Here is a 226554-nt window from a genome sequence, read left to right as displayed (position 1 = left end):
CCGCACGGTCAGCTGCCTGGACACGCGCGCCCAGCGGCTGGACGTGGCCAACACCATCCACTATCGCCGCCGCGCCGGCACGGTCGCCCTGCTGGAGGCGCTGGCCCACGACATCAGCGGCCATGACGCCAAGATCGGCGAGTTCTTCCGGCGCCTGGGCCGCACCCGCCACCAGTTCGATCCGCCCGTCGGCCTGGTCCCCAGGGTGAACGGCGAGCCGGCGCCGCTGGACCCGGCGGTCATCGAAGGGCTGGCCGGCCAGCACACCGGCACGCCGGCCGGGGGCCTGGCCGACCTGCGCAACGCCTATGGCGCGGCCAACGCCCATTCGGCCTTCGACGAGTTCGCCCATACCGCCGACTTCCGGCGCGGCCGGCAGTCGACCGGCTGGCACAACATCCCCAAGCTGGGCGTCTTCGTCTGGCGGCTCTACGCCTACCCGATCCATGACGCGACGCCGGTCGAGCGCACCGGCTGCGCGGGCCAGTTCAGCTTCGATCCGACCGGCCGCGACATCCCCCTCTTCATCCCCTCGCGCCCGCCGTCCGGGCCGCGCAGCGACGACTGGGTGGCCGCCGAGGAATGGCAGCTGCCGGTGGCGGTGCGAGTGGGCCTCTGGAAGGCCCGGCCCGATCAGCTCTATCCGCGCGCCTTCTTCGTCGGACTGGTGGCCGGCAACGTCTCGGCCCCCGTCGATCGCACCACCCTGTGGATCGATCCGACCATCGGCCGCTTCCGCTTCCTGGGGGCGACGCCGCTGGGTCAGATCGCCAGCGACTATCATTTCGGCTTCTCGGGGCCGGTCGGGGCCGGCGGCTTCGATCCGCGCCTGCTGCCGGAGCTAGCCCTGCCCACCCCCAAGGTCGCCGTCTCCGGCGGAACCGGCCTGCCGACCAGCGTGGCCAACGACAAGACCTTCGAGATCGCCGACAGCGTCACCTATCCTAACCCCGGCAACATCAGCGTCTCGGCCAACGCGGCCATCACGGCCCGCGCCGAGACCCGGCCGCTGCTGCGCTGGAAGCCTCACAAAATCTGGCGGATCAACGGCCAGCCCGGATCGCGCCTGACCCTGCAGGGCATGCACCTGCAGAACGCCGACCTGCGCCTGACCGGCGAGTTCGACAGCGTGCGGCTGCGGCTGGTCACCCTCGACCCCGGCTCGTCCGGGGCGGGCGACACGCCGCCCACCCTCTACCAGAAGACCGTCGACGGCATCGACCTGGCGCCCGGCCGCCTCCTGATCGAGGCGCGGATCGGCGAGCTGATCATCGAGCGCTGCATCATGGGGCCGATCCGCACCGTGCTGACCGGCTCGGCCGACACCATCCGCATCAGCGACAGCATCGTCCAGTCCATCCCCAGCCATCCGGCCGGCGCCAACCCGCCGGCCCTGATCGACATCGCCAGCCTGGCCGCCGGCCTGAAGACCAGCAACAACCCGCAGGCCAAGGCCCTGGTCGCCGGTCTGACCGCGGCGGTGCAGAAGGCGCTGGCAAAGTATGTCTATCCGCACAATCCGACCGGGGCGCTGGCCACGGCGCTGAGGGCCCTGGCGCTGGGGCCGAACGGGCCGCTGCTGGCGAAGCTCTTTCCGCTGGCGCTGGGCGACCTGGCCCTGGGGTTCTCCAGCGGCACGGTGCAGCTCATCCGCACCACGGTGATGGGGCCGACCTACACCCACCGCCTGGCCGCCAGCGAGTGCGTGCTGGACGACATCGCCCAGGTCGAGGACGCCCAGCATGGCTGCGTGCGCTTCTCGGTCTACGCCCAGGGCTCGCAGCTGCATGCGCCCTATCGCTGTCTGGTCGTACCGCCCCATGTCGCGCTGTTCGACAGCCGGGTGTTCGGCCGGCCGCCGTATGGACGGCTGACCCGTGACGCCGACGTCTTCCTCGTCGCCCCGGGACCGCACGACAGCATCCAGGCCTGCGCCGAAGACGGCGCGGAACCCGGAGCCTTCCACAGCGAGCGCGCCAATCTCAAGCGCCGGGGCCTCGCCCAGAAATATCTCGAATACATGCCGATCGGCCAGACGCCCGTCTGGATCGACGCGGACTAGGAGAAGAAGCATGGCCAGTGACCGCGCCAGGATCAGCCGCGATCCCAGCCGCCTTTGGCGCTCTGTCGTCGCCCAGCAGGGCCGCGTGCAGGTCGAAGCCGACCTCAACGAGGCCTGGGAGATCGAAGGCGACGGCCGCCGCGACGAGGTCATCGACATCATCGGCCCCGCCGGCACGCCCGACAACGGCTACGGGGTCGGCCCCGACAGCGGCAGGCTGAAGATCGGCCACGGGACCATGTATCTGGGCGGCTGGCGGCTGACCCTGGATGAGGACATCCATGACGACGCCCAGCCCGACTGGCTGGACGCCCCGCCCCCGGCGCCCGTCAGCTCCCGCGAGGTGGTGCTGCTGCGCGCCACCGAGCAGGAGGTGACGGCGGTCGAGGACCCCGCCCTGCTGGACGTGGCCCTGGGCGGTCCCGACACCAGCGCCCGCACCCGGCTGCTGCAGCATGTCCTGCGCTGGCCGATCAAGGGTGATACCTGCGCCGAGGCGGCCACCGAGATTGCCGGCGAACTGGCCAAGCAGGGACTGAGCCTGGATCCCCGCACCCTGCAGCTGCTCTCCGGCGCCCGGCTCCAGGTCGACTTCGTGCCGCCGACCCCGCCGCCGGGGCCCTGCGACCCGCCGGCCCAGGGCGGCTATCTGGGCGCCGACAACCAGCTGATCCAGGTCACCGTCAGCAGCTTCAACAAGGCCACCGGGCGCGGGACCCTGCTCTGGGGCTACAACAACGCCTCCTTCCTGCACCGGGCGGTCAGCGACGGGGCCGGGCGGCTGGTGCTGGTTGGCCGGCCGCTGGATTCGGAGCATGAGCCGCGCCAGAACCGGCCCATCGAGGTGCTGCGCCGCCGGGTCAAGCTGGAGGACGGCAGCTTTGTCGCCGCGCCCGAGGGCGAGATCCGCAGCGTCCAGGGCTACGATCCGGACGAGCGCCGGATCACCTTCGCCGCCGCCCTGCCCGCCGACTATGTCGGCACGGCCGCCGAGCCTTTGTTCGTTCGCCTCTGGCAGGCCGAGATCCCCTTCCAGTCCGGCCAGCCGGCGCTGCTGGACCCGACGGGCCTGACTGTCACCGTCACGATCGCCGCCCTGCCGACCCTGGCCGGCCGGCCGTTCTGGCGCTTCGCCGTACGGCCCAGCACGCCCCTGGAGGTCTATCCGGTCCGCTACAAGACCACGCCGCAGCCGCCGGACGGGCCGCGGCAATGGCTGTGCCGGCTGGCCGTCATCACCGAGGCCAGCAGCGGCATCCGGGTGCTGGAGGACTGCCGCGTCCCGTTCAAGCCCCTGACCCTGCAGAAGGACGACAGCTGCTGCGCGGTGGTGCTGGGCCCCGAACAGGTGCGCGCCGGCCACGGCCTGCAGGCCATCGTCGACAAGCTCTGCGCCAACGGCCCGGCCACCCTCTCGCTGCGGCCCGGCCACTACCTGCTCAACGATCCGCTACACCTGGACGCTCGGCACGACGGCCTGGTGCTGGAGGCCTGCCAGGACGGGGCGGTGATCGAGGTCGACGGCCGCTCGCTCGGCAAGTTCAAGCCCGGCCTGATCGTCGTGGACCACGCCGACGAGGTCACCCTGCGCGGGCTGCGCTTCACCCTGCCGCTGGTCAAGACGGACGACCGCTACGGTTTCCCCAAGCCGACCGGCGGCGTCAAGGCGGGCGGCGACGCCTTCGTCTCGGTCGGGGTGATGGCCATCGACGCCACGCGGCTGAGGATCGAGGACTGCCAGTTCCGCTATGAACTGCCCGAAAACGGCCGGCTGATCGCGCTGGGCGTCTACGGCCGGGGCCAATCGACGGGCTTGGTGCTGAAGGACAACGCCTTCCTGCACGACGACAGCTATCAGCGCGACCCGACCTATTTCCGCTTCCTGATCGGCTATGGGCTCTCGCCCGAGGTGCCCGGGGGCGATCGCCTGACCCACAAGGCGCTGAACGAGGCCCCGCCGATCGGCGACGCGCGGCTCGACGACGCGGAGATCGTCGGCAACCGCTTCGCCGGCCTGACCGTGCCCGTCGTCGTCGTGGCGCGGATGGGTTTCGTTCGCTGCGCCGAGAACCGGGTCCTGGACTGCGTGGGCGGCTTCTACTTCATCACGTCCGACTTCGGGGCGGCGCGCGGGCGGCTCGACTATCTGCGGTTCAATGAGCCCCAGATCATGGCCGGCGCGATCGACGGCCTGTTCAACCAGCCGATGCTGGAGATGGTCTCCGAGCTGGGGCTGCTGGTCCCCCCGCCGCCCACCAGCAGGCACAGCCTGACCCGGCTTCCCGGCCGGGTGGTCTTCACGGGCAAGATGATCAGCCTGATCACCAGCGAATTCAAACGGACCGCCGCCGCCGGGATCAAGGCCAGCCAGACTCTGGCGGGCGAGACGGTGACGGTGGAGGCGGCGGAAGCTGTGCTGGCGACCGCCAATCAATCCCCCCCGCCGGTGCTCAGCCTGCTCAAGGAGGATTCGGCGCAAGGAAACCCCATCATCGGCGATGCAACTCCGCAGGCGACGGAAGAAGCGGTCAAGGCGGCGCCGCCGCCAGCCGACACGGAGGCCACGTTCCAGGGCCAGGCCGAGCACAAGGCCGCGTGGCGCTACAACGACACCGGCCGCCTGCACATGATGGCCGTGGCCGCCCGCGCCACCGACATCCGCTCGAACCCCCAACTGCATATCCGTGAGAACGACCTGCGCATCCTGGGCCGATTGGACCGGGATCGGGAGCAGAGCGACGATCCGCTCGACGGCGCCTTCGCCGGCGTCAGCGTGGTGCTGGAGTTCAACGAGGGCGACGCCTGCGTGATGGTGCAGGACAACCGCGTGCGGCTCGACACGACCTTTGCGCCGGCGGCTGGCGTGTTCTTCGCCGAGTTCTGCTCGGTCACCGGCAACATGCTGATCCAGCCGATCAAGCGGGGCCGTCGGACGGCCGGGGCGACGCCGGGGCCGGACGACGATGGAGTCTACTGCCTGCTGGCCTACGACGATTTCGTCGATGGCATTTCGCCCCGGCTGGAGGTGATGGCCAACCTGGTCCACGGCGACGCCTATCTCAATCCGCCCCGCCTCGAGCCGCCCAGCAACCGGTGGAATTCCGTCAACGAACTGCGCGATCTGAAGCCTTAGGCGCGGCCGATGTTCGTCAGTCAGCAGCGCACGGTCCAAGACACCGCCATCCAGCGCGGCCAGCCCACGACGCAGGCCGCCGCGGCCCAGCGGCTGGGCAACCAGGCCCGGCTGCGCGGGCTGAACGCCGCGCCGCAGTTCAAGCTGCGGATCGGGGCGGTGGATGATCCGCAGGAGGCCGAGGCCGACCGGGTGGCCGACGCGGTAATGAGCCTGGGCGCCGCGCCGCCGCCCCCATCTCCCTCGGCGTCCGGGACCGAAGGGCCGACCCTGCGCCGGGCCTGCGCCGCCTGCGCCGGCAAGGACGACGACATCCTGCGCCGCAGCCCGGCCCCCGACAGCGTCCACCAGACGCTCAGCGCGCCCGGCCAGCCCCTCTCGGCCCAGACCCGGGCCTTCTTCGAGCCGCGCCTCGACCGCGACCTCAGCGGGGTGCGGGTGCATGACGACACGACGGCGGCCGGCTCGGCCCGGGCGGTGAACGCCCAGGCCTATACGGTCGGCCAGCACATCGTCTTCGGCGAGGGACAGTATTCGCCCGGCAGCGACTCGGGCCGGCGTCTGCTGGCCCATGAACTGGCGCACACCATCCAACAGTCGGACCAGCCCGTCATGCGCCGCAAGCTGGTGGCGGGATCGGACGCCGGCGCGGTCGAGGTCGCCGGTCACATCAACGATTTCTGTCCGGGATCGGCCACCACCTTCGGCGTCCAGGTCAAGGAGCAGGCCGGCGCCTGCCCGCCCAAGGCGGCCTCACCCGGCTGCGATTGCGCCTGCACCGCCATGACCGACGCCAAGCGGACCTACCACATCAACCTGGCGACGATGAATCCCTTCAACGCCAAGCAGAAGCTCGCCAACGGCAAGGAGGAGAGCGTTCCCAAGCTCGCCACCGGGCCGCATACCGCCCACCCGCCGTGCGCCCCGCACACCCAGATCGTCATCCCCAAGTCGGGCAGCACGGCCACCTTCGGCAGCTTCAACACCGCCGACAGCCCGGTCACCGCTTCGACGCCCCGCATCCTGGCGCACGAACTGTGCGGTCACGGCGTCGCCTGCCAGACCTACAAGGGCGACACCGGTGACCGCGCCCAGCATGACACGACCATCGCCACCGAGAACTCGATCTACGGCGCGAAGGGGATGCGGGGCTCCTACGCCAACCTGCGCCAGGGCGAGTCCTATTTTCAGGCGCCCGGCGACCCCAAGCTGGTCTTCAGTCTCAAGGACGGCCTGCACTACGAGACGGTTCCGTGACCACCTGGGCCTACCGGCCCCGCCCGTCGCTGGCGACGACGAGCCAGCCGATGGTGGCGCGGACGGCGGCCCAGCCCGGCAACCAGGCGGTGCTGCGCCGCCTCAGCGCCTCAGCGGGAGCGGCCCCTCAGCAGACCAAGGGGGCCGCGGAGGCGCCCTGCCCGCCGTTCCACAGCTTTCCGGAGGACATCTACCAGGCCATGGAGGCGGCCTGGAAACGGACCAACCACGGCGGCGAAGAGGTCACCGAACACGGCGGCCGGATCGTCAGCGACTGGCGCGGCAAGCGGAAGATCCGCACCGGCGTGGGCGAGAGCGAATCCATCCACCTGCCCGAGGAGAAGTTCGGCGACGACACCCTGTCCACCTTCCACACCCACCCCTACTCCAAGGCCAAGGGCGCGCATCTGGGCGTCGGCTTCTCGTCGGACGACATCAAGGGCTTCGTCCTGGGCCAGCAGGGCGGCGCGGACTATGTCACCGCCGGCAGCTGCAACTTCGCCCTCACCGTCGCCGATCCAGCCAAGCGGGACGCCTGCCAGGACGTCGACTTCGAGAAGCGTTTCCGGCCGGTGTTCAACACCACCTCGGGCGGGGTCCAGAACGCCGTCAACCAGGGCAACAAGGCCGCCATCGCCGGCTGCGGCCTCTGCTACTACCAGGCCTGCCGGCCGGACCCGAACAGCCCGATTCCGAGGGTTGGCGTGCTGATATGACGGCCGACCACGGACCCCGGCCAAGGGGCGGGCCAAGCCCGGCCCTGTCTAGGCCGCGATATCCAGCTTCATCCCGGCGGTCGGGGCCTCGCGGCGGATGTCCTGCTCCATGCCGTCCATCTCTTCGCGGAGGGACTTGAGCGACTTGTCGAGGTCCTCGAAGGCCTTGTCGGTTTCCTTGTCGCGCTTGCGGATGGCCGCCTGGCCACGGGCGGTGTCGACCAGCTTGACGATCTCGTTGGTGACGCTGCGCACCTGTTTGAGGAAATCCAGGCCGTCCTCGCCCACCGCCTTGCGGATTTCGCCGACCACGGCCTGGTAGAGCGAGGCGCCATCGCTCGAAGGCCTGGCCGCCTCGCTGGGGTCCTCCGACACCGCGGCCTGGGCCGGCTCGGCCCCTGGCTCATCGGCCGTGGTTTCAGCGGTCCTGGCCTCGCCGTCGGCGTCATCCGCCTTGTCGTCCGCCTTGGCCCCGTCCGGAGCCGGCGCGCTGGCCATGGCCGCGCCGGCGGCCTCACCGCTGGCGCTCATCTCCTGGCCGCCCGCGTCGCGATAGGCTTTCACCGCCGACTTCAGGTCCTTGAAAACCTGGGCCAGGGCCTTGGCCATGGCCTTGGGGTCGTTGGCGTAGAGCTTCTTGACGATCTTCAGCCATTCCACGATCTGCTGGACCCTGGCCTTGGCCTGCGCCTTCTTGCTGTCGGCGGCCTTGAAGATCGGACTGTTCATGGCCTTGGCCTTGTCGGTCGCGATCTCGCTCTTGCGCGCCTCGGCGGCCTGCTGCAGCGCGGCCCGCAGCTGCATGCGCTGGTCATAGGCCGAACCGCCCGCGTTCGCGGGGGGAGAAGTGATGTTCATGCGCCTCAAGCCTTCTGCTTGTCGGCGCAGCCTAGCCGGCAGGACTTTAAGGAGGCGTAACGGCCCGGCGGCGTGAACGGCCGGGCCGCTTGGAATCGCTTAGGGCGCGACCGCCGTGATCGTGGCGACGCCCGAATTACCCTTGTCGTCGGTGTAGGGCGTGGTGAAGCCGACCTCCGTGCCGATCGCCTTGAAGGTGATGCAGATGGGCTGGTCCTGATAGGTCGAGCACAGCTTCTTGGCGTCGTTGTCCATGGTGTAGGGGACCGCCACGCCATCGGCGCCGGTGGCCATGCCGGCGCCGTCGAAGGTGACGACGACCTTGGCGCCGCTGGCCTTGTCGGCGAATTCGACGGTGGTGGAGGCGGCCAGAGCCGGCGAGGCGATCAGCATCAGGCCGGCGACAGCGGCGAGCAGTTTCAGTTTCATGAGAGAATCCCCCGTTGTGTTGGTTGGAGCGTCCGGTCGCGCCGTGACGTCGGGCGCGACGCTATCGGTCGAATTGCCGACCGACAAGCTGTTGGTTAACGGGCGGCTTTCTTCTCGGCGATCCAGACATCGACGCGCTTTTCCAGCAGGTCCATGGGCAGTGCGCCGGCCCCCAGGACCACGTCATGGAAGGCCCGGATGTCGAAGCGGGACCCCAGCGCCTCTTCGGCCTCGGCCCGCATGGCCTCGATGCGCAGCTCGCCGATCTTGTAGCCCAGCGCCTGGGCCGGCCAGCCGATGTAGCGGTCGACCTCGCCATAGATGGCCTCGTTGGTCATCGCCGTGTTGTCCTTCAGGCAGGCGGCGGCTTGGTCGCGGCTCCAGCCCATGGCGTGGAGGCCGGTGTCGATGACCAGCCGGCAGGCCCGCCACATCTCCATGCTGAGGCGGCCGAACTTCTCCTGCGGGGTGCGATAGACGCCCAAGTCCTCGCCCAGCCGCTCGGCATAGAGGGCCCAACCCTCGACATAGGCGGTGATGTCGTCGTTGCGACGGTATTCCGGCAGGCCGGTGTTTTCCTGGGCCAGGGCGATCTGCAGGTGGTGGCCGGGCACGCCCTCATGCAGGAACCAGGCGGGCATGTTGTAGAGCGGCTCGCGCGTGGCCCCTGAGGCGGCGTAGACCACCTGTCCGGCCTGACCGCTCTCGGGGCTGCCGACCAGATAGCCGTCGGAGGTGCTTTCCAGCGCCGCCGGCTTGGCCCGCACGCCATAGGTCAGGCGCGGCAGGGTCCCGAAATAGCGGGGCAGCAGGTAGTCGACCCGCTTGGCCAGTTCGCCCAGCTTCTCGGCATAGACCTGGGCGTTCGGGGCGAAATTGGCGGGGTCGGCCCGCAGGCTGTCGGAGAAGGCGCGCACATCGCCCTTGAAGCCGACCTCGTCCATCACCTCCTGCATGCGGGCGCGGATGCGGGCGACCTCCTTGAGGCCCAGGTCGTGGATCTGCTGCGGGGTCAGGTCGGTGGTGGTCTCGCGGCGGACCACGAAGGCGTAGTAGGCGGGCCCGCCCGGCAGGGTCGAGACGCCCAGGGCCGGCCGCGAGGCGGGCAGGTAGCGCTCGCGCAGGAAGACCGCCAGCCTGCGCTGGGCCGGCTTGACCGAGGTCTCGATGATCTTGAGCGCCTGGGCGCGCAGTTCGGCCCGCCGGGCGGCCGGGAGGCTGTCGGGCAGGGTGGCGAGCGGGATCAGCAGCGGGCTCTGTTCGGCCGGCAGGGCGGCGGCCTTTTCGACGACCTCGATGGCGCGCTGGGTGACCAGGGTCGGCTGGGTGAAGCGGGTGTCGATCCCCCGCTGCAGGTTGGCGGTCTCGCGCTCGAAATAGGCGGAAACCCCGGCCATGCGGGCCAGCCAGGCCTGGGCCTCGGCCTCGTCGCTGAGGGTCGTGGCCTGGGCCACGCCGTCGGGGGTGGTGTAGAAGCCCTCGCCGTTGCGAAAGGCCAGCCGGGCTTCATCCAGGGCGATGCTTTCCAGCGACACGGCTGCCTGCCGGGCCATCATCGCCTTGCTGAGCGCGTCCGTCTCGGAAAGACCCTCGGTCGGGATGGCGGCGAGCCGGGCCTGAAACCCTTTGAGCGTCTTGGCCTGCCTGGCCAGGTTGGCCGGAGAGTTGTCCGGCCAGCGCCGCAGCGCCTCGGCATCCCCCCGCGCGCCGGCCCGGATGGGATCCTGTTCGTGGGTGAAGGCGACATAGTCGGCGCTCAGGGAATCCCACGGCGAGAAGGAGGACTGCTCGGCGACGCCGGGGCCGGACATCATGAAGGCGGCGGCCAGGCCGGCCAGGATCAAACGTGATCGGATCATGCGGCGGGGCCCCTTTGGTTCACCGCAGCTTTGCCGCTGTCATGTTTCAACGCAAGAGCGCCACGCCGCCCGGCGGCTCCGCATCTCCATCGCCTTGGGCGATCGCGATTTGTGAATTCGCAAACTCTATTTCTGGAACATTAATCCAATATGACTTTGATTTAAACTATGAAATAAATCGAACTCCCAAAGTTCAATCTAGATATATTTGTACTATTTGTTGGAACCTTACATTCTATTGTGCATTCCAGATTATCCCCGCGGCTTGGCCAGCTCTCCCTGCGCAGCGCCGTCGGAGCATTTCAGGGCGTCTCCATGAATAGGCTGGTTCTGCTGACAGCGACCTTGCTGGCGGTCGGCGCCAGCGCGCGCGCGCAAACTCCCGGCGCCGGCGCCGGCGGACAACTGCAGCAAATTCCCCCCGCGCCGCCGGCCCCGCAAAGTCTCCCCGATATCCGGATGGCGCCCGCCACGCCCGGGCCCGAGGCGACGGCGCCGGGCCTGCGCATCCTGGTGCGGTCGCTGCACGTCACCGGCCAGACCCAGTTCACTGAGGCCCAGCTGATCTCCGTGGCGCGATTTACGCCCGGCGCCGAGATGGACCTGGCGGGCCTGCGGGCCATGGCCGCCAGGATCACCGACTTCTACCGTCGCCAGGGCTACTTCGTGGCCCAGGCCTATCTGCCCGCCCAGGACATCCAGGACGGGGCGGTGACCATCGCCGTGGTCGAAGGCCGCTATGGACAGGTGACGTTGAACGCCGCGCCGGGAACGCCGACCGGCGCCGGCCTCGGCGGCCTGACGACGGGCGACCTGGTCGCCTCGGGCCCCCTCCAGCGCCGGCTGCTGCTGCTGTCCGACCTGCCGGGCGTGCAGGTCAGCGCCACCCTGTCGCCGGGCCAGGCGGTGGGCACGTCGGATCTGAGGGTCGACCTGTCGCCCGGACGGCGGGTCACCGGCAGCCTCGAGGCCGACAACGGCGGCGACCGCTACACCGGCGAGTACAGGGGCGGCGGCACGGTGAATTTCAATGAACCTCTGGGCATCGGCGACGTCGCCAGCCTGCGCCTGCTGACCGCCGGCTCGGGCCTGAGCTATGCGCGGGCGGCCTATCAGTTCCGGCTTGGCGACACCACGCTCGGCGCCAGCTACGCCCGCCTCAGCTATCATCTGGGACGGGAGTTTTCGGCCCTGGACGGACGCGGGACCGCCGATGTCGCCAGCCTCTTCGCCAGCTATCCCCTGGTGCGCTCGCGGGACGCCAACCTGCGGCTCATCGGGTCCCTGGACGCGCGGGATTTCACCGACCGCATCGGCGCGACCAACTCGATCAGCCAGCGACGCGCCAACGTCTTCACCGTCGGGCTTTTGGCGGATCGCCGGGACCGCTTCTGGGGCGGCGGCTGGACCACGGCTTCGGCGGACCTGGGGTTCGGCAATCTGAATATCCGCACCCCGGTGGTGCGGGCCATCGACGCGGTCACCGCCCGGACCCAGGGCCGCTACGCCAAGCTCAATTTCGAGATCAGCCGGCTGCAGTCGCTGCCAGGCCCCTTCTCGCTCTACGGCGGCCTGCGCGGCCAGCTGGCCTCCAAGAACCTGGATTCCTCCGAAAAGATGGAGCTGGGCGGCGCCTATGGCGTGCGGGCCTATCCCGAGGGCGAGGCCTATGGGGACGAGGGCTATCTGGCCAGCCTGGAGGGCCGGCTGAGACTGGCCAGCCCGCCGGGCCTGGGCGGCCATACGCAGGGATTCATCTTCGTCGACCACGGCGAGGTCACCCTCTCCAAGTCGCCCTGGGTCATCGGGCCCAACCGGCGATCGCTGAGCGCCGCCGGGGTCGGCCTGGGCTGGAGCGACGACCGCGGCCTTTCCGTTAAGCTCTCCTATGGCATCAAGTTGGGGGACGAGCCCGCCGTTTCCGCCCCTGACCGTTCGGGCCGGATCTGGGTCCAGATTTCCAAGTTCTTCTGATGGCGGCGTCAGTACGCACCGCCGTGCCTTCGGCACAGGGATAGTCCGCATGAACAACCAATTGCCTGCCAGCGCTCAGCGGGCGTGCGGCCGCCGCGCCCGGCTCGTCGCCAGCTCCGCCCTGGCCGGCCTGCTGGCCCTGTCGCTGGCCGGCGTCGCCCAGGCCCTGCCGACGCAGGGCGCGGTGGTCGCGGGATCGGCGACCATCGCCGCCGCTCCCGGCGCGCTGGTCATCACCCAGACCAGCCGCGGCGCGGTGATCAACTGGCAGGGCTTCAGCATAGCCCGCGGCGAGTCGGTGCAGTTCGTGCAGCCCAACGCCCGCTCGGTGGTGCTCAACCGGGTGCTGGGGTCGGACCCGTCGGTCATCCTTGGCCAGCTGTCGGCCAATGGTCAGGTCTTTCTGGTCAACCCGAACGGGGTGCTGTTCGGGGCCAGTTCGCAGATCTCGGTGGGCGGCCTGGTCGCCTCGACCCTGCAGATCGACGACGCCGACTTCATGGCCGGCCGCTACCGGTTCGCCGGGGCCGGAACCGGATCGGTCGTCAACCAGGGCGTTATCGACGCCGACGGCGGCTCGGTCGTCCTGCTGGGCGGCTCGGTCAGCAATCAGGGGGTGATTTCCGCCCGCCTGGGCGCGGTGTCGCTGGCCGCGGGGGACGTCGTCACCCTGGATGTCGCCGGCGACGGACTGCTGAACGTGCAGGTCGACGCCGGGGCGGTCAGCGCCCTGGTCGAGAACGGCGGCATGATCCGGGCCGATGGCGGCCGGGTGCTGCTGACGGCCCGCTCGGCCAATGCCCTGCTGGGCTCGGCCGTCAACAATACCGGCGTGATCCAGGCCCAGACCCTGGAAAACCGTCAGGGCGTCATCCGCCTGATGGGCGACGCCGACAGCGGCGTGGTCAATGTCGCGGGCCGGCTCGACGCCAGCGCCCCGAACGGCGGCAATGGCGGCTCCATCGAAACCTCGGCGGCCCGGGTCGACGTCGCCAGCAACGCCCAGATCACCACCGCCGCCCCGCAGGGCGTGACCGGGACCTGGCTGATCGACCCCCTCGACTTCACCATCGGGGCCGGCGGCAACATCTCCGGCGCGACCCTGTCGGCCCTGCTGGTCACCAACAGCGTGACGATCAGCACCACGGCGGGGCCGGACGCCACGGTTCCCGGATCGCCGCCGACCACCAGCCTGCACACCACCACGGTCGGCAACGGCGACATCAACGTCAACGACGCTGTCAGCTGGACCGCCACGCCCAACACCACCACCCTGACCCTGGCCGCCTTCCGGGACGTGAACATCAACGCCGCGATCACCGCCACCAACGGCAACCTGGTGGTCTGCTGCGGCCGCGACGTGAACGTCAGGGCCGCCGTCACCACCACCAACGGCAGCGTGCTGCTCAGCGGGGGCCGCGACGCCAATCTCAGCGCCCTGGGCGCCATGACCACCACCGACGGCAACATCACCATCTGCGTGGGCGAAGACATCAATGTCGACGCGGCCATCACCCTGACCCGCGGCAGCACCATACCCTCCCAGAGCCTGGGCCTGACGCCCGGGCTGATGCTGATCGCCGGCAACAGCGGCCGTGGCCCCGGCGTCGCCGGCGGCACGCTGACCTATGGCGCGCTTGCCCCGCCCACCACCGTCACCGGACCCAACGCCAACGTGGTCATCGACTACAATCCCGTCTCGTACGCCGCGCCGACCGACTATTCGACCCATTTCGTCCTGAGCCAGGGCGCCATCCTGACCCAGCACATGCTGGTCTATCCGGGGGCCAGCAAGACGTTCGACGGCGGAACCGGCGTCACCCTGGTGGGCCTGAAGGGGGCGCCGGCCGGCGTGAACCTGGTCGCCGGGCCGGGCGCGACGGCCGTGTTCGACAGCGCCACGGTCGGATCGGACGTGGGCGTCACCTTCAGCGGCTACAGCCTTTCCGGCCCGACCGCCGCCCGCTACGCCCTGCCCACCTCCTGCTGCGTAACCGGCTCCAGGACCACGGGCACGATCCTGGCCGCCGCGTCACCGCCACCGTCACCGCCGCCCGTGTCGCCGCCACCTTCGCCGCCGCCGGTATCTCCGCCCCCCGTGTCGCCGCCGCCCGTGTCGCCGCCGCCCGTGTCGCCCCCGCCCGTGTCGCCCCCGCCCGTGTCGCCGCCGCCCGTATCCCCGCCTCCAGTCTCCCCGCCTCCCGTGTCACCCCCGCCCGTCGTCTCGACGAGCCCGCCGCTGGCCGGAGGGTTCGGCCCCTCCGCCAGCGGACCGGCCTTCGATCTGGCGCTGGCGGTGCTCGGCGGCGGCATGACCATGCCCGCCGCGCCGACCCAGCCCGAAGCGCCGGCCCAGGCCGCGACCCAGGCCGCCCAGCCTGCCCCAGCCGCCGCCCCGGCCGCCCACACCCCCGCCCCCGTTCCCTTCGTGGCGCCGGTCTATCCCCGGAAGCAGGATCGCAACTAGCGTGCGACGAGCCCCCCACCCCCTTGCCGCCCTGCTCGTCGCGACCACCCTGGCGATGGGAACCCCCGTGTTCGCCGCCCCGGCCCAACTGGCTCAATTCGGCGACGAAGCCGCGTCTTCCAACGCCCGACGCGTGGCGGACTGGGTCATCGCCTCGGGCGACAACGGCGGGTTGCCATTCGTCATCATCGACAAGGTCCAGGCCCGGGTGTTCGTCTTCCGGGCCGACGGGCGGCTGAGCGGCGCCTCAGCCATCCTGCTGGGCCTGGCCAAGGGCGACGGATCGGTTCCGGGCATCGGCCAGCGCAGCCTGGCGAGCATAGGTCCGGCGGAACGCACCACGCCCGCCGGCCGGTTCGTGGCGGCGCTGGGCCCCGACCTGGGGCCGCAGGAGGTCGTCTGGATTGACTACGACGCCGGCGTTTCCATGCATCGGGTCGTGACCGCCAACCGGGCCGAACGGCGACTGCAGCGGTTGGCGACGGCCTCGCCCCTCGACAACCGCATCTCCTACGGCTGCATCAACGTGCCGGCCGCCTTCTTCGACAAGGTGGTCGGTCCAGCCTTCGCGGGCACTTACGGCGTGGTCTATATCCTGCCCGAAGTGCGCTCGCTGCAGGAGGTGTTTGGCCTCGGCGCCCCTTCGTCCGGGCGTTAGCCGCCCTATCGTCGGCGGCGACAAGGGCGCGGGTTCTGGCTATAGCGCGCCCATGCACCTGGCCCTCTACCAGCCCGACATCCCGCAGAACGTCGGCGCCTGTATCCGCCTCTCGGCCTGTTTCGGGGTCGGGCTGCATGTCATCGAGCCGGTCGGCTTCCGCTTCGACGACGCGGGCATGAAGCGGGCGGCCCTGGACTACGGCCCGCTCGGCCACATGGTCCGCCACGCCGGCTGGGACGCCTTCCAGCGCGACCGCCCCGCGGGGCGGCTGGTGCTGTTCACCACCCGGGGCGCCGAACGGCTCGACGCCTTCACCTTCCAGAGCGACGATGTGCTGCTGTTCGGCCGCGAGACCGCCGGGGTTCCGGACGACATCCACGCCGCCGCCGGGGCGCGGGTCGTCGTCCCTTTGCGGCCGGGCGCCCGCTCGCTGAACCTGGCGGTCAGCGCCGGGATCGGGCTCTTCGAGGGACTGCGGCAGACCGCCGGGCTGACCTGAGCGACCGCATCACAATCCTAGACTGCGACGAGACACAGCCTTAGCTTGAAATCGCCTCGCCTCACCGGAGCGACCCCATGAGCCATTCGAACCTGCCGCTCCGGCTGCCGGCCACCCGGCGCCTGCGGGTCTACGCCTTCGACCCCCAGGCTTCGCTGGACCTGGGCTCGACCCGGTTCGGCCACGCCACCATCGCCCTGACCTGGAACGACCCGGCCGATGGGCTGCTCGAGCCCGGCCCGGTCAACGACTATCTGGAGGTGGTCGACATCGATCCCTGCAGCGACAAATTCTATCCCCCGATCGACCTGAACGCCGTCGAGGTGCTGGGCCAGGACGGCCTGCCGCCCTCGGAGGGCGATCCCCGCTTCCACCAGCAGATGGTGTTCGCGGTGACGATGAAGACCATCAAGCTGTTCGAGCGGGCCCTGGGCCGCAAGGTGATCTGGGCCCAGTCCTGGAACAACGAGAAGAAGACCTACCAGCCCACCCACAAGCTGCGGATCTATCCCCACGCCCTGCGCGAGGCGAACGCCTACTACAGCCGCGGCAAGCGGGCCCTGCTGTTCGGCTATTTCCAGGCTCTGCAGCGCTCCGCCGGAGCCAGCTGGATCTTCACCGCCCTGTCCCACGACATTATCGTGCACGAGACGACCCACGCCATCCTGGACGGCATCCATCCGCGCTATTCGGAGCCGACCAGCCTCGACAGTCTGGCCTTCCATGAGGCCTTCGCCGACATCGCCGCCCTGTTCTCGCACTTCCAGCTCTATGAGGCGGTCTACGACTATATCGACCGCCAGAGCGGCCAGCTGGACCAGTCCGGCCTGCTCAGCGGCCTGGCCAGCCAGTTCGCCAAGGGCGCCACCGGCCGGGCCAGCCTGCGCGACTTCATCGACAAGAGCCCCAACCCCGACCTGCTGGAGGGCACGACCGAACCGCACGACCGCGGCGCCATCCTGGTGGCGGCGGTGTTCGACGCCTTCCTCAGCATCTACCGGGCCAGGACCAGCGACCTGCTGCGGCTGAGCGGCATTCGCCCCGGCGAGGGCCGCTCCCTGCATCCCGACCTCACCGCGCGCCTGACCAAGGAGGCCACCAAGAGCGCCGACCATGTGCTGCGCATGTGCATCCGGGCCCTGGACTATATGCCGCCCATGGACGTGCGGTTCGGCGAGTTCCTGCGCGGCATCATCACCGCCGACACCGACCTGATCCCCGACGACCGGCTGAACTATCGGCTGGCCTTCATCGAGGCCTTCCGCAATCGCGGCATCTTCCCCGACCACTGTCTGTCGCTGTCGCCCGACAACCTTTTGTGGGACGAGCCCCTGGTCACCGACCCGGACGACCCCGGCTTCCTGAACACCGCCGACATCCTCAACGAGGACCTCAACCTGCTGCCGGAATACCGCCGCGGCGACATCACCGTCACCGCCGAGAACAACCGGCGAAAGGTCTGGTACTGGCTGGTGCAGCCCGACCTGCGGATCAACGACGACCGCGACTCGCCCGAGAACCGGCGCCTCAAACAGTTCCTGGCCCAGGCCCGGGCGGCGTTTTCCACCGACAGCGCCGAAGCCGATCTGGAAAAGCCGCACGCCGCCGAAGCCTTCATCGAACGCGAGGCGGCCACGCTGCGCGGCTGGGGGCTTTCGGCGCAGAACCTCACGGCCCTGCGCGAGGGCCTCGCCAGGGCCGACAGCCATTTTGGACGCTGGCAGGTGTTCATGGCGGCCATGTCGGCCCAGGGCATGCATATCAAACGCCGGGTGGAAGCCGACCGGGCCTGGGAGGACGCCCTGGGCCTGTTCTTCAACATCCCCGATGGCGATCGGCTGCACACCCTGTCGCGGGACGACACCAGCCTGCATGTCGAGGTGCACAGCGTGCGCACCACCCGCCGGGCCGGTCCCGACGGCCAGGACATCCGCCAGCTGGTCATCGAGGTGACCCAGCGACGGCGCGGCTATCTGGACCCCGACGTGCAGGCGGCCCAGGACCGCGGCGAGGGCGGCTGGAGCGAGGGCGACTTCACCTTCCGGGGCGGCGCGACCCTGATCATCGACCTGCGCGACGGCCGGCTGCGCTATGTGATCAGCAAGCGGATCGACGACCAGGCGCGGCTGGACCAGCAGCGGCGGTTCCTGCTCGACCCCCACGACCTGGCCTTCACCTACAATCAGGGGCGGATGGGCGAGCCGTTCGCCCTGCTGCACCGTCACTGAGGGAGACGCCGATGTCCGTCCAGGCTCCCCAACCGCCCGCCGCCATCACCGTGCGCATGTATCGCGGCCTGCTGGGCGACTGCTTCCTGCTCACCCAGACCCTGCCCGATCGCCCGCCCTACCGGGCCCTGATCGATTGCGGCGTGCTGCAATGTATCGGGGCGGCCGGCAGCAAGCCCGCCACCAAAGCCGCCACCGTCCATATGCAGGACGTGGCCACCAGCCTGGCAGCCGACACCGGCGGGGTGCTGGACCTGGTGGTCGCCACCCACGAGCACTACGATCATCTGTCCGGCTTCCTGCTGGCCTTCGATACCCTCAAGGCCCTGACCATCAAGAAGGTCTGGATGGCCTGGACCGAGAACCCGACCGACAGCCAGGCCAACCAGTTCCGCAAGACCACCGACTCGGCGCTCTCGGCCCTGGCAGGGGCGGTCAAGCTGACGGCCCTGGCCGGCGACGACCGGCTGGAATCCATCCGGGACCTGCTGCAGTTCTATGGCGACCTGGACGACATCGCCGGCCTGGGCCTGACCGGCAAGGCGCCCCAGGCGCTCGACAAATCGCCGCGCAGCTGCGCGGGGGCGTTGGACTGGCTCAAGCTCAAGGCGCCCGATCAGGTCAGCTATCTGGAGCCGGGCGAGGTGGTGAAGTTCGGCCTGGACGACAGCCTGACCGCCTATGTGCTGGGCCCGCCCCGCACGATGGCGCGGCTCAAGCAGCTGGACCCCAGCGCCGGCGCGGGGCGCGAGGTCTATCTGACCAAGCCCGACGAGGTCGCGGCCCTGCAGTCGACGCTGAAGATCCACCAGGGCCAGGAAACCATCGTCGCCAACGACCTGCCCTTCTCCACCCGCTTCTCCCTGGGCAAGGACGAGACGGCCGGCTTCTCCACCGCCGTGCTGTATGACGATCCGCAGGCCAAGGACCGCCGCATCGACGCCGAATGGCTGGGCTCGGCCGAGACCCTGGCCCTGAAGATCGACGGCGACGTCAACAACACCTCCCTGGCCCTGGCCATCGAGGCCCCCGGCGGCGATGTGCTGCTGTTCCCGGCCGACGCCCAGGTCGGCAACTGGCTGTCCTGGCACGATCAGACATATCCGGCCAAGCCCGCCAAGCCCGACGACCCGGTCCGCTCGGCGCCCGACATCCTCAGCCGGGTGGTGTTCTACAAGGTCGGCCACCACGCCAGCCACAACGCCACGGCGCGCGCCCAGGGCCTGGAGCTGATGACCAGCCCCCACCTGGCGGCGATGATCCCGGTGGTCGAGACCGTCGCCCACGAGCAGAAGTCGAAGAACAATCCCGCCGGCTGGTCGATGCCCTATCCCGACCTCTATGCGCGCCTGCTGGCCATGACTCAGCGGCGGGTGGTGCGCGGCGACGGCCAGCTGGCGGACGAGCAGGCGGCCTTCCAGGACAGCCAGAAGTTCCAGCTGAGCTACGATGGCGCTAACCCGGACGACCCCTTGTGGGCGGAACTGCGGCTGGCGACCGCCTTGCCCGTTGAACCCGCCGCCCCGGAATGAAAGGCTGGGCGCCAACCAATCCCGGGGAAGCCACCGCATGTCCGACAGTTCCATTCTCGAGGTCGAGCATCGTGGCGCCGTCGACTGGGTGAGCCTCAACCGGCCCGACCGCCTCAACGCCCTCAACCAGCCGCTGACCGACGCCCTGCTGGCCTATTTCGAGGGCCAGCGGCGGAAGACCGACACCCGGGTCATCGTGCTGGGCGGGGCCGGGCGCGGCTTCTGCTCGGGGGCGGACCTGAAGGCCGGCGGCAAGCCGGACGCCCTGCGCGACGGCCCCCACGGCGACTGGACCCTGCGCGACCTGCTCAAGGCCATGCGGGCCTGTCCCCAGCCCATCGTCTGCCTGGTGCAAGGCGCGGCGGCCGGCGGGGGCCTGGCCATCGCCCTGGCCGCCGACGTCATCGTGGCCGCCGAGAGCGCGGTCTTCCATCCGGCCTTCATCAAGATCGGCCTGTCGGGCAGCGAGCTGGGGGTCAGCTGGCGGCTGCAGCGGACCATCGGGGTTTCCAAGGCCCGCGAGATGCTGCTGACCGGCCGGCCGATGAACGCCGCCGAGGCCCTGCGCACCGGCCTGGTCGCGGCCGTGGTCCCCGACGCCGAGCTGGCGTCTTACGGCGCGGGCCTGGCCGAGGACATGCTCAAGGCCGCGCCGGACGCCCTGCGCATCTCCAAGCGCACCTTCGACGCCACCCTGGAAACCCCGGGGTTCGAGGCCGCCCTGGAGATCGAGGAACGCGGCCAGATCCAGGCGATCCGGGCGGGAGCGGCTGCCCGCCGGGCCGCGGCCCAGTGAGGCGTCTCTGGCTGGGCCTGGCTTTCACTCTGGCCCTGGTCGGCGGCCCGTCCAGGGGCGCCGAGCCGGCCGAGACCACCGCCTGGTTCACCCTCTATGCCGAGGAGGGCGAAAAGGTCGGCCGCATCATCGAGACGGTGACCGTCCGGCCGGACGGGCGCGAGATCGTCGACGAACAGGAGATCACCGTCCGCGAGCAGGGCGCGCCGGTCACCCGGATCGTCCAGACCAACACTCGCCGCGAGGATGCGCAGGGCCGCACCGTCTTCCTGTCGCTGTACAGCCTGGTTGGGCGGGAGTGGACGCGGATCGAGGCGACCATTCGGGACGGCCGCGCTGTCATCGTCCGCCGCACCGCCTCAGGCCACCATCAGAGTATCGTTCCCTTGCCGCCAGCCGTGCGGTTCGACGCGGGCGAAGGCCTGCTGGCCGGCTGGGATCCCGCCGCGACGCCCAGCCTGGAGTTCGACAACTTCAACCTCGACTTCATGGTGGTCGAGCATGTCGCGATCACCCCCGCCACCGGCGCCCCGCCCACCGCCGCCCCCACTGCCAATGGCGGCATGAGCGTGCTGCGCAGCCGCTATGAGGGCGGCTCGTTGCAGGGCGTCTCGCGCCTGACCCTGGACGCCCGGCGAGACATTGTCGCCGTGGTCCTGCCCCGGTTCGGAACCAGCCTGACCGTCCGCATCACTGACCGGGCGACAGCCCTGGCGCCCTACGAGCCCTACAGGGTGCTGCCCAAGACCATGACCAAGTCGCCCTTCCGCATCCCGCCGGGCGCCCTGCAGGGCCACATCCGCTACCGCTTTACCTTCCAGGACGGCCTGGAGTTTCCCCTCCCTCAGACCGGCGAGCAGAAGGCGGTCCTCTCGGGCGGCGCGGCGGTGGTCGATATCTGCGAGACCTGCGGGCCGGGCCTGCCGACCGATCCGGCCTACCTGGCCGACGCCCTCAAGCCCACCGCCTGGCTGCAAAGCGACCATCCCAAGGTCAGGGCCATCGCTGCGAGGGTCATCAACCTGAAGGTCTCCGACACCCGCCGCATGCAGATGTTGGTCGAGGCCGTCGTGCCGCGCCTGGGCCGTATCGACTTCACCGGCCATTTCTCGGCGGTCGATGCGCTGAACCGCCATGCGGGCGACTGCACCGAGGCGGCGGTGATCCTGGCGGCGGCGGCGCGGGCGGCCGGCATTCCGGCCAAGGTGGTCAACGGCCTGGTCTACAGCCGCGAGCGCTATCACGGCGTCAGCAACGCCTTCCTGCCGCACAGCTGGGTGCTGGCCTATGTCGATGGCCACTGGAAGAGCTTCGACGCCGCCCTGCTGACCTTCGATTCCAGCCACATCGCCCTCACCGTCGGCGACGGCGAGGCCCGGTCATTGGCCGCCTCGGGCCAGCTGGCCAGCCTGCTGGACTGGCGGGACCTGGCCGAGGTGCGGGCCCGGCCCTAGCCCTTGGCGGGCTGCGGGGCGGGCTGGTCGGCCGGGACGGGCTTGGCGGCGTCAGATTGAGCCGGCGCCTGGTCTTCATAGACAACCGGCAGTTCGGGGAGAGCCTTGTCGGCGGCGCTCTCGATCATCTCGACCTTGCCAAGGTCACGGATGCCGCCGACCTCGGTGCCGTCGATATAGGTATCGGGACAGTCCTGGGCCGCGGCCGCCAGCGGGGCGGCCAGCGCGGTCAGGGCCACGGCCGCCGCGGCGGCGACCCTGGGCAGGCGATAGGAGACGCAGACCTCGTCCTTGCACTCGGCCAGGAAGGTGATGCGCTGCTGGTCGGTCCAGTCGGTGATGTCATGAACCTGGCGCTTGCACATCCGGCACTGGTCGCCGTCCATCACCGCCGCCAGGTTGGCCTTGTAGGGACAGGGGCTCTGGATCTTCGGGAACAGGGCCACCGGTCAGCTCCGCGCCTTGGCGGGCTGGGCGGTCTTGTCGGCCGGCGCGGTCGCCGGAGCAACCGGCGCGGCGTCTTCATAGACCACCGGCAGCTCGGGCATGGCCTTGTCGGCGGCGGTCTCGATCATCTGGGTGTTGGCCGGGTCGTGGATGCCGCCGACGATCACCTCGACCTGGACATCGGGACAGTCCTGCGCCGCGGCGGCCATCGGGGCCGCCAGCGTGGCGACGGCCAGAGCCGCGGCCACGGCGACCTTCACCGGCAGGCTGTAGGAGACGCAGACCTCTTCCGAACAGCCGGCCAGGAACGAGACGCGCTGATCGTCCGTCCAATCGGTGATGTCATGGACCTGGCGCTGGCACAGGCGGCACATGTCGCCGTCCATCATGGCGGCAAGGGTGGCCTTGTACGGGCAAGGGCTCTGAATCTTCGGGAAAATGGCCATGGCGTCCTCCTCACCCTGAACCGGGAAGGCAGCCTAGGCGCCGTATCAAGGTTCGATCAAGCGTTTGAACCATGCTCGGCCTGGATAAGGGCGGCCCTAGAGCCGCTTCTCGATCCGCCGGTCGGGGATGAACCAGATGGCCGCCACCAAGATGTAGAGGCCAAAGCCGAACAGCGGCTGGATGAAGGAAAGACCCACGCCGCCGACGTAGAGGGCGACCGAAATCCAGCCCTTGAAGTCCGATCCGACCGCCTGAGCCAGCAGCGAATCCGGCCCCTCATGAGCGATCAGCATGCGGACCAGCAGGGTGTAGGAAAGCGCCGCCGCGATCAGCACGCCGCCGTAGAGGGCGACCGGCGCCGAGGCCAGGTGGTTCTCGCCCATCCAGGCGGCGGTGAACGGGGTCAGGGACAGCCAGAACAGCAGCAGCAGGTTGGCCCACAGGATCGGCCCGGTGATGGTCCGCGCCGCCCGCAGCAGATGGTGGTGATTGTTCCAGTAGATGCCGACATAGATGAAGCTCAGCACATAGCTGAGGAACTTGGGCAGCAGCGGCGCAAGGTCCGTCAGATGCGCGCCATGCGGCGGGCGCAGCTCCAGCACCATGATGGTGATGATGATGGCCAGCACGCCATCGCTGAAGGCCTCGAGTCGCCCCTTTTCCATGGGGCGACCCTGACTCGGCGCGATCTAGAATTCCAGGCCTAGAGTTCAACTGGCGTGCAGTGGCCGGCTTCCAATCACCACCCAACCGTCATCGCCGGGCTTGTCCCGGCGACCCATACGCGCGGACCTGAAACCAGGACCCTCTGCGCCAGCCACACGGCTCACGCCGTCTGCCACCGAGTTTATGGATGGCCGGCACTTCGACCGGCCATGACGGCTTTCAAGTGGAGTTTCGGTGCGCTCCAAGGAATCTGGCCCTAGAATTCCAGGCAGATCTTCCCGAAGTGCTTCTGGCTCATCTGGTGGGCGAAGGCGGCGCTGATGCCTTCCAGCGGGAATGTGGAGTCGATCACCGGCTTGATGCCATTGGCCTCGATGGCGGCGATCATCTCCTCCTGCGACTGGCGGGAGCCGACGGTGATGCCCTGGATGCAGACGTTCTTGGAAAAGGCCAGGGCCGTAGGCACTTCGCCGGAGATGCCGGCCAGCACGCCGATCAGCGAGATGTGTCCGCCGATGCCGCAGGCGGCGATGGACTGAGCCATGGTGCCGGCCCCGCCGATCTCGACCACGGCGTTGACGCCCCGGCCGCCGGTCAGCTTCATGGCCGCCTCGCCCCACTTGTCCTCTTCCTTGTAGTTGATCAGGTGGTCGGCCCCCAGATCCTTCAGCCTGGCCAGCTTCTCGGCTGAGGAGCTGGTCGAGACCACCGTGCAGCCGGCCGCCTTGGCCAGCTGCAGGGCGAAGATCGACACCCCGCCGGTGCCCTGGGTCAGGACGATGTCGCCCGGCTTGATCCGCGCCTCGACGATCAAGGCCCGCCAGGCGGTGAGGGCCGCGCAGGGCAGGGTCGCGGCTTCCTTGAAGCTCCAGCCCCTGGGCATGCGGGTGAAGGCGGTCGCCGGCATGGCGACATACTCGGCCGCGAAGCCGTCGGCCTGGTCGCCGGGCACGCCCAGCAGCCGGGGCAGTTGCGGCCCGCCGCCGTCCCAGTTGGGGAAGAAGGTCGACAGCACCTCGTCGCCGACCTTGAAGCGGGTGACGCCCTCGCCCACCGCCTCGACGGTTCCGGCCCCATCGGACATCGGGATGCGGCCGTCGGGGGTGCGGATCATGCCGGCCACTACCGCGAAGTCGTGGAAGTTCAGCGAGCTGGCCCGGACCCGGACCAGGATCTCCCCGGCCTTGGCGGTGGGCTTGGGCCGGTCCTCGATGACGATCCTGTCCAGACCCCCCGGGGATTTGACGGCGGCGACTTTCATGGCGGCGGCTCCTGATCGTTTCGACAAGCCATGCCGACGGCGCCCCGACGGCATTCAAGGCATTTCTTGCCCCATTCCGGTCCCCAGCCTATCAGCGAAGGCATGACCGCCTCCGAGCCGCAACGGCCCCCGCCGCCCCGGTTCGCCGCGGCGTCGCTGATCGCTGTGATCTTCATCAACATGCTGGGCTTCGGGATCATCGTCCCGTTGCTGCCCTTCTATGCCAAGTCCTTCAACGCCCCGCCCTGGCAGATGGCCCTGGTGTTCTCGGCCTATTCGATCGGCAGCTTCTTCGGCGAGCCGTTCTGGGGCCGGCTGTCGGACCGCATCGGCCGCAAGCCGGTGCTGATCTCGACCATCCTAGCCAACGGTCTCTGCTACGGCGCCCTGGCCTTCGCGCCCAACATCGCCATCGCCTTCGGCATCCGCCTGCTGGGCGGCCTGGCGGCCGGCAACGGGGCGGTGATCCAGGGCTATATCGCCGACGTCACCGAACCGGCCAAGCGGGCGCGCCAACTCAGCTACCAGGGCGCGGCCTGGAATGTCGGTCTGATCGTCGGCCCCTCGCTGGGCGGCCTCTTCGCCCATACCGGGATCGGGCCGGCGGGGTTCCGAATCCCCCTCTTCATGGCCTCTGGCCTGGCCTTCGCCTGCGCCCTGGCGGTGATCCTGATCATCCGCGAGAGCCGGGTGCGCGAGACCGACTATTCCCATCGCCCCAGCCGCTGGGCGGCGGCGGGCGAGGCGCTGCGCCATCCGGTGATCGGCCGGTTGATCCTGCTGACCTTCCTGGTCGGCTTCGCCTTCACCGGCATCGAGTCGGTATTCGGCCTGTGGGCCCAGGCCCGGTTCGGCTGGGAGCCGCGCAACATCGGCCTGGCCTTCGCCTGCGTCGGGATCGCCGCCTTCCTGACCCAGAGCTTCGTCACCGGCCCGCTGTCGGAACGCTTCGGCGAGGGCCGCATGCTGGCCATCGGCATGGCCATGACCGTCGTGGCCATGAGCCTGCAGACCGTCTCCACCGGCGGGGTGATGACCACCGTCTTGATGTGCTTCACCGCCATGGGCCAGTCGGTGGCCTTTCCCAATGTCGGGGCAATGATCTCGCGCACCGCCGACCCGCACCGCCAGGGCCAGATCATGGGGCTGAACAACGCCGGCGGGGCGCTGGCCCGGGTGCTGGGGCCGCTGAGCGCCGGGCTGATCTTCGCCAAGGTGCTCAACGGGCCCTTTATCCTGGGGGCGCTGGTGGTGGCGCCAGCCATCCTGCTGGCCCTGTCGGCCAGCCGCCGGGCGCCGGCGCGCCATGGCTGAGGTCAGCGCGGGCCTGCTGGTCTGGCGGCGGCGCGAGAGCGGGCCAGAGTTCCTGCTGGCCCATCCCGGCGGCCCGTTCTGGACCAAGCGCGACGCCGGCGCCTGGTCCATCCCCAAGGGCCTGATCGAGGCCGGCGAGGACCCGCTGGCGGCGGCCCGGCGGGAATTCCGCGAGGAGACCGGCCTGGCGGTCGACGGTCCGTTCCTGCCGCTGGAGCCCGTGAAACAGGCCGGGGGCAAGCAGGTGCTGGCCTGGCTGACGGAGGCCGATCTCGATCTCTCGGCCTTCCGATGCGAGACCTTCGAGATGGAATGGCCGCCCCGCTCAGGCCGCCGCCAGGCCTTTCCGGAGGTCGATCAGGTCCGCTACTGGCCGCCGGGCGAGGCCCTGGCCCGCATCCTGGCCGGCCAGCGCCCGCTGATCGAGGAGGCGCTCGCCATCCTGGGGAAGGACGCTCGGCCCTAGTCCCAGGCCACCACGCCCAGCAGGAGGCCCACCCGGCCCTCGCCCCACATCGGCAGCAGCAGGCGGGAATAGGCCCCGGGAACCTTGTGCAGGGTCGGACAGCGCCCTTCCACCGTGGCGCTGGCCTGGGACAGCAGGAATTCGAACGGCGTGCTGAGCTGGGCCTCGTCGAGGAAGACCCCTTCCAGATCGGCGCCGCCCGACTGCTTGAGCCCCTCGCCCACCTGGGCGAAGCGGAAGCGCAGAGGAAGCTCGAAGGCGTCCAGGGTGAAGCTGTCGCGGACCAGGTCGCCCAGATCGGTGAGCTGCAGGTCGTCCCAGAAGGGAATGTCGGCCCCGCCCCTCAGCAGACCCTGCCAATAGGCGCGGGCCCGTTCCAGTTGCGACGGCAGCGTCCTGGGCGCGGCGAACGGTTGCATGGCGGCTTCACTCCACGGCGGGTCTGAACTGCCAGTATCACCAGCGCGGCGAGGACGGCGTTGATCCCCGTCAAGGACCGCGGCGGCGAAGGGTTCAGGCTAGACCCATGAGCCAGCCGGTCAACATCGTGACCCTCACCCCCAATCCCGCGCTCGATCTTTCGACCGCCGTGGACAGGGTCGAGCCGGTGCGCAAGCTGCGCTGCGAGGCCGCCCGGTTCGACCCTGGCGGCGGCGGCGTCAATGTCGCCCGCGTCGTCCACCGCCTGGGCGGCGCCGTCCAGGCGATCTATCCGGCCGGCGGCCCGGCCGGGGCGCGGCTCACCACCCTGCTGGCCAGGGAGGGGCTGGCCAGCGGGGCCGTCCCCATCGCCGGTGAGACCCGGGAAAGCTTCACCGTCACCGACCGGGGCGACGGGGCGGAGTATCGCTTCGTCCTGCCCGGCCCCAGCCTGTCGCCGGCCGAGTGGCGGGCCTGCCTGAACGCCGTCTTGGCCCGGGCTCCGGCCGGCGGCCTGGTGGTGGTCAGCGGCAGCCTGCCGCCGGGCGTGCCGCCCTCCGCCCTGGCTGACCTGGCCCGCCGCGTCCGGGAGAGCGGACTGCGGCTGGCGGCGGACAGTTCCGGCCCCGCCCTGGCGGCGGTCCTCGAAGCGGGGGTCTGGCTGGTCAAGCCCAGCCTGCGGGAGCTGTGCGAACTGACCGGGCTGCCGCTGCCCGACCTGGCGACGCGGCTGGCGGCCTGCCGCGCCCTGATCGCCGCCGGCTCGGCCGAGATCGTCGCGCTCAGCCTGGGCGACGAGGGCGCCCTGCTGGTCACCGCCAACGAGGCCTTCTCGGCCCGGGCGCTGGCCGTGCGGCCGGTCAGCACGGTCGGGGCCGGCGACAGCTTCCTGGGGGGGCTGCTATGGGGGATCACCCGGGACCTGCCCATGGCTGACTGCCTGCGCCAGGCCATGGCCGCCGGCGCCGCGGCCCTGCTCTCGCCCGGCACCGGCCTCTGCCGGCCCGAGGATGTGCAGCGTTTGGCGGGCGAGGTCGAGGTCGAGCGGCTGCCGGCTTGAGCTACGGCTGCTTGGCCATCGCCTGTTCGCTGTCCCAGATCGTCCGCATGGTGCGCGGCAGGCTGTCGGGATTGACGCTGATCGAGTCGATGCCCAGCCGCGCCAGGAAGGCGGCGATCTCGGGATAGGTGGCCGGCGCCTCGCCGCAGATGCCCACATGGCGGCCATGGCGGTGGGCGCCCTCGACCGCCTGCCGCAGCATCTCCAGCACGCCCGGGTCGCGCTCATCGAAATCGAAGGCCACCACCTCGGAGTCGCGGTCGACGCCCAGCACCAGCTGGGTCAGGTCATTGGAGCCGATTGAGAAGCCGTCGAACAGTTCGGCGAAGGCGTCGATGCTGATGACGTTATTGGGGATCTCGCACATCACATAGACCTCCAGCCCGTTCTCGCCCCGCTTCAGGCCGTGGGCGGCCATGGCGTCCAGCACCCGCCGGGCCTCGTCGATCCGGCGGCAGAAGGGGACCATGATGCGCAGGTTGGTCAGGCCCATCACCTCGCGCACATGGCGCAGGGCCTCGCATTCCAGGGCGAAACCGTCGGCGTAGCGGGGGTGGGCGTAGCGCGCCGCGCCGCGGAAGCCGAGCATCGGGTTCTCCTCCACCGGCTCGAAGGCCGCCCCGCCCAGCAGGCGGGCGTATTCGTTGGTCTTGAAGTCCGACAGCCGCACGATGACCGGCCGGGGATGGAAGGCCGCGGCGATGGCGCCCACGCCTTCGGCCAGGCGGCGGACGAACCAGGCCTTGGGCCTGTTCTCGCTCATCCTGAGGATGGCCGCCCGGTCGCGGACCGAGGCGACCTGCTCGGGATGGGCGCAGGCCATCGGGTGGACGCCGATCTGCTCACCGATGATGAATTCCAGCCGCGCCAGCCCGACACCGGCCGCCGGCAGCTGGGCGGCGCGGAAGGCCAGGTCCGGCTGGGCCAGGTTGACCATCACCTCGGTGCGCGGCCGGGGAATGCTGTCGAGGGCCAGGCGCTCGACCGCGAAATCCAGGGCGCCCGCATAGACGCTGCCGGTCTCGCCCTCGGCGCAGCTGACGGTGACGGTCTGACCGGCGGTCAGCACCGACATCGCGCTGGCGGCCCCGACCACGGCGGGCAGGCCGATCTCGCGGGCGACGATGGCGGCATGACAGGTGCGGCCGCCCTGTTCGGTGACGATGGCGCTGGCGATCTTCATCGCCGGCAGCCAGTCGGGGCTGGTCGAGGGCGCGACCAGGACCTCGCCCGGCCGGAACGCGTTCAGGTCGCCGGCGCCTCGGACCAGCCGCACCGGGCCGGCGGCGATGCGCTCGCCCACCGCCTTGCCGGCCACCAGGGCCTTGGCCCTGGCCTTCAGCCGATAGGTCTCGACCATCCGGGCCTCTCGCCGCGAGGCCACCGTCTCGGGACGGGCCTGCAGGATGTAGAGCCGGCCGTCGCGGCCGTCCTTGGCCCATTCGATATCCATCGGGGTGGGCTGGCCGGCGCGGGCGGAATAATGGTCCTCGATGACGATCGCCGCCCCGGCAAGGGCCAGGACCTCCTCGTCCGTCAGGCAGTAGCGGCCACGGTCGCGGGCCGGGACGGCCAGGGCGCGGAGGGCTTGGCCGCCTGACTTGCCGGCGCCGCGGACCAGCCGGGTCTGCTTGGCCCCCAGCGAGCGGCGCAGCACCGCCCGGAAGCCGGCGCGGTAGGTGGGCTTGTGGACATAGAATTCGTCGGGATCGACCCGGCCCTGGACGATGTTCTCGCCCAGGCCGTAGGCGCCGGTGGTGAACACCACGTCCCGAAAGCCCGTCTCGGTGTCCAGGGTGAAGGTCACGCCGCTGGCGGTGCGGTCGGAGCGGATCATCGGCATGACCGCCACCGACAGGGCGACCTTGAAATGGTCGAAGCCGTTGGTCGCCCGGTAGACGATGGCCCGGTCGGTGAACAGCGAAGCGAAACAGCGGCGGCAGGCCTCGACCATCGCCGCCTCGCCCCGGACATGCAGGAAGCTCTCATGCTGGCCGGCGAAACTGGCGGTTGGCAGATCCTCGGCGGTGGCCGAGCTGCGCACGGCGAAGGAAGCCTCGCCGCCCAGCCGGGCCTTCAGGGCGCGGAACGCCTGGACGATCCGGCGGCGCAGCACCGGATTGCCGGTCGCTTCATAGACCAGCGCCCTGGCGGCGGCGGCGGCGCGGGCCAGGGCGGTTACGTCCGCCAGGTCGAGGCTGTCCAGCAGGGCATGCAGCGGGACCCAGGCGCCGGCGGCGGTCAGGGCGTCGCGATACGCCGCGGCGGTGAGGGCGAAACCGTCCGGCGCCGTCACCGGCCCGTCCGCCAGCAGCCGGTGCAGCTCGCCCAGCGAGGCGGTCTTGCCCCCGACCAGCGGCGTATCGTCCAGCCCCAGGTCCTTGAACCAGCGGACATAGTCGCCGTCGGGCGACATCGGTTGCGGGACAGGCGGGCTGGCGGGCATGAGCGGCACTCCGAAGCGCCCACCCTGCCCCGCTTCACCCGCGGCGACCTTGACGCGGGTCAAAGGCCGGCCGGCTGACCTGGATCAAGGCGCTCCCGCCTGTCGCGGGGCAGACGTTAGACTTGATGAAGGAGGTTCGGCCCATGCGCATCCTGGTGATCAACGGCCATCCCGATCCCGACAAGTCCCACCTCTGCGCCGCCCTGGCCGAGGCCTACGCCAAGGGGGCGACCGCCGCCGGGCATGCGGTGACGCGGCTGGACGTGGGGGCCCTGGACTTCGCGCTGATCCGCTCGCTGAAGGACTACCAGAGCCCGACCATGACCGCCGACATCCGCCGGGCTCAGGACATGGCCCAGGCCACCGATCACCTGGTGCTGGTCTTCCCGCTCTGGTTCGGCTCGCCGCCGGCCGCCCTGAAGGCCTTCTTCGAACAGCTGCTGCGCAAGGGATTTTCGCTGAGTTCGCCCCAGGCGGCGATGTCCAGCCTGCTGAGCGGCAAGTCGGCCCGGTTGATCGTCACCATGGGAGCGCCGGTCCCGATCTTCCGGCTGCTGCTGGGCGGACATGGAGTGGCCAGCCTGGCCAGGGGGCTGTTGTGGGTGACCGGGGTGCGGCCGGTTCGCCAGACCCTGCTGGGCCGCGCGCACCTGGACAATCCGGCGACCAAGGCGCGCTGGCTGGCCCTGGCCGAGGACCTGGGCCACCGGGGCGTCTGAGATCTAGTGAAGGACGAGCGGGACGCCGAAGGCGCGGACCGCGGCGGGCAGGCGGAAGGCCTCGCGGGCGGCTTCGCGCATCGAACCGAAGCGGGTGGCGATGGCGGGGTCCTGGGTCCAGAGCGGCGTCCCCTCGGGGCCAAGCTGCAGGAACAGTTCGGGATCGGACGGACGGACGGGGCTGCGGGCAACCAGCGCGGGGCGGGATTCCAGGGCGGGCATGACGACCTCCAGGCGTTGATGTCTGGGAGGATGCTGGACCGCCGGACCGCCCCGCGCCATTCCGGTCGCACACCTAAGGGCCGCTACGGAAGGTCCCTCAATGCGACAGCAGGGTGGCGACCGGCGGGGCGTCGATGATGTCCTGGCTGACCCCGCCCAGCACCACTTCGCGAACCCGGCTGTGGCCGAACAGGCCCATGACCAACAGGTCGATGTCGAAATCGCGGATGCGGCGGGTGAGGATCTCGGTCGCCGACGCCGACAGGGCGCGATCGACGATCAGGTCGACCTTGCGGCCATGTCGCTGGAAAATCCGGCCCAGGCCCTCGTCGTCGACCTCGGCGTCCGGTCCTGCGACCTGCAGGACATGGACCGTGTCGGCGGCCTCGATCAGCGGCCAGGCGTCGCGCAGGGCCCGGGCCGATTCCCGCGACCCGTTCCAGGCGACCATCACCCGCCGGCCCAGGTTCGGCGCGCCGCCTTCGGGAACCAGCAGCACCGGTCCGCCGCAGGCCATGCCGACGGCCTGGACCGGGATGCGCCGGATCGCCAGGCAGACCGGCGTGATGGCCGCCAGGACGGTCAGGTCGGCCCGCCGGGCGCGGGCGATCAGGGCCATGTCGCTGTCGCCATTGATCGTCTGCCACTCGCAGGGCGCGCCCGCCTGGGCGGCGGCGGCTTCCAGCGCGGCCCTGGCCTTGCCGGCCGCCTTGCCCAGGGCCTGATCGTGTTCGGCCAGCAGGCGGTCGATGTCGTCCGGCGACAGATAGGTCAGGGATTCGGCCACCATCGGGTCGCCGAACAGCCGCGCCTCCAGGAAGACGCCGCTGACCGTGCCGCCGAAGCGATGGGCCAGGTCGGCGGCCACGGCCGCGCGGGCCGCCGCCTCGGGGGCGTCGGTCATCGGAACAAGGATGTCTTTGAAAGTCATGGTCTGCGTCTCCCAGTCTGGCGGCATTGCAGCCGCTTTCCGGGGCGCGCGCCTTGATCGGGCTCAAGGGATGAGGACGGCGGCCCCGTGCACCAGACCGGCCCGCAGGTCGTCCAGCGCCTGGTTGGCCGCCTCGAGCGGATAGGTGGTGACATGGGCGGTCACCCCGGCCAGCGGGGCGACGCGCAGGAAGTCCGCGGCATCCTGCCGGGTCAGATTGGCCACCGACAGCACCTGCCGCTCGCCCCACAGGATTTCGTAGGGGAAGCTGGGGATGGGGCTCATATGGATGCCGGCGCAGACCACCCGGCCGCCCTTGCGCACCGCCCGCAGCGCCAGCGGCACCAGCTCGCCGGCCGGGGCATAGAGGATGGCGGCGTCGAGCAGGGCCGGGGCGGCCTGATCGGTTCCGCCGGCCCAGTCGGCGCCGAGCGTGCGCGCCAGGGCCTGGCCTTCTCCGTCGCCCGGCCTGGTGAAGACGAACACCCGCCGACCCTGCCACTTGGCCACCTGCAGGATGATGTGGGCCGCCGCGCCGAAGCCGTAGAGACCCAGCACCGGCGCCTCCCCGGCCATGACCAGCGAGCGCCAGCCGATCAGGCCGGCGCACAGCAGGGGCGCGGCGCCGGCGGCGCCCTGGTCCGGGTCGAGCGGATAGGCATAGCGGGCGTCGGCCACGGCGTGACTGGCGAAGCCGCCGTCCCGCGTGTAGCCGGTGAACAGCGGGTCATCGCAGAGGTTCTCGCGGCCCGACCGGCAGTAGGAACAGGCCCCGCAGGCCCGCGCCAACCAGCCGACGCCCACCCGCTGGCCAAGCCGGCCGGCCTCGACGCCGGGACCCACGGCCACGACCTCACCGACAATCTCATGGCCCGGAACCACGGGCAGGGCGGGCTGGGTCAGTTCGCCATCGACCACGTGCAGATCGGTGCGGCAGACCCCGCAGGCCAGCACCCGGATGGCCAGTTCGCCCGTCCCGGGAACCGGATCGGGGCGGTGCTCAAGCTGCAATGGCCGGCCGGGCGCGATCAGCACCATGGCGCGCATGATAGCGCTCCGTCAGGGCTGGGCGGGCGTGTCCGGTTTGGGCGCGGGGGCCGGCGCCGGAGCGGGCGGCGCCTCGGCCTGGGGCGGCGTCACGTTCGGCGGAATGGGCCGCGGCCGGCAGGCGATGGCCGACACGGCGGAAAGCAGGATCAGGGTGGCGAGAGCCGGGCGTCGCATGGCGAGGCCTCCAGGGGGTGTTCGATAGAACGAGCCTGAACCTCTGGCGTTGCGGCGCCTTGATCGGCGTCAACTGTCCGGCGAAGCTGGCGTCATGAGCCCTCCTCTCCGCATCGGCATCCTGGGCGCGGCCCGCATCGCCCCGCCCGCCCTGATCGCGCCCGCCCGGGACAATCCCGACGCGGAGGTCGTGGCCGTGGCGGCCCGCGACGGCGACCGGGCGCGCGCCTTCGCAGAGACGCACGGCATCCCTGAAGCCCTCGACAACTACGAGGCGCTGATCGCCAGCGACACGGTCGACGCCATCTACAACGCCCTGCCCCCGGCCCGGCACGCCGACCTGACCGTCGCCGCGCTGAAGGCGGGCAAGCATGTGCTGTGCGAGAAGCCCTTCGCCCTCAACGCCGCCGAGGCCCAGGCCATGGTCACGGCGGCCGATGAAACCGGCCAGGTGCTGATGGAAGCCTTCCATTACCGCTACCACCCGATGTTCGAGGCCATCCTGGCGGCGCGCGCCGGGCTGGGGCGGCTCAAACGCATCGAGGCGGTGTTCAGCGTCCCCATCGCCGAGACGCCCGGCGAGATTCGCTACGACGCGGCCCTGGGCGGCGGGGCGCTGATGGACCTGGGGACCTACCCCCTGCACTGGTGCCGCAGCCTGGCCGGGCGCGAGCCCCGCATCGTCTCGGTGACGCGCCGCCTTCACGCGGGCGGGGCCGACATAGCCACCCGGGCGGAACTGGATTTCGGCGAGGGCCTGACCGCGGTGATCGATTGCGCCATGGACGAGGGGCCGCGCGCCACGCTGGAGGTCGAGGGGGAACTGGGAAGGCTGAGCGCCATCAACCCGCTGTCGCCGCAGCTCGGCCACCAGCTGACGGTCGGGGACGAGACCATGACCTTCAGCCGCGAAACGACCTACAGCTTCCAGCTCAAGGCCTTCGTGGCGGCCGTCCAGGGTGGTCCGGTGATCACCGGCGGCCGGGATGCGGTGGGCCAGATGGCCGCCATCGACGCCATCAGGGCGCCCTGAGCGCCCGCTCCAGCGCCGCCACGCCGGGCTTCATCGCCGAGACGGGGAAGCCCGAAAAGCCCAGCATCAGGCCCGACCGTGGCGGCGCCGTGCGGTAGAGGCGGCTGATGGCCCGGGCGGTGATCCCGGCGGCCAGGACCTTGGCCTCTGCGGCCAGATCGTCTGCGCCGTCCTTCAGATAGGCGATGAGGTGCATGCCCTGGTCGGGCACGTCGACCTCCACCAGATCGCCCAGCCGGGTCTCCAGCGCCGCGGCCAGGGCGTCGCGTTGCGCCCGATAGGCCAGGCGCCGGCGGCGAATGTGGGCGGCGAACTGACCGCCGGCCATGAAGTCGAGCAGGATGGCCTGGGTCAGGGTCGAGGGCTGGCGGTCCATGATCTGGCGGGCCGTGGCCATGGCGCCCGCCAGCGCTTTCGGCGCGACCAGGTAGCCCAGGCGCAGGCCGGGGAAGAGCGCCTTGTTGAGGGTGCCGACATAGATGACCCGCTCCCCGCCATCCAGGCCCTGCAACGAGGCCAGGGGCGGGCCGCCGTAACGGAACTCCGAGGCGTAGTCGTCCTCGACGATCCAGGCGCCCGCGCTTCGGGCCCAGGCCAGCAGGTCCAGCCGCCGGGCCATCGAGAGGGTGACGCCCAGCGGATACTGGTGCGAGGGGGTGACGAAGGCGACCCGGGCGTCCGGCGCGGCGGCCACGCCGGCGGCGACACTCAGGCCCAAACGGTCGACCGGGATCGAATGGATCTGGGCCTTGGCCTGGGTGACGGCGTGCAAGGTCGAGGGGTAGTGCGGGTCCTCGATCCAGACTGGCAGGCCAGGGGTCAGCAGCACCCGGGCGGCGATGTCGACGGCGTGCTGGGCGCCGGTGGTGACGATGACCTGACCGGGCTCGCAGACCACGCCCCGGGCGGCCCGCAGGTAGTCGGCGATGGCGGCGCGCAGGGCGACATCGCCCTGGGGATCGGAATAGCCGAAATGCTCGGGGCCCAGATGCCGCAGCGCCCGGCGGGTCGAGCGGCCCCAGGCGGCGGCGGCGCGCGGATCGAGCAGGGTGCGGCCGGTGTTGAACGGCCGCTCTCCGGGCAGGGTGGTGAAGCCGGCGGTGGCGGCGAAGGCCCTGGCCGGCGGCGGGATTTCCGGCCGGTCCAGGGCCGGCGGGACGGGCGATGGGGCCAGGTCCGCCAGGCCCGACAGATCGGCGCTGACAAAGGCCCCGGCCCCGCGCCGGCTCAACAGATAGCCCTCGGCCGCCAGCTGCTCATAGGCCTCGACGACCGAGGCGCGGGCGACGCCGAGCCGCGCAGCCAGATCCCGCGTCGAGGGCAACCGGCTGGCGGGCGGCAGCGCCCCGCCGAGGATGGCCGCGCGCACCTGGGCATAGACGCCCCGCACGACGCCTTGTCCTGGGCCCGAGCCCGGCCGCTCCCAGGGGTAGATGTCCGCCCAGCTCATGGATTGGTCTGCATGATCTGCCAGAATTGGTCCTATTGTGCAGTCCACTCTGCGGCTACCCAGGCGGTCATGTCCAGCGACTTCATCCCCACCGACCGCTCCCAGGTCCGCCGCCGGCCCCAGCGCGCCGCCTATGACGAGGCGAGCGTGTTCGCCATCCTCGACGCCGGCCTGATGGCCCATGTCGGCTATGTCATCGACGGTCAGCCGTTCGTGACTCCGACCAGCTACTGGCGCGAGGGCCGCACCCTCTATTGGCACGGCTCGGCGGGCGGACGGGCGCTGGCGGCCCAGGCGGGGTTGCCGGTCTGCGTGACCGTCAGTCACCTGGACGGCCTGATCGTCGCCCGCTCGGGAATCGCCCATTCGGCCCAGTACCGCTCGGTGATGGCGTTCGGCCGGGCGCGGCTGGTCCAGGATCGCCAGGCCAAGCGGGCGGCGATGGCCGCCTTCATCGACCGGCTCTACCCCGGCCGCTGGGCGGGCCTGCGGCCAACCCAGGACGCCGAGCTGGACGCCATCTCGGTCGTCGCCATGGAGATCGAGGAGGCCGCCGCCAAGGTGAAGGCCGAGGGCGTCGCCCGCCTGCCCATCGACGAGACCTGGGACGGCTGGCGCGGGGTCATTCCGGTCCGGCAGGTGCTGGGCGCGGCCGAGCCGGTGGAGGAGGCGGAAGCGCCGCCCCTGCTGGCCCTCTATCGGGCCGGCGCCAGGCTGGACGAGACGCTGGCCGCCGCCGCTCAGGCGTAGACGTCCAGCCTGGCCCCGGTCGCCGGATCGGTGGGCCTGGCCGCGCCGGGATCCAGACCCGCCAGGGCCCCGCCCAAGCGCACCGCCTCGCCGCGCTCGGTCTTGCGGTCGCTCGCGTTGACGCCGTAGGGGCCGTCCTTGGGATGGGCGGGGTCGATATGCTTCTTGGCATAGTCGACATCCGTGCAGTTCTTGCAGGCGAACCCGTTCACCGTCACCGGCTGGGCATAGTCACCGCTGATCGCCAAGATCTGGTCCCCTTCTGAAGGCCGTTTCCTGTCCTGCATTCGCGCCTGGGCTCGCCAGGGTTACGCGCCCGGGGAAAACAATTTGTTGCGATCCGCGACGACGCGGCGCCTCTGCTCGACTTTCACTGGCCCTGACGAACACTGTTCATGGACCGGCCTCCATTCGTCCGTGTCGCGGCGCCGGGCCAAGAGATATGGGTCCGCGACCCTTCCGACTGTTCCTACCCATTCTGGGTATCGGCGCCTGACAGACGCCATCTTCGCCAGTCACGTCCTAACTGTATTGTCGATAACGGCCGACAGTTTGACTAATTATTTCCTAATTCTGATCTAAATATCGCATTGGAGACAGTAGCTCCTCATTCAGCCCCAGTCATCACAAGGTATCCATGGAACAGGTCAACTCACGCTGCGTTTGCTTGGCCAATGGACGGATAGACTCGGACGGACTCACCCGGCCATCATCCGACGGGAGAAGAGGGTATTACCATGCGCCGAATACTTGTCGCCAGCGCAGCGATGGCCATGATCTGCGGGCCCGCCATGGCCGCCAGCAAGCCAGCCAACACCGACAGCGGTACCAGGGGTGAAGTAGGCGACCGCGCGCAGCCGCGCAGCAACCTTTCCAACGAGACCGCCAACAGCAACGGCGACAGCAAGGGCGTCGTGCCGCGTTCGGACTCGGGCTCGGGCAGCCAGGCGGGATCGGGCGCCAATTCGGGCGGCGGCGGTTCTGGCAATACCGGCTCCGGCGCCAGCGGCGGCGGCAACACCGGCGGCAGTAACACCGGCTCCGGCGGAGCGGGGTCTGGCGGAACCGGTTCCGGTGGGGCGGGTTCGGGCGGCGCAGGTTCTGGCGGCGCAGGTTCTGGCGGTTCTGGTGGAACCGGCGGCGGGCGCGGCGTCAGCGCCGTGGTCAAGGCCGGCGGCTCCGGCGGCAGTTCGGCCAGCGGCTCAGGCGGTGGCGTGACCGCTGTCGTCAAGGCTCGCGGCCGTGGCGCCGGCGCCGCGGGCGTCGGAGCCCGAGTCCAGGCTACAGCCCCGCGCGGCGCCGGCGTCAAGGCGGCCATCCGGGCCGGCCGAGCCAAGGCCGGCGCGACGGCGTCCGGAGCGACCGCTCCCACCTCCACCGCGACACGCGGCGGCCTGCGGGTCGCCGCCAAGGTCGGAACCGGGGCCGGTCAGACAACCACGGGCGCCCCGCCTCGGGCCCTGGTTGTGAAGGCAAGGGCCGGGTCGGCGGCCCCATCGGGCGGCGGTCTGCGTGTCGGGGCCAGGATCGGAACTGGAGGCGGTCAGACCACCACGGGCGCCGCGCCTCGGGCCATCGTTGTGAAGGCCAAGGCGGGCTCAGCGGCGGTCGCGCCGCGCGGCGGCTTGCGTGTCGGCGCCAAGGTCGGGACAGGCGCTGGTCAGACAGCGTCGGGCGGCCAACCCGGAGCCATCGTGGTGAAGGCCAAGGCGGGTTCAGCGGCGACCGGCCTGCGCGTTGGGGCCAAGGTCGGGACCGGAGCGGGTCAGACAGCGTCGGGCGGCCAGCCCCAGGCCATCGTGGTGAAGGCCAAGGCGGGTTCAGCGGCCACCGGCCTGCGCGTCGGCGCCAGGGTCGGGACCGGCGCCACGACCAAGGCCGGGCAGACCGCTAGCGGCGCCAAGTCCAGGGCTGTCACGGCAGCGGCCAGGGTCGGCGGGGCCGCGCGCTCCACCGCTCGTGGCGTCACCGTCGCCGCCAGCCCCAGAGTCAGCATCTCCCGCGGCGGCGGGACCTCCGGCGTCCGGGTCGGCGCGGCTGTCCCAGCCAAGGTCAAGGCCGCCGGTCTTAGCCGCTCGGCGACCGTGAAGGCGGGCGTCAAGGCCGGCGTCACCACCGCGTCCCGGCCGGGCCGCACGACCTCGCCGGGTTCCGGCGGGTCAGGGTCGACAGGGTCCGGATCAACAGGTTCGGGCGCGAGCGGCTCCGGCGGATCGAGCGCCCCTCCGGCCGCCAAGCCGGGCGGGTCCTCCGCCAGCCCCAGCGCGCCTGGTTCCGGCCCCGTGGCGGGCACTGGCGCCAGCGGGCGCCGGGCCTCGGGCGTCAAGACCAAGTAGCCTGCCCATCAGGCGCATGAGGGCGGCGGTCCAGCGGGCCGCCGCCCTTTGCCTGTTCAGAATACGGTGCGCAGCGCCACCACCCCGCGCCAGGATTCCCGGTCGCGGCCCGGGATCGGATTGCTGAGGCCCCGCACCGCCTCGACCTGCAGCAGGGTGCGCCGCCTGACCAGCAGCCGCACGCCGCCGCCCGCCGAGGCCAGGTCGAAGCTCTGGCTGGGCAGGCCCAGGCGGCTGCGATAGCGGGCGCTGCCGCCGTCCGTGAACAGATAGGCCTCGCTGCCCTCGAAAGCCGGCGGCGGATTGGCGGGACGCCAGGCCAGCTCCACCGAACCGGCATAGCCCCGGTCCCCGACCACGAAGTCCGCCTCGTAACCCCGGCCGAACTCCTCGCCGCCCAGGGAGAACTGCTCGGAGGGGGGCAGAGGATCGCTGGCGTACTGACCGGCCGCCGCGAAGCGGACGATCAGGGTCTTGCCCAGGCCCTGGTTGTAGCCGGCCTTGAGGTTCAGCTTGCGGAAGTCCGGCCTGGAAATCCGCCGGTCGGCGACCCGCGCCCCCAGCCCGTCGATCCCCTGGCTGGCCGACAGGCTGGCGAAAACCAGGCTGTCGGTCCCGCTGGCGTTGAAGGCCAGCGAGCCGCGTACGGCCCGGATGCGGTCGCTGGACAGCGCCAGGCCCAGGAAGGCGTTGTCGCTGTTGAGGCCATCGACGCCCACTGAGGCGTAGATATCCCGGTCGAAGCTGCGAACGATGGGGTAGGTCAGCTGCACGCCCAGCGAGCCGGCCCGGCCCTCGATGCTGGTCCCCTTGGGCCGGGTCTTCAGCCAGGTGGCGTCCAGGCGCAGGGTCAGGCCGTCGGCGCCCAGCGGGGTCGAATAGCCGGCCCCGACGAACTGGAAGCGTTCGGTGTCGGTCGGCGCGGCCAGGCTCAGCCGCGCCTGGTCGCCGGATCGCCAGAGGCTGTTGGCGAAACCGTCGACCTGAACCTGGGTGCGGCCCAGGAAGGCCGTGCCGCGCGTGTTGATCCCCACCGCCAGCTGAAAGGGCCGGAAGCGGCTCTTGACGGTCAGGTCGACGGCGCCCTGGTCATTGCCCGGCTGCAGTTCGACGTCGGGCTGCAGGCCGGGGATGTCCCGCATCAGGGAAAGCTGGCGCTGCAGCACCGAGCGGCGCAGCGGCTTGTCGTCGACGATCTTCTGGCCATAGGCCGTCGCCAACCCCAGCGGCCGGCCGCCGTCGCCGGCGAACACCACCTGGCTGACGAAGCCCTGCACCACCACCACCCGCAGCTGGCCGCCGGCAAAGTCCTGGCTGGGGACCAGCACGGTGTAGAGGGCGATGTCGGCGGCCTCCTGGGCGTCGGCCACGGCGTCGGAGAGGGCCTGCAGCCCCGCCTGGTCGAGCGTGCGGCCGATGAAGGGCTGCAGGGCGGCGTCGAGCTGGGCCTGGGTGAGGGTCGAGCCCTCGACCGTGACGGCGGTGAGCACGAAGGGCTGGATGGCCGGGGCGGCGGGCCGCACCCGGCGCGGCCGGGCGGCGCGGGGCGTCGGCCTGGGCGCCGGCCGACCCTGGTCGAGACGGTCGGGACTGACGGCCTTGGATGGCGCGGTCTGGGCGAGCGCCAGGCCGGGACCGGACAGGGCCGCCAGGGCAGCGGTCAGCAGCAGGATGGATTTCACGATCAGCCCCTTGTTCCTGGCCCCAGCCCCGGGGCGTTAGTGACGGCCTGGAAGCAGTGGGCCCAGGACCGGCGCCAGCGGCCCGTTCGCGCCGCCCAGACCCAGCAGAGGCCCAGACGTGACGGTCACGGGTCTGGGCGAGACCAGGGCCGAGCCGCCCAGATCGACCTTCACCAGCACTGACGGACTGGCGCCGGTCTGCAGCGTGGCGCTCGCCGGGCCCAGGATCGCGGCGCCGCCGGGGAGCAGGCTGGGGACGCCGGCGGTCGCCCGGGCCTGCAGGCCCGAGACCGGGCCGATCGAGATCGACGGGGTGATCAGCCCGCCGCTCAGGTCATAGATCGGCAGGATGGCGTTGCCGCTCGCCGCCAGGATCGGTCCCGGTGGGAGGGCGGCTGTTTCTTCGGGGGGCGGGGCGGCGTCGGCCGCCCGACCGGCATCGGCGAAAGAGGGCGCGCCGCCGGTGGCGCAGGCCGCCAGCAGCAGACAGGCGGGAGTCGCCGCCAGGACGGATCGCAGGGACATGAGCAGCCTCCTGGCTGCCTCAACGACTCCGGTCCCCGAGGCGTTCCGTCCGAACGGTCACAATTGCCGCCACCTAGCGCAAGGCCCGCCAGAACATGTGCAGGGCCGCGCGCAGGGCCGCCAGCCGCACGGCGCCGCGGCCGATATCGCCGAACTGTTTCTTTTCCACCTCGGCAGGTCCGTTGATCCTGGCCAGGGCCAGATAGACCAGGCCGGGCTCTTCCCCTGGCGCGCCGCGGCCCGCGAAGCCGGTGATCGCCAGGGCGAGATCGGCGTCGGACCGGGCGATCGCGCCCCTGGCCATGGCCTCGGCGACGTCCCAGCTGACCGCGCCGGCGCTGGCCAGCAGCCCGGTCGGCACCCCCAACTGCTGGTGCTTGGCCCGGTCGGTATAGGTGACGAAACCGCGGTCGAAGGCGTGGGCGCAGCCCTCGACGTCGGTCAGCAGGGAGGCCAGCAGCCCGCCGGTGCAGCTTTCGGCCGTCGCCAGCTTCAGATCCTTGTCGCAGGCGGCCCGCAGCACGGCGACAACCTGCTGGTCGATATCGCCCGGCATGACCAGGCTGGCGGGCTCGGTCATGCCCCTTCCTTCATCGGCACGACGCTGATCTTGCCGCCGCCCTCGAGCATCGCCAGATGCGCCTGCTCGACCCGTTCCATCTGCTCCATGCGCAGGCCTTCGAGCAGGTCCGCCTCGCTGATCCCGTGGACCCGCATCGCCCGCTCGTCCCGCACGCCATCGCGCACCAGCACCACCGGGTCGCACTTGATCCAGCGCGAGAGCAGGCCCCAGCGCAGCGTCGCCCAGGCCAGCAGCCGGTGCAGCACGACCAGCAACAGGGTCGCAGCCAAGCCGGCGATAAACGGCGCCTTGCCGGTCATCGCCCGGCTGAGATTGGAGCCGACGATGATGGCCACGATGATGTCCAGCGGCGAGGCCTGGCTGAAGGTCCGCCGCCCGGCGATCCGGATGCAGGCGATTCCGAAGACCAGGATGATGACGGCCCGGACGCACAGCTGAAGCGGGCTGGCCTCGCCGTTATCCGGGCCTATCAGGGCTTCGAACCAATCCATGCCGACTCAACGCCAGCTCTGCCCGGGCGATGCGTCCCGGAAATGGCTAGTGCTTGGTGCGGCGATCGCCGCGGTCGCCCTGGCCGGGCTTGGCCTCATGCTTGGCCTTCTGACGGGCGTCGGCCGACAGCGAGCGGCCCTCATCCACTTCGGTCTTGAATCGGCCCTGCTCGTCACGCCGCACGTAGCGCTTGTCGCCATGCGGGGCGATCTCTTCACGTCGGGACATCGGCGATCCTCCAAATCGGGCACTGAAAAAAGAATCCGCATTGGCGGCTCCGGTTCCCGCCGCCGGTCGAGGTCGCGCCCCGGCCGGCGGCGGTTTCGGTTTACCGCAGGGTGGCGGGCCGGATTTCCTCGTCCGGGCCCTTGGGGCTTTCGGCTTCGTCGACAGGCTGGCCCTCTTCGAGATCGTGGCCGCTGAAGCTGCGGGTTTCGGGCGGCGGCAGGCTGTCTTTGAACTGTTCCATCAGCTGCGCCTTGCGGGCGGCCATCCGTTCGCCCAGCGCGTCCATGTCGAGGCCGGCCTTGCGGGCCTGGGCGAACAGACCCTCGCCGGGCTTTTCCTCTTCCTTGACGTGGTGCTCGATCTCCTCGGACAGCACCTTGACCTTGGCGTCATAGAAGGCCTGGTCCGGGCCGCTGCCTTCCAGCTCGGCGATCAGCACCTTGGCGCCATCGTGCTCGACATAGGCTTCGTCCAGCAGGTCGTCCTCGGCCTTGCCCTTGCAGGCCGGGTAGAAGATTTCCTCCTCGATCATCGCGTGGATGGTCAGTTCGGTGCAGATCTGCTTGACCAACTGCGCCTTCTTCGCGGCTCCCGTGGCCTTCTCGAAGTCCTCGAACAGGCCCTCGACCTTGCGGTGGTCGGCCTTCAACAGAGCGATTGCATCGGGGGTTTTGGTATCGGCCATGACAGCCTCCAGAGGTTGAGATCGCTGCTCCAACGTCGCGCTCCGGCGGCGGTTCCGGAGATCGCGTCGTTGGGCTTGGATTCCCCTCCCGGGCGGAAAAAACCTGTGGTTTCAGGGTCTAATGTCGCCCAGGCGACCAACCTGCCCACGCGGAACCGACCCTTCCGCGCCTCGTTTTCCGCCGGCTTCCCGTTCGTTGCGGAGACCGCTCATGGCTAAACCCCTGACGCCGATGGAAGCCCGCACAGCGAGCGAACTGCCGTCCGGCGAGGGCTGGTGGTACGAGCCCAAATGGGACGGTTTCCGGTGCCTCGCCGACCGGCGGGCCGGCGCGGTCAGCCTGACGGCGAAGTCCGGCAAGTCCCTGGGCCGGTATTTCCCCGAGGTGGCCCTGGCGCTGGGGGCGCTGCCCGGCCGTGACTTCCTGCTGGATGGCGAACTGCTGATCCAGCAGGGCGGGTTCGAAGCCCTGCAGGCCCGGCTGCATCCCGCCGCCAGCCGGATCGCGCGGCTGTCACGGGAAACCCCCGCCCGGCTGATGGCCTTCGATATGCCGGGCGAGGCCCCGCTGGCCGAGCGGCGGGCGGCGCTGGAGCGGTTCGTGAAAAAGGCCGCCAGCGAAGACCTGGTCCTGACACCCGGCACGACGGACCGGCGCCAGGCGCAGGCCTGGCTCACGGGCGGCCGCTATGAAGGCGTGGTCGCCAAGCGGCTCGACGAGCCCTATCGGCCGGGCGAGCGGACGATGATCAAGGTCAAGCGCATCCGCACGGCCGACTGCGTGGTCGGCGGCTTCCGGTATGACAAGGCCGGGCGGCTGGTCGCCTCGCTGCTGCTCGGCCTCTATGACGAGGCCGGCCGGCTGGACCATGTCGGCTTCACCTCGGGCCTGAAGGCGGCGGACAAGCCCGAGCTGACGGCCAGGCTCGAGGCTCTGTGCGGCGGACCGGGCTTCACCGGCGATGCGCCGGGCGGCCCCAGCCGCTGGGCGACCGAGGCCTCGGCGAAATGGGAGCCGCTCCGGCCCGAACTGGTCGTCGAGGTTTCGTTCGACCATGTCAGCGGCGGGCGCTTCCGGCACGGGACCCGGCTGATCCGCTTTCGCCCCGACAAGGCGCCCGAGCAGTGCCGCAAGGATCAGCTGGCTTGAGCTAGCTGGCGCCGGAACGGTCCTGCATGATGTCCGTTCACGCCCCGCAGGCTGTTCAGGATTCCGATGCCCACACTCCGCCGCCGCGTCCGCTCCATCGCCCTCATCGAGCAGCTGGGCCCCGGCCTGATCACCGGGGCGGCCGACGACGATCCCAGCGGCATCGCCACCTACAGCCAGGCCGGGGCCCGGTTCGGGTTCGCCATGCTGTGGACCCTGGTGCTGACCTATCCGCTGATGTGCGCCATCCAGCTGGTCAGCGCCCACATCGGCCGGGTGACCGGCCAGGGCCTGGCGCGCAATCTCGGCCAGCTGCTGCACCCGCGCGCCGTCACCCTGCTGGTCGGTCTGCTGTTCGTGGCCAACACCATCAATATCGGGGCCGACCTGGCCGCCATGGGCGAGGCGGCCGAACTGGCCACCGGCCTGAACAACCACGGCTGGACGATCGGCTTCGCGGTGGTCTCGCTGCTGCTGCAGCTGTTCATCCCCTACCGGAGATACGCCCGGGCGCTGAAATGGCTGACCCTGGTGCTGCTCAGCTACGTGGCGGTGCTGTTCATGGTCGAGCTGGACTGGCCGGCGGCCGGGGCCGCCCTGATCAAGCCCGGCGGGCCGTGGACAGCCGAGGCCCTGACCATGATCGTCGCCATCTTCGGGACCACGATCAGTCCCTACCTGTTCTTCTGGCAGAGCAGCCAGGAGGTCGAGGAGATGGGCCAGGACCCCAACGCCCGGCCGCTGAACCAGGCGCCCGACCAGGCCCGGGGCGCCTTCGCCCGCATGCGGCTCGACACCTTCGTCGGCATGGCGGCCTCCAACCTCATCGCCCTGGCGGTGATGCTCAGCACCGCCGCGACCCTGCATGCCAGCGGCAAGGACATCCAGACGGCGGCCGACGCGGCCGAGGCTTTGAGGCCCGTGGCCGGCCCGTTCGCCTTCGCCCTTTTCAGCCTGGGGATCGTCGGCACGGGCCTGCTGGCCGTGCCGGTGCTGGCCGGCTCGGCCGCCTATGCGGTGGGCGAAACCCGCGGCTGGAAAACCGGCCTGGACCGCAAGCCCTGGGAGGCGGCCGGTTTCTACCTGATCATCGCCCTGGCCACCCTGCTGGGCGTCGGCATCGACTGGTCGCCGCTGGACCCGATCAAGGCGCTGTTCTGGAGCGCGGTGATCAACGGGGTCATCGCCGTGCCGATCATGGCCTGCATGATGATCGTGGTCGGCCGCCACAAGGCGATGGGCCGCTTCGCCGCCACTCTGCCGCTGAAGCTGCTGGGCTGGACCGCCACCCTGGTCATGGCGGCGGCGGTCGCCGCCATGGGCTGGGCGATGGTGACTGGTCAGGGCTGAACCCGCCCCGCTAGGGTGGGCGCATGCAGAGACTCGCTTCCCTTCTCGTCCTCGCCCTGGCGCTGTGCGGCCTGCCGGCTGCCGCCTCGACTCTCGCCCCGCCGCTCCTGCTCGATGAGAAACCCATCGTCATCGGCCAGTCCTACAGCCTGCCCTCGACAGTTCTGAAGGCAAGCATGCGGATCAATGTCTGGCTGCCGCCCGGCTACAAGGAGGGCGCCAAGCGCTATCCGGTGCTCTATCTGCTGGATGGGGCCGAGGACGAGGACTTCCACCACATCTCGGGCCTGGCCCAGGTTTCGCAGCTGAACGGCCAGTTCGGCGAGATGATCGTGGTCGGCATCGTCGATCCGGACCGCAAGCGCGACCTGACCTTCCCCTCCACCGACCCCCGCGACCTCAAGGACGCCCCGACCAGCGGCGGCTCGGCCGCGTTCCGGCGTTATATCGAGACCGAGCTGCAGCCGGCCATCGACGCCCGGTTCCGCACCAGCGGCCGCCGGGTGATCATCGGCGAGTCGCTGGCGGGTCTGTTCATCGTCGAGACCTTCCTCAAGCAGCCGCAGCTGTTCGACGGCTACATCGCCATCAGCCCCAGCCTGTGGTGGGACAACGGCTCGCTGGCCAAGGCCGCGCCGGACCTGCTGGCCGCCCAGCCGCCAGGGACGCGGACCCTCTATCTCTCCATCGGCAACGAGGGGCCCGCCATGCGGGTCGACGACCTGGCCGCCGCCGTCCGCGCCAAACAGCCGGCGGGCCTGACCTTCATCTTCGCGCCTCTGAGGGAAGAGACCCACGCCACCATCTATCACCCGGCCGCCCTGGACGCCTTGCGCAAGCTGTTCCCCCTCAAGCCCGCGGGTCCCTGACATGCCCACCGTCATGCCCATGCTGCACGTCCCCGATGTCGCCGTCACGGCGGCCTGGTACGAAGCCATCGGCTTCAAGGTGCGCGCCACCAACCAGCGGGAGGGCTGCGAGCTCGACTGGGCGGCCCTGACGCTGGGCGACAGCGAGATCATGCTGTCGATCGGCGGCCAGGCGAGCGACGCCTTCCGGCGCGAGGTCGATCTCTACATCCGGGTCGATGACATCCAGGCCATGCGCGACCGCCTGCCCATAGGCGTCGAAATCTTCGAAGATCTGCACGACACTGAGTACGGCATGCGCGAATTCATCGTCCGCGACTGTAACCGCTTCTGGATCACCTTCGGCCAACCCATCGGCTGACGGAACTGCCGCCGGTTCCAGCCATTACGCCTTCAGTAGTGAGGTGGCGTCATGGCCCGTTTTAGCGTTTTCCTGTTCTTCGTCCTGGGCGCGCTGATGTTCCGCCCTGCCCCGGCCCAGGCCGCTTCCCCCTGCCAGGGCAAACCCGTCCAGAGCGGCGGCTTCGTGCGGGGACCGGTTCTCGAAATCCTCGACGCCCGCACCGTCTGCGTCGCCCGCACGCCCGGCGATTGGGTCCCCATCACCCTCATCCAGCCCGCCCAGAGCCGCCCGGCCCTGATGGCCGCCGCCTTCGGCAAGACCGCGACCTGCGTCGTCGGCCAGGACGGTCGCGCCGAATGCGTGATCGAGGGAACCTCCCTGGGCGTGCTGCTGCGCCAGCCAGCCCTGCAGAAGACCGCGCTGAACTGGCGGTAGGCTAGGGTGTTTCCGCCTGTGATGGGTCGCGGCTTGCCCGCCCCATCCCCGGTTTCCCTGGCGAAGGCCAGGGTCCAAGCCGAGGGTCCTTGAAGAGGCGCGGACAGCGTGGCCGGCCCCGCTTGGACCCTGGCCTTCGCCAGGGAACTCGGGAAGAGGTAGACACCGTCCCGATCCAAACTCCCGGGGAATGCGCTAGTTCGGCCGGTCGATCACCGCGCCGCCATAGCGCGGGCCGATCCGGCCGGTGCGGATGAAGTCGGCCATCATCTGCAGATAGCCCGGCGCATAGCGGGTCGAGACCCGCATCCCGTCCTTCATCTCGTACTCGGTCAGGCCGTGCTCGGCCTTGGGGAAGACCGCCAGGGTGAAGGGCAGGCCCTTGGCCTGCAGCGAGCGGATGCGGTCGCTGGTCATGGCGCTGGGCGCCTCGAAATCGTCGGCCCCAAGCGCCCAGAGCTGGGGCGTGGTGCTGGCCTCGAGCGTCGGCATCGGCTCGTAGGTCCAGGGCGTGCCCCATTTCAGGGCCTGGCCCTTCTCGATCAGCTGGGCCTTGTCGTAGGGCAGCAGCAGCCAGGTGAAGTTGCCGTGCAGGTCCTTGTACCAGGGCTCGTCCCGGTATTTGGCCCGGACGGCGTCGAACTCGTCGAAGCCTGAGGTGAAGCCGCTGGCGATCACCGCCTCGGCGGCCCGGGCGACCTCCAGGGCCTTGGCGATGTCCTGCGGGCTGTGGCCCTTGAGGGTCATCTCCAGCACCACCTCCTGCTGGTCCTCCTCCAGCACCGTCACCGCCAGGCCGAAGCTGATGATGGCGAAGTCGACCGGCGCGCGGTTGGCGGCCAGCGGCACGACCCAGCCCCCCTGGCTGCCGCCCTGATAGCCGACCCGTCCGGCCCGGCTCCCGGCCAACCGTCGCGCCTCGCGCATCGCCGCCACCGCGTCGTCGGCCAGGAGGTCGAAATCCTGGCTGTAGTCGCCGCCCGAGCCACCGGTCCCGCGCTTGTCGTAGACGAAGACCCCGATGCCCTGGGCCGGCAGCATGCGCTGCAGCCAGTAGAAGTCGCGGGCCGAATCCCGCTCCGAGCCATGCACCAGCACCACGATCGGGACCCTGCCGCCGCCCTTGGGCAGCACCAGCCGGCCGGCCAGATCGACGCCCCGGCCCGGAAAGCGGGTCTCGGTCTGATTGAAGGCGATGCGCTTGCCGGTGCGGCCGTCGAAGGTGATCCGCCCCTTGGCGCAGGAAAAGGTGGCGGCCTTGCCATCCGGCCGGTCGGTCCAGCCGAACGTGCTGGTCCAGCGACCATCGGCGGCCGCATGCAGGGCCCCGGTCTCGCCATCGAAGGTCCGCCAGCGCAGCGTATCCCCGTCGGTGGGGGCGATATCCACGACCCGGCCGCCGGCCAGGCGATAGGCGCCGACACGGCAGTCGCCGACCGTGCCAGCCTGGACGGCAGGCGCGAACGGCAGGGTCAGCAACAGGGCGAGCGCGAAGGCTGGGACTCTCATGGCGCGGACAATCCCGTCGGCGCGCCGCCCTGGCCAGTTAAATCGACTTAACGGGCTAAACTTCGTCGACCGGCAGGGCGGCCGACTGGCCCTTTAGTTTCAGGACGACCAGCACCACCACGCCGACGGCCAGCCACGTCAGCCCCGCAATTTTGGCCAGGTGGTCGGCGTTGTAGAGCACATAGGCGATGACGGCGAAGCCGAGGGCGGGGCTCAGCAGGTGGGCGAACCAGCGGCCGGTCCGCCGGCGGATCAGGAAATACCAGACCACCGAGAGGTGTAGGGTCAGGAAGCCGAACAGCGCCCCGAAGTTCACCAGGCTGATGATCAGTTGCAGATGGTCGACCATGGCCAGGCCCAGGAGCAGGGTGATGGCCGCCACCAGCAGCACCGCCCGCTGCGGCGTCTTCCGCCTGGCGTCCACATGGGCCAGGAAGCGCGGCAGCTTGCCGTCCCGCGCCATGCTGTAGAGCAGCCGCGCCGTCGCCGCCTGGGCGGCCAGGGCGCCGGCCAGGGCTGACAGCAGCAGGCCCAGCACCGCCGTCACGTTCTGCAGAATCGGGCCGCCCATGATGTTGGCCACGGTCAGGAAGGCGTTGGCGGTACCGTCGCCCGGCGGGAAGTGGTCGCGGCCCAGCACGAACAGCGAGGCGAGGTAGGTCTGGCCGATGAACAGGGTGGCGGCCAGCACCAGCGACAGGATGGTCGCCCACCCCACCGACCGGGCCCCGCCCTTGGCTTCCTCCGACAGGGTAGAGATGGCGTCGAAGCCCAGGAAGCTGAGCGCCGCGAACGACAGCGCGCCGAAGACCAGGGCCGGCGTGACCTTGGCGCTGTCCCACAGGGGGGCCCAGCTGAGGTGCGCGCCGGCGACGCCATGTTGCAGGCCATAGACCGCGAACCCGACGAAGACGGCCAGAACCATGATCTGCAGAGCCAGCAGAATCTTGTTGAGCAGCGCGGTGGTCTCGATGCCGATCAGGTTGACCACAGTGTTGAAGACCAGGAACACCACCACCCAGACCGGCTTGGGCACGCCCGGCAGCACCACGGTCATGGTCACCGAGGCGCCGACATAGACCAGGGTCGGCAGCAGCAGATAGTCGAGCAGGATGGCCCAGCCGGCCAGGAAGCCGGCGCTCTCGCCGATCCCGCGGCCGGCATAGGCATAGACCGAGCCGGCCACCGGAAAGGCCCGCGACATCGCCACATAGCTGAAGGCGGTGAACAGCATGGCGATGAGGCCCACCGCATAGACCAGCGGCGGCATGCCGTGGCTGGCGTTGTAGACGAAGCCGAACACGCCGAACGGGGCGATGGGTGAGATGAACACCAGGCCGTAGAACAGCAGGTCCCAGAGGCTGAGCGCCCGCTTGAGTTCCTGCTTGTAGCCGAAAGCCTCGACGCCGGGCTCGCCGGCGGCGCCGACGATGTGGTTGCTTTCCGCCATGATCTCCCCCCAGGGCCGCGCCCGCCCCCCTTTATGTAGCTTGGCCGGGGCCCGCGTCGAGCGCACCTCTGCCAGGGTGAAACGCGACGTCGGAGAGATTGCGGTGGTCAGGCCGGGCTTGGCATGGATTTGGCGAACGCTGCTGGCCTTGGCCCTGGCCGCGACGGCGGCCACCACGGCCCCCACAGCAGCCTGGGCCGCGGGCGACCTGTCGGCCTCGGCGCGGCGGTTGCAGGACGATCTGGTCACCCAGCGGGCCATCGCGATCGCCAGAGACCAGCGGCTGACCAGCGAGCGCGAAGAGGTGCTGCTCACCCGGCTCGACGGGGCGGAGAAGACTCTGCGGCTGACCGTCCGCGACCTCAAGCGCACCCAGGCCGAACGCGACGCGGCCCGGGCCGAACTGGACAAGATCATCGCCGATCGCGAGCAAGTCAGTCGAGAGCTGGCCGAGCGCGACAGCGCCTACGCCGCCCAGATCGAGGCCTATCAGGCCCAGATCGCCGCCCTGGTGAAGAACGACGACCCCAAGCTGCAGGAGGCGCTGCAACGCTTCGCCGACGGCGACCGGGTGGGCGCCTTCCCGGTCATCGAACAGCTGATGCGGATCGACATCGCCGCCCAGGACGCGGCCGCCGACGAGCGGGCCGCCGTGCAGCTGCGCCAGCTGGCCGCCCTGGCCGAGGACATGCGCGACAAGGGCGAGAAGACCACCAACGACGTCATCGCCATCTGGGAACAGGCCCAGAAGCGCACCCCGGCCTATTATCCCGGCTGGCGCGATCTCACCCGCCTCTATCAGAACGCCGGCCGGCTGAACGACGCCCGGACCACGGCCGGCAAGGCCCTGGCGACCGCCCGGTCCGATACAGACCGCTTTTCCGCCCTCGAGGAGATGGGCGACATCCTCAGCCACCTGGGCGACCAGGTGGCCGCCCAGGCGCCCCTGGAACAGGGCCTGGGCATCGCCCGCAAGCTGATGAAGGCGGCGCCGGATGAGGTCGATTCACAGCGGGCTCTGATGATCAGCCTGGGTTCGCTGGCCGACCTGCAGACGACCACGGGTCGGCTCAAGGAGGCCCGGGCGAGCCTGGAGGAGTCGCTGACCCTCGCCCGCCGCCTGGCCGCCAGCCAGCCCGGCGACATGCGGGCCCGGCGCGAACTGGCCCAGACCCTGGACGCCCTGGGCGGCGTGACGGTCACGGGCGGCGACACGGCCCAGGGCGTGAAATACTACAACGAGGCCCTGACCCTCACCCAGGCGCTGGCGGCGGAATCCCCCAGCAGCGCCCAGACCCAGCTCGACCTGGCCGCCGTGCTCAGCGACCGGGCCGACGTCAAGCTGCAGGTCGGCGACGCCGGCGGCTCCAAGGCCGATTACGAGGCCGCCGCCGCCATCCTGCGCAAGGTGGGCGAGGCCGACCCAGGCAATGTGAGCCACCAGCGCAACCTCGCCCTGGTCCTGGCCAAGGTCGGCGGCGCCCTGTGGCTGCTGAACGAGAATGCCCAGGCCAAGGACATGATCAACCAGAGCCTGGAGGTTTCGCGCAAGCTCTACGCCTCGGCGCCCGACAACACCGACATCGGCGGCATGCTGGCCGACAATCTGGCGATCGCCTCGGACATGTCGCAGTCCCTGGGACGGCTGGACGACGCCGGACGCGAAGGCCAGGAGGCGGTCGACATCGCCCGCCGGCTGGCCGCCTTCGATCCCAGCAATCGCCAGGCCCAGTCCACCCTGGCCCGCAGCCTCAGCCGCCTGGGCCAGGCCCTGGCCACGAAGGGCGACGGCCCCCCCGCCCGGGCCGCCTTCGAAGAGGGCCTGGCCATCCACCGCCGGCTGGTGGCGGCCGAGAGCGGCAACATCGCGGCCCGCCGCTATCTGGCCATCGACCTGAACCTCTACGGCGCAGCGCTGATGGGCCTGGACGACCTGCCCACCGCCCGCAAGGTGTTCGATGAATCCGCCGCCGTCCTGGGAGCCCAGCTCAAGGCCAGCCCGGACGACGTCCTCGCCAAGGACCTGCTGGGCGCGGCTCTGCTCAACACGGCCTGGATCCAGGCGCGCACCGGCGACCACGCCAAGGCCCGCGACGCCTACGTCAAGGCCCTGGCCGTACTGCGGGAAGCGGTCGTCGCCTATCCCGGCGATATGGGCACGCTGCGCACCGGCCTGCTGCGCTATGCCGAAACCCTGGTCCAGCTCGACGACTACAAAGGCGCCCGGCCGGTCTATGAGGAATCGGTGACCCTCTCGCGGGGCATCCTGGCCAAGCAGCCCGATGACGCCGACAGCCAGCTGTATCTGGGCGTCGCCCTGAGCCGGCTGGCCGCCCTGGCGACGATGGATGAGGACTATGGCCGCGTCGAAACCCTGGTGGCCGAGAACCTGGCCCTGCAGCGGGCCCGGCTCAAGGCCCGGCCCGATGATGTCGCCATCCGCCGTGACCTCTGCGGCGCCCTGATCGACATGGGCGACTGGCTCGACGCTCAGAAGCGCTACAGGGAGGCCTACGACACCTACAGCGACTGTCTGGACATCCGGCTGGCCATAGCCAACGCCGACAAGGACCACGGCTATCGCAGCCTGCGCGACCTGGCGATTATCGAGGCCCGGATGGCCCGGATGAGCGGCGACGCGAGCCAGTGGGCCTCGGTGGTGCGTCTCTGGGACGAGCTTGATCAGCGCGGCCTGATCCCGGCCAAGGACCGCGATCTGGCGGACAGGGCCAAGGCGAGCCTGGCCAAGGCCAAGGCCAGGGCCGAGACCAAGCCCGAGACTCCACCTGAGACGAAGCCTGAAGCGAAGCCATGAACGACGTCTACATCGCCTATCGCCGCGAGGATCGCAGCTTCGCCGAGCGCCTGGCCAACGCCCTGCAGATGTCTGGCCTCTCGGTCTGGTGGGACCGCGAACTGGAGGCCGGGGCGGGCTGGCGGGCCAGGATCGAGACCGAGCTGAACGAGTCCAGCTGCGTCATCGCACTGTGGAGCGCCCACTCGGTCGGGCCGGACGGCGAGTTCGTGCAGGACGAGGCCGAGCGGGCCCAGGCGCGCGGCGTGCTGCTGCCGGTGGTCATCGACAAGGTCAAGCCGCCGGTCGGGTTCGGCGGCAAGCAGACCGTCGACCTCTCCGGCTGGAACGGCGATCTGCTGGACAAGAACTATTCCAAGGTCCGCGCGGCGGCCCAGGGCGCGGCAGCGGGCGGGGCGGCCACCACCCTGACCTCGACCTCGCGGCGGCTGCGCCTGACGGCCTATGCGGCCACCGCCCTGGCGCTGTTCTCGGGGGTGATGGGGTTCTCGAACAATGTCGCCTCGGTGCAGAAGCCGGTCTGCAAGGTCGGGCTGATCAGGGCCTGCCTGTGCCGGCCGCTGGGCCTGGGCGGGGTGCCGACGGCCAAGGAGGACAAGGCCTGGGCCGCCGCCATCGGCCGCACCGATGGCGAGGGGCTGCGCAGCTACCTGGCCAGCTATCCCAGCGGCGTCTACTCGACCGAGGCCCAGGCCCGTCTCGCCGCCTGCAGGCTCAGCGAGGCCGAGACCTGGTCGCCCGACGTGCGCCTGCAGCCCCTGATCGTGCCGACCAGCCTGAAGGCGTCCAGGAGCGAGGCGGCGGCCAAGGCCGACGCCCTGGCCCGCTCGAGCGAGGAGGCCGAATTCATCTGCGGCGGCTACGCCCAGGGCGAGTACCGCCTCACCGCCGCCAGCGGCCAGGCCCAGCGTTGGCGCTGCACGCCGCGTGACGGCGGCTACAGCTGCGGCTTCGACGGCCAGGCTGTCTGCAAGGTCCAGGTCCGCAAGGCCGAACGGGTGGAGCAGTGCAAAGCCCCCCAGGCCACCCAGAATCCTAGCACCCCGGCGGCGGGCGGAAGTCACCGCGCGCCATAGACCGCAGGCCCAGCGACGCCCGTCGAGCCTCCAGGCCAGCGGGATCCTCGACCTCTCCGACGGTCCAGACGCCGGCCCGACAGACCGGCTGGGTCCCGAACCGTTGCGGCCGCCCCTCCAGCACCGCCAGTCGGTCGACCACGCTGGCGTACCAGGCGGGCTCGATCTCGCCCGTAGCCACCAGCGGCGCCATGCGCGACGCCGCCTCGCGCATCAGCCGGCGGTCGTTCACCGCGTGCACGGTGATCAGCCAGGCCGCCCGGGCCGCGTCCTCGCCATAGGCGGTGCGGCCAAACCAGCCGCCGTCCGCCGGCAGTATCGCCTTCAAGGCCAGCTGATTGCGGCGGTCCACCGCCTCGACCAGCGCCCAGGCCGCGTCCAGCGTCGCCTGCCGTTCGTCCGCCGCCATGCCGTCGAGGTCGAGCCCGTACAGCGCCTCACGCGCGGTCTGTTCGAGATCGGCCAGCCGGACCAGCAACTCAGCGTCGGACCTGGGTGTCGGCAGGACGGCCTGCCGGGCCTGTTTGGCGCGGATCGCCGCCCTCAACCTGGCGACCTGCTTCTGGCCCCGCAGCGACAGGCCCGGCCCGCCGTCGGGCGCGACGAGCGGCGCGGCGGCGATCGCGGGAGCCGCAAGGGCGGCCAGCAGCAGGCGTCGGGTGAGCATGGCCGCCCACCCTACCTCTATTCCGCGGCGATGGCCGCCGTCACGCCCTGCGCGCCGCGCACCAGCCTGCCCGGCATCGCCCCGGTCGCCTCGCCGTTCTCATAGGTGACCACGCCGCTGACGATGGTGGCCACATAGCCGCGCGCCTTCTGGATCATCCGTCGGCCCTGGGCGGGCAGGTCGAAGACCATTTCCGGGGCCTCGATGGCCAGGCCCTCATAGTCGATGACATTGAGATCGGCCTTCATGCCCACCGCCAGCACGCCGCGGTCGTTGAGGCCATAGAGCCGGGCGGTGTCGCGGGTCTGCATCGACACCACCTTCTCCAGCGGCAGGGTCGGGCCCCGCGCGCGGTCGCGGGTCCAGTGGGTCAGCATGTAGGTCGGGAAGCTGGCGTCGCAGATCACCCCGCAATGGGCCCCGCCGTCCGACAGGCTGAGCACCGTATTGGGATCGTGCATCATCGCGTGGATGTGGTCGAAGTTGAACTCGGCGTAGTTCAGCAGCGGCAGGTAGATGTAGCCGCGCCCGTCCTTCTCCATCAGCATGTCGTAGACGATGGCGTCCGGCGCGGCCCCGCTGGTGGCGGCCAGGGCGGCGATGGAATCCTCGACCCGGGGCTCGTAGTCGAGATGGCCGTCCGGCTGCTCCAGCCGGAACATGCGGTCGAAGCCCTGGGTCATGATCATGCCCAGCGGCCCCATCGGCCGGCTCTTGTCGGCCAGGATGGCGGCGCGCACCGCCGGGTCCTTCAGCTTCGCCAGCCGCGCTTCGAAGGGCAGGTCGGCGATGTCGCGATAGCTCTGGCGGGCGATGAAGGGGTGGATCGTGCTCTGCCAGCCCAGCACCAGGCCGGTGGGGCGGCAGGCGATCTGGGCGGCGATGCTGGCGCCCTGGGCCCGCGCCTGGGCGGTCATGGTCAGCAGCTTCTGCCAGTTCTTCGGGTTCATCGGCGACTGCAGCAGACTGTAGGTCACCGTCACGCCGGTATCCATGGCCATGGCCTTCATCCAGTCGAACTCGGCCTCGGCCGGGTTCATGTCGGACGACATCTCGAACACGCTCGGCCCATAGGCCGCCATGGCCCTGCCGATGGCCAGCAGTTCCTCGGCCGCCGCCGTGGTGCCCGGCATCACCTGGCCGTCCTTGGTGGTGTGGACCACGGTGCGCGAGGTCGAAAAGCCCAGCGCCCCGGCCGCCATGCCCTCGGCGACGATGGCCGACATGGCGGCGATGTCTTCCGGCGTAGCGTCCTCGTTGCGCGCGCCGCGATCGCCCATGACATAGGCCCGCACCGCGCTGTGCGGCACCTGCGTGGCCACATCCAGCACCCGCGGCTGGGCGTCCAGGCTGTCGAGATATTCCGGGAAGGTCTCCCAGTCCCAGCTGATGCCCTCGGCCAGGGCCGAGCCGGGGATGTCCTCCACCCCCTCCATCAGCTCGATCAGCCAGTCATGCCGATCCCGCTTCACCGGCGCGAAGCCGACGCCGCAGTTGCCCATGACCGCCGTGGTGACCCCATGCCAGCTCGACGGCGACAGATAGGGGTCCCAGGTCACCTGGCCGTCATAGTGGGTGTGGATGTCGACCCAGCCGGGGGTGACGATCAGGCCGGCGGCGTCGATCTCGCGCCTGCCGGCGCCGGCCACCTTGCCGACGGCGACAATCAGGCCGCCCTCGATGGCGATGTCGCCCATGAAGGCCGCCCCGCCGGTCCCGTCGATCACCTTGCCGTTCCGGATCACCAGGTCATGCATCGTCGTCTCTCCCGCTTGACGCCATCATGCCGGTCCTTGACGTGCGCGGAAAGTATGACGCGAGGTCAGGGCGACCGCGCTTGTTGATGCATCAATCAGGCTTGATTCATCAAATCAGATTGATGTATGCTGCGAAGCATGAACCCCCAGCTGCTTCAGCCCGCCGCCGCCCCGCCCCCAATCCTGCAGTTGGCCGGCCATCCCCTGCGCTGGCGCCTGCTCAGTGAACTGTCCCGCAGCGACCGGACGGTCCACGAGCTGACCGGTCTGGTCGGCGAGCCCCAGAACCTGGTCTCCTACCACCTGGGCAAGCTGCGGGATGGCCTTCTGGTCTCCGCGCGGCGCAGCTCCGCCGATCGCCGGGACAGCTACTACGGCCTGGACCTAGAGCGGGTCGGAGCGCTGTTGTCGGCGGCGGGCGGCGCCCTGCATCCGGCCCTGCGGCTGGCCCGCCCCGCGCGCGGAATTCTGACGCCCCCGGCCCGGGTGCTGTTCCTCTGCACCGGCAACAGCGCCCGCTCGCCGATGGCCGCGGCCCTGGCCCGGGCCCTGTCGGACGGGGTTGTCGAGGCCGTCAGCGCCGGCAGCGACCCCCGCCCCCTGCACCCCAACGCCGAGCGGGCAATGCGCGAAGCCTATGGCCTGGACATCTCGGACCATCAGCCCCGGCATCTGGACGAGTTCGCCGGCCAGTCTTTCGACCGGGTGATCACCCTCTGCGACCGGGTGCGCGAGGTGTGCCCCGAATTCCCCGGCGGCCCGGAGGCCGTGCACTGGAGCCTGGCCAATCCGGCCGCCGGCGAGGCCGATGAGGCCACTTGGCCGCTGTTCCAACGGACCGCCGCCGAGCTGGCGGGCCGCATCGCCTTCCTGCTGGCCACCCTGGCCGCACAATCAGAGACCGAAGGAGACCCTCATGGCCCACCCCAATGACATGGTCAGCGTCCGCTACATGGTCGACGATGTAGAGGCGGCGGTGGCCTTCTACACGAAGACCCTTGGTTTTGAGGTCCTGACCAGCTTCCCGCCCGCCTTCGCCGACGTCGCACGCGGCAACCTGCGCCTGCTGCTCAGCGGGCCGAAGAGCTCGGCCGGACGGCCCATGCCCGACGGCGAGACGCCCGTCCCAGGCGGCTGGAACCGCATCCATCTGATCGTCGACGACATCGCCGCCGAGGTCGCCCGCCTCAAGGCCGCCGGCGCCCAGTTCCGCAACGAGATCCTGTCGGGTCCGGGCGGCCAGCAGATTCTGCTGCTCGATCCCGCCGGCAACGTCGTCGAGCTTTTCCAGCCCGCTAACCGCTGACGCCAGGAGGACGTCCGATGTCCGCCGACACCGCCCATTCCCCTCTTCCCCAACCCCGGGCCGGCCGGCTGCGCGCCTGGCGTATCGTCACCCTGCTGCTGCTGGCAGGGGTGTTCGCCCAGGCGGTGCTCGCCGGAGCCATGCTGTCGGGAGCGCCCTGGGCGAGGGCGGCCCACATGGAGACCGCCGCCGTGCTGGTCATGGCGCTGCTCGTGGCCGGGCTGGTCGGGTTGTTCAGCCTGGGCGGGGTGGCGCGAGGCCGGCGCCTGGCGCTCTCCCTGCTGGCCCTGGGCCTGGCCATGCTGGCCCAGGCCGTCATCGGCAAGGCCGGCGCTCACGGCGTCAACCTGCTGTGGCTGCATGTGCCGCTCGGTGTCGCCCTGGTCGGCTTCACCGCCCAGGCCGCGGCCCTCGCCGGCCGGCTGGGCGAGCCGTGACACCGAGGTCCTCGGGGAACTCCCCCGGGGCCGGGCCGCATCCTCCCCCCAAGCGCGGCGTCGCGTCGTCCCGCGACCCGGTCGTCGAGCCCAGCGCGCTCGACGACTGGCCGGACCTGCGCTGGGTCGACGCCAGCGCCTGCGCCCTGATCTGGGAAACGGCGGCCCGGACCGGCGAGACGGGCTTCGACAATCTCGGCTTCTGGCAGGACGCCATCGGCGCCCTGGGCCTGGACGCGGTCTCGCCCACGATCGTCTTTGACGACGGTCGCCTGACCGACGCCGCCCGGGTGTGGTTCATCCTGCAGTATTTCGGCGTGCGGGCCTTCATCCTCAACGGCGGCCGGCCGGCCCTGGCGGGCGAGCCGTCGCCGCTTCCCGCCCCGACGGCCCGCTTCCGGGCCCGCCCGGGCGCCGGCCCGGTTGGCCTGATCGACCGCGACGGCCTGAAGGCGCGCATCGGCGGCGGCGCCGCCATCCTCGACGCCCGCACCGCCGGCGAATACCGGGGCCAGGATTTGCGCGGCAACCCGCGCGGCGGCCATCTGCCCGGCGCCCGGTGGCTGCCCCATGCCAGCCTGATGGACGGGCCCCGCCTCAGGCCGACGGCCGAACTGCGAGACCTATTCTCGCAGGCCGGTTTCCGGAGCGGAGACCCCATCGTCACCCATTGCGATGGCGGGGGCCGGGCGGCGCTCGCCGCGGCGGCGGCGGTCCGGGCGGGCCATGCGGAGGTTCGCGTCTACTATCTCAGCTTCGCCGACTGGGCCCGGGGCGACAGCTGTCCTATCGTCCAGGATCGACCCTAGCGACAGGATCCGCGCCATGAGTTTCGACACGCCCCTCACCCTCAGCGGCCCCCTGCGCGCGCCGCGCCAGATGCTGGCCGACCAGGAATATGGCGGCCACAGCTCGATCCATGACGACGCCATGGCCGAGAAGCTGGGCTTCAGGGCCGGGCCGATCGAGGGGCCGACCCATTTCAGCCTGTTCCCGCCGCTGCTGGAGCGGATCTGGGGGCAGGCCTGGTACGAGCGGGGCTGTTTCTCGTCCCACTATCTGAACATGGTCATCGAGGGCGAAGAGACGAGAGCCTTCGTCGAATGGCCGGCCGAGGGGGCGACCCGGACCAAGGCCTGGGCCGAGAAGGCCGACGGCATGCCGGTGCTGGAGGCCAGCGCCTCGATCGGACCCGGGCCGACCCTGCTCGAGGAGCGGATGGCCAAGCTGCGGCCGCCGGAGAAGCTGCTGATCCTGGAGGACCTCAAGGTCGGCATGGCCGGGGCCGCCGAGGAGCGGGTGCGGATGGATCCGGACCAGCACATGGGCGCCCTCTACCCGTTCTCGCTGAACGAAAAGCTGGCCCGCATCACCGAGACCTCGCCCTGGTATTCCGACCCCAAGGCCTCGCCCTGGGGCCGGGCCATCGTGCCGCTGGAGATGGTCAGCGTGCTGGCGGAATATTCCAGCCACCAGGCGAAGTTCCCGGTGAAGGGCCCGGCCGTGGGCCTCTTCGCCGACCAGGAGATCCGCATGATCGAGGGGCCGCTGTTCGTGGGCGAGGAATACGTCCTGCGCCGCGAGATCGCCGCCCTGTCGGAGAGCAAGCGGACGGAAAGCTACTGGGTCCGCACCCGCATCTTCGACTCGTCCGGCAAGCGGCAGGTGGCCGAGATGCTGCTCAACCACGCCAGCCTCAAGGACAGCTACGCCGGCTACGCCGCAGCATGATCAAAAGGTAATTTGTCCGCGCCCGCGAGGCGTGATCCGCTCTCCCCGGTTTCAAGGGAGGCGGCGGATGCGTTGGCTTGCTGGCTTGGCCGCCGTTCTGGCGCTCGGCGCCGCGCCCCTTCCACCCCAGCCCCAGGCCGTGGCCCCGGGCGTCTGGCTGATGCCCGGCGGCATCGTTCCGCAGCGCCAGCCGGACGGCAACACCGTGGTCTTTGCCGGGCCCAGGGGGCTGGTGGTGCTCGACACCGGCCGCCACCTCTGGCACCGCCAGGCCATCCTCGACTTCGCCGCGGCCCGCAGGTCGCCCATCGTGGCGGTGGTCAACAGCCACTGGCATCTGGACCATGTCAGCGGCAACCCGGATATCAAGCGCGCCTACCCCGGCCTGAAGGTCTATGCCAGCAACGCCATCGATGAGGCGCTGAAGGGTTTTCTGCCCCGCAGCGCCGCCGACGGGCGGAAATATCTGAACGATCCCAGCTTTCCGGTGGCGACTCTGGAGGACCTGCGGGCGGACCTGGCGACCATCGAAAACGGCCAGGCGCTGCGGCCCGATGTCGTCATCGACCGATCCAGCGTCCGGACTCTGGCCGGGCTCAGGCTGCAGGTGAACCTGGCGCCCAACGCCGCCACCGACGGCGATGTCTGGCTGTACGACCCCAAGAGCCGCGTCGCCGCGGTCGGTGACCTGGTCACCCTGCCCGCCGCCTTCCTCGACACCGGCTGTCCGCAGGGCTGGAAGACGGCCCTGGACCGGATCTGGGCGACGCCCTTCAGGATCGTCATCCCCGGCCATGGCGCGCCGATGACCCGGGACCAGTTCGGCGTCTATCGCACCGCCTTCGGGGCTCTGGTCGACTGTTCGATCTCGAAACGCGAAGCCTCGGCCTGCGCGGCCGACTGGGCGGCGGCGGTCAAGCCGCTGCTGGGCGACGATGCGCGGGCTTTGCGGCAGGCCAGCGGCATGACGCAATACTACGTCACTGACGTGCTGCGGGCGCACGGCGGCAAGAGCCTGGACTGCAAGGCGGCCTGAAGGCGGTTAATCGCCGCCTAAGCATTGCGGCCGCAAACCAGAGTCGCTGACCTGGGGCGAACCATGACCACTGCCGACTCCCTCCCCGCCGCGCCGCGCCTGCCGCCGAGCTGGCTGTTCGTGCTGGCGGTGTTCAGCGGGGCGGCCATGGTCTTCCTGGTCGAGCCGATGGTGGCCAAGCTGGTGCTGCCGATGTTGGGCGGCTCGCCGGCGGTGTGGAACACCAGCCTCGCCTTCTTCCAGGCCGCCCTGCTGGCCGGCTATGGCTACGCCCACCTGTTGCAGAAGCTGAAATCGGTGCGGCTGCAGGCGCTCATCCACCTCGCCGTGTTGGTTCTGGCCGCCCTCGCCCTGCCGCTGCGGGTTACCGGAGCCCTGGGCGAGCCTTCCTCGCACCATCCGGCCCTCTGGCTGCTGGGCGTGCTGACCGTCTCGCTGGGCGCGCCCTTCGCCGCCCTCTCTGCCACCGCCCCGCTGGTGCAGTCCTGGCATGCCCGGGTGTTCCGCCAGGACGGCGCGCCCGAGCCCTGGGCCCTCTACGCCGCCAGCAATTTCGGCAGCCTGCTGGCCCTGCTGGCCTATCCCATCCTGGTCGAGCCCCTGCTGGGCGTCACCGAACAGCGGCTGGGCTGGAGCCTGGCCTATGGCGGCTTCGTGCTGCTGATGGCGGTGGTGGCTTTCAACGTCCGGCGCGCGGCGCCCATCCCGGCCGCCACCGAACCCGAACCGCCCAGGGTCGCGCCCGTCCCCTGGTTGACCCGGCTGATCTGGATTGGCCTGGCCGCCATCCCCTCCAGCCTGATGCTGGGGGTCACCGCCCACCTGACCACCGATGTGGCCTCGGCGCCCTTCATCTGGGTGATCCCGCTCGGCCTCTACCTGATCACCTTCATCATCGCCTTCCAGACCAGACCGGCCATCTCGCCCAGCCTGGCCCTGACCCTGCAGGGCGCGGCCCTGGGCCTCTGCCTGGCCATATTCCACGCCAGCCAGATCGAGGTGTTGCTGGCCGCCCACCTGACCTGCTTCTTCCTGACCGCCCTCATCTGCCACCAGGCCCTGGTCGCCCGGCGGCCGGACACCGCCCACCTGACCGAGTTCTATCTCTGCCTCTCCATCGGCGGCGTGGTCGGCGGGGCGTTCAACGCCTTCCTGGCCCCGGCCATCTTCAACACCGTGCTGGAATATCCGCTGGTGCTGATCCTTTCGTGTCTGGCCCGCCCGTTCGGCGCCGGCCCGCTCAGCAAAGGCCAGTGGGGCTGGATCGCCCTGGCCCTGGCCAGCGCCGCCGGGGCCATCCTGGCCGTCGGCCACATCCAGGAGATCACCCTGATCCGCGCCCTGCTGGCCGGGGCGGCGGTCGGGGCCTTCATGCTGCGCGACCGGGCCCTGGTCTTCCTCGCCCTCATCGTGGTGCTGGCCTTCGCTTCGCACAAGGTCGATGACCGCACCGACGTCATCCGCACCGACCGCAGCTTCTTCGGCGTCGTCCGCGAGAGCCGCACCACGGTCCCGGCGCTGGGTGGCGAGGTCAGGATGATGGCCCACGGCACCACCCTGCACGGCGCCCAGGCCCAGGATCCGAAATACCGCTGCCGGCCGCTGGTCTACTATGCGCCCGAGACCCCGATCGGCCAGGTGTTCATCGCCGAGCGGCTGCGCAAGCCGGCCATGGCCCTGGGCGCCGTCGGCCTGGGGACCGGTTCGGTGGCCGCCTATACCCGGCCGGGCGATGTCCTGACCTTCTTCGAGATCGACCCGCTGGTCATCAAGCTGGCCAGCGACCGCAGGGTGTTCAGCTACACCACCGACTGCGCCGGCGGGCAGGTCGGCTATGTCCTGGGCGACGCTCGCCTGACCCTGGCCAAGCAGGCCCCGCCCGGCGGCTTCGACATCCTGCTGATCGACGCCTTCTCCTCCGACGCCGTGCCGGCCCACCTGCTGACCGTCGAGGCGATGAAAGGCTATCTGAGCTATCTGAAACCGGACGGCCTGCTGATCCTGCACCTGACCAACCGCAACCTCGATCTGCGCAGTCCGGCCATGGCCGTGGCGGCGGCGGCCGGCGGGTATTCTCTGTTGCAGAAGCACGAGGAGCCGGCGGGTTCGCCCAGCATGTGGGAGTCTTCGGAATACGCCCTGCTGGTCGCCAGGTCCCCGCAGGCCCTGGCCCGCTATCGCGCCGATCCGCGCTGGACGGCCGGCGATCCGACCCGGGCGCGGGCCTGGACGGACGATTATTCCAACCTGATCAGCGCCTTCTATCGGCGCCTGCGCGAGCGGATGGACGAGAAATCGCCCTCTCGCTGATTCCTGTCTGAACAGCGTTCAGTTTGGCTTGCGTCCAGCCCGGCCGATGCGTAACAGGCGCGGGGCTCGAGCGGTTCGGGCGGCCGCGAGGGACATACCGTGCAGACGAAAAGACTGGGCAAGAGCGCCATCGCCGTTTCGAAAATCTGCATGGGGACGATGACCTTCGGCAACCAGGCCGACGAGGCCATGGCCCACCGCATCCTCGACATGTCGTTCGACGCCGGGATCAACTTCTTCGACACCGCCGAGAACTATCCGGTCCCGCCCGACGCCAAATGGGCCGGCGCCACCGAGGAGATCGTCGGGCGCTGGATGAAGACCAAGCCGCGCGACGCGGTCATCCTGGCCACCAAGGTCTGCGGCCCCAGCCACGGCTGGCTGAAGGCCTCGCAGCGCTCGGGCATGACCGCCCTGGACCGCCACAACATCGTCCGGGCCATCGAGGCCAGCCTCAGGCGGCTCGATACCGACTATATCGACCTCTACCAGACCCACTGGCCCGACCACGGCGCCCGCTACGAGGAAGCGCTGCGGGCCCTCGACGATCTGGTCGAGGCCGGCAAGGTCCGGGTTCTGGGCTGCAGCAACGAGACCGCCTGGGGTCTGATGAAGGCGCTCAGCGTCTCCGAGCGCGAGGGCCTGGCCCGCTACGAGACCATCCAGAACAATTTCAGCCTCAACAACCGCCGTTTCGAGGACGCCCTCTCCCAGGTCTGCCTGCAGGAGGGCGTCAGCCTGATCCCCTATTCGCCGCTGGCCGGCGGGGTGCTGTCGGGCAAATACCAGGGCGGGGCGACGCCGGAGGGCTCTCGTTTTTCAAGCTACATCAACCTGGGCGGCCGCCACACGGCGATGTCCAAGCGCTTCGTCAACGAAAAGAGCCTGGCCGCCACCGAGCGCTACATGGCCATCGCCGCCGAGGCCGGCATGAGCCCGGTGACCCTGGCCACCGCCTGGAGCATGCAGCCCGAGTTCGTCGCCTCGACCATCGTGGGGGCCACCCATGCCGACCAGGTCCCCGACATCCTGGCCGCCGCCGACCTCAAGCTCGACAAGGAGGTGCTGGCCAAGATCGACCAGGTCGGCAAGGACATCCTCTACCCGATGGGGTGAGGCGGGCTTAAAGTGCGCGGGCGAACCGAAGGAGCGCGACGATGCAAAGGGTCCTGATCCTGACCGTGGCCGCCTTGACCCTCGTTGCCTGCGCCTCCACGCCGTCGAGAGTATTCGACCCCAACTCGGCGCCCTATCAGCTGCTCTTCCAGGACTGCGCCGAACGGGGCGGCGTGCTGACATACATCCCCGGCGCTAACAGCCCCGACGATAGCGAGAACTACACCTGCAAGTTCGCTGACTCGCGGACCAAGCCCGCTGGCTGATTTGAGCAGGTCGGCAGGGACGTCCTCTACCCGATGGGCTGAGGCAGGCGTATGATCGCCGCTTCGCAAGTGTGGGAGTATCAGCGATGCGGATTGCCATGATTGTCGCGGCGGCGGGCCTGGCCCTGGCCGCCTGCAACACCACCACCGAGACGGCCAACACCGGCTCGGCCGAATACCAGGCCCTGCTCAAGGACTGCCAGGCCCGCGGCGGCGAACTGAAGCCGATCACCGGCGGGCTCCCGGCCGCCAACGACAGCGCCAACTACGCCTGCGAGTTCAAGGGCGCCTCGCCCAGGACGACCGGCTGATCTGACAAAGGCTGGGAATGGCCCATCGGGCCAATACAGCCGCCCAAGCGCGGGTATATTGCTCGCCCTGCCTTCTGGAGTAGAGCGATGCGGACTGTTGTGATCGCGGCGGCGACGTACTTGATGTTGGGCGCCTGCACCGGGCCTCAGGCGACGAACAAGCCGCCGGCCAAGCCCGACATGCCCAGTCGGGAGTATCTTGAGGCCTTCTGCAAGGCCAAGGGCGGCCATCTCAAAGCGAACGACGGCGCGCCGGGCTCCAAGGCGTTCTACAGCTGCGATATCCCAAGCGCCCCGCCGATGAAGGCCCACTGACACAGCCTTCCGGTCTGGCGGAATAGACTCTACGGTCGGGTTCCACCTGAACCAATCGCGGCGAATCTTCATGGCCCAACCCCCTCTCGCCGTCCCCAAAGACGGCGACAAGACAGCCTCCAGCGGCGGCGGCTGGCTGCTGCCGTTCGTGGTGGCGCTGTTCTTCGCCTGGGGTTTCGCCACGGTGATGATCGACGCCCTGGCGCCCAAGCTCAAAGGGCTGTTCGCGCTCAACTACGCCGAGGCGATGCTGACCCAGTTCGCCTTCTTCATCGCCTATTTCGTGATGTCGATCCCGGCGGCGGTGCTGCTGTCGCGGGTCGGCTATCTGTGGGGCATCATCATCGGGCTGGTGGTCATGGCCGCCGGCTGCCTGCTGTTCTCGCCGGTCGCCGCGGCAGGCGTCTATTGGGGTTTCCTGGCCGCCCTGTTCATCATGGCCTCGGGCATCACCCTGCTGCAGGTCGCCGCCAATCCGCTGATCGCCATCATCGGGCGCGAGGGCCGCTCGCACTTTCGCCTCAACATGGCCCAGGCGCTCAATTCCCTGGGCACCTTCATCGGGCCCTTCGTCGGGGCGGCGATCATCCTGAAGAGCGGCGTGACGCCGCCCGATCCCGCCAGGACCCCGCCCGACGTGCTGGCCGCCTACCGGCTGACCGAAGCGCATGCGGTGCAGGCGCCGTTCCTGGGCATCGCGGCCGGCCTGATCCTGCTGGCCGTCATCTTCTGGCTGCTCCGCAAGGCGCCGAACGTGCCCGCCCCGGCCCGCAACGAAACGGGCCTGGCCAGTTTCCGCCTGCTGACCCGGCCGCGCCTGGCCCTGGGTGTGCTGTGCATCTTCCTCTATGTCGGCGCCGAGGTGGCCATCGGCAGCCTGATGACCAACTACCTGCTCGAGCCCAAGAACCACGCCGTGGCGGTGGCGGCGGGAACGGCCATTCATGACGCCTTGCGGGACTTCACCGTGGCCAGCGGACTTGGGCGATTGATCCCGGCGCTCGTGGGAGACAATAGCGCCCTCTCCGCCGCGGCGGCGGCCGGGACCCTGGTCGCCTTCTACTGGGGCGGGGCGATGGTCGGGCGGCTGGTCGGCTCGGCGCTGCTCTATCTCAAGGTCCCGGCGGCGCGGCTGCTGACCGCCTGCGCGGTGGGGGCGATCGGCCTGGTCGTGCTGTCCTCGGCCACCGCCGGCGCCCTGTCGGTCTGGACGATCATCGCGGTGGGCCTGACCAACTCGATCATGTTCCCGACCATCTTCACCCTGGGCATCGAGGGCATGGGGGCCAAGACGCCCCAGGCCTCCGGCCTGCTGTGCATGGCCATTGTCGGCGGGGCGATCGTCCCGTTGATCACCGGGGCGACAGCCGATGTGACGGGTCTGAGCCTGGCCCTGCTGGCTCCGGCCGCCTGCTATCTGGTCATCGCCGCCTACGGCCTGTTCGCCCATTCCAACAAGGTCGTCGAGGACGTCCCCGTGGTTGTCACGCCCTGATGTGGAGGTGGCTGGGGAGGATCGCGCTGGGCCTCATTCTGGTGGCCCTGGTCGGCGCCGGCGTCGCCCTGCGGGTGACCTATCTGCACTATTTCCCGAAGATCGCCGACGCCATCGGCGGGCCGCCGGCCTCGCCGCCGGTGCTGGGGCCGTTCGGGAGCGATCCGCCGGTCGTCACGCTGGAGGACTGGAAAGCCCGCCGCGCCCCGCTGCTGCGCGCCGCCCTGGCCGAGGACGTCTTCGGCGCCCTGCCCCCGCATCTGGATGAGCAGGTTCTGGCCCGCCTCGCCCTGCCGACCGATGGCCTGCCCGCCGGCGCCAAGCTGCAGCAGCTGACGGTCGGCTTCGGCGCGGCCGGCGACCGGGGCAAGGCCAATGTCCTGCTGGTCCAGGGAACCGGCCGGCCGCGCGCCCTGATCGTCATTCAGAACTTCTGCGGCAACGCCGTGGCCCTGAACAACCGCTACAAGCAGGCCTTCAGCCTGGCCGGCACCGCCAAGGAATGCCGGGGCGTGATGGAGGATCTCAGCCACATCATCCTGGGCAAATACCCCCACGCCCCGCCGCTCAAATGGATCCTGGAGCGCGGCTATGCGGTGGCCATGGTCTATGCCGGCGACCTGGTCCCGGACGATCACAGAACGGCGCCGGCGGCCCTGGCCAGGCTCTACGGCCCCAGTCCCCAGGGCCCGCCCGGCGGGGCGCTGGCGGCCTGGGCCTGGCTCTATTCGGAGCTCGGCGAGGTCCTGACCCGCGAACCGGGCCTGCAAGGCGCGCCGGTCATCGCCTGGGGCCACAGCCGCAACGGCAAGGCCGCGCTCTGGGCGGCGGCCAACGATCCGAACATCGCCGGGGTCATCGCCCATCAGTCCGGCCGTGGCGGGGCCAGCCTGACCCGCAGTGCGATGGGCGAGAGCCTCGGCGGCATTACCCGCAACTACGGCTTCTGGTTCACCCCGCGCTACGCCACCTTCGCCGGGCGCGAGGCTGAGATCCCCGTCGACCAGCACCAGCTGATCGCCCTGATCGCGCCACGCCCGGTGCTGATCGGCTCGGGCGACCGCGACGGCTGGGCCGATCCGCCCGGCGCCTTCCGCGCGGTCCAGGGGGCCTCGCCCATCTATCAGCTCTACGGGGCGCCGGCCTTCACCCAGACGCAGCTGAGCCAGCCCGACTTCAGCAGGCCGCTGGCCTTCTACATGCGGGCCGGGACCCATGGGGTGACGACCCAGGACTGGGGCAATTTCCTGCAGTTCCTCGACGCCCACTTCCCGGCGCGGGGCTGAGCCCTATTCGGCGGCCATCGGGATCTGGGCGTCCAGGGTGCGCAGATCGCGGCCGCGGGTCTCCTCGCCGAACAGGGTGATCAGGCCCACGCTGAGCGTCAGGGCGGCGACCAGGAACCATTCGGCGCCGGCGATCGAGGGGGCGATGGCCAGCAGCGAGGCCCCCTGGGCGATCAGGCCGCCGAACTTGGTCGAGCCGGCGATCAGGCCGTTGGCCCGGCCCCGGACCCTGAGGGGGAAGAGCTCGGAACTGTAGGGCATCAGCACCGCCAGCAGGCCGGTGCTGCCGAAGATCAACAGGGTGATCGGGATCACCGGCCCGATGTCGGAAAAACCCGGCAGGTCGAGCAGGATCAGGCCCAGCGCCCCGGCGGCCGAGACGCCGATCATCGCCGCCAGCGCCCCCTTGCTGCTCCAGCGGCTGTAGAGCAGGGCCGCCAGGAAGACCATCGGCAGGGCGATGGCCGCCGACTGGGCCAGCAGCTTGCTGGTCAGGCCGATGCTGTAGCCCCTGGCCACCAGGTCGGCGGGCAGCCAGAGCAGCAGGCCGAAATTGATCCCGCTCCAGGTCAGGCCGACCACCGACAGGATGACGCTGTTGAGGACCAGCCCTGTGCCGGCGGCCGGGGCCGAGGCGGCGGGATCGGGCCCCGCCGGCCGCAGGATCGAGCCGAAGCTGGCCAGGACGACCATGGCCTCGTCGAACCGCCCGCGGCTCATCAGGAACTTGGCCGATTCCGGCAGCAGCCCGCTCATGGCGATCAGCAAGAGGCCGGTGGGCAGGTTGAGGAACCACATGATCCGCCAGCCGAACAGCGGCTGCAACAGGGCCGACAGGGCGCTGGCCGCCAGATGGCCGCCCGCGGCGCCCAGGCCGCCGACGATGACCAGGGCCCAGCCGCGGTGCCGCGAGGGCATGGTTTCCGCCAGCAAGGCGTAGGCCACCGGCAGCAGCCCGCCCGCCGCCGCGCCCATCATGAAGCACATGCCGATATTCCAGGCGAAGCTGGGCATGGCCCCGCAGATCGAGGTGCCGACGAACAGGATCGAGGACAGCAGGATGGTGGCCCGCCGGCCATAGATGTCGGCCAGCACGCCCCAGATCAGCGAACCCACGAAGGTGCCCAGCAGGGCGGCGAACGGCAGCCAGGCCACCGCCGCCTTGGCCAGTCCGTATTCCGCCCGCATGCCCGGAACCACGAAGCCCAGGCTGGCGGGCTTCATCACATCGACGATCAGGGCGATGGTCAGCACGATCATCAGCCGCCAGTGGGCCGGGGTCAGCGGGGCGTCCTCGATCGGGCTCATGCGCAGGTTGGTCGCCGCGCCCGCCAGCGGTCGGTCGGGCAGCAGGCCATAGGCGGTCATCGCCACCCCCAGCAGGATCAGGCCCATGCCCGACACCATGCCCGCATCCATCGGCATGTCCGCCAGCCGCCAGCCGATGTGGCGGGCCATCCAGAACATCGGCAGGTGCAGCAGCACCCCGGCGGTGACGGCGGCGCAGCCGCCCCAGAAGGCCAGAGGTTTGACTCGGCTCGACCCCATGGCTCAGCCTCCAGGGCAGATGGCGTCGCCCTCGTTGGACGCCAGGCGGATATCGGTGAAGGTCAGGGTGAACCGCCCCGTGGTGGCCAGGGCGAAGGGCGAGGAGACCGCCGCCAGGTTGGCGCCGCCGGCCCTGAAGCAGGAGAGCTTGATCTTGACGGTCCGCCAGCTGCCCGCGTCATTGGCGGCGGTGGCGGCGACAGTGAACAGCGAGGTCACATCGAGGCTGGCGCCGCAGCCGGGGCCGCAGGCGAGGGTCATCCGAACCGGGGCGGTGGGCGCCTGGTCGACCCGGAAGCGCAGCATCACCGCCATGTCGCCGGTAGCCTGGCGGGACAGGTCAACCGGCTGGCCGCTGACCGTCAGGGCGCCCTGCCCTGACCACTGCGCCTGGCGGGCGTTCTCCTGGGCCCCGGCGTCGACGGGCTTCAGCGAGGCGGCGCCGCTGACCGCCAGGCTCCAGGGCGCGGCGGCGTGGCCGGCGACGAAATAGCGGTCGACATTGATCCGGGCGGCCACCTTGCCGGGATCCTCCGGCAGCCTGCCCACCTGGCCGGGCCGGGCGTAGCTGAGGCCGTAGCCATAGGCGAACTGCGGGGCGTAGTCGCGGTCGCCCCGGTTCAGGGGAACCTGGTCGGCGCGGCGGGGCCAGGAATAGGACAGCCGGCCGGTGAAGTCGTAGTTCACCGCCCCGTCCGGCCGGCGCACCAGCACGTCGGCCACCCCGCCGCCCTCCGACCCCGGCAGCCAGGCGGCGACAAAGGCGTCGGCGGCGTTGATCTCGGGATTGGTCCACAGCGGCCGGCCCGACAGGAATACGGCCACCACCGGAATGCCCTGGGCCCGCAGCTTGCGGAGCAGCGCCAGGTCGGTCTTGTCGCCCGGCTGGTATTCCAGGTCGGCCAGATCGCCCTGAAACTCGGCATAGGGGTTTTCGCCGAACACCACGATGGCCACGTCGGGCCGGGTCTTGAAGGCGCCGTCGACCGCCAGCTCGGCCTGGCCGCCGCCGGCCGCCACCGCCTTGGCCAGGCCGGCATAGATCGACTGGCCGTTGGGAAAGTCGCTGTTCCTGTTGCCGGTGCCCTGCCAGGTCAGCGTCCAGCCGCCCGAGGCCTTGCCGATGTCGTCGGCGCCGTCCCCGGCCACCAGCACCCGGGCCGAGGCCTTGATCGGCAGCACGCCGTCGTTCTTCAGCAGCACCAGCGATCTGCGCACCGCCTCGCGGGCCAGGGCCCGATGCGCCGGGGCGCCCAGCAGCTCGAACCGGCCTTCCAGCGGCGGGCGCGGGGCGTCGAACAGACCGGCCTTGATCTTCACCCGCAGGATCCGCCGCACCGCGTCGTCCAGCCGGCTCACCGGGATCACCTCCGCCTTGACCTGGGCCAGGGTGTTGTCGAACAGGCCCTTCCAGCTGTCGGGGGCCATATACATGTCCAGCCCCGCGTTCATCGCCTGCGGGCAGCTGACCGTTGTGCAGCCGGGCAGCTGGCCATGGGCGTTCCAGTCGCTGACCACGAAGCCCCTGAAGCCCATCCGGCCCTTCAGGACCCCGGTCAGCAGGCTGGCGTTGCCGGCCAGCTTGTCGCCGTTCCAACTGGAGAACGAGACCATCACCGTGAGGATGCCGGCGTCTATCGCCGGAGGATAACCCTGGGCGTGCAGGCGGATCAGGTCGCTTTCGGCCAGGCTGGCGTCGCCCTGGTCCTTGCCGCCCAGGGTGCCGCCGTCGGCCAGGAAATGCTTGGCCGAGCCGACGACCCGGCCGGCCGCCAGGGGCTTGCCGGGCTGCAGGCGGCCCTGCAGGCCCAGGGTCATCGCCCCCGCATAGACGCGCACCACCTCGGGATCCTCGGCATAGCCCTCATAGGTGCGGCCCCAGCGCTCGTCGCGGGGCACGGCCAGGGTCGGGCCGAAGGTCCAGTCGCCGCCGGTCGCCGCCACCTCCTCGCTGGTCGCCTCGCCGATGCGGCGGATCAGGTCGGGATCGCGGGCGGCCCCCAGGCCGATATTGTGCGGAAATATGGTGGCCCCGACGACGTTGTTGTGGCCGTGGACGGCGTCGATGCCGAACAGGATGGGGATCGGCGTGTGGCCCGGCCGCGGCTCCAGGGCGATGGCCCGGTAGCGGTCGATCAAGGCCACCCAGCGGGCCGGGGCGGCGCGGTCGTCGCCATCGGGGGCCGAGTTGCCGCCGGCCAGGATCGAGCCCAACGGATATTGCCGCAGGTCCTCGGGGGTCATCGAGCCGATGTCGCCCTGGATGGTCTGGCCGACCTTCTCGGCCAGCGACATGCCGGCCATCAGAGTGGTGATGCGCGCCTCGGTCGCCGCGTCGGTCATCGCCGCGGGGCTGGCCGCCGCCGGCCACAGGGCGGGGTGGGCCAGGCTGGATCGCTGCGCTCCGGCGAGGCACGCCACCGCCAGGCCGATGCCGGCGAGGGTGCGAACGAGATGGCGAACGGCCATGGACTACCTTGGAAGAATTGGCCCGGAAAAATCGGGCGCGGCGGGATCAGCCGCCACGCCCAGTCTGCGCTCGGAGGATCTGAAGGGTCGGCGCTGGGGAAAGGCGCCGACCCGTGACGCCTAGAAGGAGACCTTGAAGTTGAGGCCGTAGGTGCGCGGCGGCAGGTACTGGGAGGTGTAGATGTTGGTCGCCGTCGCGCCGGCGTTGGTGCGGACCCGGCCGTCCTCGAGGTTCTTCACATACAGCTCGAGGCTCCAGGGCTTGTCGTCCGGCGGGCTGTATTCGAAGCTCAGATCGGTGCGGTGGTAGGACCGCTGCTTGTCGCCCGGACCGTCGTTGAACAGGCTGAGCCAGCTCGAGGTCTCGTAGTGGCTGGCGATCCGCGCATCCAGTTCCGCGCCATTGCCCAGCTCGAAATTGTGGTCATAGACCACCTGCAGGGCCAGGCTCGGCGCGTGCGGCAGGGTGTTGCCGGTGAAGGTGGCGCAGGCGGTGCCGGGGACCGAGCAGGCCGGACCGTTGCGGATCAGGCCGCCCGGGCCGAAGTTGGCGACCAGGTTGCCGTAGTCGTTGCTGCCCGCCTCGAGCACGCCGAGCTTGGTCTTCAGCATCGACAGCCCGATGCTGAGGGTGTCGTTCGGGGTCAGCTTGGCGGCCAGTTCGGACTCGAAGCCCTTCACCTTGGCCCCGTCGGCGTTCTTGGTGGCCAGGCCCCGGTTGCCGCCCGGGAAGGTCACCGGCGAGCTGAACTGGAAGTCCTTGAAGTCCTCGTAGAACAGCGAACTGTTCCAGGTCGCCCGCCCGTCGAACAGGGTCAGCTTGGTCCCGATCTCGTAGTTGGTCAGGGTCTCGGCGTTGTAGGGCACCCCGGAGATGGTCCCGCCGTCCTGCAGGCCGCCCGACTTGTAGCCGGTTGAGACGCTGGCATAGGCCAGGAAGTCGGGGGTGAACTTGGCGTTCAGCCGCACCAGATAGGTCAGCTTGTTGCCGGTAAAGACCCCATCATTCATCTGATAGGTGTTGAAGCAGGACGGATTGACCGCCGGGTCGCGGGGGTCGGTGCCCGGGTCGAGCGGCACCTGCGGACAGGCGGCGTTGTAGGACCAGGCGTTGTTGGTGCCGCCGATGTTCTCGCGCCGGTCGGAGGTGTAGCGCAGGCCGCCGGTGAGCTGCAGCGTGTCGCTGATATTGAAGGTCGCCTGGCCGAAGACAGCCTTGGACTTGACGGTTTCCTTGGGCTGGATGAACGAGCCCTGCCAGGCCACGGTGCCCTGCTGGGTGCCGTTGAAGATTGGGATGTCGAAGCGGATGCTGTTGTCTTCGGCGGCGTAGTAGGCGCCCAGGATCCAGTCGACCCGGTGGTCGCCGCGCGAGGCCAGCGTCACTTCGTGGCTGTAGTTGGTGTATTTGGAATTGTTGGTCCGGTCCTCCTGGTAGGTGGCGCCGGTGGCGATGCTGGTCGGCACGGTGACCCCGCCGTCCTGGTCGAAGTCGGACGAGCCGGTGAATCGCGAATAGCCGGCCACATAGGTCAGGCTGATATCGTCGCTGAAGTCCCAGACCACCCGGCTGCGGATCGTATCGACGTCGCGCTTGAGGTAGGGCTTGGTGTCGGCGAGCGTCGACCAGAACTTCTCGCCCGGCCGCGGGGTCTGCATCAGGTTGGCGCTGGGCGTGCCGCGGTCCTGGAAACGCTCATAGGACAGGTTCCAGCTGAGATTGTCGCTGGGCCGCCACAGGAAGCTGATCCGCACGGCGGTCTGGTCCTGGGCGCTGTATTTCTGGCCGCCCTGGGCGAAGAGGTTGGGGTCGATGGCGTGGAAGTTGGCCAGCAGCCCGCCGCCGGCGAGGAAGGCCGCCTGCTGCTGGGCCACCGAGCCCAGCTTGGGGGTTTGGAAATCGACATAGCCGTCATGCTGTTCCGACACGAAGGCCAGGCGCACCGCGAAGCTGTCGCTGAGCGGCAGGTTATAGGCCGCCCGCACGCCCAGCCGGCCATAGTTGCCGGCCCCGACGTTCAACGTGCCGTAGGCGTCGCCCAGGGTCGGCTTGACGGTCTGCATGTTGACCGCGCCGACCGTGGAGTTGCGGCCCCACAGGGTGCCCTGCGGCCCGCGCAGGACTTCGATCGACTGCAGGTCGAAGAGCAGGGCCGAGGCCCCCTCGGCCCTGGGCGTGTAGACGCCGTCGACGAACAGGGCGACCTCGGGGTCGGCGTATTCGGTCTTGGCGCTGTCGTTACCGACGCCCCGCAGGGTCATGGTGATGACGCCGTGGTCGCCCTGGGTCGTGGCCTGGAAGCTGGGCACGAACCTGGTGACATCGGCGATGGTGTTGATCTGCGCCTTCTCGATCTGCGAGGAGCCCAGCGCGGTGATGGCCACCGGCGTGTCCTGCAGGTTGGTGTCGCGCTTGGTGGCGGTGACGATCACGGTCTCGACGGTGGCGCCGTCGCCGCTGTCGTCTGAAGGGGCGTCGGCCGCAAAGGCGGGCGAGCCGATCAGCAAGGCGATGGCCGCCGCGGACGTGCAGAACGCAAGCTTCCTGGTCATACGCTGGTCCCTTCCCTTTAGGTCTTTTATGCGGTCAGCTTCGATGGGCTGACACTTTGCTGAGCGGACGATGCGCACAGGTTTTAAAAGGTTCAAGTGAAAATGACAGCGCTGTCTGATTGCGCTGTCATTTTGCCAAAAACGTGACATATTGGCCACGATCCGGGGCCGACCCGAGGGAGGAAGACCGTGAAACCGACCAGGACCGTATTGATCGTCGGCGGCGGAACCGCCGGCTGGCTGACCGCCGCGTACCTCGCCAAGGCGCTGAACGCCGCCTCCCCGGAGGGCGTGGCCATCACCCTGATCGAATCGCCGGACATCGGCATCCTGGGGGTCGGCGAGGGCACCTTTCCCTCGATCCGTGGCACCCTGTCGGCCATCGGCGTCAACGAGGCCCGCTTCCTGGAGGCCTCCAACGCCACCTTCAAGCAGGGGGTGCGGTTCAACAACTGGGTGCGGCCGAAAGGGACGCCGGGGCCGGACCACTATTTCCACCCCTTCAGCCTGCCCAGCCAGCGGACGGCGGGACTGGAACTGCTGCCCTACTGGCTGATGGGCGAGGCGCCCGAGGGCGTGGCCTTCGCCGAGGCGGTGACCATGCAGAAGCGGGTGGCCGACGCTTCGCGGGGCCCAAAGAAGCTGGGCGACGGCGACTTCCTGGGGCCGATGAACTACGCCTACCACTTCGACGCCACCCGGTTCGCCGCCTTCATGCGCGAGGAGGCCAAGGCCCTGGGCGTCGTTCACCTGCAGGGCAAGGTGGAGCGGGTCGACCTGGACGAGACCGGCGCCATCGCCGGGCTGGCGACGCCGGAACACGGCCAGCTGAGCGCCGACCTCTATATCGACTGCAGCGGTTTCCGCGCCGCCCTGATCGGGGCCGCCCTGGGTTCGCCCTTCAAGCCCCTGGCCGACCATCTGTTCGTCGACCGGGCCCTGGCCATCCAGGTCCCCTACGACCGGCCCGACCATCCGATTGCGTCGTACACCATCTCCACCGCACACGAGGCCGGCTGGACCTGGGACATCGGCCTGAAGGAGCGGCGCGGGGTCGGCTATGTCTATTCCAGCCGCCATACCGGCGACGACCGGGCCGAGGCGGTGCTGCGCGGCTATCTGGGCGGGGCGGGATCCGAACTGCCGGTCCGGCAGCTGCAGTTCGAGGTCGGCTATCGCGAGCGGCAGTGGGCGAAGAACTGCGTGGCCGTGGGCCTGTCGGGCGGCTTCCTGGAGCCGCTGGAATCCTCCGGGATCGGCCTGATCGAGACGGCGGCCTATCTGATCGCCCACCTGTTCCCCTTCGACGGCCAGATGGACCGGACCGCCGTCCTGTTCAACGAGCTGATGTCGAAGCGCTACGCCCGGGTCGTCGACTTCCTCAAGCTGCACTACTGCCTCAGCCAGCGCACCGATTCGGCCTTCTGGACCGACAACACCAATGCGGCCTCGATCCCCGAGTCGCTGGCCGCCAAGCTGGAGATGTGGCGCTGCCGCCCGCCCCACCGGCTGGACTTCGTCACCGACCTGGAGATGTACCTGCCGGCCAGCTGGCAGTTCGTCCTCTACGGCATGGAGTTCAAGACCGACATGAGCGGAGCCCGGGCGGGCTTCACCCGGACCGCGGCGGCGCGGGAGGAGTTCGCCATGCTGCCCAAGGTGGCGGCCCGGGCGGTCGACGACCTGCCCGATCACCGCGACCTGGTCGAGCGCCTGTGCGCCAGAGGACTGGGCCGGGCGGCGTGACCCGGCAGTCCCCCTCCCCTCCTCCAGCGTCTCTGTGAGCGGTATCCTTGGCTGCGATCACCATCGACGACGTCGCCGCGCGGGCGGGCGTCTCCATCAAGACCGTGTCGCGGGTGCTGAACCGCGAGCCGCATGTCCGCCCAGCCACCCGCGATCGGGTGCTGGCGGCGGTGGATCTGCTTAACTACCGGCCCAACGCCTCGGCCCGCGCCCTGGCCGGGTCGCGCTCCTATCTGGTCGGGCTGTTCTTCGACAACCCCAGCCCCGGCTATAACAGCCAGATCGAGCAGGGGGCGATGAGCGCCTGCCGGGACGCCGGCTATTTCCTCCTCGTCGAGCAGCTTCCAGAGACCGGCGCGGCCCTGCGCGAGCGGGTGGCGGCCCTGCTCTCGGCGGTCCGCATGGACGGGGTCATCCTGACCCCGCCGCTCTGCGACCGGACCGAGCTGCTGGACGCCCTGGCCGGCGAGGGCGTGCCCTGCGTGCGGATCGCCCCGACCATCGACCTGGGCCGCAGCCCCTTCGTCTACATGGACGACCGCCGCGCCGCCTATGAGATGACCGTCCACCTGCAGGGCCTGGGCCATCGCGACATCGCCTTCATCACCGGCCCGGCCGACCACCGGGCGGCGGCCAACCGGCGCGAGGGCTTCGAACAGGCGATGCGCGACGCAGGCCTGCCGGTCCGGCCGGAGCGGGTGCGCCAGGGGGCCTTCTCCTTCCTTTCGGGCTGGGAATGCGCCGAGCAGCTGCTGGACAGCGCCGACCGGCCCACCGCCATCTTCGCCGGCAATGACGACATGGCCCTGGGGGTCATGGCCGTGGCCAACCGGCTGCATATCGATATCCCCGGGACGTTGAGCCTGGCCGGCTTCGACGATTCCCCCGGCGCCCAGGTGGTCTGGCCGCAACTGACCACGGTCCGCCAGCCGGTGGCCCAGATGGCCCAGGTGGCCGCCGCCCTGCTGACCGGCGCCCCCCCCGACCGCGACGCGGCGCGCGGGCGGCAGCTCGATTTCGAGATCGTCGTGCGGCAGTCCTCGGCGGTCCGGGGCGGTTGAGAGCAATTGACAGCGCTGTCTTGCCGACCCTAGAACCGGCCAACGGCCGAACCCGGACCGGCGCAGGGCGGAGGAAATCCCGTGAAACAGGCCTCCCTTCGGCTGGTGGGCGACGTGGGCGGCACCAATGTGCGCTTCGCCCTGATAGACCAGGCCGGTCCTGATCCCCGCCTGACCCGGCCGCGCAGTTTCCGCTGCGAGGACTTTCCGAGCCTGGAGGCGGCCATCGCCTACTATCTGCCGGCGGGCGGGCGGCCGGCCTCGGCGGTGGTGGCGGTGGCCGGGCCGGTGATCGACGGCCGGGCCGAGCTGACCAACGGCGCCTGGCGGATGAGCGAAACAGGCCTGATGGCCGGCGGGTTCGCGGCGGCGCGGCTGCTCAACGACTACGAGGCCCTGGCCCTGTCGCTGCGCCGGCTGGGGCCAGACGACCTGGGGGCCATCGGCGAGGCCCGACCCCGCGCCGGCGGTGCGGCCGCCCTCATGGGCGCGGGCACTGGCCTGGGCGTCGCGGCGGTGGTTCGCGAGGGACGGCGCGACACGGTGCTGACCACCGAGGGCGGCCATGCCACCTTCGCCCCCGCCGACGAGGTCGAGATGGACATCCTGCGGCATCTGAGCGGCCGGTTCGGCCGGGTGTCGCTCGAGCGGGTGCTGTCGGGGCCGGGCCTGGTCAACCTGCGCTGGGCCCTGGGCCGGATCGCCGGCGTCGATGTCCCCCATCTCGATCCCGAGCAGATCGTCGAGCGGGCCGGCCCCGGAGGCGATCCGCTGTGCGTCCAGGCCCTGGACCGGTTCTGCGGCATCTACGGGACGGCGGCCGGCGATCTGGCCCTGACTTTCGGCGCCACGGGCGGGGTCTATCTGGGCGGCGGCATCGCCCCGCGCATCCTGGATCGCCTGCGGAGTGGCGGCTTCCGCGCCCGGTTCGAGGCCAAGGGGCGCATGAAGTCCTACGTCGCCGCCATCGCCACCCAGGTCATCCTGCATCCCTATGCGGCCCTGCTGGGCGCGGCCCAGGCGGCGCTGGAGCCGGTGGCGCTGGAGGCCTGATCAGGCCCGCGGCGGCGCCGTGGAGCGCCGCACCACCAGGTCCGAGGCCGGCAGATGATCGGCGTCCACGTCCTGGTCGCAGTCGACCGGCACCGCGCCCTCGATCAGGCTCTTGGCGGCGAAGGCGGCCATCTCCACCAGGGGCTGGCGCATGGTGGTCAGCTGCGGGCGGCTGAACCGTCCGCCCGAGCTGTCGTCGAAGCCGGCCACCGAAATGTCCTCGGGCGTCGAAAGCCCTGCCTCGGCGATGGCGGCCATGGCCCCCAGGGCCATGTCGTCATTGCTGGCGAAGATGGCGGTCGGACGATCGGCCAGGCTCAGCAGCGCCTCGGCCGCCTCGACGCCGGAGGAGAAGGTGAAGTCGCCCTGCTGGATCCAGGTCTCCGGCACGCTGAGGCCATGCTCGGCCATGGCCGCCAGGAAGCCCTCGCGCCGGGCCCGGCTGGCGGCGTAGCGGGGCTCGCCCAGGATGATGGCGATCTTCTTGTGGCCCAGCCCGACCAGGTGCTCGGTCATCTTGCCGGCCGCCGCCCGGTCATCGGTCGGAAAACGCAGGCCGCCGCCGGCCGCGTTTTCCGGTCCCAGCCGCACGAAGGGCGTGCCGGTCGAGGCCAGCAGCTCCAGGACCACGACGTCATCGGCGCTGGGCGGCGTCAGCAGGACCCCGTCGGGGTGCAGGGCGGCCAGCAGGTTGCCGACCTCCTGGCGGACCCGGGGGGTGGCGTGGTCGATCAGCTCGACCATGAAATGGTAGCCGGCCTCGCGGCAGGCGGTGGTGGCCCCCAGTTGGATGCGCGAGAGATAGTCGGCCCCCCGTTCGCTGCGCCAGTGATCCATGGTCAGAGCCGCATCGACGAAGGCGGCGATGACGAAGGACTTCGACCCGGCCAGGCTGCGGGCCGACAGGTTGGGGTGGTAGCCCAGGGCCTCGGCGGCGGCCAGCACCCGGTCGCGGGTCTCCTGGCGGACGTTGGGCTCGCTGTTCATGACCCGCGATACGGTCTTGATCGAGACATCCGCCCGGGCGGCTACATCATAGATCGTCACCGACGCCATGGGTTCGAACGCGCTTTCGTTGATCTGCGGGCTAGCCTAAGCCTATCGAAGTCAAATGCGAGGCATCAAACGGTCGTTCGCCTCGGCCCTGGGGGACTGCATGACGAGCGAGGCCGACAGCCGCCCCACCCAGCCGGTCAGGCCGGCCTTCATCGCCGGCTACAGCCTGGCCCAGGTCGGGGCCTATATCAGCTTCCTGCCGCTTTTCCAGGTGCTGCTGCCGCTGAAGGCGGCGGCCATCGATCCGGCCCACAAGACGGTGCTGCTCAGCCAGGTCGGCCTGTGGGGGGCGATCATCGCCGCCCTGACCAATCTGGCGGCCGGGGCGATCAGCGACCGCACCACCTTGCGATTCGGCCGGCGTCGGCCCTGGCTGATGGCCGGCGCCCTGGGCACCCTGGTTGCCTATTGGCTGGTGTATCGGGCCCAGGACGCCATCAGCCTGGTGGCGGCGGTGATCGTCTTCCAGCTGGGGTTCAACTTCATGTTCGCCGCCCTGCTGGCGGTGATGGCCGACCGCGTGCCCGACGCCCAGAAGGGGCTGGTCTCGGCCCTGTTCAGCCTGGGCTATCCGCTGGGCACCCTGGTCGGCACCTCGGTGATTGGCGGGCTGATCGTCGGCGAGGGCGCGCGCTTCCTGGCCATCGGCCTGGTGCTGGCCATCACCCTCATCCCCTTCGCCCTGGCCCTGAAGGACAGCCCGGCGGAGCCGCGCTCCGATCCCCCCGGCCTGCTGGCGCGGCTGAGTTCGCTGTCGATCGCCCCGCTGGCCAATCGCGATTTCGCCCTGGCCTGGTCGGGCCGCTTCCTGGTGATTCTCGCCTTCGTGGTGGCCCAGGGCTACACCCTCTATCTGCTGCAGGACCGGCCGGTCCTGGGGCGGCCGGGCCATCCGCCCGAACAGGCCCTGGCCCTGCTGACCGCCGTCTCGGCCGTGGCCAACATCATTCTGTCGCTGCTGGGCGGGCTGTTCTCCGACCGGCTGGGCCGGCGCAAGGTGTTCGTCGCCGCCGGAGCCCTGGCCATCGCCGCCGGCATAGCCGCCTTCGCCCTGGCCCCCAGCTGGCCCACCGCCATGCTGGCCTATGTGCTCTATGGCTGCGGGGCCGGCTGCTACTACGCCGTCGACATGGCCCTGGTCACCCAGGTGCTGCCCTCGGTGCGCGACGCGGGCAAGGACCTGGGCCTGATCAATCTCTCCAACGCCCTGCCCCAGGTCCTGGCCCCTCTGCTGGCCGTCTGGCTGGTCCAGACCCTGGGCGCCGACCTGCGGGCCCTGTTCCTGGTCGCCGCCGCCTCGGCGGCCGTGGGCGGGCTGATCGTCCTGCCGATCCGTGGGGTCCGTTAGCTTCGAAGCAAGATCATCGTTGACAGCGCTGTCAGATTTCGTAGGGTCCCGGCATTCCACGTCAGATGGATGCCTAGGGAGACGCGTCGTGCAGACAGCAACAGGTTCGCGGACGGGCGGGATCGGCGGGGCGCATCAGAAGAAGCTGATCGGCCTGATGATGTCGCTGTTCTTCGCTTTCGGCTTCTGCACGGTGCTGGTCGACACCCTAATTCCCAAGCTCAAGGCGATGTTCCAGCTGAGCTACGCCGAGGTCATGCTGACCCAGTTCTGCTTCTTCCTGGCCTATTTCATCGTCTCGGTGCCGGCCGGCTGGCTGCTGACCAAGATCGGCTATCTGCGCGGCGTGGTGCTGGGCCTGCTGGTCATGGCGGTGGGCTGCATGCTGTTCACCCCGGCCGCCATTCTGGGAACCTATCCTGGGTTCCTGGCGGCGCTGTTCATCCTGGCCTCCGGGGTGACCACGGTGCAGGTGGCCGCCAATCCGATGACCGCCAGCCTGGGCGATCCGGCCAAGTCCCACAGCCGCCTGACCCTGGCCCAGGCCTTCAACTCGGTGGCCACCATGGTCGGGCCGATCTTCGGCTCGGCCCTGATCCTGAAGAATTCCGTCGCCCTGCCCGATCCGGCCACCCTGTCGGCCACGGCCCTGGCCAGCCTGCGTCAGCAGGAGGCCCAAAGCCTGCAGCTGCCCTTCTTCGGCATCGCCCTGGCCCTGATCGCCCTGGCGGTGCTGTGCTGGGCCGTGCGGCGCTGGGCGCCCGAGGCCAAGGCCCAGCCGATGAGCGCCTCGCTACGCCTGCTCAGGAACACCCGCCTGGCGCTGGGGGCGGTGTCGATCTTCGCCTATGTCGGCGCCGAGGTGTCGATCGGCAGCGCCATCGCCAACTACCTGATGGAACCGCGGGTCCTGGGCCTGCCGATCGCCACGGCGGGCTCGCTGGTCAGCGTCTACTGGGGCCTGGCCATGGTCGGCCGGTTCATCGGCTTCGTGGTGTTGCGCCGGGTGAGGCCCGGCTGGGTGCTGGCGGGCTGCGCGATCGGGGCCGGAACCCTGGCCGCCGTCTCGGGCCTTTCCGGCGGCATGGTCGCCGCCGTGACCATCCTCAGCGTCGGCCTGTTCAACTCGATCATGTTCCCGACCATCTTCACCCTGGCCATCGAGGAGCTGGGCGAGGAGACGCCGCAGGGCTCGGGCATCCTGTGCCTGGCCATCGTCGGGGGGGCGGTGGTGCCGCTGGCCACCGGCTATGCGGCCGACCATGTCGGCCTCAGCCTGGCGCTGTTCGTGCCGGTGGTCTGCTACGTCTGGATCGCCTTCTACGGCTGGCTGACCGCCCGCTCCGCCGCCGCCCCGGCCACCCTGGGCGAGGTGCTGGGCTAGAGCACCCGCCGGAAGGCCTCGGTCAGCCGGTCGAGGTCGGCGTCGGGCGTGTTGAAGGCCGGGGTCAGATAGACCACCCGCCCCATCGGCCGGACCCAGACTCCGCGATCGGCGAAGGCTGCGCACAGGGCGCCGACCTCGACAGCCCCCTCGAACTCGACAACCCCGATCGCGCCCAGCACCCGCACGTCGACCACGCCGGGCTTGGTTCGGCACGGCTCAAGTCCCTCGGCCAGGGCGGCCGAGACCCGCGCGACGTCGGCCCGCCACTCGCCCGTTTCGAACAGGTCGAGCGAGGCATTGGCCGCCGCGCAGGCCAGGGGGTTGGCCATGTAGGTGGGGCCATGCATCAGGGCCGCGCCGGGATCGTCCGACCAGAAGGCCTCGAACACCTTGCGGCTGGCGACAGCGGCCGACAGCGGCAGGGTCCCGCCGGTCAGGGCCTTGGAGAGGGTGACGATGTCGGGCGGGGTCCCGGCGGCCTGCATGGCGAACAGCTCGCCGGTGCGGCCAAAGCCGGTGAAGATCTCGTCGAAGATCAGCAGCACGTCGTGCCGGTCGGCCAGGAAGCGCAGGCGGCGCAATACCTCCGGGTCATGGAACAGCATGCCGCCGGCGCCCTGCACCAGGGGCTCGACCAGGATGGCGGCGATCTCGCCTGCGTGCTCGGCCAGTTGGGCGTCCAGCGCCGAAAAGCTCTCGTCGTCGACCGGCAGGCGGGCCATCAACTGGCTGGGCATGACGCCGGCGAACAGGCTGTGCATGCCCTCCTCCGGATCGCAGACCGTCATCGTGGCCAGGGTGTCGCCGTGATAGCCGCCCAGGAAGGCCAGGAACCGGCCCCGGCCGGCGACGCCGCGGTTGATCCAGTACTGCAGGGCCATCTTCATGGCGATCTCGACCGCCACCGAGCCGGACTCGGCGAAGAAGACGTGATCGAGCTCGCCGGGCAGCAGGCCGGCCAGCCGGGCCGCCAGGCGATAGGCCGGCTCATGGGCCAGGCCGCCGAACATCACGTGCGGCATGCGCTCCAGCTGCGTGCGAACCGCCTCGGCGATATGGGGGTGATTGTAGCCGTGACAGGCGGTCCACCAGGAGGCCAGCCCGTCGACCAGCTCGGTCCCGTCGGCCAGGATCAGCCGCGAGCCGCGGGTGGCGACCACCGGCAGCGGCGGCCGCGCCGTCTTCATCTGGCAATAAGGCCGCCAGACATGGCGGGCGCCCGCCTCAAGCCAATCCGTCATTCGATACTCCTGGGGGTTACCGCGCCGCCGCGCCTTGCTATGCCCTCCCCGCCCGCACCGCCACCGGAGAGGCCATGCTCAGTCTGGAAAGTTTCGCGGCCGAGCGTCTGGCCGGTCTGGAGGCGCGCGGCCAGCGCCGCGGCCTGGAGGCCACCCACCGCGCCGACGGCGTCTGGGTCGAGCGTGGCGGCGAACGGCTCCTCTCGTTTTCCTGCAACGATTATCTGGGCCTTTCGCACCACCCCCGGGTCAAGGCGGCGGCCATGGCGGCGGTCGAGACCTATGGCGCAGGCTCGGGCGCCTCGCGGCTGGTGACCGGCGACACCCCGCTGATGGGCCAGCTCGAAGCCCGGCTGGCCGCCTGGAAGGGGACCGAGGACGCCTGCGTGTTCGGCTCGGGCTACCTGGCCAACGCCGGCATCATCCCGACCCTGGTGGGGCCGGGCGATCTCATCGTCATCGACGAGCTGGCCCACGCCTGTCTGTGGGCGGGGTCGAAACTCTCGGGCGCCGAGACTACCCGGCTGCGCCACAACGACGTCGAGCACCTGGACGACATCCTGACCGAGCGCCGCGGCAGCGTGCGGCGCGTGCTGGTCGCCACCGACGGGGTGTTCTCGATGGACGGCGACCTGGCCCCCCTCGACCGGCTGGCCGAGATCTGCGCCGCCCATGACGCCTGGCTGCTCAGCGACGACGCCCATGGGCTGGGCGTGCTGGCCGAAGGCCACGGCTCGGCGGCCCTGTTCCCCGGCGCAGCCATCCCCCTGCAGATGGGCACCCTCTCCAAGGCGGTCGGCGGCTATGGCGGCTATCTCTGCGCCTCCAGGGCGGTGATCGGCCTGATGCGTTCGCGCGCCCGCACCTTCGTCTATTCCACCGGCCTGCCGCCCGCGAGCGCCGCCGCCGCCATCGCGGCCCTGGACATCATCGCGGAGGACCCGTCCCTCTGCGCCCGGCCGCTGGCCCGCGCCCGGCAGTTCACCGCCGCGCTGGGCCTGCCCCAGGCCCAGAGCCCCATCGTCCCGGTGATCATCGGCGACTCGCACGCCGCCCTGGCAGCCTCGCGCCGGCTGCGCGAGCAGGGCCTGCTGGTCGTCGCCATCCGCCCCCCGACCGTGGCCGAGGGGACGGCGCGGCTGCGGATCGCCTTCAGCGCCCTGCACAGCGAAGCCGAGGTGGCGCGCCTCGCCGAAGCCGTCCGCCCGTTGCTGGCCGCCTGATGCCCGCCATCTTCATCACCGGAACCGGCACCGATGTCGGCAAGACCTATGTCACCGCCGCCCTGATCCGGGCGTTGCGGGCGGGCGGCTTGGCCGTCGAGGCGTCCAAGCCCGTGGTCAGCGGCTTCGACGCCGCCCGACCGGCCGGCAGCGATCCGGCGGTGCTGCTCGAAGCGCTCGGCCTCGAGGCCACGCCCGAGGCGCTGAACCATCTCTCGCCCTGGCAGTTCGCCGCCCCGCTCTCGCCGCCCCTGGCCGCAAGGCTCGAAGGCCGGCCCATCGACGCCGAGGCGGTGATCGCCCATTGCCGCGCTCGGATCGCGGCGGCCAAAGGCCGGTTACTGATCGAAGGGGCCGGCGGGGTGATGTCGCCGCTCAGCGACAAGACGACCATGCTGGACCTGGCGGTCGCCCTGGCGGCGCCGACCCTGCTGATCGCCGGCTCCTACCTGGGAACGATCAGCCACAGCCTGACCGCCCTCGTGACGCTGCGAGCCGCGGGCGGCGAGCCCATCGGCATCGTCCTCAGCGAAAGCCTGGACGCCCCACCCATGGACGACACCGTCGCGGCGCTCGAAAAGCTGGCGGGCGGGGTTCCGATCCATGTCATGGACCGCAACGCACCCGCCCCGGCCGACCTGGTGGACCGCCTCAGCCGGCTCTAGGGCTTGGACTTGCGAAACTTGGGCGGGGTCCTGTCGGTTTCCGGCCGATAGCCGCCTTCGACCCGAGGCTTGTCCGGGCGAGGCCCGCCAGCCTTCTTCTCGTAGGGCTTCTTGCCTTCATACGGCTTGGCGCCTTCGTAGGGCTTCTTCCCTTCATAGGGTTTCTTGCCCTCGAAAGGCTTCTTGCCCTCATAAGGTTTGCCTTCGTACGGCTTCTTCCCCTCGTAAGGCTTCTTGCCCTCGTACAGCTTGCCTTCCGGCCGCGGTCCGCGCTCGGGGCGAGGCCCGGACGGACGAGACCCCTGCGGCGTCGGGGCGCCGGCCGGTTCGATCCGCATGTCGCCCTCGGCGCTGGCCGCCTTGATGGCTTCCAGGAAGCGGGCCTCGACGTCCTTGCTGATCTCGAACTTGGTCTCGCGCGGGAAGATGCGGATCGCGCCGATCTCCTTCTTGGTCACATGGCCCAGGCGGCAGATCAGCGGGATCAGCCATTTGGGATCGGCGTTCTTCTCGCGGCCGATCGGCAGGCGGAACCAGGCGGCGTTGGCGCCAACCCCGTCCTTCTCGCGGTCGTAGGGGACGCGTTCGCCCTCCTGATAGGTCTTGGGGCCGGGCCGGTATTCGCTGACGGCGTCGAACATCTCTTCCGGCTCGGGCAGGCGCGAGCGGTGCAGGCGGATCAGGGCGGCGGCGACCGCTTCCGGGCTGCGTTCGGCCAGGATGCGGCGGGCCAGTTCCAGGTCTTCCGGCGTCGATTCGGCGTTGAGGATCGGGTCCTCCAGCATCCGCTGCTGGTCCTTGGCGCGGATATGGTCGGCGGTCGGGGCGCCGTCCCATTCGGCCTCGATATTGGCCGAGTTGAGCAGCATCTCGACCTTGCGGCGCTTATTGTGCGGGGCGATCAGCACCGAGACGCCCTTGCGGCCGGCCCGGCCGGTGCGGCCGGAGCGGTGCAGCAGCCCGGCCTTGTTGGTCGGAATCTCGGCATGGATGACCAGGGCCAGATCCGGCAGGTCCAGCCCGCGCGCCGCCACGTCGGTGGCCACGCAGATGCGGGCATGGCCGTCGCGCAGCGATTGCAGGGCGTCGGACCGGTCCTTCTGCGAGAGCTCACCCGACAAGGTCACGGCCGAGAAGCCGCGCTCGCGCAGGGCGCCGTAGAGGTGGCGGACCGCCTCGCGGGTGGCGCAGAACACCAGGGCCCCGGGCGCCTCGTAGTAGCGCAGCACGTTGACGACGGCGTTCTCGATCTCGTTGGGGGCGACGCGGACCACCTTGTATTCGATGTCGGCGTGGGCCTCTTCCCGGCGGCTGGTGTCGATGCGGAAGGCGTCGTTCTGATAGCGGCGGGCCAGGGTGACGATGTCCTTGGCCAGCGTCGCCGAGAACAGCAGCGTCACGCGGGTCGTCGGCGTGGCGTCGAGGATTTCCTCGAGGTCTTCGCGGAAGCCCATGTCGAGCATCTCGTCGGCCTCGTCGAGCACGGCGACGCGCACCTCCGTCAGGTCGAGATTGCCGCGCTCCAGGTGGTCTTTCAGGCGGCCGGGGGTGCCGACGACGATGTGGGCGCCATTGGCCAGGGCGCGCTGCTCCTGGCGCGCATCCATGCCGCCGACGCAGGTGACGACCCGGGCGCCGGCCTTGGCGTAGAGCCAGGTCAGTTCGCGGCTGACCTGGATGGCCAGTTCACGGGTGGGGGCGATGCAGAGGCAGAGCGGCAGGCCCGCGCGCTCGAAATACTCGGCCTCGCCCAACAAGGGACCGGCGGCGGCCAGGCCGAAGGCGACGGTCTTGCCGGACCCGGTCTGGGCCGAGACCAGCAGGTCGCGGCCTTCGGGCGCCTCGAGCACGGCGGATTGGACGGGGGTCGGCTCGGCATAGCCTTGAGCGGCCAGCGCGGACGCCAGGGCCGGGTGGGTGACGGGAAAGGGCATTGAATATCCTGTAGCCGCCCAGGCGCGAACGGGAGCCGGGCGTGATGGACGCGAGCCTCTATCACAGTCGGGCGGAAAAGGCGCGGATGCTGTTGATAAACCGCCGATCGAGGGCGCGTTTCCAGGCCAGGGCGGCTTTTCCGAGGCTCCAGAAGCCGCCCCGCCGGGCGAAACCCTGGCCGTCGCCGAGGTCGAGAATGGCCAGCCAGCGCCGCTGCGGACGGTAGGTTTTCGTCCCGCCCAGCAGGTTGGCGGCCAGCACCGGGGCGGCGCGAACCCCGAACACGCCGGCGAAGGGCCGGGCCTCGCCGTCGATGACTGCGCAGTCCCCGGCGGCGAAGACGGCCGGGTCGTCGGCCGCGCGCAGGTCCGCGCCAACCACCAGCCGGCCCCGCGCATCGGTCGGCAGGCCCAGGCTGGCCATCAGGCCCGGCGCCTGCAGGCCGGTGGCCAGCACCAGGTCGTGGCAGGCCAGCGCCTCGCCGGACTGCAGCCGGCAATGGCCCGCCCCCGCTCCGGCCACCCGTCCCTCGACCAGCCGTACGCCGCGCCGGGTGAGATTGTCCCGCAGCCGGGCCGCCGCCTTGGGCGGGGCCCAGGGCAGGCCTGGGTCGGGCAGCACCAGGGTCAGGTCTGGGGCCGCGCCCAACCGCGCGATGAGGCCCGCCAGCACGGCGGCCACCTCCAGCCCTGTCGCCCCGCCGCCGGCCACGACCAGGGGCGGACAGCGGCCGGTGCGGGCTATCTCTTCGCGCAGGTGCTGGTGCAGGGCGATGAGGTTGGCCAGCGGCTTGACCGGCCAGACCCGCTGCGGCGGCCCGACCTCGAACCCGGCCGGCAGGCGGATGCCGCTGCCGATGTTGAAGGAGACGGCGTCGTAGCCGAGGCTGGAGCCATTGCTCAGGCTCAGCCGCCGGGCGGACCGGTCTACGGCGGTGACCTCGACCGGGCGGTAAGCGACCTTCAGCGCCCGGGCGAGGCGGGCCACGTCGACCTCCATCGCCTCCAGACCGAGGGCGCCGCTCAGCACCCCGGTGGCGGCGCCCGAATAGCGGAACACCGGCGGGGCGATCAGGGTCAGCCCGACTCCGGCCCGGCGAAAGGCGTCGGCCTGCCGCAGCGCCAGCAGGTGCGCATGGCCCGCCCCGACCAGAACAACGCCCGTTTTCATCGTCTCGCCCCTTAGGGCCTAGCCAGCCACGATTTGCCCGCCGGGTCGACGCCCGATTGGCTCAGGGGTGGGCGACCACACGATCCAGGGACGGCCTGGCGCCCCTGGCGACCAGGATCAGACCGAGCGTCGCCGCCAGGGTCAGGGCGGCCACCAGCAGCCAGGCGTCGTTGATGGCCTGGGCCAGGGCCAGGCTCTCGACCATCGGCCGCACCATCGCCTCTGTGTCGGCGTCGACCGGCTGGCCGATCTGGGCCTGGAACAGGTCGAGCGGGATGCCGACCAGCTTGGCCGTGGCCACATCGCCCTTGCGCAGCAGGTCGGCGATCAGCCGGCCATGCTCGGGCGCGCGGCTGTAGATGACGGTGTCGATCAGGGCGATGCCGATGGCCCCGCCGAGGTTGCGCATCAGGTTGAAGAGGCCGCTGGCGTCGGGGATGCGGTCGGCCGGCAGGTGGCCCAGGGCCAGCCGGGTCGGCGGCAGCAGGCAGAACATGATCGCCACGCCGCGGACGATCTGCGGCCAGAACATCTCCTTGAAGTCGGTGCCGGCGTCCTGCTGGCTGCTCATCGCCAGGCCGATGGCGAACAGGACGAAACCCGCCGCCGCCAGCAGCCGCGCATCGACCCGCCGCTCCAGGAACACCGCCAGCGGCGCGGTGGCCAGCTGGGCGACGCCGGTGACCAGCATGATCGCGCCGATCTCCACGGCGGAATGGCCGCGCACGAGGGCCAGGAAGACCGGCATCAGATAGGTCGAGCCGAACAGGCCGATCCCCAGTACGAAGCTCAGCAGGCAGGCCACCGCGAACCTTGGGTCGGCCAGGGTCCGCAGTTCGACGATCGGCGGGCTGCGCCGCAGCGTCCGCCAGGCGAAGGTCGCGCCGCAGACGGCGGCGGTCGCCAGCAGCGACAGCACCAGGGCCGAGGTCCAGCCCCGGCCGGGCGCTTCCTTGAGGGCGATCTCCAGGCTCGACAGCGCCAGCCCCATCAGCACCAGCGCCAGCAGGTCGACCGCCCGGGCTGAGCCCCAGTCCGGCCGCGCCTTGCGCAGCAGCACCACCGCGCCGACGGCCGAGATGACGCCCGGCGCGACATTGATCAGGAACAGCCAGTGCCAGCTGTAGGTGCTGGTGATCCAGCCGCCAGCGATGGGGCCGACCGTAGGCGCCAGAACGGCGAGGACACCGGCGATGGTGGTGGCCAGGGCCTCCTGGCGGGCCGGAAACAGCAGGAAGACCGCCGAGAACACCGCCGGGATCAGGGTGCCGCCGCTGAAGCCCTGCAAGACCCGCCAGGCGATCAGGGTCTCGAAGCTGGAGCTCGCGGCGCAACCGATCGAGGCCAGGGTGAAGACGCTGACGGCTGCGACGAACAGCCAGCGCATGGTCAGCACCCGGGTCAAAAAGCCGGTCAGCGGAATGGCGATGATCTCGGCGATCAGATAGGCGGTCTGCACCCAGCTCATCTGGTCGGGACGGATGCCCAGGGCGCTCTGGATGGTGGGGAGCGATGTCGCCACCACCTGGATGTCCAGGATGGCCATGAACATGCCCACGCACATCATGGCGAACCCGGCCCAGACGAGCGGACCGGCGGCCTTTTCCTCGGCGGGGGCGGCGGTCATCGCAGGTCCGCCAAGGCGCGGTCTTCGATGCCGGCGCGGATGATCAGGGCCGCCGCGTTCAGCACCGAAAACACCGCCGCGAAGACCGGCAAGCCGAAGACCAGCGGCAGGACGGCGATCTCGCCGACCACCACCCAGTAGTTGGGATGCCTGAGATAACGATAGGGCCCGGTGCGGACCAGGGTCTCGCCCGGCACGGTGATGATCCGGGTGGTCCAGCGCGACCCCAGGGCGGCCATCACCCAGAAGCGCAGGACCTGCAGGACGCCGAACACGGCCAGCCAGACGAGGTTCATCGGCCTATCCCAGGCCAGCCACCACAGGCCGGCCAGCCAGGCTACATGCAGGGCCAGGATCAGCGGAAACAGCGGCTCGGCATGTACCACCCCGCCCCGCGCCAGCAGGCCCTTGTCGTTGCGGGCCGCGATCAGCGGCTCGGCCGCCCGCTCGGCGGTGATATAGGCCAGCAGGGCGACCGCCCCGATCAAGCCGCCGCCTTGAGCACGGCGCAGCTGGCGCTGAAGCCCGGCCCCAGGGCCAGCAGGGCCGACTGTTTGGGCAGCCCCTTGGCCAGCTGCCGCTCCAGCACGAACAGCACGGTGGGGGCGGACATGTTGCCGTAGTCGGCCAGCACCTCACGCTCGTCGTCCAGCGAGCCCTGCTCGATGTTCAGCGCCAGTTCCAGGGCGGTCAGCACCTTGGTCCCGCCGGGATGGCAGATGTAGCGGTCGATATCGCCGCGGGCCAGGTTCAGCCGGCCCAGCATGCCGTCCACGGCCGGGCCCATATTGGCCTCGGCGAAGGGCGGGATGGCCTGGGCGAAGATTACCCCGAAACCCTCCGGATCGACCCGCCAGCCCATGATGTCGAGCGTGTCGGCCCAGGTGTGCTGGCCGCTGCCCTGCACCTGGGCCAGGCCCTCGCCGGGTCCGGCCCTGAGCACACAGGCGGCCCCGCCGTCGCCGAACAGGGCGGTGGCGACCATGTTAGCCTTGGTCAGCTCGTCCAGGCGGAAGGACAGGGTGCAGAGCTCGACCACCACCAGCAGCACCACGGCCCCCGGATTGGCCTCCGCCAGCTTGGCGGCGATGGCGAAGCCGGCCGTGCCGCCCCCGCAGCCCAGGCCGAACACCGGCACGCGCTGAATGTCGGGCCGGAAACCCATGGCGCCCATGGCCTGGGCCTCCAGGCTGGGGGTGGCGATGCCGGTGGAGGAGACGGTGACGACGATGTCGACCTGGTCGGCCTTGAGCCGGGCCTTGTCCAGGGCGGCGCGGGACGAGTCGATGAAGAGGCCCAGCGCGCCTTCCAGATAGGCCGCCGTCCGCTCGGGCCAGCCGCGCGCTTGCGTGAACCATTCGATGGGCCGCACGCTGTGGCGTTTGCGGATGCCCGTGGTCCCGAACACCTTGGCCATGCGGCTGAAACTGGCGTAGCGCGCGCCGAATATCTGCTGGGCGGCGGCCTCGACATCCGTCTGAACCAGGATGTGCGGCGGGGCGGCGGTGGCCACGGACAGCAGGTGGGCGGGGTGGGTCACGGACGATCCAGTTCTGTTGGCAGCCGCGGCTATGACGCCCGCATGTCCTGTTCGTGCTCGCCTTCCCTGGCGGGAAGACGCGCCGGCAGCATGGCATGTGGATTGGGGATGTCCATGCGCAGTTGTCCCAACGGGACACCCCGCCCTCAACCCGGGTCCGCCGCCCCGCTCATCGCCAGGCGAAGCTGTCGCAGTCCGTCCGAGACCCGCGACTTCACCGTGCCGATCGGCAGTTCCAGGGCTTCGCTGATCTCCACGAAGCTGAGCGAGTCCAGATAGTGCAGCCGCATGGCCACCTGGGCGGCCGGGGACAGCTTCGCCAGCTGCGCCTCCGCCAGGGCCATCGCCTGGTCCAGGCGGCCATCGCCAGGGTCGGGGGCGATGTTCACGGCCTTGGACTCGTCTTCCCGCAGCATCTGCAGCCGCCGCTCGCCCTTCAGCCGGCGAACCGCCTCGCGGGTGGTGATCCGGTAAGCCCAGGCGCGGAACCAGCGCGGATCGCGCAGCCCGCCCAGCCGGCGGGCGATCAGCAGCAGGGCGTCCTGCAGCGCGTCGAAAGCGTCGTCGCGGTTGCCGGTAATCGTCCGCGCGTGAAGAAACAGGGCCTGCTGATGCTGCCGCAGAAGTTCGTCCAGGGCAGCGCGGTTGCCGGACTGGGCGCGGGCGACCAGCAGCGTCCTGGCCGCGTTGGAAACCTCCGGTGGGCTCATCGCGGGCCGGCGTCCAGCACTGCCAGCAGCCGCTCGGTCGCGCGGGTCACATGTCCGGCCAGCGCCAGCAATCCGAAGACAATGACGCTGTAGCCCAGGGTCGCCAGCACGAAGCTGAGGATCTGGGCCTTGTCGTGCCAGTCCACCAGCACGACGGCCAGGGCCAGCAACAGCCCTTCGGTCATGGCGCCGCCGATGATCGCCAGCCGCACCAGCCGACGGCCGGCCTCCATGCGGTCGAGCACGCCCTTGCGGGCCGCATCCAGGCGTTGGGTGTTGTCTTCGGCCATGTCGTTCTCCTTCGTCCTGCTGACTAAGAGGCGGAGACCGGGCGAAAGGTTCGGTTTTGACTTTTAGGGCGCCACCCCGAACAGCCCGGCCGGCACGGGGATCTGCATGTCCAGCAGTTGCTGCGCCTTGCCCTTGGCCAGGGGATCCAGCCGCAGGCTGGCCATCTGGCCGCCGCCCAGCGACTGGGTCAGGTGGAAGTTGAGGGCGTTCAGGCCTGGGACCTCATAGCGCTTCACCCCGGGGACGGCCGCGCCCTCGAACTCATGGGCGAAGAAGGCCAGCAGGGCCTCTTCGGTCAGGGCGGCGCGCAGGTAGGGCAGGTATTCCGGCTTGCGGGCGATGACCCCGATGTTGAAGGCGTCACCCTTGTCGCCCGAACGGGCCCAGGCGAGGTCGATCAGCGGGACCGGGAAACTGTCGGCGCCGGGCGCTATCGACTGGCCGGCTGGGACCGAAGCCGGCGGCGGCGCGACGGTCACCGTGTCGGGCGGACAGTCGCTGACCTGACCGTCGAGGTCGACCCGAACGGACACGGATTGACGCTCGATCAGGGTCGAGAACACCCGCATCACCGGGGCCGGCGTGGGCCGGGCGCCGAACCAGCCGGTCGTGCCGACCGACATCGAGGTGGTGGGGCTGTCGAGTTCGCGCAGCAACAGGTCGATGGCGGCGCGGTCGTCGTGCTCGACGCCGATCTTGCAGATCACCTCGCGGGTGTCGCGCATGCGGCCTTGCGCGCCGTAGCTGGATTCCGCCCCAAGCGGTTCGATGCGCACGGCGCGGAACGGCGGCAGCTGGCGGGCGCGCAGCAGCTCCTCGACCCGTTCAAGCACGGCGGCGGCCTGGCGCTCGGCCTTGCGCACCGCGTCACGGCCCACGACGGGCTGCAGGGCGATCAGCCGCCAGCCGTCCTGGTGGGTCAGGCAGATCTTGTAGGAGCCCGATGGGGCGCGGCCTCTGGCGCCGGCGACCTTCACCCGATGCTCGCCGACCGCCTCGACGGTGACGCCGGTGAAATCGCAGATGACGTCCGGCAGGGCGTAGCTCTGCGGATCGCCGACCTCGTAGAGAATCTGCTCGGCCACGGCGGCGGGAACGACCAGGCCGCCACTGCCGGCCGGCTTGGTGACCACGAAGGTCCCGTCGGCCGCGCATTCGGCGATGGGGTAGCCGATATGGGCCCAGTCCGGCACGTCCTCCCAGTCGGTGAACAGACCGCCCGTGGCCTGGGCCCCGCATTCCAGCACATGGCCGCAGAGCGAGCCGGCGGCCAGGCGGTCGTAGTCGTCCAGGCTCCAGCCGAACTCATGGACCAGCGGGCCCAGCACCAGGGCCGAGTCCACCACCCGCCCGGTGATGACCATGTCCGCCCCGGCCGCCAGGGCCTGGGCGATGGGCTTGGCGCCCAGATAGGCGTTGATGCTGAGCATGTCGGCCGGATCGGGCGCGGCCGCGCCGGTGAACATCTCGTGCTCGGCGGCGAATTCGGCGGCGCGGGGGCGCAGGTCGTCCCCCTCGACGATGGCGATCCTGAACGACAGCCCGGCCTCGGCGGCCAGTTCTTCCATCCGCGCCCGGCAGGCGCGCGGGTTGAGGCCGCCGGCATTGGTGACGACCTTCACCCCGCCGGCCTTCAGGGCCGGCAGGTTGTCCTTCCAGACCCAGTCGGTGAAGTCGCGGGCATAGCCGCCCTCCGGCTGGCGCTTCTGAGCCCGGGCCAGCAGCGACATGGTCGCCTCGGCCAGGTAGTCGAGGACCAGGTAGTCGACCCCCGCCGCCAGCAGCTGCGGCGCGGCGGTAGCGCTGTCGCCCAGGAAGCCGCCGGCCCCGCCGATCCTGATGGGCCTGGTCACCGCCCGCCCTGCACGTCGTCGATCTTGATCACCGTGCCGGAGACGAACTCCGAGGCGGGCGAAGCCAGATAGAGCAGGGTCGAATCCATCTGGGCCGGGTCGCCGATGCGGCCGCGCGGGAAGGCCTTGGTGATGTCGCCGACGCGTTCGAGCATGCCGTCCATCATCTCCGAGGCGAAGGCGCCCGGCGCCATGCCGTTGACGTTGATGTGGTAGCGGGCCCATTCGACGGCCAGGGTCTCGGTCATGCGCACCACGGCCGCCTTGCTGGTCGAATAGAGGGCCGCCCCGCCGCCGCCATAGCTGTAGGCGGCCATGGAGGCGATGTTGATGATCCGGCCCGGCTGCTTGGCCTCGATCAGCCGGCGGGCGACCTCGCAGGCCAGGATCCAGGGGGCGCGGACATTGGTGTCCAGCACCTTGTCGATCAGCTCCACGCTCATCTTGTGCGCCCGCTGGGCGTCCGGGATGCCGGCGTTATTGACCAGGATATCGACCACCCCCAGCCCGTCCTGGGCCAGGCCCACCACCTTCAGAAGCTGGCCGGCGTCGGTGACGTCGAGGGTCAGGGGCAGGGCCGTCCCGCCGGCCGCCGTGATCTCGCCGGCCAGCATCTCCAGCCGCTCGGCCCGCCGCCCGGTGATGGCCACCCTGGCCCCCGCCGCGGCCAGCACCTTGGCGAACCGCCAGCCCAGGCCCGAACTGGCCCCGGTGACCAGAGCCGTGCGGCCGGTGAGATCGATGGCGGCGTTGGGCAGGGGGTAGGTCATGGGGCGGTCCTCCAGCGTTTTACCGACTAAATGACAGGTTCACCCAGCGGCGCCCAAGGGCGTGGTCTTGGCGCCCCCGTCCGGCCCTCTATAGGGTGAGCGCAGGGAGAGCACAGACATGACCTTCAAACCCTTCGACCTCACAGGCAAGGTGGCGCTGATCACCGGCGGCAACGGCGGCATCGGCCTGGGCATGGCCGAGGGCCTGGCCGCGGCCGGGGCCACGGTGGCGATCTGGGGCCAGAACCCCGCCAAGAACGCCAAGGCCGAGGAGACGCTGAAGGCCTACGGCGGCGAAGTGCTGGTGCGGCAGGTCGATGTAGCCGACGAGGCGGCGGTGGTCGCCGAAATGGCCCATGTGCTGAAGACCTTCGGCCGGCTGGACTTCGTGGCCGCCAATGCCGGGGTCGGCGGCGGAGCGCCCTTCGACCAGATGACCACCGAGGCCTGGCGGCGGGTCACCACGGTCAATCTCGACTCCGTCTTCTGGACCTTCCGCGAGGCGGCCAAGCACATGATCGAGCGGGCCAAGGCCGGCGATCCCGGCGGCTCGCTGCTGGTCACCTCCTCGACTTCGGCCATCCATGGCGCCCCCAAGAACCAGGCCTACGCCTCGACCAAGGCCGGGGTGCAGGCGATGATCCGCGGGCTGGCGGTGGAGTACGCCCGCTACGGCATCCGCGCCAATGCGGTGCTGCCGGGCTGGATCCGCTCGGACATGACCGCCCGGGCCCAGGCCTGGGACAAGTTCAACGAGCAGGTCATCGGCCGCGTCCCCATGCGGCGCTGGGGCGATCCGGAGGATTTCTCGGGCCTGGCCGTCTACCTGGCGTCGGATGCTTCGCGCTTCCACACCGGCGACAGCATGGTGATCGACGGCGGCTACACGATCTATTAGATGGCCAACGTCATCAGCGGCCAGGTCGCCCCGCCGGCTAAACCGAAGATCAACATCGCCACCCCCACCCACGCGGATAATTTCTGCGGGGATTACGTCGCCAGCCTCTACAAGCTGCTGACCCTGGGGGCGCGGCAGGGCCTCAGCTTCTCGTTCTCCAAGCTGAGCTATTCGGACATCGTGGTGTCGCGCAACGCCATGCTGTCCAACTGGTATTTCAATAAGACCGACTGCCAGCACATCCTCTTCCTCGACGACGACATGGGCTTCGAGCCCGAGCTGATCTTCGAGATGCTGGCCCTGAACAAGCCGGTGGTCGGAACCCTCTATCCCAAGCGCAACATCGACCTGAAGGCGCTGCACGCGGCCAGGGATCTGCCGTTCGAGGCGGCGGTGGCCAAGGCCTCCAGCTTCGTCGGCCACCCCGCTAAACCGGTGGAGCGGATCGGCGGCTTCCAGCGCATGGAGTGGTGCGGCACGGGCGTCTTCCTGATCAGCCGCAAGGCCATCGACGCGATGGTCGAGAAACTGCCCGAACTGGTGGTTCCCAACCGCATCAGCGTGCTGGACGACAGCGTCAAGACCCTGGTCCAGGCCTTCAACAAGATCACCGAGGACGGCCGCGAGTTCTCCGAGGACGCCAGCTTCTGCAAACGCTGGGTGGGGCAGTGCGGCGGCGAGGTCTGGGCGGCGACCCACCGGCCGATCAGGCATGTGGGCAAGATGACGTTCGAGTCGAGGTTCAGCGACCTCGACTAACGGATCCACCCCAACGCCCGCTCGAACAGGCTGACCGTCTGGGCGTGTAACCGGTCGCCGATCTCCTTGGGCGCCTTGCCGGCCGAGGCGCGGGCGTGGCTGCCTTCCAGGATGATGCCCAGCTTGTAGCAGGCCAGGACGCCGTACCACGCGATGGCCGACAGATCGCGGTGGGTGCGAGGGCGGTAGTGGCCGACCAGTTCCGTGGCGGTCGGGAAGCCGCGCCAGGGGCGGACGGAGACCGTGCCGGCATCGGGATCGTCGCCCAGCGGCCAGGTGGCCAGCAGCCAGCCCAGGTCCAGCAGCGGATCGCCGATGGTGGTCAGCTCCCAGTCGACGATGGCCGCCAGTTCGCCGCTGTCATGGCGGTACATGACATTGGCCAGGTGATAGTCGCCGTGGATGATCCCGGCCTCGAAGCTGGCGGGCCGGTGCGCCTCCAGCCAGGCGGCCACCCGCTCGACACCGGGGATTTCGCCAGGGCCGGTCCAGTCGGGAAACTCGCCATAGGAGGCCAGCTGCGCCTTCCAGCGGGCGACCTGGCGTTCCAGATAATTATCGGGCTTGCCCAGCCCCTCCAGGCCCAGCGCCCTGTAGTCGAGGGCGCCCAGGCCGGCGATGCCCTCGACCAGGGCCAGCCCCATCCGGTGGCGGATGTCCGGTGACCCCGCATGCAGCGGCTCAAGGCCGGTGGTCGGGTTGAAGCCGTCGATGGGCTCCATCAGGTAGAAGGCCGCACCCAGCACGGTCTCGTCGGGTTCGGCGGCGATCAGCCGGGGATGCGGCACGGTCGTGTCGCGGATGGCGCCCAGCACACGGGCCTCGCGGCGCATGGTCTCGTTGCTGTTGTCGCGCAGGTGCGGCGGCGGGCGGCGCAGCACATAGCTGCGGCCGGCCCGGGTGAATTTCAGCAGGATATTCTGGGTGCCGCCGGCTAGGCGGACCGGATTCTCGATGGGCCCCTCGCCCAGACCCCGGCCATCCATCCAGCCGGTCAGGACGGCAAGGTCGACGCCTTCAATGGACACCTTCGAGCCTCGTCATCCAGTAGTCGACGTCCCAGTCCGGGTCCTCGGTCAGGTAGCGCCAGAGCTTGACCCGGTTGATCATCTCCAGCCGGCCGGTGTCCTGCTCGAACCAGGGCTCGGGGGCCATGAGGATGGCCTCGACGGTGTCGGGGTCGGGCGCGCCCTTGATGAAGTAGATCGGGCGCTGGCCGTTGGGGCGCTTGAGGTCGGCGGTGTCCCAGCAGCGGGTCTGCCTGCCGCTGGCCCGCATGCGTATCTTGAACATCGAGCGGGTGCGGTCGGCGTGATTGACCCCGCCGCCGTGCCAGACGCCGTGGTGCAGGAAGAGCAGGGTCCCGGCCGGGCAGACCATGTGCTGCTGGCCGCGGATGTTCTGGTAGCGGCCCAGCGCCACCTCCGAGACCTTGCGCAGATGGGTGCCGGGAATGAAGCGGGTGCCGCCCATCGGCCGGGTCACCTCGTGCGGGTAGTACATGACCTGGACATCGAACGAGAGCCGCGGGTCGACCGTGGAGTCCTGGTGGGTGTGCTGCGACACCGCCTCGCCGCCCGCCGCCTGGTGGTAGGCCGGCGGCAGGGTCACGTGCAGGAAGTGGTGGTCGAAGATCGGGTCGGCGCCCAGCAGGCTCCGCACCACGCCCTGGAACAGCGGCAGCTCGGTCAACGCCTTCAGGGCGCTGCCCTCCGGATAGGCCTGGGCCAGGGGCGTGCCGGCCGGGACCTCGGGGATGGAACTGGCGGCCAGGGCCTCGCCATAGACCTTGCGGATGCGGCCGCCCGGCGCGCCGAAGCTGCCAGCTTCTTCCAGGAAAGCCTGGTTGATGGCGTCAGGCACGACGCCGTCGAAGCGCAGGAAGCCCCGCGCCGTGAAGCGGGCCATGTCCAGGCTGGAGAGCAGGGGCAGGCTCATGGGGCGACCTCGACCAGCTGTTCGAAGAAGAACTCGTATTTCAGATAGGCCACGTCGTGCTCCTCGCCCCGGGCATGGGGCAGCAGCTGCGAGGCCTGGAACAGCCGCCAGCCGTCCTTCAGGGCGTCGAGGCCCGTGGCGTAGGGCGGCGTATCGTCGTCGCCGGCCATGTGCAGGGTCTGACCCGTGCCGTCGTAGACCGCCCAGGCGATGACCGGCGCGTCGAGCGCCGAGTTGGCCAGATAGAGGACGAGGACCTTCTGACGTGTCTTCATACGGGGCAGCATACCGTCCACTCCGGGCTTGGAAACCCGGACGCGACGTCAACCGGTGAGCGGCCCTGAGCGTGGAGAACCTGGGGGCGGAGGACTACTTCCTCTTCCATCCCTTCCCGCGGCGGACGGTGATCGCCCAGCTAGGCTATCGGTTCTAGAAAGACGGCGCCGTCCCGAAGGACAACGCGCGGCGCCGCCGTCAGCCGCAGGCCCCGGCCGTCGGCGCTCGCGCCCGTGCGGACGTCGAAGCGATAGCCGTGCCAGGGGCAGCGGATGCAGCCGTCCTCGACGACGGCCTCGTCCAGCGGGCCCAGCCAATGGGGACAGTCGGCGGCGTGGGCGATGAGGTCGCCGTCCAGTTCGACCAGCCGGAACCGGGCGGCGCCGAACTCGACCGGCATGGGCAGGGCGGCGCGAACGGCGTCGAATGGGCCCAGCGAAAGCGGCCCGGCGTCGATGGGCCGGCGGCGCGCGGCCAGGGCCCGCTCGCGATGGACCATCATCGCCTCGTCCTCGTCCCACAGGCGGGCATAGACTTCGCCATAGCGGGCGCCGATGGCGGCGAGGCGCTCGGGGCGGTCCTCGGGCACGTGGAACTCGACGGCCACGCCGGTGCGATGCTCCGCCAGCCGGGTCAGGCTGGTGCGGATTTCCGTGCCGGCGCCCGGCCCCGACAGGGTGGCGGCGACATAGACACCGGCCGGGCGGTCGGCGCGCAGTTCCAGGACCTGGGCCTTGGCCGGGTCACCCGGCTGATTCAGCAGTCGAACCCGCCAGCCCCAGTCGCCGTGCTCCAGCAGACCGACGCTGTGGAAGCTCGCCTCATGCAGGCTGGGCAGATGCTCCCAGTCGAAGACGTTCTCCCACACCCGCGCCAGGCTGGCGGCCACCTCGCGGCGGTAGGTTCCGGCGTGGCTCAGCTCCACCTCAGCCCAGACCCTTGGCCTTGACCGTCGCCAGGAAGGCCCGGATGCGCTTGGCGTTGGCGCCCATGTCGCCGACCCCCACGCGGGAGGTCGAGCGCACATCCACCACCGAGCCCTTGCCGTCGGGGCCGGGACGGACCCGGACCACGAAATCGTCCTTGAACCCGAACCAGAAGCTCTCGGCCGTCGCTTCGACACGGCCGGCGGCCGGATCGCTCTTGCTGACCTTCAGGCCCTGGTCGCGGGCGACCGAGGCGGCCAGGGTGGTGGCGTTGGCGACCGTCAGCGGCAGGGTCAGCGGGACGAGATCGGGATTGGCCTTCTGGCCGAGGGCGCCCACCGTCTTGTCGGCGAAGTCGGCCTTGCCCTTGTAGGCGGCCAGGGTGGACATCGGCGCCGTCATCGACTCGATGGGGCTGGCGCCCGGGATGGCGGCGCGGGCGGCGGAGACGGCCGGCGAATAGCTGGGCGGGTCCTGGATGTTGGTGGCGATGTCGTGGATCGGCGGCGCCTCCTTGGCCTTGCCGACGGCCACGACCACGAACCCCACCATCAGGACCGGGATCAACAGGGCGACCAGGGCCCGGCCCCAGCCGCGGCGCGGGCTGACGACCAAGGCCAGGACGAGGGCGATCAGGGCGAAACCCAGCACGCCGAACAGCACGAACTTGCCCAGGACATAGACCAGCAGGCCAAAGCCGATCCGCCAGTTGAACAGCCCGAACTTGGTGCCCAGGGCGGCGACGATGAAATAGACCGGCAGCAGCAGCGACAGGATCAACGCCAGGCGCACCCAGCCATCACGAAACTTCGTCATGATCTCCCCTCCAATGATTGGCGGACTTGCCGCCGCCCCCGTGGCGTCATTCTGCGCCGGGTTGAGGCGTCAGGCCAGCCGCTTGAGCACCGACACCAGCCGCCGCACGCCCGGCGAGAACAGGGTTGGCGTATAGAACTGCCCGGCCAGCCGTTTGTTGATCTCGCCCCGGGTTGGGTACGGGGCGATGACGCCGGTCAGGTTGCTCAGCTTGAGCCTGGTAGTCATCGCCTGAGTCCAGACGGCCAGGTGGTCGCCGGCCCGGGCGCCGACCAGGGTGGCCCCCAGGATCTGCCCCTTGGCCGAGAGGACCAGCTTGCCAAAGCCCCGCGTGTCGCCCTCGGCCTGGGCGCGGTCGTTGTCGGCGAAGGGCGAAACCAGCACCTTGATGGCGTCGCCATGCTGGGCGCGGGCCTGGGCCTCGGTCAGGCCGACGGCGGCCAGTTCGGGGTCGCTGTAGGTGACGCGAGGGACGACCAGCCTGTCGGCGTTGATCGGTGAGGCGAACAGGGCGCGGCGGACGAACAGCCCGGCATGGGCCCCGGCCAGATGGGTGAACTGGCCCCGCCCGGCAATATCGCCGATGGCGAAGACGCGGGGGTTGCTGGTGCGCAGGGCGGCGTTGGTGGTGATCCCGCCCTTGTCATGGGCGACGCCGGCGGCTTCCAGATTGAGGTCCTTGAGACTGGGCGTGCGGCCGACCGCCACCAGCAGGTGCGAGCCGGCAATGCGGACCTCGCCCTGCGGTCCTTCGGCGACCACGACCGGTCCTGGCTCGATGCGCACCACCTTGTGGCCGGCCAGCAGGGTGACGCCATCGGCCTCGAGTTGGTCCAGCACCACCGCGGCGGCGTCCGAATCTTCCTTGGAGAGCAGGGTCATGGCCTCGACGATGGTGACCCTGGCGCCCAGTCGGCGGAAGGCCTGGCCCAGCTCCACCCCGATGGGTCCGCCGCCCAGGACGATCAGGTGTTCGGGCAGGGCCGTCAGTTCGAACAGGCTCTCGTTGGTGAGATAGGGGACCGTGTCGAGGCCGGGGATGGGCGGCGCGGCGGCGCGGGAGCCGGCGGCGATGACGACCTTGCGGGCGGTGACCTTGACGCTTTCGCTCTCGACGGTGCGGCGATCCTTGAAGCGGGCGGTCTCGCGCACCACCCGCACGCCCAGGCCTTCGAAGCGTTCCTGGCTGTCGATGGGGGCGATCTCGGCGATGACCTTGTGAACCCGGGCCATGACCGCCGGGAAGTCGACCGTCACGTCCGAGACGCCGACGCCCAACGCCCTGGCCTCGCGCGCCGCATGGGCGGCGTCGGCGGCGGCGATCAGGGCCTTGGAGGGCACGCAGCCATAGTTCAGGCAGTCACCGCCCATCTCGCCGCGCTCGAACAGCACGACGGAAAGGCCCAGCTGCGCGGCCCCGGCCGCCACCGACAGGCCGGCCGAACCCGCCCCGATGATGGCGAGGTCAGCCCGGATGCGCTCCTGTTTCAAACCTTGGCTCCCTTGCGGGCCCGGTAGCGCTGATAGAGGGTCGTGCCGAGCGAGAGCAGGGCCAGGGCCAACAGAGGACCCAGCACATAGGGCTGGAAGATGATCTTCAGGTCTGGCTTGCCGCCGGCCGCCAGCACCTTGCCGATGCCGGCGCCGATGCCGGAATAGATGAAGGTGGCCGGCATGATGCCGATGAAGGTGGCCAGGGCGTAGGCGCGCAGCGGCGCATTGGCCAGGGCCGCGGCGACATTGACCAGCCAGAAGGGCGCCACCGGGATCAGCCGCAGGGTCAGGATGTAGCCGAAGGCGCCGGCGGCGACGCCGTCGATCACCGCCTTCAGCCGCCCGCCCGAGGCCTCCGCCCGCTCGCGCAGGCTGGCCCCCAGCGAGGTGCGCACGATCAGGAAGACCAGGATGGCCCCGATGGTCGCCCCGACCACGGTGGCCGAACCGCCGATCCAGGGGCCGAACAGGAAGCCGCCGGCCAGGGTCAGGATCAGGGCGCCGGGCAGGCTGACCGCCGTGGCCGCCGCATAGACGCCGATGAAGATCAGCAGGGCCAGGACCAGGTTGGCGGCGACGAAGGTCCGCAGTTCGCTCTCGTGCTGGCGAAGGGCGTCGAGGGTCAGGTACTTCCCCGCCCCGCTGGCGAATACGGCGATGACCACCACCGCCAGCACCGCCAGCGGCAGATACCGTTTCAACACCTGCATGTTTCGAAGCTCCCGTCCGGTAACCAGTCTAGACGCGCCGGCGAAAGCTTGGCCATAGCGGGCGGGCATGAGAGTCTTCGCCTGCGCCGGGGAGATGGTTACGTGGACAGACTGGATACGGCTTTTGATCTGCGCGGCTCGCCGTTCGTGACGCCGTCGGCGCCGCGACTGGACCCGCGCAAGTTTCAGGATCCGGTCACCACCCTGGACGGCTCGCCCCGAGCGACCGTGGCGCTGACCGGGCTGGAAACCCTGTGGTTCAACACCGGCACGCTCTGCAACATCACCTGCCTGACCTGCTACATCGAGAGCTCGCCCCGCAACGACGCCCTCAGCTACCTGACCCTGGCCGAGACCCAGGCCTACCTGGACGAGATCGACGCCCTGGGGCTGACGACCCGCGAGATCGGCTTCACCGGCGGCGAGCCGTTCATGAACCCGGCCATCATCCCGATGCTGGAGGCGGCCCTGGCCACCGGCCGCCAGGTGCTGGTGCTGACCAACGCCATGCGGCCGATGCGGCGGTTCGAGCGGCAACTGCTCGACCTGAAGGCCCGCTACGGCGCGGCCCTCACCCTGCGGGTCAGCCTGGACCACCACAGCCCCGCCGTGCACGAGGCCGAGCGCGGCGAAGGAACCTGGGCCCCGGCCATCGCCGGCCTGACCTGGCTGGCGAAACACGGCTTCTCTCTGGCCGTGGCCGGACGGCGGCTGGGCGACGAGCCCGAAGATGTGGCGCGGGCGGCCTATGGGGCGCTGCTGCGCGGCCTGGGCGTCGAGCTCGACGTCATGAACGCCACCCGCCTGGTGCTCTTCCCCGAAATGGACGCCACCCGCGACGCCCCGGAGATCACCGAGGCCTGCTGGGGCATCCTGGACGTCCATCCCGAGACGATGATGTGCGCCACCAGCCGCATGGTCGTGAAGCGCAAGGGCGCCGCCGCCCCAGCCGTCGTGGCCTGCACCCTGACGCCTTATGATCCGGGCTTCGAGCTGGGGACCAGTCTGTCCCAGGCCCTGGGCTCGGTGGCGCTCAACCACCCCCATTGCGCCCGGTTCTGCGTGCTGGGCGGAGCGAGCTGCAGCGGGCGTTGAGCCTTTCCGTCGTCATCCCAGTCCTCAACGGCGCGAGCGACCTGCCGCTGACCTTGGCGTCGGTCGCCGAGGCGGATGAGATCGTCGTCGTCGATGGCGGCTCCACCGACGGTTCGGCGGCGCTGGCCGAGACCCTCGGCGCGACCGTCATCACTTCGCCGCGCGGCCGGGGCGAACAGCTGCGGCGGGGGGCGGCGGCCGTCAAGGGGCCGTGGCTGCTGTTCCTCCACGCCGACACTCGGCTCGAACCCGGCTGGCGAGCGGCGGCCGAGGCTTTCATGGCGCAGCATGCCGGCCGCGCCGCCGTTTTCCGTTTCGCCCTGGACGATACCGACTGGCGAGCCCGCTGGCTGGAGGCCGCCGTCGCCGCGCGGACCCGGGCCTTCGCCCTGCCCTATGGCGACCAGGGGCTGCTGATCCACCGCGAGCTCTATGACGCGGTCGGCGGGTTCGCGGCCCTGCCGCTGATGGAGGATGTCGATCTGGTCCGCCGGATTGGCCGGCGGCGGCTGGTCGCCCTGCCGGTCAAGGCGGTGACCTCGTCCCGGCGCTGGCGGGCCGACGGCTGGCTGCGGCGCAGCGCCCGCAACCTGCTCTGCCTTTTGATGTTCAGGCTGGGCGCGCCCATCGAGCGGATCGCAAGGGTCTATGGCCGCTGAGCGCCCCCACCTGGTGATCTTCGCCCGCCGCCCGGCCTGGGGGGTGGGCAAGCGGCGGCTGGCGGCCGGGGCTGGCGAGGCGGCGGCCTGGCGGTTCCAGCGCTTCATGCTGGCCGACCTGGCGCGGCGGCTGGGCTGCGACCGCCGCTGGCGGACCTGGCTTTGCGTCACGCCGGACCAGGCAGCCGGACGGCTGATGGGCCTGCCCGCCCTGCCTCAAGGCCCCGGCGGCCTGGGAGAGCGTCTGCGGCGGTTGCTACGGCGATTGCCGCCTGGGCCGGCAGTGATCATCGGGACCGACAGTCCCGGCATCGCGACGAGCGACATCGCCGCCGCCTTCCGAGCGCTGGGCGCCGCCGACGCCGTGTTCGGCCCGGCCCTGGACGGCGGCTACTGGCTGATCGGGCTCAGGCGCCGGCCGCGCCGGCTTGATCCGTTCGAGGGTGTGCGCTGGTCCAGCCCCGACGCCCTGGCCGACACCCTGGCCAACCTGGCCGGCCGGCGGGTGGCCATGCTCCGGTCACTGGAAGACATCGACGACGCCGAGGCCCTGGCCCGCCTCAGGCATCCTTGAACCGCCGCGCCCCGATAGCGTCGAGCTTGGCCAGCCGCGCCGGGTCCCAGGCCGAGGGGCTGGTGACCACCGCATAGTCCAGGCAGGTGTCGATGGGCGAGGCCGGGCGCTCATCCTGCAGGGCCTCGGCCAGCCTGACGATGGTGGCCCGGGCCCCGTCGGCGTTGGCGGCCATCACCTCCATCACCGCCGAGACCTCGACGGCGGCGGTCTCCTCGCGCCAGCAGTCGTAGTCGGTGACCATGGCCAGGGTGGCGTAGGGCAGCTCGGCCTCGCGGGCCAGCTTGGCCTCGGGCATGGCGGTCATGCCGATCAGGTCGGCGCCCCAGGACCGGTAGAGCTCGCTCTCGGCGCGGGTCGAGAACTGCGGGCCCTCCATCACCACCAGGGTGGCGGCCTCGGCGACCGTCTGGCCGGCGGCGCGGCCGGCGGCGGCGGCCAGGCCCGAGAGGCGCGGACAGGTCGGGTCGGCCATCGAGACATGGGCCACCAGACCCGTCCCGAAGAACGACTTCGGCCGGGCGAAGGTGCGGTCGATATACTGGTCGACCAGGGCGAAATCGCCGGGCGCATACTCCTCCCGCAGCGACCCCACCGCCGAGACCGAGAGGATGTCGGTGCAGCCGGCCCTTTTCAGCACATCGATATTGGCCCGGCTGTTGACCTCGGTCGGCGAGATACGGTGGCCACGGCCATGGCGCGGCAGGAAGACCAGCTTCAGATCGCCGATCTCACCCGTCAGCAACTCGTCCGACGGCTCGCCCCAGGGACTGTCGGCCTTCACCCAGCGCCTGTTGGCCAGCCCCTCGATCTCATAGAGGCCCGATCCGCCGATCACCCCCAGCACCCAGCCGCCCATGCCCGTCCTCCCGCGTTTGCGCGGCGATCATGGCAAGGTCGGGGGCCGGGCGCCATGGGTGGCGCCGTCAGGGAGTCGGCTGGCCCTCGTCGGGATCGTCCGGGATCGGTGGCGGGTGCGTCGGATTGGGGAAGGCCGGCGGCTCGGACGGCATCGGCGGCATCTCGGGCGGGATCGGCCGCTGGCCGGGTTGCTGGTTCACGTCTTGCGCTTCTGGGCGTCGTTGGCTTCGAAGTCCCGTTTCCGCCCCGGCTCGTGGGCGTGATGCACATCGGCCTCGCCGCCGCCGCCGGACACCTTGCTGTGGCGGCTGTAGCGGTCGGGATCGTCGAAATCCTTCACGGTCGGATCGGGCTTTGGCTTGGAGCGGTCCTCGTGGCTGGCGCCGGGGCCGCCCCAACGATCGGTGTCCGGGTGCTTGGCGGGCATGACTGACCTCCTGTCCCAGATGAACCATCGGTCGGCGCGGTCGGTTCCCGGCCGGCGAGGGCGAGGCGCGACGCCATGCCCTTGCCATTGGGCGTTGCCTGACGCGGCGGAATTCAAATTATCGAAGGTAGGTCAGAGACGAATTCAGGGAAGCGGACGATGGCGGACGGCGAAACCAAACCGACAGGCGGCCTGGACCTGGGCTTCGACCCGGAAGCCCTGCGGGCCCGCTACCGCGCCGAGCGCGACAAGCGCATCCGCAGCGACGGCAACGAGCAGTATGTCGAGATCGCCGGCGACTACGCCCACTATCTGGACGATCCCTATGTCGACGCCCAGCTGCAGCGCGAGCCCCTGACCGACGAGGTCGAGGTGGCGCTGATCGGCGGCGGGTTCGGCGGCCTGCTGGCCGGGGCCCGGCTGCGCGAGGCCGGGGTCAAGGACCTGCGGATCATCGAGAAGGGCGGCGACTTCGGCGGTACCTGGTACTGGAACCGCTATCCCGGCGCGGCCTGCGACGTGGAGAGCTACATCTACCTGCCGCTGCTGGAAGAGACCGGCTACCTGCCCGTCGAGAAATACACCCGCGCCCCGGAAATCCTGGCCCACTGCAAGCGCATCGCCGAGCATTTCGACCTCTACCGCAACGCCTGTTTCCAGACCGAGGTCACCAGCCTCGACTGGGCCGAAGAGATCCAGCGCTGGATCATCTCGACCAACAAGGGCGACCGGATGAAGGCCCGCTTCGTGGTCATGGCCAACGGCCCGCTGCACCGGCCCAAGCTGCCCGGCATCCCGGGGGTGGAGACCTTCAAGGGCCATAGCTTCCACACCAGCCGCTGGGACTATGACTATACCGGCGGCACGTCGCTGGGCGGGCTGACGGGCCCGGCCGACAAGCGGGTCGGCATCATCGGCACCGGCGCCACGGCCGTGCAGTGCGTGCCCTACCTGGGCGAATACGCCAAGGAGCTGTTCGTCTTCCAGCGCACCCCCTCGTCCATCGACGTGCGCAACAACCGACCCACCGATCCGGAATGGGCCGCCTCGCTGCAGCCCGGCTGGCAGCAGCGGCGGATGGACAATTTCAACACCCTGGTCTCGGGCGGCTACGAGCCCGAGGACATGGTCGGCGACGGCTGGACCGACATCATCCGCAACATCCTGCTGATCGGCCGCCAGAACCCCGACCCGTCACGCGACCTCGGCGAGCTGATGCAGCTGGCCGACTTCAAGAAGATGGAGTCCATCCGCGCCCGCGTGGACCAGGTGGTGCAGGACCCAGCCAAGGCCGAGGCGCTGAAGCCCTGGTACAACCAGTTCTGCAAGCGGCCCTGCTTTCACGACGACTACCTGGCGGCCTTCAACCGCCCCAGCGTCCATCTCATCGACACCCAAGGGCGGGGCGTGGAGCGGATCACCGAGACCGGCATCGTGGTCGACGGCCAGGAGTACGAGATCGACTGCCTGGTCTATGCGACCGGCTTCGAGGTCGGCACCAGCTACACCCGCCGCGCCGGCTATGAGGTGACGGGCCGCGATGGCCTGACCCTGACCGGCAAATGGGCCGACGGGGTCTCGACCCTGCACGGCATGCACGTCAACGGCTTCCCCAACCTGTTCCTGATCAGCAACGCCCAGTCGGGCTTCACGGTCAACTTCCCGCACATGATGAACGAGCAGGCCCACCACCTGGCCTACATCATCGCCGAGACCGACAAGCGTCAGGCGAAGATCGTCGAGGCGACGCCGGAGGCCGAAGAGGCCTGGGTGCAGACCATCATCGGCTCGGCCCTGATGCGGCAGAAGTTCCAGGAGGAATGCACCCCCGGCTACTACAACAACGAGGGCAAGCCCTCGGCCCTGGCGGCGCGCAACGGGCCGTACGGGGCGGGAGCCATCGCGTTCACCAAGCTGATCACCGCGTGGCGGGAGAAGGGTGAGCTGGAGGGGCTGGCGCTGAGCTAGAACCCACCGGTCTTATGGAATTTCCTTCGACCGTTCTCTAACCCGTCATCCTGGGCCTTGTGCCCAGGATCCCGCCGTCAGCCGCACGTGCGAATGGCCGTGGAGCCGCCACGCCTCAGCTTTACCGTCCCGGTTTGCAGCGAGCGGAACGCGGGATCCTGGGCACAAGGCCCAGGATGACGGAGTGGGAGGGAGCCCCTACAGGGTCAGCACCACCTTCACACAGTCCCCATGATGCTGCGCCGCTATGGCCGCGTTGATCTCCCCGAACGGATAGGTCTTCACCAGCTTCTCCAGCGGCAACCGCCCTCCCCGCCAGTGGTCGATCAGCACCGGTAGGAAGACGTCCGGATCGCTGTCGCCCTCGATGATGCCGCGCACGGTCTGGCCGAACGTGAGCACGGTTCCGAGGTCGCCCGGCATGGGCGTCCCGGGCGCGGGGATGCCGACGATGCCGAACACGCCTTTCGGGGCCAGCGCGCCCATCACCGCCGTCAGGGTCTCGCCGCGGCCGGTGGTGTCGAAGGCGTAGTCGACGCCCTGGGGCAGGATGGCCCGCACCGCGCCGGCGAGGTCGGGGCTGGCGGCCGGGTCGATGACGTGAGTGGCGCCGAGCGATTGGGCGAGGTCGCGGCGGACGGCGTGGGGTTCGACGACGATGATGGTCCCGCAGCCCTGGATCACCGCACCCATGACCGCCGACAGACCCACCGCCCCGCCGCCGGTGATCAGCAGCGACGAGCCGGCCGGACAGGCCAGGGCCAGCATGATCCCGCCCGCCCCGGTCTGCACCCCGCAGCCCAGCGGCGCGGCCAGCTCGAAGGGGATGTCGGCGGGCAGTTTCAGGACGTTGGTCTCATAGGCCAGGGCGTAGGTGGCGAAGGACGACTGGCCGAAGAAGTTGGACGACACCGCCGTCCCGTCCTTTTGCAGCGCCTTGGTCCCGTCGGGCCGCATGCCGATGTAGTTCAGCATGGGCATGGAATAGCAGTAGGCCGGGTCGCCGCTCTTGCAGCGGCCGCACTGGCCGCAGGACCGGAAGGTGATCGCCACCCTGTCGCCCGCCGCGACCTTGGTGACGGCCGAGCCGACCTTCTCGACGACGCCGGCGCCCTCATGGCCCAGCACGGCCGGCAGGGAAAACGGCATGGCCCCTTCCCGCGCCACCAGGTCGGTGTGGCAGACCCCGACGGCGGCGATGCGGACCAGGATCTCGTCGGGGCGGGGATCGTCGAGTTCGACCGATTCCAGTGTGAAGTCGGCGCCGGGGGCTCGGGCGACGGCGGCGGTGACCTGCATGGTTCTAGGCTCCCCAGAAATCGAACGTGCCGTTGTCCAGCGCCTGCAGGCAGCCGCCGCGGGTCATGGCCAGGAATAGGGCGTCGCCGCGCTCGGTGCGCTCGACCACCATGGCCGAGAAGACGCCCAGCAGCATGCCGTTCAGGCTATAGCGCCGGTAGTCGTTCCAGCAGCGCTCGAAGTCGTAGTCGCGGACCCCCAGCCGCACCAGTTCGGCGTGATAGAGGCCGATCAGGTCGCGGTCATGCTCGCGGCGCAGTTCGGGCGAGATGCCGGCGCTGAGGAAGTAGGCGGCGTCGCTGACCCCCGCGCCCAGGGCCAGGGTCTGCCAGTCCAGGGTGCCCATCCGCCGGCTGCCGCCCTGGATGTCGAACAGGATGTTGTCGAGGCGGAAGTCGCCGTGCTGCACCGTGCGGGGCGTGGAGCGATCTTGCTGCAGGGCGGCGATGGCGGCGGGCATGCGGTCGATCAGGGCGAACAGCTCGGGCTCCAGCTGGCCCTCGTAGCGCTCGCGGAAACCCTGGATCACGCCGGGCAGGGCCGCCACGACCGCCGGCATGGTCGCCTCGCCGGCGGTCAGCCAGGACGCCTGCTCCAGGCTGGCGTCGCCCCAGCGCGGCGCGTGCAGGGCGGCCGCTTCCAAGAGGGCGGTGCGGGCGTCCTGCAGCGAACAGCCGGTCAGCTGGTCGCCCTGCCGGGCCGGGCCGAAGTCCTCGAAGATCAGGGTAAAGTCCGACGTCGCCGGGTCGATGCCGGCGTAATAGGCCTTGGGGGTGATGATCCCCACCGTGTGGGCCAGCTCGCGGTAGAAGCTGACCTCGCGCAAATAGAGGCCCATGGCCGCGCCGGTGCCACGGCTGACCGGATCGGCGGCCGCGAACTTGCCCACCACGCTGGCCGGCGCGCCCGGCGGCGGCGCGTCATAGGTCAGGGAAAACCGGAAGCTGTCGCCGACCAGGCCATTGCCCACCGGTTTGGCCGAGATGGCGGTGACCCGGCCCTCGGGTAGCACGCCGCCGGCCTGCAGCGCGGCGGTCATCCAGTCGGCGTCGATCTGTTCGGCCGAGGCGGCGATGGCGGGCGCGGGCATCCACTCTACTCCCTGATCGGCCCGTCTTGGTGCGTGGCCTGACGGCTTTCCTTGTAACGGATGGAATTCTGTTGGCGACCGTGACCTCGGGGAAGCCTTGCACGGCCTCTCGCCTCGGCTAGGCTGGCGAAAACCAAGGGTGGAGACGATCATGGCTGACGGTTCGGTGGCGGGCTTCACCGTCGACAGGTTCGCGCCGGTGCGCGCCGCCTTCGAGGCCAACCTGACCAGCGGCGCCGACATCGGGGCCAGCTTCTGCGCCACCGTCGGCGGCGAGACGGTCGTCGACCTCTGGGGCGGCTTCGCTGACGAGGCAAAGACCCGGCCCTGGGAAAAGGACACCATCGTCAACGTCTATTCGACCACCAAGACCATGACGGCCCTGACCGCCCTGCTGGTCGCCGACCGTGGCGAGCTCGATTTCGACGCCCCCGTCGCCAAATACTGGCCGGAGTTTGCCGCGGGCGGCAAGGCGGACGTCAAGGTCAGCCACCTGATGAGCCATTCGTCCGGCCTGTCGGGCTGGAAGGAGCCGATCACCCGCGACACCCTCTACGACTGGGAGAAGGCGACGTCCCTGCTGGCCGCCCAGGCCCCGTTCTGGGCGCCGGGCACGGCCTGCGGCTACCACGCCATCACCCAGGGCTACCTGGTCGGCGAGGTGGTGCGCCGCGTCACCGGCAAGTCGCTGGGGACGGTGTTCCGCGAGGAGATCGCCGAGCCGCTGGGCGCCGACTTCTGGATCGGCCTGCCCGCCTCGGAGGACCACCGCGTCGCCGACCTGATCCCGCCCCCGCCGGGCACGGGCATTGGCCAGGGCCCCGAGCCCAGCGCCCTGATGAAGAACATGTCGACCAACCCGGCCACCAACCCGCTGGACACCCGCACCCGCGCCTGGCGAGCCGCCGAAATCCCCGCCGCCGGCGGCCAGGGCAACGCCCGCTCGGTGGCCGAGATCCATGTGCTGCTGGCCAATGGCGGCGTCGCCAAGGGCAAGCGCCTCCTCTCGGAAGCCGGTTGCCGCAAAGCGCTTGAGCCGCAGATCGAAGGCGTCGACCTGGTGCTGGGCATGCCGGCCAAATACGGCATGGGCTTTGGCCTGCCCGGCCCCATGGTCCCCCTGCCCCCGGGGGCGTGTTTCTGGGGCGGCTATGGCGGCTCGCTGGTGATCATCGACATGGATGCCCACACCACGTTCGGCTACGCGATGAACAGGATGGCCCCAACGACGACGGGGGACATGCGGGCTATGACCTTGGCGATGACGATGTGGCAGGCTTTGGCGGGGTGAGGGAGCGCTTCTGGAGACTTTCCCAGAAGCGGGCGTGTCCAGGTTCACTCCTTGATCCGTTCGATGCGGACGGAGGTGAAGTGCGAGAAGTTGTAGCTGACGCCATCTGGCTGCGTGGACATCAGCCGGCCAGCCCTGCCAGCCGATAGCTGGTGCGCCTCGAATTCGGTCAGCTGCGGTTGTCCGTCGTCAGGGTCCATCCATTCGACGACGACGCGATAACGGTAAGAGTCAAACTGCATCAAATCCTCCTGCGTCGTGAAGGTAGTCTGACCCGGCATGTCCGCAACGGGTCGGCTCCGGTCGCAGGCATCCGTGCGAACAAAAAGCAAAAAGGGATCAGCGCGAAATGGCGCGACCGACACCGCAGCTTACCGGTTTGCGTGGCCTACACGCGCCCGCTGCGCTAACCCGTCCCCATGGCCAAACCCAAGCTAAGCCCAGAGTTCGAGATCGAGGTCGCCGGGGAGCCCTATGTCTGGCGGCTGCAGCGCCGGCCCCAGTGGTCCACCGACACCAAGGGCTGGCAAGGCATGGCCATCGCCGTGCGCCACCAGGAAGGCCAGCGCGAAGCCGTGGTGGAGTTTCCGCCCGCCCCGCCGCCCAGGTTCGGCGCGCCGCAGCTGAAGCCCACGGACATTTCTGTGGACCTCGTGGCCAGAGCCATCGCCTCGGCCATAGAGGCGGGGTGGGAGCCGCATTCCCGGGGCAAGACCGTCGCCATCGTCGTGGATGAGACCGGCGCCTGACGGCCCGCTTATCCCCGCAAGATCTTCGCCATCGCCTTGCCCTTCGCCAGCTCGTCGACGAGCTTGTCCAGGTAGCGGATCTCCCGCATCAGCGGGTCTTCGATCTCTTCGACGCGGATGCCGCAGATCAGGCCTTTGATCTCGGCGCGGGCCGGGTTCAGCCTGGGCGCCTCGGCAAAGAAGGTCTCGAAGTCGGTCTTGCTCGCCAGATGGCCCTCGAACGCCGCCTGGCTGAAGCCGGTCAACCAGAGAATGATCTCGTCGACCTCGGCCTTGGTGCGCCCCTTCCTCTCCGCCTTGGCGACGTAGAGCGGATAGACGGAGGCGAAGCTGGTGGTGAAGATTCGATGCTTGGTCATCGGGGCCTGATCCGCTTGGCGAGGCCATGACCTAGCATGGGGCGGGCGCCCGCCGGTAGGGATCGGGGGCCAGGAACCTGACTGGCCCTGGCCCCTCCGAGCTACCCCACAGCCCGTTGTCTCTCGGCCTCTATCGGCGGTCCCCAGACCTCGAGCTGGTCCTTGCGCTCGACCCGCCGCGTGGTGCGCAAGGTCAGCAGTTCGGAGAGACCTGTCTCGGCCAGCAGGGCCTCGACGGTCATGCGGCCGGCGGGGTCGAGGCTGTCGGCGGCGTCCTGGATCTTTTGCAGCAGGTAGAGGCGGTAGGGCATGACCGCCACCTCGATGGTCTCGCCGCGCCAGTCGAAGGCGACGCGGCCGATGGCGCGGTCGTTGGGTTTGGCGAGACCCGTGGTTCCGGGTTCGAGATCGGGGCGCTCGGCCAGCCAGTCATTGGCGTAGGCGACGTAGGCGCGGACCTCCGGCAGGTAGTCCTCGGCGACGAAGCTCATCAGCGCCTTCAGGGTGTCGGGGACGGTGTCGGCCAGGAAGACCTTTTCGGGCGGCGAGCCATAGTCGCCGGCGTCCTGGTCGGGGCCGTTCATCCGCTCGACCCAGCGCCAGACGCGGTAGGCCTGGGCCTGCATCATCCGGGCGGGATAGGGGTCGCGGCCGAGATGGGCGTAGAGGGGGGCGATCAGGCCGTAGTCACCCAGGGTCGGGGCCCCGCCGAGCAGGTAGGGGGCCTCGACCAGATGGGCCTCGAACAGGGCCAGGAAGCGTTCGTAGCTGGCCTCGATCAGGGGAATGGAGCCGGGCGAGACTCCAAACCCGCCCATGGCCTTGCGCATGCGGCTGGCGGCGAACCGGAAGACGGTTTCCGCCTCGTCCGGCATGGCGCCGGGGGCCAGGGCGGCGGAGAAGTCGCGGCCCAGGAAGGGCTGGTTCACCGCGTCGAAGTTCCAGCGGTAGTGCATGGCCGGCCGCAGCAGGCCTTCGCCGCCGAACAGCTCGAAGATGTGGGAGATGAGACGATGGCGCGGCGTCTTGGGATAGGCCGGATGCAGGGTTTCGCCCTGGGCTTCGAACCAGGCGATGATGTCCGAACCGTCCTGGACCAGCTCGCCGTCCAGGGTCTCCAGCACCGGGATGATCCAGCGGCCGATGCGAGGCAGGATTTCCTCGCGGAAGCGCGGCTCGCCGGCGGCGCGGTTCTCGAAGGGGATGCCCTGCTTGATCAGGTAGGACCGGGCCTTGCCGGTATAGAGCGAACCAGGTGTGCCGTAGAGGTTGTAGGGCATGTCAGCGGCTCCCCATCAATCGCCGGCCGGCGGCGAAGAGGGCCAGCAGCACCGCCTCAACGATCATCGGCAGGCCCAGTTCCGGCGACCAGCCCTGGACCGCGACGGTGATGACCCGGCCGGTGAGGGCGATGGCGATCATCAGCAGCGGTGCGGTGAGCCATTTTCCCTCGGCCCGGATGGCGGCGAAGAGGGCGAAGGCGCCGGCCGCGCCGAAGAAGCCGGCCATGTCGGCCCGGATGGTGGCCAGGCCCAGGGCGCCGATGGGCGAGATCCCCAGCCTTCCTGCCGGCAGGGCCGGGTTCAGCCAGAACTGCAGGGCCAGGAGCAGAGCCAGCACCCCCGCCAAGCCTACCAGGCCGCGAATCACCAGCTTCATTCTACCCACTCCCCGAACGCCGTATTGTGGCACCTTGTATGCCATAAAGATGGTTGTCACAACGTTACCGAAAATGGGTATGCGACGACGTGCGGCGACAATCGGTGGCATCCGGGGCATAGTCGGACCTCTGGAGGAAACCATGCCCTACGCCCCCGCCAGCCGCGCCTTCTACGACGCCGACAGCCACATCATGGAGCTGCCGGATTTCCTGAAGAAATACGCCGACCCGGCGCTGCGGGACGAGATTCCCGAGGTCAGCTACTCGGCCTCGATCGTCACCGACGAGGAGGTGGCGGTGATCATGGCCCAGGGCGGCCGCCACAGCGACGAGCACATCGCCGCCCAGATCGCGCTGGGCGACCGGCTGATCGAATCCTCCAAGGAAATCCAGGCGTTGGGCGCCTTCGACCGGACCGACCGTTCGGCCGCCCTCGACCTGCTGGGCTTCCGCCGCCAACTGGTGTTCGCCACCCACAGCGTGGCCATGCCCTTCTCGCCCAGCTCGAAGCTGGAGCCCCGCCTGCGCTATGGCGCGGCCCGCGCCCACAACCGCCACATGGCCGACTTCTGCGCCGCCGATCCCCGGCTGATGGGGGTGGCGGTCATCCCGCTCGACGAGCCCGAACTGGCCATGGCCGAACTGGAGGCGGTGCTGAAGGCGGGCCTCAAGGCCGTCTGGATCCCGCACCGGCCTTGCGGCGACCGCTCGCCCGGCCATGTGGACCTGGACCCCTTCTGGGCCCGGCTGGCGGAAACCGGGACGCCCTTCCTGCTGCATGTGGGCGGGGCGCCGCTGCAGCTGGCCAAGGCCTGGATGAACAATGGCCGGCCGCCGACCAAGGACTGGCTGGGCGGCGGCGAGAACCTGCGCACCAAGGACATCGCCCTGCTGCACGAGGGGCCCGAAGCCTTCCTGACCATGATGGTGCTGGACGGGGTGCTGGAGCGCCACCCGGCCCTGCGCGGGGCCAGTGTCGAGCTGGGCGCCGGCTGGGTTCCAGAGCTGCTGCGGCGGCTGGACTGGGTGGTCAAACACTGGAGCCGCAACGACGCCAACCTGCAGGCCCTGCGCCGCACGCCCTCGCAACAGATCACCGAGCAGCTGGCCTTCACCCCGTTCGTGTTCGAGGAGGTCGGCAATCTGATCGACCAGTCGAACCCCGACCTCTACCTGTTCTCCAGCGACTATCCGCACATCGAGGGCGGGCGGAACCCGATCGGCCGGTTCGAGGCGTCGCTGGGCGAACGCAGCGAGACGGTGCGCGACCGCTTCTACGCCGAGAACTTCCTGCGGATCTTCCCGGACGCCAGAAGCTAGTTTTGGCGGAGCTAGTCCTGGCGGACCTGGACGCTGGCCTTCTTGGGCCAGGCCCGCTCGATGACGGCCCAGGAAACGGCGGCTGACACGGCGGTCAGCCCGCCCAGCCACTGGACCAGGTTCATGCCGCGGGCGGCTTCGGCCCCGACCAGCATGGCGACGAGAACGACCGCGCCGGCAGACAGCAGGCGAGCCGAAAACAGGATTTGCAGAGCGGAAGGCATGGCCGCGATTTAGCCAGACCAGAGCATTCCTGTCGCTGCGACACGGGTTCGCAGGATGCGCGACCTAGCTGAACGGCCCCAAGGCGTCCCCGCCGGCGTCGCCCAGCTCCGAGCCGCCGTCGACATTGAGGATGGTCCCGGTGATGTAGCGGGCGCTGTCGCTGGCCAGGTACGCGGCGGCTTCAGCAATGTCGGTCTTGGTCCCGTAGTCGCGCAGGGCGATGCGGGCCTTGATGCGGGCTTCGGCCTCGGGCGAAGGGGCCAGGCGGGCCATGCCCTCGGTCTCGGCGATCGGGCCGGGCGAGATGGCGTTGACCCGCACGCCGGAGGGGCCCCACTCCATGGCCAGGCACTTGGTCAGCATGTTGATCCCGGCCTTGGCGGCGCAGACATGGGCCTGGAACAGGGCCGGCCGCACCGCCTGCCCCGCCGTGATCGAGATCAGCGAGGCGCCCGGCCGGCGCAGGAACTGGTAGCTGGCCCGCAGCACGTTGAAGGTGCCGATCAGGTCGATATCGACCACGGTCTTGAAGCCGTTGGCGCTCATCCCTAGCGCGGGGGCCACGAAGTTGCCGGCGGCCCCGGAGATCACCACGTCGATGTCCCCGAACCGGTCATGGGCCTGCCTGAGCGCGCCTTCGACGGCGGCGTAGTCGCGCACGTCGGCGGCCATGCCGATGGCCTCGAAGCCCTCGTCGGTGATGGTCTTGGCGGCGGCGGCGATCTTGTCCTCGCTGCGGCTGATCAGGGCCAGTTTCGCCCCGGCCCGGGCGAAGTGCTGGGCGATGCCCAGGTTGATGCCGCTGGAGCCCCCGGCGACGAAGACGGTCTTGCCGGCCAGAACCTGGTCCTTGAGCGCGGAATTCATGTGGAGGCTCTCCCTGCTGGCGGCCCCACCCCTTGCGAAGATGGGGCGGCGGCTTGATCCCATGTTTGTAGGCCCCTGACCGGCCCGCGCAATCGTGACCCAGCGGCACGAGATCAAACGAGCCCATCTCAAGCTTGGGTTTACCGGTGGCGGTTTAGAGTACGCGACCTTCCGCCAACCGATGAGTGGCCTTGATGCGTCTGGCGCGAAGCGCCCTTGTGATGTTCGCCCTGACCCTGCTGGCCGCGACGCCGGCCTGGGCGGGGGGACCGACACGCGGCCTTCCCGCGCCTTCGCAGGAGGCCCGCGCCGATCGGCTGGCCACCATCATCGACCAGGGCAGGCTGATCACCACCCCCGCCAAGCAGGACGCCTGGGAGGCCCGCGCCCTCGCCGCCCAGGGCCCCGAGCGCCTGGAACGGCTGCGCAAGATCGCCACCGAGGCGCTGGTCGGGTCGAACGCCCCCAAGGCCAAGCGCTTCCTGGCCCTCTACGAGCAGGAAATCCGCCGCCAGAACAGCGCCCGCGAAGCCCGCGCCCTGCAGCAGCTCAAGATCTACGCCGCCGGCATGGACGGCGACTACAGCGGCGCCGCCGCCAGGCTGACCGCCTTGCTGGCGACCGAGCGCGATCCGCTGCTGCGGGTGACCGGCGCGCGTCTGCTGTCCTACAGCCTCAGCGACGCCGGCCAGAAGGTGCAGGCCCTGAAGGTGGCGCGGGGCGGGATGGAGGACCTTTCCCGGGCGCCCAAGGATCCCGATCTGCGCGGCGGCCTGGCCGACGCCTGGGCCTTCGCCGCCCTGGGCTTGGACGACCTGCCCGCCTTCCTGACCCAGGCCGAGGCCACTGTCGCGGCCGCCCAGGTCAGCGACCAGCCCTATGACGGCCAGTCCATCCTCTACAATCTGGCCCGCCTGGCCTCGCAGCAGGGCCAGACCGCCATGGCCGGCCGGGTGCTGGCGCGGCTGTGGCGCCTGGCCGACGCCGGCGACGATCCGCAGCAGGTCTATTGGGTGCGCGAACTGTGCGCCATGGTCTCCAGCGACGCCGGCCGCTGGGAGCAGGCCGTGCAGTGCGCCGACGACGCCCTGGCCATCCCCGACGGTTCGGCCGAGCACCGGCCGAAGATCATGCGGCTGAAGACCATCGCCCTGGCGCGCCTGGGTCGGGCCGGGCCTGCCCGCGCCGCCTACGCCGCCCTGCAGGCCGAGGCCGCCCGCCGCGGCGATCCGGTGTTGACCCGCGGCCTGCTGGAGGCCGAGGCCGAGGTGCTGCGGGCCGAGGGGCGCTACAACATCGCCTTCGACACCCTGCGCCGCTACCAGCGCGAGGTCAGCCGCTCGCAGGACGCCGCCACCGTCGAGGGCATCCGCGAGATGCGGGCCAGCCTGGAATCCGAGGTGGCCGCCGCCAAGACCCGCCTGGCCATCCAGCGGGCCGAGAACGTCCGAAACGTGGTGCTGGCCACCGGCGCGGGCCTGGCCCTGGTCATCTGCATCTTCGCCCTGGTGCTGACCCTGCGCATGCAGCGCCGCCTGGTCGCCGCCCGCCGCGAGGCCGAGGCCGCCGACCAGGCCAAGACCACCTTCCTGGCCAATATGAGCCACGAGATCCGCACCCCGCTGAACGGCGTCATCGGCGTGGCGGGGGCCCTGGCCCGCACCGACCTGACCGGCCCGCAGCGCGACATGCTCGACCTGGTGCGCTCGTCGGGCGAGGTGCTGGAGCGGCTGCTCAGCGACATCCTGGACCTCTCCAAGGTCGAGGCCGGCAAGATCGACCTTGAGGCCGCGCCGTTCGAACTGACCGGCGCCATCGACTCCACCGCCCAGCTGATGCGCACCCGGGCCGACGAGAAGGGCCTGGCCTTCGATGTCGTCTATTCACCTCGGGCCAGCGGCACGCTCGTGGGCGACGTCATCCGCATCAAGCAGATCGTCGCCAACCTGGCCTCCAACGCCATCAAGTTCACCGAGCGCGGCGGCGTGACCGTGGCGGTCGACCTGGAAGATCGTGCGGAGGATGGGCCCGAGGCGGTGACCCTGATCCTCAAGGTGCGCGACACCGGCATCGGCTTCGACTTCCAGGCTTCGGGCCGCCTGTTCGGCCGCTTCCACCAGGCCGACGGTTCGATCACCCGCAAGTTCGGCGGCACGGGCCTGGGCCTGGCCATCTGCCGGGGCCTGACCGAGGCGATGAGCGGGACCATCGAGGCCAGCTCGACGCCGGGCGAGGGCAGCCTGTTCATCGTCCGCCTGCCGCTGGAGCGGGCCGAGGCCGCCGCCCCCGAGGCGGCGCCGGACGCCGAGGCGCATGCGTCGGGCCTGGAGGGCCTGCGCATCCTCATCGCCGACGACCACCCGATCAACCAGAAGGTCGCCGAACTGATCCTGGGCCCGCTGGGCGCCGAACTGACCCTGGTCGCCGACGGCCAGGCGGCGGTGGACGCCTTCGAGACCGGCGGCTTCGACCTGATCCTGATGGACATGCAGATGCCGGTGATGGACGGCCTGGAAGCCACCCGGGCCATCCGCCGCCTCGAGGTCGAACGCGGCCTGGCGCCGATCCCCATCGCCATGCTGACCGCCAACGCCCTGCCCGAGCACCGCGCCCAGGCCGCCGCGGCGGGGGCCGACGACCACATCGCCAAGCCGATCACCCCCGAGGGCCTGATCGGCGGCGTGGTGCGCTGCCTGCAGAACGGCTCTGGCCAGGCGCTCGCACAGGCGGGCTAACGCCGCCGCGACAGTCGTTCGGCCAGGAATTCCGCCAGCACCTCCACCCGCTTCGGCCTGGGGCCACCCGGCGGCATGACCAGGTGCAGGGCGGCTGGCGGCGCGCGCCAGTTCGGCATGACCACCTCCAGCCGGCCGTCGGCCAGGGCGTCACGGACGACGAAGTCCGGCTGCAGGGCCAGGCCCAGGCCAGACAGCAGGGCCGGCAGCATGACGTCGGCGTTGTTGGCGCGCAGCGGACCCGAGGGGCGAACCCAGGCCTCCTCCCCCGCCGCGTTGACGAACCGCCAGGTCTCGGGGCTGGGTAGGTAGGCGTAGCCCAGGCAGGCATGGTCGGCGAGGTGGGCCGGATGGGTCGGCCGGCCGTGGCGGTCCAGATAGGCCGGCGCCCCCACCACATGCCGCTCGACCGCGCAGAGCCGCCGGGCGACCAGGGCCGAGTCCGGCAGGACGGCGATGCGCAGGGCCAGGTCGAAACCCTCGCCGATCAGGTCGACGGTGGCGTCCGACAGGTGCAGGTCGATCGAGACCTGCGGATAGGCGGCGAAGAAGTCGGGCAGCAGCGGGGCCAACTCGATCAACCCGAACGACATCGGCGCGGCCAGCCGCACCTGCCCGCGCGGGGCGGCGGCCCCCTCCATGGCCTCGGCTTCAAGATGCTCGGCGTCGTGCAGCAGCTGGGCGGCGCGCTCGGCCAGGGTGCGGCCGGCGTCGGTCAGGGCCAGCCGCCGCGAGGAGCGGTTGAACAGCCGGGCCCCCAGCCGTGTTTCCAGCCGGGTGACGGCCTTGGAGACCGTCGCCTTGGAGAGCTTCAGGTCCTCCGCCGCCCCGGCAAAGGAGCGCAGCTCCACCACGCGGGCGAAGATCGCCAAGCCTTCGAGATCGGGTAGGCGCGCCATTTTGGAAACAATGAGTTTCGTTTGTTTCTATTTCTTCGTCGATCTTCATCCCTATCTTGGCTTTCGACAAGAGCGCGTCGGATGGCCGACGCAAGGAAACCTGACAGATGATCGAAGTTCGATCCTTTGAGAGCCTCGGCGGCGCCGACCACGGCTGGCTGAAGGCCAAGCACCACTTCTCCTTCTCCAGCTACCGCGATCCCCAGCGGATGGGCTGGGGCGCGCTGCGCGTCTGGAACGACGACGAGATCGCCGCCAATTCCGGCTTCCCGCCGCATCCGCACGCCGACATGGAGATCATCACCTATGTCCGGAAGGGCGCGATCACCCACCAGGACAGCCTGGGCAACAAGGGCCGCACCGAGGCGGGCGACGTGCAGGTGATGAGCGCCGGCTCGGGCATCCGCCACGCCGAGTACAACCTCGAGCCGGAGGCGACCACGCTGTTCCAGATCTGGATCGAGCCCAACCGGTTCGGCGGCGCGCCCAGCTGGGGCGCGAAACCCTTTCCCAAGGGCGATCGGTCCGGGAAGTTCGTGACGCTGGCCAGCGGCTTCGACAACGACAACGACGCCCTGCCGATCCGCACCGACGCCCGCGTCCTGGGCGCCACCCTGAAGGCCGGCGAGAGCCTGGACTATCCGCTCGACCCCAGCCGCCACGCCTATCTGGTGCCGGCCCTGGGGAGCGTCGAAGTCAATGGCGTCAGGCTGGCGGCCCGCGACGGCGCGGCGATCACCGACCTGAAGACCATCACCATCACCGCGATCGAGGACGCCGAACTCGTCCTGGTCGACGCCGCCTAGAGTTCGTCCTGAGGCCGGGCTGCCCTTGAGGGCCTGGCCTCGCGGGAAGGACGATTAAGCGCCGCCGAGGCTGCCCCAGCCTCGGCGGCGCCCCTATATTCCGCCCCCGGCGGGGGCGGATTGTGATCACATTGCCCGCCGTCGCGGCCCGGGTTAGGCTGGCAAACCTCAACGACAGCCGTGTCATGAAACCCAAAGCCAAAGCGAGGCTCACCTCGCCCAGCGCCGCCCGCGGCGTCGCCTCGATGGCCGAAGCCACCGAGTGGTTCGCCCGTCAGAACATCGAAGAGATCGAATGCGTGGTCCCCGACCTGGCCGGGGTGGCGCGCGGCAAGATCATGCCGGTGCGCAAGTTCCTCGACAGCACCACGATGAACCTGCCGCTGGCGGTCTTCTACCAGACCATAACCGGGGAATATCCCGACCTGGAGGACCTGGTCGGCACGGTGCAGTCCGACACCGACATCTTCCTGACCCCCGACTTCGCCACGCTGGCCGTGGTGCCCTGGGCCCAGGACCCGACCGCCCAGGTCATCCATGACGCCTTCCATCCCGGCGGCCGGCCCGTCGAGGAAAGCCCGCGCCAGGTGCTGCGCCGGGTGCTGGCCCTCTACCATGCCCAGGGCTGGGCCCCCTGCGTGGCGCCGGAGATGGAGTTCTACATCGTCGAGAAGAACATCGATCCAGACTATCCGCTCAAACCCCCGATCGGCCGCTCGGGTCGGCCGGAGACGGGGCGGCAGGGCTATTCCATCGCGGCGGTCAACGAGTTCGATGCCCTGTTCGAGGACATGTACGAATACAGTGAGCGCCAGGGGCTGGAAATCGACACCCTGATCCATGAGAGCGGCGTCGCCCAGATGGAGATCAACCTGCGCCACGGCGACGCCCTGGAGCTGGCCGACCAGGTCTTCATGTTCAAGCGCACCATCCGCGAGGCGGCGATGGAGCACGACATCTACGCCACCTTCATGGCCAAGCCGATGGCCAATGAGCCCGGCTCGGCCATGCACATCCACCAGTCGATCCTGAACCGCGAGACCAAGGCCAACCTGTTCTCGGACGAGACCGGCGAGCCGACAGCGCTGTTCTTCGCCTTCATCGCCGGCCAGCAGAAATACCTGCCGGCGATCATGGCCATCCTGGCCCCTTACGTGAATTCCTACCGGCGCCTCTCGCGGGACTCGGGCGCGCCGATCAACACCCGCTGGGGCTATGACAACCGCACGGCGGGCCTGCGGGTGCCACCCTCCGATGCGGCCAACCGGCGGGTCGAGAACCGCATCCCCTCCTCCGACGCCAACCCCTACCTCGCCATCGCCGCAAGCCTCGCCGCCGGCTATCTGGGCATGGTCCAGGGGCTCAAGCCCACCGACCCGGTGCAGACCGACGCCAACCTGCTGGGCTTCGACCTGCCCCGGGGCCTGACCGAATCCCTGACCCTGTTCGAGACCTGCGGCGAGATGGTCGACATCCTGGGCCCCGCCTTCGTCAGCGCCTACAGCCGGGTCAAGGAGGTCGAGTACGAGACCTTCATGCGCACCATCAGCCCCTGGGAGCGCGAGTTCCTGCTGCTGAACGTGTAGTCGGATGGCGAGGCGGACGGCCAAGCCCCACCACGGTCTCCCTTCCTCCTCGATGGAGGAAGGGCGGGGATGGTGGTGGTGGCAGTGCGTTTCCGGAAGCACGCGGGGAGGCGTGGTCGCCACCCTGAGCCAGTCGCCCAGGCTCCGAGCGCACACCACCAACCCTGCCCTTCCTCCATCGAGGAGGAAGGGTTCTGAAGGGGATGGAGCGCCGTCCGCGCTTATCCGGCATCGATGAGAAACACCGGCCATCCGGCGGGGTCCTGGTACGCTGCCACCGCCGACCTGCCAGAGACGCGACCGGCGCTGAAGAGCGAGGTCCAGGCCGACGTCTGCGTGGTCGGCGCCGGGTTCACGGGCCTGGGCGCGGCGCTGGAACTGGCCCGGCGCGGGGCGAAGGTGGTGGTGGTGGAGGAGGCCACCGTCGGCTCCGGCGGCACGGGCCGTAACGGCGGCCAGGTTCACCCCGGCCAGCGGCGCGAGCAGGATTGGCTGGAGCGGGTGGTCGGAGCCGAAGACGCCCGCCGCTTGTGGACGCTGGCCGAGGAAGCTCGCGCCAACCTCCACAGCCTGATCGGCGAGATCGACTGCGATTGGCGCCCCGGCCTGATCCAGGCCCGCCACCGCCTGGTCGGCGCCGAGCACGAGGCCGCCTACGCCGACCTGCTGGCCGAGCGCTACGACTATCCGCTGCTGGAAGTCGTCGACCGGGAGCGGATGACTCACCTGCTGGGCACGGACCGTTACTTCGGCGGCCTGATCGACCACGGCGGCGGGCACCTGCATCCGCTGAAGCTGGCGCTGGGCATGGCCCGGCTGGCCGAGGCGGCGGGGGCGACTATCCACGAACGGAGCCGGGTCACGGGCCTCGAACCCGGCCGGGTGCGAACGGCCCACGGGTCGGTCGAGTGCGAACGGATGATCCTGACCGGCGACGGCTATCTGGACGGCCTGGTCCCGGCGCTGGAGACGCGGGTCATGCCGATCAACAACTTCATCGCGGTCACCGAGCCGCTGGACGACCCGACCATCCTGCCCAGCGACATGGCCGCCGCCGACAGCCGCTTCGTCATCCGCTACTGGCGCAAGACCCCGGACGGGCGGTTGCTGTTCGGCGGCGGCGAGACCTACACGCCCCGCTTCCCCGCCGACATCGCCGGCTTCGTGCGCCGCCACATGCTGGGGACCTATCCGCAGCTGGCGAGCGCGGCGATCACCCATGCCTGGGGCGGGACGCTGGGCGTGACGACCACCCGCCTGCCCTACGTCGGTGGGCCGATGCCGGGCGTGCTTGCGGCGGCAGGGTATTCCGGCCAGGGCGTGATGCTGGCTCCATATTTCGGCAGGCTGCTGGCCCAGGCGGCGCTGGGCGAGGCGGCCCTGCTTGAGCCGCTCAAGCGCCTGCCGACCCCGGCGTTTCCGGGGGGCAAATGGCTACGCTGGCCGGCTCTGGCAGCGGGGATGAGCTGGTATGCGTTGCGGGACCGGTTGTAGCTCAGCCTCAATCCAACCCAACCCGTCATCCTAGGCCTTGTGCCTAGGATCCCGCGTTCAGCCCGCTCCAAACCGTTGAAAATAAAGCCGAACCGTTGCCGCCCCACGGCCCAGCGCCCGTGCGACGGACGGCGGGATCCTAGGCACAAGGCCTAGGATGACGGTGGAGGGGTAGGATGGGTGGTGGCTAGATGTCCAGCCGGTAAATCTTCCGCGCCGTCCCCGCGAACAGCGCCGCCTTCTCGTCGGCGGAATAGCCCGCCGCCACCCGCTTGAAGGCGTTCCACAGGGTGGCGTAGTCGCAGCTGCCGCTGTCGACCGGGAAGTTGCTCTCGAACATGCAGCGGTCGACGCCGAAGGCCTTCAGGCAGATCTCGACATAGGGCAGCCACTCCTCGGCCAGCTGTTCGGACTGGGCCGGCGGGTCGGACATGAAGCTGGGGAAGCCCGGGAAGACCATGGCCAGGCCGCCGACCTTGACCGCCACGTTGGGCAGGGCCGCCAGGTCCTGGATGCAGCGGGTCCAGGCGGCGAAGCGCTCGTCGCGCTGGCCGGCATAGCGGCCGATGCCCAACGGGGTGCCGACATGGTCCAGCACGATCTGGGTGCCCGGGAAGGCCTTGGCCAGGCTGAGCAGTTCGGGGAGCTGCGGTTCGAGCAGCCAGGCGTCGAACGAGAGGCCCAGCGGCGCCAGTTGGGCGAAGCCCTCGCGGAACGCGCCCCAGCGATAGAGGCCCTCGTTCTGGCGGGCCAGCGGGCCCAGCACGTCCGGATCGCTGTCGAACGAGGCGCTCTGGCGGATGCCCCGGAACCGGCCGCCGCCGGCGGCGATGTGGGCCTCCAGCACCTCGCGGGCCTTGGCGCCGATGGTCAGGTCGACATGGCCGACGATGCCGGCGCAGGCCCGCACCGGGCCGTAGAGGCCGCTGGCGGTCATGGCGGCGACGCCGTTGACGAACTCGGTCTCGCCGACGGGTCGGAAAGCGGCCTCGCCCCCGGCGCGGTACATGGCCCCGCACTCCATGTAGACGGTGCCGATGACGTTGTGGCCGCTGTTCAGATCCGCCAGCAGCTCGTCGAGCAGGTAGCGGGGGACTTTGCGGATCAGGTGGTCGAAGCCGTGTTTGGGCGGCGGCAGGCCGGCGATGAAGGCGGCGGGCCGATCCCACAGGTGGTGGTGCGGATCGATGATCGGCAGGTCGGGTTCGAGGATGGCTTCCGGCATGGTCAAAGCGCCTTGAGAATCGGCATCGCCTCGTCGAGCGACCGCTTGAGGATATCGACCAGTTCGTCGATCTGGGCATGGCTGATGATCAGCGGCGGGCAGCAGACGATGGTGTCGCGGATGCCGCGAACCATCAGGCCGTTCTTGATGCAGAGGTCGCGCACGACCGGCCCGGCCTTGCCCTCCTCGCCGCCGAACCGCCTGTTGGTCCCCTTCTCGGCGACGATCTCGACGGCGCCCAGCAGGCCCAGCGAGCGGGCCTCGCCGACCAGGGGATGGCCGGCCAGGCGGTCGGCGAAGGCCTTGGCCAGATAGGGCCCGGTATCCTCGCGGGTGCGCTCGACCAGCTTCTCGCGCTCCATGATCTCGAGGTTGCGGATGGCCACGGCGGCGCAGGTCGGGTGGCCGCTGTAGGTGTAGCCGTGGACGAAGTCGCCGCCCTTCTCGCGCAGCTCGGCGACGATGTGATCGGCCACGCCGACGGCCGAGATCGGCAGGTAGCCGCTGGACAGCCCCTTGGCCATGGCGATCAGGTCGGGCTTCACCCCGTAGTGCTGGTGGCCGAACCATTGGCCCAGCCGCCCGAAACCGCAGATCACCTCGTCGCAGATCAGCAGGATGCCGTATTTGCGGCAGATGGCCTCGACCGCCGGCCAGTAGCCGTCGGGCGGGATGATCACCCCGCCGGCCCCCTGCACCGGCTCGCCGATGAAGGCGGCGACGTTCTCGGGGCCGACCTGGAGGATGCGGTCCTCGATGGCCTGGGCGGCGCGGGCGGCGAATCTAGCCGGGTCCTCGCCGAACGCGTCGCCGAACAGATAAGGCTGCATGACGTGCTCGATGCCGGGGATCGGCAGGTCGCCCTGGGCATGCATGGCCTTCATGCCGCCCAGGCTCACCCCGGCGACGGTGGAGCCGTGATAGCCGTTCCAGCGGCCGATGAAGATCTTGCGGCTCGGCTGGCCCTTGAGCTTCCAGTAGTGGCGGACCAGCCGGAAGATGGTGTCGTTGGCTTCCGAGCCGGAGCTGTTGAAGAAGACGTGGCTCAGATGGCCGCCCATCAGCCCCGCCACCTTGGTCGCCAGCTCTATCGGCGGCGGCGAGGCGGTCTTGAAGAAGGTGTTGTAGTAGGGCAGCTCCAGCATCTGGTCGTAGGCGGCTTGGGCCAGTTCCTGGCGCCCGTAGCCGACGTTGACGCACCACAGCCCCGCCATGCCGTCGAGGATGGCGTTGCCGTCCCCATCATGGATCACGCAGCCCTCGGCCCGGGTGATGATCCGGCTGCCGCCCATCTCGGCGATCAGCCTGTGGTCGGCCTGGGCGGGCAGATGGTGGGCGACGTCCTGGCGGCGCAGTTCGGCGATGTCGTAGTTGCGGATGGGGGCGTTCACTCCGGTACTCCAGTTCTTCTTGTTCTTTCGGCCGGTCAGGACTGCAGCATGGCCGGCGAGCAGGCGTGCCAGCTGAGCCAGACCGCTTCGCCGACCGCGAAGTCCTCCTGGTCCCAGCGGGTCAGGTTGGAGCGGACGACCTTGACCCGGCGGTCGGTGGCGATCTCGACCTCGTAGGTCGACTCGCTGCCCAGATAGACCTCCTGGCGGATGACGCCGGGGATGACGTTGTAGCCGGCCGGGGCGTCGTCCATCTTGGGGACCGCCTCGCCCTCGGCCCGCTTCTTCAGCTCGATCTTCTCGGGTCGAAGGGCCGCCCAGACCGTGGCGCCCTTGGCCCCCGTGACCCCGTGGTCGAAATAGAGGTCCGCCCCCAGTTCGGCCGAGCGGATGATGGCGTGGTCGGGCTCGTCGACGATCAGCTGGCCCTCGAAGAGGTTCACCGTGCCGATGAAGTCGGCCACGAAGCGGCTGTTGGGGAACTCATAGAGGTCGTTGGGCGTGGCGACCTGCTGTAGCAGGCCCCGGTTCATCACCGCGCAGCGCGTCGCCAGGGCCAGGGCCTCGTCCTGGTCGTGGGTGACCATCATGAAGGTGATGCCGACCTTCTCCTGCAGGGTGGAAAGCTCGGTGCGCATCTGGTCGCGCAGCTTGGCGTCCAGGGCCGAGAGCGGCTCGTCGAGCAGCAGCACCCGGGGCTTCATGACCAGCGCCCGGGCCAGGGCCACCCGCTGGCGCTGGCCGCCGGAGAGCTGGTCGGGCTTGCGGGGGCCCAGGCCGTCGAGCTTGACCAGGCCCAGGGCCTCTTCCACCCGGCGGTCCTGCTCGCCGCGCGGCACACCGGCTATGGAGAGGCCGTAGCGGACATTGTCGGCCACGGTCATGTGCGGGAAGACCGCGTAGGACTGGAAGACCATGTTGACCGGCCGCTTGTTGGGCGGCACGCGGCTGACATCCTTGCCGTCGATCAGGATGCGGCCTTCGGTCGGGCTGTCGAAGCCGGCCAGCATGCGCAACAGGGTGGTCTTGCCGCAGCCCGAGGGGCCCAGCAGGGCGAAGAACTCGCCCTCGTCGACGGTCAGCGAAACGTTGTCGACGGCGACCACCTTGCCGAAGCGCTTGGTGACGTTCTCGAAGCTGATGATCGGTCCGGCCATGGTCAGCCGAGCTCCTTGGCCGGGTTCTGGAACCGCAGGGCGATGAAGGTGAGCAGGACGGTCAGCACGATCAGGATGGTCGAGGCGGCGTTGACCTCGGGCGTCACCGAGAAGCGGACCATCGAATAGACCTTGACCGGGAAGGTCACCGTATCGGGCCCCGCCGTGAAGAAGGTGATGACGAAGTCGTCCAGACTAAGCGTGAAGGCCAGCAGGGCGCCCGCGACCAGCGAGGGCGCCATGTGTGGAATCAGGATGTCCTTGAAGGTCCGCCATTCGCCCGCCCCCAGGTCCTTGGCGGCCTCCTCCAGCTCGCGGTTGAAGCTGGCCAGGCGGGCCCGCACCACCACGGTCACGAACGGAAAGCAGAACGAGATGTGGGCGATGATGATCGAGCCCAGGTTCAGCGGCCAGATCAGGCCGGTCGGCCAGGGCAGCACCTTGGCGAAGAAGACCAGCATGGCCACGCCCATACAGATCTCGGGCACCACGATGGGCAGCGACAGGGCGCCGTCCAGCGCCGTCTTGCCCGGGAAGCGGAAGCGCCAGAGCAGCACCGCCGACAGGGCGCCCAGCACCAGGCTGGCGATGGTGGCGACGAAGGCTATGGTCAGTGAATTGCCCAGCGCCGTCAGCAGGCTCTCATCGGTCAGCGCCTTGCCGTAATATTTGAGCGTGAAGCCCTTCCAGACGACGTTGCGCTTGCTGTCGTTGAAGCTGAACACCATCAGCGAGATCAGCGGCGCGTAGAGGAAGATCGTCACCCCGACGATCCAGGCCTGCAGCGGCCAGCGGCGCAGGTATTCCAGTGGTCCGGGGGGCGCGCGTTTTGCCATCAGCGGCTCTCCGGGGCGCGGCGGTTCAGCACCGCCTGGATCGCGATGGCGGCAAAGGTGAGATACATCAGCATGAAGCTGAGGGCCGCGCCGAACGGCCAGTCATTGGCCCGCTTGAACTGCCGCTCGATGATCGAGGCGATCATCTGGCTGTCGGGCCCGCCCAGCATGTCCGGCGTCAGGTAGGAGCCCAGGGCCGGAATGAAGGTGATCAGGATGCCCGAGGCGATGCCCGGCAGGGCCAGCGGCACGACCACGCGCATCAGGGTGCGCAGGTGGCCGGCCCCCAGGTCCAGGCTGGCCTCGAGATAGGAACGGTCCAGCCGGTCCAGGGCCGCGTAGAGCGGCAGGACCATGAAGGGCAGGTTGACATAGACCAGGCCAAACACGACGGCGAAGTTGTTGTGCAGCAGCTCCAGCGGCGTGAAGACGCCCAGCGGCTGCATCCCCGCCGCCTGCATCAGCCCCGAGGCGCGGTCCCAGAGCCAGTGATATCCCCAGTTGACGTAGCCCTCGGTCCGCAAGACCGCCATCAGGGCGTAGGTGCGGATCAGCAGGTTGGTCCAGAACGGCAGCATGATCAGCAGCAGCAGCCAGGACTTGGTCTTCTCGGACGCGAAGGTGATGGCCAGGGCGACGGGAAAGCCGATCAGCAGGCAGAGGGCCGTGGTCAGGAAGGCGAACCACAGCGACTTGACGAAGATCAGCAGATAGAGCGGCTCCAGCACCCGCGCGTAGTTCTTGAAGGTGCCGGTGATGGCGATATCCACCAGCCCGTCGTTCTGGCCGAAGCTGTAGGCCCAGACGATGCCCAGCGGGATCAGGAAGAAGGCGAACAGCCAGAACACGGTCGGGGTGAAGACCGCCGCGAAGGCTCCCTTGGCCCGGGTCCAGTGCTGCTCCATGTCCGCCCTCCCCCTGCCTCAAGTCATGCGGCGCGGACGCGGGTGATGACTTCCTCGTAGAGCTGGGCCCGCTCGGCGCCCTCGAAGGCCCCGTACTCGCACTTGGCCATCTGGTCGGCGGGCGGGAAGATCACCGGATTGTTCCTGTAGTCGTCCGGCATCAGCGCCTTGGCCGCCGCGTTGGGGGTCGGATAGAGGATGGTCTTGGAAATCTCGGCCCCGGCCTGGGCGTCCAGCAGGTAGTTGATGAACTTGTGGGCGTTGTCGGGCCGCGGCGCCCCGGTCGGGATGCACAGGGTGTCGGAGTTCAGCAGGCTGCCCTCCTTGGGCACGATGAAGCCGATGTCGTCGTCTTCCTTCATCACCTGGGCGATGTCGCCGTTGTATTCGATGACGATATCGACGTCCTTGTTCTGCAGCAGGGTCTGGCCGTCGTCCTCATGGAAGGCCTTCACATAGGGCTTCTGCCTGATCAGCATCGCCTCGATCTGCTTGACCATTTCGGGCGGGATGTCGTTGACCGAATGGCCCAGATACTTGGCCGAGAGGCGCATCAGGTCGGCGGACTCGGATAAGAGGGCGATGCGGCCCTTGTACTGCGGCGAGTCGAACACCCACTTCCAGCTGTCGGGCACGCCCTGCATCTTCGACTTGCGATAGCCCAGGCCCAGCACCAGCCAGGTGTAGGGCATCGAGAACTTGCGGCCTTTATCGTAGTCCGGGTCCAGGAAGGCCGGATCGATGTTCTTCATGTTGGGGATCTTGGCGTGATCCAGCGGCATGAGCAGGCCGGCCTGGCCCATGCGGGTGACGAACTCGTTGGACGGCACCACCACGTCGTAGCCGGGGTTGCCGGCCTTGAGCTTGGCGAACAGCTCGTCGTTGGTGGCGAACAGGCTCATGTTCACGTCCACCCCGGAGGCCTTCTTGAAGTCGGCCAGGGTGGTCTCACCGATGTAGGTGTCCCAGTTGTAGAAGTTGAGCTTGGCCTCCTCGGCCCCGCCCGCCGGCTTGGCGGCCTGCGAACAGGCGCTGGTGAAGGTCAGGCCGATGGCGGCCGCCCCCATGGTGGTCAGCAGCGAACGACGCGAGGCGCCGCGGTTTCCGGTCTTGCTCATCTCACCCTCCACACCCTTGTTTGAAGAAGCTCACGCGTTACGCAGGCACCAGTCGATATCGAGCGCGGTGACCACCTCGTTGAACCGCGCCTGCTCGGTGCGCTTGACCTGGACGAACATGTCCACGAACCGCTCACCCAGATATTTCCGCAGCACCCTGGAGCCGTCGAAGAGGTCGACCGCCGCGAACCAGTTGGACGGCAGACGCACATTCATCGCCTTGGCCGCGGCGTAGCCGTCGCCGCTGACCGGCGGGCCCGGATCGATCTGGCCGGTGATGCCGTGGTGCACGCAGGCCAGGATGGCGGCCATGACCAGGTAGGGGTTGGCGTCGGCCCCGGCGACGCGGTGCTCGACATGGCGGGTCGGCGGCGCCCCGGCCGGGACCCGCAGCGAGACCGTGCGGTTGTTGACCCCCCAGGTCGGGGCGACCGGCGCGTAGGAGTTGGCCTTGAAGCGGCGGTAGCTGTTGGCGTTGGGCGCCAGGATGGCCATGCAGTCGCCCAGCAGCGCCTTCATGCCGCCGATGGCGTGGCGCAGCAGGGGCGAACCGGCGACGTCGTCGCTGGCGCAGAGATTGTTCCCGGACGCGTCGTTGACGCTGACATGCAGATGGAAGCCGCTGCCGGCCCGGTCGGCCCAGGGCTTGGCCATGAAGGTGGCCTCGCAGCCATGGCGCAGGGCCACACCCTTGGCGGCGCGCTTGTAGATCACCGCGTCGTCGGCGGCCTCCAGGGCGTCCGGTTTGTGCTTGAGGGTCAGCTCGACCTGGCCGGGGGCGAACTCCGAGATCGCCCCCTCCAGCGGAATCTCCAACACGTCGGACGTGGCCCAGAGCTCGCGCAGGAAGGGCCCGCAGGCCTCCAGTTCGGGCAGGCCGTAGACCTGGACGCCGGTCGGCCGCTGGCCGGTCAGGGCCGACCGGGCCGGCTGCAGGGCGCCCTCGGCGTCGCGCTCCAGGTCGACCAGATAGTATTCCAACTCACAGGCCACGACGGGGGTCAGGCCATCGGCGGCGAAGCGGTCCAGGACACGCTTCAGCACATGGCGCGGGTCGAGATCGTTGGGGGTCCCGTCCAGCTCGTACATCGACAGCATGACCTGGGCGACGTCCGACCCCAGCCAGGGCGCGGGCTTCAGGGTGCCCGGGACGGGACGGGCCCGGCGGTCGGCGTCGCCGTCCTCCCAGACCAGGCCCGTCTCCTCGCAGTCGGCCCCGTTGGTGTCGACCACCAGGATCGAGCCCGGCAGGAAACGGCCATACTCGTAGATCGGCATCAGCTCGTGGCGCCGCAGCCGCTTGCCGCGCGGCACGCCGGTCATGCTGGTGAAGAACACCTCGACGAACTGGATGTCGGGGTTTTCGTCCAGGAAGGCCTGGCATTCGGAAGGGTCGGCGACCATGGCCCTGTCAGTCATGGAACGACTCTCAAGAGCGGCAGGGACCTCGTCAACCGCAATGCCCAAGCCTCCGGTCACGGCGTTACGCCTGTGATCACAGTTCAGCAGGGCCTGTGGCAAGTCAAGGCGTGGGTCGGCTCACCTGGACAACCTGGTCCAGGCCAGGGCGCCGACCGCCGTCGCCGCGCAGAACCAGAGGATCAGGATGGCGACAAGGCCGGCCCGACTGACGGGACGTTCGTGCCTCATCGCCTGCTCCCGGAATTCGGCCATCAGCGGGGCCGGGATCATCCGGACAACCAGCCAGATACCCGCCGGCAGCAGAATGACGTCGTCGAGGTAGCCGACAATGGGAATGAAGTCCGGGATGAGGTCGATGGGGCTGAGGGCGTAGGCGGCTACGGCGCCGGCCAGGACCTTGGCCATCCAGGGTGTGCGCCGGTCCCGCGCGGCGATCCACAGGGCCAGCACGTCCCGCTTGAGGACCCGCGCCCAGGCCTTGAGCCGTTCGAGCAGGCTCACGCGCCGTTTTCGGACTGACGCATCGCCTCCATGCCCTCGGCGATATCGGCGGCGATGGCGCGGCGGGCGGCCTCGGAATCGGCGGCCTGCAGAGCGTGTATCGCTTCCTGATGGCGGTCGGCGGGTAGCGCCATGGTCCCTAGCCGCTCGAAGACCAGCCGCATGAAGGGGCCGACCTGCAGCCACAGGGTCTCGGCCATGTTGAGCAGCACCTCGGCGCCCGCCGCCCGATAGAGGGTGAAGTGGAAGGTGCGGTTGGCCTGCATGTAGCCGTCCATGTCGCCCTCGCTCATCGCCTTGTCGAGCGCCGCATCGGCCGTGATCAGGGCGGCGATCAGGGCCGGGTCGGCTCTGCGGGCGGCGCGGGCGGCCAGTTCCGGCTCGATCCAGCCGCGGGCCAGGGCCACCTGCTCCAGCCGGTCGGGCTCGAGCCTGGGCACCGACAGCCGCTTGTTGGCCGGGTTGACGACCAGGGCCCGCTCGGCGGCCAGCCGGCGCACCGCATCGCGGACGGGCATGGGGCTGACCCCCAGCTCGGCGGCCAGACTGCGCAGGGAGAGGGCGCGGCCCGGGGCGATCCGCCCGGCGATCAGGGCGTCCCGCAGCCGCGCATAGACCTGGTCATGCACCGCGGCCTGTTCGCTGAGCGGCCGGCGCGGCGGAACGGGCGTCTTCATCGCTGGAGCCTAGTCCCTCGCGGGGCCGGGCACAGCGCGGCGGGCGGTCGCAGTTTATTATGGCAAGGTCGCCTTGAGCGTGGCCACCACCCGGCTGTCGCAGATGTCGCCACAGGCCGAGTCGATGTCATTGTCCGTATACCGAACGTCCAGCGAGACATGGTCGTTGAAGGCGTAGGCGACCCCAAAGTTCCAGGTGGTGTAGTCGCCGCCGGCGTCGAAGGTCTGCTCGCCCAGGGCGCCGCTGACCGTCCATTTGTCGGCAGGCGAACCCGAGGCGTTGATTTCGTAATAGACGGCGCTGCCGATGCCGCCGGAATATTCGGGCGAATAGTAGAGGGCCGCGCCCAGGGTGGCGGGGCCAGCCGGTATCGTGCCAGCGGCCTTGAACTCCCAATAGCCGTAGTCGGCGCCCGACGGCTCGTTGAGGTAGCCATAGTAGAGAGCCCCGAAATCCAGACTGACCGGCCCGGCGGTGGGCGTGACCCCGAAATAGCCGTCGACCTCGGCGCTGGTGTCGTCACCGAAATCGACGTTCGAGGCCCAGACACCCGCATAGAAGATGCCCGAGGAAACATCGGCCCCGCCAAACACCTGCGCCCCGCCGTCGGTCTGGCTGACGCCCCGGAACACATAGTCGGAAGCGACCCCGACATTGAAGCTGACCTCGGGGTCTTCCGCCCGGGCGACCCCGGCCAGGGTCAGTGACGCCACGGCGGCCAGCAGCGTGGTCTTCAAGAGTTTCATGGTCAGCCCTCCCAAGCCGTCCGAAACGATTTGGGCAGGCTAGTCCTGTGATCACATTTGGGAAAGGGGCAGGCTACAGGCGCGCTATGGCGTCTTGGTCTGGTCCGTCTTCAGCTTCTTGGCCTGGTCCGCCTTCATCTTGACGATACCAACCTTCAGCTCTTCCAGCGTGATCTTGCCGTCGCCGTTGGTGTCGACCCGGGGAAACTCATCGGCCTTGCGCTTGGTCGTGGCCCACTCGGCTGGCGTGATGAACCCATCCTTGTTCTTGTCCCAGGCCTTGAAAATGGTTTCAGCGGGCGGAATCCGCGCCTGAGCCGCGAGGGGCGCGGCGAGGCCGATCAGGACGATGACGGAAGCGAACGCGCGGCGCATGGGGAACTCCAGACCGATAAGCAGGCAGTGGCGGCAGCATGACCCAGCCGCTGAAACGGGAACAGCCCGATGTTCGGTTGCGTTGCAAATTAGGTCTTCCAACCCCAGCTAGGCCCGGAAGGCCATGCGCCGCCGGGGGCTTTCGGGTATTGGGGCCGGCGAACGCTACGGAGCACAGTGAGTCATGACCGGGATTGAACCCCGTCGGGTTGGGACGTTGATCTTGGTCGCCTGCGCCCTGGCCCTGGCCGGCTGCGGCGGCAAGCCCGCCAAGACCGCCGCCGCGCCGCCACCCAGCCAGACCATCACCGTCGCCGTGGCCGGGGTCGAGACCCTGCCCCGCCAGATCGCCGTCTCCGGCGACATCGCCCCCTGGCAGGAGGCGCCCGTGGGGGCGGAGGTCGGCGGGCTGACGGTGGTCGAACTCTATGCCGATGAGGGCGTCTATGTGCGCCAGGGGCAGCTGCTGCTGAAGATGGACGACACCCTGCTGCGGGCCCAGCTGCGCCAGGCCGCGGCGGGCGTGGCCAGCGCCAAGGCGACCCTGGCCCAGGCCAGCGCCGACCTGGACCGCGCCCAGGAACTGCATGACCGCGGCTACCTCGCCCAGGCGGCCCTGGATCAGAAGAAGGCTGCCCAGGGCAATGCTCAGGCGGGCGTCGCCCAGGCTGAAGCGGCAGAGGCCGAGGCCAGGGCGCGGCTGGCCCAGTCCAGCCTCAAGGCGCCGGTATCGGGGCTGGTCTCAGCCCGCAAGGTGGTCAAGGGCCAGATCGTCGCCGCCGGGACCGAGCTGTTCCGCATCGTCCGCGACGGCCGGCTGGAGCTGAACGCCGCCGTCCCCGAGGACCAGCTGCACATCATCCGCGCCGGCATGCCGGCCAGCATCACCGCCGACGGCCTGAGCACGGTCGCCGGAACCGTGCGCATCGTGCCGCCGCAGGTGGACGCCAAGAACCGGCTGGGCGTGGCCCGCATCACCCTGACCGCGCCCGGTCCCTTCCGGCCGGGCATGTTCGCCCGCGGTTCGATCCAGGTCGGCATGCAGCCCGGCGTCACCGTGCCCCAGTCGGCGGTGATCTATCGCGACAGCAGCCCGGGCGTCTTCGTCATCGACGCCAACAACGTCGCCCATTACCGCACCGTGGCGACCGGCGTGCGCAGCGGCGACCGCATCGAGATCGCCCAGGGCGTCAAGCCAGGCGAGCGGGTGGCGCTGTCCGGCGCCGGCTTCCTCTCCGACGGAGACCACGTGCGGCTGGCCGGAGCCCGCTGATGTTCCGCAACATCTCCGCCTGGTCGATCCGCAATCCGGTCCCGACCATCCTGCTGTTCGTGGTCCTGACCATCGCCGGGACGGCGGGCTTCCTGAAGATGCGGGTCAACAACTTCCCCGACATCAGCTTCCCCCTGGTGGTGGTCTCGGCCGGCCAGCCCGGGGCCGCCCCGCCGGAGCTGGAGACCCAGGTCACCCGGGTCATCGAGGACAGCCTGGCCGGGCTGGACGGGGTGCGCCACATCCGCTCGACCGTCGGCGACGGCGTCTCCGCGACCTCGGTGGAGTTCAACCTCGGCGTCGACCTCGAACGGGCGACCAACGACGTGCGCAACGCCGTCTCCAAGGTGCGCGCCAACCTGCCCCAGGACATCCCCGAGCCCAACGTCCAGCGCATCGACATCAGCGGCCAGCCGCTGATCACCTACGTGGTGCGGGCGCCGACGCTCAACCCCGAACAGATCAGCTGGTTCGTCGACAACGACGTCACCAAGACCCTGCTGTCCATCCAGGGCGTCGGCCAGGTCAATCGCGACGGCGGCGTCTCGCGGGAAATCCGGGTCAAGCTGGACCCCGACCGGCTGGCCGCCATGGGCGTCACCGCCGCGCAGATTTCCGGCCAGCTGAAGGCCATCAACGCCAACCTGCCCGGCGGCCGCGCCACCCTGGGCGGCGAGGAGCGGTCGATCCGCACCCTGGGCGGCGCCGACACGGTCGAGCAGCTCAAGGCCACCCGCATCAACCTGCCCGACGGCCGCACCCTGCGCCTGGGCGACGTGGCCATCGTGGAAGACGCCTGGGGTGAGCCGCGCTCGCTGGCCCGTTTCAACGGCGAGCCCGTCGTGGGCTTTTCCATGCTGCGCACCCGCGACGGCAGCGAGGTGGCGGTCTCCAAGAAGATCCGCGCCGCCCTGGCCAAGCTGGACGCCAGCCGCGCCGACCTGAAGATCGAGGAGGTCACCTCGACGGTGCAGTATGTCGAGGACAGCTATGACGCCTCGATGGAGGCGCTGGGCATCGGCGCGGTGCTGGCGGTGCTGGTGGTCTGGCTGTTCCTGCGCGATTGGCGCGCGACCGTGATCACCTCGATGGCCATCCCGTTGTCGCTGATCCCCACCTTCGCCATCCTGGCCCCGCTGAACCAGTCGTTCAACGTGGTCACCCTGCTGGCCCTCAGCCTGACCATCGGCATCCTGGTCGACGACGCCATCGTCGAGATCGAGAACATCGTCCGCCACATACGCGAGGGCAAGGCCCCCTACCCCGCCGCCATGGAGGCCGCCGACGAGATCGGGCTGGCGGTCGTGGCCACCACCTTCACCATCCTGGCGGTGTTCGCCCCCGTCGGCTTCATGGGCGGGGTGGTCGGGCAGTTCTTCAAGTCCTTCGCGCTGGCCGCCTGCGTGTCGGTCGCCTTCTCGCTGCTGGTGGCGCGGATGATGACGCCGCTGATGGGCGCCTATTTCCTGCGCTCGGACGCCAAGCCGCATGGCGAGCCGTTCTGGATGGCCCGTTATCTCAAGGCCCTGGAATGGTCGCTGCGGCACAGGCTGGTGGCCTTCTTCGCCGGCATCCTGCTGTTCATCGGGGCGGTGTGCATGCTGCCCTTCCTGCCCTTCGACTTCATCCCCAACGAGGACCAGGGCTACAGCACCATCTCGGTCGAACTGCCGCCGGGCTCGACCCTGGGCGAAACCGACCGGGTCGTGGGGCAGCTGACCACCCTGCTGCGCCAACGCAAGGAGATCAGCGCCGTCTACGCCTCGGAGGGCTCGTCCCTGACCCCCAGCGGACCGGGCGGCGGCGGCGGGGCCCTGGCCGAGGTGCGGCGGGCCACGGTGACGGCGGTGTTCGTCCCCCGCTCCAGGCGCGACTTCTCCCAGATCGAGATCGAGCGCCAGGTGGCCGAGAAGGCCCGGGGCATTCCCGGCGCCCGCATCCGCTTCGGCGCCGACGGGTCCAATCCCGGCATCAGCATCGTGCTGACCGGCGACAATGGCGCGACCCTGGCCCAGGCGGCCCGGTCGGTCGAGCGGCAGATGCGCGCCGTGCCGGGCCTGGCCAACGTGGTCAACACCGCGGACATCGCCCGGCCGGAAATCCTGGTGACGCCCAAGCTGGAACAGGCGGCCCTGCTGGGCGTCTCGGCCCAGGCCATCTCCCAGACCGTGCGGGTGGCCACCATCGGCGACGTCGACCAGCTGCTGCCCAAGTTCAACCTCGGCGACCGGCAGATCCCCATCCGCCTGACCCTGACCGACAAGGGCCGCGACGACCTCAGCGTCCTGCAGACCATGCAGGTGCCGACCCTGAGCGGCGGCTCGGTGCCGCTGAACTCGGTGGCCGACATCCAGTTCGGCTCGGGCCCCTCGCAGATCGACCGGACCGACCGCAGCCGCAGCGCCACCATCCAGGCCGAGCTGAACGGCCTGGCCCTGGGCGAGGCCAGTCAGAAGGTGAACGAACTGCCGGCGGTCAAGCAGCTGCCGCCAGGGGTCAAGCAGGAACCGGCGGGCGACGTCGAGAGCCTGATCGAGATGGTGACCAACTTCATCCTCGCCTTCTTCACCGGCATTCTGCTGATGTACGCGGTGCTGGTCCTGCTGTTCAAAAGCTTCTTCCAGCCCATCACCATCCAGGCGGCCCTGCCGCTGGCCATCGCCGGCGCCTTCGCGGGCCTGCTGATCGCCGGCCGGCATATGTCGATGCCGGCCCTGATCGGCATCCTGATGCTGATGGGGATCGCGGCGAAGAACTCCATCCTGCTGGTCGAATACGCCATCGAGGCCATGAAGAAGGGCGTCAGCCGCCACGACGCCCTGGTCGACGCCGCTCACAAGCGGGCCCGGCCGATCGTGATGACCACCGTGGCCATGGGCGTGGGGATGATGCCCGTGGCCCTGTCGCTGGGGGCCAACGCCGGGTTCCGCGCGCCCATGGCCATCGCGGTGATCGGCGGGCTGATCACCTCGACCCTGCTCAGCCTGCTCTATGTGCCGGTGGTGTTCGTCATCGTCGACATCGCCGAGACCTGGCTGCGCAACGCCACGCTCAGGAAGCTGGCGCCGCAGACCGAGATGCCGCCGCCGTCCAACCTCGTCAGCTGAACAGGTCCCGCATCGCCGGGGCGGCCGCGCTGTCGGGGAACACTACCCGGTCGACGTGGGCAGGCTCGACGCCCAGATGCTGTGTCAGGGCCGCCTTCATGACCCCGCGCAGGTCGTTGGTGGGCATGAGGTCGCGGCCATCGCGCAGCGCTGAGGATTTAAGGCCCGGCCAGTCGGCGATCACTCGTCCGCCGGCCACCGCCCCGCCGACCAGGAAGGCCGCCCCGCCCGTGCCGTGGTCGGTGCCGGCCGTGCCGTTGCGGGCCACGGTGCGGCCGAACTCGGTGACGGCCAGGATGGCGGTGTCCTTCCAGCGCTCGCCCATGCCCTCGGCGAAGACCTCTATGCCGCCGTCCAGGCCGCGCAGGTTACGCTGCAGGACGCTGTAGGGCCCGGCCTGGGCGGCGTGGGTGTCCCAGCCGGTGGACTCGACCACCGCCACGGCGGGGCCGTCCGGCGCGGCCATGAACTTGGCCGCCGCGGCCATCAGCACCCCGAAGCCTTCGCCCGGTCCGCCGCCCATGCCGGCGGCGGCGGCCTGGGCCTCGCCGGCGGCGGCCAGGGCTTTGGCTAAGGCCGGATCGGTCTCACCATAGAGGCCCTGCACCCGGGCGATCAGGTCGGCGTCGGGGGGCGGCAGCACCGAGGGCGACCAGCTGGTCACGGGCGCGGCGCCGCGCAGGATCAGCGGCATTGCCGGCGCGATGGCGATAGCGAAGTCCCTGCGTCCCGTCCTCAGCGCCGCCGGCAGCCCGGCCAGCGAGCGGTTCAGCCAGCCGTCGGCCAGGCCATAGGGCCGGGGCGAGCCGTTCTCCAGCAGGTTCTGGCCGTCGAAATGCGAGCGGTCGCGATAGGGCGAGGCGATGGCGTGGAAGACCACCAGCTCCTTGGCCGCGTAGCGTCCCGCCAGACCCGGAAGTTCGGGGTTCAGCCCGAAGAAGCCGTCGAGGGCCAGGCCGCCGCCCGCTTCGCCGGGCCGTGGAATGGCCAGGCCGTTGCGGGCCCGCTCGAAGTCCGGGTCGCCCCAGGCCGGGACCGCCGAGAGGCCGTCCATGGCCCCGCGCAGGAGGACGACCACCAGCCGCTTGTCGGTGGGCGCGCTGGCGAAGGCGAAGCGGGGAACCGCGGCGCCGGCGATGGAGAGGCCAAAGGTCGTGAGAAGCTGTCTGCGGTCCATGTCGCTCACCGCCGTTGGAATTCAGGACTGACGAGCAGGATGGCCAGGCCCTGGGCCGGACTCTCGGCCCGCTGGATGGCCTTGCGGGTGGCGTCGGTCAGGCCCGGCCCCAGCAGCGCCTCGCCCAGCGCCACCGGATCGCCGCTGGCGGTCGCCATGTATTTCGACACGGTGGAGGCCCATTCCAGCCGCTTCCAGACCGGATCGGGGCCGATCCATTCGCCCTCGACGTCAGCCCAGCCGTCGGGCCCCGGCGCGTAGTAGGGTCGCTGGCCCATCTTGCCGAGCAGCGCCGCCAGCTGCAGGCCGTTCAGGGGCGGCCCGCCCATGCCCCGCACGGCCGAGATCAGATACGGCTCGGGCGGCTTCATCTTGCGCGGGGTCGGGTCCCAGGCCTCGGGCAGATCGACCAGGGCCGTGCAGACCGACTTCAGGTCGCCGATGGAGACCTGGAAGACCTTGGCGATGGTGTCGACGGCCCTTGGCGGCGGATCGTCGGCGATGAAGTGGCGGACCAGCTTTGTCGCGATGAACTTCGCCGTCGCCGGATGGCGGGCCAGCATGGTCAGCGCCTCGGCCCCCTGGCTGACATCCTGCTGCGGGAAGCGCTGGCCCAGCAGGGTCTGGGGCCCGGGCTCGTGCGCATACGGCTGGAAACGGAAGAGGCCGGTCTCGCCCCCGCCCTTGCCGTCCTGGGCCACGGTGAAGCCGGTGAGGATGTTAGCCAGGGCGATGACGTCGTCCTGGCTGTAGCCGCTGCGGACGCCCAGGGTGTGCAGTTCGAGGATTTCCCGGGCCAGGTTCTCGTTGAGGCCCTTGAGCAGCTCGCGCAGCGGCTTGGGCACCAGGTCGGGCCGCATGCCGACCAGGGAATGGCGGCCGACCGAGATGTAGTTGTCCAGATAGATCAGCATCCCCGGATGGGTGCAGGAGGCGATCAGCATCGCCTCGAAATGGTCCATGGCGTGCTTGCGGGCGACATCGCGCTCGAAGGACGGCGGCATGGCCTGGGTGATCGGCTTGGCCGAGGAGACGGTGAAGTGGTTGCCCCAGAAGTGGGTCAGCCGCTCGAAGTAGGGCCGGTCGGTGGTGGTCGCCACCTGGAACCGCGCCGCCAGGGCCTGGGCGTAGCGCGGGCCGAAGAAGGCGATGAAGGACTGCTCGACGCTGAAGCCGGGCTGGGAGGCGGGAGAACCGGGTTTGGCCCCGGGCATGGGCCCGCCAGACATAGACGGGGCCTTGGCGTAGGCGTTGATGCTGCCGGTCAGGCCCGCCTGCCTGATCCACTTCTGGAAGGCCCCGGCGTCATCCGCCGTCGAGGGCAGGGCGGCGAGCGGGGCGGGCAGGGCCGGCTCGGGCGTCAGCTGCGCCTTCAGCCAGCCGCGCGGATCGCCGGCGATGGCCTTCAGGTCGCCGGGCCGGGCGCCCAGGCCGAAGCGGTTGGCGGCGATGGCCGCGTCCTGCAGGCTCATGTTCCTGGCCTCCCCGCTCCGTTCAACGCGGCAATCCGCCCCGATCCGGCGCGACTTGACGACCCTTGCGGCAACCTCTCGAAATGGAGGCATGGAAACGATTGTGGCGGAAGCCCCACAGGCCCCCGCGGCCCAAGACGACCTCTCGACCACCATGGGGCTGGTGCGCCGTATCGCCGTCGACCCCGAGGGCAAGGCGGCGCTGGAATACCGGGCCGGCCTGCACATGTGCCATTCGGGCGGCGTGGTGCAGGGCGGCTTCATCTCCGGCTGGCTGGACGCGGCCATGGCCCATGCCGCCATGGCCATGACCGGCTTCGAGATGACCCCGATGTCGCTGGAGCTGAAGGTCAGCTTCTTCCGGCCCACCCGGCCCGGCCTGGTGGTGGCCGAGGCCTGGGTGGAGCGGCGCGGCGGCTCGACCTGTTTCATGGAGGCCCGCCTGCTCGACCCAGCGGGCGAAGTCTTGGCCAAGGCCAGCTCGACGGTGCGGATGATTCCCAGGGGTAAGGTCGAGGCGGCGTCGAAAGCGGCAGCCGAGGCCTAGGTTCTCCAGGCCGCTGAAAAAGCTGGTTCCAGATCGCACAGGAATTCGCGCTCCATGTGCACGAGATCGACCTCTCCAAGTTCGGAGAATTTCGACAGAACCACGCTACTGTCCTTCAGCGACCTCATCATCGCAATGTTTTCACGCAGCAGCTGCTGGCTCCAGGCCACATAGCGCCGTAAGTCTTCCCGGGTGAGGTTGAATGCGACCTCGCTGTCGGCAAGACAGCCTCCCTTCTCCGTCAAACTGAACACCCCGTACTTGTAGTAGACCTCGTCATCCAATCTGGCGCTACGGACCGTGCCGCTATTCTTTTGGAAGAAGAAACCGAGGTCGTCGTGGATATGCACGGCCCTGCTACCGTCCTCGACGACGGCTTCGAAATCGAACCGATACCAGGCATCGACGACCGTCTCCCGATCCCGGTGCGCGCGGCGCGCTTTGTATTTCAGGATCAGATCTCGGTAGTGGTCGACACCGTGCGCAGCTCGAAATCTCATGTCGTACGTCCCGCGCCTTTTACGGGGCGCAGATTGGGCGGAGCGCCGTCGCTGATCAAGCGCCGCTCCCAGCGTTGACGCCCACCCATCGTTAACGCCCGCGACGGAGAGCCGCGGGTGCAGATCGTGATTAACGATTCGCTTGGCCGGTGACCGGTATTGCCCCCGCGCCCGTGCGGTGATTTGGTCCCGCCGGAGAGTTGTCGGGGCGTAGGTTAACTGTGGCGGACGAAAGCCAAGTCGAGGGATACAGCGCCAGGGGCGCCCGGCGCCCCGCCAGGCTGGGCCGGATGGCGGTGTTCGTCGTCGGGCTGATGGTCGGCGCCGCCCTGGGGGTGATGGCCGGCGCGGTGGGCATGCAGATGCTGGTCGACCAGCAGGGCCCGCCGCTCGTCGAGGCCAAGAAACCCCTCCTGGCCCAGAAGGCCGAGCCCACCCAACCCCTGCTGCAGACCGTCAAGGTCACGCCCGGCCAGCCGGTGGTGATCGGGGTGTTCGGCGACTCCATGGGCGATGGCCTGTGGGCCGGCCTCTATCGCCAGCTGCATGACGACAAGGGCTATGAGGTCATCCGTTTCAGCCAGGCGTCCACGGGCCTGGCCCGCTACGACTATATCGACATCCAGAAACAGACCGAGAAGCAGCTGGAAGGCCGGCGCCTGGACGTCGCCATCGTGCTGTTCGGGGCCAACGACGAGCAGGGCATCATCGCCAACGGCCAGGTCCTGCCCTTCGCCAGCGACGGCTGGAAGCAGGTCTACGGCCAGCGGATCGACAACCTGACCGGCCTGCTGCGCGAGCATGGCGCGGCCGTCTACTGGGTGGGGCTGCCGCGCATGAAGCGGCCGGACTATGACCGCCGGGCCGGAGTGCTCAACAGCGTCTACGCCGAGCGGGCCGCGGCCCTGGGCATGCCCTTCCTCGACCTGGTGCCGGCCACCATCAACGATAAGGGCGAGTACGAGGCCTATCTGGTCCCCGAGGGCGACGACCGGCCCCGGCTGATGCGGGCCAAGGACGGCATCCACATGACCATGGCCGGCTATCTCCGGATCGCCCGGCCGGTCACCGACCGCCTGCGGGCCGATGTCGACGCCGCCCTGGCCGCCGCGGGTCCCGCCTCGGTCAGCAGCCTGGCCTCCGCTCCGGCCTCGCCCCCGCCGAGCGGGCGATGAGGCCTGGCGCCGCGGCCCTGCTGGGCCTGACCCTGGCGGCGCTGTCGCTGAGCTTTCATCCCGCGGCGACCGAGCCCTATTCCCCGCCCGTCGATCCCTCGGCGCTCGACAACGCCCAGGCGCTGGGCCCCTTCCTGACGACCCTGGCCGACCTGGAGGGCGGGCGGCGCAACACTCCCATCCATATCCTGCAGATCGGCGACAGCCACACCGCCGGCGACAACATCTCGGGGGGCCTGCGGGCCCGGCTGCAGGCCCGCTTCGGCGAGGGCGGCCGGGGCGTGATGGCGCCGGGCGTGCCCTATCCCGCCCTGTCGCAGCGCCAGATCAACGTCACCGTCTCAGACGGCTGGCGGGTCGAGGCCAGCTTCCCGACCGGCTATGGCCGCTTCGGCCTCAGCGGCTTTCGCCTGACCTCGATGGCGGACGGCGCCACGGTCGGCCTGACCGCCGATCCGGAGGCCCGCTTCGACCGTTTCGCCTTCTGCGCCCAAGGGGGGCCGGGGGCCGGATCGCTGGGGGTCGATACCGGCGAGGTTCATGAGACCATCGACCTCAACGCCCCCGCCCAGGGAACCATCTGCTGGTCCGCCGACCTTGCCGCGCCGGCCAGCCAGGCGACTCTGACCGCCCGGGGCGGCGGGCCGGTCAGCCTGCTCTCCTACGCCACCTTCCGCCGCCAACCCGGTATCGCCTGGTCAGCCCTGGGGGTGGTCGGCGCGCGGCTCTCGGATTTCGCCCAGCGGGATTCGGCCATGATGGCCTCGGAGCTGGCGGCCTATCCGCCGGACCTGATCATCCTGGCTTTCGGCACCAATGACGGCTTCGACAGCGACGTCGATATCGCCGCCTACGAACAGCTGGTCCGCCAGCAGATCCGCCGGCTGAAGGACCTGGCCCCCGGCGCCGCCGTCCTGGTCATGGGTCCGCCCGACGCCAGCCGCACCCGGCCCGACATCAAGCTGGACGGCATCCAGAACAAGGGCTTCGACTGCGCCCCGCTCACCGACGCCGAGCGCGCCGACTATGACCAGCTGGTCGAGGCCCGCAGCCCGGTCCTGGCCCGCTGGTTCGAGCCGCCGAACCTGGGCCCCGTCCGCGAGGCCCAGCGCCGCGCCGCCATCGCCGAGGGCGCCGCCTTCTGGGACTGGAGCGCCCGGATGGGCGGACCGTGCAGCTCGCATGTGCTGAGCCGGCCCGAGCAGGACCTGATGCGCGGCGACCATATCCATTTCCGCAGCGAGGGCGGCGACTGGATCGCCGGCCTGCTGACCGCCGACCTGATGGGCGCCTATTCGGCCAGAGCGGGAGGGAACTAGCCGATGCTCTTCCCGACCATGACCTTCGCCATCTTCTTCCTGTTCGTGTTCGTCACGGCCTGGAGCCTGGATCGCGAGAACGGCCGCCGCAAAGCCTTCCTGGTGCTGGCCAGCTGGGTCTTCTACGGCTGGTGGGACTGGCGCTTTATCGGCCTGCTGATCGCCTCGGCCACGCTGAACTTCCTGGTCGCCGAACTGATCGACCGCAGCGAGACACGGCGACGGCGGCTGTGGCTGGTCGGGCTGGGGGTGGCGATCAACCTGACTATCCTGGGCTTCTTCAAATACTACGGCTTCTTCGTCGAACAGCTGGGCGATGTGCTGAAGATTTTCGGCTGGCAGCGGGACCTGCCGCTGCTGCAGGTGGTGCTGCCGGTGGGGATCAGCTTCTTCACCTTCCAGGGCATCTCCTACGTCGTCGACGTGCATCGCGGCCACTGCGAGAAGGCCAGGTCGCTGCTCGACGTCATGCTGTTGATGAGCTTCTTCCCGCACCTGGTGGCCGGGCCGATCGTCAGGGCCAGCGACCTGCTGCCCCAGTTCGCCCAGACCCCGCGCCTGACCCGGGCCATGGTCAGCCATGCGATGATCCTCATCGTCTGGGGCCTGTTCAAGAAGACGGTGATCGCCTCGGAGCTGTCGGTCGGGCTGGTCGATCCGGTGTTCTTCGATCCCACCGCCCACAGCGCCCTGGACCTGCTGGCCGCGACCTACGGCTATGCGGCCCAGATCTATTGCGACTTCTCCGCCTACAGCGACATCGCCATCGGGGTGGCCGGCCTGCTGGGCTATCGCTTCCCCCGCAACTTCGACCAGCCCTATCGCGCCGCCTCGCTGCAGGACTTCTGGCGGCGCTGGCACATCAGCCTGTCGAGCTGGCTGCGCGACTATCTCTACATCCCGCTGGGCGGCGGCCGGGGCAGCGAGTGGAAGATCTGCCGCAACCTGATGATCACCATGCTGCTGGGCGGCCTGTGGCACGGGGCGGCCTGGACCTTCGTGGCCTGGGGGGCGCTGCACGGCGGGGTGCTGGTCTTCGAGCGGCTATGGAAGAAGTTCAAGCCGGCGGCCTGGCCCCGCCTGCCGACCATTCTGGGCATCCTGATCACCTTCCACATCGTCTGCCTGAGCTGGATCCTGTTCCGGGCCGAGTCCTTCAGCCTGGCCCTGGACTATCTGGCCGGGTTCGGGCGGTGGGGGCCGGCGAGCGTGGCGACGCCATTCCTGGTCTCGCTGACCGTCATCGGCCTGGGCATCCACTTCCTGCCGTCCCGGGCCGGCGAAGCGGTGGCCGGCATGGCCAAATACCTGCCCTCCCCCGCCCTCGGCGCCGCGGCCGCCCTGACCATGCTGGTCATCGAGGCCGTGCGGCCCGAGGGCATCGCCCCGTTCATCTATTTCCAGTTCTAGGAGGGCGGACCGATGAGCGAGGAAAGCCACCTGGAAAGCCCGCTCGGCGAGGAGTTCGAGCCCGACAGCTTCGCCCGCATGGTCGCCTGGCTGCGAAGAGTGAGCGGCTATGACCCCGGGGCCGAGGACGAGGAAGAGGACGAACTGGCCGCCGCCCGCACCCAGCGCTGGGCCGGCCGCTCGATCCTGTTCGCCGCCGTCATCCTGGCGCTGTTGAACGCCCCCTCGATCCGCAGCTGGGCCTCGACCCTGGACCCCAGCCAGCCCAGCGAGATCATCCGCAAGCTGGCCGACGTCTGGACCGACAGCATGGACCAGGCCGGCCTGGAAGAACCCCGCCGCGCTATCCGCCGGGCCTATGACAACTGGAAAGCCTGGGGCGGCGTGGAACCAGCGCAGACGCCGCCGGCCGCACCCTGATAGGCTGCCCGCAAAACACGCGGGAGGCGGGCCTTGGACTTCAACGACATCCTCTACCATGTCGACGACGGCGTCGGCGTCATCACCCTAAACCGGCCCCAGCAGCGCAACGCCCAGAGCTGGCGGATGCTGGAGGAGATCGACAAGGCCTTCGACCTGGCCCGCACCGACACGGCCGTGCGCGTGGTGATCATCCGGGGCAGCGAGGGCTGTTTCTCGGCCGGCCACGACCTGGGAACCGGCGAGGGTTCGGAGTTCCGGGCCAAGATCCGCGACGGCGGCCCGCTGGCCTATTACGACGGCTTCAAGCGCTACAATCTCGACCTGCTGCTCAAGTGGCGCAATTTCGAGAAGCCGACCATCGCCCTGGTCGAGGGCTGGTGCATCTATGCCGGCTGGATGCTGGCCGCCTGCATGGACATCGTCTTCGCCGCCAGGGAAGCGCGGTTCCTGGCCGGGTTCGTGGAATACATGTCGATCCCCTGGGACATCGGCGCGCGCAAGGCCAAGGAGCTGATCTTCGAGAGCCGCTTCATCACCGCGACCGAGGCCCATGAGCTGGGCTTCGTGAACCGCCTCTACGATCCCGCCGACCTGGAGCGCGAGACCTTCGCCTATGCCCGCCGGGTGGCCGAGAACTCGGCCGGCGTCCTTCGCTTCGCCAAGCTGCAGATCAACAAGGCCCAGGACGCCGCCGGCTTCTCGCACGCCCTAGAAGACTCGCTGGGCGACTATGTGGCGATGATGACCCTGCTGGGACCTGGCGAGATGCGCACGCCCGATGGCAAGAAGATGCTGGCCGTCGACCTGGCCAACCAGGGCCGGCGCGGCCAGCGCCACGGCCAGAGCCGTGGCGACCTCGATCCCTGACGGATGAAGCCGCCGGGGTTACCCCCTGACGGCCATCGATTTCAGGCCGGCGCTGGCCGGCGGGGCGGTCAGCAGGTCGGCGATGCGCAGCAGGAACTCGCGGCGGCGGGCCAGGGCCCCCGGCACGTCCTCGCCGGCGCGGATGGTGCGCACGTCGTCGCGGGCCGACTCGGTCTTCAGCCGCTCGGCCACGGCCGGCAGATGGCCTTCACCCTTGCGGGCGTCCATCAGGGCGGCGTGGCTGCGGGCCTCGCCGATACGCTTCTGGACCAGGAGCTCGACCTCGGCGCCGGTCTCGGCGCGCGCCGCCAGGGCGGCGAAGTCGTGCGCGTACATCCGCACGAAGCCTTCTTCGATCATGATCTCTCCAAACTGTCGCGGGACGGACGGTCGCAAAACCGTTCGGACGCGGCGCAACATGGCGCGCCCTCAAGATGCGCGATAAGCGGCCACTCTAGCACGGATTGTCCGAAAACGGGGCGGAAATGACTCAGGGTCAGTTTGCGGCTATCGCAAGCCCATGCCCCAAGGGTTCAGCCACCGCCTCGCCACCATCGCCGACGTCCCGGCCCTGACCGCGTTGTCGGAGGCCGCCATCGACGCTTTGCTGGGCGCGGTGCTGTCGCCAGCCGAGGTGGCGTCCAGCCGGCTGATGATGGGGATCGACAGCCAGTTGATCGCCGACGGGACCTATTTCGTGGTCGAGAAAGACGGCCAGATCGCCGGCTGCGGCGGCTGGAGCCGGCGCGCCACCCACTACGGCGGCGACCATTCCCCCGGCCGAGACGACGCCCTGCTGGACCCCGCGACCGACGCCGCCCGGGTCAGGGCCATGTACACTCACCCCGCCTTCGCCCGGCAGGGCGTCGGCCGGCTGGTGCTGGAACTCTGCGAGGCGGCGGCCGCCGAGGCCGGCTTCCACCGCCTGGAGCTCACCGCCACGGCGGCGGGTGAGCCGCTCTATGCCGCCTATGGCTTCACGCCCGAGCGCCGGTTCACCGACGCGCGCGGCGGCGCGCCCGTACCGCTCTGCGTGATGAGCAAGCCGGTGGCCTAATCCGCGTTATCGAATTTTCTGACCTCGACGGCGCCTTCATCGAAACCATCGAGCAAGCGGGCATTGACGCCCATCTTGCCGAAGTCTTCACCGAGCGTCTCCCAGTGGGTTCCGCAGCCGCAGGTCGGGCAATGGTGGATGCCGATCATCCGGTCGCCCCAGACATAGGCCTTGGTCTCGCCGGAAATGCGCACCTGCTCCGGCGGAAAATAGGCCACACGCCAGGCCAGCCGCCGACAGAGCGAGCAGTTGCAGTCCGCGACCCACTCTGGCTGGCTTGGCAGATCTATCTGCACGTTGCCGCAGTGACAGCTTCCATGAACGCTCATGGCGACTTTGTAGCCCCGGGCCGGGAATGTCTGCAATGGTCGCTAGCCGACCTCGGGCGCTTCCGGACGATGACTAAGGCGCTTGGCGGAGCGCGCGCACGGCCGCGCGCAACAGCGTGACGGTCTCGGCGGTGGCGGCGGCGTCCTGGGGCTTGCGCCAGGCGCTCTGGATGGCGGCGACCACCTGATCGCCCGGGTTGATGTAGACGAACTGGCCAAAGGCGCCGATCACCGCGAAGACGCCCGCGTGGGCGCCCGGGGTGGGCGGCGTCGCCCACCAGTGATAGCCGTAGCCGCCTGGGTCGCCCGGCGACAGGGCGCCGAAGGCAGTCGCCTCGCTGTCCGGCCGCCCCGCCAGTTCGCGCCAGCCGCGCGGTAGCACGCGCCGCCCGTCGCGCGCTTCGCCGTCCTCCAGCATCAACAGCCCGAAGCGCCCCATGTCGCGCAGGCGGGCGCTGACGCCAAACCCGCCCAGCTCCAGGCCGTCCTCCCACTCCAGTTGCCAATGCCCGTCGGCCTCCATCCCGCCGGGACCCCAGACCCGCTCGGCCAGATAGTCGGCCAGCGGACGGCCCGTCGCGGCGGCGACCACCGCGGCCAGCACGCAGCTGTCGCCGGTTGAGTGGTTGAAGATAGCCCCCTGCGGATGGACGCGCGGCAGATGGCAGAGCAGGTCCAGGACCGCCCCTGGCCGCCGACGGGCCATGGCCCGGCCCAGGCGCCAGGCGTCGGATCGGGCGTCGTTGTCATAGTCCTCGCGCCAGGCCACGCCCGAGCACATCCGCAGCAGATTGCGGATCGTGACCCCCTCGTAGGCCGAGCCCAGCAGTTCCGGCAGATAGAAGTCACAGGGATCGTCGAGGCTGCCGATCGCGCCGTCGTGCAGCGCGGCGCCGGCCAGCGTCCCGGTCAGGGCCGTCGTGGCCGCGAAGCCAGTCCAAAGGCTCTCCGTGACGTTACCCATCCCGTAGCGCTCGAGGGCGATCTCACCGCCCTTCAGGATCAGCAGCCCGGCCGTGCGGTGGCGGGCCACGTAGTCGTCAACGTTTAGGGTCAGGTCGCCCAGCCGATAGGTCAGGCCCGACAGCGACCGCCCGTGCGGCGGCAGCGCCCGCACGGCCTCCCCGCACCGGATCGCGCGCACCGGCCAGACCTGGTCCTGATTTCGGAACGTGGCCGCCTGGTTCCCAGGCGTCGTGTCCATGACGTTCGGAGCTGCCCGCTCCGTTGGCGCGATTTCGCTCATCGCAATCTCCCTGCTGAGACCGCAGGAATCGCGTCGGGTGGGGAGGCTCGCAACGCAACTTAAGTTGGCTTGCCTCGCCCGGGCCGGCTTGGCATGGTCATGCTCGCGAACGGCCACGATGGGTCGGCTGCCGGCATAGACGTCAGTGCGGAAAGCCGACGTCAGCGCCTGACAAAATTCGCAGGATTCCGCCCAGCCCGTTTGGGTTCAGATCGCGGATTTCGGCGTGAAGCGGACCCCCCTGTACGTTCTGACAGGGTTGCCGCGCTCAAGTTGCTGGTGGAGGCTCCATTGCGATCGGCGGGCCTTGTCGCGTGACGCGCCGCGCTGCTCTTCGATCATCATGGCGAGTTTCAACCGCGCCAACTTGCGATTGGCGTGCTGCGAGCGCTGTTCTTGCGCGGTGGCGACCAGACCGGTGGGGCGGTGGGTGGCGCGAACGGCGCTATCGGTCTTGTTGACATGCTGGCCGCCCGGACCGCTGGCGCGCAGGGTCTGGTAGTCGATGTCCTCAGCCTTCAAATCAGGGACAAGGTCAGGCTCCGGCGCAAGGGCGACGCCCACGAACCAGTTTCTGCGATTGTGGCCAGGCCGAAACGGACTATCGCCGATCCACAGGACCGTGCCGGTCCGCCCGGCGACGAACGCGGGCGCCTGGTCGCCGCTGACACGCATCAGCAGCGATGAGGGGTGATCCTCAAAGCCTTCCAGGACCTCGCAGACGACGCCATAGGCTTCGGCTTCGCGGGCGTAGGCGGCCGCCAGTTGAGCGACGACCCACCGACATTCCTGCGGTCCCTGCCCGGACGTCAGGTGCAAGATGACCTCGCTCATGACGTCGCCCGCGTCTTGTAGCTGAGCAAGGGGCGCAGCTGCGCGATGACGCGCACCAGCCCGGCGTGTTCAAGGTCCGCCACGACCCGCCGGATGTCCTTGTAGGCCTGGGGCGCTTCCTCGTAGATCAACCGGCGGTCCTCGCAGATGACATGGCTGCCGAGCGCCGTGCGCTGAAGATCGGCGATGCGGAAGCGCGCGGACAGCCTTGCGTGCGCGTCCGAGCGGCTCCACTTGCGACCGGCGCCGTGGGCGAGCGAGCAAAGGGCCTGGTCGGCGCTGTCGGCGATGGGTTCGACCAGGTAGCTGAAATCGCCGCGCGATCCCGGAATGGCGACCAGCCCCCGATCGGCCGGGGCGGCGCCCTTGCGGTGCAGCCATCCGCCAAGGTGGGGCGTCACGCAGTTGTGGCAGATGTCGAGCACAGGCCGCGCCTCGGCGCCGATGGCTTCGCGGAAGCGTTGCGCGATGATCCGCCGGTTCAGCACGGCCCAGGCCAGGGCCTGGTCATGCTCGGTCAGATAGGCTTGTCCCGCCGGGCCGGCCGCGAGCATCCCGGCGCCGGCGGGCTCTGTCCTGTGCGCCTGAAGAACAGCCTGCCCTAATCCCCGCGATCCGCTGTGAACCATCATCCACACACGATCCGCCTGCAGGCCCAGTGCATCGAAACGCTCGCCGTCGACGACCTCTTCGATCCGCTGGAATTCCACGAAGTGGTTGCCGCCGCCGATCGTGCCCAGCGCCAGGCCGGCCAAATTCGGTGGCAGACCGAAACCCGCCACGGCGGCCAGGGTGTCGCCCGACCAGGCCTCGTCGAGGCCGTAAAGCTTGCGCTCCACGGACCCCAGTCTGAACTTGCGCACGGGGCTGCTCAGTTCCCACAGGCCTATGCCGCAACCGATGTCGCCGCCCACCAGATGTGGCCAGACCCGATCCGGCGACCAGAATGCGGCGCCCACCGCGATCCCGGCGCCGACATGCAGATCGGGCAGGCCGACGACGCGCTCGATCCCCTCATAGCGGGCCGACGCCTCGAGCTGGTCGACGGCGGCCGGATCCAGGCGGGAGGGGTCCGCCGAGATCAGGGTGATTTTAGGAGACAGGCTCACAGCGCACCGCCTTTCCCGCCGCAGTTGGCTGCGGGCAGGCATTGGGCCAGGCCCTCGATGTCCTTGAGAATCCCATCGCGCGGATCGACGAAGAAGGTCCGTCGGCGACGCCATCGGTCCTTGCGCCCGAGCACCTCCCCCTCGTGCATCCACTCGCCGCGCCGGCCGACCGAGATGCGCGTCAGGACGTAGTCCTCGATGTGCGAGCGCACATGCATCTTGATCGTGCTGCCGGTGTCGAGGGTGGCGCAGATCTCGCTGAACACGCTGTCCCACGGTCGCCCTCTCCGGCTTCGCAAAAATCGCACGAGCGGCGCGAGGTTTTCGTTGAGCGATTTCGAATAGGGCGCCGCGATGTACGCGTGACGCTTCATACCAATGTATTGGATATTCGGATCGGGTGTCCTTTTCAGTTTCGGTGATGGAGCATGCCCGGCGCCCCACCGCGGCCGCTCGACGACGACTTTGAACATGTCAGCGCGCATGACGGCCCTCCCGAGAAACGGAAGCCGACGGCGGCTGGCTGAACAGCGGATATTTGACGAAACGGCGAGGTGTGTTCACCCCGCCGAAAGAGATCAGGCGAGTGACGTCGCCCGACAGCGAATTGCCCATGCAATCTGTTCCTGAAGAGTCTGGGTTATGAGGAGATTTTCTTGACGGGCTGAAGTCGCTCGCATGATGCTCTCCTTTCCAGTTTCAGAAACACGCCGGGCTTGGCTGTGACGCTCACTATGGCATCTTAAAGTCAAGTTCAAGAGGCCGGCTTCCGTCGGGGTGAGCTTCCGGAAACCGGCCCTCGCGTGCGGACCCGCGATCTAGTGCACCCGCGCCTTCCCAATCACCAACCCATCCTGGTCCGCCGTCACCTCGATCACCGCGCCGTCAGCCATCTCGCCGGCCAGCAGCTTGCGGGCGATGGGGTCCATCAGCTCTTTCTGGATGACCCGCTTCAGCGGCCGGGCCCCGTAGACAGGGTCGTAGCCGCGTTCGGCCAGCCAGTGCTCGGCGGCCGCGTCCAGGGCGATGGACATGCGGCGGTCGGCCAGCAGGCGTTCGACCCGCTGCAGCTGGATCTTGACGATGTCGCCCATCTCGCCGCGGCCCAGCCGCTTGAAGAGGATGATCTCGTCGATCCGGTTGAGGAACTCGGGCCGGAAGTGCTGGCGCACCACGTTCATCACCATCGGACGGACCGACTCGACGTCGTCGTCCTCGCCTTGGGCGGCCAGGAACTCGCTGCCCATGTTGCTGGTCATGATGATCAGGGTGTTGCGGAAGTCGACCGTGCGACCCTGGCCGTCGGTCAGGCGGCCGTCGTCCAGCACCTGCAGCAGCACGTTGAAGACGTCGGGGTGGGCCTTCTCGATCTCGTCGAACAGGATGACCTGGTAGGGCCGGCGGCGGATCGCCTCGGTCAGCGCCCCGCCCTCGTCGTAGCCGACATAGCCGGGGGGGGCGCCGATCATGCGGCTGACGCTGTGCTTTTCCATGTATTCGCTCATGTCGAGGCGGGTGATGGCCGCCTCGTCGTCGAACAGGAATTCGGCCAGCGCCTTGGTCAGTTCGGTCTTGCCCACGCCCGTCGGGCCCAGGAACAGGAAGCTGCCGATCGGCTTGCCGGGATCCTTCAGCCCCGCCCGGGCCCGGCGCACGGCGTCGGAGACGGCCAGCAGGGCCTCTTCCTGGCCGACCACCCGGCCGCGCAGGGCGTCTTCCATGTTCAGGAGCTTGCCGCGCTCGCCTTCCAGCATCCGTTCGACGGGCACGCCGGTCCAGCGGCTGACCACGGCGGCGATCTGTTCGGCGTCGACCACTTCCGGGCTGGCGGTCGTGGCGGCGTCGCCCTTGGTGTCTTCCTCGGCCAGGCGTTTCTCCAGCTGCGGGATTTCGCCATAGGCGATCTCGGAGGCGCGCTGCAGGTCGCCCCGGCGCTGTGACGCCACCAGTTCGGCGCGCAGGCGCTCGAGGGCCTCGCGCAGCTGGGCGCCCTGGCCGACCTTTTCCTTTTCGGCGCGCCAGTGGGCGGTCATGTCCTCGGACTGGGCTTCCAGGTCGACCAGCTCGTCCTCGAGCTTCTCCAGCCGGGCCTTGGAGGCCGGGTCGGTCTCCTTCTTCAGGGCCTCGCGCTCGATCTTCAGCATGACGAGGCGCCGGTCGATCTCGTCCAGCTCCTCGGGTTTGGAATCGACGGCCATGCGCACCCGACTGCCGGCCTCGTCCATCAGGTCGATGGCCTTGTCGGGCAGGAAGCGGTCGGCGATGTAGCGGTTCGACAGGGTGGCGGCGGCGACGATGGCGCCGTCGCTGATCCGCACCCCGTGGTGCAGCTCGTACTTCTCCTTCAGGCCGCGCAGGATCGAGATAGTGTCCTCGACCGTCGGCTCGCTGACCATCACCGGCTGGAAGCGGCGGGCGAGCGCCGCGTCCTTCTCGACGTGCTTGCGGTATTCATCGAGGGTGGTGGCGCCCACGCAGTGCAGCTCGCCCCGGGCCAGGGCGGGCTTGAGCAGGTTAGAGGCGTCCATCGCCCCCTCCGACTTGCCGGCCCCGACCAGGGTGTGCATCTCGTCGATGAACAGGATGATCGAGCCCTCGGCGGCGGTCACCTCGTTGAGCACGGCCTTCAGCCGCTCCTCGAACTCGCCGCGGTATTTGGCGCCGGCGATGAGGCTGCCCATGTCCAGGGCCAGCAGCTTCTTGTCCTTCAGGCTCTCGGGCACGTCGCCGTTGACGATGCGCAGGGCCAGGCCCTCGACGATGGCGGTCTTGCCCACGCCCGGTTCACCGATCAGGACGGGGTTGTTCTTGGTGCGGCGCGAGAGGACCTGGATGGTGCGGCGGATTTCCTCGTCGCGGCCGATGACCGGGTCGAGCTTCTGGTCGCGGGCCGCCTGGGTCAGGTCGCGGGCGTAGCGCTTGAGGGCGTCATAGCCCTCCTCCGCCGAGGCGGAATCGGCGGTGCGGCCCTTGCGGACGTCGTTGGCGGCGTCGTTCAGGCCCTTCTCGCTGGCCCCGGCGTCCTTCAGCGCCTTGGCGGCGTCCCCGCCTTCCTTGGCCAGCGCGATCAGCAGGCGCTCGGTGGTGACGAAGGCGTCCCCGGCCGCCTTGGCGCCCTCCTCGGCGGCGGCGAAGACCCGGGCGGTGTCGGGCTTGAGGTAGAGCTGGCCGGAACCGCCCTCGACCTTGGGCATCTTGGTCAGCAACTGTTCGACAGCGGCGTCGGCGGCGTCGGGCCGGCCGCCGGCGCTCTGGATCAGGGCGCGGGAAAGGCCGTCCTTTTCCTCGAGCAGGACCTTGAGCAGGTGCTCGGGCGAGAGGTGCTGGTGGCGGCGGGCGAGCGCCAGCGACTGGGCCGACTGGACGGCCTGCTTGGCGCGATCGGAGTAGAGATCGATATTCATAATGTCCCCTGGATAGGCGGATTTGAACCGCCTGCCCTGATCTGGCGCAAACGGTCCTGACCGGGGATTTAGGTGTGGCTTGGCGGCAACACAAGGGGAGGACGGGACGCCGCTTCTCTTAATTCCTCGCCCCTTGGGGCCAGGTGGCGGCGAAGCCGACGGAGTGGGCCGTGGAACACACGGGAGGTCCAGATTGAGCTTTGTCGGAGTGGACATGCCTGAAAGTCCGTGTGCTCCCAAGAGCCCACTCCACCACTTCGTGGTCCCTCTCACCCAAGGGGCGAGGAATTTGGGATCTACTGCCTCGCCAATTCCGCCGCCGCCACGCCCTCGCTGTCCAGCCGCTGGTCGCCGTCCATGGTCACGGTCACCTTCCGAAGTTGGCCGGTGAACTCGAAAGGCGCCGCGTAGGGCGCGACGGGGCTGCCCCGGTCGCGGCCGATGTCCAGGCCCGACCAGGAGACCATGTTCATGAAGCCGAGCGGGGTTTCCACCGCCCCGGCCGGTTCGCCGTCGATCAGCAGGGTCAGGCGGCGCGGGCCCGACTCCGGCCGGTGGCAGGCCACGGCCAGACGGCGCAGGCCGGGGGGGATGGTCCGGTCGGAACTCACGGTGACCAGCTGGCCGCCGACGTTCATCACGTGATGCAGATGGCCGTTCTCGACGAACAGGGAATAGCCGCTGGTGGCGTCGCCATGGGCGATCAGCACGCCGCGATCGCCCTCGCCCAGCCGCGCCTCGGCCTCGATGCGGTAGGAGCGGCCCCGGACGTCGGGCGCCACGTCGGTGGGCAGGTGGCCCATGCCCTTGTGAAAGACGAAGTGGTTTCGGGGGCCGTGGAAGCGAGCGGCGTTGTCGGTGAAGCGGGCGATGAAGCGGTCGTCCAGCGGCAGCACCTTGCTGGTCTCGGCCACCGCCCACCATTCCTCGATCATCGCCTTGAGGCGCTCCGGCTCGACGGCGGCCAGGTCGTTGGTTTCCGAGAAATCCCTGTCCAGATGGTAGAGTTCCCAGACATCATCGTCGAAGGCCCGCCCCGGCGGGTGGTAGGCCACGGCCTTCCAGCCGTCCTTCCACAGGCCCCGGTGGCCGAACATCTCGAAATACTGCGGGCGCCGGCGCGGCGCCGCGGCCGGGTCTTTGAGGCTGGCCGCAAAGCTCTCGCCCTCCAGCGGCATCTGAGCGACGCCGGCGACACTGGCCGGGGCCTCGATCCCCAGTGTCTCCAGCAGGGTCGGGACCAGGTCGCTGACATGGGTGAACTGGGTGCGCAGCTCGCCCCGCGCCTTGATGCCGTTCGGCCAGCTCATCACCAGCGGGTCGCGGATGCCGCCGCCGTGGGTGTTCTGCTTGTAGCGGCGCAGGGGCGTGTTCGAGGCCATCGCCCAGCCCAGCGGGAAGTTGGTGTGGGTGTCGGGGCCGCCGATGTCGTCGATGCGGGCGATCTTCTCGTCCAGCGGCTCGAACCGCATGTTGAGCGGGCCCATGACATTGACCATGCCCAGCGGCCCGCCCTCCTGGCTGGCGCCGTTGTCGGACATGACGATGACCAGGGTGTCGTCGGTCAGCCCCGCCTCGTCGAGGAAGGCCATCAGCCGGGCCAGATGCTGGTCGGCGTGCTCGAGCATGGCGGCGTACGCGCCCTGCAGCCGGCTGAACAGCCGCCGCTCGTCGTCGGAATGGTCGGCCCAGGCTTTCACGTAGTCGTTGCGGTCGGGCATGGCCGTGTCGGCCGGCACGATGCCCATGCCCTTCTGGCGGGCCAGCCGTTCCTCGCGCTCGACGTCCCAGCCACGCGAGAAGACCTGGTCGTATTTCAGGATCAGGTCGCGCGGCGCCTGGTGCGGCGCATGGCAGGCGCCCAGGGCCAGCCAGGTCAGCCAGGGCGTGTCCGGCGCGTCGGCCGTGTGGTCGGCGATGAAGCGGATGGTCTGGTCGACCAGGTCCTCGGTCAGGTGGTAGCCGGTCTCGTAGGTCCCCGGCGCGTCGCAGGGCGTGTTGTCCCGCACCAGTTCGGGCGAATACTGGTCTGTCTCGGCGTCCATGAAGCCGTAATAGCGGTCGAAGCCCCGGCCCAGCGGCCAGCCGTCGAACGGACCGGAGGGGCCGGTCTCGGTCAGCGGGGTCACGTGCCACTTGCCGACCATGTAGGCGCGGTAGCCGTGAGGCTTGAGCATCTCGGGAAGGATGCCGGCCTCCTTGGCGATCTTGCCGCGATAGCCGGGATAGCCGCTGTCGAAATTGGCCAGGCAGCCGACCCCGACGCTGTGGTGGTTGCGCCCGGTCAGCAGGGCGGCCCGGGTCGTCGAACACATGGCCGTGGTGTGGAAGCCGGTATAGCGCAGCCCCCGTGCGGCGATGGCGTCGATGGTCGGGGTGTCGATGGGCGAGCCGTAACAGCCGAGATCGGAGAAGCCGACATCGTCGAACAGCACGACCAGGATGTTGGGCGCGCCTTTGGGAGGCTTAGGCGCGTCGGGCCAGCTTGGCGTGGACTCGGCAACGGTGCGGCCAATCTTCGGCGCGGTCATAGTCGTCTCCCAACCCCCAGTTTTGACACTACGCGAGCCAGGTTTTTGGGAAATAGGAAGGGGGTTACATTTTTCGTTATTCGCCCCCCTCACCGTCATCCTGGGCACAAGGCCCAGGATGACGGTTTTGATGGTGGCTACAGCCCCGCCTTTTTCGACAGCCAGAGCAGCAGGGCGAAAACCCCACCGGCCAGCACAAGGCCGACGAGCAGCGCAAGGACCGAAAGCGGCTTGATCCCCACCGCGCCATCGGGGGCCCTGGCCCGCCCGGTCAGCATCGGTCTGACCAGGTTGGAGCCCCTGGCCGCATAGACGGCGATGGCCGCCAGGTGCAGGGCGATCAAGCCCAGCAGGACATTGAACACGAACTCATGGGCGTGGGCGGCCAGCCGGGCCTGGTCGAAGCTGACGAAGTTGGCCAGCGGCCCGGCCTCGATAGCGTCCTCGTCCATGGAGAAGAGACCCAGGCTCACCTGGGCGGTCAGGGCCACGAACATGGCCGCCACGCTCCAGCCCCCCAGGGGGTTGTGGCCGAGCGTCGCGCCGCCCTTGCCTGAGAGATAGGCGGCGATCCGCTTGGGCCCGCCCAGCAGGCCCTTGAACCGCGCCGTCTGCGGCCCCGCGAAACCCCACCAGATCCGGAAAACCAGCAGGGCCGCGACCGTGTAGCCCGACAGCCGGTGCCAGGCCATGTGCTCGGTCTCTTGCGTCCACCAGGAAAACGGGATCAGCAGCGCCAGCGCCCAGTGAACCAGGCGCAGCGCCGCGTCCCAGACCCGTATCCGGGTCAATCCTCGGCCTTGTACTTGTCGTGGCAGGCCTTGCAGGCCAGGCGGGTGGCGCCGAACTGGGCCTTGATGGCGTCCATGTCGCCCGAGGCGACCGCCGCATCCAGCTTGCCGGCCTGAGTGGCGAAGTTGGTGCGCGCCGTGGCGAACCCGGCCGCGTCGCTCCAGATTTCGGACTTGGCGTGGGTCTTCACGCCGGACTCAGGCCCCGAGCCCTTGGGGAACCAGCCACCGACCTGGGCCGAGGAGGCAACCAGCTTGGCCGAAAACACCTTGAGATCGGCCGCCGAGGCGCCGCTGCCCAGCCCTTGGCCGAGGCCTTTCAGGGCGCCGCCCTGGCCCTTCATGCCATCCTGCCGGGTCTTGATCACCGCCGCCGCATCCAGGGCCGCGTAGGATGTCCCCGCCACGGCCAAAGCCACGCCGGCCGCCAGAACGGCGCTCACCACGATCTTCATTCGAACACTCCTGCCTCGGACCCTCGGGCCCATGATAGGCCGGGGACACAGGGCTCTGGCAAGTGCTGTCAGGCCACCTTAACCCGCGCCGCGCTCTCGGGCAGGTCGGTCCCGAAGGCGCGCTGGAAGAACTCGGCCACGGTCGGCCGCTCCAGCTCGTCGCACTTGTTCAGGAAGGTCAGCCGGAAGGCCAGCGCGATGTCGCCGGCGAAGATCTCGGTGTTCTGCGCCCAGGTGATCACCGTCCGCGGGCTCATGACCGTGGAGATGTCGCCGTTCATGAAGGCGTTGCGCGTCATGTCGGCCACCCGCACCATGGCGGCGATGGTCCGCCGGCCCTCGGCCGTGGCGTAGCCGGGCGACTTGGCCAGCACAATCTCGGCCTCGGCGTCATGGTCCAGATAGTTCAGCGTGGTGACGATCGACCAGCGGTCCATCTGGCCTTGGTTGATCTGCTGGGTGCCGTGATAGAGGCCGGTGGTGTCGCCCAGACCAATGGTGTTGGTCGTCGAGAACAGCCGGAAATACGGGTTGGGTCGGATGACCCGGTTCTGGTCCAGCAGGGTCAGCTTGCCCTGCGCTTCCAGCACCCGCTGGATGACGAACATCACGTCCGGCCGGCCGGCGTCATACTCGTCGAACACCAGCGCCATCGGCCGCTGCAGCGTCCAGGGCAGCATACCTTCGCGGAATTCGGTGATCTGCTTGCCGTCCTTCAGGACGATGGCGTCCTTGCCGACCAGGTCGATCCGCGAAACGTGGCTGTCCAGGTTGACCCGGATCATCGGCCAGTTCAGCCGCGCCGCCACCTGCTCGATGTGGGTCGACTTGCCGGTGCCGTGATAGCCCTGGACCATCACCCGGCGGTCGAAGGCGAAGCCGGCGCAGATGGCGAGCGTCGTCTGGGGATCGAAGCGGTAGGCCTCGTCCAGATCGGGGACGTGACTGTCGCGATGGCTGAAGGCCGGGACCTTCATGTCGCTGTCGACGCCGAAGACTTCGCGGATCGAGACCTGCTTGTCGGGAACCAGGGTCAGCAACGGATCGGCGGCGGGAGGGATCGTGGTGTCAGCCATAATGCAAAAGGCATTAGCGCCTAATCGCCGATAAGCAAACGGCTGTTTGAGCCAATTAGCGGTTCAGACCATCCCGGCTTTGCGCAGGGTCTTGAACGCCTTGATCACCCGCTGCAGCCGGTTCTCGGCCGAGCGGTCGCCGCCGTTGGCGTCGGGGTGGCAGCGCTTGACCAGCTCGGTGTAGCGGGCGCGGATTTCCGGCCCCAGCGCCGATTCCTGCAGATCCAGGTCGGCCAGGGCGTTGCGTTCCATTTTGCCCAGGTGGCGGGCGTTCTCCGGCGCCTGCCGCTCCTGGCCCCCGCCCTTGCCGAAGCCGAACAGGCTGAACGGATCGGCCCAGCCCATCGGCCCCTTGGCCTGGGCCGCCGCCTCGCGGGAGCGGTTGGAGGCCTTGAAGCTCCAGGTCGGCCGCTCGCCGGTGGCGCGCTCGGCCTGAGCCTTGATGATCTGCTCGTCGTTCATGCCGGCGAAGAAGTTCCACGACTTGTTGTACTCGGCCGCGTGGGCCTGGCAGAACCAGTAGTGCTCGTGCATGCGCTCGCGCGACTTGGGGGCCTTGGCGGTGGCGGCCAGCCGGCAGTCGGCATGCTCGCAGGGCCGCTCGCCGGGCTTGAGCGTGAAGACGTCAGCCTTAGCCGCCGCTTCCTCCTCCTCCGGCTTGGGGGGGCGGACGCGGATGTCCACGAATTTCGGACGGTATTGAAAGGCGCCGGGCATGAGCCGAAGTATGGGGCGAAACCCTTCTCATTCAAGAATTGAACATTGCGCCAATGGGCCCCATAATTACCGCCATCCGCCAAAAGTTGACCGACGCGCTGCAGCCCACCCGGCTGGAGGTCGTTGACGACAGCGACCGCCATGCCGGCCATGCCGGGGCGCGGGAGGGTGGCGAGAGCCACTTCACCGTCACCATTGAGGCCGCGGCCTTCGCCGGCCAGTCGCGGGTGGCCCGCCAGCGGGCGGTCAACACCGCCCTGGCCGACCTGTTGGCCGGGCCGGTCCACGCCCTCTCGATCAAGGCCCTCGCCCCCGGGGAGTGATCCAGGGCGGCGAACGCTGCGTATCGCCAGGGTTAAACCCTTTGGAGCGAGCCGCCCGTGGCCGAGCCGATCACCAGCGATACCGCAGACCGGCGCTTCATCCGCCGGGCCATGCGCGCGCCGCTGCTCAGCGCCGACCACGAGCAGGACCTGGCCGTGCGCTGGCGCGAGGCCGGCGACGACGGGGCGCTGCACGAACTGACCGAGGCCTACATGCGGCTGGTCATCGCCATGGCCAGCCGCTTCCGCGCCTATGGCCTGCCGATGAGCGACCTGGTGCAGGAGGGCGCGGTGGGCCTGATGCAGGCGGCCGAGCGTTTCGAGCCGAGCCGGGCGGTGCGGTTCTCGACCTATGCCGGCTGGTGGATCCGGGCGGCCATGCAGGACTATGTCATGCGCAACTGGTCGATCGTCCGCGCCGCCCCGACGGCGGCCGGCAAGAGCCTGTTCTTCAACCTGCGCCGCCTGCGGGCCCGGCTGGGGGCGCTGGAGGGCTCGCTGACTCCCGACCAACGCCAGGCCATCGCTGTCGAGCTGGGCGTCGAGGAAGACGAGGTCGCCAGCATGGCGATGCGGCTGGCCGCCGGCGACCGCTCGCTCTCCACCCCGATCAGCGACGATTCCGCCGAAAGCTGGCAGGACCTGATCGTCGACGAGGCCGGCAGTCCCGAGCAACAGGTCAGCGACCACCTCGACGGCCAGACCCGTGAGCGGGTGCTGGCCCTGGCCCTCAAGACCCTGACGCCCCGCGAACGCGAGATCATCCAGGCCCGCCGCCTGTCCGAGGAGCCCTGCACCCTCGAGGCGCTGGGCGCGCAGATGGGCGTCTCCAAGGAGCGGGTCCGGCAGATCGAGCAGCAGGCCCTGGGCCGCCTGCGCGAGGCCATCCGCGCCGAGGTCGGCGACGAGGCCCTCTCAGGATTGGTTTAGGGCGGGGCTGGTCTAGCCCCGCGGTTTTGGGCTACCAGTCGCCCCGCGTGGCCCGGTAGCTCAGCCGGATAGAGCAGAGCTTTCCTAAAGCTAAGGTCGGGGGTTCGAGTCCCTCCCGGGTCGCCACTCGTCCTAGCCCTTGAACGTCGGCTGGCGCGGATGGACGTCGTCCTTGAAGACGTCGAAACCCTTCCAGGCCGGCTCGACCGGATCGTGGCCCGCCACCGGGATGTAGGGCGAGGGCTGGGCCAGCTCCAGGCTCGGAATATAGCGCGGACAGTTGGGAAAAATGGCGCGCGCCTCGACGCGGACGATCATCTGCGCGCCGACGGTGCTCCCCAGGAGCGGACCATCCCGGTCGATGCGGGCGATCCCGTTCACCCGCAGCCGCCGCGGCGCCCCGTGCAGGGCGATGAACAGCAGCGCCACATTCGGATTGACCTCGATGTTGCCCAGGCTCCTGAACATGCCGTTGCCATCGTAGTCCGGGAAGGCCAGTTCCGACGGGCCGGTGACCTGGACGAAACCGGCGGGACCGCCCTTGAATGAGCAATCCGGCTGCCCCTCATGGTCGGCGGTCGAGAGGAAAAAGTAGATGGCGCTCTCGATGAAGGTCTTGTCGTCCTCGGTGAAGGCGGTTCGCTTCAGCTGCTCGAGACGATCGGCAATGCGTCGGCTTTCGAAGCGGTCCTGCAGGGCGCGGCTGCCGTCGTGGTAGAACCTGTCACTGGTCATGGTGACCCCTCCGTGAGCGCCCCGGCAGGATAACCCAAAGCTTCCTTGACGTCGCCTCAACCGTCCTCGCGCCAGGCGTCGGGGGGGATGGTCAGGGTGACACTCGATCCGTCCGCTCCGGACTCGATGGCCAGCATGACGCCGATCAGCTCGGCCCGGCGGCGCATGTTGGCCAGGCCCCGGCCGGCCGCGACAGTGGCAGGTTCGAAGCCCCGGCCATTGTCCTCCAGCGACAGCACGATGCCCTGGCCCGCCGTGCGCTGCAGCCGCACCTCGATGCGGTCGGGCTTGCCGTGCCGCAGGGCGTTGGTGCAGGCCTCCTGCAGGATGCGGTAGATCTGCAGGGTGCGGTCGGGACCCAGGCCCGCGATCCGGCCGACGTCCTCGATCCGCCAGACCAGGGTCGCGCCGGCCGCCTCGCAGCGCGGCTCGATCTGGGCGCGGAAGGCGCCGAGGGCCGCGGCCAGCGAGCCCTCGCTCTGCTCGAGCGAACCCACCACCATGCGCAGGTCGTCCAGGCTCTGCTCCAGGCCGTCGACCAGGGCCGGGCCGGTCAGCCGGTTGGCCCTGGCCCGCATGACCAGGCCCAGCAGCTGGCCGCCCAGGCCGTCATGCATGTCGCGCATGATGCGGGCCCGTTCCTCCAGCAGCAGGGCCTCGCGCTCGTGTCGCTGGCGGTCCTTGAGACCACCCAGGATTTCCCGCTCCCGTTCCGCCACCAGCAGGTTCAGCTTGTCGGCGGTGGCGGTGGCGGCCTCGAACACGCCCCGGGCGCGAACGGCCAGCGAGAGCAGCAGGGCCAGCGGGAAGAAGGTCACCGCCGCGCTGAGGAAGATGCCGTAGCTCTTGATGAAACGGACGGTGGCGATGTCGGCGACCGCCGCCAGCAGCACGAAGATGAAGGCCGAGGCCTCGATGGGATCGCGGCCCCCGCCGCTCAGGTAGTAGGCGACGAGGCGGGTCAGGCAGAAGGCCAGCGTCGCCAGGCCCAGCCAGCCGATGATCCGGTCGATGTCCTGCAGGCCGACGGCGGGATCGAACTGCAGCCGCGCGGCGATCAGGGCGACGCCCATCCCGCACAGGAAGAGCACCAGCCATCCCAGGCGCTGGCGGGACCCAGCGTCCCAGACCCCGGTGATCCAGCCTCGCCCGGGCCCGGTCTCGGGCGGGGCCAGGACCGAGGTCCATTCCACGAAGAACCAGACGAGGAAGGCCAGGGTCGCCAGGAAGGCGGCCATATAGAGCCCGCCATTGGCCACCGGCCCCCAGGGCGGGTCGGTCATCATCAGCCCGACATGCTGCAGCGCCCAGCCGGCGCTCAGGCCCGCCAGCGACAGCAGCAGGCCCCGGGCGCCGAACAGCGGCGCGGCGCAGAAGCAGAAGGCGGCCACGAAGGCCCCGATGATCGCATTGGTCAGGGGCAGGTCCGACCGCAGGAACCGCAGGGCCAGGAAGGAGGGATAGAGGGCCCGGTATTCGCCCAGGTGGAACGGCCGCAGATGGCCGAAGCCGACCGCGCGCGTGACCACCAGGTCGATGCGCGCGCCGGGTCGGAAGTCCTCGCGTGGGATGCGCAGCAGCAGCGGGCGGCGGCTGAGGACGGTGTCGGCCCGCCCCTGGCCGGCGACCAGGCGGCCATCGACATAGAGCCAGGCGTTGTCCTGGGCGCTGCTGATCAGCAGGGCGGGGTCGGCAAGGCCCATGTCGGCGGCTGTGAGCGGGACGCGGAAGACCAGCGGGGTGGCGGCGCAGCAGCGGCCGACGGGCAGAGCGGTCGGGGTGACGCCGGTCCCGGACACCAGGCCGGCCGAGGCGATCAGCCGGCCGGGCGCGTTCTCGGCTGTCAGGTTGGCCCAGAGCAGCAGGCCACTGAGCAGGATCTGCAGGCCGATGATGACCGCCGCCAGCAGCCAGCGCCCTACCGCAAAAGGTTGGGGCATCAGTCCTTGAACCGGATCAGGCCGGCCTGGACGGCCTCGAACACCGCCTCGCCGCGCGAGTTCACCGCCAGCTTGCGATAGATCGACTTCACATGGTCGCCGACCGTGTTGGGCGAGATGCCCTGCAGCCGGGCCACTTCCTTGTAGCGGAAGCCCTTGGCCAGGTCGGTCAGCACCGCGATCTCGCGTCGCGACAGGGCCGGGCCGCCGGTCATCGGGGCGTCGGGGGGCCGGCGCATCCGGGCCAGGATGTGGTTGGCCACAGAGGGGCTGATCGGCGCGCCGCCGTCCAGGACGGTGCGGATGGCCTCGGCCGCCTCTGCGGGCTTGGCGCCTTTCAGCAGATAGCCGGCGGCCCCGGCCTCGATGGAACGCACGACGCTCTGGGCGTCGCCGAACACGCTGATGACGATGACCTTGATCCCATCGGTGCGGCCGTCGATCTCACGGATCAGCTCCACCCCGTTGCCGTCGGGCAGGGCCAGGTCGATCAGCAGCACGTCGACGCCTCGCGCCAGCAGCTCGCGGCCGGCCGTCAGGCAGTCGGCGACGCCGATGACCTCGAGGTCCGGCGCCTGGCCGACCGCGTAGGCCAGTTCATCGCGCAGGACGGGGTCGTCCTCGATGATCGCCACGCGCGCCCGTTTCTCAGCCGTCGCCACTCCATTGCCCTCCGTCCCGCGCCGACAGCATAGCCGCCGGCGCGGTCAGCGCCACCCTTGGCCGCCTAGGTCGGCGGCGGGGGCGGCGGCGGCGAGGGCGGCGGGTTGTCGTCGTCCTGCGTCGCCTCCACGACACCCCAGATCACCAGCCCCGCGCCGACCGCGAACAGCACCTTGTGGCTGGTCGGCTCGAACCAGCCGCCATCGCCATCGTCGGCGGCGTTCAAAGCGAACGGCGTCGAGATCCGCGGGGCGCCCCCCTGGCCGAACGACAGGCTGGCCAGGTCCAGGCTGCGCACCTGGCCCTCATCGCCGGTCTGCGAGAACCGCAGCGCTACCTTGGGCGCGGCCTGCGCCTTCGGAACGCCCAGCGGCAGGCTCCAGCGCAGCGCCACGCTCTGGCCCTCGGCGCCGGCCTGGCGAAGGCCGTTGCTCCCGAAATCCTGCGCGCCCGCCGCGCCGGCCCCCAGCGTCCCAAGCCCCAGCGCCGCCGCCGCCAGGCCCATCTTCGTCAATCCACGCATCCCGACCTCCCAGTGAGACTTCAACAGCTCGAAGGTCGCCGCGGGCGGGCTGCGCGACAATCACATGGACTGGGGATGGTCCGGCGCTCGATCGGGGCCCAAACTCGCGTTGCCGCGACTGGCGACATCCCGGACTGGCGACATCCCGCGCGGGCGGCGCTACAAGCGGGCATGGCCGATCCCATCGACAACGCTCCCCCCGGGGAGACCCCCATCCAGCGGGCGCTGCGCCTGAAACAGGCCGCCCTGGATAAGAAGCCCAAGCCGCCGCGCGGCGGGCGCTTCCAGCGCGAGCAGGCGGCGGCCCACGCCTCCTCCTCCAAGTCCAAGCCCTGGATGTCGCGCTAACCCCATGGCCGGCCCGATCACCTATCGCAGCTATCTGCGCCTCGACGACCTGCTCGCCTGCCAGACCCCGCTGTCGCAGGCCCATGACGAACTGCTGTTCATCTCCATCCACCAGGCTTCCGAGATCTGGATGAAGCTCTGCCTGCACGAGCTGCGGGCCGCGCGCGACCATGTCGCCAGCGACGTTGTCTCCCCGGCCCTGAAGATGCTGTCCCGGGTCAGCCGCATCCAGACCCAGCTGATCCAGTCCTGGGAAGTGCTGGCGACCATGACCCCGGCCGACTATTCGACGATGCGCGGCTCGCTGGGCGGCAGCTCGGGCTTCCAGTCGGACCAGTACCGGCAGATCGAGTTCCTGCTGGGCAACAAGAACGCCGGCATGATCGAGGTGCACGAGGGCGACGACGCCATCCAGGCGGTCCTGCGCCGCGACCTCGCCGCTCCCAGCCTCTATGACGAAACCCTGCGGCTGCTGGCGCGCCGCGGCCTGGCGATTCCGGCCGATCGGCTGGAGCGGGACTTCACCCAGCCCTACGCCTATTCGGAGACGGTCGAGGCGGCCTGGGCGGCGATCTACCGCGAGCCGGACCGCTACTGGGACCTGTATGAACTGGGCGAGAAGCTGGTCGACCTGGAATACCATTTCCAACTCTGGCGGTTCGGCCATCTCAAGACGGTCGAGCGGGTGATCGGCTTCAAGTCGGGCACCGGCGGCACCCCCGGCGTTCCCTACCTGGCCAAGGTCATCGAGCAGAAGTTCTTCCCCGAACTGCTGGGCGTGCGGGTCCGGCTCTGAAGCGCCCTCAGCCGTAGACGAATTCCGCGCCGTCCAGATCGATCAGCGGCAACTCGTCCTTTTCCTTCCAGTAGTCCTGGGTGTGCTGCCATTCGTGCCGGGCGCCGCGCTTGGGCAGCAATGGCATGCCGCGCATCAGGTAGCCCGGATTGAAGTTCTCCGGATCGATCCAGGATTGCAGCGCCATGCCGCGATCTTCGGGTGGAATCTCGACCACGACCTTCTTCTTGCCCCTGGCCTTCATGTGATTGAGCAGCCGGCAGACGAAGTCGCCGATGATGTCTGCCCGCAGCGTCCAGCTGGCGCGGAAATAGCCGAACACCCAGACCATGTTGGGGATGCCGGTGAACATCATGCCGCGATAGGTCACCGTGTCGGCGAAGGTCAGCGGCTTGCCGTCGATGGTGAACTCGATGTCGCCCAGGACATTCAGGTTGAAGCCGGTGGCGGTGACGATGATGTCGGCCTCCAGCTCCTGGCCGGATTTCAGCCTGAGGCCCTTCTCGGTGAAGCCGTCGATCTCGTCGGTGACCACCGAGGCCTTGCCCTTGACGACGCTCTGGAACAGGTCGCCGTCGGGTACGAAGGCGATCCGCTGGCGCCAGGGGCGGTAGCGCGGCACGAAGTGGGCCTGCACCGCCTCCTCGGGCAGGAAGGCGCGGACGCCGGCCAGCAGCTCCTCCTTGACCACCTCCGGCTCCTTGATCGAGCGCTGGGTGAAGAGGTCCTGGTCGAACAGGATCTTGCGGCGGACGATCTCGTGGATCCAGGCCTCGTCGACCTGGAGCTCGCGCAGCAGATCGGCCAGCTCGTTGGCGTTGCGGCCGGGGATGAAATAGGTCGGCGAACGCTGCAGCAGGGTGACGTGCTTGCAGTCGTCGGCGATGGCGGGCAGCAGGGTGGCCGCCGTGGCCCCCGAGCCAATGATGATCACCGACTTGCCCTTGTAGTCCAGGTCCTCCGGCCAGGTCTGCGGGTGGACGATCCGGCCCTGGTAGCGGTCCATGCCGGGCCAGTCGGGCGTGTAGCCCTGGGACTGGCGATAGTAGCCCTGGCACATCCACAGGAAGTTGGCCGTGAACGTCCGGACCTGGTTGTCGGAGAGGCGCTCGGCCTTGATGGTCCAGAGGTTGTCGGCGCTCGACCAGGTCGCCGAAACGATGCGGTGGCCGTAGCGGATATGCCTGGCCAGATCGTTCTCCTCGATCACCTCGTTCATGTAGGAGAGAATCTCTTCGGCCGTGGCGATGGGCGGGCCGACCCAGGGCTTGAAGCGGTAGCCGAAGGTGTAGAGGTCGCTGTCGGACCGTATGCCCGGATACTTGTGGGTCAGCCAAGTGCCGCCGAAGCTCTCGAGGGCTTCGAGAATGATGAAGCTGCGGTCCGGGCATTGCTGCTGCAGGTGATAGGCGCTGCCGACGCCGGAAATTCCGGCCCCGACGATCAGCACGTCGAAATGCTCCAAGGCCGCCGCCTTGGGTGAACGCTCCAATGTCTCGACCTGCGCCATCTCGCCTGCCCCATGTTGTTTTGCGGCAGGTTGGGAGGCGGACGCGGCGGGCGCTTTGATTCAGATCATTTAACTGAACGACGATCAGTTAGGCTGGAAAGCCGATCAGTAGCCGGCCACCAGGGCATCGGCCAGCCGGCGCATGACCGCCTCGGCCCCGGCCGGGTCCAGGTTCTGGTCGTAGCGCAGCCGCCGCCAGGATTCGAAGCTCAGGGCCAGGTCCAGGGCGTCGACCAGCATGGTGTCGGCCCGCACCGTCTCGGGCACGACGAACACCAGGATCTGCCGCAGCACCGTGACCAGCTGCGCATGCTCGACCTGCAGATAGGGCGACTGGTAGCGGTGGGCGTCGGCGGCCGACTTGATCGGCAGCATCTCCTCGAACAGCCGCGCGCGACGGCCGATCAGCGCGCCCAGCCGGAACCGCCAGTCCCCCTCGCCCAGCGGCTCGTGGAAGATCGGCGTCAGCCGCTCGATCATCACCGCGTGCATTTCGCGATAGAGGCCGTCCATGTCGCTGAACAGCCGGAACACCGTGCGCAGGCCGACCCCGGCCCGCGACGCCACGGCCTCGGCCGAGGGCCAGGTCTCGCCCTCGCGCACCAGGGCCATCATCGCGTCCACGATCCGCTGCCGGTTGACGTCGGCGCGCCGCCGCCGGCCATCGGTCTGGGCGGGCTCGGGCAGAACGGAGGCGAATTCGGTCGACATGGGGGTATCCTTGGGAATTGACCGCCCCCTGTCAATAATGACATTCTGACTGCCAATACCTTAAAGGCCTCGCCGGAACGCTCGATGACGCTCAGCTACGACCTCTACTGGTCCTTTCGTTCGCCCTATTCCTATCTGCTGACACCGCGGCTCGTGGCCCTGGAGGCCGAGTACGACATCACGTGCAATGTGCGGCCGGTGCTGCCGATCGCGGTGCGCAGCGCCGAGTTTTTCGACAATCAGGACCCGCTCTGGTTCAGCTATTTCGCGGTGGATTGCCACCGCGTGGCCAAATATCTCGACCTGCCCTTCCGCTGGCCCCGCCCCGACCCGGTCAGCCGCAACCCCGAAACCGGCCGCTACGCCGCGCCCGAAGACCAGCCCTATATCCACCGCCTGACCCGGCTGGGCGTGCTGGCGGCCGAGCAGGGCAAGGGCCTGGCCTTCCTGGATGAGATCAGCCGATTGATCTGGGGCGGCTCCACCGACGACTGGACGGCCGGCGACCATATAGCGCAGGCCACGGCCCGGGCCGGGCTGGATCTGGCGGCCCTCGACCCGGCCGCGACTCAGCAGGCCGAGCGGCTGGACGCCATCATCGCGACCAGCCAGGTCGACCAGCGCCAGGGCGGCCACTACGGCGTGCCCCTCATCGTTTTCAACGGCGAGCCCTTCTTCGGGCAGGATCGTTTCGACCTGTTCAAATGGCGTCTCGAGCAGAGCGGCCTCACGGCCCGGAGTTCCAAGTGATCAAACGCCTGCTCATCGGCCTCGCCGCTCTGATCGTTGTCGTGCTGGGTGTCGCCTTCGCCTTCCGGGGACCGATCGCCCTGCGCATCGTCGCGGCCATGGCCGAGCGCAACATGGCCGCCGACCTGAAAAAGGAACTGCCGGACGGCCTGAACGCCCTGGTCTGCGGCTCGGGCTCGCCGATGACCGACGGCGACCGCAACGGCCCCTGCCTGGCGGTGGTGGCCGGCGGCCGGGTGTTCATGGTCGATGTCGGCGAGAATTCCACCGAGACCCTGGCCCGGATGGGGCTGCGGCCCGGCGACGTCGACGGCGTGCTGCTGACCCACTTCCACTCCGACCATATCGACGGCCTGGGCGGCCTTTCCGTGCAGCGCTGGGTGGGCGGCTCGCGCCCCGAGCCCATCCCGCTCTATGGCGTCGAGGGCGTGCAGCGCATCGCGGCGGGCTTCAACGAGGCCTATGTCATCGACAACGGCTATCGCACCAAGCACCACGGCGTCGCCGTCGCGCCGCCGGCCGGGGCCGGCTATGCCGCCAAGGTCTTCGCCGCGCCCGTGGCGGGCGGCGAGGTCGTGGTCTACGACCAGGGCGGGCTGAAGATCACCGCCTTCAGGGTCGAGCACGAGCCGGCCAATCCGGCCGTGGGCTACCGCTTCGACTACAAGGGCCGCAGCCTGGTGGTCAGCGGCGACACCGCCCCCAGTCCCGAGGTTAGGCGGATGTCCAGGGGCGTCGACCTGCTGATCCACGAGGCCCTGGAGCCCAGGATGGTGCTGATGCTGCGCCAGGCGGCGTTGGACGCCCACCGGGACAATGTCGCCAAGATCATGAACGACATCCTGTCCTACCACACCCCGCCCGAGGAGGCCGCCCGTATCGCCCAGACGGCCGGCGCCCGCTCTCTGTTGCTGACTCACATCATCCCGCCCCTGCCGCTCAAGGCCATGGAGGGCCCGTTCCTGGGCGACAGCCGCCGGATCTTCAAAGGGCCGCTGTGGATCGCGCGGGACGGCGACATCATCAGCCTGCCGGCCGGGAGCAGGGATATCGTCCGGCGCAAGAGCCGTCTGTAGAACGGGCTCCCAAGCCCTACAGCCCCTCAACGCAATCTCGTCATGGCCGGCCGAAGTGCCGGCCATCCATAGACTCGGCGCGTCAAGGCGCTCTCGGACCGGACCGCCGCCAGCCGTCACTGCCGGTGTCTATGGGTCGCCGGGACAAGCCCGGCGATGACGGTTGAAGGTGGCTTGAAGTTCTCCTGGCCTCTCTGACTCCCCAGGCGACATAACGCCGCCTTGCCCCGTTTTGGGTTTACGATGAATTTGCCGCTGCTTTTCGGGGAGTGGCGCGCAGGTGGAAGACTTCGATCTCAACAAGGTGCGGCTCGTGCTGCGCGCGGCGGGCGACTACATGCTGCGCCAGGTCGAGCTGACCTCGCGGACCTTCGACAACGACCCGATGCTGGGGGTGGTCTACCTGGCCGTGCTGCAGGCCAATGTCCGCCCCATCGCCGACGATCCCCGGCTGTCGAAGACCTATGCCGGCGCCGAGCCGCCGCCGGACAGCGTCCGCGTGCCCGTCACCGCCCGCGCCATCGCCGAGTCGCTGAACATCCCGCGCGAGACGGTCCGCCGTTACATCAACCGGCTGGTCGACATGAACCTCTGCAACCGCGACGGCCGCAAGGGCGTGGTCGTCCCCCAGGCCGTGCTGACCAGCCCGGAGGGGATGCAGTTCGCCTGGAACACCTACGCCAACCTGCGCCGGCTGATGGCCCAGCTGCGCGAACTGGAAATCGAGCTCTAAGGCCTTCATTGCATCCGGCGCGGCGCTGCGGCAGGGTCGCGCCATGTCACTCGCCGCCGCCCTCAGCCGGTCGTCCCAGGCTTTCGACCGATTGCTGCCCGCGGACTGGCAGGTCGAGGGCTCGCGGGAATACCGCAACCACACCCTGCCCTCGTTCCTGAAACCCGGCCTGACCGTCTGGGACATCGGCAGCGGCCGCACCCCGATGATCAGCCCGCAGCGCAAGGCCGAGATCGGCATGACCGTGGTGGGCCTGGACATCGACCCGGAGGAGTTGAAGGCGGCCCCGCCCGGCGCCTATGACCGCTCCATCGTCGCCGATCTCACCAAATTCGAGGGCGACGGCTCGGCCGACCTGGTCGTCTCGCATTGCTGCCTGGAGCATGTGCCCGACAACCGCGCCTCGATGCGGGCCATCGCCTCGATGCTGAAACCGGGCGGCCGGGCGGTGATCTACCAGCCCAGCCGCAACGCCGCCTTCTCGCGCCTCAACATGATCCTGCCCGAGGCGATCAAGCTAAAGCTGCTCGGCGCCCTGCCGGACAAGGGCGGCAAGGGCGGCTTCAAGGCCTTCTACAACCACTGCACCCCCGCCCAGTTCAAGCGGCTGGCCAGGGAGCATGGGCTGGAGATCGAGCAGGAACGGGTGTTCTGGAACAGCGGCTATTTCCAGATCTTCCCGCCGCTGCATGTGCTGTGGCGCGGCGGCCAGGCCCTGTTCCGGCTGGTCGCCGGCGAGCAGGCGGCCGAGAGCTTCATGCTGGTGCTGAGAAAGCCCTAAGGCCCGACCAGTTTTGGGGCCGCAAGGGCGCCGACCAGGGCCGAGCCTTCGCCGGTCAGGTGGCCGCCATCGAACTGCAGCGGCACGCCATCTTTCGTGCGGGTCACGCAGGCCTTGGCGTCGCAGATCAGGTCGTTAAGTGACAGGTATTCGATCCCTCTCCGGGCGGCCATCGTCTTCATCCGCGCATCCAGCGCCAGGATCTCGGTCAGGCGATGGCGGGCGGGCAGGCCCGGATCGTTGTCCAGTTCCGACAGGACCAGGAGCCGGGGCAAAACCTTGTCGTAGCGGATCAACGGACCGATCACCGTCACATTCACGCCCTGGGCCTTGAGGTCCTCAGCGGTCTCGAACAGGGACTTGAGGTCCGCCTCGCCCCATCGCCCAGCCAGCCAGACCCCATCCAGCCGCCGGCCCGGAATCCAACGCCCGAACAGGCGGTTCATCATGACGGCGCAGCCCTTGTCGGACGAGGCTGACGGGAAGACCGGCCGGCAGCCGCCGTTGGTGGCCTGCAGCACGTTGGCGTCCGGCAGGGCCTTGGCCAGGCCGGACCACAGGGCCGCCGCGTGGCTGTCGCCGATCAGCAGATAGGTCGGCCGGCCGGGATCGCCGCTGAGGCAGCCGTCGTAATCGAAAGACTGCCGGGCCCGGGCGGTGACGAAACAGGTCCCCTCGCGATAGGCGGCGCGCTGGTCATAGCCGATCCACGACCCGGTCCAGGCCGCGTGAGCCGGCAGCCGGCCCGGCAGGCCCTGGGCCCAGGCGAGTCCCAACCCGACAAGCACCAGGCTCGCCGCGCCGACGCCGGCCATGATGAAGACCGTTCGCCGGCCAAAGACGCCGCGCTGACGGAACGGCCGCTCGACAAACCACCAGGACGCCCAGGCCAGGGCCAGCGACACCGTGACCAGGATCATCTTTTCAAGCTTGGGCGAGATGTCGTCGCCGAGCAGCAGCCCCGCGTTCTGGAAGACGATCACCGGCCAGTGCCAGAGATAGAGCGAGTAGGAGATCAGCCCCACCCAGACCAGCGGCCGGAAACTCATCACCCGCCTGACCCAGCTGTCCCCGCCCTGTCCCGCCCACAGCACCGCCGCCGTCCCCAGGCAGGGCGCCAGGGCGGCCAGGCCCGGGAAGGGCGTCTTCACCGTCAGGGTCAGCACGGCGTAGGCGATGGCCGCCAGCCCGCCGAACCCGGCCGCCTCCCGCAGCCAGCGGTTCGGCGAGGCCGGCGGGAAACCGAAGGCCAGCAGCGCCCCCAGGGCCAGCTCCCAGGCCCGGCTGGGCAGCAGGTAGTAGGCCGCCTCCGGTTGCCAGGTCAGGCTGAAGGCGCTCCAGGCCAGCGAGGCCAGGGCCAGCGCCCCGATGATCCAGCAGAGGACCCGGCGCGACGTCCCCCGCGCCAGCAGCAGCAGGCCCGGAAGCACCAGATAGAACTGCTCCTCCACCGCCAGCGACCAGGTGTGCAGCAGCGGCGCCTGCCTGGCGATCTCGTCGAAATAGTCGGTCTTGAGCCAGAACCAGACGTTCGAGGCTGACAGGGTCGCCGCCGCCAGCGACTGGCCGTAGGCGACCAGTTCGGCCGGCAGCAGCAGCCAGATGGCCGCCGCCGTCGCCGCCGCCATCATCACGAACAGGGCCGGCAGGATGCGGCGCACCCGCCGCTCGTAGAACGAGATCAGCGAGAACCGCCCCGCCTCGATCTCGTCCTGGACGATGCCGCTGATCAGGAAGCCGGAGATGACGAAAAACACGTCGACCCCGACGAAGCCGCCGGGGATCTGGCTGAAACCGGCGTGGTAGGCCACCACCGGCAGGACCGCCACAGCCCGCAGGCCGTCGATGTCGGCGCGATACTTCAGCCTGAACGCTCCCCGCTGAATTCCGACCCTTAGCCCTGGGGCGCTTCACCGGCAACCGGCTCACGCCCAGTCTCGATTGTCTGGCGCCGACGGGCCGTTTAAGAAAAACGAGGCCGATGTAGAGGGGCTTTAGATGAGCCGGGTTGCTTTCCAGACCGCGACCGTCCTGGACCGGGCCGACCCGGCTCAGGTCATCGACGACCCCTACCCCTACATCGTCGTGCGCGGCGCCCTGCCGGACGACTACTATCAGGCGCTGTCGGCCTCATTCCCGGGACTGGACGGGCTGGACCCGGGGCTGGCGCAGGCCAACAACAAGCGCCTCAACCTGATGTCCAGCTGGGGCCCCACGGAACTGCCCAGCGATCAGGCCCCGCCGATCTGGAAACAGTTCCTGGCCGACCACACCACCCCGGACTTCTCCCGCAAGGTCTTCGATCTCTTTCCCAAGGCCACGGTGGAAGGCGGCCATCCGGGTGAGCGCTGGATCCGCACCGAACTGCTGGGCGAGGGCCTGGCCCAGATGCTGCAGCTCAAGGGCCCGGTCGCCGACACCGACATCCTGGCCCGGGCCACCGTGGCGGTGAACACGCCGGTCACCGCGCCGGCCAGCGTGCGCGGCCCGCATGTCGACAACCGCTGGAAGGCCTATGTCGGCCTCTACTACGTCCGCCAGCCGGGTGACGACTCCGAGGGCGGCGACCTGACGATCTATCGCTGGAAGAAGGGGGCCAGGATCGATCCCTGGACCATGCGGGCCGATCCCAGCCAGGTGGAGGAGGTCGCCACCATCAAATACGCCCCCAACACCCTGGTCCTGATGCTCAACACCCATGACAGCCTGCACGGCGTCACGGTCCGCCAGCCCACCCCGCATGTCCGCCGCTTCGTGGTGGCGTCGGGCTGGTTCCCGGGTGTCGATGAGTCCCGGCTGCTGGGCCGCCGGCGCGGTGTCGTCGAGCGTCTGAAGGGCCTGATCCGGCCGCTGGTCGGCAAGACCAATCCCGAACCGGACTATCAGGACTGACGCCGACTGGACCTGGGCGGATTCCCCTCCGCGAACCGGTCGCATTGACAGTCCCGCCGCCCTTCCTCACCTTTCAGCGTTATTCAGAGAGCCAGTCGGGGGACGGGCGAGACATGAGCCGAATGGACACGCTGGTCGAGCCAGGATGGGAGCCAGCCGTGAGGCTGCCCCTGGCCGACGCCGCGCGTCTGGCGGGGGTCGAGCCCCAGGTCATCGCGCAACTGGTCCAGGACGGAAAGCTGGGGCGCGGCGAGGACAAGCGGCTGACCATCGACGTGGCCGAGCTGCGCCGGCTCTATCCCCAGCTGCCGTTCGTCCCGGGCGAGCCGCGGCCGCGGCCGCAGGCCATGCAGCGGCCGGCCAGCCGCAAGGTTCGACGCTCGGCCGCCGCGGTCGCGCCGCCGCGCCAGCGGGTCGCCGGCTGGCTGGCGCTGGGCATCGTCCTGGCCCTGGCGATCGCCGCCGCCCCCTTCCTGCGCCGCTATCTGGATCCGGACGTGGAATCCTTCACCCGCGCCCAGAGCTACCGGGTCCGGCTCGATCCGGACGTCACGCGCGTCACCCTGCGACGCGGTCCGGGCCCGGCCTGGGATCCCGTCGCCGTGCTGCCGCCCGGCGCGCCGGTCATTGCCTGGGGCCGCTCTCGCGATGACGAGCGGTGGCTGGCGGTGCGCACCCGCCGCGGGCAGGAGGGCTATCTGCCCGAGGCGCAGCTGCGCCCCGCGCCGGCCCCACGATGAACGACCCGGTCGAGTACGGCGAGGGACCGCGCTGGGGGCTGAGGATCGCGCTGGGGCTGGTGGCCTTCGGCCTGATCGGCGCCTGGGCCGTGGTCTGGCTGGCGTCCAGCGGCCGTCTCACCCTGCCCGAGGATCGTCCGCGCCCCCGCCCCGAGGCGCCGCCGATCGCCGTCGCCCCACCGCCCAGACCCAAGCCCTTCAAGTCCGCCGACGGCCAGGTCGTGACCAATCCTGACTGGTCCCGCCGGCCGACCGGCGACGATGTCGCCCGCTACTATCCGGAGCGGGCCCAGCGGCTGAACATCGGCGGGCGCGCCGTCATCGCCTGCACGGTCGCGCTGGACGGCAGGCTTGTGGACTGCAAGGTCGTCTCGGAGACGCCGCCCGACCAGGACTTCGGCCCGGCGGCGGTTCGGATGTCGAGCCAGTTCCGTATGTGGCCCAAGACGGTCGATGGCGAGCCGGTCGAAGGCGGAGAGGTCCGTATTCCGATCGTCTTCACACCGCCGGGCTAGAGCGTCAGGCCCCTAGCCGACATCCGCCAGACCGGCAGCCGCCGCTCCGGCGCCCAGGCCGAACTGGTCGGGATGGATGAAGTCGTCCCGGAACCACGGATTGACCGCCGGGTCGAAGACGCTCTCCAGCCACTGCTTGACCTGCCGGGCGCGGCCGGTGCGGGCCACCGCCCGGTGGTGGCGCAGCCACAGCTTGATGCCGGCCAGCGGCGGCAGGTCCAGCATCACCAGTTCCTGCTTGGAATAGACCGACATGTAGGTCGGCACGCAGCCGACCCCCGCACCCTGCTGCATGGCCACATACATGGCGGCGCTGGAGTTGGTCTCGAAGCGGTGGCGGATCAGCTCGTCCAGCGCCTTGGCCTGGCCGGGCCAGGCGGAGCGCTGGCGGCGGTGGCCGACATGGGTGATCAGCCGATGGTCGGCCAGCTCGGCCAGCGAGCGGGGCGCCCCGAATTCCTCGATGTAGCCGGGCGAGGCGAAGAAGGCGTAGTGGATGGTGGCGATGGGGGTCGAGACCACGTCGCCCGGCCCCTGCTCCTGGAAGTCGAGGCTGAAATCGGTATCGACCAGCAGCGGCGATTCCGGCCACAGGCCGCAGTCCAGCGACAGCTCGATGTCCGGATGCTGGCGGCGGAATTCCACCAGCTTGGGCATCAGCACATAGGCCGCCACCCCATCCGGCGCGGCCAGGCCGACCCGGCCGCCCTTCTGCCGGTCCATGTCGCGCAGGGCCCGCTCGGCCGCGCCCATCGTACGGGCCATGCTGGCGGTCTGCTCGACCAGCCAGGTCCCGGCGTCGGTCAGGACCACGCCGGTGGTCGAGCGGCGGATCAGCTGGGCCCCCAGCCGCCCCTCCAGGTCCTCGACCCGGCGGCTGACGGTGGACGGCAGCATGCCCAGCAGCCGGCCGGCGGCCGACAGGCTGCCCGTCTGACCGACCGCCAGGAACACCCGAACATCGTTCCAGTCGAGCCGGAAGCCCTTTTCCAGATTTACCTCAGTGGTTCCTGACATAGCCGCCTTGTCCCCTCGCAAGCCCCCTTGCAACGCGATGGTTATCCTAACGTTAAAGGTTGCATGTCGTCACCCCGACGCGGGGTCGCAGGCGAGTACTACAGCGAATACAACCGGGCCTACGGACATTACGTGGAATTACTGCCGGCTTTGCGGTCAAGAGCTGCACGTCGGCTTTGCCGACTTCCCTCAAGCGCGCCGCCGACAGACCTGCTGAGTATCGGTCGACCCGTCGAGGAGGTCCGACCATGGCTGGCAATGCGCCTATCGTTCTTGCGAATCCCAAGGGCCTCTACGCGGCCGCCGCGCCGTTCGAACTGGAACCACCGCGGGACCTTTCGGACTACGAGGCCATCGTCCGGCTGACCCGCGAGCTGATCGGCGGAACCACCGCCAGCCTGGAGGCCATGCAGGCCTGCCATGACCGCACCGGCCAGACCTTCCTGTGCCTGGGGCATGGCGAGGCCATGCGGGGCTACAGCGGCATGCTGCCGATGAGCCCCCGGGCCATGCCCCACCTGTGGATGGGGCAGTTCAACGCCCTTGACCCCGATCTGGACCTGCTGGCCCGGCCGGGCGAACGGGTCGGCGCCTGGTGGTTCTGGGGCATAGCCACGGTCGACCATGACGCCGCCCGCCAGATGATCCACGGGCTGCTGGCCACCCGGCCGTTCACCAACGGCCTGCCGACCTTCGCCCGCTCGGCCACGCCGGCCGGCCGGCGCATCGCCGCCGAGCGGATGAACTTCCATCCCATGCGCTATCCCGACGACGACCTGATGTGGGCGCCGCCGCGCCCGCTTGAAAGCAAGCCGGGCGAGACCGAACTGGATCACGCGGCGTGAACGCTCATGTGGATCCGCGTCCCGGCCGGTTGGCCGCCGGCCAGATCGTGGTCGAGGTGGCCCGGGGGCTGGACGATATCATGGCCGCCATCGCCCTGCGCGGGGCCATCTATGTCGGCGAGCAGGATTGCCCGCTCGAGGAGGAGTACGACGGCAACGACTTCTCGGCCTCGACCCATCTGATCGTGCGGGTCGACGGCGCGGCGGCCGGCACGCTGCGCATCCGCTGGTTCGCCGACTTCGCCAAGGTCGAGCGGGCCGCCGTCCTGCCCCGCTTCCGGGCCCACGCCCTGGGCGCCAGGCTGCTGCAATATGCCTGCGACCTGGCCGCCCGCCGGGGTTATCGGCGCATCCTGGGTCACGCCCAGGCGCGGCTGGTCGACTTCTGGGAGCGCAACGCCGGTCTCACCGCCCGGCCCGGCCGGCCCAGCTTCGTCTTCTCAGACCACGAATATGTCGAGGTCGAGCGCCGGCTGACTCCGCCGCCGGGCGCCCTGTCGATCGACGCCGACCCGCTGATGCTGCTTCGCCCCGACGGGGCCTGGGACCAGCCCGGCGTCCTGGACCAGTCCGTGGCGCGCGGCGCCACCAATCCCCACTAGACTCAAGGCGACCCCATGGCTTCCCGCAGAGACCCGCCCTCATCTGTCACCCCCTTCCCCCGCGCCACCCCGCCGGCCGCCGGCGGCCTGCCCGCGGTGGTCGAAACGGGCCCGGACATGGCCCATATCCACGAGCAGGTGACCCAGATCGCCGAGGGGCTGATCGAGAGCCTGGCCTTGATTCAGGCCATCGATCTGGGCGAGCTGCTCAGCGCCGCGCCCCCCGCCCCCGCCGACCGCAAACGTCATGAAACCGCCGTGGGGTTGTTGTCGATTCAGGACCGGCTGCTGCAAGAACTGCTGGTTCGATGCCAAAGGTTGCAAGCCCTCGAATAGTATCGACTCGCGTAACGGGATTACTCAAGACGGGTAATTCTCGTCTCGGCAGGTAAAGATTACCCTGCAACCGCGGCGTTAGGCCGCCTCTCGCCAGGCGCGCTCTCTCTTGCTATTTTCTAGCTCCTGAGCGCAGAATCGCACTTCAAAGTTGGACTTTCCCGGTGCATTACTGGACCTGCGGGGACAGCGAAGAAGGAGCTTGGAATTGGCGCGCATTGAAGACCAGATCGGTCCCGACCCTCTCGACATCGAAGTCGGCGCCCGGATTCGTCTGCGTCGCAAGACTCTGGGCATCAGCCAGCAGCAACTGGCCAAGCATCTCAACCTGACCTTCCAACAGGTCCAGAAGTACGAGAAGGGCGTCAATCGCATCTCGGCTTCGATGCTGATCCGCACCGCCGAGAAGCTGGAATGCTCGGCCGCCTTCCTGCTGGGTGAAGAAGACCAGGATCGCGCCGCCAAGTCGGTGGCCATCCGTCAGCTCGCCTCGCCCAAGGCCTTCGAACTGCTGGAAGCCTTTTCGGCCCTGCCCGATTCGCGCACCCGCGGCGCGGTGCTGGCCCTGACCCGGGCCCTGGCCGGCCAGGAAGCCGCCGTCGCGGCCTGATCCTCTCAGGTATTCGGCTTGAAGCCGCCGTCCCGCACCGGACGGCGGCTTTCGCTTGTACGCCCGTGTGCATGAGGGTGATCAGGTAGCGGAGATGCCCCAGGCCTGCCGCGCCGCCTCGATCCGCGCCAGCTTGGCGTTCAGCGGCCCCCAGTCATCGGCCTCGGCGATCGGCGCCCACAGCGCCTCGACCTCGTCGATCAGCATCTCTTCGGGCTCGTCGGCCTGGAACATCGGATGGGCCAGGCGCTCTGGCCGGTCCGGCTCGAATTCGGCCAGCCGCCGCCGGAACTCCGCAGCCGCCTCGCCGCCATAGGCCCCGGCGCGGGCCCCGGCCATCGCCCGCTCGCCGCCGCAGAACCAGTCGAAGAAGAACGGCTCCCAGCGCACGGCCTCGCCGCCTTCGGCCAGCGCCCGGAAGCCAGCGTTGACCAGGTCAACATCCTCGTCGGGCGAGCGCGGCTTCACCCCCAGCCGGGTCAGCATCGCGGTCTTCAGGCCCTCGCGATAGGCGGGTCCGAAGCCGTTGATCGCCTCGACCAGCCGCTCGCTCTCGCTGACCAGGGTCAGGCAGCCGGCCAGCTGCTGCAGATTCCAGAAGGCCGCCTCGGGCTGGCGGCCGAAGCTGTAGAGGCCGCTCTCGTCGAAATAGGCGGCGGTGAAGTTAGGGTCGTTGCGCGGCAGGAACCGCCAGGGGCCGTAGTCGAAGCTCTCGCCGGTGATCACCATGTTGTCGGTGTTCAGCACGCCATGCACGAAGCCCGCCGCCATCCAGCGGCCGGCCAGATTGGCGGTGCGCAGGACCGCCGCGCCGAGCAGGGCGCTGGCCCGGTCCGGGGCGTCGGCCAGGCCCGGGTAGTAGGTCTCAACCGCGTGGTCGACCAGCTTTTGGATGTTGTCGGCGCGGCCCAGGAAGGCGTGGCGCTGGAAGCTGCCGAAGCGGATGTGGCTGTGGCTGAGCCGGACCAGCACCGCCGAACGGGTCGGGCTGGGCTCATCGCCCCGGACCAGATCCTCGCCGGTCTCGATCAGCGAAAAGGCCCGGCTGGTCGGGACGCCCAGCGCCTCCAGCATGTTGGCGGCCAGGATCTCCCGCACCCCACCCTTGAGGGTCAGCCGGCCATCGCCACTTCGGGACCAGGGGGTCTGGCCCGAGCCCTTGGTGGCCAGGTCGAGTAGCCGATCCGAGCCTGCTTCCCGGAGCTGGGCGAACAGGAAGCCGCGGCCGTCGCCGAGGTCGGGGTTGTAGCTGCGGAACTGATGGCCGTGATAGCGCATGGCCAGCGGCCCAGGCTGATTGTCCGGCAAGGGCTGGAACCGGCCGAAATGGGCGGTCCACTCCGCTTCGGTCAGCTCGCCCAGCCCGACTGTCTCGGCGGACCGCTGGTTGCGCCAGCGGGTGATGGTCTGCGGGAAGTTGGCCGGCAGGACCGGATCGGCGAAATCCGGACCCATCGCCATGAAGCGCGGATCGGGGCGATAGCTGGGCGAGACGGGCATCTGTGCCAGATGCGGGCAGAGGGGCGGAGGCGCAACCCCTTACCCCGAATTCACTGGCCAGGTCGGCGCCTGGCCAACAGACTGCCGCCATGCCGACCCTGGCCGCCCCGGTCCCGCTCCGCCAGCGCCTCGCGCCCCACGAGACAGCGCCCCGGCATCGTCACGCCCAGCCCTATGCCGCGCTGGTCCTGGCCGGCGGCTATGCCGAGGCCGGCGACGGCGGGCGGCGCTGGACCGCGCCCGGCGATGTCATCCTGCACGGCGGCTTCGAGGCCCACGCCAACCGCATCGGCCCGCGCGGCGCCCAGGTGCTCAACCTGCCCCTGCCCGACGCCTGGGAGCCTCCCGCCGCCTTCATGCGCATCGCCGACCCGGACGCCATCGTCCGCCTGGCCGAGCGCGACCCCGAAACCGCCGTCGCCTGTCTGATCGAAGGCCTGATCCCCTGCCCCACCGGCCCCGCCGATTGGCCGGACCGGCTGGCCGATCTCCCTTCCGGGTCGCTCAGTGACTGGGCCCGGCGCGAGGGCCTGGCCGCCGCCACGGTCTCCCGCGGCTTTCGGCAGGTGTTCGGCGTCTCACCCAGCCGCTACCGGGCCGAAGCCCGGGCCCGGGCGGCCTGGCGTGGAGCGCTGACCCGCGACCTGCCGCTCGCCGACCTCGCCCAGGCCCTGGGCTTTGCCGACCAGGCCCACATGACCCGGGCGGTCACCGCCCTGACCGGCCGCCCGCCCGGCGTCTGGAGGTCAAACCGATTCAAGACGGCGGAGTCCCGCGCCGCCTAGCCTGGCGCCATGAACCGCCGCCAAATCCTCCTCGCCGCCGCCGCCACAGCCCTCGCGTCCCCGGCCCTCGCCGCCGACATCCGCACCCGATGGGACGTGCGCACCTCGGAAGGCTTCGACGCCCTCTGCTTCGTCGGTCCGCTCTCCGGCAAGCCCTTCTACGCCGACCACTACAAGGACGAGTTGGCCGCCTTCAAACCGCGGATGGCCCCGGCCGCCCTGGCGGCGCTGGCCGACCTGCAGGCCCAGGCCGACAAGAGCGGCGACCTGCTGGGCCCCAGCCTGACCACCATCTTCTCCGGCGGGCCGGACGCGACGCTGGACGACCTGATCGCCAGCCTCGACGCCGCCGAACGGGTGCTGGCCCCGCCGCTGCAATCGGGTCCCTATGCGAAGGAGCCGGCCGAATGGCAGGCCTTCCTGGCGAGCCGACCCAAGCTGCGGCAGGTGCTGACCGGCCTCAGGGACGCCGGCTTCCCCGCCTTCCGCAAACAGTATGTCGAACCCCGCGCCGCCGTTCGGCTCCCCGCCCTGACCGCCAAGCTGGCCGGGATGGACGTTATCGCCGAGCAGGAGCGGCTGCTGGGCCGGCGCTTCCCCGATCCGTCGCTGGAGGTGATCCTGCTGTATTTCTCCAAGCCGCACGGCATCAAGATCCAGGGCCAGCGCTTCCTGACCCACCTCGACTATCCGGACCTGATCGTCATCCGCAACGCCGCCCACGAGATGCTGCATCCGCCCTTCGACATGGAGGGGCCGCTGGCCAAGGCGCTGCTGGGGCGGCTGGGCCAGGACGATCTGCTGACCCGCATCGTCGCCGAGCATAACCCGGCCTTCGGTTACAACAGTCTTGAAGGCATCCTCAACGAGGACACGGTCCAGGCGCTCGAGGAAATCGTCGCCGGACGGCTTGGCGTTGGCGTCCCGCCGGCCAAACGCTGGCGCAAGGCGGATGACGGCATGCATGTGCTGGCCGCCGGCCTCTACGGCCTGCTCATGGCCGACGGCTACGACCGGACAGGTGGCAGTATCGAGACCTGGATGCGCCAGGCCCTCGACGCCGGCCGCCTCGATCCCGGCCCGCTGCACGCCTCGGCGGCCGGCGTGCTGGGCCTGCCGGCCGATAGGCTTTGGCCGTCTACGCCAGTCCAGCCTTGAGCGCCGCAGCGGCCCGGTCGATGGCCGGGATCACCGCCGGAGCGACCGAGGCCATGATGTAGAAGTCGTGCATCAGGGTCGGATGCTCGGCCAGCTCGGCCTTGATCCCGGCGGCGTTCAGCCGCCTGGCGTATTCGGCGCCCTCATCCTTCAGCGGGTCCCAGCCGGCCGTGGCGATATAGGCCGGCGGCGCGCCCGTCAGGTCCTCGACATGGACCGGCTCGGCCCGCTTGCCGTGCGGATGGCCGATGGCGGCGAAGTGGCTGGCGAACCAGTCCATGACCTCGGCGGTCAGCATGTAGCCGGTGGCCAGGTCTTTGCGGGACGCGGTGTCCTGCAGCATCGCCGTGGCCGGATAGGCCAGGAACTGGAAGGCCAGCTTGCGGCCGGGATCGCCGCGCATCTCCAGCGCCATGCAGGCCGCCAGGTTGCCGCCGGCCGAGCAGCCGCCGACCGCGATCTTCTTCGGGTCGAAGCCGATCTCGGCGGCGTGGTCGAAAGCCCATTTCGTCGAGGCCAGGGCGTCGTCATGAGCCGCCGGGAAGGGATGCTCGGGGGCCAGGCGGTAGTCGACCGCCAGGATGCGCACACCGGAAGCCGCCGCCAGCCGGCGCATGAAGTCGTCATGGGTCTCGAGGTCGCCGATGACGAAGCCGCCGCCATGGAAATAGACCAGGCCCGGCCCCGGCGCCGCCGCGCCCTTGGGCGTGTAGAGCCGCGCCTTGATCTTGCCGGCCCCGCCGTCGACCTGCAGGTCGCGGACGTCGAGGTCCTTAGGCGCGCCGGCATCCTGCCCGGCCCGCATGGCCACATAGTTGGCGCGGATCATCTCGGGCGGGATCATCGACAGCGGCGGCATCTCGATGGCCGCGGCGGCGTCGAGCATGGCGCGGAAGTTGGGGTCGAGTTCGGCCATGGCCGTGTCTCCTAGAGGACGATGACGCCGGGGGCCGGCGGGTTGGCGTAGAGGCCGTCGACCAGGGCCGCCCGGCGTTCCAGGGTGGCGCGCTGGTTGACATAGCCCTTGTCGGTGATCTCGCCGGCGTCGATGGACGGCGGCTCGGTCATGATCACCAGCCGGCCGATGCGGCGCGAACTGCCACCGGCCGTGGCGTTGAACGCCTTGAGTTTCTCGGTCAGCAGTTCGGTCAGCTTCTCCAGAGGATTGCCCTCCGCTGCCAGCGACTGCATCCCGGCCATCGACGGCCAGACCAGCGCGCCGATGAACGGCTTGTCCTGCCCGGCGATCACCGCATCCATCACATAGGGGCTGCAGGCGGCCACGACGTCCGGGCGCAGCACCCCGACGCTGACCCAGGTGCCGCTGTCTAGCTTGAAGTCCTCGGTCACCCGGCCGTCGAAGACCATGCCCTGGGCGGGATCGTTGTCGTCGATGAATTTGGCCGCGTCGCCCAGCTTGTAGAAGCCTTCCTCGTCGAAGGCGGCGGCGGTCTTTTCGGGGTCGCCGTGATAGCCGGTGGTGACGGTCGGGCCCTTGACCCGCACCTCATACTTGGTCCCGTTCGGCACCAGCTTAATGGTGATCCCCGGCAGCGGCAGTCCGACCAGCCCGACCCGCTCGGTCGCCCAGTGGGTCACGGTGATGCCCTGGGTCTCGGTCGCGCCATACATCGTCGTCAGCGGGATGCGGTGGCCGGTCTCGGCCACGGCCAGGGCCTGCAGGCGGTCGTTGACATCGTTCGACAGGGTGGCGCCGCCATAGCCCATATAGACCAGGTTCTTGAAGAAGGACGCCCGCAGCGCCGGGTCGCGTTCCATGGCCTCGGCCAGCATGCCGAAGGCCACCGGGGCCGAGCCGAACACCATCGGCGAGACCTCATAGAGGTTCTTGATGGTGGTCTCGAACATGCCGGGCAGCGGCTTGCCTTCGTCGAGATAGACCGTGCCCCCGCCCCACAGCACGCCGTTGAAGCCGATATTGCCGGCCGAGATATGGCTCCAGGGCATCCATTCCAGGCTCTGAGGCACGACGTCCGGATCGGCCGGCTCGGCGCGCAGGCCCTCCTGGCCGGCGATGACCCCGGCCATCATGCCGAAGGTCTGCGGCACCCCCTTGGGCATGCCGGTCGAGCCGGAGGTGAACAGGTATTTGGCGACGCTCTGGTGGCCCAGGGTCTCGCGGGCGGCGTCGACCGCTTCGGTTGGCCTGGTGGCGACGAGTTCGCCGAGCGTCAAGTTGCCGGCGGTCCCGTCGACGGTGACGAACTCCAGGTCCGGATCGACCGTCCGCAGGGTGGCGAAGGCGCGCTCGAACATCGCGCCCGACTGGGCGAACACGACCTTGGGCTTCACCACGCCGGCGCAGTGCCGAAGCTTGGCGTGGTCGGTGGAGATCAGCGAATAGGCCGGGCTGATCGGGGCGATCGGCACGCCGGCGGTGTAGCAGCCCAGGGTGACCAGGGCGTGCTCGATGGAGTTGGCCGACAGCACCATGACGCTGTCGTCCTTGGTCAGGCCGCGGTCCAGCAGCGCCTGGGCGATGCCCTCGGCGGCGGCCAGGGCCTCGCCATAGGTCACCGTCCGCCAGGGCCCATGGCCGGGCTCGCGCTGGCGCATCCAGGGGCGGTCGGGATGGGCCTCAGCCTTCTCCTTCAGCAGATGGGCGATGGAGCGGGGGCCGGCGCCAGGCGCATGGTTGGACCGCACCAGGATAGAGCCGTCGTCGCGCCGCTCGACAGTGACGTCGGGGCCTTTCATCGGCAGGGGCTTGAAGGCCGGCTTGGCCGGCGCCGCGCCCAGATCATCAGCCATGGCCGATCCTCCCGATAGGTTATCGTTGTTAGGCTGACGTTAGCGGAAGGGGTGTGGCGGCGGCAAGAATGACGCCGCGTCAGCTACAGCCCCTTCAGCCACGGGATCAGCAGGTCGGTCACCTCTTTGGGCCGCTCCTGCTGCGTCCAGTGCCCGCAACCCTCCAGCACCGTCGCCCCGCGCAGGCCCGGCAGGTGCGGGGCCATGATGTCCAGCGGGTTCACGCCCGGGATCATCTTCAGCACCAGGTCGCGGCTGCCGCCGATGAACAGGGACGGCTGCTCGATCTTGCGGCCCTGGAATTCCGACAGGAAGGCGAAGTCCTCGTCGTGGTTGCGGTAGCGGCTGAGCGGCCCGAAGAAGCCCGAACCCTCGAACTCGTGGACGAAGTAGTCGATGTCGGCCGGCGTCAGCCAGGCCGGGAACGGGTCCGGATCGGGCAGGCGGTGCAGCAGGGTCTCGCCATGCTTCTTGTCCGGCGGCCAGGTCCCGTCGGGGGCGTCGCCGCTGATGGCGTAGTAGAATTTGCGCAAGGCCCCCCGGACATCGGCCTCCATCTCGGCCTCGGCGACCCCGACGTCCTGGAAATAGGCCTGGTAGAAGAACCGGCCCTTGTCGACGAACATCGCGTTGAAGATCGCCTTGAACGAGGCCTGCGGCACGCCGGTATAGGGCACCGACAGCCCCGCCACCGCCCGGATCACGTCGGGCCGGGTGAGCGCGGTGTTGTAGACGATGGGCGCCCCCCAATCGTGGCCGATCAGCACCCCCGGCTGGCCGGGGCTGAGCGCCTCGACCACGCCCGCGACGTCGGCGGTGATATGCTCCAGGCCATAGTCAGTGACCTTGCCCGGCTTGTCCGAGCCGCCATAGCCGCGCACGTCGATGGCGCAGGCGGTGAAGCCCGCCTCGGCGATCGGCCCCATCTGGTGACGCCAGCTGTACCAGCTCTCCGGAAAGCCATGCACCATGACCACCAGCGGCCCGCTCCCGGCCACCGCCGCGCGCAGGCGGATGCCGTTGGTCTCGATCATGCGGAAGTCGGGGGTCATGCGTTTCCGTTTCCCAATCGCCCGGCTGCCCCGAGACTTTAGTTCATCCTGACGGCCCGGCTTGGTAGACTCAAGCATGACCCACCGTCATTCCATCGAACCTGATCGCCGCGAAGCTGAGTCAGAACGCGACGTTGCCGAAGGTCGTGTCGTTCCCCACGCCGTGGTCCGCGAGTGGTTGAAGTCGATCACCGCGGGCAAGCCGAAGCCCACACCCTATTCGTGGCGCGTGTAGTGCTCATTTCGCGCCCACCCAAACTACCGCTCATCCCCGCGTAGGCGGGGACCCAGGCTTTTTTCGTTTCAGCGGTTGAAACACCTAGGACCAAGAAGACAGGATCGCAGCATCGGACAGCCCGCAAAAACACCTGGGTCCCCGCCTGCGCGGGGATGAGCGGAATTTTAAAGGTGGGCGCCTAGCCCACCATCCGCCCCTTGCCCGCCCAATACGGCTCCCGCAGTTCTCGCCGCAGCACCTTGCCCGATGGGTTCCTGGGCAGGGTCTCGATGAAGTCCACCGACTTGGGCGCCTTGTAGCCGGCGATCTTTTCGCGGCAGTGGGCGATGATGCTGGCCGGGTCGGCGGACTCGCCGGGTTTCAGCACGACGATGGCCTTGACCGCCTCGCCCCATTTGTCGTCCGGCACGCCGATCACCGCGGCGTCGGCGACGGCGGGGTGGCTGAACAGGGCGTTCTCGACCTCGGCCGGATAGACGTTCTCGCCGCCGGAGACGATCATGTCCTTCACCCGGTCGTAGATGTAGAGGTAGCCCTCGTCGTCGAAATAGCCGGCGTCGCCGGAGCGGAACCAGCCCTCGCCGTCGATGGCGTCATGGGTGGCTTCGGGGCGGTTCCAGTAGCCCTTCATCACCCCGACGCTGCGGATCTGGATTTCGCCGACCTCGCCCGGCCCGCCGGCTGTCCCCTCGGGGGTCATCACCCGCACCTCGTAGCCCGGCCAGGGCTTGCCGCAGGAGCGCAGCTTGTCGCGCTCGGGCGCATGATCGTCGGGCGACAGGTAAGTGCCCCCGCCGATGGTCTCGGTCAGGCCGTAGAGCTGGCTGAAGCTGCAGCCGAACCGCGCCTGGGCCTGGCGCAGGGTCTCCTCGGCGATCGGCGAGGCGCCGTAGAAGATGCGCTCCAGCCTCGAATAGTCGGCCGCCTCGACGCCCGGCGTATGGAGCAGCATGTTGATGATGGTCGGCGCCAGGAAGGCGTAGGCCACTTGGTGGGCCGGCAGGGTGGCGATGATCTCGACGGGGTTGACCTCGCGCAGCAGCACGCAGCGCACGCCCTGCAGCATGGCCAGCAGGCCGCAATTGACCCCGGCCACATGGAACAGCGGCATCAGCACCAGGTTGGTCTTGCCGGTCTCATAGCGGGCCCAGCCGGCCTCGATGGCGCTCTTGAACAGCGCCGCATAGTTGGCCTCGGTCAGCTGCACGCCCTTGGGCAGGCCCGTGGTGCCGGAGGTATAGAGCTGGATGACATCGTCGGTCGGCTCGGCGGGGAGCATCGGATCGACCGCCGAATGCTCGCCGATCCAGTGGCGGAAGCCCGGCCAGCGCTCATGACCGGGTTCGAAGCGCACCAGGCCGCGCAGGTCCGGCAGGTCGCTGGCGATCATGTCGATGACGTCCTCGAAGCCCGCCCCCACGACCACCAGCTTGGCGTCGGCGTCCCTGAGGATGAAGCTGACCTCCGGCGGGGCCAGCCGCCAGTTGACCGGGGCCAGGCAGACCCGGGCCTTCACGCAGCCCAGCCACAGGGTGAAAAAGTCGTCGGTGTTCTTGGCCAGCACGCCCACCCGGTCGCCCGGTTTCAGCCCGGCGGCGATCAGGGCGTTGGCGCAGCGGTTGGAGGCCTCGTCCCACTGGGCGAAGGTCGTCGAGCGGCCCTCGAACCACAGCATCTCGGCGTCCGGCCGCAGCCGCGCCTGCACGCGCGGAATGTCGGCGACGCACGTGGCCAGATCGGCCCCCGTGGGTTCCATGGCCCTTCCTCCCCTGGCCGGATGTGAAGCGCGGTTGGGGGCGGCGTACACGCCGCCCCTCCACGTCTTGGCAGTCCTACTCGGCGGCGGCCGGGGCGCTGTTGCCCAGGATGGCCTTGGTTTCCAGGAATTCCCCGAAGGCGTGGTCGCCCCATTCCCGGCCGTTGCCGCTCATCTTGAAGCCGCCGAAGGGGGCCATCATGTCGGGGCCCGCCCCGTTGATGTTGACCTGGCCGGCGCGCAGCCGGCTGGCCACCTTGCGGGCCGCCTCGAGGTCGCCGCCCGAGACATAGGCCGCCAGGCCATACTCGGTGTCGTTGCCGACCTTCACCGCTTCATCGACCGTCTCGTAGCCGAGGATCGAGATGACCGGGCCGAAGATCTCTTCCTTGGCGATGGTCATGTCGTTGGTGACGTTGGCGAAGACGGTGGGCTTCACATAGTAGCCCTTGTCCAGGCCCTCCGGACGGCCGGGGCCGCCGGTGACCAGGGTGGCGCCCTCGGCGATGCCCTTCTCGATCAGGCCCTGGATCTTGGTCCATTGCACTTCCGAGACGACCGGGCCCATGCGGTGGTTGCCGTTGGGATCGCCGACGTCATGCGCTTCGGCCGTGGCCTTGGCGATGGCGATGACCTCGTCCATGCGCTTGCCGGGGACCAGCATGCGGGTCGGGGCGTTGCAGGACTGGCCCGAGTTCATCATCACCGAGCCGACGCCGCCCGAAACGGCCTTCTGGAAGTCGGCGTCGTCGAGGATGATGTTGGGGCTCTTGCCGCCCAGCTCCTGGTGCACGCGCTTGACGGTCGGGGCGGCGTTCTTGGCCACCTCGATGCCGGCGCGGGTCGAGCCGGTGAAGCTGACCATGTCGACGTCCGGATGGCTGGACAGGGCCACGCCCACGCCGGGGCCGTCGCCATTGACCATGTTGTAGACGCCGGCCGGAACACCGGCGGCATGCAGGATCTCGGTCCAGATGTAGCCGGAGAAGGGGGCCACTTCCGAGGGCTTCAGCACCATGGTGCAGCCCGTCGCCAGGGCCGGCGCGACCTTGCAGGCGATCTGGTTGACCGGCCAGTTCCAGGGGGTGATGAAGCCGCAGACGCCGATCGGCTCCTTGACCAGCTTGGTGGTGCCGCGGTCTTCCTCGAACCTGTAGTTCTTCAGCACGGCGACGGCGGTCTGCAGGTGGCCGATGCCCATGGCCGCCTGGGCGCGCTGGGCCAGCCAGGACGGGGCGCCCATTTCCTCGGTGATGGCCTTGGCCATGTCCTCGTAGCGTTTCTGGTATTCGACGATGATCCGCTCCAGCACTTCGATGCGCTGCTCGCGGGTCGTTTGCGACCAGGTCTCGAACGCCTTCTTGGCGGCGGCGACGGCCAGGTCGACATCGGCGGCCGTGCCGATCGAGATGTGGCCGCAGACTTCCTCGTTGGCCGGGTTGATCACGTCGAGGCTCTTGGGGGTGACCGGGTCGACCCATTTCCCATCGATGTAGAATTTCATGTATTCGCGCATGGCCGTCCTCCTTGGCGTCCGGGTCGGGCCGCTACTGCAGCCTCGTTCGGGCGGGCATTCTAGTGATCGGCGATCACTGTGGAAGGGGGATTCGAACGGCTGTTCGGACTAGTCCGTCCGCTTGACCGTAAAGGTCTTGCAGCCCTCACCCAGCACCTGGCCGGAAAAGCCGTCGATGGCCTCGAAATCCCCGAAGCCGACGAAGCCCAGCAGCCCGACCATTTCGTAGCGGTCCGGCCGGGTGATCCAGGTCTCGCCCTGCAGCCGCAGCAGGCCGTTGCGCACCGTCCCGGTGAACCGGTAGCTGCCGTCGGGAACCTTCTGGTCGCCGTCCCGGGCCTTGCCGAAGGTGAAGACCCCGGCGACCGTCCCGTCCTCCTCGCCGGCCAGGAGGAGGTTCAGGCTGGTCTTGCCCTGGTTGCAGACATAGCTGCCGACCCACTCGCCGGACAGGCCGGAGGCGTTGTCGGCCTGGGCCAGGCCTGGCGTTGCGAGGATGAAAAGGGCGGCGAGGATTGAGATCAGGCGCACGGTTTCAGGCCCCGGCCGGGCGGCGGCCCACCAGGAACCCTATGCAGCCGGCCGGGGAAATCCGCCCCGCGAAGCCGTCGAGGGGTTCCGCGCCGAGCTTCGCGGTGAGCCCGATCATCGCGCCATCGGCCGGCTGGTCGAGCCAGCGCTCGCCCCGCAGGGTCAGCACGCCGTCGGTCACCGAACCGACGACCTCATAGCGGCCCTTGGGGATGTCCTCGCTCCCCATCGGCCCGAAGGCCAGGGTCCCCCTGACCTCCCCCGCCGCTGTCCCGGTCAGGTCCAGCGTCAGGCCCGTCTCCCGCTGCGGGCAGCTGTACCAGCCTTCCCAGTGACCGGTCACGAGGGTGGCGTCATCGGCTCGGGCGGCGGCGGGGATCAGCACGGCCAGGGCGGCCAGGACAGGGATCAGGCGCATGAGGTCGTCTCCAGACTTGTCGGCATCCTCGACCCGGAACCCTGGCCCCGCAGCCCCAGTTAAGGGGGAGATACTCAGGCATCCCGCCACCCTGCTGACACGCCCTGGCAGCAGCCCCTCTGGCGCCATCAGCCCGCAGGACCTAACTTCGCATCATGCCCGCTCCCCCATCCTTCCCCGGCGTTGGCCCCGGTCTAAGCGACGTCTCCGCGAAGTTCGTGCACGACCTGGCCGATGCCCAGACGCCCGCGCTGTGGACGCCCCACCGCCCGTCCCGCCCCCAGAAGTCCGAGGGCGGCCGGCGGTTCGAGCTGGTCAGCGACTATGAGCCGGCCGGCGACCAGCCGACCGCCATCCGCGAGCTGGTCCAGGGCATCAGGGACCGCGAGCACGACCAGGTGCTGCTGGGCGTCACCGGCTCGGGCAAGACCTTCACCATGGCCAGCATCATCGCCGAGACCCAGCGGCCGGCCCTGATCCTGGCCCCCAACAAGACCCTGGCGGCCCAGCTCTACAGCGAGTTCAAGAGCTTCTTCCCCAACAACGCCGTCGAGTATTTCGTCAGCTACTACGACTACTACCAGCCGGAAGCCTACGTCCCGCGCACCGACACCTATATCGAGAAGGACTCCAGCCGGAACGAGCAGATCGACCGCATGCGCCACAGCGCCACCCGCGCCATCCTGGAGCGGGACGACGTCATCGTCGTGGCCAGCGTCAGCTGCATCTACGGCATCGGTTCGGTCGAGACCTATACGGCCATGACCTTCAGCCTGCAGGTCGGCCAGAAGATCGACGACCGCCAGCTGCTCGCCGACCTGGTCGCCCAGCAGTACAAGCGCAACGAGCAGGCCTTCGAACGCGGCACCTTCCGCCGGCGCGGCGACAGCATCGAAATCTACCCGGCCCACTATGACGACCGCGCCTGGCGCATCTCGCTGTTCGGCGACGAGATCGAGGCCATCCACGAGTTCGACCCGCTGACCGGCAAGAAGACCGCCGATCTGACCGAGGTGAAGATCTACGCCAACAGCCACTACGTCACGCCGCGGCCGACGCTGAACCAGGCCGCCATCGCCATCAAGGCCGAGCTCAAGGAGCGGCTCGACTGGCTGGTCGCCAACGGCAAGCTGCTGGAGGCCCAGCGGCTGGAGCAGCGCACCACCTTCGACCTGGAGATGATGGAGACCACCGGCAGCTGCGCCGGCATCGAGAACTACAGCCGCTACCTGACCGGCCGCCGGCCCGGCGAGCCGCCGCCGACCTTCTTCGAATACATCCCCGACAACGCCCTCCTCTTCGTCGACGAGAGCCACCAGACGGTGCCGCAGATCGGGGCCATGTATCGCGGCGACTACCGCCGCAAGTTCACCCTGGCCGAATACGGCTTCCGCCTGCCCAGCTGCATGGACAACCGCCCGCTGAAGTTCGAGGAGTGGGAGGCCATGCGGCCCCAGACCACCCACGTCTCGGCCACCCCCGGCAAGTGGGAGATGGAGAAGACCGGCGGCGTCTTCTCCGAGCAGGTCATCCGCCCCACCGGCCTGATCGACCCGCCGGTCGAGGTGCGGCCGGTCAGCAAGGGCGGCACGAGCCAGGTCGACGACGTCATCGACGAGTGCCGCCAGTGCGCCCTGAAGGGCTACCGCACCCTGGTCACTGTGTTGACCAAGAAGATGGCCGAGGACCTGACCGAGTTCATGCACGAGCAGGGCCTGCGGGTCCGCTACATGCACAGCGACGTCGACACCCTGGAGCGGATCGAGATCATCCGCGACCTGCGGCTGGGCGCCTTCGACGTGCTGGTCGGCATCAACCTGTTGCGCGAGGGCCTGGACATCCCCGAATGCGGCCTGGTCGCCATTCTCGACGCCGACAAGGAGGGCTTCCTGCGCTCCGAGACCAGCCTGATCCAGACGATTGGCCGGGCAGCGCGCAACGTCGACGGCAAGGTCATCCTCTACGCCGACACCATCACCGGCTCCATGGAACGCGCTATGGCCGAAACCAGCCGCCGCCGCGAGCGCCAGACGATCTACAACACCGAACACGGCATCACGCCGGAGAGCGTCAAGAGCCGCATCAAGGACATCCTGGCCTCGCCGTACGAGAAGGACCGGGTGACGATCGACGTCGGGGTGGCGGAGGACGCCAAGCCGTTCCTGGGCTCCAACTTCCAGGCGACGTTGCGGGATCTGGAGAACAGGATGCGGGCGGCGGCGGCGAATTTGGAATTCGAGGAGGCGGCCCGGCTGCGGGACGAGGTCAAGCGGTTGAAGATGCTGGACCTGGAGTTCGCGAACGAGGTGATGACGGGGACGGGCGAGGAGGTGGACCGGGCGGCGCCGAAGGCGGCGCGGGCTCAGGCGCGGGCGGAGGCGGCGGAGCGGTTTCGGAAGGGGCGGCGGTAGGGCGCTATAGCTGCGTATCGGGAAGTCGTGCGTCGGAACGCGATATTTTTTAAGCCTATATTGCCCCGACATGCCATATCCGGCTGGAACTAGTAGGGACTCGGCATGGCTATCTACGCTTTCTGGAACAACAAGGGCGGGGTTGGCAAAAGCTACCTGACATTCCAGGTGGCTACCGAATACGCACGGCAGCACCCGGAAAAGCGGGTGCTCGTGATCGATCTTTGCCCCCAAGCCAATTCGTCCAGCATGCTTCTCGGCGGTCTGGTCCACGGTGAAGCCGCACTTGACCAGCTATCTCTAGCGGCACCCCCCCGTACGATTTCAGGCTACATCGAAGATCGCGTTAGAAGCCCCTACGTTAGCCCTCGTAGCGGAGGACACTACGTAGTCCAAGTTTCTGCCACCAACCCGGAGGTGCCTCCGAACGTTCACCTCGTTTGCGGGGATGAGCAGCTTGAAATCCAGTCTTCTAGAGTTCTTGGCGCCACCAATCCTGGCCCACAAGACGCTTGGCGCATTGTTCATCAGTGGATAAGCGATTTAATTTCCGATATTACCGTAGGGTGGGACGACTACACCGTATTTATTGACTGCAATCCAAGCTTCACAATTTATACCGAATTGGCAATGGCTGCCTCCGATCGTCTAATTGTCCCCTTTACGGCTGACGGATCGTCAAAACGAGCGGTACGTGCGCTATTGGCGCTTATCTATGGTGTGCAACGGAATCCTGGTGCGCAGATTTCCCAATTCTATCTGAATACCCAACAATTTCGCCTGACAACACCCAGGATATACGCCTACGTCGGAAACCGACTTACTCAAAATTTAGGTCCAGCTAGCGCGTTCCGAGCAGTAGTGAACGAAATTGGAGACGAAATATTTCGCGTGTGGTTGGCAAATCCTAACCAGTTTGAAATTCATCCAAATGGCGCGCTCCCCCCCCGGACTCGGACGGAATTCAAGCGGATGTTTCAGTATCAAATAAATGATGCAAACACGTCGTCCGTTGTATCTTCCACTCTTGGCATACCGATGCACCGACTAGTTGCAGGAATTAAAAATGTGATGGGCCGGAATGTAATGGTCAATCAAACGCAACTAAACAGTCTGCAGCCAAATATTCGAGATTTCGTTCAAGAAATCGAATAGACGGGAAAGGGGGAGTCCGGGAGTCCGGGGACACAATACCAATTTTCCAACCCCCAACAGGCGAGCGCTTCCCGCCCTCCGCAATGAGGTGACAGGAACAACGGCCCATTTCTAAAGTCCGTAATTTCCCCCCTGGACCAACGGTCGCTCATAGCCCAGTGCCAAGGCGGTCATAGCGAGGCGTATCAAGCATCCGGTCCCGATTCCGATGATAGAATCGGGCAACGCTATCCAGGAGCGCCTCATTGGGAGCCGCATTCAGTTGCCCACTCCTGCAACGCGGAATCCAGACACCGGGTTCGTGGATCGTCAGGTCCGACCTTCCAACATATGCTGAAACCAACGCCAGTCGGTCGTCGATGCAATTGGCCTCCAAGCGTCCCATGCCGCGACGGATCAGGTCTGCGGGAAGCATGTCGGCAAGAACACGCTTTGGATCCTCTAGTCGGTCTTCCTGAGCAACCCGATACTGACCGACTTCGCGCCATGCTTCAGCCGGGCTCTCGTCGGCAACGATGAGATGCGCCACGCCCGCATATGGAAAGCCAAGTGCGAGGAGCGCCTGGCCTTGGGTAAAGCCGAACTCGTTCGGTGACTTTCCCTGCCGAAGATAGGAGGCCCGGATGACCTTGATCTCGATGGCCATGGTCCTTTCGAGAACCAATTCATCCTCCTCGTAGGGGATGATCAGCAGATCAATGTCGCCTGGATTCGTTGCACCGGGAACGATTTGATTGGTCGGAACGACGAGCCCTAACAGAAGACCACTCTTCTGCGGCATCTGCCGAAAAAACGCCCACTCCAGCTGACGGTAGACCTCACCGAACAAGGGGCGATTGGAAATAAATGCGACTGTAGCAGCCAACTCATGCGCTCGTTGCGCGTAGCCAAGGGGGACTGTGTAGAAGGCGCCACCATCACCAACGAGAGGAGGTAGTTGCTCCAACAGAACTCTGTAACGCCATTCATCCATTTCGCTTGCCCCCCTAAACTCACGCCGCCCACCGCCATTCTAACAGTTGGTCAGTTGGACGATCCGTCTCTCCGCCCCAATCGGCGTTGTCGTCGCTGGCGGAAACACACTCTCCACCCAGCGGGGCGGGACGCATAAGCATGGAACTAGGCTTCGAAGAATCCGCCACCCGTTCGACAGCGGCTCTCAGAACGCCCGCGTCTGGTCCGAAACCTGGGTCGCCCGATGATTCTTCTGTCCCGACTGCGGGACCCAGCCGGTCGAGCGGTTCAGGGCCAACCGGCCGGTCGCCGACTTCCACTGTCCCCACTGCCACGCCGAGTTCGAGCTGAAGAGCCAGAATGGCCGGTTCGGGCCCACCGTGGCCGACGGCGCCCATTGCACCATGCTGGAAAGGCTGGCGGCGCGGAACAATCCCAACCTGGCGCCAATGACCTATGATCTGGCCCGGCTGGCGGTTAACAACCTGCTCGTCGTCCCGCGCCACTTCTTCACCCCGGCTTGATCGTCGAGCGCCCGCCCCTGGCCGTCACCGCCCGCCGGGGCCGGCTGGGTGGGCTGCAACATCCGGCTGGGCGACGCGCGCGAATTGGGTAGCTGGATTACGTGTCCCCCAATTTCCCCCAGTTTCCCGCCCGTCTTACCTCGGACTCAACAGCCCGCCCCCGCCCGCGCTATAAGGCGGCATGCGACGGCTCCTGGTCCTGCTGCTCCTGGTCCTCGCCACGCCGGTCCTGGGCGAGCCGCGGTGGGCCGGTCCGGGCGCGCGGCAGTACTGGCCTCTGAAGGCCGAGCGCATCGAGGCCTACCGGACGGGGGACCGGGCCTATTTCGAGGCCCTGCTGGCCGACGACTTCGTCGCCCTCGGTCCTGACGGGCGCAGGGTCGGCCGCGCGGACTATCTGGCCGCGGAGTTCGGCACGGGTCAGCGGCAGGCGCTGGGCACGCGGACGGAGGTCGTCGACTTCGCGGCGACGCGCACGGGGGACACCCTGGTGCTGGCCTATGAGGAGATGGAGGTCACCACGGTCGGAACCGGCCGCTTCGTCACCCATCTCCAGCGGCTGGACGTCTATGTGCTGCGCCAGGGGCGCTGGCGGCTGCAGACCATGTCGGGCGTGCGGATCCCCGAGGCGCCGGCGGCCATGGCTCTGCGGCCCGAACAGCTGGCGGACTATGTCGGCGAGTACGCGTTCGGACCCGGCCTGGTCTCGACCGTCAGGCTGCAGGACGGCCGGCTGGTCGAGCAGACCACGGGCCAGGCCGCCGCGCCGCTCGTGCCTGTCGGACCCGACCTCTTCTACTCCCCCGGGGACCTCGAAGCCCGGGTGCAGTTCGAGCGCGACCCCGCCGGCCGGGTGGTCGCGCAAATCTACCGCTCGGGCTCCCAGGTACTCCGTGGCCCGCGCGCGAACTAGGCGAAAATCTTCGTGGGCCCTTCCTCCGCCCCGCGCGTTACCCCTCCGCAAACGCGAAGGAACGCAGCCATGCACGACCATTCCAACATCAAGGCCGGGGCCGAAGTCATCGGCGCGGACGGCGTCCACGTGGGGACGGTCGATCACATCGACGGCGAGCGGATCAAGCTGAGCCGCGAGGATTCCGTCGACGAGAAACACCACTGGATCGCCGCCGGGCTGGTGGCCGAGATCGAGGGCGACAAGGTGCGGCTGTCGGCCAACGCCGATGTGGCGGTGACCTTCGAGGAAGCCAGCTAAGGCGTCGGGCGGAGGGGCTCAGCCTCTCCTCTTGACCCAACCCCGCGACCACCCGATGCATGGCCCAGCATGGCCCGTCAGGCAGACCGCAGCGCCGCCACCATCCGGCGGATCCTCGACACCGCGCGCGACCTGTTCGCGGCGCAGGGCTATGAGGCCGTCAGCGTCGACATGATCTCGGCCGCGGCCGGGCTGACCAAGGGGGCGTGCTACCACCACTTCGCATCCAAGAAGGACCTGTTCGAACGCCTCATCGACGAGGCGCAGGCGGTGATCGCCGCGCGGCTGGACGCGATGGCAGCGGGCCGGGCCGCCGGGCCGCCGTCGCCGCGGTCCATCGCCGCCGGCGCCGTCGCCTATCTGCGGCTGGCGAACGGTCTGGACGTCCGCAGGCTGCTGCTCGTCGACGGGCCTTCGGTGATGGGCTGGCAGCGCTGGCGTGAGATCGACGACCGCCATTTCGCCGGGCGGGTGCGGCGCGGCGTGACCTACCTGCTGGGGCCAGCCGCCAACGCCGATGAGATCGAGGCGGCGACCCGGGTGATCATGGGCGCGATCATGGAGGCGGCGCTGGCGAGCGGCGCCACCGCCGACCCCGAGCCGGCCATCGTCCGCTACGGCCAGACGATCGAGAGCCTGCTGGCGGGCCTGGCGGGGTCCGGCTCCGGCTGAGATTTACATACCCAGAGTTGGCAAGTTGATTTGCATACCGAAGTATGTAACCTCGGTCTTCCCCAACAGGAGGACCACCCATGGCGACGGCGACTCTCGAACATCCGACCCTGACCGAAAGCGCCCTGAAGGCGGTGTTCGACCGCTATCACGTCGGTTGGGAGACCCAGGACGCCGCCCTGATCGCCAGCCTGCACTCGGCCGACTCGGTCTTCCTGCTGCATGATGGCTCGCCGGCCGTGGTGGGCCGCGAGACCATCCGGCGCCATGTCGAGGGCCTGTTCGCGCGCTATCCCGCCCTGGCGTTCGAGCCGGAGCAGCGCACGCTCTTCGGCCAGAACCGCTGGGTGTTCGACTACGTCATGGTGCTGGGTTCGGCGGGCAAGACCGCCCGGGTCCCCATGGTGGACGTCGTCGACGTGAACGCCGATGGCGAGGTCACGCGCAAGGAGGTCTTCCTCGATCCCGCCCAGGCCCAGGCGGCGCTGGCTGGGGCCGGCCTCGCCTGAGGCAGGCTCCGACCGTCAGAGGTTCATGCCGCCCGCGGCCGCCAACGCCAACAGGCCGCCCAGCATGATGGCGTTGACCAGGCAGGCGCTGATGTTCGCCTGCCGCTCCTCGCCGGCCTTGTCGAACGGCCAATGGGCGATGGCGGTGGCCATGACGACGAAAGCCGCCAGCCCCAGCGCCGCGACGGCCGGGAAGATCCCGGTGATCATCAGCCCACCCAACCCGATCTGCATCCCGATGCCGACCCCGGCCGACAGGGCGGGCAACGGGACGCCCCGCGCGCGCATCATGTCGGTCACTACCGGGTGGTTGCCGATGTTCCTGATCCCGATGACCAGGAAGGCGCCGCCCGTCACCGCGCGCGCCGCCATCAGCAGGGCCTCATTCATGGATCAACGCAGCCGGGCCGCTGTCGGAGGCAGGGGATATGGTCACGGAGCATCCTCATCCTGTCTGGCCAGCAAGCTAGACGCCGTCAGCCTGCTCGTCTTGAACGGATCGGACAAGCGCGCCGGCGGATCAAAGCGGCCCCGGGGGCGTTAGCAGGCCCGGGGGAAACGCTGGAGCCACGCCATGAAACGCCTTCTGCTGACCGCCCTCGCGTTGTCGCTCGCCCTGCCCGCCGCCAGCCTGGCCGATCCGGGCGGCAAGGGCGGGGGCAAGCATGACCAGCGCGCCGGCCCGCCGGGCCAGGGCTGGGCGCCCCCCGGCCTCGCCAAGAAGCCCTACGGCCTGCCGCCTGGCCAGCTGAAGAAGCGCTGGCAGCGCGGCGAGCGCCTGCCGGTCGCCTATTATGGCCAGCCCCGCTACTACGTGACCCAGCCGGTCCGCTACGGGCTGCGGCCGGCGCCCCCCGGCTATCGCTGGGTCCGGGTCGATGACCGCTACTACCTGGCGCAAACCCGCACGGGCGTGATCGCCGAGATCATCAGCGCCCTGGCCCGATAGCGCCGGAGAAGCGGCGGCGGCGACCGCCCCCTACCGCGCGACGCGCTGAATGGTCGAGGCATCTCCCATCGCCACCAGCTTGGCGCGGTCCAGGGCGATGGCGTCCTCGCTGAAATAGTCCGCCGAGTGGGCGGCGCCGCCGGGGTCCATGGCCAGGGTCAGGTCGCTCGAGGACCGTCGTAGTAGGTCTTGGGCAGGCGGACGATCACCTGCTTGGCGTCCACCTGTTCGACCCGCACGATGGCGTCCATTTCCGGCCGCTCCGGGTTGTCGACCAGCTTGGCCAGGTCGAGCTTGTAGAGGTCGCCCGCCACCGGCTGGGCCAGCATGGCCTGGTCGCGCCTGTGGTCGGCCGCGTCGGAGATGCCGACCCAGACAACGAAGGCCGCCACGGCCCCCAGGAAGCCGGCCCATCCCCAGCGGTCCCAGACGGGAATGCCGGGCCGCTTGAAGCCCTGCTGCGCCACCTTCTGCGGCACCCGCTCGGCGTGGCCGCAGGTCAGGCACTGGTTGGCGTAGCGCCGGTCGGTCACCCAGCGGGCCAGGTACCAGATGTGGCGCATCTTGTAGATGACGCGATGGCGGAACGGCTTCTGCTCGCCGCAGGTGGGGCAGTCGCCCTGTTCGACCGTTCCGTACGGGCGCTGCTTATAGGCGCTACCCCAGACAATATAGACCAAGACGCAAACCCCGACACAGGGGGCCGCCCTCGCCCCCTCGGCGCGCCTTCCCCCAAACCCACGCTAACCGACCCGGCGGCGCGGCAAAAGAGCATCACGCGGCGGGCTTCGGAATCGGGAGGCTAGTGGTGTTTGGCGGCGTCGGCCTCGACCAGCAGCTGCTTGTCGCTGTGCAGCTGGTTGGACAGCTGCTCATGGATCTTCAGGCTGCCGTAGCGATGCCAGTTCTCGGTGCTGAGGGTCGAGCGCACCAGGTCCAGCGGGGTGCGCCAGCCGGCGACCGCGTAGGAGGCATAGTTCATCGCCGCGATGGTCAGGCCGGCGATCGCCATGACCACCCATTTGACCATGGGCAAATCGGGCAAGGCCTTGTGATTCACCCAGGCCAGCAGCAGGCCGGCGACCAGCAGCGACACGGCGATGATCCAGGTCGCGGCATAGCCCGTCCGGTTGATGAAATAGTGGGCCCGACGGACCCGCCACATCTGGATCTGAACAAACCGCTCGATGAAATCCAGCCGGCCGGCGACCCAGTAGGCGATCATCATCCAGCGGCCCGCCTCTTTGGGCCAGCGCTTGCGGTTGGCGTCGTTCAGCTCGGTCTTGCGGCCATCGATCTGCTTCATCAGCTTGGTGAACAGGTTCGACAGCGACTGGGTGCGGCTCATCGCCTGGGCGTTGACCACATTGGCCGTGTTGCGCAGGGCGTTCTGATAGAGCAGGGCCAGCAGCCGGTTGGCGGCGGCGAAGACGATCAGGGTCGCCAGGGCCGCGCCGATCGCGATGGCCAGCAGGGCGGGCCAGCCACCGCCGCCCCGGCCACAAAGCCGTGTCTCCAGCAGCGGCAGGCTGCAGTCCTTGGCATCCAGGAAGGCCGGATTGAAGATCAGCGCCAGCAGCAGGGCGGCCGGGACGATCAGCAGCAGCTTCTTGACGGCCACGAAGACCATGATGTTGCGCTGAAACATGTCGGCAAAGGCCCGCAGCAGCATGCGGATGTCATGATCGCCCACCGAGCCGCTGCCGCCGGGAAAACGCTCGGCGCTCTCCGCTTCAAGAATCTCGTGAAACCGCCGGGGCCGGCTCAGCCGGGGGATGGGTCCCCCCTGATAGGCCCCGTCCTCGACCCACGGCGCGCCCGGCTCGTAGGGAAACATGTCGATCTCGGTGGTGAAGAACTTCTCCATCCGCTTGAGATGCTCAGCGTAGGACTGGTCGTCCTTGACCAGTTCCGTGTAATATTCGATCGGCCGTGTCTTGACCTCCCAATGCTCGATCCATTGGAAAAGCGTGAACGGCCCATCATGAATCTTGCGATCGTCAGCCACGCCCCAGCGCCCTCCTTTTCGCTCCGCAGGCGCATGATACACGCCTTGGGCGACGACCCGTAACCCTGCTCGCCCCGAGCGCGAAAAGTCCGCGTCCCGCCGGTCGCGCGGAAGGGGGCGCCTTTTGGGATGGACAGCGCCTCGCCGCCGCCACCAAATCCCCGGCCATGCGCCCGCTCGAAACCGACCGCCTCCGCCTGCTGCCCCTGACCCTGGCCGACGCCCCGGCCATTCAGCAGCGCTTTCCGCGCTGGGAGATCGTGCGCTGGATGGATGCGGTCATTCCCTGGCCCTACCCCGACGACGGCGCCCTGACCTATCTGAGCAAGGTCGCCCTGCCGGCCATGGCGGAGGGGCGGGCCTGGCACTGGAGCCTGAGGCCCAGGGCCGAGCCACAGACCCTGATCGGGGTGATCAGCCTGATGGACCAGGAAGACAACAACCGCGGCCTGTGGCTGTCGCCCGAATGGCAGGGCCAGGGGCTGATGACCGAGGCGGCCGATGCGGTCACCGACTTCTGGTTCGAGGACCTGGACCGCTCGGTGCTGCGCATCCCCAAGGCCGCCGGCAACGGCCCCTCGCGGCGGCTGTCGGAGCGGCGGGGCATGCGGGTGATCGCCAGCTTTCCCAAGGCGACGGTCAGCGGCGAGCACCTCTCGGAACTGTGGGAGATCACCCGCGACGAATGGCGGGCCGCCCGGTCCTTTGGCGCTCATCGCGGCGCATAGGGCGTGGGGACGGCGTCGCGCCCGGCTACTTCGCCGCCGCCAGCCTGGCCTCCAGGGCCTTCAGCTCCTCCTGGCATATCCGGTCGGCCTCGATCGCCCGGGCCATGTCCTTGGCGATCACCCCGGTGTCATTCATGATCCGGTCCATCTCGTTCAGCACCTTCTCGGCCCCGGCCTTGTCGTCGGCGAAACCGTTGGTGCGGACCCACTGGTTGGCGCTGCCGTCGGGGCCGCTGATCATGCGGTCGCGCAGGTTGGCGTAGGTGCCGGGGGTCAGGGCGGACTGGCGGATGGCCATGATGCCGTAGCCGGCCTGCAGCACCGAAAGCAGCATCTGCGGCCCGCCGGCGGTCGGCGCGGCGCCTGGGGTGACCAGGCCCGAACCGGTGGCGACGAGGTTGACGAAGGTGGTGTAGCCCAGCCCCACATAATCGTCCCAGATCTCGTCCAGGCCGTCGGTGGGCGCGCCTGGGTCGAGCGCCCCCAGCTGCTGCAGCGCCTTGAGCGCCTGTTCCTGCAGCTGGGCGTGGGCCCGGGCGGCGGCCCGCATCTCGTCGCAATGGCGGCGCTTGGCGGCGATCTCCTCCTCCAGGGACAGGATGGCGGCGGCCCGGGCGTCGTCCTCGGCCTTGCGCGCGGCGTCGGCGGCCCCGTCCGCCTCGCCGGCGGCGCGGGCGGCGGCGCCCTCGGCGTCCGATTCCGCGGCGGCCAGGCCCAGGCATTCCTTCTCCTTGGCGGCGGTCGCGGCGGCGGCCTTGGCGGCTGCGGCGGCGGCGGCCTGGGCGGCGGCATTGGCCTTGGCGGCGTTGGCCTTGGCCGCGGCGGCGGCGGCGGCGCGGGCGGCCTGGCTGGCCCGCAGGGCGCGGTAGGCGGCCTGGGCGGCGTTGACGGCGTCGTTGGCCTTGTCGACCTGCGCCTGGGCGTCCTGGTATTTCGCCGAGCCGACGCCGTTCTCGCGCCCGACGATGGAGCGGTACATGGCCTGCTGTTGCAGGGTCTTCTGAGCGTCGCTCATCTTGCGCTCAGCGGCCGCCATCTCGCCGGCGAAGCTGTCGACCGCCTGCTGGGCCTTGTCCGCCTCGCCCTGGGCCGCCTGGGCGGCGGCCGCCGCGGCGGCCGCGGCGGCTTCCGCCTCGCCCTGGGCGGCGCGCAGGGCGGCCAGTTCTTCCTCGCACGGCCCGCGCTTCTTGCGGATGTCGTCCAGGTCCTTCTGCGCCTTGTCGGCCGCCGCTCTGGCCTGGCGTTCGCGCTCCTCGGCGGCAGCCAGGGCCGCTCGGGCGGCGCCCGGCGCGCGGCGCAGCAGATCGGGATCGATGTCCGTGTAGGGCGTTGCGTCTGGCAGCGCCGCCGCCGCAGGCGGTGGTTTGGGCTTGGCGGGCTGGGGTTGCGGCCTGGGTTGCGCCGGCTGCGGCGGGCTCACCGCCTGGACCCGCAGGTCGATATTGCGGTCGCTGATCCTGCAGGTCTTGAACACCAGGACCTGGCAGGTGTCGCAGATCACCGTCACATGCGCGGTATAGATTCCGGGCGGCCGGCCGGTCAGGTCGATCCGGGCCGGCACCGTGCGCTGCTCGCCGCGCTGGACGCCGCGGGCGACCGGATCGCCGTCGATGCGCAGCCAGTCGCCGCCGCTGACCACGAAGCGGAAGTCCTGGGGAAGATTGCAGTTCCTGTTGATGGCCACGAGCTTGAACGGATAGCTCTGGCCGACCACCCGCGCGCCAAGATCCGTCGGCGGCTCGGGCTGAGGCTGGGCCCACGCGATGGCAGCCACCAGAGCCCCAAGCAGGGCCAGTCCCAGGCCGCGCGGATCTAAGCGCCTCATGGTCGAGCCCCCTCAACCGTTGTAACGCCGTTCGGTGAACCCTATACCCTTAACGCCTTCCGGGGAAGTACCGGCGCTCGGCGCGGGGCGCTTCCTCGCGGGGTTCGCCGCCGGTAGGCTAGGGCAGGCTCAGCGCCCGCACCGGCGAGGCGTTCGGTTGGGGGCAGACATGACCGACACAATAGGCCGCCGCGCGCGCAGCATGGCCGAGATGGGCGAGATCATGGGCCGCATGGGCGCGCCGGACGATGCGCCGCTGTCCATCGCGGGCTTTCGGCCCCGCCCGACCGACGTGATCATCACCCCGTTTGGCAAGTGCGGCACCACCTGGCTGCAGCAGACCTTCCACACCCTGCGCACCCGCGGCGATATGGATTTCCAGGACATCTCGCAGGTCGTGCCGTGGATCGAGACCTCGCGGATGCTGGGCGTCGATCTGGAGGCCCCGCAGCGGGGCGAGCCGCGCGGCTTCAAGAGCCACCTCTCCTACGACGCCGTGCCGAAGGGGGCGAAATATGTCGTCGCCCTGCGCGAGCCCAAGGACGCCATGGTCTCGATGTTCCGCTTCATGGAGGGCTGGTTCCTGGAGCCTGGGGCGGTGAGCCTGGGCGAGTTCGCCGCCGGGCGGATGGTCGGCGGCGGCTCCGACTACTGGAACCATCTGGTCAGCTGGTGGGCGCAGCGCGACAACCCCAGCGTCCTGATGTTCTCCTACGAGCAGATGGTCGCCGACCCGGAAGGCAGCGTGCGGCGGCTGGCCGGGTTCTGCGGCATCCCGCTGGACGACGAGCTGCTGGCCCTGACCCTGGAACACTCGTCCATCGATTTCATGCTGGCCCACAAGGACCGCTTCGACGATCTGCTGATGCGGCAGGTCTCGGAGGAGAAGGCCGGCCTGCCGCCGGGCAGCGACTCGGCCAAGGTCCGCAAGGGCGGGGTCGGCGGCCACAAGGCCGAGATGCCGCCCGAGGTGGCCGCGGCCCTCGACGCCCGATGGGCGCAGACGGTGGCGCCGGCCACCGGCTTTGCCGACTATGCGGCGCTGGAGGCGGCGCTTAGGGCGCGGTAGCTCAGTCCGGCTTGAGATCGGGACGGGTGGCCAGGAAGGCGGCCCGCTCGGCGGGGGTCAGCACCTTGGCCGCCTTGCGGCGGCTGACGCGGGGCGTCGGCGGCGCGAAGGTGGCGCCGTCGGTCTTGGGAACGAGTGGTTTCATGCGGCGGCCTCTGGCGGGACTGACATCGACCATGACCGCTTTGCGCCCGGCCGCAAGAGGCGTCGGGTCCCGCGTCGCCGCGGGACCCTTTGCTCAGGTCTAGAGCATCCAGCCGGCGCTGTCGGCGGTGACGTCGCCGTTGATGCGCATCTGGTAGTCGGTGGCCCCGTCGCCATTGACGTCGAGGTTCAGGGTGGTGATCCCGCCGGCGAAGCTAAGGGTCATCTCACCGGCCGTGTGGCTGAACGAGGCCACCAGGCTGAAGGCCTGGTCGCCGCCCACGAGGCTGTTGGCGTCGATGGCCGAGAGGTCCAGCGTGTCGCCGTCGGCGGTCGAGAAGTCGAACACCTGGTCGATTTCGAAGCCGACGCCGAGGATGCTCTCCTGCAGCACCCGGAAGGTGTCCGCGCCGGTCCCGCCGTTCAGGATGTCGTTGCCGAGCCCGCCGACGATGACGTCGGCGCCACCGCCGCCGTTGAGAGTGTCGGCGCCGGCCAGCCCTGACAGGGTGTTGGCCCCGTCATTGCCGAGCAGGTTGTTGCTCGCGGCGTTGCCGGTTCCGTTGAGGTCGGCCACGCCCTGGATCTCCAGGTTCTCGGTGTTGTCGGCCAGGGTCCAGTCGATGCTGGAGCGCACGACGTCGACGCCTTCACCGGACAGCTCGAGCGTCTGGTCGCTGATATTGTCGACATAGTAGACGTCGTTGCCGGTCCCGCCGGTCATCTGGTCGCCGCCGGTCCCGCCGTCCATCAGGTCGTTCTCGGTGCCGCCGAAGATGTAGTCGCGGGCCGCGCCGCCGTAGAGAATGTCGGCCCCGGCGTCCCCGTAGAGGTAGTCGGTCTCGTCGCCGCCATCGATGACGTCGCCGCCGTTGCCGCCGTAGAGGTTGTCGGCTCCGGCCTCGCCGAAGATGTAGTCGCGGCCGTCATTGCCCTTGATGACGTCGGCTCCGGCGCCGCCGTAGAGGTTGTTGTTGCCGCTGTTGCCGAGGATCAGGTTGTCCAGGCCGTTGCCGGTCCCGTCCAGGTCGCTGGCGCCGTCGAGGACCAGGCGCTCGACATTGTCGGTGAGGGTGAAGTTGACGGTCGCGTGGACGGTGTCGGTGCCGCCGGCCAGGGCCTCGATGGTCTCGTCGGCGGCGTTGTCGACATAGTAGACGTCGTCGCCGGCGCCGCCGGTCATGGCGTCGTTGCCGGTCCCGCCGTCCAGGATGTCGTTGCCCAGGCCGCCGTCCATGTAGTCGCGGGCGGTCCCGCCGTTCAGCTGGTCGTTGGCGTCGTTGCCATACAGGTAGTCGGTGGCGTCGCCGCCGTTGACGATGTCGTTGCCGTTACCGCCGCTGAGGATGTCGGCCCCGGCGTCGCCGAACAGGGTGTCATTGCCGTCATTGCCGTTGATGACATCCGCGCCGCCGCCACCCGACAGGATGTTGTCGCCGGTGTTGCCCTGCATCAGGTTGTCCAGGCTGTTGCCCGTACCGTTCAGATTGGCGGCGCCGTCCAGCACCAGCCGCTCGATATTGGCCGACAGGGTCCAGTTGATGGTCGAGTGGACGGTGTCGATGCCGCTGCCGACGCCGGCCAGTTCGACGGTCGTGTCGCCCGCGTCGTCGACATAATAGGTATCATCGCCGTCGCCGCCGACCATGTTGTCCGCGCCGGTCAGACCGTCGATGATGTCGTTACCGGCCGTGCCGAGAAGAAGCGGGTCGTTACCCGCGGTGCCCGTGACATTCATTCGTGACGCTCCATCTTTGAAAGACGAGGGCCGCCCCCCTTGGGCTAGCCGCAAGACTTTATTAACTTATCATTTACTTCCGCACGCTGCCTTGCGATTTCGCAAACGAATTCACCCGTTAGGCGCAGATTAGGGGCGAAATTTTTTGGTCCTATCGTTCAATTTGTAAATCCGAGGTTGCAATCACTACCTTATTGTACTTTTTGAGAGAAACTCATATTGGGTATAACCCGTTTCGGGTATGCTGCGGCTGACGGGCAGCCGGCCCGCCTGTCAGACCTGCCCCTCTTTTCAGTTCGCGGCGCCGTGGCTAGGTTGCGCGCCGGGGGAACGCGGCGTCCGCGATCCAAACAGTACCGCCGTGGGGGGCGTTCATGATTATTGTCTGGCGTGGTTGGGGCATCCTGGTGCCCGTGATTGTCATTGCCGCCTGGCTGGTGTCGATGGGTCTGGCGGCGATCATTCCGGGCAGTTCCCCGGCCGAGGCCCTGACCCTGATCCCGATCACCGGCGCCCTGGCCGGGGCCGGCGTCTGGCTGTTCCATATGCAGATGGACAAGCAGCCCAAGCGGGTCTTCGTGGATGAGGCCACCGGCCAGCGGATCGCCGTGGGCGCCGACGCCGGTTCCTTCTTCTTCATCCCGACCAAGTTCTGGGCCTTCATCGTGCCGGGCCTGAGCTTGGTCCTGCTGCTGATGACCCTGACCGGCAACTTCAAGCTCTAGCGCCTATGGAAGACGGCCGGGCGTTTCTCCAGGAACGCCCGGGCGGCCTCCTTGGCGTCTTCGGTGCGGCCGCAGCGGATGTGGCGCTCGGCCTCGCGGTCCAGCATGGCCGAGAAGTCCAGATCCATGGCGTCGTTCTGGTTGGCCTTGATGGCCGCCATGGTCAGGGGCGCGAAGCCCGCCACCCGGGTGGCCTTGGCGCGCACGAAGTCCAGCAGCTCGGCGTCGGGCAGGATGGCCGAGACCAGGCCGATGTTCAGCGCCACCTCGGCCCGGAACTTTTCGGCCAGCAGGAACAGTTCGCGCGCCTTGGCCGGTCCGACGATGCGCGGCAGGGTCCAGCTGCCGCCGAAGTCGCCTGACAGGCCGGCGGTCATGAAGGCGGTGTTGAACACCGCCGAGGCGCTGCAATAGCGGATGTCGGCCGCGCAGGCCCAGGCCAGGCCCGCCCCGGCGCAGGCCCCGTTGATGGCCGCGAAGGTCACCTTGGGCATGTCGCGCAGCAGCTGGGCGCTGCGCATGCGGGCGCGCAGGCCGTCGATATCCCGCTGCAGGTTTGACACCGCCGCCCCGCCCGCCGGCCGCGCCGCCATGCCCTGCAGGTCGCCACCGGCGCAGAAGGCCCGGCCGGCGCCGGTCAGGATCACCGCCGAGACGCCGTCGTCGGAGGCCGCCCGTTGCAGGGCCTCGACGGTCCCGTCCAGCAGGTCCTGGCTCATGGTGTTGAGCGCCTCGGGGCGGTTCAGCGTGATGGTGGCGACGCCATCGGCGACGTCATAGAGGACGGTGGTCATGGCGCTCTCCCCGGCTTTTGCCTGGCTACAGCCAACGCTTCCGGCGAACCGCTTGCAAGCCCAGGCGTTTTGAAGGGGCGGAGGGGCCCCTTCATACGGAGGCCACCATGCCCACCAAACTGACCCTGCTCGCATCCTTTCTCGCGCCGCTGGCCCTGGCCGGCGGGCCGGCGCTGGCCCAGGACTATCCGTCCGACAACCCGGTCGCTCATCAGGTCGACGCCATTCCGCCCGACGCCGGCGCGCCGCCCCTGGCCGTCACCCTCGGCAGCGACGGTGACGAACTGGCCATGGCCGACGCCGAGATCGACCACCGCATCGATCTGCGGGTCGGCGATGGCAAGCTGACCGGCCAGGAAGCCGATACCGTCCGCGCCGACCTCGACGCCATCCGCGCCGACGCCGCCCAGGTCGTGACCGAGAATGGCCGGCTGACCGGCCGGGACCGCGCCGAATTCAGTGAGCGGCTGTCGGATCTCAAGGACGAGGTCGAGGATCTGGCCGACAACCCCGACATCGTTCCCAGCTAGTCGTCCAGGCCGGCCGGCGGACTCTGGTCGACCAGGCCCAGGCGCGGGACGATGGCGGCTCGCGCCAGCACCGCGCCTGGGGCCACCACGGCATTGGCGCCGATCCGGGCGCCGTCGCCGACCAGGGCGCCGAACTTTTCGATGCCGGTATTGACGATCCGGCCACCCAATAGGATTCGGATGATCTTGTCGGCCCGGTCATTTCGATAGTTGGCGATGATCGCCCCGGCTTCGAGGTTCACGTCCGAGCCCAGGATGGAATCCCCGACGAAGTTGAAATGGGCCAGCTTCGAGCCGGCGAACACCAGGCTGGATTTCAGCTCGCTCCCCGGCCCGACCACGCAGTCCCGCTCCAGGAATACACCGCCGCGCAGATAGGCGCCGGCCGCGACGAGACAGCCGGGGCCGATGATGGCTGGGCCCTTGAGCACGGCGCCGGCCTCTATGGTCGCCGTGCGGTGGATGGCGATATCGCCGTCGATGATATAGCCGCCATCCAACCCGGCCAGAGCCGCCGCCACGCGCTGGGACGCTTCAGCGACGAGACTCCAGGGTGGCGTTTGGGGATCGGCGAACGGAGAGGCCTGCCAGCCAGCGATCAGGTCGGCGACGACAAGGGTCATGGGCCGAGCGTCCCATGGCCCAGGCGATCCGTCAGCCCTTGATCTTCGAGATCTTCGTCCCTTCCAGGCTGAGGCCCGCCATCAGGCCCTGCTGGTTGAAGATGAAGGCGTAGGCGTCGTCCTTCAGGGTCGAGGTGGAGAGGTTCCTGGCCACCCCCTCGTCGACCACCACCACGGTCGGGCCGACCCCGATTTCCCAGCCCTGGCTGTCGTGGATGTATTTCACCGCCTTCTGGGTCATCAGGAAGACGACATAGCCATAGGACTGCGCCCCGGCCTGCAGGCCGAACGAGGCGGCGGTCGAGTGGTAGTAGCCATCGACCCGATTTCCCAAACGCAGGACGCCCTTGCCGTAGCTGCCGCCGACCATCAGGCCGGCCTTGACGATGTTGGGGAAGATCAGCACGCCCCGGGCCCGCGGCGCCAGCCAGTTGGCCGTGCTGTTGGTGCGCCGCAGCTGGGCCAGGGCCTCGCCGGCGTCGCGGTTCACCGCCGCCAGCGAGGCGGCGGCGGCCACCGGAGTCGCCAGGCCCAGGGTCAGGCTTACGGCGCTGGCGCCCGCGAGCGCCAGCAGTTCGCGTCGGTCATGAGTCATGGCTTTGCCCTCCGAATGTCGGGGTCAGAACACCAATCCAGACATCCGGTTCCGTCAAGACTGTGGATAGTTCAGAGGTCGCGTTTCTCCAGCAGGGCCAGCAGTTCGGCCAGCTGGTCGACCGTCTGCTGCAACTGCCCGGGGTCGGTGATCGGGAGGTCGGTCCTGATCGTCGGCGGGCTGACATTGACCTGCACCAGGTTGACCGCCTCGATGGCGTCGTTGCGCAGGTCGTAGCACTCCCATTCCTGCGGCTCCTGGCCGGACGGGTCGAAGTAGCGCGAGAGCTTGTAGTCCAGGGTGCGGACGCTGCGCACATGGTTGGGCTGGCGCACCGCCCCGGGGGCCAGGCCCGGCACGGCGGGCGTGCCCGGCGTTCCGTGCTTCACCGTCTCGACGATGGCCTTGAAGACCTCGAACTCCGCCATCGACTTCTGGTCCTGCGGGCTGCGCGTGGGCGGCAGCGGGGCGGTGATCTCGTCGTCGGTGATGAACAGGACGCCCTTGCGCGGCTGGCCGTCCGGCTCGATGACCACGTCGGTCTGGCCGGTGATCAGCGGGGTCAGGTCGACGCCCGGCAGCGGCGGGACGGGCCGGCGGGCGGCCATGCGGGCCGAGATGGTCTCGCGGTCGGTCTGGGTGAGACCGGCTAGGCCCAGCACGGTCGGCAGGATGTCGATATGGCTGGTCAGGGCGTCGATCTGGACCGGGTCCTCGCCGGTGCGCGGCTGGCCCGCGCTCTTGGGGAAGCGGATGACCACCGGCACATGCAGCGCCTCCTGATAGGCGGTGTGCCACTTCTCGATCATCATGCCGTGGGCCCCGGCGTATTCGCCGTGATCGGCCAGGAAGATGACGATGGTGTTGTCGGCCTGGCCCGAGCTTTCCAGCGCCGTCAGCACCTCGGCGATATGGCGGTCGACCGCATAGTGCAGCCAGGCATAGAGCTGCAGGAAATCCAGGGCGCTCGAGGCGGGCGTGCCGCCCTTGGCGGGGTTGCTGTAGAGCTGGAAGGGGATCGAGCTCTGCAGCGCGATAGCCACCGCCGCGGCCGTGGCGGCCGCCTCGGTCGGCGGCGGCGGATCCATGCCCAGAACCCCGTTGAAGCCGGTCTTGGCGTTGAGGGCCAGGGCGACCTTGTAGCTGTAGTCGAACTGGCAGGAGGGCTTGGTGCTCAGGTCCTCGTCCTGGGTCGGGGTGGCCGCGGCGTTGTTCTGCGGGAAGGCCGCCGGGTTGAGCGGCACGCTCATCTTGCCGCCGGTCGGAGGCGGGGTCGCCTGGGTCTGCAAGGGCACGGTGAGCGGACCCATCACCCCCTGCGGGCCGCTGTCGTCGGGCTTGGGCAGGGCCTGGCCGATCACCGCCGGATAGGTGGCGATGTCATGCGGGTTGGTGAAGGAGGCGACGGCGAACCAGGGCCGTACGCTCTTCTCTGGGTCCGGCCCGCTGGAATAGGGATCGTGCTTCTGGACCATGGCCACCTGGCGGTTGTAGTTCACGGCCAGGCCCTGGCGGCGCAGGAAGGCGCAGGCCGCGTCGGCGAACCCGACATCGCGATAGATGCCCAGGTTGTTGATCGCCGCCCCGTGCGGCTCGGGATAGCTCAGCTCCCAGTCGTCGAACCCGAAGCGGTCCAGCGAATGCCCCGGCGGGTCGCTGACATGCCATTTGCCGAAATAGTGGGTGCTGTAGCCGGCCTCCCGCAGCCAGGTCCCCAGCGTGGGGATGCCGTCGGCCTCCAGCCAGGGGAAGTCGTAGTCGTCGCCGCTCTTGAACAGGCCGTCGGTCTGGGTGACGCCGGTCTTGGTGCCGTACTGGCCGGTATAGATGGCCGCCCGGCTGGGCGTGCAGGCGCTGGCGGCGATGGTGTGGTTGCGCAGCACGACCGTCGGGCCGTCACGCAGCATCTTCAGGCCGGGGAAATACTGCTCGTAGGTGTTGCCGGGCTTGAGCGCCTGGAAGCCCAGCACGTCCTTGAGGTCCTCCACGAAGCCGTGGTCGGGGCCATAGGCGAAGCGCGAAAACTGAAACTGGTCGCAGGTGATCAGCAGGATGTTCGGGCGGTCGCTCATGGGCTTTTCCTCTCGCAGGTCAGTAGCCGGGACAGATGGCGGTGGCGTAGCCGGAGCCCAGATCGATGCTGTGGTCGCCGGCGATCTGGGCGAACTTGAACTCGGCGATCAGGGTCGCCAGGTGCATGAACCGGTCGAACCGCAGCAGCGGGTTGCCGGTGTCCTGGACGATCTGGCCGGTCCAGTTGATGAAGAAGAGGTCGCCGGCCGACACATAGGTGTTGGTCATCTGGGCCAGCTTGTCGGCCAGAAACGGCGTGTCGGCGAACATGTGGGCGAAGGCCAGGTCCGGCGGCAGGTGCGGGACGATGTCGTCGGCGTATTCGTAGCGCGCCGTCTGCGGCAGGGCGGCGTTGTAGGCGTCGGCGAAGGCCTGGTCGCCGGTGCGGGCGGCGGCGAAGGTGCAGACATGCACGGCCGCGTTTGGGAAGGCCTGGCGGGCCAGCCAGCCGGCCAGGAAGGCCACGGCCCCGCCCTTGCTGTGCCCGGTGATGTAGACCGGCCGCTGGGGACCGACCGCCAGCATGGCGGCGACCAGCGGCTGGACCTGCGGCCAGAGCAGGTTCACGCAGGCGCCAAAACCCTGGTGCACCAGGCCCGGCAGGCCGGGATCGGCCACCAGGGGGCAGTCCAGGTCGTCCAGCCAGTCCAGGATCATCTGGCGCTTGTTGGGGCTGTCGAACGGCAGGGTGCCGCGGAAGGCGACGATGATCTCGCTCGCCGTCTCGCCGACGATCACCGCGTCGATCTTCTCCATGCCGGAGACAAAGGCCTGGGGCGGCTGGCTCCAGCCGACATAGCCCGCCCGCGGCGCCGGCATCGGCGCCGGACCCGTAACCAGCACGGAATAGGCCTGGCTGCAGGCACAGAGCAGCCGCCCGGTAAGATCGATTGTCATGTCATGCTTCCTGTACGCGCCGGTCCGCCGACCCTGCACGCGTCACGGGGAAGTGTAAGCACTTCCCGTCACGATTGCCTAGCCTGGAAATCGCACCCCGCGCGAAGGGCTATCGACCTGGGGGCCGCGGTGGGCCACTGTCACCGCCACGAGCCATCCCGGGGGGACCATGGCGAACTACAAGGACCGACTGCGCGGCGATCTCGATCGCTGGATCGGCGAGGGCCTGGTCCCGCAGGCCAGCCGCCAGCCGATGCTCGACTCGGTCGCCGACACGCGCCGGCCGGATGCGGTCAGCGCCCTGGCCATGGTCGGGGTGCTGCTGGCCGGGGCGGCGATCATCGCCTTCGTCGCCGCCAACTGGAACGGCATTCCCCGCATCGCCCGCTACAGCCTGCTGATCGCCGCCTTCCTGGCCGCCTGCCTGGGCGGCGCCTGGGCCGACCGCGGCGGACGGCCCAACCTGCGCAACAGCCTGCTGACCCTGGCGGCGGCCATCTATGCCGCCACCATCGGCCTGACCGGACAGATCTTCGACATCGCCGGCGATCCCAAGACCGCCCTGATGGGCGCGGGCCTGGCCGCCGCCCTGCTGGCCGTCGTCGGGCGCTCGAGCGGCGCGGCGGTGGCGGCCATGGTGCTGATCGGCCTGGGAGACCTGGCAAGTCCGGAGACCTGGTGGCTGCTGCCGACCGCGATCGGCGGGACCGTGCTGGCGGTGCTGTGGCGTTCGCGGCCGACCGCACACATGGCGTCCATCGGACTGCTCGCCGGGACGGCCGTCGCCCTCATTCATCTGAATACGGACCACGGCATCCCCAGCTGGCAGTTCTTCGGCGTCAGCGGCCTGATGGCGCTGGGCGCCCTGGCCGGCCGTTTCGCTGGCGAGCGGGGCCACGAGGGGGGCCGGGCCTTCTATGGCTGGCTGGCCTGGGGCGCCCTCGCCTATTTCGCCGCCGCCTCCGCGCACTGGCATGACCAGACCGCCCTGCTCATCGCCCACCGCATCGCCTGGCTGCTGCTGTCCGGCCTGGTGCTGACCCTGGGCCGCGTCGACCGCCATGGCGGGGTGATGGCGGCCGGGGTGCTGTCGCTGATCGGCGCCATCATGCTGTTGATGATGGACCTGGGCGTCGACCTGCTGACCGCCTCGCTGATCTTCGCCGTCGCCGCCATCGCGATCCTGGCGGCCGTCTGGCTGATGCGCGGGAGGGAGCCGCGATGAGCCGCCTGCGTCCCATCCTCATCGTCCTGGCCGGCCTGCTGCTGGCCGGCGCCCTGACCGCCCTGGTCGTCCGCGAGCACCAGGCCCGGGCGGGCGGCCGCGAGGTGGCCCTGACCATCCAGGGCGTCGATCCCCGCGATCTGCTCACCGGCCACTATGTCGCCTTCAGCCTGGTCGAACCGCTCCGGGAAGCCGAGATGTGCCCGGTCACCCTGATCGGTCCGGCGGCGCGGCAGGGCTGGGTCGCGCTCTCGCCCAAGGGCGATCCCAAGGACAATCATTGGCAGGCCACCGGCAGGGCCGCCGACCGCGCCACCGCCGCCCGGCTGGGCGTGCTGACGGTCAAGGGTTCGGCCACCTGCCTGCCGCAGGAAGGCCATCAGATCGAGTTGGACATCGGCATTACCCGTTTCCACGCCTCGCAGGCCCAGTCCGAGCAGATCGCCCGCGACATCCCCCGCTGGAACTCGAACGGCCAGGCGCCCGCCTACGCCCTGGTCTCCATCGGCCAGGACGGCCACGCCCGGCTGACCGGCCTGCTGATCGCCGGTCACCGGATCGGCCTGGACTGGTAGGCGATGCGTCGGTTCATCCTGGTCTTCTGCCTGATCTGTCTTGGCCTGGTCGGGCTGAGCGGAGCGATCTTCCTGGCCAATGGCGGCCTGCGGCTGCCCGGCGCGAGCCAGCCGGCGACGGGCGCCTGCACGGCCGACGCGCCCTGCGAGATCCGCATCCTGTTCGCCTACACCAGCCAGGGCGCCAAGGTCCTGCAGCCCAGCCTGGACTTCGAGCGCGAGGCCATCGCCTCCTGCGCCAAGACCGGCCGCGATCCGTCCCTCTGCGTGCTGGACCGGGTGGCCAACGAGGATGTCGCCGCCCTGCGCCAGGCCTTCCTGACCTCCGGCGTCACCCAGCTCACCGACGGGCGACCCAACATCGTCTTCGCCCCGCCGGTGGTCATGGACCGGGCGATCGACGAGGGCGCGGCCATGCGGCTGGACACGCCCGCCAACTATGGTTCGCCGTCGGCGTTCAACAAGCAGCTCCTGGGCTGGCTGCCCGAGGCCCGGTCGCTGCGCGGCAAGGCCCGCAAGGTCAATCTGGTGGTCGTGTTCACCGGCATGCGCGGCCCCGAGGACGCCTGCTACGCCGACTCCCTGCAGAATAACGGCTACATCCTGATGCCGGCCTGTCTGGTGCGCGGCTATGTGGCGGTCCCGCGGATCGCCTTCGATCACCAGCTGCTGTTCCTGCACGAGGTGGGCCACCTGTTCGGCGCCTTCCACAACGACAACGGCAATCCCCAGCCCTGCTCGGTCGCCGCCGCCAGCCGGCGCGACCCGCGCGGCTGCGCCTGGGAGCAGTGCCTGGCCCGCCAGTGTTCGACCGAGCAGCTGGCCGAAGCGCCCGACGCCTTCTGCACGCTGGTCGGCCAGTACAACTACAATGGCGGTCCGACCGGCGAACGCTTCTGCCGCGCCCATCGGGCCGGCGAGCAGGGCTTGGGCTGGATCCGGGAGTACAGCCATCCGGGCAAGTGCCGTCTGCGGGGTTATGAAGCCTATGACTGCGGTGACGCCAGCCACGACGCGGTCGGCGTCATGCGGGCCCGCGCCTGGTCGGTGTCCCGCGCCCGCCCCCTGACCTAGACAGCAGGAAGCCCGCCTTTGCAGGCGGGCTTCCCAGGTTGCCGGCGACTCTTCTGGGGGGACAGCGGTCCGGGGGACTGGGGGGATCCGGACCTGGGCTCGCCGCCGGCGAACCTGTTGCTTAGTGCTGGTTCAGAGCCGTTTCTTGCGGCTTGGCCAGCTTGGAGACGATCTCGGCGCGGACCGCGGCGCGGCAGGCGGCGGGGCTGCCCAGGCGGGTGCCGGTGGTCACCGATTCAGCGCAGTACTGGCGGGCGGCGACGTTGACGCGCTGTTCGAAGACCTTCTGGCCGGCGGCGGTGGCGAGGTTCAGGTCGCTGACCTTGACGCTGACGCTTTCGGCATGGGCGCCGCTGACGATGGCCAGGGCGGGCAGGACGGCCAGGGCCAGGGTGGCGATGCTGCTGAAAGAGGCGATGGACTTGGAGGCGGCGGATTGGGACATGAGGATCTCTCCGAATTTGGCAAGGCGGGCGGGGTCGGCCGCTGACAAGTCAGGAGATACGTCGGCGATTACTCGAAGTCTTGTTAATCTACAGTCATGAAGTGCATTTAACAGAGTTACGGCGGCGTAATACCTGTCGCAATATTCATGAAGCAAATGTAATTAAGGTTTAGGCCAGCGCCGCTCGCGGACGTGGAACCGCCTGGGCGTCGAGCAGCCCCGAGACCTCGGCCCACAGCCGGCGAACCTCTTCGGCGGCGGCGCTGCGGTGGTCGAACTCCAGCACCCCCTCGCCGCGCCACAGCGAATCCTGGAAGGCGACGCGGGCCCTTAAGCCCACCCGGGCCAGCGGCAGGCCCAGCTTGCGGGCCGCATCGGCCGAGCGGTGGATGACCGGTGACTCCACGCCGCCGCGCGGGCTGGGCGCCTGGTTGAGCACGATCAGGCCCGGCTTGCCCCGCGCCCGCACCGCCTCGGCCGCCCAGGCCAGGGCCTCGAGGTCGAAATAGCTGGGCCGGGTGATCAGCACGCAGAGGTCGGCGATGCCGATGGCCGCCTGGCCGGCGGCGGTGTCCCCGGCCGGCGTGTCGATGATCAGGAGATCCGCGCCCAGCCGCTCGACATTGTTGGCATAGGGAAACAGGGTGCCGCTGTTGACGGCCCTGATCGAGGGCTGCTGGCTGGTCCGCACATCGCCCCACCGACAGGCCGAGCTTTGCGGGTCGAGGTCGGCGACAGCGACGTTGAGGCCGTCCCTCACCGCGGCCACCGCCAGATTGACCGACAGGGTGGTCTTGCCCGTTCCGCCTTTGCGCGACAGCAGCACCAGCCTGCGCATCGAGCGCCGTCCCCTTTCCGAATCCAACGTTAACCCTAGACCCTGAGCCCCTGCGCGTCATCCCGGTCATGGACCGCCGCGCGGCCTTGCCGCATATTGCTGGCCTTGTGAGCTTGCTGACCGGCCGGGGGCCTTGATCGACGTGACAGACGCCCTGGTGTTGCGTGGCCTGAGCAAGGCCTTCGCCGGCAAGCCCGCCGTGGCCAGCCTGGACCTGACCGTCCGCTCCGGCGAGCTGTATGCTTTGCTTGGGCCCAACGGGGCGGGCAAGACCACGACCCTGCGCATGGTGGCCGGCCTGCTGGCCCCCGACGCGGGGGCCATCTCGGTGTATGGGGTCGACGCCAGGGCCGATCCGGCCGGCGCCAAGCGGGTCATGGCCTGGGCCCCCGACGAGCCGCTGCTCTACGACAAGCTCAATCCGATGGAATATCTGGAGTTCGTCGCCGGCCTGTGGGGGACCGACGGCAAGGCCGCCCGCCGCAAGGCTGAGGAACTCCTGAAATGGCTGGGCCTGTGGGAACAGCGCCGCCAGCGCTGCGAGGGCTTCTCGCGGGGCATGAAGCAGAAGGTCGCCCTGGCCGGGGCGCTGATCCACGATCCCAAGCTGCTGATCCTCGACGAGCCGCTGACCGGCCTGGACGCCGCCGTCGCCCGCCAGGTCAAGGACCTGTTGCAGCAGCGGGTGCGGGGCGGCGCCACGGTCATCCTGACCACCCACATCCTGGAGGTGGCCGAGCGGATGGCCGACCGCATCGGCATCATCCAGAACGGCAGGCTGCTGGCCGAGGGCACCCTGGCCGAGCTGCGGGCCCGCACCGGCGAGGAGGGGGCGACGCTGGAGGATCTGTTCCTGGAACTGACCGCCCCCGACCAGCCCGTTCCGGCCTGATGGGGCCCGCCTGATGTTCGCCGCCGGCTCCCTGCCCTGGCTGATGGCGCATGAGATGCGCCTGGCCTGGCGCGATATGTTCGCCAAGCGCCCTGGCGTGCGGGCCGTCATCTTCGGGGTGGCGCTGATCGTGCTGATCCTGGCGGTCGGCCTGCCCCTGGGCATCGCCTCGCGCAACCTGGAAGTCCCCATCCAGCCCGTCTGGGAGGCCATCGCCGACCTGGTCCTGCTGACCCTCTTCACCTTGATGCTGTCGCAGTGCCTGGCCGCCGCGACCATGGCCCTCTACGGGCGCGGCGACCTGGACCTGCTGTTCTCGGCCCCGATCTCCCCGCGCAAGGTGCTGTTCGTCCGCTGCCTGGCCATCGCCGCCAACGCCTATCTGGGCATCCCCACCTTCATCGCGGCCGTCCTGATCCCGGTCGCCATCGGCGGCCACCCCGGCTGGCTGGGGGTGCTGGGGGTGATGGCCGCCGTCGCCCTGCTGGCCACCAGTCTTGGCCTGTTGCTGGCCATGAGCCTGTTCCGGGTCCTGGGTCCCAAACGCACGAGAGCGGTGGCCCAGGTGCTGGCCGCCCTGATCGGGGCCGCCTTCTTCCTGGCCGCCCAGTACCGCAACATCACCGGCAGCGATCAGGTCCCCCTGTTCACCGAGTTTTGGGCCAAGGCCCAGGCGCCCGGCTTCCACCTCTTCCCCTTCGCCGACCTGCCGCTGCGGGCCATGGTCGGCCAGCCCATCCCGCTGGCCATGGTGATGGGCGGCTCGGCGCTGGTGTTCGCCGCCACCACCCTGTGGCTGGGCGGCCGTTTCGCCGCCGACGCCGCGGCCGCCTCGGGCGTCGCCGCCGGCGGACCAGCCAAGGCCGGACGGGCGGTGGCGGGCGACTTCGCCCAGGGCGTCTTCGCCAACACGGTCCGCAAGGAGCTGAAGCTGCTGCTGCGCGACATCGCCATGCTCTCGCAGATCCTGCTGCGGCTGCTCTACCTGCTGCCGCTGGGCTTCCTGCTGGCCCGGCAGGCTTCCCGCCACGCCGACCTGCTGATCCCGGCCGGGGCCGCCGCCCTGGCGATGATGGCCGGCCAGGTCGCCGCCAGCCTGGTCTGGGTCACCGTCTCGACCGAGGAGTCGCCGGAACTCCTGCTATCCTCGCCCGCGCCGCTGTCGGTGCTGCACCGCGCCAAGCTGGTCGCCGCCCTGGCGCCCCTGGCCGTGCTGCTGGCCCCGCCGCTGGCCTATGTCACCTGGCTGTTCCCCCAGGCGGGGCTCGCCGCCATCGCCGGCTGCGCCGCCTCGGCCCTGGCCGCCGGCCTGCTGTCGATGTGGTACCAGAAGCCGGCCAAGCGCGGCGACTTCCGCCGCCAGCGGCGCGGCGGACAGGGCTTCTGGATCGGCATGGCCTTCCTGTTCACCTCGGGGATGTTCGCCTTGGCCACCTATCTGGCGGCTCTGCCGGTCAGCCTGCTGTTCCCCGTGGTCCAGGTTCCCGTCGCCGTCAGCGCCATCATCCCCCTGGCGGTCGGCGCGGTGCTGCTGCTGCTGCTGCGCCGGGACGAGGAACACATCATCGAAATCATCCGGGCCGGCTGACCGCTTCCACCGCCGCTCCGGCGGGTCTAGCCTCCCGGCCATGACCCCGACCGACCCCCTCGTCCTGCGCCGCGATGACGACGCCGTCGCCCGCCTGACCCTGAATGCGCCGGCCAGCCGCAACAGCCTGTCCCTGGCCATGCTGGACGCCCTGAAGGCCGAACTGGCCGCCCTTGCCGCCGAGCCGAAGGTCCGGGCGGTGATCCTGGACGGCGAAGGCCCGGCCTTCTGCGCCGGCCACGACCTCAAGGAGATCCAGGCCCACCGCAACGATCCCGACCGGGGCCGGGCCTTCTACGAGGCGCTGCTGGACCGCTGCGCGCAGGTGATGCTGGCCATCAACGCCCTGCCCCAGCCGGTCATCGCCGTGGTCGAGGGGATCGCCACCGCCGCCGGCTGCCAACTGGTCGCCGCCTGCGACCTGGCCGTGGCCGGCGAGGCGGCGCGGTTCTGCACCCCGGGGGTCAATCTGGGCCTGTTCTGCTCGACCCCGGGCGTGGCCCTGGCCCGCAACCTCAGCCCCAAGCCCGCCATGGAGATGCTGCTGCTGGGCGAGATGGTCGATGCGCCGACCGCGCTTCGGTTCGGCCTGATCAACCGCATCGCCCCGCCCGGCCAGGCGCTGGAGACGGCTCAGGCCCTGGCCGCCCAGCTGGCCGGCCGCTCGGCCTATTCGCTGAGCCTCGGCAAGCGGACCTACTACGCCCAGGCCGGCCTGCCGCTGGCCGACGCCTATCGCGAGGCGGGCAAGGCCATGGCCGACAACATGCTGGCCGCCGACGCGGCGGAGGGCATCGACGCCTTCCTGAGCAAGCGACCGGCGGTGTGGGATAATCCGTAGGAACTCCCTCCCCTTTATGGGGAGGGAAAGGCGGCGAAGCCGCCAGGGTGGGGAGCTCTTCGGCCGGCGTGGGTTCCCCACCCGGGCCGCTGACGCGGCCGTCCCTCCCCATAAAGGGGAGGGAGTTTTGAACCGTGTTTCCTACCGCCCGACCTTGCCACGGCCCTCGCCGGTGGTGTCCAGCTCGTCCTCGCCGCGCGTGAAGCAGTTGCGGTCCAGATAGGGCAGCAGGCGGTTCAGGTTGGCCACCGGGAAGTGGTAGCGGCCCCCATTCAGATAGTCGTCGAGCGCAGCCGGGGCGCTGACCTGCACCTTCAGCTCGCCGCCGTCGTCGATCAGCAGGCGGGCCGTCGACTTGGGCAGCCCAGCCCCCAGGGTCAGCTTGGAGCGGGCCACGATCGGATGGGTCTCCAGCACCCCGCCCACCGGCTTGTCCGAGGCCAGGAAGCTGAGGCCCCTGATCGCCGACTTGGTGGTGGCGATTTCCTTGCTGTTCAGGTCATAGGTGTCGCGGATCACATAGACCACGTAGCGGTCGGCCTCGCCGGCCTTGCAGGTCAGGGCGAAGGTCACCGCCGAGCCGTCCGCCTGGATCTGGGTGGTGCGGGCGCCCAGGCCGTCGCCGAACGGGGCCAGGGTCCATTGCGCGTCCATCAGGCCCTGGCGGCTGGTGACCACGTCCAGGGCTTCCATCTGCTCCGGCTCCAGCCAGATGATGTCGTTGGTGTGGGTCGAGGAGGCGACCAGCAGCAGCTCCGGCTTGATCCCCATCTCGACGACGTAATAGCCCAGCACCGCCACCACGGTCTGGACGTCCTGGTCGTTCTGGACCTCGGGGTTGTGGAACTGGTGGACGCCATAGAGCGAGCCGGTGTCCACCGTCCGCGAGATGCCGCCCAGGAAGGCGTAGGCGCAGGCCGAGGCGCAGAGGCCGGGCTTGTAGCTGGCCTTGCCCGGGACCTTGGGATCGTCGACCGTCTCGCCGATGGCGGTGCGCAGCTTGGCCTTGCGGATCGCCCGCCCCAGGTCCACCCCGCCCGGCAGCGAGCCGCCGCCGGAATTGAACCGCACCAGCACCGACCACTGGATCTTCTGGGTCTTGAGGAAGGCCTCGAACGTCTTGCCGGTCTCGTAGACGATGTCGCCGTCGGCGGCGATCCATGTGCAGTCGGCGCAGTCCTGGCCATTGGTGACCAGGCGGAAGGTCATCGGGGTGAGCTTCTCTTCCTTCTTGCTCGGCTCATGATTGGGCCCCTTGCCGGGCGCAGCCTTGGGCACGTTCTGCGCGACTGCGGGACCCACAGCGAGCAGGCCCGCCAGGCTCAGGACGCCAGCCAGCAGGACGGCAACTGTACGCTTCATCGACCGACCCCGATCCCCAACGTCCTCTACCCTGGCAGAGCCGCGCGGGCAAGGCAATGTTCATGCTCCGTTCGCCTGTAAGGCGAGCGCGGCTGGTTGACACTCGCCTCTTCCATACTCCAGTTTCGAATCCGGACCGCTCAGGCAAAATAACGCAGGCAAATGGCGCGGCCGAAATAGTAGGTCTTGGGGAGAAGCGTTGCATGACCGTATCCGCGGATCAGTCCGGCCCGGTGGGCGAGCGCCCGCCCTTCGGGGTTGGATCGAAAATCCTCTACGGCATCGGGGCCGCCGCCTTCGGCATCAAGGACAACGGCTTCCGCTTCTTCCTGGTGTTTTTCTATAACCAGGTGGTCGGCCTGCCGGTCGGCTGGGTGACCACGGCGCTGGCTATTGCGCTCGCCATCGATTCCATCTGCGACCCGATCATCGGCCAGATGTCCGACTACTGGCGCTCGAAATGGGGCCGGCGCCATCCGTTCATGTACGCCGCCATCCTTCCGGCGGCCATCCTGTTCATCCTGCTCTGGATGCCCCCCATCGGCCTCAGCCAGCCCATGAAGCTGGTCTACATGGTCGTGCTGGCCATCGCTTCGCGCACCTTCATCACCGCCTTCGAAATCCCCTCCTCGGCCCTGGCCGCCGAAGTGACCGGCGACTACGACGAGCGCACCAAGGTGCTGGGCTGGCGGGTGTTCTTCGCCTGGTGGGGCGGCCTGCTGATCTACATCTTCGCCCTGGGCCTGATGGTCAGGCCCCGGCCCGGGTTCCCGGACGCCCGCTTCGATCCGTCGGTCTATATGACCTATGCCCTGGTCGCCTCGACCTTCATCGCCCTGGTGATGCTGGTCTCCTCCCTGGGCACCCACCGCTTCATCCCCTGGCTGCCCAAGCCGCCGGCCGAGCGCCCCAGAAATGTCGTCGCCCTGTTCAAGGACATGTTCCAGACCCTGGGCAGCCGGCATTTCGGATCGATCGTCGGGGTCAACATCTTCGCCGCCGCCGCCGAGGGGGTGGGCTTTTCCATCTACCTCTACCTGGTGACCTTCTTCTGGCAGCTGACCACCAAGCAGACCCTGATCCTGGGCACCGACGCCTTCATCGGCTCGACCCTGGCCCTGGTGCTGGCCCCGCTGATCGTCAGGGGCCGCGACAAGAAGCCGATGGCGATGCTGATGCTGGTCATCACCATCCTGCTGTCGGCCACGCCGCTGATGCTGCGGCTGTTCCACCTGTTTCCCGAGAACGGCTCGCCGGCCCTGTTGCCGACGCTCTACGCCATCGCCATCGTTCGCGGCGCGGCGGGCATCAGCTGCACCATCCTGATCGTCGGCATGATCGCCGACGTGGTCGAGGACAGCGCCGCCCGCACCGGCAAGCGGGCCGAGGGACTGATCTTCGCTTCGATGGCTTTTGCCCAGAAGTGCGTCTCGGGGCTGGGGGCCATGACCACGGGACTGATCGTCTCGATCGTGGGCCTGTCGGGCATGGCCAAGCCGGGCCAGGTGCCGCAGGAGACGCTGGACCACCTGGCGATCGGCTATCTGATCACCCTGTTCAGCTTCTATGGCGGGGCGCTGTTCTGCCTCAGCTTCTACCGGATCGGCCGGGTGGCCCACGCCGAGAACCTCGCCAAGCTGGCGGCCATGGAGGCCGAGGTCGCCGCGGTGGGCGAACCTCCGGTCCCATAACAAGTATCCCAAACCCGCTCATCCCCGCGAAAGCGGGGACCCAGGCGTTTTTCGTTGCTGCCTTTCGGCTGCCGAGACCTGTCCGATTCGCCCTCAACAGCAAAAAGCCTGGGTCCCCGCCTTCGCGGGGATGAGCGGAATTATGTAAGCCCTAGGTCGTATCGACATTCAGGGATTCCCCTTTTGTGGGATGCCTGATTCATAGGGCTCCGTTCGATGGACGGAGCCCTTTCGATGTCGGTC

At 69.4% G+C, this 226554-nt stretch carries 218 protein-coding genes, 1 tRNA gene and 2 pseudogenes (1 of these 221 only partly in view); 105 read left to right on the top strand and 116 right to left on the bottom strand.

All coding sequences use genetic code 11. The features are described 5' to 3' along the window. The 4 genes in view from QO010_RS10880 to QO010_RS10865 are tightly spaced (at most 10 nt apart) and all read left to right on the top strand, a layout consistent with a single transcriptional unit that may run on beyond the window. A protein-coding gene (locus QO010_RS10880; RefSeq protein WP_307349042.1) for a hypothetical protein crosses the window boundary here: on the top strand, positions 1–2062 show its 3' portion. 224 nt of this gene lie to the left of the window's left edge; the window shows 2062 of its 2286 coding nt (coding positions 225–2286); its start codon lies beyond the left edge, outside the window; its stop codon occupies positions 2060–2062. A gap of 10 nt (positions 2063–2072) precedes the next feature. After that, positions 2073–5195, top strand: a complete 3123-nt coding sequence (locus QO010_RS10875) for a DUF6519 domain-containing protein (RefSeq protein ID WP_307349041.1) — start codon at positions 2073–2075, stop codon at positions 5193–5195. Between the two features lie 9 nt (positions 5196–5204). Then, on the top strand, positions 5205–6452 hold the full coding sequence (locus QO010_RS10870) for an eCIS core domain-containing protein (protein WP_307349038.1): 1248 nt from the start codon (positions 5205–5207) through the stop codon (positions 6450–6452). Next, complete coding sequence (locus QO010_RS10865; protein ID WP_307349035.1) at positions 6449–7168, top strand: hypothetical protein; 720 nt, start codon at positions 6449–6451, stop codon at positions 7166–7168. Before QO010_RS10870 ends, QO010_RS10865 begins: the two co-directional genes overlap by 4 nt. 48 nt (positions 7169–7216) lie before the next feature. Here QO010_RS10865 and QO010_RS10860 read toward each other — a convergent pair whose 3' ends face one another. The 3 genes from QO010_RS10860 to QO010_RS10850 all read right to left on the bottom strand — a co-directional run bounded on the left by QO010_RS10860 (position 7217) and on the right by QO010_RS10850 (position 10314). Continuing rightward, a complete protein-coding gene (locus tag QO010_RS10860) occupies positions 7217–8026 on the bottom strand; it encodes a hypothetical protein (protein WP_307349032.1) in 810 nt (269 codons plus the stop codon). A 99-nt stretch (positions 8027–8125) separates the two neighbouring features. Then, complete coding sequence (locus QO010_RS10855) at positions 8126–8455, bottom strand: hypothetical protein (protein ID WP_307349029.1); 330 nt, start codon at positions 8453–8455, stop codon at positions 8126–8128. A 95-nt stretch (positions 8456–8550) separates the two neighbouring features. Continuing rightward, positions 8551–10314 carry a DUF885 domain-containing protein gene (locus QO010_RS10850; protein WP_307349027.1) on the bottom strand — a complete coding sequence of 588 codons (1764 nt, stop codon included), beginning with the start codon at positions 10312–10314 and terminating at the stop codon, positions 8551–8553. 315 nt (positions 10315–10629) lie between these two features. Here QO010_RS10850 and QO010_RS10845 point away from each other — a divergent pair, with 315 nt between their 5' ends. From QO010_RS10845 to QO010_RS10810, 8 genes are all read left to right on the top strand, one after another. Continuing rightward, positions 10630–12288: a ShlB/FhaC/HecB family hemolysin secretion/activation protein gene (locus tag QO010_RS10845; protein WP_307349025.1), complete on the top strand. Its 1659-nt coding sequence runs from the start codon at positions 10630–10632 to the stop codon at positions 12286–12288. A gap of 49 nt (positions 12289–12337) precedes the next feature. Continuing rightward, positions 12338–14755 carry a two-partner secretion domain-containing protein gene (locus tag QO010_RS10840; RefSeq protein WP_307349023.1) on the top strand — a complete coding sequence of 806 codons (2418 nt, stop codon included), beginning with the start codon at positions 12338–12340 and terminating at the stop codon, positions 14753–14755. Position 14756: 1 nt separating this feature from the next. Then, complete coding sequence (locus QO010_RS10835) at positions 14757–15413, top strand: L,D-transpeptidase (protein WP_307349021.1); 657 nt, start codon at positions 14757–14759, stop codon at positions 15411–15413. 52 nt (positions 15414–15465) lie between these two features. Further along, positions 15466–15915 carry a tRNA (cytidine(34)-2'-O)-methyltransferase gene (locus QO010_RS10830; RefSeq protein ID WP_307349020.1) on the top strand — a complete coding sequence of 150 codons (450 nt, stop codon included), beginning with the start codon at positions 15466–15468 and terminating at the stop codon, positions 15913–15915. 77 nt (positions 15916–15992) lie between these two features. After that, the gene (locus QO010_RS10825) at positions 15993–18143 is read left to right on the top strand and encodes a gluzincin family metallopeptidase (protein WP_307349018.1); all 2151 of its coding nucleotides are present in this window, start codon (positions 15993–15995) and stop codon (positions 18141–18143) included. A gap of 11 nt (positions 18144–18154) precedes the next feature. Then, positions 18155–19675 (top strand): ComEC/Rec2 family competence protein, encoded by a 1521-nt coding sequence (locus QO010_RS10820; protein WP_307349016.1) that lies wholly within the window; start codon positions 18155–18157, stop codon positions 19673–19675. 37 nt (positions 19676–19712) lie between these two features. Beyond that, positions 19713–20471 (top strand): enoyl-CoA hydratase/isomerase family protein, encoded by a 759-nt coding sequence (locus QO010_RS10815; protein ID WP_307349013.1) that lies wholly within the window; start codon positions 19713–19715, stop codon positions 20469–20471. Next, positions 20468–21925 carry a transglutaminase domain-containing protein gene (locus QO010_RS10810; RefSeq protein ID WP_307349010.1) on the top strand — a complete coding sequence of 486 codons (1458 nt, stop codon included), beginning with the start codon at positions 20468–20470 and terminating at the stop codon, positions 21923–21925. Before QO010_RS10815 ends, QO010_RS10810 begins: the two co-directional genes overlap by 4 nt. Here the strand turns inward: QO010_RS10810 and QO010_RS10805 are convergent. The 4 genes from QO010_RS10805 to QO010_RS10790 form a co-directional block, all read right to left on the bottom strand. Next, entirely contained in the window at positions 21922–22371 is a 450-nt protein-coding gene (locus QO010_RS10805) for a hypothetical protein (RefSeq protein ID WP_307349008.1), read from the bottom strand. The genes QO010_RS10810 and QO010_RS10805 overlap by 4 nt on opposite strands. A 3-nt stretch (positions 22372–22374) precedes the next feature. Further along, positions 22375–22818, bottom strand: a complete 444-nt coding sequence (locus tag QO010_RS10800; RefSeq protein WP_307349007.1) for a hypothetical protein — start codon at positions 22816–22818, stop codon at positions 22375–22377. Positions 22819–22914: 96 nt separating this feature from the next. After that, on the bottom strand, positions 22915–23484 hold the full coding sequence (locus QO010_RS10795) for a TMEM175 family protein (protein ID WP_307349005.1): 570 nt from the start codon (positions 23482–23484) through the stop codon (positions 22915–22917). Between the two features lie 257 nt (positions 23485–23741). Further along, positions 23742–24746, bottom strand: coding sequence for a zinc-dependent alcohol dehydrogenase family protein (locus tag QO010_RS10790; RefSeq protein WP_307349003.1), 1005 nt, complete (start codon positions 24744–24746; stop codon positions 23742–23744). A 30-nt stretch (positions 24747–24776) separates the two neighbouring features. Between QO010_RS10790 and QO010_RS10785 the strand changes: the two genes are divergently transcribed. Both QO010_RS10785 and QO010_RS10780 read left to right on the top strand, forming a co-directional pair. Then, a complete protein-coding gene (locus QO010_RS10785; protein ID WP_370873740.1) occupies positions 24777–26060 on the top strand; it encodes an MFS transporter in 1284 nt (427 codons plus the stop codon). Further along, entirely contained in the window at positions 26053–26526 is a 474-nt protein-coding gene (locus QO010_RS10780) for an NUDIX hydrolase (protein ID WP_307349001.1), read from the top strand. Before QO010_RS10785 ends, QO010_RS10780 begins: the two co-directional genes overlap by 8 nt. Here the strand turns inward: QO010_RS10780 and QO010_RS10775 are convergent. Then, positions 26523–26945 (bottom strand): hypothetical protein, encoded by a 423-nt coding sequence (locus QO010_RS10775; RefSeq protein WP_307348998.1) that lies wholly within the window; start codon positions 26943–26945, stop codon positions 26523–26525. The genes QO010_RS10780 and QO010_RS10775 overlap by 4 nt on opposite strands. Before the next feature lie 107 nt (positions 26946–27052). Here QO010_RS10775 and QO010_RS10770 point away from each other — a divergent pair, with 107 nt between their 5' ends. Next, a complete protein-coding gene (locus QO010_RS10770; protein WP_307348997.1) occupies positions 27053–28006 on the top strand; it encodes a 1-phosphofructokinase family hexose kinase in 954 nt (317 codons plus the stop codon). A 1-nt stretch (position 28007) separates the two neighbouring features. On the opposite strand, the gene ppsA is transcribed toward QO010_RS10770, so the two are convergent. Further along, a complete protein-coding gene (gene ppsA, locus QO010_RS10765) occupies positions 28008–30452 on the bottom strand; it encodes a phosphoenolpyruvate synthase (RefSeq protein ID WP_307348996.1) in 2445 nt (814 codons plus the stop codon). Between the two features lie 143 nt (positions 30453–30595). Here ppsA and QO010_RS10760 point away from each other — a divergent pair, with 143 nt between their 5' ends. Then, positions 30596–31171, top strand: a complete 576-nt coding sequence (locus tag QO010_RS10760; protein ID WP_307348995.1) for an NAD(P)H-dependent oxidoreductase — start codon at positions 30596–30598, stop codon at positions 31169–31171. Between the two features lie 3 nt (positions 31172–31174). Here QO010_RS10760 and QO010_RS10755 read toward each other — a convergent pair whose 3' ends face one another. From QO010_RS10755 to QO010_RS10740, 4 genes are all read right to left on the bottom strand, one after another. After that, positions 31175–31393 (bottom strand): hypothetical protein, encoded by a 219-nt coding sequence (locus QO010_RS10755; RefSeq protein WP_307348994.1) that lies wholly within the window; start codon positions 31391–31393, stop codon positions 31175–31177. Between the two features lie 97 nt (positions 31394–31490). Continuing rightward, positions 31491–32324 (bottom strand): universal stress protein, encoded by an 834-nt coding sequence (locus QO010_RS10750; RefSeq protein ID WP_307348991.1) that lies wholly within the window; start codon positions 32322–32324, stop codon positions 31491–31493. A 63-nt stretch (positions 32325–32387) separates the two neighbouring features. Beyond that, positions 32388–33371, bottom strand: coding sequence for a zinc-dependent alcohol dehydrogenase family protein (locus QO010_RS10745; RefSeq protein ID WP_307348988.1), 984 nt, complete (start codon positions 33369–33371; stop codon positions 32388–32390). Between the two features lie 12 nt (positions 33372–33383). Beyond that, on the bottom strand, positions 33384–33548 hold the full coding sequence (locus QO010_RS10740; protein WP_307348986.1) for a hypothetical protein: 165 nt from the start codon (positions 33546–33548) through the stop codon (positions 33384–33386). Positions 33549–33642: 94 nt separating this feature from the next. On the opposite strand from QO010_RS10740, the gene QO010_RS10735 reads away from it, so the two are divergent. Further along, a complete protein-coding gene (locus QO010_RS10735) occupies positions 33643–34581 on the top strand; it encodes a Gfo/Idh/MocA family protein (protein WP_307348984.1) in 939 nt (312 codons plus the stop codon). Here the strand turns inward: QO010_RS10735 and pdxR are convergent. After that, positions 34568–36031 (bottom strand): MocR-like pyridoxine biosynthesis transcription factor PdxR, encoded by a 1464-nt coding sequence (gene pdxR, locus QO010_RS10730; protein WP_307348982.1) that lies wholly within the window; start codon positions 36029–36031, stop codon positions 34568–34570. The genes QO010_RS10735 and pdxR overlap by 14 nt on opposite strands. Positions 36032–36100: 69 nt before the next feature. Between pdxR and QO010_RS10725 the strand changes: the two genes are divergently transcribed. Beyond that, positions 36101–36781, top strand: coding sequence for a pyridoxamine 5'-phosphate oxidase family protein (locus QO010_RS10725; protein ID WP_307348981.1), 681 nt, complete (start codon positions 36101–36103; stop codon positions 36779–36781). Here QO010_RS10725 and QO010_RS10720 read toward each other — a convergent pair. After that, the gene (locus QO010_RS10720) at positions 36772–37029 is read right to left on the bottom strand and encodes a hypothetical protein (protein WP_307348980.1); all 258 of its coding nucleotides are present in this window, start codon (positions 37027–37029) and stop codon (positions 36772–36774) included. The two genes, QO010_RS10725 and QO010_RS10720, sit on opposite strands and share 10 nt — an antisense overlap. A 489-nt stretch (positions 37030–37518) precedes the next feature. Here QO010_RS10720 and QO010_RS10715 point away from each other — a divergent pair, with 489 nt between their 5' ends. Then, positions 37519–39117, top strand: coding sequence for a hypothetical protein (locus QO010_RS10715; protein WP_307348978.1), 1599 nt, complete (start codon positions 37519–37521; stop codon positions 39115–39117). A 56-nt stretch (positions 39118–39173) separates the two neighbouring features. Here the strand turns inward: QO010_RS10715 and QO010_RS10710 are convergent, their stop codons facing one another. From QO010_RS10710 to QO010_RS10685, 6 genes are all read right to left on the bottom strand, one after another. After that, a complete protein-coding gene (locus tag QO010_RS10710; protein ID WP_307348975.1) occupies positions 39174–40799 on the bottom strand; it encodes a ShlB/FhaC/HecB family hemolysin secretion/activation protein in 1626 nt (541 codons plus the stop codon). Positions 40800–40835: 36 nt separating this feature from the next. Next, entirely contained in the window at positions 40836–41324 is a 489-nt protein-coding gene (locus QO010_RS10705) for a hypothetical protein (protein WP_307348974.1), read from the bottom strand. Between the two features lie 73 nt (positions 41325–41397). Beyond that, positions 41398–41904, bottom strand: a complete 507-nt coding sequence (locus tag QO010_RS10700; RefSeq protein WP_307348973.1) for a CinA family protein — start codon at positions 41902–41904, stop codon at positions 41398–41400. After that, positions 41901–42398 carry a DUF421 domain-containing protein gene (locus tag QO010_RS10695; RefSeq protein ID WP_307348971.1) on the bottom strand — a complete coding sequence of 166 codons (498 nt, stop codon included), beginning with the start codon at positions 42396–42398 and terminating at the stop codon, positions 41901–41903. The genes QO010_RS10700 and QO010_RS10695 overlap by 4 nt, the downstream gene beginning before the upstream one ends. Before the next feature lie 46 nt (positions 42399–42444). Further along, complete coding sequence (locus QO010_RS10690; protein WP_307348969.1) at positions 42445–42627, bottom strand: hypothetical protein; 183 nt, start codon at positions 42625–42627, stop codon at positions 42445–42447. Positions 42628–42727: 100 nt separating this feature from the next. Continuing rightward, positions 42728–43312, bottom strand: a complete 585-nt coding sequence (locus QO010_RS10685) for a hemerythrin domain-containing protein (protein WP_307348968.1) — start codon at positions 43310–43312, stop codon at positions 42728–42730. Between the two features lie 211 nt (positions 43313–43523). On the opposite strand from QO010_RS10685, the gene QO010_RS10680 reads away from it, so the two are divergent. From QO010_RS10680 to QO010_RS10660, 5 genes are all read left to right on the top strand, one after another. Further along, positions 43524–44462, top strand: coding sequence for an ATP-dependent DNA ligase (locus QO010_RS10680; RefSeq protein WP_307348967.1), 939 nt, complete (start codon positions 43524–43526; stop codon positions 44460–44462). A gap of 66 nt (positions 44463–44528) precedes the next feature. Continuing rightward, positions 44529–45812 (top strand): NRAMP family divalent metal transporter, encoded by a 1284-nt coding sequence (locus QO010_RS10675; protein WP_307348966.1) that lies wholly within the window; start codon positions 44529–44531, stop codon positions 45810–45812. A 23-nt stretch (positions 45813–45835) separates the two neighbouring features. Beyond that, complete coding sequence (locus tag QO010_RS10670; protein WP_307348965.1) at positions 45836–46681, top strand: alpha/beta hydrolase; 846 nt, start codon at positions 45836–45838, stop codon at positions 46679–46681. A 1-nt stretch (position 46682) separates the two neighbouring features. Beyond that, on the top strand, positions 46683–47042 hold the full coding sequence (locus QO010_RS10665; RefSeq protein ID WP_307348963.1) for a VOC family protein: 360 nt from the start codon (positions 46683–46685) through the stop codon (positions 47040–47042). A 51-nt stretch (positions 47043–47093) separates the two neighbouring features. Next, positions 47094–47459, top strand: a complete 366-nt coding sequence (locus tag QO010_RS10660; RefSeq protein ID WP_307348961.1) for a hypothetical protein — start codon at positions 47094–47096, stop codon at positions 47457–47459. Positions 47460–47654: 195 nt separating this feature from the next. Here QO010_RS10660 and QO010_RS10655 read toward each other — a convergent pair whose 3' ends face one another. Both QO010_RS10655 and QO010_RS10650 read right to left on the bottom strand, forming a co-directional pair. Further along, the gene (locus tag QO010_RS10655) at positions 47655–48968 is read right to left on the bottom strand and encodes an alpha/beta hydrolase family protein (protein ID WP_307348960.1); all 1314 of its coding nucleotides are present in this window, start codon (positions 48966–48968) and stop codon (positions 47655–47657) included. A gap of 55 nt (positions 48969–49023) precedes the next feature. After that, on the bottom strand, positions 49024–50418 hold the full coding sequence (locus tag QO010_RS10650; protein WP_307348959.1) for an APC family permease: 1395 nt from the start codon (positions 50416–50418) through the stop codon (positions 49024–49026). 148 nt (positions 50419–50566) lie between these two features. Between QO010_RS10650 and QO010_RS10645 the strand changes: the two genes are divergently transcribed. Next, the gene (locus QO010_RS10645; protein ID WP_307348958.1) at positions 50567–53233 is read left to right on the top strand and encodes a tetratricopeptide repeat protein; all 2667 of its coding nucleotides are present in this window, start codon (positions 50567–50569) and stop codon (positions 53231–53233) included. After that, positions 53230–54309: a toll/interleukin-1 receptor domain-containing protein gene (locus QO010_RS10640; protein WP_307348957.1), complete on the top strand. Its 1080-nt coding sequence runs from the start codon at positions 53230–53232 to the stop codon at positions 54307–54309. The genes QO010_RS10645 and QO010_RS10640 overlap by 4 nt, the downstream gene beginning before the upstream one ends. On the opposite strand, the gene QO010_RS10635 is transcribed toward QO010_RS10640, so the two are convergent. Both QO010_RS10635 and QO010_RS10630 read right to left on the bottom strand, forming a co-directional pair. Next, entirely contained in the window at positions 54269–54976 is a 708-nt protein-coding gene (locus tag QO010_RS10635) for a hypothetical protein (RefSeq protein ID WP_307348955.1), read from the bottom strand. The two genes, QO010_RS10640 and QO010_RS10635, sit on opposite strands and share 41 nt — an antisense overlap. Before the next feature lie 17 nt (positions 54977–54993). After that, the gene (locus QO010_RS10630) at positions 54994–56733 is read right to left on the bottom strand and encodes an N-acyl-D-amino-acid deacylase family protein (protein WP_307348953.1); all 1740 of its coding nucleotides are present in this window, start codon (positions 56731–56733) and stop codon (positions 54994–54996) included. A 138-nt stretch (positions 56734–56871) separates the two neighbouring features. Here QO010_RS10630 and QO010_RS10625 point away from each other — a divergent pair, with 138 nt between their 5' ends. The 13 genes from QO010_RS10625 (at position 56872) to QO010_RS10565 (ending at position 68342) form a co-directional block, all read left to right on the top strand. Further along, positions 56872–57666, top strand: a complete 795-nt coding sequence (locus QO010_RS10625) for an arsenate reductase/protein-tyrosine-phosphatase family protein (RefSeq protein ID WP_307348951.1) — start codon at positions 56872–56874, stop codon at positions 57664–57666. Next, complete coding sequence (locus QO010_RS10620; protein WP_307348949.1) at positions 57650–58039, top strand: VOC family protein; 390 nt, start codon at positions 57650–57652, stop codon at positions 58037–58039. Before QO010_RS10625 ends, QO010_RS10620 begins: the two co-directional genes overlap by 17 nt. A 17-nt stretch (positions 58040–58056) precedes the next feature. After that, complete coding sequence (locus QO010_RS10615; RefSeq protein WP_307348947.1) at positions 58057–58476, top strand: hypothetical protein; 420 nt, start codon at positions 58057–58059, stop codon at positions 58474–58476. After that, a complete protein-coding gene (locus QO010_RS10610; protein ID WP_307348945.1) occupies positions 58473–59285 on the top strand; it encodes a sulfurtransferase in 813 nt (270 codons plus the stop codon). The genes QO010_RS10615 and QO010_RS10610 overlap by 4 nt, the downstream gene beginning before the upstream one ends. Positions 59286–59301: 16 nt before the next feature. After that, a complete protein-coding gene (locus tag QO010_RS10605; protein WP_307348943.1) occupies positions 59302–60207 on the top strand; it encodes a hypothetical protein in 906 nt (301 codons plus the stop codon). 67 nt (positions 60208–60274) lie between these two features. After that, positions 60275–61243: an MBL fold metallo-hydrolase gene (locus tag QO010_RS10600; protein WP_307348939.1), complete on the top strand. Its 969-nt coding sequence runs from the start codon at positions 60275–60277 to the stop codon at positions 61241–61243. A gap of 63 nt (positions 61244–61306) precedes the next feature. Continuing rightward, positions 61307–63553 (top strand): spermidine synthase, encoded by a 2247-nt coding sequence (locus QO010_RS10595; RefSeq protein ID WP_307348936.1) that lies wholly within the window; start codon positions 61307–61309, stop codon positions 63551–63553. A 99-nt stretch (positions 63554–63652) separates the two neighbouring features. After that, positions 63653–64669, top strand: a complete 1017-nt coding sequence (locus QO010_RS10590) for an aldo/keto reductase (protein ID WP_307348934.1) — start codon at positions 63653–63655, stop codon at positions 64667–64669. 41 nt (positions 64670–64710) lie between these two features. Then, complete coding sequence (locus tag QO010_RS10585; RefSeq protein ID WP_307348932.1) at positions 64711–64935, top strand: hypothetical protein; 225 nt, start codon at positions 64711–64713, stop codon at positions 64933–64935. A gap of 86 nt (positions 64936–65021) precedes the next feature. After that, complete coding sequence (locus tag QO010_RS10580) at positions 65022–65246, top strand: hypothetical protein (RefSeq protein ID WP_307348930.1); 225 nt, start codon at positions 65022–65024, stop codon at positions 65244–65246. 87 nt (positions 65247–65333) lie between these two features. Then, positions 65334–65561: a hypothetical protein gene (locus QO010_RS10575; protein ID WP_307348928.1), complete on the top strand. Its 228-nt coding sequence runs from the start codon at positions 65334–65336 to the stop codon at positions 65559–65561. Between the two features lie 70 nt (positions 65562–65631). After that, on the top strand, positions 65632–67056 hold the full coding sequence (locus QO010_RS10570; RefSeq protein WP_307348926.1) for a sugar MFS transporter: 1425 nt from the start codon (positions 65632–65634) through the stop codon (positions 67054–67056). Then, positions 67056–68342, top strand: a complete 1287-nt coding sequence (locus tag QO010_RS10565) for a glucuronyl esterase domain-containing protein (RefSeq protein ID WP_307348925.1) — start codon at positions 67056–67058, stop codon at positions 68340–68342. The genes QO010_RS10570 and QO010_RS10565 overlap by 1 nt, the downstream gene beginning before the upstream one ends. Before the next feature lie 3 nt (positions 68343–68345). Here the strand turns inward: QO010_RS10565 and QO010_RS10560 are convergent, their stop codons facing one another. The 3 genes from QO010_RS10560 to QO010_RS10550 form a co-directional block, all read right to left on the bottom strand. Beyond that, entirely contained in the window at positions 68346–69890 is a 1545-nt protein-coding gene (locus tag QO010_RS10560; RefSeq protein ID WP_307348923.1) for an MFS transporter, read from the bottom strand. A gap of 3 nt (positions 69891–69893) precedes the next feature. Then, complete coding sequence (locus QO010_RS10555; protein WP_307348921.1) at positions 69894–72359, bottom strand: glycoside hydrolase family 3 protein; 2466 nt, start codon at positions 72357–72359, stop codon at positions 69894–69896. A 120-nt stretch (positions 72360–72479) separates the two neighbouring features. Continuing rightward, positions 72480–74912 carry a TonB-dependent receptor gene (locus QO010_RS10550; RefSeq protein WP_307348920.1) on the bottom strand — a complete coding sequence of 811 codons (2433 nt, stop codon included), beginning with the start codon at positions 74910–74912 and terminating at the stop codon, positions 72480–72482. Between the two features lie 189 nt (positions 74913–75101). On the opposite strand from QO010_RS10550, the gene QO010_RS10545 reads away from it, so the two are divergent. From QO010_RS10545 to glk, 3 genes are all read left to right on the top strand, one after another. Then, the gene (locus tag QO010_RS10545; RefSeq protein WP_307348919.1) at positions 75102–76658 is read left to right on the top strand and encodes a tryptophan halogenase family protein; all 1557 of its coding nucleotides are present in this window, start codon (positions 75102–75104) and stop codon (positions 76656–76658) included. 47 nt (positions 76659–76705) lie between these two features. Beyond that, positions 76706–77719 (top strand): LacI family DNA-binding transcriptional regulator, encoded by a 1014-nt coding sequence (locus QO010_RS10540; protein ID WP_307348918.1) that lies wholly within the window; start codon positions 76706–76708, stop codon positions 77717–77719. An 81-nt stretch (positions 77720–77800) separates the two neighbouring features. After that, complete coding sequence (gene glk / locus QO010_RS10535; protein WP_307348916.1) at positions 77801–78772, top strand: glucokinase; 972 nt, start codon at positions 77801–77803, stop codon at positions 78770–78772. Here glk and QO010_RS10530 read toward each other — a convergent pair whose 3' ends face one another. Continuing rightward, positions 78773–79828, bottom strand: coding sequence for a LacI family DNA-binding transcriptional regulator (locus QO010_RS10530; RefSeq protein WP_307348914.1), 1056 nt, complete (start codon positions 79826–79828; stop codon positions 78773–78775). A 55-nt stretch (positions 79829–79883) separates the two neighbouring features. Here QO010_RS10530 and QO010_RS10525 point away from each other — a divergent pair, with 55 nt between their 5' ends. Both QO010_RS10525 and QO010_RS10520 read left to right on the top strand, forming a co-directional pair. Further along, positions 79884–81176, top strand: coding sequence for an MFS transporter (locus tag QO010_RS10525; protein ID WP_307348913.1), 1293 nt, complete (start codon positions 79884–79886; stop codon positions 81174–81176). 88 nt (positions 81177–81264) lie between these two features. After that, on the top strand, positions 81265–82560 hold the full coding sequence (locus QO010_RS10520) for a sugar MFS transporter (protein WP_307348912.1): 1296 nt from the start codon (positions 81265–81267) through the stop codon (positions 82558–82560). On the opposite strand, the gene QO010_RS10515 is transcribed toward QO010_RS10520, so the two are convergent. Further along, the gene (locus tag QO010_RS10515; protein WP_307348911.1) at positions 82557–83804 is read right to left on the bottom strand and encodes an adenosylmethionine--8-amino-7-oxononanoate transaminase; all 1248 of its coding nucleotides are present in this window, start codon (positions 83802–83804) and stop codon (positions 82557–82559) included. The two genes, QO010_RS10520 and QO010_RS10515, sit on opposite strands and share 4 nt — an antisense overlap. 74 nt (positions 83805–83878) lie before the next feature. Between QO010_RS10515 and bioF the strand changes: the two genes are divergently transcribed. After that, positions 83879–85027: an 8-amino-7-oxononanoate synthase gene (gene bioF / locus QO010_RS10510; protein WP_307348908.1), complete on the top strand. Its 1149-nt coding sequence runs from the start codon at positions 83879–83881 to the stop codon at positions 85025–85027. Beyond that, positions 85027–85692 (top strand): dethiobiotin synthase, encoded by a 666-nt coding sequence (gene bioD / locus QO010_RS10505; protein WP_307348907.1) that lies wholly within the window; start codon positions 85027–85029, stop codon positions 85690–85692. The genes bioF and bioD overlap by 1 nt, the downstream gene beginning before the upstream one ends. On the opposite strand, the gene QO010_RS10500 is transcribed toward bioD, so the two are convergent. The 9 genes from QO010_RS10500 to QO010_RS10460 all read right to left on the bottom strand — a co-directional run bounded on the left by QO010_RS10500 (position 85689) and on the right by QO010_RS10460 (position 95588). After that, positions 85689–87626, bottom strand: coding sequence for a DEAD/DEAH box helicase (locus QO010_RS10500; protein ID WP_307348906.1), 1938 nt, complete (start codon positions 87624–87626; stop codon positions 85689–85691). The two genes, bioD and QO010_RS10500, sit on opposite strands and share 4 nt — an antisense overlap. A 61-nt stretch (positions 87627–87687) precedes the next feature. Next, a complete protein-coding gene (locus QO010_RS10495) occupies positions 87688–88797 on the bottom strand; it encodes an FAD-dependent oxidoreductase (RefSeq protein ID WP_307348905.1) in 1110 nt (369 codons plus the stop codon). A 61-nt stretch (positions 88798–88858) separates the two neighbouring features. Then, entirely contained in the window at positions 88859–90424 is a 1566-nt protein-coding gene (locus QO010_RS10490) for a DHA2 family efflux MFS transporter permease subunit (protein WP_307348904.1), read from the bottom strand. Next, the gene (locus QO010_RS10485) at positions 90421–90912 is read right to left on the bottom strand and encodes an isoprenylcysteine carboxyl methyltransferase family protein (RefSeq protein WP_307348903.1); all 492 of its coding nucleotides are present in this window, start codon (positions 90910–90912) and stop codon (positions 90421–90423) included. Before QO010_RS10485 ends, QO010_RS10490 begins: the two co-directional genes overlap by 4 nt. Continuing rightward, positions 90909–91964: a type III polyketide synthase gene (locus tag QO010_RS10480; RefSeq protein WP_307348902.1), complete on the bottom strand. Its 1056-nt coding sequence runs from the start codon at positions 91962–91964 to the stop codon at positions 90909–90911. Before QO010_RS10480 ends, QO010_RS10485 begins: the two co-directional genes overlap by 4 nt. A gap of 146 nt (positions 91965–92110) precedes the next feature. Continuing rightward, on the bottom strand, positions 92111–92674 hold the full coding sequence (locus QO010_RS10475) for an RNA polymerase sigma factor (protein ID WP_307348901.1): 564 nt from the start codon (positions 92672–92674) through the stop codon (positions 92111–92113). Continuing rightward, positions 92671–92964 carry a hypothetical protein gene (locus tag QO010_RS10470; RefSeq protein WP_307348900.1) on the bottom strand — a complete coding sequence of 98 codons (294 nt, stop codon included), beginning with the start codon at positions 92962–92964 and terminating at the stop codon, positions 92671–92673. The genes QO010_RS10475 and QO010_RS10470 overlap by 4 nt, the downstream gene beginning before the upstream one ends. 63 nt (positions 92965–93027) lie before the next feature. Beyond that, a complete protein-coding gene (locus QO010_RS10465) occupies positions 93028–94818 on the bottom strand; it encodes an acyclic terpene utilization AtuA family protein (RefSeq protein ID WP_307348899.1) in 1791 nt (596 codons plus the stop codon). Continuing rightward, positions 94815–95588, bottom strand: a complete 774-nt coding sequence (locus tag QO010_RS10460) for an SDR family NAD(P)-dependent oxidoreductase (protein ID WP_307348898.1) — start codon at positions 95586–95588, stop codon at positions 94815–94817. The genes QO010_RS10465 and QO010_RS10460 overlap by 4 nt, the downstream gene beginning before the upstream one ends. 118 nt (positions 95589–95706) lie before the next feature. Here QO010_RS10460 and QO010_RS10455 point away from each other — a divergent pair, with 118 nt between their 5' ends. Then, a complete protein-coding gene (locus tag QO010_RS10455; RefSeq protein WP_307348897.1) occupies positions 95707–96486 on the top strand; it encodes an SDR family NAD(P)-dependent oxidoreductase in 780 nt (259 codons plus the stop codon). Beyond that, positions 96487–97245, top strand: coding sequence for a hypothetical protein (locus QO010_RS10450; RefSeq protein ID WP_307348896.1), 759 nt, complete (start codon positions 96487–96489; stop codon positions 97243–97245). Here the strand turns inward: QO010_RS10450 and QO010_RS10445 are convergent. The 7 genes from QO010_RS10445 to QO010_RS10415 all read right to left on the bottom strand — a co-directional run bounded on the left by QO010_RS10445 (position 97242) and on the right by QO010_RS10415 (position 103405). After that, positions 97242–98273 (bottom strand): phosphotransferase family protein, encoded by a 1032-nt coding sequence (locus QO010_RS10445; RefSeq protein ID WP_307348895.1) that lies wholly within the window; start codon positions 98271–98273, stop codon positions 97242–97244. The two genes, QO010_RS10450 and QO010_RS10445, sit on opposite strands and share 4 nt — an antisense overlap. Continuing rightward, complete coding sequence (locus QO010_RS10440) at positions 98263–99183, bottom strand: phytanoyl-CoA dioxygenase family protein (RefSeq protein ID WP_307348893.1); 921 nt, start codon at positions 99181–99183, stop codon at positions 98263–98265. The genes QO010_RS10445 and QO010_RS10440 overlap by 11 nt, the downstream gene beginning before the upstream one ends. After that, the gene (locus QO010_RS10435) at positions 99180–99470 is read right to left on the bottom strand and encodes a hypothetical protein (RefSeq protein WP_307348892.1); all 291 of its coding nucleotides are present in this window, start codon (positions 99468–99470) and stop codon (positions 99180–99182) included. The genes QO010_RS10440 and QO010_RS10435 overlap by 4 nt, the downstream gene beginning before the upstream one ends. A gap of 128 nt (positions 99471–99598) precedes the next feature. Further along, entirely contained in the window at positions 99599–100384 is a 786-nt protein-coding gene (locus QO010_RS10430) for a Rieske (2Fe-2S) protein (protein WP_307348891.1), read from the bottom strand. Between the two features lies 1 nt (position 100385). Beyond that, entirely contained in the window at positions 100386–101201 is an 816-nt protein-coding gene (locus tag QO010_RS10425) for a DUF1499 domain-containing protein (RefSeq protein ID WP_307348890.1), read from the bottom strand. A 69-nt stretch (positions 101202–101270) separates the two neighbouring features. Beyond that, complete coding sequence (locus tag QO010_RS10420; RefSeq protein WP_307348889.1) at positions 101271–102692, bottom strand: dihydrolipoyl dehydrogenase family protein; 1422 nt, start codon at positions 102690–102692, stop codon at positions 101271–101273. Beyond that, positions 102689–103405 (bottom strand): TVP38/TMEM64 family protein, encoded by a 717-nt coding sequence (locus QO010_RS10415; RefSeq protein WP_307348888.1) that lies wholly within the window; start codon positions 103403–103405, stop codon positions 102689–102691. Before QO010_RS10415 ends, QO010_RS10420 begins: the two co-directional genes overlap by 4 nt. 102 nt (positions 103406–103507) lie before the next feature. Between QO010_RS10415 and QO010_RS10410 the strand changes: the two genes are divergently transcribed. From QO010_RS10410 to QO010_RS10400, 3 genes are read left to right on the top strand one after another with little or no spacing between them, the layout of a single operon-like run. Then, a complete protein-coding gene (locus QO010_RS10410; RefSeq protein ID WP_307348886.1) occupies positions 103508–104500 on the top strand; it encodes a radical SAM protein in 993 nt (330 codons plus the stop codon). Then, positions 104497–105159 carry a TIGR04283 family arsenosugar biosynthesis glycosyltransferase gene (locus QO010_RS10405; protein ID WP_307348885.1) on the top strand — a complete coding sequence of 221 codons (663 nt, stop codon included), beginning with the start codon at positions 104497–104499 and terminating at the stop codon, positions 105157–105159. Before QO010_RS10410 ends, QO010_RS10405 begins: the two co-directional genes overlap by 4 nt. Next, on the top strand, positions 105149–105733 hold the full coding sequence (locus QO010_RS10400) for a TIGR04282 family arsenosugar biosynthesis glycosyltransferase (protein WP_307348884.1): 585 nt from the start codon (positions 105149–105151) through the stop codon (positions 105731–105733). Before QO010_RS10405 ends, QO010_RS10400 begins: the two co-directional genes overlap by 11 nt. On the opposite strand, the gene mtnP is transcribed toward QO010_RS10400, so the two are convergent. From mtnP to QO010_RS10385, 3 genes are all read right to left on the bottom strand, one after another. Next, positions 105720–106592: an S-methyl-5'-thioadenosine phosphorylase gene (gene mtnP / locus QO010_RS10395; RefSeq protein WP_307348882.1), complete on the bottom strand. Its 873-nt coding sequence runs from the start codon at positions 106590–106592 to the stop codon at positions 105720–105722. The genes QO010_RS10400 and mtnP overlap by 14 nt on opposite strands. A 67-nt stretch (positions 106593–106659) precedes the next feature. Then, a complete protein-coding gene (locus QO010_RS10390; RefSeq protein ID WP_307348881.1) occupies positions 106660–106794 on the bottom strand; it encodes a hypothetical protein in 135 nt (44 codons plus the stop codon). Then, positions 106791–107021 (bottom strand): hypothetical protein, encoded by a 231-nt coding sequence (locus tag QO010_RS10385; protein ID WP_307348880.1) that lies wholly within the window; start codon positions 107019–107021, stop codon positions 106791–106793. The genes QO010_RS10390 and QO010_RS10385 overlap by 4 nt, the downstream gene beginning before the upstream one ends. 159 nt (positions 107022–107180) lie before the next feature. Here QO010_RS10385 and QO010_RS10380 point away from each other — a divergent pair, with 159 nt between their 5' ends. Then, complete coding sequence (locus QO010_RS10380) at positions 107181–108989, top strand: flavin-containing monooxygenase (protein ID WP_307348878.1); 1809 nt, start codon at positions 107181–107183, stop codon at positions 108987–108989. A gap of 198 nt (positions 108990–109187) precedes the next feature. Here the strand turns inward: QO010_RS10380 and QO010_RS10375 are convergent, their stop codons facing one another. Both QO010_RS10375 and QO010_RS10370 read right to left on the bottom strand, forming a co-directional pair. Next, the gene (locus QO010_RS10375; protein ID WP_307348877.1) at positions 109188–110288 is read right to left on the bottom strand and encodes an NAD(P)-dependent alcohol dehydrogenase; all 1101 of its coding nucleotides are present in this window, start codon (positions 110286–110288) and stop codon (positions 109188–109190) included. A 4-nt stretch (positions 110289–110292) separates the two neighbouring features. After that, positions 110293–111378: a phosphotransferase gene (locus QO010_RS10370; RefSeq protein ID WP_307348876.1), complete on the bottom strand. Its 1086-nt coding sequence runs from the start codon at positions 111376–111378 to the stop codon at positions 110293–110295. Positions 111379–111529: 151 nt separating this feature from the next. Between QO010_RS10370 and QO010_RS10365 the strand changes: the two genes are divergently transcribed. Next, positions 111530–112669 carry a serine hydrolase domain-containing protein gene (locus QO010_RS10365; protein WP_307348874.1) on the top strand — a complete coding sequence of 380 codons (1140 nt, stop codon included), beginning with the start codon at positions 111530–111532 and terminating at the stop codon, positions 112667–112669. Positions 112670–112713: 44 nt separating this feature from the next. On the opposite strand, the gene QO010_RS10360 is transcribed toward QO010_RS10365, so the two are convergent. After that, positions 112714–112911: a hypothetical protein gene (locus QO010_RS10360; protein ID WP_307348873.1), complete on the bottom strand. Its 198-nt coding sequence runs from the start codon at positions 112909–112911 to the stop codon at positions 112714–112716. A 177-nt stretch (positions 112912–113088) separates the two neighbouring features. Between QO010_RS10360 and QO010_RS10355 the strand changes: the two genes are divergently transcribed. Continuing rightward, the gene (locus tag QO010_RS10355) at positions 113089–113418 is read left to right on the top strand and encodes a hypothetical protein (protein ID WP_307348872.1); all 330 of its coding nucleotides are present in this window, start codon (positions 113089–113091) and stop codon (positions 113416–113418) included. 8 nt (positions 113419–113426) lie between these two features. Here the strand turns inward: QO010_RS10355 and QO010_RS10350 are convergent, their stop codons facing one another. The 3 genes from QO010_RS10350 to QO010_RS10340 all read right to left on the bottom strand — a co-directional run bounded on the left by QO010_RS10350 (position 113427) and on the right by QO010_RS10340 (position 115436). Further along, positions 113427–113777, bottom strand: coding sequence for a DUF2200 domain-containing protein (locus QO010_RS10350; RefSeq protein WP_307348870.1), 351 nt, complete (start codon positions 113775–113777; stop codon positions 113427–113429). A 101-nt stretch (positions 113778–113878) separates the two neighbouring features. After that, the gene (locus QO010_RS10345) at positions 113879–115057 is read right to left on the bottom strand and encodes a glutathione S-transferase N-terminal domain-containing protein (RefSeq protein WP_307348868.1); all 1179 of its coding nucleotides are present in this window, start codon (positions 115055–115057) and stop codon (positions 113879–113881) included. A 1-nt stretch (position 115058) separates the two neighbouring features. Then, positions 115059–115436: a hypothetical protein gene (locus QO010_RS10340; protein ID WP_307348866.1), complete on the bottom strand. Its 378-nt coding sequence runs from the start codon at positions 115434–115436 to the stop codon at positions 115059–115061. A 142-nt stretch (positions 115437–115578) separates the two neighbouring features. Here QO010_RS10340 and QO010_RS10335 point away from each other — a divergent pair, with 142 nt between their 5' ends. Beyond that, positions 115579–116757 (top strand): amidohydrolase family protein, encoded by a 1179-nt coding sequence (locus QO010_RS10335; protein ID WP_307348864.1) that lies wholly within the window; start codon positions 115579–115581, stop codon positions 116755–116757. An 11-nt stretch (positions 116758–116768) separates the two neighbouring features. Here QO010_RS10335 and QO010_RS10330 read toward each other — a convergent pair whose 3' ends face one another. Then, complete coding sequence (locus tag QO010_RS10330; protein WP_307348863.1) at positions 116769–116981, bottom strand: hypothetical protein; 213 nt, start codon at positions 116979–116981, stop codon at positions 116769–116771. Between the two features lie 64 nt (positions 116982–117045). Beyond that, positions 117046–117849, bottom strand: coding sequence for an SDR family oxidoreductase (locus tag QO010_RS10325; RefSeq protein ID WP_307348862.1), 804 nt, complete (start codon positions 117847–117849; stop codon positions 117046–117048). Positions 117850–118043: 194 nt separating this feature from the next. Here QO010_RS10325 and QO010_RS10320 point away from each other — a divergent pair, with 194 nt between their 5' ends. Next, entirely contained in the window at positions 118044–120584 is a 2541-nt protein-coding gene (locus tag QO010_RS10320) for a hybrid sensor histidine kinase/response regulator (RefSeq protein ID WP_307348861.1), read from the top strand. Here QO010_RS10320 and QO010_RS10315 read toward each other — a convergent pair. Continuing rightward, entirely contained in the window at positions 120581–121483 is a 903-nt protein-coding gene (locus QO010_RS10315) for a LysR family transcriptional regulator (RefSeq protein ID WP_307348859.1), read from the bottom strand. The genes QO010_RS10320 and QO010_RS10315 overlap by 4 nt on opposite strands. Before the next feature lie 107 nt (positions 121484–121590). Here QO010_RS10315 and QO010_RS10310 point away from each other — a divergent pair, with 107 nt between their 5' ends. The 3 genes from QO010_RS10310 to QO010_RS10300 all read left to right on the top strand — a co-directional run bounded on the left by QO010_RS10310 (position 121591) and on the right by QO010_RS10300 (position 125369). Continuing rightward, positions 121591–122289: a pirin family protein gene (locus tag QO010_RS10310; RefSeq protein WP_307348857.1), complete on the top strand. Its 699-nt coding sequence runs from the start codon at positions 121591–121593 to the stop codon at positions 122287–122289. Between the two features lie 185 nt (positions 122290–122474). Next, positions 122475–123875 (top strand): glutamine synthetase family protein, encoded by a 1401-nt coding sequence (locus QO010_RS10305; protein WP_307348855.1) that lies wholly within the window; start codon positions 122475–122477, stop codon positions 123873–123875. Positions 123876–124109: 234 nt separating this feature from the next. Further along, positions 124110–125369 (top strand): NAD(P)/FAD-dependent oxidoreductase, encoded by a 1260-nt coding sequence (locus tag QO010_RS10300; RefSeq protein WP_307348853.1) that lies wholly within the window; start codon positions 124110–124112, stop codon positions 125367–125369. 187 nt (positions 125370–125556) lie between these two features. Here the strand turns inward: QO010_RS10300 and QO010_RS10295 are convergent, their stop codons facing one another. The 11 genes and pseudogenes from QO010_RS10295 to QO010_RS10245 all read right to left on the bottom strand — a co-directional run bounded on the left by QO010_RS10295 (position 125557) and on the right by QO010_RS10245 (position 135723). After that, positions 125557–126594: an amidohydrolase family protein gene (locus QO010_RS10295; RefSeq protein ID WP_307348852.1), complete on the bottom strand. Its 1038-nt coding sequence runs from the start codon at positions 126592–126594 to the stop codon at positions 125557–125559. A 2-nt stretch (positions 126595–126596) separates the two neighbouring features. Continuing rightward, positions 126597–127985 (bottom strand): aspartate aminotransferase family protein, encoded by a 1389-nt coding sequence (locus QO010_RS10290; protein ID WP_307348850.1) that lies wholly within the window; start codon positions 127983–127985, stop codon positions 126597–126599. A gap of 35 nt (positions 127986–128020) precedes the next feature. Beyond that, positions 128021–129142, bottom strand: a complete 1122-nt coding sequence (locus tag QO010_RS10285; protein WP_307348848.1) for an ABC transporter ATP-binding protein — start codon at positions 129140–129142, stop codon at positions 128021–128023. Beyond that, a pseudogene (locus QO010_RS10280) lies at positions 129123–129978 on the bottom strand (ABC transporter permease); the annotation flags it as partial. The pseudogene QO010_RS10280 and the gene QO010_RS10285, both read right to left, overlap by 20 nt. Next, a complete protein-coding gene (locus tag QO010_RS10275) occupies positions 129978–130883 on the bottom strand; it encodes an ABC transporter permease (protein ID WP_307348844.1) in 906 nt (301 codons plus the stop codon). The pseudogene QO010_RS10280 and the gene QO010_RS10275, both read right to left, overlap by 1 nt. A 23-nt stretch (positions 130884–130906) precedes the next feature. After that, complete coding sequence (locus QO010_RS10270; protein ID WP_307348841.1) at positions 130907–132001, bottom strand: ABC transporter substrate-binding protein; 1095 nt, start codon at positions 131999–132001, stop codon at positions 130907–130909. Positions 132002–132031: 30 nt separating this feature from the next. Next, positions 132032–133405, bottom strand: coding sequence for a glutamine synthetase family protein (locus QO010_RS10265; protein ID WP_370873744.1), 1374 nt, complete (start codon positions 133403–133405; stop codon positions 132032–132034). A 135-nt stretch (positions 133406–133540) separates the two neighbouring features. After that, entirely contained in the window at positions 133541–133924 is a 384-nt protein-coding gene (locus QO010_RS10260) for a YkvA family protein (protein WP_307348837.1), read from the bottom strand. Next, positions 133921–134601: a GntR family transcriptional regulator gene (locus QO010_RS10255; RefSeq protein ID WP_307348834.1), complete on the bottom strand. Its 681-nt coding sequence runs from the start codon at positions 134599–134601 to the stop codon at positions 133921–133923. Before QO010_RS10255 ends, QO010_RS10260 begins: the two co-directional genes overlap by 4 nt. Positions 134602–134658: 57 nt before the next feature. Continuing rightward, positions 134659–135348, bottom strand: coding sequence for a TorF family putative porin (locus tag QO010_RS10250; RefSeq protein WP_307348830.1), 690 nt, complete (start codon positions 135346–135348; stop codon positions 134659–134661). An 84-nt stretch (positions 135349–135432) separates the two neighbouring features. After that, positions 135433–135723 carry an EF-hand domain-containing protein gene (locus tag QO010_RS10245; protein WP_307348829.1) on the bottom strand — a complete coding sequence of 97 codons (291 nt, stop codon included), beginning with the start codon at positions 135721–135723 and terminating at the stop codon, positions 135433–135435. A gap of 217 nt (positions 135724–135940) precedes the next feature. On the opposite strand from QO010_RS10245, the gene QO010_RS10240 reads away from it, so the two are divergent. Beyond that, complete coding sequence (locus tag QO010_RS10240; protein WP_307348827.1) at positions 135941–136996, top strand: efflux RND transporter periplasmic adaptor subunit; 1056 nt, start codon at positions 135941–135943, stop codon at positions 136994–136996. Further along, positions 136996–140103 (top strand): efflux RND transporter permease subunit, encoded by a 3108-nt coding sequence (locus QO010_RS10235; RefSeq protein ID WP_307348825.1) that lies wholly within the window; start codon positions 136996–136998, stop codon positions 140101–140103. Before QO010_RS10240 ends, QO010_RS10235 begins: the two co-directional genes overlap by 1 nt. On the opposite strand, the gene QO010_RS10230 is transcribed toward QO010_RS10235, so the two are convergent. Then, on the bottom strand, positions 140096–141280 hold the full coding sequence (locus QO010_RS10230; protein ID WP_307348824.1) for a DUF1501 domain-containing protein: 1185 nt from the start codon (positions 141278–141280) through the stop codon (positions 140096–140098). The two genes, QO010_RS10235 and QO010_RS10230, sit on opposite strands and share 8 nt — an antisense overlap. Before the next feature lie 5 nt (positions 141281–141285). Continuing rightward, entirely contained in the window at positions 141286–142752 is a 1467-nt protein-coding gene (locus tag QO010_RS10225) for a DUF1800 domain-containing protein (RefSeq protein WP_307348823.1), read from the bottom strand. A gap of 91 nt (positions 142753–142843) precedes the next feature. Here QO010_RS10225 and QO010_RS10220 point away from each other — a divergent pair, with 91 nt between their 5' ends. Further along, positions 142844–143299, top strand: a complete 456-nt coding sequence (locus QO010_RS10220; protein WP_307348821.1) for a PaaI family thioesterase — start codon at positions 142844–142846, stop codon at positions 143297–143299. Here QO010_RS10220 and QO010_RS10215 read toward each other — a convergent pair. Then, entirely contained in the window at positions 143296–143799 is a 504-nt protein-coding gene (locus tag QO010_RS10215; protein WP_307348819.1) for a hypothetical protein, read from the bottom strand. The two genes, QO010_RS10220 and QO010_RS10215, sit on opposite strands and share 4 nt — an antisense overlap. Before the next feature lie 290 nt (positions 143800–144089). On the opposite strand from QO010_RS10215, the gene QO010_RS10210 reads away from it, so the two are divergent. From QO010_RS10210 to QO010_RS10190, 5 genes are read left to right on the top strand one after another with little or no spacing between them, the layout of a single operon-like run. Next, entirely contained in the window at positions 144090–144974 is an 885-nt protein-coding gene (locus QO010_RS10210) for an SGNH/GDSL hydrolase family protein (protein WP_307348816.1), read from the top strand. Beyond that, complete coding sequence (locus tag QO010_RS10205; RefSeq protein WP_307348812.1) at positions 144971–146293, top strand: GDSL-type esterase/lipase family protein; 1323 nt, start codon at positions 144971–144973, stop codon at positions 146291–146293. The genes QO010_RS10210 and QO010_RS10205 overlap by 4 nt, the downstream gene beginning before the upstream one ends. Before the next feature lie 3 nt (positions 146294–146296). Further along, positions 146297–147703 (top strand): MBOAT family O-acyltransferase, encoded by a 1407-nt coding sequence (locus QO010_RS10200; RefSeq protein WP_307348809.1) that lies wholly within the window; start codon positions 146297–146299, stop codon positions 147701–147703. Positions 147704–147715: 12 nt separating this feature from the next. After that, positions 147716–148123, top strand: coding sequence for a hypothetical protein (locus tag QO010_RS10195; protein ID WP_307348806.1), 408 nt, complete (start codon positions 147716–147718; stop codon positions 148121–148123). Between the two features lie 33 nt (positions 148124–148156). Next, entirely contained in the window at positions 148157–148993 is an 837-nt protein-coding gene (locus QO010_RS10190) for an enoyl-CoA hydratase-related protein (RefSeq protein ID WP_307348804.1), read from the top strand. Between the two features lie 18 nt (positions 148994–149011). Here QO010_RS10190 and QO010_RS10185 read toward each other — a convergent pair whose 3' ends face one another. Beyond that, the gene (locus QO010_RS10185) at positions 149012–149353 is read right to left on the bottom strand and encodes a hypothetical protein (RefSeq protein ID WP_307348801.1); all 342 of its coding nucleotides are present in this window, start codon (positions 149351–149353) and stop codon (positions 149012–149014) included. Positions 149354–149513: 160 nt separating this feature from the next. Here QO010_RS10185 and QO010_RS10180 point away from each other — a divergent pair, with 160 nt between their 5' ends. Then, complete coding sequence (locus tag QO010_RS10180) at positions 149514–150050, top strand: GNAT family N-acetyltransferase (protein ID WP_307348799.1); 537 nt, start codon at positions 149514–149516, stop codon at positions 150048–150050. Here QO010_RS10180 and QO010_RS10175 read toward each other — a convergent pair. The 12 genes from QO010_RS10175 to QO010_RS10120 form a co-directional block, all read right to left on the bottom strand. After that, entirely contained in the window at positions 150047–150379 is a 333-nt protein-coding gene (locus QO010_RS10175; protein ID WP_307348797.1) for a GFA family protein, read from the bottom strand. The genes QO010_RS10180 and QO010_RS10175 overlap by 4 nt on opposite strands. Before the next feature lie 73 nt (positions 150380–150452). Further along, entirely contained in the window at positions 150453–151625 is a 1173-nt protein-coding gene (locus QO010_RS10170) for a serine hydrolase domain-containing protein (protein ID WP_307348796.1), read from the bottom strand. A gap of 207 nt (positions 151626–151832) precedes the next feature. Continuing rightward, positions 151833–152459: a peptide chain release factor H gene (gene prfH, locus QO010_RS10165; RefSeq protein WP_307348794.1), complete on the bottom strand. Its 627-nt coding sequence runs from the start codon at positions 152457–152459 to the stop codon at positions 151833–151835. Further along, entirely contained in the window at positions 152456–153568 is a 1113-nt protein-coding gene (locus QO010_RS10160; RefSeq protein ID WP_307348792.1) for an RNA ligase RtcB family protein, read from the bottom strand. The genes prfH and QO010_RS10160 overlap by 4 nt, the downstream gene beginning before the upstream one ends. Beyond that, complete coding sequence (locus QO010_RS10155; RefSeq protein ID WP_307348790.1) at positions 153565–154053, bottom strand: hypothetical protein; 489 nt, start codon at positions 154051–154053, stop codon at positions 153565–153567. Before QO010_RS10155 ends, QO010_RS10160 begins: the two co-directional genes overlap by 4 nt. Further along, positions 154043–154183 carry a hypothetical protein gene (locus QO010_RS10150; protein ID WP_307348788.1) on the bottom strand — a complete coding sequence of 47 codons (141 nt, stop codon included), beginning with the start codon at positions 154181–154183 and terminating at the stop codon, positions 154043–154045. The genes QO010_RS10155 and QO010_RS10150 overlap by 11 nt, the downstream gene beginning before the upstream one ends. Before the next feature lie 203 nt (positions 154184–154386). Beyond that, on the bottom strand, positions 154387–156972 hold the full coding sequence (gene clpB, locus QO010_RS10145) for an ATP-dependent chaperone ClpB (RefSeq protein WP_307348786.1): 2586 nt from the start codon (positions 156970–156972) through the stop codon (positions 154387–154389). Positions 156973–157268: 296 nt separating this feature from the next. Continuing rightward, complete coding sequence (locus QO010_RS10140) at positions 157269–159503, bottom strand: arylsulfatase (protein WP_307348784.1); 2235 nt, start codon at positions 159501–159503, stop codon at positions 157269–157271. Positions 159504–159640: 137 nt separating this feature from the next. Further along, positions 159641–160294: a cytochrome b/b6 domain-containing protein gene (locus tag QO010_RS10135; RefSeq protein WP_307348782.1), complete on the bottom strand. Its 654-nt coding sequence runs from the start codon at positions 160292–160294 to the stop codon at positions 159641–159643. Continuing rightward, positions 160291–160749 (bottom strand): c-type cytochrome, encoded by a 459-nt coding sequence (locus tag QO010_RS10130; RefSeq protein WP_307348780.1) that lies wholly within the window; start codon positions 160747–160749, stop codon positions 160291–160293. The genes QO010_RS10135 and QO010_RS10130 overlap by 4 nt, the downstream gene beginning before the upstream one ends. A 68-nt stretch (positions 160750–160817) precedes the next feature. Beyond that, positions 160818–161825: a cobaltochelatase subunit CobS gene (cobS, locus tag QO010_RS10125; RefSeq protein WP_307348778.1), complete on the bottom strand. Its 1008-nt coding sequence runs from the start codon at positions 161823–161825 to the stop codon at positions 160818–160820. Positions 161826–161888: 63 nt separating this feature from the next. Then, positions 161889–162542, bottom strand: coding sequence for a J domain-containing protein (locus tag QO010_RS10120; protein ID WP_307348776.1), 654 nt, complete (start codon positions 162540–162542; stop codon positions 161889–161891). 53 nt (positions 162543–162595) lie between these two features. On the opposite strand from QO010_RS10120, the gene QO010_RS10115 reads away from it, so the two are divergent. The 3 genes from QO010_RS10115 (at position 162596) to QO010_RS10105 (ending at position 163921) form a co-directional block, all read left to right on the top strand. Then, the gene (locus QO010_RS10115) at positions 162596–162865 is read left to right on the top strand and encodes a BolA family protein (protein WP_307348774.1); all 270 of its coding nucleotides are present in this window, start codon (positions 162596–162598) and stop codon (positions 162863–162865) included. Positions 162866–162922: 57 nt separating this feature from the next. Then, on the top strand, positions 162923–163795 hold the full coding sequence (locus QO010_RS10110) for an RNA polymerase factor sigma-32 (protein ID WP_307348772.1): 873 nt from the start codon (positions 162923–162925) through the stop codon (positions 163793–163795). A 49-nt stretch (positions 163796–163844) separates the two neighbouring features. Continuing rightward, positions 163845–163921: transfer RNA gene (locus tag QO010_RS10105), tRNA-Arg, on the top strand. Between the two features lie 6 nt (positions 163922–163927). Here QO010_RS10105 and QO010_RS10100 read toward each other — a convergent pair. From QO010_RS10100 to QO010_RS10085, 4 genes are all read right to left on the bottom strand, one after another. Next, positions 163928–164530, bottom strand: coding sequence for a pyridoxamine 5'-phosphate oxidase family protein (locus tag QO010_RS10100; protein WP_307348769.1), 603 nt, complete (start codon positions 164528–164530; stop codon positions 163928–163930). A 56-nt stretch (positions 164531–164586) separates the two neighbouring features. Further along, on the bottom strand, positions 164587–166470 hold the full coding sequence (locus tag QO010_RS10095) for a sensor histidine kinase (protein ID WP_307348767.1): 1884 nt from the start codon (positions 166468–166470) through the stop codon (positions 164587–164589). Next, on the bottom strand, positions 166470–167105 hold the full coding sequence (locus tag QO010_RS10090; protein ID WP_307348765.1) for a response regulator: 636 nt from the start codon (positions 167103–167105) through the stop codon (positions 166470–166472). Before QO010_RS10090 ends, QO010_RS10095 begins: the two co-directional genes overlap by 1 nt. 92 nt (positions 167106–167197) lie before the next feature. Further along, a complete protein-coding gene (locus QO010_RS10085; RefSeq protein ID WP_307348763.1) occupies positions 167198–167656 on the bottom strand; it encodes a hypothetical protein in 459 nt (152 codons plus the stop codon). A gap of 171 nt (positions 167657–167827) precedes the next feature. On the opposite strand from QO010_RS10085, the gene QO010_RS10080 reads away from it, so the two are divergent. Next, positions 167828–168004 (top strand): hypothetical protein, encoded by a 177-nt coding sequence (locus QO010_RS10080; protein WP_307348761.1) that lies wholly within the window; start codon positions 167828–167830, stop codon positions 168002–168004. 4 nt (positions 168005–168008) lie between these two features. Further along, positions 168009–168800 carry a tryptophan 2,3-dioxygenase gene (locus QO010_RS10075; RefSeq protein ID WP_307348759.1) on the top strand — a complete coding sequence of 264 codons (792 nt, stop codon included), beginning with the start codon at positions 168009–168011 and terminating at the stop codon, positions 168798–168800. 7 nt (positions 168801–168807) lie between these two features. On the opposite strand, the gene QO010_RS10070 is transcribed toward QO010_RS10075, so the two are convergent. Both QO010_RS10070 and QO010_RS10065 read right to left on the bottom strand, forming a co-directional pair. After that, entirely contained in the window at positions 168808–170310 is a 1503-nt protein-coding gene (locus tag QO010_RS10070; protein WP_307348758.1) for a flavin-containing monooxygenase, read from the bottom strand. Between the two features lie 105 nt (positions 170311–170415). Beyond that, positions 170416–171021, bottom strand: a complete 606-nt coding sequence (locus QO010_RS10065) for a TetR/AcrR family transcriptional regulator (protein ID WP_307348756.1) — start codon at positions 171019–171021, stop codon at positions 170416–170418. 84 nt (positions 171022–171105) lie between these two features. On the opposite strand from QO010_RS10065, the gene QO010_RS10060 reads away from it, so the two are divergent. From QO010_RS10060 to QO010_RS10045, 4 genes are all read left to right on the top strand, one after another. Next, positions 171106–171771: a 2-hydroxychromene-2-carboxylate isomerase gene (locus QO010_RS10060; RefSeq protein WP_307348754.1), complete on the top strand. Its 666-nt coding sequence runs from the start codon at positions 171106–171108 to the stop codon at positions 171769–171771. Then, complete coding sequence (locus QO010_RS10055; protein WP_307348752.1) at positions 171768–172847, top strand: MBL fold metallo-hydrolase; 1080 nt, start codon at positions 171768–171770, stop codon at positions 172845–172847. Before QO010_RS10060 ends, QO010_RS10055 begins: the two co-directional genes overlap by 4 nt. 280 nt (positions 172848–173127) lie before the next feature. Continuing rightward, positions 173128–173580, top strand: a complete 453-nt coding sequence (locus QO010_RS10050; RefSeq protein WP_307348750.1) for a winged helix-turn-helix transcriptional regulator — start codon at positions 173128–173130, stop codon at positions 173578–173580. Between the two features lie 43 nt (positions 173581–173623). Further along, a complete protein-coding gene (locus tag QO010_RS10045) occupies positions 173624–174361 on the top strand; it encodes a class I SAM-dependent methyltransferase (protein ID WP_307348748.1) in 738 nt (245 codons plus the stop codon). On the opposite strand, the gene QO010_RS10040 is transcribed toward QO010_RS10045, so the two are convergent. After that, positions 174358–176208: an acyltransferase family protein gene (locus tag QO010_RS10040; protein WP_307349300.1), complete on the bottom strand. Its 1851-nt coding sequence runs from the start codon at positions 176206–176208 to the stop codon at positions 174358–174360. The two genes, QO010_RS10045 and QO010_RS10040, sit on opposite strands and share 4 nt — an antisense overlap. A gap of 151 nt (positions 176209–176359) precedes the next feature. Between QO010_RS10040 and QO010_RS10035 the strand changes: the two genes are divergently transcribed. The 3 genes from QO010_RS10035 (at position 176360) to QO010_RS10025 (ending at position 178508) form a co-directional block, all read left to right on the top strand. After that, a complete protein-coding gene (locus QO010_RS10035) occupies positions 176360–177253 on the top strand; it encodes a 2OG-Fe(II) oxygenase (protein WP_307348747.1) in 894 nt (297 codons plus the stop codon). A 158-nt stretch (positions 177254–177411) separates the two neighbouring features. Next, positions 177412–177993, top strand: a complete 582-nt coding sequence (locus QO010_RS10030) for an SH3 domain-containing protein (protein ID WP_307348745.1) — start codon at positions 177412–177414, stop codon at positions 177991–177993. Beyond that, positions 177990–178508: an energy transducer TonB gene (locus QO010_RS10025; protein ID WP_307348744.1), complete on the top strand. Its 519-nt coding sequence runs from the start codon at positions 177990–177992 to the stop codon at positions 178506–178508. The genes QO010_RS10030 and QO010_RS10025 overlap by 4 nt, the downstream gene beginning before the upstream one ends. A 12-nt stretch (positions 178509–178520) precedes the next feature. On the opposite strand, the gene QO010_RS10020 is transcribed toward QO010_RS10025, so the two are convergent. Further along, the gene (locus tag QO010_RS10020) at positions 178521–179525 is read right to left on the bottom strand and encodes a LysR family transcriptional regulator (RefSeq protein WP_307348742.1); all 1005 of its coding nucleotides are present in this window, start codon (positions 179523–179525) and stop codon (positions 178521–178523) included. A 248-nt stretch (positions 179526–179773) separates the two neighbouring features. Here QO010_RS10020 and QO010_RS10015 point away from each other — a divergent pair, with 248 nt between their 5' ends. The 4 genes from QO010_RS10015 to QO010_RS10000 all read left to right on the top strand — a co-directional run bounded on the left by QO010_RS10015 (position 179774) and on the right by QO010_RS10000 (position 181918). Continuing rightward, a complete protein-coding gene (locus tag QO010_RS10015) occupies positions 179774–180370 on the top strand; it encodes a hypothetical protein (RefSeq protein ID WP_307348740.1) in 597 nt (198 codons plus the stop codon). Further along, positions 180367–180972 carry a GNAT family N-acetyltransferase gene (locus QO010_RS10010; protein ID WP_307348739.1) on the top strand — a complete coding sequence of 202 codons (606 nt, stop codon included), beginning with the start codon at positions 180367–180369 and terminating at the stop codon, positions 180970–180972. The genes QO010_RS10015 and QO010_RS10010 overlap by 4 nt, the downstream gene beginning before the upstream one ends. A 15-nt stretch (positions 180973–180987) precedes the next feature. Further along, positions 180988–181308, top strand: a complete 321-nt coding sequence (locus QO010_RS10005; protein ID WP_307348737.1) for a hypothetical protein — start codon at positions 180988–180990, stop codon at positions 181306–181308. 208 nt (positions 181309–181516) lie between these two features. Next, positions 181517–181918, top strand: a complete 402-nt coding sequence (locus tag QO010_RS10000; RefSeq protein WP_307348735.1) for a helix-turn-helix domain-containing protein — start codon at positions 181517–181519, stop codon at positions 181916–181918. Between the two features lie 81 nt (positions 181919–181999). Here the strand turns inward: QO010_RS10000 and QO010_RS09995 are convergent, their stop codons facing one another. Beyond that, positions 182000–183418, bottom strand: a complete 1419-nt coding sequence (locus tag QO010_RS09995; RefSeq protein WP_370873738.1) for a protein adenylyltransferase SelO — start codon at positions 183416–183418, stop codon at positions 182000–182002. A gap of 89 nt (positions 183419–183507) precedes the next feature. On the opposite strand from QO010_RS09995, the gene QO010_RS09990 reads away from it, so the two are divergent. Together QO010_RS09990 and QO010_RS09985 are read left to right on the top strand one after the other, a co-directional pair. Next, positions 183508–184203: a helix-turn-helix domain-containing protein gene (locus tag QO010_RS09990; protein WP_307348734.1), complete on the top strand. Its 696-nt coding sequence runs from the start codon at positions 183508–183510 to the stop codon at positions 184201–184203. Between the two features lie 9 nt (positions 184204–184212). Next, positions 184213–185361 (top strand): hypothetical protein, encoded by a 1149-nt coding sequence (locus QO010_RS09985; protein ID WP_307348732.1) that lies wholly within the window; start codon positions 184213–184215, stop codon positions 185359–185361. On the opposite strand, the gene QO010_RS09980 is transcribed toward QO010_RS09985, so the two are convergent. From QO010_RS09980 to QO010_RS09950, 7 genes are all read right to left on the bottom strand, one after another. Further along, the gene (locus QO010_RS09980; RefSeq protein ID WP_307348731.1) at positions 185342–186277 is read right to left on the bottom strand and encodes an alpha/beta hydrolase; all 936 of its coding nucleotides are present in this window, start codon (positions 186275–186277) and stop codon (positions 185342–185344) included. The two genes, QO010_RS09985 and QO010_RS09980, sit on opposite strands and share 20 nt — an antisense overlap. A gap of 11 nt (positions 186278–186288) precedes the next feature. After that, positions 186289–188133, bottom strand: a complete 1845-nt coding sequence (locus QO010_RS09975) for an AMP-binding protein (RefSeq protein ID WP_307348729.1) — start codon at positions 188131–188133, stop codon at positions 186289–186291. A gap of 83 nt (positions 188134–188216) precedes the next feature. Beyond that, positions 188217–189185: an alpha/beta fold hydrolase gene (locus tag QO010_RS09970; RefSeq protein ID WP_307348727.1), complete on the bottom strand. Its 969-nt coding sequence runs from the start codon at positions 189183–189185 to the stop codon at positions 188217–188219. A 416-nt stretch (positions 189186–189601) separates the two neighbouring features. Further along, positions 189602–191179, bottom strand: a complete 1578-nt coding sequence (locus QO010_RS09965; protein WP_307348725.1) for a long-chain-fatty-acid--CoA ligase — start codon at positions 191177–191179, stop codon at positions 189602–189604. Positions 191180–191255: 76 nt separating this feature from the next. Further along, entirely contained in the window at positions 191256–192695 is a 1440-nt protein-coding gene (locus tag QO010_RS09960) for an aldehyde dehydrogenase family protein (RefSeq protein ID WP_307348722.1), read from the bottom strand. A gap of 108 nt (positions 192696–192803) precedes the next feature. Next, complete coding sequence (locus QO010_RS09955; RefSeq protein ID WP_307348720.1) at positions 192804–193226, bottom strand: hypothetical protein; 423 nt, start codon at positions 193224–193226, stop codon at positions 192804–192806. Positions 193227–193230: 4 nt separating this feature from the next. Beyond that, positions 193231–193644 carry a hypothetical protein gene (locus QO010_RS09950; RefSeq protein ID WP_307348717.1) on the bottom strand — a complete coding sequence of 138 codons (414 nt, stop codon included), beginning with the start codon at positions 193642–193644 and terminating at the stop codon, positions 193231–193233. Positions 193645–193799: 155 nt separating this feature from the next. On the opposite strand from QO010_RS09950, the gene uvrB reads away from it, so the two are divergent. Next, a complete protein-coding gene (uvrB, locus tag QO010_RS09945; RefSeq protein ID WP_307348715.1) occupies positions 193800–196055 on the top strand; it encodes an excinuclease ABC subunit UvrB in 2256 nt (751 codons plus the stop codon). Between the two features lie 105 nt (positions 196056–196160). Continuing rightward, on the top strand, positions 196161–197210 hold the full coding sequence (locus QO010_RS09940; protein WP_307348713.1) for a ParA family protein: 1050 nt from the start codon (positions 196161–196163) through the stop codon (positions 197208–197210). A 148-nt stretch (positions 197211–197358) separates the two neighbouring features. On the opposite strand, the gene QO010_RS09935 is transcribed toward QO010_RS09940, so the two are convergent. Beyond that, complete coding sequence (locus QO010_RS09935; protein WP_307348712.1) at positions 197359–198183, bottom strand: hypothetical protein; 825 nt, start codon at positions 198181–198183, stop codon at positions 197359–197361. A 241-nt stretch (positions 198184–198424) separates the two neighbouring features. On the opposite strand from QO010_RS09935, the pseudogene QO010_RS09930 reads away from it, so the two are divergent. From QO010_RS09930 to QO010_RS09910, 5 genes and pseudogenes are all read left to right on the top strand, one after another. Then, positions 198425–198688, top strand: a pseudogene (locus tag QO010_RS09930) (DpnI domain-containing protein); the annotation flags it as partial. Positions 198689–198869: 181 nt separating this feature from the next. Then, a complete protein-coding gene (locus tag QO010_RS09925) occupies positions 198870–199601 on the top strand; it encodes a nuclear transport factor 2 family protein (RefSeq protein ID WP_307348709.1) in 732 nt (243 codons plus the stop codon). 69 nt (positions 199602–199670) lie between these two features. Then, positions 199671–199901, top strand: a complete 231-nt coding sequence (locus tag QO010_RS09920; protein ID WP_307348707.1) for a DUF2171 domain-containing protein — start codon at positions 199671–199673, stop codon at positions 199899–199901. Positions 199902–199970: 69 nt separating this feature from the next. After that, entirely contained in the window at positions 199971–200573 is a 603-nt protein-coding gene (locus tag QO010_RS09915; protein ID WP_307348704.1) for a TetR family transcriptional regulator, read from the top strand. A gap of 80 nt (positions 200574–200653) precedes the next feature. After that, a complete protein-coding gene (locus tag QO010_RS09910; protein ID WP_307348702.1) occupies positions 200654–201082 on the top strand; it encodes a nuclear transport factor 2 family protein in 429 nt (142 codons plus the stop codon). Positions 201083–201097: 15 nt separating this feature from the next. Here the strand turns inward: QO010_RS09910 and QO010_RS09905 are convergent, their stop codons facing one another. Then, complete coding sequence (locus QO010_RS09905; RefSeq protein ID WP_307348700.1) at positions 201098–201472, bottom strand: DoxX family protein; 375 nt, start codon at positions 201470–201472, stop codon at positions 201098–201100. A gap of 184 nt (positions 201473–201656) precedes the next feature. On the opposite strand from QO010_RS09905, the gene QO010_RS09900 reads away from it, so the two are divergent. Beyond that, positions 201657–202031 (top strand): RcnB family protein, encoded by a 375-nt coding sequence (locus tag QO010_RS09900; RefSeq protein ID WP_307348698.1) that lies wholly within the window; start codon positions 201657–201659, stop codon positions 202029–202031. 158 nt (positions 202032–202189) lie between these two features. Here QO010_RS09900 and QO010_RS09895 read toward each other — a convergent pair whose 3' ends face one another. Further along, complete coding sequence (locus tag QO010_RS09895) at positions 202190–202711, bottom strand: hypothetical protein (protein ID WP_307348697.1); 522 nt, start codon at positions 202709–202711, stop codon at positions 202190–202192. A gap of 122 nt (positions 202712–202833) precedes the next feature. After that, the gene (locus QO010_RS09890) at positions 202834–204039 is read right to left on the bottom strand and encodes a hypothetical protein (RefSeq protein WP_307348695.1); all 1206 of its coding nucleotides are present in this window, start codon (positions 204037–204039) and stop codon (positions 202834–202836) included. A 167-nt stretch (positions 204040–204206) separates the two neighbouring features. On the opposite strand from QO010_RS09890, the gene QO010_RS09885 reads away from it, so the two are divergent. Further along, positions 204207–204767, top strand: a complete 561-nt coding sequence (locus tag QO010_RS09885) for a GNAT family N-acetyltransferase (protein ID WP_307348693.1) — start codon at positions 204207–204209, stop codon at positions 204765–204767. A 25-nt stretch (positions 204768–204792) separates the two neighbouring features. On the opposite strand, the gene QO010_RS09880 is transcribed toward QO010_RS09885, so the two are convergent. Next, positions 204793–206541, bottom strand: coding sequence for a hypothetical protein (locus tag QO010_RS09880; RefSeq protein WP_307348691.1), 1749 nt, complete (start codon positions 206539–206541; stop codon positions 204793–204795). A 220-nt stretch (positions 206542–206761) separates the two neighbouring features. On the opposite strand from QO010_RS09880, the gene QO010_RS09875 reads away from it, so the two are divergent. Next, positions 206762–207661, top strand: a complete 900-nt coding sequence (locus QO010_RS09875; RefSeq protein ID WP_307348688.1) for a sulfotransferase domain-containing protein — start codon at positions 206762–206764, stop codon at positions 207659–207661. Position 207662: 1 nt separating this feature from the next. On the opposite strand, the gene QO010_RS09870 is transcribed toward QO010_RS09875, so the two are convergent. Next, complete coding sequence (locus QO010_RS09870) at positions 207663–207806, bottom strand: hypothetical protein (RefSeq protein WP_307348687.1); 144 nt, start codon at positions 207804–207806, stop codon at positions 207663–207665. A 99-nt stretch (positions 207807–207905) separates the two neighbouring features. Beyond that, a complete protein-coding gene (locus QO010_RS09865; protein WP_307348685.1) occupies positions 207906–209543 on the bottom strand; it encodes a calcium-binding protein in 1638 nt (545 codons plus the stop codon). Between the two features lie 407 nt (positions 209544–209950). Between QO010_RS09865 and QO010_RS09860 the strand changes: the two genes are divergently transcribed. Beyond that, the gene (locus tag QO010_RS09860) at positions 209951–210268 is read left to right on the top strand and encodes a hypothetical protein (RefSeq protein ID WP_307348683.1); all 318 of its coding nucleotides are present in this window, start codon (positions 209951–209953) and stop codon (positions 210266–210268) included. Here QO010_RS09860 and QO010_RS09855 read toward each other — a convergent pair. Then, positions 210265–211062 (bottom strand): enoyl-CoA hydratase, encoded by a 798-nt coding sequence (locus QO010_RS09855; RefSeq protein WP_307348682.1) that lies wholly within the window; start codon positions 211060–211062, stop codon positions 210265–210267. The two genes, QO010_RS09860 and QO010_RS09855, sit on opposite strands and share 4 nt — an antisense overlap. 107 nt (positions 211063–211169) lie before the next feature. Here QO010_RS09855 and QO010_RS09850 point away from each other — a divergent pair, with 107 nt between their 5' ends. Continuing rightward, a complete protein-coding gene (locus QO010_RS09850; RefSeq protein WP_307348680.1) occupies positions 211170–211592 on the top strand; it encodes a hypothetical protein in 423 nt (140 codons plus the stop codon). Here the strand turns inward: QO010_RS09850 and QO010_RS09845 are convergent. From QO010_RS09845 to QO010_RS09830, 4 genes are all read right to left on the bottom strand, one after another. Further along, complete coding sequence (locus QO010_RS09845; protein ID WP_307348679.1) at positions 211589–212215, bottom strand: LbetaH domain-containing protein; 627 nt, start codon at positions 212213–212215, stop codon at positions 211589–211591. The two genes, QO010_RS09850 and QO010_RS09845, sit on opposite strands and share 4 nt — an antisense overlap. 31 nt (positions 212216–212246) lie before the next feature. Then, positions 212247–212810, bottom strand: a complete 564-nt coding sequence (locus QO010_RS09840; RefSeq protein WP_307348677.1) for a lipid-binding SYLF domain-containing protein — start codon at positions 212808–212810, stop codon at positions 212247–212249. Between the two features lie 71 nt (positions 212811–212881). Then, the gene (locus QO010_RS09835; protein WP_307348675.1) at positions 212882–214882 is read right to left on the bottom strand and encodes a sulfatase-like hydrolase/transferase; all 2001 of its coding nucleotides are present in this window, start codon (positions 214880–214882) and stop codon (positions 212882–212884) included. 19 nt (positions 214883–214901) lie between these two features. After that, complete coding sequence (locus QO010_RS09830) at positions 214902–215780, bottom strand: lipase family protein (RefSeq protein ID WP_307348674.1); 879 nt, start codon at positions 215778–215780, stop codon at positions 214902–214904. A 169-nt stretch (positions 215781–215949) separates the two neighbouring features. Here QO010_RS09830 and QO010_RS09825 point away from each other — a divergent pair, with 169 nt between their 5' ends. Genes QO010_RS09825 through QO010_RS09815 form a run of 3 tightly spaced genes read left to right on the top strand, consistent with a single transcriptional unit; the run spans position 215950 to position 218654 of the window. Beyond that, positions 215950–217005 carry a DUF2157 domain-containing protein gene (locus QO010_RS09825; RefSeq protein ID WP_307348672.1) on the top strand — a complete coding sequence of 352 codons (1056 nt, stop codon included), beginning with the start codon at positions 215950–215952 and terminating at the stop codon, positions 217003–217005. Then, complete coding sequence (locus QO010_RS09820; protein WP_307348670.1) at positions 217002–217580, top strand: GDYXXLXY domain-containing protein; 579 nt, start codon at positions 217002–217004, stop codon at positions 217578–217580. Before QO010_RS09825 ends, QO010_RS09820 begins: the two co-directional genes overlap by 4 nt. A 3-nt stretch (positions 217581–217583) precedes the next feature. Further along, positions 217584–218654: a hypothetical protein gene (locus QO010_RS09815; RefSeq protein WP_307348667.1), complete on the top strand. Its 1071-nt coding sequence runs from the start codon at positions 217584–217586 to the stop codon at positions 218652–218654. Between the two features lie 121 nt (positions 218655–218775). Here QO010_RS09815 and QO010_RS09810 read toward each other — a convergent pair whose 3' ends face one another. Together QO010_RS09810 and QO010_RS09805 are read right to left on the bottom strand one after the other, a co-directional pair. Beyond that, positions 218776–219099 carry a UrcA family protein gene (locus QO010_RS09810; protein WP_307348665.1) on the bottom strand — a complete coding sequence of 108 codons (324 nt, stop codon included), beginning with the start codon at positions 219097–219099 and terminating at the stop codon, positions 218776–218778. A 169-nt stretch (positions 219100–219268) separates the two neighbouring features. Further along, entirely contained in the window at positions 219269–219937 is a 669-nt protein-coding gene (locus QO010_RS09805; protein ID WP_307348663.1) for a nucleotide-binding protein, read from the bottom strand. 133 nt (positions 219938–220070) lie between these two features. On the opposite strand from QO010_RS09805, the gene QO010_RS09800 reads away from it, so the two are divergent. The 3 genes from QO010_RS09800 to QO010_RS09790 are packed head-to-tail and all read left to right on the top strand — an operon-like array spanning position 220071 to position 223258. After that, a complete protein-coding gene (locus QO010_RS09800) occupies positions 220071–220829 on the top strand; it encodes an ABC transporter ATP-binding protein (protein ID WP_307348660.1) in 759 nt (252 codons plus the stop codon). A 13-nt stretch (positions 220830–220842) separates the two neighbouring features. Beyond that, complete coding sequence (locus tag QO010_RS09795) at positions 220843–222417, top strand: hypothetical protein (protein ID WP_307348658.1); 1575 nt, start codon at positions 220843–220845, stop codon at positions 222415–222417. 40 nt (positions 222418–222457) lie between these two features. Then, positions 222458–223258 carry an enoyl-CoA hydratase gene (locus QO010_RS09790; protein ID WP_307348657.1) on the top strand — a complete coding sequence of 267 codons (801 nt, stop codon included), beginning with the start codon at positions 222458–222460 and terminating at the stop codon, positions 223256–223258. Positions 223259–223399: 141 nt separating this feature from the next. Here QO010_RS09790 and QO010_RS09785 read toward each other — a convergent pair whose 3' ends face one another. Next, entirely contained in the window at positions 223400–224620 is a 1221-nt protein-coding gene (locus QO010_RS09785) for a COG3904 family protein (protein WP_307348655.1), read from the bottom strand. A gap of 203 nt (positions 224621–224823) precedes the next feature. Between QO010_RS09785 and QO010_RS09780 the strand changes: the two genes are divergently transcribed. After that, positions 224824–226311, top strand: coding sequence for an MFS transporter (locus QO010_RS09780; RefSeq protein ID WP_307348653.1), 1488 nt, complete (start codon positions 224824–224826; stop codon positions 226309–226311). Positions 226312–226554: the final 243 nt, after the last annotated feature.

Source organism: Caulobacter ginsengisoli, from assembly GCF_030814835.1.
Classification (GTDB): Bacteria; Pseudomonadota; Alphaproteobacteria; order Caulobacterales; family Caulobacteraceae; genus Caulobacter; species Caulobacter ginsengisoli.
Note: the sequence above shows the minus strand (reverse complement) of the source record. Positions and strands in the feature narration are given on the sequence as shown.

Coding starts and splice junctions, on each gene's coding strand:
- QO010_RS10375 (WP_307348877.1), bottom strand. CDS start 110,288: ATGCAGGTCACCGCCGCCGTCGCCCGAGCCCCCGGCGCCGACTTCACA.
- QO010_RS10400 (WP_307348884.1), top strand. CDS start 105,149: ATGGCCGCTGAGCGCCCCCACCTGGTGATCTTCGCCCGCCGCCCGGCC.
- pdxR (WP_307348982.1), bottom strand. CDS start 36,031: ATGAGCTGGGCGGACATCTACCCCTGGGAGCGGCCGGGCTCGGGCCCA.
- QO010_RS10475 (WP_307348901.1), bottom strand. CDS start 92,674: ATGAGCCCACCGGAGGTTTCCAACGCGGCCAGGACGCTGCTGGTCGCC.
- QO010_RS10585 (WP_307348932.1), top strand. CDS start 64,711: ATGCAAAGGGTCCTGATCCTGACCGTGGCCGCCTTGACCCTCGTTGCC.
- QO010_RS09975 (WP_307348729.1), bottom strand. CDS start 188,133: ATGGCTGATGATCTGGGCGCGGCGCCGGCCAAGCCGGCCTTCAAGCCC.
- QO010_RS10095 (WP_307348767.1), bottom strand. CDS start 166,470: ATGCCCCAACCTTTTGCGGTAGGGCGCTGGCTGCTGGCGGCGGTCATC.
- QO010_RS10350 (WP_307348870.1), bottom strand. CDS start 113,777: ATGACCAAGCATCGAATCTTCACCACCAGCTTCGCCTCCGTCTATCCG.
- QO010_RS09990 (WP_307348734.1), top strand. CDS start 183,508: ATGCCGACCCTGGCCGCCCCGGTCCCGCTCCGCCAGCGCCTCGCGCCC.
- QO010_RS10070 (WP_307348758.1), bottom strand. CDS start 170,310: ATGGCGCAGGTCGAGACATTGGAGCGTTCACCCAAGGCGGCGGCCTTG.
- QO010_RS10295 (WP_307348852.1), bottom strand. CDS start 126,594: ATGCCGGAAGCCATCCTCGAACCCGACCTGCCGATCATCGATCCGCAC.
- QO010_RS09820 (WP_307348670.1), top strand. CDS start 217,002: ATGAGCCGCCTGCGTCCCATCCTCATCGTCCTGGCCGGCCTGCTGCTG.
- QO010_RS10745 (WP_307348988.1), bottom strand. CDS start 33,371: ATGCGCGCCATGGTGCTGATCGCGCCCGGCCGGCCATTGCAGCTTGAG.
- QO010_RS10620 (WP_307348949.1), top strand. CDS start 57,650: ATGGCCCACCCCAATGACATGGTCAGCGTCCGCTACATGGTCGACGAT.
- QO010_RS10170 (WP_307348796.1), bottom strand. CDS start 151,625: ATGAGCGAAATCGCGCCAACGGAGCGGGCAGCTCCGAACGTCATGGAC.
- QO010_RS10500 (WP_307348906.1), bottom strand. CDS start 87,626: ATGCCCTTTCCCGTCACCCACCCGGCCCTGGCGTCCGCGCTGGCCGCT.
- bioF (WP_307348908.1), top strand. CDS start 83,879: ATGCTCAGTCTGGAAAGTTTCGCGGCCGAGCGTCTGGCCGGTCTGGAG.
- QO010_RS10440 (WP_307348893.1), bottom strand. CDS start 99,183: ATGAGCCTGCCCCTGCTCTCCAGCCTGGACATGGCCCGCTTCACGGCG.
- QO010_RS10380 (WP_307348878.1), top strand. CDS start 107,181: ATGGCGGACGGCGAAACCAAACCGACAGGCGGCCTGGACCTGGGCTTC.
- clpB (WP_307348786.1), bottom strand. CDS start 156,972: ATGAATATCGATCTCTACTCCGATCGCGCCAAGCAGGCCGTCCAGTCG.
- QO010_RS09870 (WP_307348687.1), bottom strand. CDS start 207,806: ATGAAACCACTCGTTCCCAAGACCGACGGCGCCACCTTCGCGCCGCCG.
- QO010_RS10185 (WP_307348801.1), bottom strand. CDS start 149,353: ATGATCGAAGAAGGCTTCGTGCGGATGTACGCGCACGACTTCGCCGCC.
- QO010_RS10270 (WP_307348841.1), bottom strand. CDS start 132,001: ATGAGCAAGACCGGAAACCGCGGCGCCTCGCGTCGTTCGCTGCTGACC.
- QO010_RS10660 (WP_307348961.1), top strand. CDS start 47,094: ATGGCCCGTTTTAGCGTTTTCCTGTTCTTCGTCCTGGGCGCGCTGATG.
- QO010_RS10760 (WP_307348995.1), top strand. CDS start 30,596: ATGCGCATCCTGGTGATCAACGGCCATCCCGATCCCGACAAGTCCCAC.
- QO010_RS09910 (WP_307348702.1), top strand. CDS start 200,654: ATGGCGACGGCGACTCTCGAACATCCGACCCTGACCGAAAGCGCCCTG.
- QO010_RS10365 (WP_307348874.1), top strand. CDS start 111,530: ATGGCTGACGGTTCGGTGGCGGGCTTCACCGTCGACAGGTTCGCGCCG.
- QO010_RS10575 (WP_307348928.1), top strand. CDS start 65,334: ATGCGGACTGTTGTGATCGCGGCGGCGACGTACTTGATGTTGGGCGCC.
- QO010_RS10115 (WP_307348774.1), top strand. CDS start 162,596: ATGGGCCCCATAATTACCGCCATCCGCCAAAAGTTGACCGACGCGCTG.
- QO010_RS10005 (WP_307348737.1), top strand. CDS start 180,988: ATGGCTTCCCGCAGAGACCCGCCCTCATCTGTCACCCCCTTCCCCCGC.
- QO010_RS10615 (WP_307348947.1), top strand. CDS start 58,057: ATGTCCGCCGACACCGCCCATTCCCCTCTTCCCCAACCCCGGGCCGGC.
- QO010_RS10370 (WP_307348876.1), bottom strand. CDS start 111,378: ATGCCCGCGCCCGCCATCGCCGCCTCGGCCGAACAGATCGACGCCGAC.
- QO010_RS10245 (WP_307348829.1), bottom strand. CDS start 135,723: ATGCGCCGCGCGTTCGCTTCCGTCATCGTCCTGATCGGCCTCGCCGCG.
- QO010_RS10175 (WP_307348797.1), bottom strand. CDS start 150,379: ATGAGCGTTCATGGAAGCTGTCACTGCGGCAACGTGCAGATAGATCTG.
- QO010_RS10205 (WP_307348812.1), top strand. CDS start 144,971: ATGAGGCCTGGCGCCGCGGCCCTGCTGGGCCTGACCCTGGCGGCGCTG.
- QO010_RS10285 (WP_307348848.1), bottom strand. CDS start 129,142: ATGGCCGGACCGATCATCAGCTTCGAGAACGTCACCAAGCGCTTCGGC.
- QO010_RS09970 (WP_307348727.1), bottom strand. CDS start 189,185: ATGACCCCCGACTTCCGCATGATCGAGACCAACGGCATCCGCCTGCGC.
- QO010_RS10230 (WP_307348824.1), bottom strand. CDS start 141,280: ATGGACCGCAGACAGCTTCTCACGACCTTTGGCCTCTCCATCGCCGGC.
- QO010_RS10490 (WP_307348904.1), bottom strand. CDS start 90,424: ATGACCGCCGCCCCCGCCGAGGAAAAGGCCGCCGGTCCGCTCGTCTGG.
- QO010_RS10555 (WP_307348921.1), bottom strand. CDS start 72,359: ATGGCCGTTCGCCATCTCGTTCGCACCCTCGCCGGCATCGGCCTGGCG.
- QO010_RS10860 (WP_307349032.1), bottom strand. CDS start 8,026: ATGAACATCACTTCTCCCCCCGCGAACGCGGGCGGTTCGGCCTATGAC.
- QO010_RS10200 (WP_307348809.1), top strand. CDS start 146,297: ATGCTCTTCCCGACCATGACCTTCGCCATCTTCTTCCTGTTCGTGTTC.
- QO010_RS10235 (WP_307348825.1), top strand. CDS start 136,996: ATGTTCCGCAACATCTCCGCCTGGTCGATCCGCAATCCGGTCCCGACC.
- QO010_RS10215 (WP_307348819.1), bottom strand. CDS start 143,799: ATGAGATTTCGAGCTGCGCACGGTGTCGACCACTACCGAGATCTGATC.
- QO010_RS10780 (WP_307349001.1), top strand. CDS start 26,053: ATGGCTGAGGTCAGCGCGGGCCTGCTGGTCTGGCGGCGGCGCGAGAGC.
- QO010_RS09850 (WP_307348680.1), top strand. CDS start 211,170: ATGCCCACCAAACTGACCCTGCTCGCATCCTTTCTCGCGCCGCTGGCC.
- QO010_RS10460 (WP_307348898.1), bottom strand. CDS start 95,588: ATGACCTACCCCCTGCCCAACGCCGCCATCGATCTCACCGGCCGCACG.
- QO010_RS10020 (WP_307348742.1), bottom strand. CDS start 179,525: ATGTCAGGAACCACTGAGGTAAATCTGGAAAAGGGCTTCCGGCTCGAC.
- QO010_RS10220 (WP_307348821.1), top strand. CDS start 142,844: ATGGAAACGATTGTGGCGGAAGCCCCACAGGCCCCCGCGGCCCAAGAC.
- mtnP (WP_307348882.1), bottom strand. CDS start 106,592: ATGGGCGGCTGGGTGCTGGGGGTGATCGGCGGATCGGGCCTCTATGAG.
- QO010_RS09900 (WP_307348698.1), top strand. CDS start 201,657: ATGAAACGCCTTCTGCTGACCGCCCTCGCGTTGTCGCTCGCCCTGCCC.
- QO010_RS10715 (WP_307348978.1), top strand. CDS start 37,519: ATGCGCCGAATACTTGTCGCCAGCGCAGCGATGGCCATGATCTGCGGG.
- QO010_RS10425 (WP_307348890.1), bottom strand. CDS start 101,201: ATGACGAAGTTTCGTGATGGCTGGGTGCGCCTGGCGTTGATCCTGTCG.
- QO010_RS10815 (WP_307349013.1), top strand. CDS start 19,713: ATGTCCGACAGTTCCATTCTCGAGGTCGAGCATCGTGGCGCCGTCGAC.
- QO010_RS10385 (WP_307348880.1), bottom strand. CDS start 107,021: ATGCCCGCCAAGCACCCGGACACCGATCGTTGGGGCGGCCCCGGCGCC.
- QO010_RS10080 (WP_307348761.1), top strand. CDS start 167,828: ATGGCCGATCCCATCGACAACGCTCCCCCCGGGGAGACCCCCATCCAG.
- QO010_RS10625 (WP_307348951.1), top strand. CDS start 56,872: ATGAACCCCCAGCTGCTTCAGCCCGCCGCCGCCCCGCCCCCAATCCTG.
- QO010_RS10775 (WP_307348998.1), bottom strand. CDS start 26,945: ATGCAACCGTTCGCCGCGCCCAGGACGCTGCCGTCGCAACTGGAACGG.
- QO010_RS10790 (WP_307349003.1), bottom strand. CDS start 24,746: ATGAAAGTCGCCGCCGTCAAATCCCCGGGGGGTCTGGACAGGATCGTC.
- QO010_RS10655 (WP_307348960.1), bottom strand. CDS start 48,968: ATGAGAGTCCCAGCCTTCGCGCTCGCCCTGTTGCTGACCCTGCCGTTC.
- QO010_RS10845 (WP_307349025.1), top strand. CDS start 10,630: ATGAATAGGCTGGTTCTGCTGACAGCGACCTTGCTGGCGGTCGGCGCC.
- QO010_RS09840 (WP_307348677.1), bottom strand. CDS start 212,810: ATGACTCATGACCGACGCGAACTGCTGGCGCTCGCGGGCGCCAGCGCC.
- QO010_RS09865 (WP_307348685.1), bottom strand. CDS start 209,543: ATGAATGTCACGGGCACCGCGGGTAACGACCCGCTTCTTCTCGGCACG.
- QO010_RS10830 (WP_307349020.1), top strand. CDS start 15,466: ATGCACCTGGCCCTCTACCAGCCCGACATCCCGCAGAACGTCGGCGCC.
- QO010_RS10130 (WP_307348780.1), bottom strand. CDS start 160,749: ATGAAGATCGTGGTGAGCGCCGTTCTGGCGGCCGGCGTGGCTTTGGCC.
- QO010_RS10595 (WP_307348936.1), top strand. CDS start 61,307: ATGACCACTGCCGACTCCCTCCCCGCCGCGCCGCGCCTGCCGCCGAGC.
- QO010_RS10025 (WP_307348744.1), top strand. CDS start 177,990: ATGAACGACCCGGTCGAGTACGGCGAGGGACCGCGCTGGGGGCTGAGG.
- ppsA (WP_307348996.1), bottom strand. CDS start 30,452: ATGCCCGCCAGCCCGCCTGTCCCGCAACCGATGTCGCCCGACGGCGAC.
- QO010_RS10515 (WP_307348911.1), bottom strand. CDS start 83,804: ATGACGGATTGGCTTGAGGCGGGCGCCCGCCATGTCTGGCGGCCTTAT.
- QO010_RS10740 (WP_307348986.1), bottom strand. CDS start 33,548: ATGCGACGCCCGGCTCTCGCCACCCTGATCCTGCTTTCCGCCGTGTCG.
- QO010_RS10355 (WP_307348872.1), top strand. CDS start 113,089: ATGGCCAAACCCAAGCTAAGCCCAGAGTTCGAGATCGAGGTCGCCGGG.
- QO010_RS10415 (WP_307348888.1), bottom strand. CDS start 103,405: ATGCAGGTGTTGAAACGGTATCTGCCGCTGGCGGTGCTGGCGGTGGTG.
- QO010_RS10875 (WP_307349041.1), top strand. CDS start 2,073: ATGGCCAGTGACCGCGCCAGGATCAGCCGCGATCCCAGCCGCCTTTGG.
- QO010_RS10035 (WP_307348747.1), top strand. CDS start 176,360: ATGAGCCGGGTTGCTTTCCAGACCGCGACCGTCCTGGACCGGGCCGAC.
- QO010_RS10705 (WP_307348974.1), bottom strand. CDS start 41,324: ATGTCCCTGCGATCCGTCCTGGCGGCGACTCCCGCCTGTCTGCTGCTG.
- QO010_RS10045 (WP_307348748.1), top strand. CDS start 173,624: ATGTCACTCGCCGCCGCCCTCAGCCGGTCGTCCCAGGCTTTCGACCGA.
- QO010_RS10330 (WP_307348863.1), bottom strand. CDS start 116,981: ATGCCTTCCGCTCTGCAAATCCTGTTTTCGGCTCGCCTGCTGTCTGCC.
- QO010_RS09965 (WP_307348725.1), bottom strand. CDS start 191,179: ATGGAACCCACGGGGGCCGATCTGGCCACGTGCGTCGCCGACATTCCG.
- QO010_RS09920 (WP_307348707.1), top strand. CDS start 199,671: ATGCACGACCATTCCAACATCAAGGCCGGGGCCGAAGTCATCGGCGCG.
- QO010_RS10605 (WP_307348943.1), top strand. CDS start 59,302: ATGAGTTTCGACACGCCCCTCACCCTCAGCGGCCCCCTGCGCGCGCCG.
- QO010_RS10695 (WP_307348971.1), bottom strand. CDS start 42,398: ATGGATTGGTTCGAAGCCCTGATAGGCCCGGATAACGGCGAGGCCAGC.
- QO010_RS10060 (WP_307348754.1), top strand. CDS start 171,106: ATGACGCTCAGCTACGACCTCTACTGGTCCTTTCGTTCGCCCTATTCC.
- QO010_RS10305 (WP_307348855.1), top strand. CDS start 122,475: ATGAAACCCAAAGCCAAAGCGAGGCTCACCTCGCCCAGCGCCGCCCGC.
- QO010_RS10550 (WP_307348920.1), bottom strand. CDS start 74,912: ATGACCAGGAAGCTTGCGTTCTGCACGTCCGCGGCGGCCATCGCCTTG.
- QO010_RS10450 (WP_307348896.1), top strand. CDS start 96,487: ATGGCCAACGTCATCAGCGGCCAGGTCGCCCCGCCGGCTAAACCGAAG.
- QO010_RS10750 (WP_307348991.1), bottom strand. CDS start 32,324: ATGACTTTCAAAGACATCCTTGTTCCGATGACCGACGCCCCCGAGGCG.
- QO010_RS10580 (WP_307348930.1), top strand. CDS start 65,022: ATGCGGATTGCCATGATTGTCGCGGCGGCGGGCCTGGCCCTGGCCGCC.
- QO010_RS09985 (WP_307348732.1), top strand. CDS start 184,213: ATGAACCGCCGCCAAATCCTCCTCGCCGCCGCCGCCACAGCCCTCGCG.
- QO010_RS10360 (WP_307348873.1), bottom strand. CDS start 112,911: ATGCAGTTTGACTCTTACCGTTATCGCGTCGTCGTCGAATGGATGGAC.
- QO010_RS10085 (WP_307348763.1), bottom strand. CDS start 167,656: ATGCGTGGATTGACGAAGATGGGCCTGGCGGCGGCGGCGCTGGGGCTT.
- QO010_RS10825 (WP_307349018.1), top strand. CDS start 15,993: ATGAGCCATTCGAACCTGCCGCTCCGGCTGCCGGCCACCCGGCGCCTG.
- QO010_RS10570 (WP_307348926.1), top strand. CDS start 65,632: ATGGCCCAACCCCCTCTCGCCGTCCCCAAAGACGGCGACAAGACAGCC.
- QO010_RS09795 (WP_307348658.1), top strand. CDS start 220,843: ATGTTCGCCGCCGGCTCCCTGCCCTGGCTGATGGCGCATGAGATGCGC.
- QO010_RS09950 (WP_307348717.1), bottom strand. CDS start 193,644: ATGCGCCTGATCCCTGTCCTGGCCGCCCTGGCCGTGCTGATCCCCGCC.
- QO010_RS09935 (WP_307348712.1), bottom strand. CDS start 198,183: ATGGATGAATGGCGTTACAGAGTTCTGTTGGAGCAACTACCTCCTCTC.
- QO010_RS10075 (WP_307348759.1), top strand. CDS start 168,009: ATGGCCGGCCCGATCACCTATCGCAGCTATCTGCGCCTCGACGACCTG.
- QO010_RS10340 (WP_307348866.1), bottom strand. CDS start 115,436: ATGAAGCTGGTGATTCGCGGCCTGGTAGGCTTGGCGGGGGTGCTGGCT.
- bioD (WP_307348907.1), top strand. CDS start 85,027: ATGCCCGCCATCTTCATCACCGGAACCGGCACCGATGTCGGCAAGACC.
- QO010_RS10685 (WP_307348968.1), bottom strand. CDS start 43,312: ATGGCCGATACCAAAACCCCCGATGCAATCGCTCTGTTGAAGGCCGAC.
- QO010_RS10315 (WP_307348859.1), bottom strand. CDS start 121,483: ATGGCGCGCCTACCCGATCTCGAAGGCTTGGCGATCTTCGCCCGCGTG.
- QO010_RS09960 (WP_307348722.1), bottom strand. CDS start 192,695: ATGCGCGAATACATGAAATTCTACATCGATGGGAAATGGGTCGACCCG.
- QO010_RS09810 (WP_307348665.1), bottom strand. CDS start 219,099: ATGTCCCAATCCGCCGCCTCCAAGTCCATCGCCTCTTTCAGCAGCATC.
- QO010_RS10670 (WP_307348965.1), top strand. CDS start 45,836: ATGCAGAGACTCGCTTCCCTTCTCGTCCTCGCCCTGGCGCTGTGCGGC.
- QO010_RS10870 (WP_307349038.1), top strand. CDS start 5,205: ATGTTCGTCAGTCAGCAGCGCACGGTCCAAGACACCGCCATCCAGCGC.
- QO010_RS10225 (WP_307348823.1), bottom strand. CDS start 142,752: ATGAGCCTGCAGGACGCGGCCATCGCCGCCAACCGCTTCGGCCTGGGC.
- uvrB (WP_307348715.1), top strand. CDS start 193,800: ATGCCCGCTCCCCCATCCTTCCCCGGCGTTGGCCCCGGTCTAAGCGAC.
- QO010_RS09790 (WP_307348657.1), top strand. CDS start 222,458: ATGACCCCGACCGACCCCCTCGTCCTGCGCCGCGATGACGACGCCGTC.
- QO010_RS10120 (WP_307348776.1), bottom strand. CDS start 162,542: ATGCCCGGCGCCTTTCAATACCGTCCGAAATTCGTGGACATCCGCGTC.
- QO010_RS10435 (WP_307348892.1), bottom strand. CDS start 99,470: ATGCTGCCCCGTATGAAGACACGTCAGAAGGTCCTCGTCCTCTATCTG.
- QO010_RS10680 (WP_307348967.1), top strand. CDS start 43,524: ATGGCTAAACCCCTGACGCCGATGGAAGCCCGCACAGCGAGCGAACTG.
- prfH (WP_307348794.1), bottom strand. CDS start 152,459: ATGAGCGAGGTCATCTTGCACCTGACGTCCGGGCAGGGACCGCAGGAA.
- QO010_RS10640 (WP_307348957.1), top strand. CDS start 53,230: ATGAACGACGTCTACATCGCCTATCGCCGCGAGGATCGCAGCTTCGCC.
- QO010_RS10735 (WP_307348984.1), top strand. CDS start 33,643: ATGAGCCCTCCTCTCCGCATCGGCATCCTGGGCGCGGCCCGCATCGCC.
- QO010_RS09780 (WP_307348653.1), top strand. CDS start 224,824: ATGACCGTATCCGCGGATCAGTCCGGCCCGGTGGGCGAGCGCCCGCCC.
- QO010_RS10600 (WP_307348939.1), top strand. CDS start 60,275: ATGCGTTGGCTTGCTGGCTTGGCCGCCGTTCTGGCGCTCGGCGCCGCG.
- QO010_RS10265 (WP_370873744.1), bottom strand. CDS start 133,405: ATGGTCGCCGACCCTTCCGAATGCCAGGCCTTCCTGGACGAAAACCCC.
- QO010_RS10150 (WP_307348788.1), bottom strand. CDS start 154,183: ATGGGCAATTCGCTGTCGGGCGACGTCACTCGCCTGATCTCTTTCGGC.
- QO010_RS10345 (WP_307348868.1), bottom strand. CDS start 115,057: ATGCCCTACAACCTCTACGGCACACCTGGTTCGCTCTATACCGGCAAG.
- QO010_RS10560 (WP_307348923.1), bottom strand. CDS start 69,890: ATGGGGTCGAGCCGAGTCAAACCTCTGGCCTTCTGGGGCGGCTGCGCC.
- QO010_RS10755 (WP_307348994.1), bottom strand. CDS start 31,393: ATGCCCGCCCTGGAATCCCGCCCCGCGCTGGTTGCCCGCAGCCCCGTC.
- QO010_RS10325 (WP_307348862.1), bottom strand. CDS start 117,849: ATGAATTCCGCGCTCAAGGACCAGGTTCTGGCCGGCAAGACCGTCTTC.
- QO010_RS10320 (WP_307348861.1), top strand. CDS start 118,044: ATGCGTCTGGCGCGAAGCGCCCTTGTGATGTTCGCCCTGACCCTGCTG.
- QO010_RS10275 (WP_307348844.1), bottom strand. CDS start 130,883: ATGGAGCAGCACTGGACCCGGGCCAAGGGAGCCTTCGCGGCGGTCTTC.
- QO010_RS10840 (WP_307349023.1), top strand. CDS start 12,338: ATGAACAACCAATTGCCTGCCAGCGCTCAGCGGGCGTGCGGCCGCCGC.
- QO010_RS10155 (WP_307348790.1), bottom strand. CDS start 154,053: ATGCGCGCTGACATGTTCAAAGTCGTCGTCGAGCGGCCGCGGTGGGGC.
- QO010_RS09785 (WP_307348655.1), bottom strand. CDS start 224,620: ATGAAGCGTACAGTTGCCGTCCTGCTGGCTGGCGTCCTGAGCCTGGCG.
- QO010_RS09825 (WP_307348672.1), top strand. CDS start 215,950: ATGGCGAACTACAAGGACCGACTGCGCGGCGATCTCGATCGCTGGATC.
- QO010_RS09940 (WP_307348713.1), top strand. CDS start 196,161: ATGGCTATCTACGCTTTCTGGAACAACAAGGGCGGGGTTGGCAAAAGC.
- QO010_RS10210 (WP_307348816.1), top strand. CDS start 144,090: ATGGCGGTGTTCGTCGTCGGGCTGATGGTCGGCGCCGCCCTGGGGGTG.
- QO010_RS09905 (WP_307348700.1), bottom strand. CDS start 201,472: ATGAATGAGGCCCTGCTGATGGCGGCGCGCGCGGTGACGGGCGGCGCC.
- QO010_RS09875 (WP_307348688.1), top strand. CDS start 206,762: ATGACCGACACAATAGGCCGCCGCGCGCGCAGCATGGCCGAGATGGGC.
- QO010_RS09915 (WP_307348704.1), top strand. CDS start 199,971: ATGGCCCGTCAGGCAGACCGCAGCGCCGCCACCATCCGGCGGATCCTC.
- QO010_RS10770 (WP_307348997.1), top strand. CDS start 27,053: ATGAGCCAGCCGGTCAACATCGTGACCCTCACCCCCAATCCCGCGCTC.
- QO010_RS09925 (WP_307348709.1), top strand. CDS start 198,870: ATGCGACGGCTCCTGGTCCTGCTGCTCCTGGTCCTCGCCACGCCGGTC.
- QO010_RS10700 (WP_307348973.1), bottom strand. CDS start 41,904: ATGACCGAGCCCGCCAGCCTGGTCATGCCGGGCGATATCGACCAGCAG.
- QO010_RS10665 (WP_307348963.1), top strand. CDS start 46,683: ATGCCCACCGTCATGCCCATGCTGCACGTCCCCGATGTCGCCGTCACG.
- QO010_RS10255 (WP_307348834.1), bottom strand. CDS start 134,601: ATGAAGACGCCCGTTCCGCCGCGCCGGCCGCTCAGCGAACAGGCCGCG.
- QO010_RS10180 (WP_307348799.1), top strand. CDS start 149,514: ATGCCCCAAGGGTTCAGCCACCGCCTCGCCACCATCGCCGACGTCCCG.
- QO010_RS10140 (WP_307348784.1), bottom strand. CDS start 159,503: ATGACCGCGCCGAAGATTGGCCGCACCGTTGCCGAGTCCACGCCAAGC.
- QO010_RS09835 (WP_307348675.1), bottom strand. CDS start 214,882: ATGAGCGACCGCCCGAACATCCTGCTGATCACCTGCGACCAGTTTCAG.
- QO010_RS10690 (WP_307348969.1), bottom strand. CDS start 42,627: ATGTCCCGACGTGAAGAGATCGCCCCGCATGGCGACAAGCGCTACGTG.
- cobS (WP_307348778.1), bottom strand. CDS start 161,825: ATGGCTGACACCACGATCCCTCCCGCCGCCGATCCGTTGCTGACCCTG.
- QO010_RS10800 (WP_307349007.1), bottom strand. CDS start 22,818: ATGGCCATTTTCCCGAAGATTCAGAGCCCTTGCCCGTACAAGGCCACC.
- QO010_RS09830 (WP_307348674.1), bottom strand. CDS start 215,780: ATGACAATCGATCTTACCGGGCGGCTGCTCTGTGCCTGCAGCCAGGCC.
- QO010_RS09815 (WP_307348667.1), top strand. CDS start 217,584: ATGCGTCGGTTCATCCTGGTCTTCTGCCTGATCTGTCTTGGCCTGGTC.
- QO010_RS10495 (WP_307348905.1), bottom strand. CDS start 88,797: ATGAAAACGGGCGTTGTTCTGGTCGGGGCGGGCCATGCGCACCTGCTG.
- QO010_RS10015 (WP_307348740.1), top strand. CDS start 179,774: ATGGCTGGCAATGCGCCTATCGTTCTTGCGAATCCCAAGGGCCTCTAC.
- QO010_RS09845 (WP_307348679.1), bottom strand. CDS start 212,215: ATGACCCTTGTCGTCGCCGACCTGATCGCTGGCTGGCAGGCCTCTCCG.
- QO010_RS10650 (WP_307348959.1), bottom strand. CDS start 50,418: ATGGCGGAAAGCAACCACATCGTCGGCGCCGCCGGCGAGCCCGGCGTC.
- QO010_RS09980 (WP_307348731.1), bottom strand. CDS start 186,277: ATGGCCGAACTCGACCCCAACTTCCGCGCCATGCTCGACGCCGCCGCG.
- QO010_RS09885 (WP_307348693.1), top strand. CDS start 204,207: ATGCGCCCGCTCGAAACCGACCGCCTCCGCCTGCTGCCCCTGACCCTG.
- QO010_RS10310 (WP_307348857.1), top strand. CDS start 121,591: ATGATCGAAGTTCGATCCTTTGAGAGCCTCGGCGGCGCCGACCACGGC.
- QO010_RS10100 (WP_307348769.1), bottom strand. CDS start 164,530: ATGACCAGTGACAGGTTCTACCACGACGGCAGCCGCGCCCTGCAGGAC.
- QO010_RS10250 (WP_307348830.1), bottom strand. CDS start 135,348: ATGAAACTCTTGAAGACCACGCTGCTGGCCGCCGTGGCGTCACTGACC.
- QO010_RS10820 (WP_307349016.1), top strand. CDS start 18,155: ATGTCCGTCCAGGCTCCCCAACCGCCCGCCGCCATCACCGTGCGCATG.
- QO010_RS10855 (WP_307349029.1), bottom strand. CDS start 8,455: ATGAAACTGAAACTGCTCGCCGCTGTCGCCGGCCTGATGCTGATCGCC.
- QO010_RS10525 (WP_307348913.1), top strand. CDS start 79,884: ATGCGAGGCATCAAACGGTCGTTCGCCTCGGCCCTGGGGGACTGCATG.
- QO010_RS10635 (WP_307348955.1), bottom strand. CDS start 54,976: ATGCTCACCCGACGCCTGCTGCTGGCCGCCCTTGCGGCTCCCGCGATC.
- QO010_RS10300 (WP_307348853.1), top strand. CDS start 124,110: ATGAGAAACACCGGCCATCCGGCGGGGTCCTGGTACGCTGCCACCGCC.
- QO010_RS10850 (WP_307349027.1), bottom strand. CDS start 10,314: ATGATCCGATCACGTTTGATCCTGGCCGGCCTGGCCGCCGCCTTCATG.
- QO010_RS10335 (WP_307348864.1), top strand. CDS start 115,579: ATGCCCTACGCCCCCGCCAGCCGCGCCTTCTACGACGCCGACAGCCAC.
- QO010_RS10455 (WP_307348897.1), top strand. CDS start 95,707: ATGACCTTCAAACCCTTCGACCTCACAGGCAAGGTGGCGCTGATCACC.
- QO010_RS10530 (WP_307348914.1), bottom strand. CDS start 79,828: ATGGCGTCGGTGACGATCTATGATGTAGCCGCCCGGGCGGATGTCTCG.
- QO010_RS10470 (WP_307348900.1), bottom strand. CDS start 92,964: ATGGCCGAAGACAACACCCAACGCCTGGATGCGGCCCGCAAGGGCGTG.
- QO010_RS09855 (WP_307348682.1), bottom strand. CDS start 211,062: ATGACCACCGTCCTCTATGACGTCGCCGATGGCGTCGCCACCATCACG.
- QO010_RS10795 (WP_307349005.1), bottom strand. CDS start 23,484: ATGGAAAAGGGGCGACTCGAGGCCTTCAGCGATGGCGTGCTGGCCATC.
- QO010_RS10785 (WP_370873740.1), top strand. CDS start 24,777: ATGCCGACGGCGCCCCGACGGCATTCAAGGCATTTCTTGCCCCATTCC.
- QO010_RS09805 (WP_307348663.1), bottom strand. CDS start 219,937: ATGCGCAGGCTGGTGCTGCTGTCGCGCAAAGGCGGAACGGGCAAGACC.
- QO010_RS10565 (WP_307348925.1), top strand. CDS start 67,056: ATGTGGAGGTGGCTGGGGAGGATCGCGCTGGGCCTCATTCTGGTGGCC.
- QO010_RS10675 (WP_307348966.1), top strand. CDS start 44,529: ATGCCCACACTCCGCCGCCGCGTCCGCTCCATCGCCCTCATCGAGCAG.
- QO010_RS10065 (WP_307348756.1), bottom strand. CDS start 171,021: ATGTCGACCGAATTCGCCTCCGTTCTGCCCGAGCCCGCCCAGACCGAT.
- QO010_RS09995 (WP_370873738.1), bottom strand. CDS start 183,418: ATGCCCGTCTCGCCCAGCTATCGCCCCGATCCGCGCTTCATGGCGATG.
- QO010_RS10195 (WP_307348806.1), top strand. CDS start 147,716: ATGAGCGAGGAAAGCCACCTGGAAAGCCCGCTCGGCGAGGAGTTCGAG.
- QO010_RS10630 (WP_307348953.1), bottom strand. CDS start 56,733: ATGCATGACCTGGTGATCCGGAACGGCAAGGTGATCGACGGGACCGGC.
- QO010_RS10725 (WP_307348981.1), top strand. CDS start 36,101: ATGTCCAGCGACTTCATCCCCACCGACCGCTCCCAGGTCCGCCGCCGG.